Origin of the sequence: Aliiroseovarius zhejiangensis (assembly GCF_014656375.1) — a bacterium.
GTDB classification, from domain to species: domain Bacteria; phylum Pseudomonadota; class Alphaproteobacteria; order Rhodobacterales; family Rhodobacteraceae; genus Aliiroseovarius; species Aliiroseovarius zhejiangensis.
Map to the genome: position 1 here is coordinate 1 of NZ_BNCH01000002.1, position 227,394 is coordinate 227,394.

A 227,394-nucleotide genomic window follows, 5' to 3' on the forward strand; every position below is an offset into this window, starting at 1 on the left:
ATGAGCCAGACCCTCTCTTAGATCAGGCCGCTAACTGCCCCAAAAACTCTGACGACGGACAGCTCTTCGAGGCGTGTGATCTTGTGGTCGGCGATCTGGGCAATTGGAGTATCTGGATGGTTTGATCATGCGGCGGATTAACTGCATCGCAAGGATGTGAACTCGCTCGCTAACACAAGACATCGAAACGACAATGTCTTGAGGAGAGCAGTCATGCCTTATAGTCCTACAGCCAACAATCTTTCTGACGCGATCGACGCATCAGGCCTTACCCAACGCGAAATTGCTGACCGGGTAGGGTTCAACCATCCAAACGTTCTGTCAATGATGAAGCAAGGGGTGACACGTGTTCCACTGCAACGCATCCCTGCGCTTGCTCAGACGCTTGGTATGGATCCGAGCCAGTTCTTGTTGGTGGCGATTGAAGAGTATCACCCCGGTGTTTACGAAGTGCTTTGTGACGTGCTTGGCCTGCCGCTTACGGACGCTGAGATGGGGGTGGTTCTGATGTTTCGCATGGCATGCATGCGCGGCGATATCGAACTCGAAGGGCCGTTCAAGAAGGCGCTGGAAGGCTTGATGGAAATGGCTGAGGTGGCTTCGACAAGCAGATAAGTCAGATGGGATATCAGAGACCAACCCTTCTGCCCGGCATGCCCATCGAAGCCTATCTTAAGACCGATGAACGTACCCCGCTCAGTTACCTCACCAAGCCGTTGATGGATTATTTCTATAAGACGATGAGAGGGTGAGGCGTTAATTGTTTGGCAGATTGTGCGTTCTTAAATCGCGCTTTGCGTTTTCATATTGTTCCGAAGTATGTCTGGGTTCGCAGACTCGGGACCTTGGAAGCAAGTTGGTAAAATAGATGTTCACTCGTAAAGCGGCTTGTGGTCCCACCAGCACGTGCAATCTTGTGATACCTCTACTCAGGGGAAGAGGTCAGAGGGGCCGAGATAACTGTGTTGAAGGTCCTTTATGTAATCAAGTAATCCTTCGACCAGTGAAGCCAACTCTTCAGACTGCGCCCTGCTTTTTGTCGTCGCCTGATCCAACTTCGCAGCCGTGATCTCCACTTGCTTTGCGTTCTCGCCCAATTGCTCAAGGCCTATCGTGCCAGCGAGGCCATATATCCTGTGTGCCCTTTCCTTTATCTTTACGATGGCATGGGCTGCTTCTTGATCGGTGTCGATACAAGTAAGAAGGTTGCTGAAGTGCTCGAGATGTTGGTCGAGACTTCGCAGATACTTCGCTTGGATGCTGATGATTGCGTCATTTAGCGCGGTATGATCTGTCGACTCCATATTTGACACTCTTATCTTAGGGTAAACAGGCCGTTAATTCGGTCCCAAATACTTGGCTTGGTTGAAGTTGGTTGAGCAGCGCGGCCATTTTGATCTGCGGATGCAATGGCGTCATCAATCAACTGCAAGGGATTTCGGGAAGCCAAAAGCGACATTGTAACTGGCTCTCCCATGATGACCTGGATTTTATCGTGGTCTGCGGCCTCAAACTCATCAACACTTGCCTGTATTCGCTGCGCCAGATCATCAAGTGCGCTCGAAATGATACGCTGGGTAACGCAAACAAATCGACCGCGCCCACAATAGGACAAAAGATAGCTTCTACTCTTCATATTGAGTGCTATCGCGTCTGCCACGTCTACAAGTGTCATGTAGGTGTCGCTCAAGCTGGAACTCGACCAAAGCTTCTCAAAATCACGTATAGCGAACGCAATAACCGTTGATTGGAAGATTTTTCCGCGAGACAGTTGTAGGAGATAGTTTTCCAGGACCAACTTATCTATTGCCCCTGGCACTTCGTCGATGGTTACCGCGTCGTCAATCGAGAAGCTGAATGCCTCACCGACCTTGTTTCTAAGCGATTGAAGTTCGCGTGCCGATCCGGTTGCAATCCGTTGCTCTTTCACCAGTTTCTCAGCCAAACGGATTCTTGTGCCAAGCTCCAACGGATCGAATGGTTTACTGATGTAGTCTGTTGCACCTGCAGCAAACGCACGATCAATATAGGATCGGTCCGTCATCGCCGTTATCATGAGTATCGGGCATGTCTTGTAGTGAGGCAGAGCCCTGATAACACCACAGAGTTCAATTCCATCCATTTCCGGCATCTGAATATCTAGCAGAATGCAGTCAAATGGAGACGTTGCATTCGAGATTTCTCGTAGCGCAGCCGTGGCTGAGTTCACGAGAGTATGCTCGACAAAGCCGTCGGTCTTAAGAATTGCGTCAAGCAGTTCCAGCACATATTTGTCATCGTCGACGGCAAGGATCTTCAACTTCTCGTCTCCCAGTCGTTCCTGCGAAACTCTCGATATCGCATAGGTGATTCCTAAACCCAGTATTCAGAGAGCCTACCGATTTTCTATGTTGGGTTGTAGATGAGAATTGAGGCTGCAATTTGGCAGTGAATAATGTTGGGGGAAGTTGAAGCTGCTATGTTTTGAGAACCCTAACCGGAATCAGAAAAGCGATAGACGTAGCAGTGGGATTTCCCTGATTGCTGACGCTATTCAGCTGCAGCTCTATGCCAAGCTGCGTGTAACAGGGTGGGCAACCCAACCGGATCAAAGGGTTTGGCTATTACGTCGAGCGCACCCAGTTGTTTGAGCATCACTGAAACGTCGTTTTGGACTTTAGCTGTCATGAAGATCACCGGCACTTGTTCAAGGCCCGGTAAACGACGCAACTCCGTCCAGGTTTCTTCCCCGGTCATCCCTGGCATCATCATGTCCAGGAGGAAAAGGTCTGGCTGGAAGGCCAATGCACTGGCTATTGCTTCTTTGCCAGAACTACATGACTGCACAGTTAACCCACCTATGGAACAGAGAGACAACTCCACAATCGTTCGAATATCCGCGTCATCATCGACGTGCAGGATTCTTTGCAGCTCGGTCATATCGGAGTTGTTCCTGGTTTGTGTTAGCGCTCAGTCGGGTAGTGTCTCAAACTCAAGTAGAAACGTGGTGCCGACGCCAACAACGCTTTCAAAGTCTATATTCGCACCGTGTTTGTCGAGGATGCGTTTTGTGATGTGCAACCCAAGGCCCGTTCCCCCAAACTTCCGCGTATCGGAGGCGTCGAGCTGTGAAAACGGTTTGAACAGTTTATCCCTTGCCTCTTGAGGAATTCCTATACCTTGGTCCGCGACGCGAATAATGGCCATTCCGCCTTCCTTCTCTGCCGAGACGCGGATGATGTCTCCTTCGTCAGAGAATTTAATCGCGTTCGAGAGCAAGTTCGCCATCACCTGGAGCAGGCGTGATTTGTCACCAAGGATCATGAGCACTTCACCAGAGGTTTCGAAAGCAACCTCGATCCGTGAGTTCCGCGCATAATGAGAAATAGCGTCAACTGCTTCCTGCACTATTTCTTCGAGATTCATCGTTTCTAAGTGCAGGTCAATCTGGCTGGCTTCCATTTTTTGAAGATCCAGAAGCTCACCGATAAGAAGAAGCAGACGATCCGTGTTTCGCTGCGCCATGTCCAGCAAAGGTGATAACTCAGCAGGTATCTCGCTCGCCGCGCCACTTCTCATCAGGTCAAGTGACCCCTTGATCGACGTTAGTGGCGTACGCAGTTCATGGCTGACGGTAGAGAGAAATTGCGACTTCGCTTCGGACGCTCTCATGGCCCGGTCGCGTTCCAGCTTCAAACTCTCGAACTGGCGCATATTCTTCCTGTAGAGATCAACAAATATCCGCGAACAATCCACTATGAAATATAGAACAAAGCCGACCGTGATGAACTGCAGCCAAAGATAGGAGTCAATTGGTGGTCGGACGACAATCAGGTCGCGCGCGGGAATGAAAATGAAAGCAAGACCGTAGATCACCAGCTTAATGAGAAGGAGTTGTGGAATCTGGTGATTGTTGACGGCGGCAAAAAGCGCTGCGGCAAACAACAGGAACAGGGGCGTGAAATGAAGGGCTGGACCCTCTGACCACGACATTACTATTGCAAATGAAGCAATTGCGAGCGTACTTAGAATTTGGCTCATGATGACCAGAGCGAGATATTTTCTAGTCTCGCGAACGCTGCCACCTTTCCAAACGATCACTTTTTTGGAAATGCAAAGGTCTGTCGCTTCCGCAAGCAGGAGGAACAAATAGCATATAGAGGCAAGGAAGAAGTCGAAGTAGTAAGCCGTTAAAAGGGCAACGCCTGCGAACATCGCCTGCCGTTGCCACAACAACTCCATACCGACTTTGACAAAGTCTTTCAACTGATGCTCTGACCGGATTTTCTGGAGCCGCTTTCCACTGCCAGGCTTGTCCGCAAGCACCACAAAGTCACGCTTGGGTATACGCTTTGCCAACCAGATCAATGGCGTTTTCAAAGATATGTTCATGCCGCTGACCGGTCCTGCAGAATGTTCTCTAAGCTGGGCGCAAGAGCTTCCTGTTTGATGTCGATTTGCAAGTTCGCGCCCTCCTGAGTTCAGCGGTCTATATGGACACCCGAGGTTTCAACCTGCCAGCGCTCTGCTACGTTGCGGGGCGTGTCGCTGCATGAGCATGGTGTCAGACAAGGAGGCTGTTTCATGCGTCAGTTTACAGTATTCCGTTCACCGCACTGTATATGATAAATTGTGGGCAATGTCGTCAATACAGTTATGGGTTGATTTCTTCATCTGTGCCGAGTGTGTTTCCGTCTATGGATCGAGTTCCTATAAGCGCAAGAAGAACTGGCCGCTGGTCGTTGAAACGGCGGTGACTGTGGCGGCAACGAGTCTGGTCACGGCAGTGCAGTCCCAGCTAGTTCTTTAGTGGATTAAGGCCGCACATGGGGTGAACGCAATTAAGCAGAAAGACACCGATCAGATGCTGCCTTGGAACTGACCGGGCTGAAGTCCCGCTTACATTGCATCGCTCACGTGCGACCCGTTTGATTGAACTGTAGTTTCGTGTTTGGTAAACATATGCAGATGAAACATGAGATCAAAAGCTATCTTTGTAGTTCTCAAAAACTGCAGAAACAAACGACCTCCGAATGGAAGGGTTAACTGCATCGCAAGGATGTGAACTCGCTCGCTAACACAAGACATCGAAACGACAATGTCTTGAGGAGTGTAGTCATGGCCTTTAGCCCCACAGCCAACAATCTATCTGACGCGATCGACGCATCAGGTCTTACCCAACGCGAAATTGCCGACCGGGTTGGTTTCAACCATCCAAACGTTCTGTCAATGATGAAGCAAGGGGTGACACGTGTTCCACTGCAACGCATCCCTGCGCTTGCTCAGACGCTTGGTATGGATCCGAGCCAGTTCTTGTTGGTGGCGATTGAAGAGTATCACCCCGGTGTTTACGAAGTGCTTTGTGACGTGCTTGGCCTGCCGCTTACGGACGCTGAGATGGGGGTGGTTCTGATGTTTCGCATGGCATGCATGCGCGGCGATATCGAACTCGAAGGGCCGTTCAAGAAGGCGCTGGAAGGCTTGATGGAAATGGCTGAGGTGGCTTCGACAAGCAGATAAGTCAGATGGGATATCAGAGAGCAAGACGAGATACCATTACGGATAATTTATCTGTGTAGCCACAACGTAAATTATCTGCACGGCTTGCCTTCTGCCAAGTGTGCTTCCGGCTAGAGTGCTGCCGTCACAAATGGAGATCCAGTAAAATTTGGATGCGATGGTGTGGTCGCAAGAGAATCATCCTTACCACCTGTAATTTGATGAGATTTCTTAGAATCTTGATGGGAAAACACCCGACGGCTTAATCCACCCCTGCTATAGTATGTTCAGAACAATCGAAAAGGATGACTGCATATGGGTAAGCCCAAGAAAACCGTCTCAGATGCCTGCAATAGCTGGTTGAAAACCTGTCTGCGTAATGAGCTCGAACGCTCTACGCTGAAGGCTTATCGAAGTCATGCCAAGATCCATATTGAACCGAGGATAGGGCATCTTCTGGTCAATGACCTGTCGCGCGGTGAAGTCCGAGAATTCATGGATGAATTGCTTGACGAAGACGTATCCCGTGCGCTGGTAAAGAAGATCATGGTCAGCCTGCGAGCCATTCTTTCGGAAGCCGTGGAACGCGAATGGGCGACCCACAATGCTGCTGCTGAAGTGAAAGTCAAACGAAGCTCACGTCGCGATGCGAAGCGCGCTGACATTCCCACCAAGGAAGAGATCCGGAAGATCATCAACAATGCCCCAAAGACACATCGGGCCATGTTCATCACGGCTATCTTCACGGGTATGCGGATTTCCGAATTGAGGGGACTGACCTGGGAGGCTGTGGACTTCGATCGTAAAGTAATACGCGTATTCCAGCGCGCAGATGAGTATTGCGAGATCGGCTTGCCAAAGAGCAGGGCAGGGGCCCGTGAGATCCCGATGGCTCCGATGGTGCTCAACACACTAGGGGATTGGAAGGTGCAAAAGCTGAGGAGCGATCAGAATCTGGTCTTCCCAAATACGGTTGGCAAGGTGCAGAACTACTCGAACATTTACAATCGCGTGTTTAAACCAATGTTGGTTGAGAACGAGATTGTTGATCAAGAAGGAAATGCAAGGTTTGGCATTCATGCACTCCGACATGCCGCCGCATCGCTGTTCATTGAACAAGGCTGGACGCCGAAGAAAATCCAGACGCTTCTTGGGCACGCATCGATCACCATGACAATGGATGTCTATGGGCACCTCTTCGAGAATGCGGAAGAAGATGTGTCTATGTTTGAGAAACTGGAGCGAGATCTGTTGGCCGCGTAGATACAGCGCAAAAATGCGTCACGCATCCAATGCCGCCGTCATGATCACGAAACACACTTTGCGCGAGGGGTGTCAATAGTTTCGCTCCTTGGTCGCTGCGGTGAACCAGAAATCCTCCGTTACGTAAACCTCAAATCTGTCCCGCAGGCGCTGATGTTAAACACCCATCAGACGTGCTCCGAAGACCGAACCAGAAAAGAAAGATTGGTTCCTTTAGGATTGCAGCGGTTCTAAACTGTCTCTATGTACCACGTTCCGGGTGTGCAGATGCTTTCTTGTTCTTCCATCTCGAAAGAGAGTAGCCTCATCCCGACTTCTGAGCTCTTACGGAGATCGACTAGATGACGCCATTCGCAGTTGCCGGTGTGCAAATGTACGTGAATGCATTGCAGCCGAATGTTGACGGCATGATCCATCGACTGGATGTGCTCATGGCACGGTTTCCGTGGACGCAAATGGTGCTGTTCAGCGAGCTTGCGCCCTTTGGGCCGTTGACCAAAACCGCGCTGCCATTGCAGAATGAGGCGATTGACCGGTTCCGCGAGGCTGCGGTGAAGCACAATATCTGGCTGATCCCTGGCTCGATGTTCGAGCGTACTGAGGATGGACAGATCTACAATTCCTCTACGGTGTTGAACCCGCAGGGTGAGACGGTGGCGGTCTACCGAAAGATGTTCCCCTTCCGCCCGTATGAAGCGGGGGTGGCGGCTGGAACCGGGTTCTGCGTGTTCGACGTGCCTGAGGTTGGTCGGTTCGGCTTGTCGATTTGCTATGATATATGGTTTCCCGAGACCACGCGCCAACTGACCAGCCAGGGCGTGGAGGTGTTGTTGCACCCCGTCCTGACCGGCACCACCGATCGCGATGCCGAACTGGCGATTGCGAGGGCCACCGCCGCACAGTTCCAGTGTTATGTCGTTGATGTCAATGGGTTGGGCGCTGGCGGGGTTGGCCGATCCTGCGTCATTGACCCGTCGGCGACCGTTCTGCATCAATCGGCAGGGCAAGAGGACATGTTCCCGCTGGAGTTGGACCTGAACCAGGTGCGCAGACAGCGCGAAACCGGGATGAAGGGACTGGGCCAGGTGCTCAAGAGCTTCCGCGACCGTTCGGTCGACTTTCCGATCTATGACCGCAGCAGTGGCACCGACGCCTACCTGCATCAGCTGGGGCCGCTTGAGACGCCCAAGCAAGGCTCTCGCGCAGGTATCCTTTTGGACGAGGAGGGCAGGGCGGCCATGCCGGTCAAGCCCTTCGCGCGCCGCACCCATCCGAAGGATCATCAGGAACTGTTCGATCCGGTAAAATCCTCGAGTAGTTGACGTGAAGCGATAAACAGTCAGTATGGGAGGCTCGTCCGTTTTTACAACGCGGGGATCCTGCCATGCAGTCCATGAGTGACTACTACTCGGCGATCCAGCTTCGATCGGATCGATGGAGCGCCATGCGCGAGGCGACAGCAGCACTTGCCCGCGACCCTGGTGGAACACGCTCCGACAAGCAGATCGAGAAGATTAACCAGCTGTTCGAGTCGCTCGCTCTGATCGAGGCGTATTGGGCTTTTCCAGGCGTGCAGGCCTTCGATCACATTCGACGGCAGTTCGAACACAAGAACTATGAGGACGTTGCATTCGCCGTGCAGCGGATCACCCGGGCACTTACGACGGGTGCATATCGACGGCGACACATTCCACTGGAACGCGACAGCGCAGATGCCGAGGAACATGAAGACGAGGTGATCCAATCCATCGAAGCTCGTGCTCTGGCAAAGCCGTATTTCGAGGTGATGATCGTCGATGATGTGAACGAGCATCAGGAGCGCTGGCTGAAGAGCAACTTTTCTAGGATGCGGCGGTTTGAAGACCCCTTCCACTATGAAACGGTTGTGGTTCCCAGCCTGCAGGACGCGCTGATCGGGATTCTCTTCAATCACAATATTCAGGCCATCGTGGTTCGGCCGGGCCTGATCATGGAATCCAAGGTTGAGCTGTCTATTCTGACCCGCTACTTGAACCGTGCGGGAGGGATTGATTCAATCGAGGCGCTGTTGCCCGAGGATTATGGTCCCGAGCTTTGCCGTTTGATCGCCAAGGTGCGCCCCGAGCTGGATGCCTATCTGGTGACGGATCGTTCCGTTGAAGATATCGCCGGGCTTGATCTGGGGATATGCAGGCGAGTTTTCTATAATCAGGAAGACTTCCTGGAGCTTCACTTGAATATCCTGCGCGGCGTTCAGGCGCGCTACAAGACCCCGTTCTTTACCGCGCTCGTCGAATACTCCAAGCAACCAACCGGCGTCTTTCACGCCATGCCGATCAGCCGGGGCAAGTCGATTTCGCGCAGCCACTGGATTCAGGATATGGGTGCGTTCTATGGACCCAACATCTTCCTTGCGGAGACCTCGGCCACGTCTGGCGGGCTTGACAGCCTGCTGGAGCCGCATGGCCCCATCAAGGAAGCGCAGGAACTGGCCAGCCGGGCCTTTGGATCGAAACAAACCTATTTTGCCACCAACGGCACCTCGACGTGCAATAAGATCGTCGTGCAGGCGCTGGTCCGACCCGGCGATATCGTTCTGGTCGACCGCGATTGCCACAAGTCGCACCATTACGGCATGGTTCTGGCTGGCGCGCAGGTAGTCTATCTCGACAGTTACCCACTCAATGAATACTCGATGTATGGCGCGGTTCCACTGCGCGAAATCAAGCATCAGCTCTTGCGGCTCAAAGCAGCGGGCAAGCTTGATCGGGTGCGCATGCTTCTGCTGACTAACTGCACATTTGACGGGGTTGTCTACAACGTCGAGCGGGTGATGGAGGAATGCCTCGCGATCAAGCCCGATCTCGTATTCCTCTGGGATGAGGCATGGTTCGGATTTGCCCGGTTTGGCCCAACTTACCGGCAACGCACCGGTATGAACGCGGCGAACAACCTGCGGGAAAGGTTACGCACCGCGGACCATGCCCGTGCTTACGAACAGCAGAAGACAGAGTTGGAAGGCGCTGACGAGGAAACACTGCTCAACACGCGACTTCTTCCGCCACCTGCAGCACGTGTGCGCATATATGCAACGCAATCCACCCACAAAACGCTGACGTCGCTTCGGCAGGGCTCGATGATCCATGTGAACGATCAGGACTTCAAAGGTGAGGTCGAAGCGAGTTTCCAAGAAGCCTACATGACGCACACATCAACGTCGCCCAATTACCAGATTATCGCCAGCCTTGATGTGGGGCGGCGTCAGGTCGAACTGGAAGGGTTCGAATTTGTCCAGCGGCAGGTCGAAGCGGCCATGTCGATGCGCCGCGCCATCGCAACTCATCCCTTGCTTCAGAAATACTTTAAGGTTCTGACCGCCGGCGACATGATTCCCGAACAGCACCGCGAAAGCGGGGTGCAAACCTATTACGACCCCGAGCAGGGCTGGACCGATATCTGGGATTGCTGGGAGAAGGACGAGTTTGTCTTGGATGCCACGCGCGTGACGCTGGCAGTCGGTGGCACGGGCTGGGACGGCGACACCTTCAAAACCGATATCCTGATGGACAAGTACGGCATCCAGATCAACAAAACCTCGCGCAATACTGTGCTGTTCATGACCAATATCGGAACGACGCGATCGTCGGTGGCCTACCTGATCGAGGTGCTGGTCGAGATCGCCAAGGAACTCGATGAATTGCTTGACGACGCTTCGATTATGGAGCGGCGCGGGTTTGAAAAGCGCGTCGCAAACCTGATGCATGATTTGCCTCCATTGCCGGATTTCAGCCGTTTCCACGATGCATTCCGAACAGACCAGATCACCGGAGAGGGGGATATCCGTTCAGCCTTCTTTCTGAGCTACGATGAGAAGAATTGTGATTATCTCGAACTCGACGGATCAATTAACGAGGCGCTCGAAAGCGGTGAGGATCTGGTTTCGGCTTCGTTCATTATTCCGTATCCGCCAGGGTTTCCGATCCTTGTCCCTGGCCAGGTGGTGAGTAAGGAAATCCTGGGTTTCATGCGGGCTTTGGATGTGAGTGAAATCCACGGCTATCGCGATGATCTAGGGCTGAGGGTGTTCACGCAAGAGGCACTGAAGCAACAGGCCAAGACCAACGCTGCCCGGCTGAAACTGAACGATGCGCGCCATAAATGATAATGATGGGAGGACCCAATGCCAAAGGCCGTCTTGAAGAACATCTCGGAAATCCGCCGTCACTTCCACCGAAACGAGGATCCGATTTATTTCATCTCCGCGACCAACTTCAATCTGCTGGGCTTGGACGAATGGTGCAAGAATTTCAAATATATATGCTACATTGACTGCTATGATGGCAGGCATCCCAATGTCTTCTGCCCGTCTGAGCAGCCCCATGCCGAGTTTCAGTCGATCGAGGATATCAACAACTACCTTCTGCAGCACAAGGAAGTGATTGACCTGATCAAGCGGCGCGGGGGGAAACCGAAGTTCGTCTTCCTGATGTTCGACGAAGAAACCGAGCGGCTGAGCAAGGAGCTGGGCGCCGAGGTCTGGTTCCCCAAGGCCAAGCTGCGTACCAGCATGGACAACAAGATCGAAACCGTTCGCATCGGCAACAAGGCGGGCGTGCCGTCGGTGCCCAATGTGCTGGCCGAGGTGAAATCCTACGAGGACTTGCGCAAGACCTGCGAGAAAGCCGGGATCGGACATGATCTGGTTTTACAATCGGCCTTTGGCGATAGCGGGCACACGACCTTCTTTGTCAAATCCGAAGCTGATTTCCGGCGTCACGAGCACGAGATCGTTGGCGAAGGCGAGATTAAGATCATGAAGCGGATCGACTGTCGTGGCTCGGCGATCGAGGCCTGCGCGACCAAGGAAGGCACCATTGTGGGCCCGCTGATGACCGAGCTTGTGGGTTTCAAGGAACTCACCCCCTATCGTGGCGGCTGGTGCGGGAACGAGATTTTCTCGACCGCCTTTCCCCCGAAGGTGCGCCAACAAGCCCGCGAACTGACTTTCAAATTCGGCGAGCAGCTGCGCAAGGAAGGTTATCGCGGCTATTTTGAGCTGGATTTCCTGATCGACAAGAAAACTAATGAGATCTGGCTGGGGGAACTGAATCCACGCATCACTGGTGCATCTTCCATGACCAACCATGCGGCTTTCGCCCATGCGGATGCGCCCCTGTTTCTGTTCCACCTGCTTGAGTTTTCGAGGAAGAAGTTCAATCTGGATGTGGAGGAGTTGAACGAACGCTGGGCTGATCCTGCAATGATTGACAGCTGGTCGCAGATGGTGATCAAGCATACCGAAGACACGGTTGATATCGCATCGCAGGTGCCCGAAACTGGTATCTACAAAATGAACGAGGATGGCAGCATCAATTTTGACCGTTTCGACTATCACCGCCGCGCGGTGGAAAGCGAGAACGAGGCGTTCTTCCTGCGCATACTCCAGCCGGGTGACTATCGATATGAAGGGGCCGATATCGGCATAATTGTCACTCGCGGCCGATCGATGACTCAGGGCTTCAAGCTAAACGAGCGCGGCAAGCGTTGGATTCACGGAATCAAACAGGGTGTCGCCGGGCGACCGTTGCCCATGGCCGAGGCGGGGCCTGCCTTGGCCGATCCCGCGTTCAAGATCATGTAGTGTCAGACCGGATGCAGCTGAACTGGCGGGCCATATCTGAGGCGGAGCCTGGTCCTGTTTGGGCCGAGCTATTCGGCGAATACTGGCCGGACTATCACCGCTGGTGGCTGCGCGATGGGGCCGAGGCGCGCCCCGGTTATTTGGACAGTGTAAAGGCCCTGCAAGAGTATATGCCCGAACTGGTGCCGCTCTTCGAACAGCTGTGCGCGCTTGCCGGCGGGTCAGATCACGCCGCGCGGTTTTTGTCTCTCTATTGCCCGCCCCCCTATCTGTCGGGGTGCAGTCAGGCGATCTGGCCCGGAGCTGAGCCGGTTCTGGTGCGAAATTATGATTACAGCCCGCACGCCTTTGACAGCCTGATTCTGCACACTTCCTGGCAGGGCCGCACGGTGATGGGCACAAGCGATGGCATGTGGGGCCTTGTGGACGGTATGAACGATGCCGGGCTGGCGGTGTCGCTGACCTTCGGTGGCCGCAGGGTGGTGGGTGACGGGTTTGGCGTGCCGCTGATCCTGCGCTATGTGCTTCAGACCTGCGAAACCGCGAAAGAGGCGGGCGAAGTGCTGAAACGAGTGCCCACGCATATGAGCTACAATGTGACGGTTGTCGATGCCAAACGGAAGTATCTGACCGCCCTGATGGCCCCGGACCGCGAGACCATACTTACGACTGCGGCAGTCGCCACCAATCACCAAGAGCGTGTAGAGTGGGCCAGCCACGCCAGGTTTACCGCCACTGTCGAACGCGAACGGTTCCTTTTGCAGCGACTGACGCTCCATGTCGAACCGCAAGAGAAGTTCATCAACTCATTCCTGCGACCGCCGCTCTATTCAACTGCATTCACTCAGGGCTTCGGCACGCTTTACACGGCTGTCTACAGGCCCAGGAAACGGAAGCTCGACATCCATTGGCCCAAGGCCCGGTGGGAGCTGCATCTCGACAATTTCCAAGGTGGCGCGAGGCAGATCTTCACTCCTGTACACACAGTTTGAACCTTTGTTGGAACCTGAGCCCGCTTCGTGTGACAAGTTTCTTTGCGCGTATTTTGTAGAAGCGACAGACGGCAAGATTGTGGGCAATCTGCGCCCCCCCCTTTTTGCACCAGACGCACTTTAAAGACTCTCAGCTAATCCATGAGGTCTGTGGTGTTTGAACCTAGAGCTACCGCTACCCGCTAGCCTCGACTTCTGCGGTGCGGCCCTCCGGAGAAGGAGTTGCTAAGATTTCTTACGAATTCCTCACAGAATATCGATGATCAAGAGATTGGATTTGTCACGAGAAACCGCACCTTACGGTCGATACCGCCCTGCGCAAGATTATCATGCAGAGATCAGCACGTCGAATACTCCGGAGCCAAAACAAGCCCCCTTGTGTTGCTCCCCTCTTCATCGGGTACAATTGCCCCACGAGATATCCAACACTCGAGTAACTCAAAATCGGACTGGCTTAGCGCAATGTTGTCATGTTCGGAACCCGTCGACATAGCCCGTAAGATACCGGATTCCGCAGGATTGCCTGCTGTGATGAGCGAGCTGTTTCCCGCTATCCGCTCCAGTGTCTCGAGATTAGGGCTCATACCTGACGAGTTGTGGCAACCCGCACACTTGTCGAGCAGCAGGTCGTGAACGCCGGTTGCCAGCTCTGAGTCTGACATCAGAACGGTAAATCCGTCGACGCCACTCTCAATTGGATTGACAGGCGCCGGTCGAAGATCGAGCGCAGCAGTTTGAATGAAAGGATTGTCACGGCAAGCGTCCAGTAAGATCAACGTGTATTCCACGGTCGACTCACGGATCGCGCGGATGACATTGCGGATAGTCATTGCGCCCGCTTCGAGGTCTCGCTTGTTTTGTATGTCTGCATCAACAGGAAGCATGTAATTCTCATTGTCGACCTGGACTCCATGACCGGAATAGTAGAACGCAACAATGGTCGGTGCCTCGGAAGCTTCGATCAAGTCAACAACTCCATCCAACGTATAGTTTAGCTCTTCCAGTGATACATCCGTCGCTATCAATGTCATGAAACCCAAGTCACGGAAGGAACTGGAGACTGAAACAACGTCCGAGATCGGAGTTTGTAGGTCGGGTGCATTTATATAGTCCGCATTACCCACAATGAGCGCGATCTTTCGAAAACTGCGATCTGCCAGATTTAGACTGACACCCAGTTCATTCTGAAAATCTGGAACCTGATCTCCACTCGTCTGCGTTGAAACGGCGGCCTTGATCTTCGGCGCGATGTAGTCGACATCGGTAGCGCCATCCCTAAGTGCCTCACTGAGCGCATAGCTGAACGGAGAGGTCTTTCCATCAATCGTGTTCACATCGAACGCCACCTTTCCCGGTGCAGTTGCGTACATCACGAGTGATCGCGTGGGTGCGTCAAACCCAGCCAAGCCCATCGTGCCGAATTTCTCAGTACCATCGTATCGGTTTGTTCCGAACCAGGATGTGTATGATAGCGCCAAGGCACCGATTAAAGCTGCAATGACCACATAGCGATAAGGAAGCCGCAGCATTCCGAGCGCCCAGTTGGGCCTTACGCCGGAGGCTTCGACCTTCGAGACAACAAACCTGTCCTCCCTGATCAGTGGAACCCAGAACTCGCGGGCAAACTCCAGCGATAGAAATTCGCTGTGCCCGAGGTCATGAAAGCGGTCACGGACCGCGACTGCTCCGAAGCCATCGACGCCTGACGTGCCATAGCCCCAAGTCAGGGATTTGGCCGCCAGAGGCCAGATATCACGCATGCCGCATTCGTTGACTATCGTATTGCGCTGCTCCGCCTCGGGGAATTGCGAGGCCAAACGATCCCAGGGGAAATCTTGTGCGATGATGGAGCCACACAAGATGATCCGCTTCAAGCGGATACGCGGATTGGAAAGCAGTACTCTTGAGAGCGCGTAGGTTCCGAAGCTATGCGCGATTATAGTAACTTCGTGATCCGGATAGCGATGCAGTGTTTCTTCAATCCGTCTTTCAATCTTTCTTATTGTAGGTGTCTTCAGAAACCTAAATGGAAGCAGGAACCTCAGAAGATCAAACCGTCCGTATTTGACTGGAATAACGGTCGTGCCGGTCTCTTCCTCCAGCAAAATCGAAAGCGGCCCCTGCCACCAGGCACGAGTTCGTATGCCATGCAGCAGAAGGACAATCTGAGGGGCGCCAGACCTTTCTTCTTTCATTTGTACATGATGCTCCCTCGTACGAACCTTCGTCAACAAATGTTCAATATGCAGCGATCCGGCCTTTGGATTTCCTCAATCTGGTCCCGCGTGGACGACCCGATGGGCGGGACAACTATGCGCGAAATCGCCAACTCGGAGACTGAGAAGGACTGTCGGCAACTGGCTGCGCCTGGAACCACGCGGTCTTTCGGGATCGTTGTTCAGTGACTGCTCTGGGGTCGTGGTAAACCGATGCGTGCGAAACACCTGGAACGCTCGCAAAACTCATTGTTGTTCGCGAACCAAACTCTCGGCCTCATTCATTACCAAAGTGCAGCAGGCGCACTTCGCCGGTGGTGATTTGGACAGCATAGATACGATACGCCCCAGCGTCTGAATGGGCGCTGTCGTGGCTCGCCACAGCTTCGAGAAGCAGCCATCCGTTGCTATAGACATGGGGTGTCAGCGGTGGCCCATGTTCGTTGCCATAGTCGAACAGATCGGTCAGCCCGGGAAAGGCTGTGGTAAGGATGAAGATTGAAGAACGGCTTCCGTCCAAACCGAAAACCTTGATCTCGCCTGTTCGGGAAAAGGCGCCAGTTGTAATGAGCAAACGACTCTCGGGATCGTAGAGCAACCCGGCTGCGTCATACTCGTCCAGGCTGGTCACAACTGCCCACGCTCCGGTCTGTACATCGATAGAGTAAAGATAGCCTTCCGCGCCATAGGTGATGCAATAGATCGTCTGCGAGACTGGGTCATATACGGCCGCTGCCGGCAGGAAGATATCAGGGACATTGGGTGTTGCCGCAAACCGGCGCGTGCCTGTTGGGCCAGTAAGGTCAATCCCCTTCTCATCGAAAACCAGGGTGAATTGCGAGCTGCTGCCCCTGTTGTCGAACCAGTCGCGGATTTTCGGTGGCAGATCATCGGACGCAACGACCAGTTGTGAAAGGTAGTCACGCGCGAGACCGGCGGTTCTCGTATCAACGTGATCTATCTTCACAGGCACGTCGGTGGCGTTGTGTATCCCCCGAAAGCTGCTGATCCGCTCTGTTTCCATACTGTCGGCCAAAGTGTCGACGAGCGTTCGGAATTTCCGCCCCAATGGGCGAAAAACCAGGGGCAGCCCAGAGACCTGCACTCCAGCCATCGGAATCCCAAAGAGGGTGACCTTGCTGTCTCTCGGGCTTGGACCACTCCTTATGATCTCGCCGATATTGGTCCCTTCCGTTGCCTCGACCTTCCAGTGCAGTTCCCCATCGTCCAGCAACACAAGACCGATTTCTTGACCTGGTCGATCCACCAAGACCCGGGCCTCGGGCAAGGCATAGTAATCCTCCGTCTGGTACCCCTTGGCGACTGCCACGACGTGTATCTCGCGCTGGGCCAAAACCGGACCGGCAAGTCCCAGCAAAAGGCAAATCAACAAGCTTCTATGCAAACGGAACATCGGCGTCTCACGTAACGAATGGGCGACGAAGTGACTGAAGTCTGCCGTCACCGGGTTACGACGCATTTTACCGCGGCGTGTCACTCCAGTCGAGAACAGCAGCCCACAGTTCTTAGCGCATTGTTGGCCTAGTGTAGTTGCAACGTAAATGTTTGGATTCTGCGCCAATCGAATCCTCTGGATGGATTGAAAATCCTCGTGTCGGTGGTTCGATTCCGCCCCCGGGCACCATAATAATCCTTCAAACCTGCCGGTTACCCCCCCACATGGGGCCTCGTTCAGCTTGACAGCATCACATGAAATTATTTAACAAGTGAAATAAATCCGAGCGACAGTTTGCCGGGAACGCAATAGGGGGGCGGAATGAACAGTTTGACTGAGAACATAACCAAACTGGAAGGATATCTGGCAGGGTTTCGCGAAAAAGGTGTTCCGAACCGCATCGGGGGCACGGACCGGGCCGGGGCAGGGGGGGTGTTCGCAAACCACACGCCCGTCGACAAAAGCCTGATCTGCAACGTGGCCCTCGGCACCGCCAAAGACATCGACACCGCCGCACAAGCCGCTCATGATGCGTTTGCCGACTGGCGTGACATGGCCGCGACCGAGCGGCGAAGGATCCTGATCCATCTTGCCAACGCGATCGAGGCACGGGCCGAAGAAATCGCCCTGTGCGAATGCTGGGATACCGGGCAAACCATCCGCTTCATGTCGAAGGCCGCGCTGCGCGGCGCCGAGAATTTTCGGTACTTCGCGGATCAGGTGGTGCAGGCAAGGGATGGACAGCACCTGAAATCGCCAACCCTGATGAACATCACCACCCGCGTGCCGATCGGCCCGGTGGGCGTTATCACGCCTTGGAACACGCCATTCATGCTCTCGACCTGGAAGATTGCGCCCGCCCTGGCGGCGGGTTGTACCGTCGTGCACAAACCCGCCGAAGCCAGCCCTCTGACCGCGCGGCTCCTGGTCGAGATCGCAGAAGAGGCCGGCCTGCCCCCCGGCGTGCTGAACACCGTCAACGGCTTTGGCGAAGACGCGGGAAAGGCGCTCTGCGAACACCCGAAAATTCGTGCCATCGCATTCGTGGGGGAAAGCCGGACAGGGTCACGGATCATCAAACAGGGGGCGGACACGCTGAAACGCAACCATCTGGAGTTGGGCGGCAAGAACCCGGTCATCGTCTTCGATGATGCCGATCTCGACCGGGCGCTTGATGCCGTAATTTTCATGATCTTCTCAATCAACGGCGAACGCTGCACCTCGTCCTCCCGCCTCATCGTGCAGGACACGATCCGTGACGCGTTCGAAGCGAAACTGATCGAACGGGTGAACAACATCCAAGTTGGCCACCCGCTTGACCCCGCGACGGAAATTGGCCCGCTTGTCACGCAAGAACATTTCAACAAGGTGACATCGTATTTTGACATTGCGAAACAGGACGGTGCAACGATTGCCGCCGGCGGGGTGACGGTCGGGGACCAGGGATATTTCATCCGTCCCACCTTGTTCACCAATGCCACCAACGACATGCGCATCGCGCGGGAGGAAATCTTTGGCCCCGTTCTGACCTCGATCCCCTTCACAACCGAAAACGAAGCGCTCGCCATGGCCAATGACACCCCTTATGGCCTGACCGGCTATCTTTGGACCAACGACCTGACCCGCGCGCTGCGCTTCACGGACAAGCTGGAGGCCGGGATGATCTGGGTGAACTCCGAAAACGTGCGCCACCTGCCGACGCCCTTTGGCGGCACCAAAGCTTCGGGCATCGGACGCGATGGCGGTGACTGGTCTTTCGATTTCTACATGGAGCAGAAACATATCGGCTTTGCCACCGGCCAACACAAAATCATGCGATTGGGTGCGTAGCAGGCCTTTTTCTTGTTATAAATATCCCGGGGAGCACGAGGGGCTGGCCCCTCGTTCCGACAGACATCAAAGGAAATCCGATGGGACAGATTGTTCAAGCCGCGAAAATCACCCACGTGCCCAGCATCTGGATGTCGCACACGATGAAGAAATACAAAGGCATCCGGCAGCCCGCCATTGATGGCTATGCGAAGCTCAGGCAGGACGCGATTGACAGGGGCGTCGAAACCTTCATCGTATTCGACACCCACTGGATCACCAACCAGGGGTTTCACCTGAACGCCAAGGACCACCACAAGGGCCGGTTCATCAGCCATGAACTGCCGCATATGCTGGCGGATATGGAGTTTGACTACCGGGGCGACAGTGCTCTGGCCCACAGCATCCTGAATGTGCTTGAAGAACGCGGCGAACGCGCCATGGGTCACGCGCAACCCGATCTGGGAATGGAATATGGCACGCTTTTGCCAATGCATTTCATCAACGAGGGCGTGAATGCCCGCGTCCTGCCCGTCGCCGTGAATCAATTCTCGTCCATTGAGGAAAACCGCCGCTGGGGCGCCGCGATTGCCGAGGGCATCCGGCGGTCGGATCGCAAGGTCTCGGTGCTGGCATCCGGGTCGCTCAGCCATGACTTCACGCCGAACGAACGCTCGGTCGACGGGCTGAACTCGGTCAATGGCGAGTTCAACCGCCAGATGGACTTGCGCGTGCTCGATCTGTGGCAGAACGGGAAATGGGCCGAGTTCCTCGACCTCCTGCCTGACTATGCCGTCAAATGCACCGGCGAATGCGCGATGAATGACACCGCGCTTCTGTTCGGGGCGCTGGGCTGGAAGGAGTACGAGGGCCGTATCGACATCTACACGCCCTATTTCGGAAGCTCCGGCACCGGGCAGGCCAATATCAGTTTCTCGGTCTGACGGGGCTTGCATGCGGATTTCCAGTTTCACGGCCGGGGGCAAGGCCCTCTATGGCGCGATCACCGAAGCCGGGGCGGTCGCCCTGTCGACAGAGTTTCCCCAATGGCCCACGCTGTATGACGTCATTGCGGCGGGAGGCTTTGGCAGGCTTGTCGAAGCGGGGCGGGGCCGGGGCGTCACGCACACGGATTTCACCTTTGACATGGTGATGCCCGACGCACGGCGCATCCTGTGCGTCGGCGTCAACTTTCCGAACCGGAACGCGGAATACAAGGATGGCAGCGCGCAACCCAAACACATGTCACTGTTTCCACGCTTCGCCAGCGGATTCACCGGGCACGATCAACCACTGATCCGCCCGCCGGAAAACCACACGCTGGACTATGAAGGCGAGGTTGCGATCGTCATCGGCACGGCGGGACGCCGGATCGCGGCCAAGGATGCCTATGATCACATCGCCGCCCTGACGCTTTGCAACGAAGGGACCATCCGCGACTGGGTGCGTCACGCCAAGTTCAACGTCACGCAAGGCAAGAATTGGGACCGTTCCGGCGCGATGGGGCCATGGCTCGTGCCGTTCAGCGACCCCGCGCAACTGGATGACGCGCGCCTCCAGACCCGCGTGAACGGTGAGCTGCGGCAGGACGATCACTTGCGCAACATGATGTTCCCGATCCGCGAGCAGATCGCCTATATCTCGACCTTCATGACGCTTCAGCCCGGTGACATCATTGTCACCGGCACGCCCACAGGGGCAGGCGCACGGTTCGATCCGCCACGTTATCTGGTCCCCGGTGACGTGGTCGAGGTCTCGGTTGTGGGCATTGGCACCCTGCGCAACACCGTCGATGACGAAGCGCCATGACCCCGGACGATCACACCGCAGCGGCTGCCGATTTGCTGGACGCCGAGCGGACAGGCAAGCAAATCGGTTTGCTTACACTGCGCCACCCTGAAATGGGCATGGACGATGCCTATGCCGTGCAAAAGGCGCTCTGTGACCAGAAGCAGGCCGATGGGCGGCGCGTGATTGGCTGGAAGATCGGCCTGACCTCGAAGGCTATGCAATATGCGCTGAACATCGACATTCCGGACAGTGGCATCCTGTTCGATGACATGCTGTTTGACACTGGTGCGACGGTGCCCGCCGGGCGCTTTATCCAACCCCGGATCGAGGCCGAGATAGCGTTCGTGATGAAAACCTCGCTGAGCGGTGGTGACGTGACGCAGGAAGATGTGATCGCCGCCACCGACTACGTCTGCCCATCGCTTGAAATCCTCGATACGCGCATATGCCGGGTTGACCCTGAGACCGGGCAGACGCGGACCGTATTTGATACGATCAGCGACAATGCAGCCAATGCAGGCGTCGTTTTGGGCATGGATCGCCACGCCATCGACGCGCATGATCTGCGCTGGGTGGGCGCTATCACCCTCCGCAATGGCGAGGTCGAGGAAACGGGGCTGGGGGCGGGCGTTCTGAACGATCCCGTTGAAAGCGTCGTCTGGCTGGCCCGGCGCATGGCCCAATATGGCCAGCGCATCGAACCTGGGCAGATCATCTTGTCGGGCAGTTTCATCCGCCCGGTGGAGTGCCCGCCCGGCACAGACATCCATGCCGATTTTGGCCCGTTCGGCGCTGTCGATATCCATTTTGCCTGAAGCTTGGCGTGGGGTCTGCGCCGCAATCGCGCGGCGCTTGGGCGCAAATGGTTGCACGCCTTCGCAAACTGTTTGATAGAACCGGGGTCCATCCAGACGGAGACCCCGCGTGAAGCTGCGCTTTGATCACGGTCCAGACCAGACGCCCTGCCAGTTCGACGCGCCCCGGCGGCTGATCGTCGCGCGCGAGGTGCAGGATGTTGTCCCCGCGCTGGCCGAGCTGGACCGCGCCCGTGCGCAAGGTGCCTGGGTGGCCGGGTTTGCCAGCTATGAACTGGGATATGCGCTGGAGCCGCGCCTTGTGCCCCTGATGCCTTCGACCCGACGCCTGCCCCTGTTACAGTTCGGCGTTTATGACGCCCCCTGCACGCCCGCGGCGCTTGCCGATGGTCCCGCTGCGTTGGCCGGGCTGTCACCGGATTGGACCCGCGATCTTTATGACCGCGCGTTTCAGCAGGCGCATGACTATATCTGTGCGGGCGATACCTATCAGGTAAACCTGACTTTCCCGATCCGCGGGCACGCCTCCGGATCACATCACGCTCTTTATAGCGCGCTGGCCCGCATCCAGCCTGTGCGGTTCGGTGTGTATGTGCAGGCCGAGGGGCTGCCTGCGATACTGTCCCGCTCGCCCGAACTGTTCTTCCGCACCTCTGCCACGGGCCAGATCGAAACGCGCCCGATGAAAGGCACGCAACCACGCAGCGCCGATCCGATTGAAGACGCCCACCGTGTCGATTTCCTGCGCAACGACGAAAAGAACCTGGCGGAAAATCTGATGATCGTTGACCTCTTGCGCAATGACATCTCTCGGATCTGCACAGCGGGCAGCGTTTGCGTGCCCGAGCTTTTCACAGTTGAAAGCTATGAGACCGTGCATCAGATGGTTTCGCTCGTGCGCGGCCAGATGCGGCAAGGCACCGGGCTGGGCGACATATTCCAGGCACTGTTTCCTTGTGGTTCGATCACAGGCGCGCCGAAACTGCGCGCGATGGAGATCATCGCCGAGCTTGAGGACAGCCCGCGCGAGATCTATTGCGGCACCATCGGTTGGGCCGCGCCGGACGGGCGGTCGGAGTTCAACGTCGCCATCCGCACCCTGATGGTCGAGGATGGCGCGGTGACGCTGAATGTCGGCGGCGGCGTCGTCTATGACAGCACTGCGCCGTCGGAATACGAGGAAGCCCTATGGAAAGCACGTTTCGCGACGCAATTGATGACGACACACGGCTGATCGAAACGATGCTGTGGACGCCCGAAGGCGGGGTTCACAGGCGGGAACGACACTTGGCCCGTCTGGCGCGATCGGCGGCGCGGTTGGGATATGTTTTGCCGAAGGCAAATGCGGTGCTGGACGGGGTGGCGGCCCCATCTCCGCGCCGGTTGCGGCTGACGCTGGACCGTCACGGCACGCTTGATCTGGCGATGACACCGCATCAACCGCTGGCTCCTGACGCGATCTGGACTGTGCAGATTTCGTCACGGACGCTTCTGTCAGATGACCCGTGGCTGACGGTCAAATCCACCCGCCGGGCGCTTTATGACAACACCCGGGCGGCGTTGCCCCGCGGTGTTGATGAAGTCGTTTTTCTGAATGAAAGAAGTGAGTTATGCGAAGGGACGATCACCAATATCTTTGCTGATTTCGGGCAGGGGCTGGTCACGCCGCCGGTCTCTTGCGGCCTGTTGCCCGGCATCCTGCGCGAAGAACTGCTGGCAGAGGGGCGGGTTCAGGAGCGTGTCATATCGGCGGATGACCTTCGCCATGCAAAGGCGGTGTTCATCGGAAACGCCCTGCGCGGCCTGATCCGGGCGCGTATGGTCTGAGACCTTCATCCTTTGTGGGGAGGCGCTTGCCGGGGGAAAGTGGTGGGCGACCTTGGAATCGAACCAAGCGTGCGTCTCCGCGAGGGAGTTACAGTCCCCTGCCACACCTTGCGGCCTGTCGCCCACTTTCCCGGCGCGCGTTGCGCCGAATGTGGGGCTGATTATCCCGCCCACGCCGAAGGGTCAATACGAAAATTCGTCCATTTTTCGCCCACTGGCCGGTGATCGGCCCTTGTCTCGCCCACGCAATCGCCGCATTGTCCGGGCCTTGCGAAAAGAAGGGCATGCGGCATGGTGAAAAAGCCGAAATGGGTGGTTCAGAAGGAAAAGGCGCGGCGCGATGCTGCGGCCGAAACCGTGTGGCTGTTCGGGCTGCACGCGGTGCGCGATGCGCTGATGAACCCGGATCGGGAGCGGTTGCGCCTGATCGTGACAAAGAACGCGGCGGACAAACTGGCCGAGGCCATTGACGCGTCCGGCATGACGCCGGAAATCGCGGACGCCCGCAAGTTCCCCGCGCCCCTTGATCCGAACTCGGTGCATCAGGGGGCGGCGCTTGAAGTGAAACCCTTGGCTTGGGGCAGTGTGGCCGACCGGGTGATGGGCGGGGCGGGGGGCCTGCCCGTTGTGGTGCTTCTGGACCGTGTCACCGACCCGCACAATGTGGGGGCCATCCTGCGGTCGGCCGAAGTGTTCGGGGCCAGCGCGGTCATCGGGACGGCACGCGGGTCGGCGCCGGAAACGGGGGCGCTGGCCAAGACCGCCTCGGGCGCGCTTGAACGTCAGCCTTACCTGCGCATCCGCAACCTTTCCGACACGATGGTCGAGCTGCGCGAGATGGGATTTGTCGTGCTGGGGCTGGATGGCGAGGCCGACATGACCCTTGATGCCGCTCTGGACGCCCATCCCGACCGCCCTGTCGCGCTGGTTCTGGGGGCCGAGGGGCCGGGGCTGCGTGACAAGACCAAAGCCACCTGCGATCAACTGGTCAAGATCCCATTTGCGCGCGATTTCGGGTCGCTCAATGTCTCGAACGCGGCTGCAGTGGCGCTTTCCCGCACACGCGCGTCCCGCTGATCACTTCCCCTTGAGGGGGGTGGCTTTTTCTGCAGATAGTGGTCTGATAAGGGCGTGGGGGGCCACATGAAGACAACACAACGATCACGCCGACAGGTTCTGTCGGGACTGCTTGCTGCGCCGATGGCGGTTGGCTTAGTGGTGCCGCGTGCACGTGCTGCGGCGGCTGCGGCAGTGTATATCGAAGATGGCGTGGCGTGGGACGGGCATGATCCCGTCGCCTATTTCACCACCGATGGCCCTCTGCCCGGCCTGCCGGAATTTGCCTTTGACCACAACGGCGTGACCGTCCTGTTTGCCAATGACGAACATCGGGCGATGTTTGCCGATGATCCGATGCGTTATGCACCGCAATATGGCGGCTATTGCGCCTATGCGATGAGCAAGGGGCAGATCGCACCGACCGTGCCCGAGGCCTGGACGATCCATGACGGGCGACTTTATCTGAACTTCAGCCTTGGTGTGCGCGAGCTGTGGCGCGCAGATATGGATGGTCATATCGCTCAGGCGGACGGGTTCTGGCCTGGTGTGCTGAGCGGCTAAAACCCTGCGCGCCCGCTGCCGTGACGTGGCCGCGCCGTGTTCACAAGTTCTTTACAACCCCTTTTCCTACGTGGGTTTGCACATACTTGTTGATCGAGAGCGGGCTGTGGAACGCCCGATATCTCATTTCACTGTCCCTCGTTCCACCACCTTGCGCCCGACCATCTGGTTTCGGGCGCATTTTTCTTTGCACGGGCAGGGTTGGGGGATTGGAAACAGACCCGCATCAGCCTATCTGTCGCGTATGACACATGACGATACAGATGCCCGCCTGACATCCATCCTGACCTCGACCCGCGTGATCGGGCTGGTCGGGCTGTCCCACAAACCGGAACGTGCAAGCCATGAGGTTGCCGGGTTTCTGAAGCGGAAGGGGTACCGCGTGATCGGGGTCAATCCCGGACTGGCCGGGCAGGAGATGTTCGGCGAAACCGTTGTCGCTTCGGTCCGTGATCTGCCGCCCGAAACCGATATGATCGACCTGTTCCGCCGCTCGGACGCTGTCGCCCCCATCGTGGACGAGGCGTTGAATGCGCTGCCGGATCTGAAGACGGTCTGGATGCAGCTGGGGGTCGAGAATGCCGAGGCCCGCGCACAGGCCGAGGCAAAAGGTGTCACCGTGGTGGAGAACCGTTGCCCGAAGATCGAGTTTCCGCGCCTCTTTGGCAACGCCGCGCTGGAGCAACTGGTCGGCTAGGCTCACGTCGTGAGCCTGAGGGGCCAGCCCCTCGCGGCGATGCCGCTCACCCCGGGATATTTTCGGCCAGAAGAAACGAAGGTCAGTCTTTGCGGGCGGCTTTTTCGGCGATGCCGGAGGTGCCGTCGCGGTGTTCAAGCTCGGCCAGCACATCTGACAGTGGCACGTCGCGCGCGGCCAGCATAACCAGCAGGTGATAGATCACATCGGCGGCTTCGGCGGTCAGGTTGTCGCGGTCGCCCTTGGTGGCGGCGATGATGGCCTCGATCGCTTCTTCGCCGAATTTCTCGGCGCATTTTTCCGGGCCTTTGGACAGGAGTTTTGCGGTCCAGGAAGTGCCGGGATCGGCCGTTTTGCGGGCGTCGATGGTGGCGGCGAGGTGGTCGAGAATGCTCATGTCAGCCTCATCGGGATGCCGGCGGCGGCCATGTGTTCCTTGGCTTCGCGGATGGTATGGTCGCCGAAATGGAAGATCGAGGCGGCAAGCACGGCACTGGCGCCGCCTTCGATGACGCCTTCGACCAGATGATCGAGCGTGCCGACGCCGCCGCTTGCGATCACTGGCACGTGCACAGCGTCCGAAATGGCGCGGGTCAGGGGCAGGTTGAACCCTGCGCGGGTGCCGTCACGGTCCATCGAGGTCAGCAGGATTTCCCCCGCCCCTTTGCTCTCTATCAGTTTGGCAAATTCGACCGCGTCGATGGGATCGCCGCTTTCATCAAGTGCGGGTTTGCGGCCCCCATGGGTGAAGATGCCCCATTTTCCGGGGGCGATGGTCTTGGCGTCGATCGCCACCACGATGCACTGGCTGCCGAACCGATCAGCCGAGCGCGCGATTACGTCCGGGTCGGCCACGGCGGCAGAGTTGAAGCTGACCTTGTCGGCCCCTGCAAGCAGCAGGTCGCGGACGTCTTCGGGCGTGCGTACGCCGCCGCCGATGGTCAGCGGCATGAAGCACTGTTCCGCCGTGCGGGTTGCCAGATCATACATGGTGCCGCGGTTTTCATGCGTGGCCTTGATGTCGAGAAAGCAAAGCTCGTCGGCGCCGGCGGCATCATAGGCGCGCGCCTGTTCCACCGGGTCGCCCGCGTCGATCAGGTCGACGAAGTTGACGCCTTTGACGGTGCGACCCTCGGCCACGTCAAGGCAAGGTATGATGCGGGTTTTCAGCATTTCTGCGCGGTCCTTGGCTGATCACGGTTTGTTTTATTTGTTCAAGCCGTGACTGACCAGAGCATTGTCGCATTCAAACCTGGATAAAAGGAATGGGCTGATGATGAAACTTACCCTTGCAACGCTTGTGTCGATGGTTGCTCTGCCAGCGATGGCTGAAATAGTGAAAGTGCCCGCATCCGGTTCCGTTCCTGACACAATGGATGCTTTGGAGGCCGCTGTTGGGAACGCGGGCGCAACGGTGTTCGCGCGTGTTGATCATGCAGGCGGGGCTGCGTCGGTGGAGATGGAGCTTGCGCCCTCGCAGCTTCTGGTCTTTGGCAACCCCAAGCTGGGCACACCTGCCATGCAGGATGATCCGCTGGCCGGGTTGATGCTGCCGCTGCGGGTGCTGGTGTATGAGGATGGCGATGGCGCGGTCTGGCTTGCCTATGAAGCGCCCGCCGACATGTTGGGGGAGTTCGGCATCGCAAATGACGCGCCCTATGTCGGCATGATGACTGGCGCGCTGGACAAGTTGACGGCCGCGGCGGCTGGGGGCTAAAGCGCCGCCAACGCCGCTTTCAGATCAATCGCCCCATCATAAAGCGCGCGGCCCGAAATGGCACCGTTCAGGGATGCGCCGCAATCGCGCAGCGCAATAAGGTCATCCAGCGAACTGACGCCTCCGCTAGCGATCACCGGGATTGACACCGCACGGGCGAGGGCGGCTGTCGCTTCGACATTCGGGCCTTGCATCGCGCCGTCGCGGTTGATGTCGGTGTAGATGATGGCGGCGACGCCAGCGTCTTCAAACGACTTGGCAAGGTCGGTGACCATCACGTCGGTTTCCGTGGCCCAGCCTTTGGTGGCAACGCGACCGTTGCGGGCGTCGATCCCCACGGCCACCTTGCCGGGAAAGGCACGGGCGGCCTCGCGAACCAGATCCGGGTTCTCGACCGCGACCGTTCCAAGGATCACGCGCGACAGGCCCTTTTCGATCCAGCCTTCGATGGTCGCCATGTCGCGGATGCCGCCACCCAACTGGGCAGGAACGTCGATGGCGGCAAGGATCGCCTCGACCGCAGCGCCGTTCACCGGTTCGCCTGCAAAAGCGCCGTTCAGGTCGACAAGGTGAATCCACTCACATCCCGCATCCTGAAACGCCCGCGCCTGAGCCGCCGGGTCGTCGTTGAAGACGGTGGCCGCCTCCATCTCGCCGCGCAGGAGGCGCACGCATTGGCCGTCTTTCAGGTCGATGGCGGGATAGAGGATCATGGCGGGCTCCGATGCTTGGTGCTTTTGGTGCTTTTTGCACGGAAGTTGCCGCTTGCCAAGCCACGCCTCCCGTCACGTCACACTTGCCATAATCGGTGTCTCGGGGTCAGGATATTTCCAGATTCAGGGAGGAATGAATGAAACGTTTGGTTATGGCGCTTGCGCTGAGTGTCGGTATGGCAGCCCCCGCCTTCGCGGATGCTGTTGAAGGCGTGTGGAAAACGCAGGTGGATGACGGGAACTACGCCCATGTCACGATGTCGAAATGCGGGTCTGCGATCTGTGGTGTGATTTCCAAGGCCTTCAACGCAGATGGGCCGATCAAGTCCGACAATATCGGCAAGCGGCTGGTCTGGGACATGCAGCCGAATGGTGGCGGCAAGTATTCAGGTGGCAAGATCTGGCAGCCCTCGACCGGCAAGGTCTTCAAATCCAAGATGACGCTCTCGGGCAACAGCTTGAAGGTGGAAGGCTGCGTTGCGGTGTTCTGCAAGAAACAAACGTGGTCACGGGTGAAATAGGCTGGATGAAACAGGACGATCGGGAGGGCGCTGTTTCAGCGCCCTTTCTTTCACGGCGTCCAGCTCAGGAAATTGGCGATCATCCGAAGCCCCGCAGCCTGACTTTTTTCCGGGTGGAACTGCATACCAATCAGGTTGTCTCGCCCGACAATGGCCGTGATATCGCCCGCGTAGTCGCAATGGGCGAGCCGCTGTGCAGCGTCGTCCACCACGAAGTGATATGAGTGTACGAAATAGGCATGATCGCCTGTCGCTACCCCGTCCAGCACCGGGTGGGCGTGATCGATCACCAGATCGTTCCAGCCCATATGCGGGACTTTCAACGTGGGATCGGACGGAGTGATCTTGCGCACATGGCCCTTGATCCAGTCGAAGCCGGGGGTGTCCTGATATTCATGGCTCATGGTGGCCAGCATCTGCATTCCCACACAAATCCCCATGAACGGGCGGGCTTGCCGGATCACGGCCTCTTCCAGCGCCTCATAGATGCCACGATGGTCTGACAATTGCTGCCGACATGCCGGAAAGGCACCATCACCGGGCAGCACGACGCGATCAGCACGGGCCACGTCCTCGGGCTTTGTGGTGACAATGACCTTACCTGCGCCGGTTTCTGCCGCCATGCGCTGAAACGCTTTTTCGGCCGAGTGCAAGTTGCCGCTGTCATAGTCGATGATCACGGTCAGCATTAAGGGTCTCCGAGTGGGGTCGCGTTACAGCGCGCCCTTGGTCGAGGGGATGGCGTCGGCTTTGCGCGGGTCGGTCTCAACGGCCAAGCGCAACGCGCGGGCGACGGCTTTGAACCCCGCTTCCGCTACGTGGTGGGCATTGAAGCCATGCAACTGGTCCACATGCAGCGTGATGCCGCCATGGGTCGCCAGCGCCTGAAAGAACTCGCGCACCAGCTCGGTGTCAAACGTGCCGATTTTGGGGGCCGCAAAGTCCATGTTCCACACCAGAAAAGGGCGGCCTGACAGGTCCAAAGCGGCCCGCACCTGCGCGTCATCCATCGGCAGGTGGCATTCACCATAACGTCGGATGCCCTTCTTGTCGCCAAGGGCTTCGGTCAGGGCCTGCCCCAATGCGATGCCGGTGTCTTCGACCGTGTGGTGGTCGTCGATGTGCAAATCGCCTTCGGCGCGGATCGTCATGTCGATCAGCGAATGGCGCGACAACTGGTCCAGCATGTGATCGAAGAACCCCACGCCGGTCTGGTTGTCATACGTGCCGGTTCCGTCGAGGTTCACCTCGACCGAAATCTCGGTTTCCGCAGTCTTGCGGGTGATCTTTGCGCGCCGCATCGGGTCGTCCTTCTTCCGTCTGCGCCCCTTATAGGGGGCAGGCGCGGCGCGGGGAAGGCGTCAAATGCCGTCGCTCTCCGGGTGTGGCAATCAGGCGGCCTGCGCCTGCATGAAATCGCGTGGGCAGAGCGAGATCAGATGGTTCAGATCATCGCGGCCCATATAGGTCATGAACCCTTTCAGCGGGGTATTGCTGCCCTTGGGATACCACGCCAGCGCACCGGGATCGGTGTGCATGTACCCTTCGCGTTCGGCCAGCCCGCGAAAGGCATAGCGTTCGGGCATGAAGCCGAAGACGTGATCGGGCGACCAGCGCAAGAGGCAGGTGGCCAGTGCGAACCGGGCCAGCAGCCCCGGCAGGCCGGTGCCGCGATAGCGATCATCGCCCTTCACCCAAAGCTCGCCGTGATAACAGACATGGCCCCTGATGCGCCGTGCCCCGGGGCCGGGCTGATAGCAACTGCGCTCCATATCCAGATCCAGCCCGACGGGGGGAAAATCTCTGAAATTCTGTCCAAGGTAGTCCGACAGCGCCAGACCACCCAGATCGAACCGGCGCATGGCCTGAGTGTGGACCAGCGCGCCCTGCGGGGTCCAGCCCAGAATCCAGAAGCCGTTCCGGTCGCTCATCCGGTGCCGTTTGGGATCAAAAGGCGCGCCGATCGGCTGATGGGGGCGGTGCGTGGTGATAAGGCGGTCATACAGAGCGAAATCCGAGCCGATCTCAATCTCCATTCCGTGTTCACGGGCCATATCCAGGATCGAGCCCACGAAGCGCACCCCTTCAAAACTGTCGTGAATGGTCATTTGGTTCTCCCATGCTCGTGGTTCATGGGAATCTTAACCTATGCGGGAAAGTTTACGAATCGATTTGCGTATTTTCGCGAAAAACGGGAAATCAGGCAGATTTATGCGCGGTTTCTGGCCCTTTTCGGACCATTTCGCGGCCATTTGGCGACCCGCGCCCGGGCCGGATATCAGTCGAGCCGCGGCGGGATGACATTCATGGTGAACTCCGCGTCCATGGCGTCGCGCTCCGTGTCACTTAGATTGGCGATCACCACGTTGCGGGTCCGGTCGATCAGGGTGGCCAAGGCAAATTCGCCATCGGCAAACCGGCAGGCCATCGCCAGCCGCTGATAGCTGATCGCCTTCAGTTCGTTATCATCGCCGTGACCGATGCGCGTGTGGATGTGATCCAGACGAATGCCGCGCGTGGTGGCGACGTCGTGAAATGGTATCGCCAGCAGGTTGGCAAAGCCCGGACCACCTGGCAGATTGGCAATGCCCTTGCCCACCGAGGACCGGTACTTTTCCCACCCGAACCAGGTGGCATAGGATGATGCCTCTCCCACCTCGGTGCAGATCCAGTCCCCCGTGTCGTCGTTGAAGCGAAACACCATCAGATAAGGGCGCAGCGGGGCAAAGGCCGGGCTTTCCAGCGCGCCTTCGGATCTGGCCCAGGCGTGAAAACCGAACTGGATCAGCGGCGATCCCATGTCCCAGATCGCGGTCAGCGGGTGCTGTTGCAGGTAATAGGGCACGTCGCCGATCTGCTTGCCCAGATAAAACAGCTCGTTCACATGCTTGCTTTCGCCATGCAGCCAGGCCTCGCCGCGCGCGATCAATTCCTCGGCTTCCCGAAGGGCGTTTCGGCCATCTTCGGTCAACTGATATTGCCGGTTGTGAAAGCTGAACAGTTTCCGGCCCTTGTGGGCTTCCAGCGATGCAATGTGACGGCGGATGGTCTGGCGCGTACTGTCCAGTTCGCGCACGGATTCGGACAGATTCAACGTGCGCGCCAAGGATGCAAAAGAACGCAGCATCTCGAACAGAAGCGCGGGGCTGCTTCGATTGGTCATTCTTGCACCCGAGCCGGCTTCACCAAACTGTTTCCGATGTGGACTTTGACATGATCCGGTCAATATATCGCAGAAAATATCGTTTTGAAATAGATGTTTAGTCTATCGGGTAAAAAAATCATCCATGCGGGTTACATTTTTATAACCAAATCGTGCATGACTCATCACTTGGGTCCGCGGTCGAAACCTGACATTCTCTTTTAACGGGAAGCAATTAAGTGGTGAGAAAATGGTCCATCCAGTCGATGTCCATGTGGGTAAGAAAATCAGAGAAGTCCGTCTGCTGCGCGGTCTGACTCAGGTAAAAGTGGCGGAGCAATTGGGGCTTTCGTTCCAACAGCTTCAAAAGTACGAAACGGGATACAACCGTGTCTCGGCCAGCAAGATGTTCGAGATTGCACAGCTTCTGAACGTTCAGCCGGGTTATTTCTTCGAAGGGCTGGCCGAGGCCGGCACATCGGAAGACGAAGCCATGGATGAACGCACGGCGAAAGCCGCGCAGGCGCTGTCATCAATCCAGGACGTCAAGGTGCGCAACCAGATCCAATCCATGATCCACGAACTGGCCAACCGCCAGTCGTTGAGCGCCTGAGCAAAAGCACGACCTTTCTGAGGGGGAAGGGATGTGGTGGAAGGGGGACGTGCAATGCGCGTCCCTTTTTCTTCTAAACTTCTGCCACAGGTGCCGGAAAACCCGCCACCATGTGCTGTCACATCTATCCGAGAAATCCCATTGGAGCGGGCGAGGCGATTCGAACGCCCGACCCTAACCTTGGCAAGGTTATGCTCTACCCCTGAGCTACGCCCGCATCCTGATGGGTATGTTCAGCCATTGGCCGAACCGGGGAACCGATTGGAGCGGGCGAGGCGATTCGAACGCCCGACCCTAACCTTGGCAAGGTTATGCTCTACCCCTGAGCTACGCCCGCATCCTTCGGTGAGCCGTGAGATATGAAATCCAACGCAGGGCTGCAAGGGGAAAAACGCATGAAACCGCGAAATTCGACACGGATGGGGGTTCTTGCCGCATTTTGCCTGCACGCAAACGCTGCCCGGTTGCGCGACAAGGAATAAGGGCCGCCACGCCGGCGACCCCTGTCGGCACCTATCGTGGCGCTTATTCCAGTTCGATCATCAGATCCTTGGCGTCGATCTGCCCGCCGGGCTGGACATGCACGGCCTTTACGGTGGCGTCGCGTTCGGCATGGATGCCGGTTTCCATCTTCATCGCCTCGATGGTCAACAGAAGATCGCCTTCGCGCACCGATTGGCCCGGGCTGACCGCCACGGTCGCCACCACGCCGGGCATGGGGGCGCCGATATGATAGGGATTGCCCTCGTCCGCCTTGGGGCGCTTCGTGGTCGTTGCTTTGACCAGCCGGTTCGGCACGCGGATGACACGCGGCTGGCCGTTCAGTTCAAAGAACACCTTGACCTCGCCATCCTCGTTGGTTTCCCCCACCGCTTGCAGGCGAATTTCCAGTGTCTTGCCCGGATCGATCTCGGTCGAGATCTCCTCGCCCGGTTCCATTCCATAAAAGAACGTTTTGGTGGGCAGGGTGCGTACCGGGCCGTATTGGCGGTGGCGCCCCATGTAATCCAGAAAGACCTTGGGATACATCAGGTATCCGTTCAGGTCCTCATCGTCGATCGCCAACCCCTCAAGCTCTTTCGACAGGCTGGCACGGGTGGCCTCCAGATCGACGGGTTCCAGGTGCTTGCCAGGGCGTTCGGTGTTGGGCGTTTCGGCCTTCAGCACTTTCTTCACGATCCCCGCCGGGAAGCCACCCGGGGGCTGGCCCAGATTGCCGCGCATCATGTCGATGACACTGTCGGGAAAGACGACATCGGTCTTGGGGTCTTCGACTTCGGTGCGGGTCAAGCCTTGGCTGACCATCATCAACGCCATATCCCCCACAACTTTCGAGGACGGCGTGACCTTCACGATATCACCGAACATCTGGTTCACGTCGGCATAGGTCTGTGCCACCTCGTGCCAGCGTTCTTCCAGCCCCAGCGACCGCGCCTGGGCCTTCAGATTGGTGAATTGCCCGCCGGGCATTTCGTGCAGATATACCTCTGACGCTGGGGCGGCGAGCCCACTTTCGAAAGCGGCATACTGCGCCCGCACCCCTTCCCAATAGTTCGAGATCTCGCGGATTGCGCCGATATCCAGCCCAGTGTCGCGGTCGGTGTTGTCCAGCGCCTCGACGATCGAGCCGAGGCAGGCCTGTGACGTCCCGCCCGAGAACGCATCCATCGCGGCGTCCACCGCATCGACGCCCGCATCGGCCGCAGCCAGAATGGTCGCCCCGGCAATGCCCGATGTGTCATGGGTGTGGAAATGGATCGGCAACCCGACCTCGTCCTTCAGTGCCTTGATAAGCACCCGCGCGGCGGCAGGTTTCAAAAGACCCGCCATGTCTTTCAGGCCCAGAATATGGGCGCCCGCGGCTTCAAGCTCTTTCGCCATGCCCACGTAATAGTTCAGGTCATACTTGGCGCGATCCGGGTCAAGGATGTCGCCCGTGTAACAGATCGTGCCTTCGCAAATCTTGCCCGTGTCGATCACCGCATCCATCGCAACGCGCATGTTTTCGACCCAGTTTAGGCTGTCGAACACGCGGAACACGTCCACGCCGGTCAGCGCGGCCTGTTTGACAAACGCCTGCACCACATTGTCGGGATAGTTCGTGTATCCCACCCCGTTCGAGGCCCGCAACAGCATCTGCGTCAACAGGTTGGGCATGGCTTCGCGCAGGTTGCGCAGGCGCTGCCATGGGCATTCCTGCAAGAAGCGATAGGCCACGTCGAAGGTTGCCCCGCCCCAGCATTCGACCGAGAACAGGTCCGGCAGGTTGGCGGCGTAAGCGGGCGCGACCTTGATCATGTCGATCGAGCGCATGCGGGTCGCCAGAAGCGACTGGTGTCCGTCGCGCATGGTGGTGTCGGTGATCAGGAGTCTCTTCTGCGCCTTCATCCAGTCGGCCACGGCGTTCGGCCCGCCGTCCTCCAGCAACTGGCGGGTGCCGGGGGCGAGATCTGCGCGCAATGCCGGGGGCTTGGGCGGTTTCAGATCGGCGGGCGGCGCGGCGCGGCCCTGCGTTTCGGGATGTCCGTTTACCGTGATATCCGCGATATAGGTCAGAACTTTCGTGCCCCGGTCGCGACGCTTCTTGAACTGGAACAGTTCGGGCGTCTCGTCGATGAACTTGGTCGTATACTGGTTGTTCAGAAAAGTTGGGTGCTTCAGCAGGTTCTCGACAAAGGCGATATTGGTCGACACCCCGCGCACCCGAAACTCGCGCAGTGCACGGTCCATCCGCGCGATGGCTTTTTCGGGCGTCGGCGCCCAGGCTGTCACCTTCGTCAAAAGACTGTCGTAGTAGCGCGTGATGACGCCGCCCGCATAGGCCGTGCCGCCATCCAGCCGGATGCCCATACCGGTCGCCGAGCGATAGGCAGTGATGCGGCCATAATCCGGGATGAAGTTGTTTTGCGGGTCTTCCGTGGTCACGCGGGTTTGCAGCGCGTGACCGTTCAGGCGAATGTCATACTGGCTGGCCTTGCCCGTCGCTTCCGCCAGCGATTTACCCTCGGCAATCAGGATTTGCGCCTGCACGATGTCGATCCCGGTGACTTCCTCGGTCACGGTGTGTTCGACCTGCACGCGGGGGTTCACCTCGATGAAATAGAACTTGCCGGTTTCCATATCCATCAGGAACTCGACCGTGCCCGCGCATTCGTAATTCACATGGGCGCAGATCTTGCGGCCAAGTTCGCACAGTTCTTCGCGCTGGGCTTCGGACAAATAGGGGGCAGGGGCGCGTTCGACGACCTTTTGGTTGCGGCGCTGGACCGAGCAGTCGCGCTCATACAAGTGATAGATGTTGCCATGGCTATCACCCAGGATCTGCACCTCGACGTGGCGGGCGCGGGTGATCATCTTTTCCAGATAGCCTTCGCCATTGCCGAAGGCGGCTTCCGCTTCGCGCCGGCCTTCCAGCACTTTTTCTTCCAACTCGTCCGGGCCGTGGATCGGGCGCATGCCCCGGCCGCCGCCGCCCCAGCTGGCCTTCAGCATCAGGGGATAGCCGATTTCGGCGGCCTCGGCGCGGATCGCATCCATGTCATCGCCCAGCACCTCGGTCGCCGGGATGACCGGCACACCCGCCTCGATGGCCACCTTGCGGGCCGAGGCCTTGTCACCAAGCGCGCGCATGGTGGCGGCCTTGGGGCCGATGAAGGTGATGCCGGCGGCCGTGCAGGCGTCCACGAAATCGGGGTTTTCCGACAACAGACCATAGCCCGGATGGATCGCATCGGCCCCACAGTCGCGCGCCACGCGGATAATCTCGTCAATCGAGAGATAGGCAGCGACCGGGCCAAGACCCTCGCCGATGCGATAGGCTTCGTCCGCCTTGAACCGATGCAGGCCCAGCTTGTCCTCTTCGGCATAGACGGCGACGGTTTTCTTGCCCATCTCGTTGGCGGCGCGCATCACACGAATGGCGATCTCGCCCCGGTTGGCGATCAGAATTTTCTGAAAGTCCTGCATCTCACTCTCCCCCTAAACATGGCGCAACAGGCCGGTTTGGGAAAAGTGGTAGGGTGTGCTGCATTGCAGCGCAATAGGGTTTGTAAGGATTTGGTAAGGATTCTGGCTAAATTGGTAATTTTTCTTTACCAATTACTCACAGGTCCAGCACTGACCTATTGCGAGCGGGATAGCAATCCGCCCGGCTGGCGTGTGATTCGGCCCTCCAGCTCCAGATTGACCAGTTCGGGAAGGATGTCACCCGATCCCGCGCCCATATGATCACCCAGATCGCGGATCAACTGATCCTCGGCCAGCGGGCTGGGGCCAAGCCGCGCCAGGATCTGGCTATGCAGCTGGGCAGTTTGCGCCAGCGTTCTTTTGTCCTTGGGTCGTGCATTTTCTTCGACCTGCGGAGGTGTCGCTTGCGCGGAAGCGTTCGCGTCCTCGTTCGTGCCCGGCGCGATGGCCGGACCGATGGCGTCGATCACATCTTGCGCCCCGCGCACCAGGGCCGCCCCGTCACGGATCAGGAAATTGCAGCCCGAGGCACGGGCGTCAAAAGGATGGCCGGGCACGGCCAGCACATCACGCCCCTGATCCAGCGCGTTGCGCGCGGTGATGAGCGACCCGGACTTGGCAGCCGCCTCGACCACGACAACGGCGCGGGCAAGGCCCGAGATCAGGCGATTGCGACGTGGAAAATGACGGGCTTGCGGGGTCAAGCCGGGCGGTTGTTCGGACAGGCGCAACCCCTTGCGCCCGATGTCTTCGGCCAGAACGGTGTTTTCCTTGGGATAGATGACATCAACGCCTCCGGCCATGACCGCGATGGTGTGCCCGGCCTCAAGCGCCACCTGATGCGCCACCGTGTCCACACCACGCGCCAGCCCGGAGACGATGGTGAAGCCCGCGTCGCTCAGGTCTTGGGACAGTTTGCGGGTCATGCGCAGCCCGATCGAGGATGCGTTGCGCGCCCCGATCAGGGCGACCATCGGGCGGTGCAGCAGCGCAATGTCGCCCATGGCCCAGATAAATGGCGGCGGGTCCGCGATTTCTGACAACAGTTCAGGGTAGTTCGGCGTGCCCCACGTGACCATTCTGGCCCCGGCAAAGCGTGCGCGGCGGTGTTCGGCTTCTGCCACTTCGGGCGGGCAGGGGGTGTAATCCTTGACGCCCGCTTGGGCGGCGACATCTGGCAACGCCTCAAGCGCGGCCTGAGCAGAGCCGTGTTCCGTCAGCAGTCGAAAGAAAGTCGCAACCCCGACACGGCGCGAGCGCAAGAGACGGATCCACGCCAGTTCATCTTCCTCAGACTGAGGGGTGGGGGTGGGGTGAAGCAGGGAAGCTGAAAGGTCCATGGGCGTGTTGATTCCGTCTCTTGCGGGTTAACCATGCGCCACCAATCGTTAACGGGTGGTGAACACATGCCAGATCGCCCAGAAATAACTCGCCACCCCCAGAAGCAGGGCGAACGCGGTGACCTCTTCGGTTGGAATGCGCCAGCCATTTTCCCATAGAAACCAATAGCCTAGACTGGCGGTCACCGGGGTGGCCACTACCACCAGATAGCGGTGTGCGACCAGACCACCGGATGGAATGCGCCACCTTTTGCCGGGGGTGCGCGGCGCTTTGCGGATCAGCAGCCACCACGTTGCCACCGCAATCGTCAAGATGCCCGCTGACATGGGAAGGGCCGTGGTGGCCATTGCCCCGCCCAAAACCGCGGCCGCAGCGCCCAGTCCCCAGTGTTCCGCCTTGGTCGCGGTCCAACGCCCGCCGTGATCCAGAAGCACAAGGCCCGTCAGCCACACGGCGGAACTGGCAAAGGCATAGAACGCGAACGCGCCGGGGGCGGCGCGATCCATGCCGGGCTCGCCCCATGTCCATGTAGCCCAGATCGCCCAGATCAGGCCCAGCCCGGCAAACAGACAGCTCTGCGCGGTCAGGCCAAGACGCCGCATTGCCCATCGCAGCGCAAACAACCCCAGCAATACGTCGATGAGCGCGTGCCAACTGATCGAGGGCCAGACCCAGGACACCGGCGGCGCTTCGTGAACCAGCGGAATAACTGTGCCTTCGGTCACCCAGCCGAACAGGCTACCGGCCAGCAGCAAGCCCGCCAGCCCGAACCGTTCGGCATAGGGCAGCAACAGCAGCAGAATCCAGGCAAAAAAAGCATAGTATGCCGTCAGTTCCAGCAGTTCGAGGCCAGCCTCGGCAGGCCGGGACAACAGGTCATGAACCATTTGCGACGGCCCTTCGTTGACGAAGAACAGCTCGGAAAAGAACATCAGGATCAAAGCCGCGCCGCAAATCGTCAGGATCCGCGCGCGCAGGGGGGTCACGCCGCCGATCCGCCCACGGTCAGCCCGCCGATCAGCAGCGACGGCTGGCCCACGCCCACCGGCACCGATTGGCCCGCCTTACCGCAGGTGCCGATGCCCGGATCCATCGCCATGTCATTGCCAATCGCGCGGATCTGTTTCATCGCGGCCGGGCCGTCGCCAATCAGCGTGGCCCCCTTGACGGGTGCGCCGATCTTGCCGCCTTCAACGCGGTAGGCTTCTGTGCAGGAGAACACGAATTTGCCGTTGGTGATATCGACCTGCCCACCGCCGAAACCTACGGCATAGATCCCGTCTTTCAACTCGCCCAGCACCTCTTCGGGCGTGGCGGTGCCGCTTTCCATGATCGTGTTGGTCATGCGCGGCATCGGGGCGTGGGCATAGCTTTGCCGCCGCCCGTTGCCGGTGGGGGCAACGCCCATCAGGCGGGCGTTCTGGCGGTCTTGCATATACCCGACCAGCACGCCGTCCTCGATCAAGACCGCGCGGCCCGTGGGCGTGCCCTCGTCATCCACGGACAGCGACCCGCGCCGGTCGGGCAGGGTGCCGTCATCGACCACGGTCACGCCCCGGGCGGCGACCTGCGTGCCCACAAGGCCCGAGAAGGCCGAGGTGCCCTTGCGGTTGAAATCGCCTTCCAGGCCATGCCCCACAGCTTCGTGCAACAGGATGCCGGGCCAGCCATTGCCCAGGACCACGTCCATCACGCCCGCAGGGGCAGGGACCGCGTCCAGATTGACCAGCGCGATGCGCAAGGCCTCGCGGGCCGACGCCTGCCATGTGTCGGGGGTCATCAACCCGGTCAGACCCGTCCGGCCACCCCCGCCGGACGAGCCGCTTTCGCGCCGCCCGTCCTGTTCGACAATGACCGAGACATTCAGCCGCGTCATCGGGCGTGTGTCCGAGACCAGAGCACCATCCGGGCGCAGGATATGAACCTCCTGCAAACTGGCGGCCAAGGTGGCCGATACCTGCACCACGCGCGGGTCAAGGTCGCGGGTGAAGGCGTCGATGTCGCGCAGGGTTTCGATCTTCAGGCCAAAGCCCGCATCGGCCATCGGGTCGGCATCGGTATAGAGCTTCTGATTGGTGCGGGCAGGGGCGTCTGCCCAGGTGCCGCCCCCGTCGCCCACAGCGAGGCGCGCAGTGGCCGCTGCGCGGCGCAGGGCGGCCTCGCTGATTTCTGAGGAATGGGCATAGCCCGTCGTCTCGCCTTTGACCGCACGCAGCCCGAACCCTTCGGACGCGTCATAGCTGGCGGTGCGCAACCGCCCGTCGTCAAACACCAGCGCCTCGGACCGCATCCGCTCCAGAAACAGCTCGCCATCATCGGCACCATGCGTCACTTCGGCCAGAAGGGCACGGGCGCTGTCGGCATCCAGGTGGGTCTCAAACGGGCGAAACGGTGTGGCGTCTTTCATGGGGGCCTCGAAATAGCGCGAATGGCGGATTTGTTGCTTAACCTGAGAAGGTTTTTCCTTGTTCCCAGCTTTGTAATATGGTTTCTCGTCAAAGAGAAACAAGGAATCCCGCGCAAGGGCCCGGGAGAGGTATGAGCGAGCTATTGCCGCGCCGCCCGAAAGGGTGGCATTCGGATCACGCCGCACAGGGAAGAGAAAGACGAACATGATGCGTGTCAGCAGCCTTTTCGCCACTGCAACTGCCATCCTGACCGCGGGTCAGGCATATGCGCAGGAAAATCTGGAAATCATCGGCAAGCCGGTTGATGGCGCGATGGGGTTTCAGCCCTCGGCCACCAGTGTCGCACAGGCAGCGCATGGGCTGGATGGGATGATCAACTATATCATCATCGCCATCACGATTTTCGTGACCCTGTTGCTGGCCATCGTGATCGTGCGCTTCAACCGGCGCGCGAATCCCGAGCCCGCAACCTTCACCCACAACACCCCGATCGAGATTGTCTGGACCCTTGTGCCGGTGGTCATCCTGGTCTTCATCGGGGCGTTTTCCCTGCCGGTGCTGTTCCAGCAGCAGGTGATCCCGAAAGGCGACGTGGTGATCAAGGCGACCGGCTATCAGTGGTACTGGGGATACGAATATCCCGAGCACGAGTTTGGTTTCGACAGCTTCCTTCTGGCGAAGGAAGAGCTGGAAGAATACGGCTATAGCGATAGCGAATACCTGCTGGCCACCGACACCGCCGTTGTCGTGCCCACCGGCAAGAAGGTCGTCATCCAGGTCACAGGTGCAGACGTGATCCATTCCTGGACCATCCCGGCCTTCGGTGTGAAACAGGACGCCGTTCCCGGTCGTCTGGCCGAGCTGTGGTTCGAGGTCGACGAGGGCAAGGAAGGCATCTATTTCGGCCAGTGTTCTGAACTGTGCGGCAAGGACCACGCCTATATGCCGATCACCGTCAAAGCCGTCACCCAGGCTGAGTACGACACCTGGCTCAAGGGCGCGGTTGAGGAATACGCAGGCAACGTGAATTCCCTGCCGAGTGTGCAGGTCGCCACCGCCGAATAAACCGTGTCAGGGGCGCGGCCTCGTGCCTGCGCCCTTTTCAGGCCGCCCTATTCGGGGCGGCTCTCGCAAACTGAAACCGACAGTCAAATTCAGATCGCATAGGATCCCATGAGCGACGCGAGCATCCAGACCAACACCGACACCGGCGAGGCCGGGTTTGGCGACTATTTCGCGCTGTTGAAGCCGCGTGTGATGTCGCTGGTCGTGTTCACTGCATTGGTGGGGCTGCTGGTCGCCCCGGTCGGCGTGAATCCCGTGGTCGGTCTGGCCTCGATCCTGTTCATTGCCGTCGGCGGAGGTGCCTCGGGCGCGTTGAACATGTGGTGGGACGCCGATATCGACCGCAAGATGCGCCGCACGCAGTCGCGCCCCATCCCGTCAGGCAAAGTGACCGAGGGCGAGGCGTTCGCCATCGGCATGGCCCTGTCTGCCATGGCCGTGGTGATGCTGGGTCTGGCGGCAAACCTGATGGCGGCGGCGCTGTTGGCGTTCACCATCTTCTTCTATGTGGTGATCTATACCATGTGGCTGAAACGCTGGACGCCGCAGAACATCGTTATTGGTGGCGCCGCCGGGGCCTTCCCGCCGATGATCGGCTGGGCCGTGGCAACGGGCGGCATCTCGATCGAAAGCGTTTTGATGTTCGCCCTGACATTTGCATGGACCCCGCCGCATTTCTGGGCGCTGGCGCTGTTTACCAAGGGTGACTATGCCAATGCGGGCGTGCCGATGCTGACCGTGACGCATGGGCGCCGGGCGACCCGCGCACATATCCTGGGCTATTCGCTGGTGCTGGCTGTTGTGGCCATCGCGCTGGGCCTGACCTCCATCGGCGGACCGGTCTATCTGGCGGTGGCCCTGATCCTGAACGGTATGTTTATCAAAGGCGCATGGGACGTGTTCCGCCGCGACGATGCGGCGTCAGACGCCGACCGCCACAAGGCTGAACGCGGGCTGTTCAAGCTGTCGCTGGCTTATCTGTTCCTGCATTACGGCGCGCTGCTGGTCGAAGCCTCGCTGAAACCCTTTGGGCTTGGGGGTTGGGGCTGATGGCGATCAAGGTTGATCACGAACTGCACAAACGCCGCCTGAGCCGCAATATCGGCGTCGGCGTCGCGCTGATCCTGTTCGTCGGGCTTGTTTATGGCCTGACCGTCGCCAAGGTCAGCGACATCTATCAACCCGATCCCGCCGCGTCGGAGGTCAGCAAATGAGCTTGACCCGCCCGCAGAAAACAGCCGCCAAGATGGTGGGCGTGGTGATCCTGATGGGGTCATTGTCATGGGCTGCAGTGCCGTTTTATGACTGGTTCTGCCGCGTGACGGGCTTCGGCGGGGAAACCGCGGTGGCGCAGCGCGGGTCGGATGTGGTGCTGGATCAGAAGGTGCTGGTCCGTTTTGATGCCTCGAAAGAACGCGGTATGCCGTGGGAATTCAAGCCCATGCAGCACGAGATGGAGATCAATCTGGGTGAAACCGGGCTGGCCTTTTACGAGGCCTACAACCCGACCGACCGCCCCGTCGCCGGCACCGCCAGCTACAATGTCGCGCCGTTTGCGGCGGGCGGGTATTTTACCAAGATCGACTGTTTCTGCTTTGAACAGCAGGTGCTGCAACCGGGCGAGCGCGTGACCATGCCGGTGACCTTCTATGTCGACCCGGACATTCTTGACGACCGCGAGGCGAAATATCTCAAGGCCATCACGCTGTCATACACATTCCACGAAACAGAACTGCCGGACGAGGTCGCCCAACTTGCGCCAGACGCCCCGGCAGTGCAAAACTGAGCCAGAAGAACAGGGACTATACGCTTATGGCACATGCAAAAAATCACGACTATCACATCCTGCCACCCTCGGTGAACCCGTTCCTTGGGGCCGTGGCGGGGTTCATCATGTTGTTCGGTGCGGTTCAGTGGATGGCCAATGGCGTTCCGTGGATCTTCTTCATCGGTCTGGCTGGCGTGCTTTACGTCATGTACGCGTGGTGGGCGGATGTCGTGCACGAAGGCGAAACCGGCGATCACACCTCGGTCGTGAAGATCGGGCTGCGCTATGGCGTGATCCTGTTCATTATGTCCGAAGTCATGTTCTTCGTCGCCTGGTTCTGGAGCTTCTTCAAACACGCGCTGTATCCCATGACCGAAGGCTCGCCCGCGATTGATGGCGTCTGGCCGCCCGAAGGGATCGAGACGTTTGACCCCTGGCACCTGCCGCTGATCAACACGCTGATCCTGCTTCTGTCGGGCGCGGCCGTCACCTGGGCCCACCATGCGATTGCGCATGAAAACAACCGCAAGGATCTGGTCACCGGACTGGCGCTGGCGGTGATCCTGGGTGTGCTCTTCACCATCTTCCAGGCTTATGAATACAGCCACGCCGCCTTCGATTTCGCAGGCAACATCTATGGTGTGAACTTCTTCATGGCGACGGGCTTTCACGGCTTCCACGTGATTGTGGGGACGATCTTCCTGTTCGTCTGCCTGCTGCGTGCGATGCGCGGGCATTTCACCCCGGAAAGCCATGTCGGTTTTGAAGCCGCCGCCTGGTACTGGCACTTCGTTGACGTTGTCTGGCTGTTCCTGTTTGCCAGCATCTATATCTGGGGCAGTTGAACCTGACCCGAAAATAGTCCTATTCGGGGCGCGAGGGGAAACCTTCGCGCCCCTTTCACTTGAGTTGCCGGACCCGCATATGAGCTTTCGCCTGATCCTGACCGCCATTCTCAGCTTCGCCGTTCTGGGCGTGTTTCTGGGGCTTGGAAAATGGCAGCTGGATCGGTTGCATTGGAAAGAAGGCGTGCTGGACGAGATTGACCGCCGAATCGCGGCGGCCCCTGTTGATCTGCCCGCGCAGCCCGATCCGGACCATGACAGGTTCCTGTCGGTGAAGGTGATGGGAACGATGGGGTCCGAAACGCTGCGCGTGCTGGTCAGCAGCCGGGACGCGGGGGCGGGCTATCGGCTGATTTCTCCGCTTACGATGGAAGACGGCGCGATCCTTGTGGACCGGGGGTTCATCCGGGTATCTGATCCCATGCCCCCGACGCCGGATGGTCCGGTGACCGTCATCGGCAACCTGCACTGGCCGGATGACCGAAACAGCGCGACACCCGAAAATGAAATCGACACCAACACATGGTTTGCCCGCGATATCGACCAGATGGCCGATGTTTTGAACACCCGCCCGTTGCTGGTCATCGCCCGGCAAACCACGCCCACTGAGCCGGGTATCCTGCCGATGCCCGTCACCAGTGATGGCATTCCCAACGACCACCTTGAATATGCCGTCACATGGTTTTTGATGGCGGCGACATGGGTGGTGATGACAGTCTTTGCGCTTTGGCGTATGAAACGCCGGACACGTGACACCCTCGCCCCAAGGAGCGACTGAAATGCGCTATATTTCCACCCGTGGCGACGCCCCGGTTCTGAGCTTTGAAGATGCCATGCTGACGGGTCTGGCCCGTGATGGCGGCCTTTATGTGCCCGAAACCGTGCCGACCATGAGCGCGGGCGACATCGCCGCCCTGGCCGGGCTGCCCTATGAAGAGGTCGCGTTTCGCGTGATGCGCCCGTTCGTGGGCGACACGTTCACGGATGAAGAGTTCGCCGAGATCATCGCTAAAGCCTATGCCGGCTTCAACCACGACGCCCGCGCGCCGCTGGTGCAGCTTGGCCCGAACCACTTTCTGCTGGAACTGTTCCACGGCCCCACGCTGGCGTTCAAGGACTTCGCCATGCAACTGATCGGGCAACTGTTTCAGGTGGCGCTGAGCCGTCGCGGCGAGCATGTAACCATCGTCGGCGCGACCTCTGGCGACACCGGGTCCGCGGCGATCGAGGCGTTCAAGGGGCTGGATGCGGTCGACGTGTTCATCCTGTTTCCGCATGGTCGCGTTTCCGATGTACAGCGCCGCCAAATGACCACGCCGGACGAGGCAAACGTCCACGCGCTGGCCGTGGATGGTGATTTCGACGATTGTCAGGCGCGTCTGAAGGATATGTTCAACGATTTCGCCTTTCGCGACGCGGTGAAACTGGCTGGCGTGAACTCGATCAACTGGGCACGGGTGCTGGCGCAGGTGGTGTATTATTTCACCTCGGCGATTGCGTTGGGTGCGCCGCATCGCACCGTCAGCTTCACCGTGCCCACGGGGAATTTCGGTGATATTTTCGCAGGCTATATCGCCAAGAAAATGGGGCTGCCGATTGATCAACTGGTGATCGCCACGAACCAGAACGACATTTTGCACCGCACCATGGAGACCGGCGCCTATACCAAGGCGGGCGTGACGCCCTCGATCAGCCCGTCGATGGATATACAGGTCTCGTCCAACTTTGAACGTGTGCTGTTTGACGCCTATGGGCGTGACGGCAAGGTGGTGGCCGACCAGATGGCCGACCTGTCAGATGGTGGCTTCAAAATCAGCCAGGGCGCGATGGAGTTCCTACGCGACAACTTCGACAGCGGACGCGCCTCCGAGGATGAAACCATGGCGCAGATTCGCGCCGCGTTCGCGCAAACGGGCGAAGTCCTCTGCCCCCATTCCGCCGTTGGCGTGAAGGTGGCAAACGAGCATCTGGGCGCAAGCCCCATGATCACGCTGGCCACCGCACACCCGGCCAAGTTTCCTGCCGCCGTCAAGGAGGCCTGCGGGCAGGACGCACCCTTACCGCAGCATATGGCAGGACTGTTTGACCGGGACGAGCGAGTAACCCGCGTGGCCAACGACCTTGAGGCGCTGAAAAGCCTGATCTGCGAACGCGCCGGAAAGGTCATCTCTGCATGAGCGTATGTCTGGACAGGCTGCCCAACGGCGTCAGCGTCGTGACCGAGCATATGCCGGGGTTGGAGAGCGCCTCGGTCGGGGTGTGGGTGACGGCGGGTGGGCGGCATGAAACCCCCGCCCAGAACGGCATTGCCCATTTTCTTGAGCATATGGCATTCAAAGGCACCGAAAAACGGTCCGCCCTTGAAATCGCCGAGGCGATCGAAGATGTGGGGGGCTATATCAATGCCTATACCTCGCGCGAGGTGACGGCCTATTACGTGCGCGTGCTGAAGGATGATGTGGCGCTGGGGCTAGATGTGATTTCGGACATCGTGCTGAACCCGGTGTTCGACGACAGCGAGATCGAGATCGAGCGCGGCGTGATCTTGCAGGAAATCGGACAGGCGCTGGATACGCCGGACGACGTGATTTTCGACTGGTTGCAGGAAGCCGCGTTTCCCGATCAACCGATGGGGCGCACGATCCTGGGGCCGGTGGAGCGTGTGCGTTCGTTCTCAAAAAACGACCTCTCGGCGTTCGTGGGGCAGCATTACGGGCCGGAGCAGTTGATCCTGTCGGCAGCGGGGGCGGTCGATCATGACCAGATCCTTCGCCTTGCCGAAGCAGCCTTTGGGCATCTGAAGCCCCGCAATCCCCGCGTGACCGACCCGGCACGCTGGGCAAGCGGGTCGCGCATCGAACAGCGGCCGGGGCTGGAGCAGGTGCATTTCGCATTGGGGTTTGAAGCCCCCAGCTATCGTGACGATGCGTTCTATGCGGCGCAACTGTTCAGTTCGGCCCTGGGCGGCGGCATGTCCTCGCGTCTGTTTCAGGAGGTGCGCGAAAAGCGGGGGTTGTGCTATTCGATCTTCTCGCAGCTCGGGGCCTATGACGACACGGGGATGATGACGATCTATGCCGGCACGTCAGGCGACGATATTGCCGATCTGTCGCGGCTGTGCATCGACGAGATGAAGCGCGCCGGAACGGATATCACGGAGCGGGAGCTGGACCGGGCGCGGGTGCAGATGAAGGCAGGGCTGCTGATGGGGCTGGAAAGCCCGTCGTCGCGGGCTGAACGGATGGCGCGGCTGGTTGCGATCTGGGGCCGCGTGCCGCCGCTGTCGGAAACGGTCGAAAAAATTGACGCGGTGACGCTGGCCGATCTGCGTGATTTCGGTGCTGGGCTGATACGGGGCGACATGGCGATGGCGGTCTATGGACCCGCAGAGCAGGCGCTGAGCCTTGAGGCCCTGCAAGAGAGGCGTGTGGCCTGATGCTGGGACGGTCCAAGAAGGTCAGGATCGAAACCGAACGTCTGACCCTGCGCCCCCCTGCCCATGGCGATTTTCGCGGCTGGGCGGCGTTGCGCGCCGCCAGCCGCGACTTCCTGACCCCGTGGGAGCCGACCTGGGCGCAGGATCATCTGAGCCGCAAGAGTTTCACAAATCGCGTCTATTGGGCCAATCGTTCGATCCAAGGGGGCACCGCGCTTCCACTTTTCATGTTTCGACGGGCGGACAAGGCGCTTGTGGGCGCGGTGACGCTGGATCATATAAGGCGCGGCCCGTCCCAGGCGGGCACCACTGGATACTGGATCGGGGAACGGTTTGCGCGCCAAGGATATATGCGCGAAGGGCTGGAGGCCGTGGTCCATTACGCGTTCAACGAGCTTGACCTGTCACGGCTCGAGGCCGGATGCCTGCCCGAAAATGCCGCGTCGCGCGGGGTGCTGGAAAAGGTCGGCTATAAATACGAAGGCGTCGCGCAAAGCTATTTGCAGATCAACGGACGCTGGCGCAATCACGTGCTCTATGCCAACCTTCGATCAGACCGGCGCGGGCGCACGCAGGCCGGATAGGTCAGAGGCGGGGCGGTCATGGGCGATCTGGAACCAGTGGACGGTGCGTTTGAAACACGGCTGCGTGCTGTGTTGCCCGATCCGGTGTTTCGCCCCCTGACGCCCGCCTATCAGGAAGAACCGCGTGGACTGTTTCATGGGACCGGGGGTCTGGTGCTGGCGCCATCCTCGGTCGACGAGGTTGCGACGATCATCCGCGAATGTGCTGCGGCGCGCGTGCCGGTGGTTCCGTTTGGCGGCGGCACTGGTCTGGTGGGGGGGCAGGTCATGCCGGACGCTGCCCCGGTGATCCTGAGCCTTGAGCGGATGACGAAAATTCGCGCCATTCACCCGTCCGAGAACGTGCTTATCGCCGAGGCCGGAGCGGTGTTGGCCGACATTCAGGCCGCCGCGGATGAGGTGGATCGACTGTTTCCCCTGTCGCTGGCGTCCGAAGGATCGTGCCGGATTGGTGGATGCCTGTCCACCAACGCGGGCGGGGTGAACGTGCTGCGCTATGGCTCGGCCCGTGATCTGTGCCTTGGGGTCGAGGCGGTGTTGCCTGACGGGTCAATCCATCATGGGCTGAAACGATTGCGCAAGGACAATACCGGTTTCGATATTCGCGCGCTTCTGTGCGGGGCCGAGGGAACACTGGGCGTGATCACCGCCGCCAGCCTGCGACTGTTTCCGCAACCGGCCCGGCAAGGCACCGCACTTTTGACGGTCCGCGATCCATCGGCGGCGCTGGATATGCTGGCGATGGCGCAAGCGCGGCTCGGGCAGGGGATCAGCGCGTTTGAGCTGATCAAGGGGACCGGGCTGGATTTCCTGCGGATTGCGGGGCTTGGCGGCGCGCAGCCCTTTGCCACGCGCCCGGACTGGTCGGTGCTGATCGACCTGGGACTGGGTGCGGGTCAAGACCCCGAGGCCGAACTGGCCACCCTGTTTGCAGACGCCGAGCGGGTCGGGCTAACCGACGATGGCGTGATTGCCCAAAGCGCCGACCAGCGCGCCGCCCTTTGGAAACTGCGCGAGGACATACCGCTGGCCAACCGTGCCATCGGTGCGATCAGTTCGCATGATATATCCCTGCCGCTGTCGGTGATCGCTGATTTTCTGCATGAAGCAGACGCAGCCCTTGCGCAGCTCGCGCCGTTTCGGGTCAATGCGTTCGGGCATTTGGGTGATGGCAACCTGCATTACAACGTATTTCCGCCCGAAGGGCAGACGGTGGTGGCATATGCTGACAAGCGCCAACAGGTGCGCAGCATCGTCTATGATCTGGTGCAATCTCATGCAGGATCGTTCAGCGCAGAGCACGGGATCGGTCGCCTGAAACCTGAGGAGTTGACCCGCTATGGCGACCCGGCGCGACTGGCCGCGATGCGCGCGATCAAGGATGCGCTGGACCCTAGCGGCATCATGAATCCCGGCGTGATCTTTAGCTCGGCGTGAATGGTTGCAAAAAGATACTGGTAAATAGAAAAATAAAACGCCCCGCCGGGGTGAGGCAGGGCGTTGCACGATATGTCATGCCAGCAAGCAGCGCCTGAACTCCCGTCAGGCAGGGACAGGTTTAGCGGCACGTCGTTAACAAGAGGTTCACAGCCCTTCGAATTCGCACAGAACATGGACATCCATGCCCATCTCCTCAAGCAGCTTACGCCCGCCCAGTTCCGGCAGGTCAACGATGAAGGCGCAGCCGACGATCTCGCCGCCCAGCCGTTCGATCAGCTTGATCCCCGCTTCGGCGGTGCCGCCCGTCGCCAGAAGGTCATCGACCAGCAAGATCTTTTCGCCGGGCTGGATCGCGTCGTCATGGATTTCCACCACGGCCTCGCCATATTCCAGCGTATAGGATTGTGACAACGTGGCGCCGGGCAGTTTGCCCTTCTTGCGGATCGGCACGAAGCCAAGGGTCAGTTGGTGGGCAATCGCGCCGCCCAGTATGAAGCCGCGCGCCTCAAGCCCGACAACCTTGTCGATCTGTTCGCCCGCGTAAGGATGCAGCATCTGGTCGATCGCCATGCGAAACCCGCGCGGGTCGGCAAACAGGGTGGTTACATCGCGAAACAGGATGCCTTCGTGCGGAAAATCAACGATGGTGCGGATGTAGTCCTTGACGGTCTTGCCCTTGTTCATGGGAACGCCTTTCGCAGAATGGGTCGGCATTTGTGTGGCGCAATCCGGTCACTGACGCAAGTGGCGTGTGGTCACAGCACCCGCCCGGCCACGGCGTCCAGTCTGCCCAAAAGGGTGGGGTCGCGCTTGTCCGGTGCCGTCATGATCGCCATGTCCAGCGCCCGGTCGCAGCCATGCGGGCAGGGTGCGCGGTTGGCCCCCAGCAGGGCCGGCAACCCCGCCACCATACGTCTTGCCTTGTCGCCATTGCCGGTGAGCGTTGCGATGACCTGTGCCACGTCGACCTCGTCATGATCGGGGTGCCAGCAGTCGTAATCGGTGACCATTGCGACCGAAGCATAGCAAAGCTCGGCCTCGCGGGCGAGCTTTGCTTCGGGCATGTTGGTCATGCCGATCACGTCCGCCCCCCATTGGTCCCGGTACATCCGGCTTTCGGCCAACGTGGAAAATTGCGGGCCTTCCATCGCCAGATAGGTGCCGCCCTCATGCACCGTGACACCCGCCGCGCGGGCCGATACGGTGCAGGCGGCGGACAGGCGGGGGCAGGTCGGGTGGGCAAAGCCCACATGCGCCACGCAGCCCGAGCCGAAAAAGCTCTTGGCGCGGGCGAACGTGCGGTCAATGAACTGGTCCACGATGACAAAATCGCCCGGTGCCATATCCTCGCGAAACGACCCACAGGCTGACACGCTGATCACATCCGTGACGCCCAGGCGTTTCAGCGCGTCGATATTGGCGCGATACGGCACGTCCGAGGGCGCATGCACATGCCCGCGCCCATGGCGGGGCAGAAACGCCATGTTCACGCCGCCCAATCGCCCGGTCAAAACCTGATCGGATGGGGTGCCCCAGGGCGAGGAAACGTCTTGCCACCGCGCCTCCTCCAACCCGTCAATCTCGTAAACACCCGACCCACCGATGATGCCAATGACCGTGTCCATGCAAGCCTCCTGCCGTGAAAGTTGTGGTGACTTTGGGCAATCAATCAGCGGGTGGCAAGGTGGTTTTAGGGCGCAATCGGTAAAGTGGGCAGCCCGCGCACGCCGGACTGGGTGTTGAAGCGATCCAATGCGTCGGCAAAGCCCGACAGGGGCCACCGCAGGGATTGCGATGTGCCGTGCCGGTCACGGAATTCGAAGGCAAACTCCCCTCCGGACTGCATCACGCCGATCAGCGTCAGGGCATCGTCACCAAAAAACGTGCACCTCAGCCCGGTCAGGCACCCCCGGCGCAGCGTGTTCCAGACCCGCCTGCCACCGTCCTTGATCCGAAAACCGTCGGGTGAGAACAGCGTGCCGGCCTCGGTGCCGAATGCCACTTCGGGACGGTTGTCTGCATTCGTGATGAACACGAACAGTGCGGCAAATTTGGGTTTGGGCGAAAACACATCGACCCAACGGATGTAACAGCGTTGTTCCAACGCCTCTCCCGCCCTGCGCTCATCACAGGCGGTTGTCCAGATCCCGGATTTCGACTGATGGGTGACGCGCCAGTTTGACGGGCGGTCGTTGCCGTCAGCATCCTGCGCGGCGGCGGGGCTTGCGGCAATGATCAACGCGGCCAGCACAGGTTTGAACATGAGATCTCCGGTTTGCTGATCGTCTGACCATGCCGGGCAACTTGCCTCACGGTCCAATCACGAAGCAGCGACGGAAAAACGGGGTGTGCCATGTCGCATGCTTCTTTCATTCCGTGCAGATACCCGTTAGACACCCCCATCGCGAACAACCCCTCCTGCAAGGTGACCCCATGCCCCGAGCCCTTCTGGCACGCTATGCCGCCCGTATCGAACGCCCTGATCTGCGCCTTTCCCAATCGGAAGAGCTGACGCCGAACCGGCTGAAGATCGAAATTCTGTCTGGTCTGACAGTAGCGCTTGCGTTGGTGCCGGAAGCCGTGGCGTTTGCGTTCGTGGCCGGGGTTCACCCGCTGGTTGGCCTTTATGCGGCGTTCATGGTCGGTCTGATCACGGCGGTGATCGGGGGGCGACCGGGCATGATCTCGGGTGCGACGGGGGCGCTGGCGGTCGTCATGGTGTCACTGGTGGCCAAGCACGGCGTCGAATATCTGTTTGCGACCGTGATCCTGATGGGGCTTTTGCAGGTGTTCGCGGGCGTGATGCATTGGGGCAAGTTCATTCGGCTGGTGCCGCATCCGGTGATGCTGGGCTTCGTGAATGGGCTGGCGATCGTGATTTTCCTGGCGCAGCTGACACAGTTCAAGAACCCGGACAATACGGATCAATGGCTGTCCGGCCTGCCGCTTTACAGCATGTTGGGCCTTGTGGGGCTGACGATGCTGATCATCTGGGGAATGCCCAAGCTGACCCGGATCATTCCCGCCCCTCTGGCCGGAATCGGGATTGTAGCGGGCATTGTCATTGCCTTTGGCATCGAAGTGCCCACGGTGGGGGACCTGGCCTCGATCAAGGGCGGGCTGCCCAGTTTTCACAACCCCTTCGGCACGGGCGAAGGGATTTATCCCCCCGCCATGCTGGCCCCTTTCACGCTGGAAACCCTGTGGATCATCCTGCCCTACGCGATCATTCTCGCGGCCATCGGCCTGATTGAGAGCCTTCTGACCCTAAACCTTGTGGGCGAGATGACGGGTCATCGCGGTGGCGCCTCGCAGGAGTGTATCGCGCAGGGCACGGCCAATGTCGTCACCGGGTTCTTCGGTGGCATGGGGGGCTGCGCGATGATCGGGCAGTCCATGATCAACGTGAAATCCGGTGGGCGCACGCGGATTGCGGGGATCGCGGCGGCGCTGTTTTTACTTTTGTTCATCGTCGTAGCCTCGTCGTGGATCGAGATGATCCCGCTCGCGGCCCTTGTCGGTGTTATGTTCATGGTCGTGATCGGCACCTTTGCATGGAACTCGCTGACCATCCTGCGCCGGGTGCCCAAGACCGACGCGTTCGTCATCCTGCTGGTCACGGCCGTGACGGTGTACGAAGACCTTGCGGTTGCGGTTGTCGTGGGCGTGATCGTCTCGGCGCTGGCCTATGCGTGGAACGCGGCGGCGCGCATTCACGCGGTCACGCGCGAAGAGAACGGGGCCAAGGTCTATGACGTCGAAGGGCCGTTGTTCTTTGGCTCGACCGACGGGTTTGTCGAACTGTTTGACGTGAAGAACGACCCCGATCTGGTGGTGATCGAGTTTGCCCGCTCGCGCGTGGTCGACCAGTCGGCCCTGCAAGCGATCGAGGCCGTTGCCGCCAAATACGAGGCTGTCGGCAAGAAAGTCCAGTTGCGCCACCTGAGCCGCGATTGCCACCGGTTGCTGACCAAAGCCGGCCACCTGATGGTCGACAGTGATGACGACCCCGATTACGAGGTCGCGGCGGATTACTCGGTTCGCACGGGGATCCTGGGCAGCCACTAGGCGCCGGGGGCCAGCGCCTCCAACCCATCCAGATCGCCCGTTTCCAGCGCAACCCGCGCGCGGGCGATCAGGACGACAGGCCAGTCCCACCAGGCCAGCCGGTTCATCCGCGCAATGTCATCAGGCGGCAGGCGCATCTTGACGACCTGCGCCGGGTTGCCCACGACAATGGCGTAATCCGGCACGTCCGAACGCACCACCGCGCCTGCGCCGATAATCGCGCCATTCCCGATGGCTACGCCGGGGCAGACAATCGCGCCAAAACCCAGCCAGACATCGTGACCAATCATCGTATCGCGACTGTCGGGTTGGCCCATGACTTCTTGATCCAGGGCGAAGATGCCGAAAGGAAAGCTGGTCAGCCCGGCAAACTCATGGTTTGCTGCGGCGGTGATGAAGCGCACGCCATGGGCGATCTGACAGAACTTGCCGATGATCAGCCGCCCCTCGGACATGGGGAAGTGATAGGGGGCCAGCTGCCCGGCCCAGCCGTCAAACGGCGGTGGATCGAAATCAGAGGCATAGGTGAAATCGCCCACCTCGATATTGGGCTGATCTATGACGTTGGACAGGAACACCGTGCCTTCGTGGATCGAACCATCGGGCAGGGTGACGGGGTGGACGCGCGTGGCGTCGGGCATGGAAAACGGCATGTGACCTCCTGAAAAAACAGCATTGAAGACATCAGGCCGAATTGTTCATGTCACCCTCCATGGTTGCGAAACCAGATTAGCAGGCGGATGGCCCCGCGTCTATTCACCCGGTCGGTTCAGGGTGAACTTGTCGGTGACGACCGTGTAATCACGATAGCCCAGCCGCGCCAAGGGGCGGGCGAGGGTGATGTCAAACATGCCGTCCACCATGCAGTCATCGTGCAGGTGGATGCCCGTCACCTCGCCAAAGCAGACCAGGTTTTCGTCGCCGGGCAGGCGGGTTATCCGGGTCAGCTTGCATTCAAGCGCGGCAGGGGCGGCGGGCAGGCGCGCGGCGGCGATGGTGTTGCACTCCACCCGTTCCAGATCTGCCAGGGCAATTTCGTCCACATCGCGGGGATAGCTGCCCGAGGTAAGGTTCATCGCATCCGTCAGCGTGTCCCCGACCATATGAATGCAGAACACCCCGTTGGCGTTGATGTTGTCCAACGTATCCTTGCCCAGTTTGCGGTCCCCCTTGCCAGAGGTCGAGGCAAACATCACCTGTGGCGGCTCATAGGCGGCGCCGTTGAAAAAAGAATAGGGCGCAAGGTTGTCCGACCCGTCAGACCCTCGCGTTGAAATCCACGCGATGGGGCGCGGGACGATCAGCGCGTTGAACGGATTATGGGGCAGCCCGTGCCCGTTTTTCGGTTCATAGAACACCTGCTTCTCGCTTTCTTTTCTGCGTGTTGACGTGATAGCAGCAAAGAACGGCAAATGGCGAGGGGCGGCAGGTGTATCACCTGACACAAGAAACCGAAAAGGACTGGTGGGAGGTCGAGGCGCTTTATGATCTGTGCTTCGCACCGGGGCGCGAGGCGCTGTCTTCGTATCGGTTGCGCGATGGGGTCGACCCGGTGGCGCGCCTGTCACTGGTCGCGCGGGACGATGCCGGGATCATGGCCGGGGCGATCCGGTATTGGCCGGTCGTGATCTGCGGCAAGCACGGGTCACATGACGCGCTGTTGCTTGGCCCCGTTGCCGTCCACCCCACCCGGCAGGGCGAAGGCCTTGGGGGGCACCTGATCCGCGAAAGCCTGTTGGTGGCACAGGATCTGGGCGGGCAGCGGGTGATGCTGGTGGGCGATGCCTCGTATTATGCGCGCTTTGGGTTTTCCAGGCTGGATGGCGTGGAAATGCCGCCACCCACCAACCCGGACCGGGTGTTGGCCTATCGGCTTCAGGATGGCGGATGGGCGGGTGTCACCGGCAAGGTCACACGGGTTACATCCGCACCTGACGCCCCCGCTTGACGCCCGCGAACAGACCGACCTGCGGTGCACCGCCCGACTGGCTGGCCATCCGGCTCAGCCGGTCATGCCAGCCCTTGCGCGGCCAGAAATTGTGTCGGATCGACGTAATCGCCGCAGCGCCCAGAACGGCGAGGGCGCCGGACAGGGCATAGGACAGAAACGCCCAGACAGCACCGATGTCAAAGCTGAGGGCCAGCGCGGCGGCGGCGGTTCCCGTGAAGATTCCGGTGATAATGAAACTGATCGGCATGAGGGTTCTCCTTGTTTCGTTCCAGTTTTGTTCCAAACTGGTGAACAAAGTGATAACTGCCGAAAATTTTCGTCAATCCTTACACGGCGACAGACGATTGCGCGGGTTTTCTGCGGGTCAGCATTTCCAGCACAGCCGGGCGAACCGATTGGGCACCGGACAGCCGTGCTTCGTCGATGACATCGCGCAGTTCCAGAATATTTGTACGCCGTATCAAATGCTTGACCGGTCCAATCGACGCAGGCCGCATGGACAGGTGACGCACGCCAAGCGCCGCAAAGCAGACCGCTTCGATGGGGCGACCCGCATCTTCGCCGCAAAAGCTGAGCGGCGTTCGCGCAGCGTCGCAGCGCGTCACGATTTCTTCGATCAGGTTCAGAAAGGACACGTTCAAAGTGTCATAGCGCCGCCGCACACGTTCATTTTCGCGGTCGGCGGCAAAGAAGAACTGTTTCAGATCGTTGCCACCGATCGAGATGAAATCCGCCATTTCGTAAAAATGCTGTGGCGCAAACACCATGGACGGGGTTTCCAGCATCGCGCCAATCTCGGTTTTCTCGGGCAGAATATGACCCAGCGCGCGTTCGCGCTCCAGTTCGGCCAGCACCATTTCACGGGCGTCCCGAAACTCGTCGGTCTGGGCGATGAACGGGAACATCACGCTTAGATCACGACCGGCGGCCGCCCGGATCAGCGCCTGCAACTGCATCCGCATGACGCCGGGCTTGTCCAGCCCCACCCGGATCGCACGCCACCCCAGCGCCGGGTTCGGCTCATCCAGCGGGTTCATATAGGGCAGCACCTTGTCCGACCCGATATCCAGCGTGCGAAACACAACACGCTTGCCCTTGGCGGCGTCCAGGACGCGGGCATAGGTGGCCGCCAGATCTCCGCGCCGTGGCACGCGATCCACGGTCAGGAACTGAAGCTCGGTCCGGAACAGGCCCACCCCCGCAGCACCTGAGTTTTCAAGCGAGGGCAGGTCGGCCATCAGCCCCGCGTTCATATGCAGCTTTACCTCGGTGCCACACAGACCCATGGCCGGTTTGTCGCGCAGGCTGCGATAGCGTTCCTGTTGCGCGGCCTCCATCGCCATCTTGTCGCGGAAGGCGTTGACGATGGTTTCCTCCGGTCGCAGATGCACGATGCCGTGCTCGCCATCGACCAGAATATGATCGCCATTCAGCGCCTCGGTCGAGATGCGACCGGCCTGCACGATCAGGGGGATGGCCAGCGCGCGCGCCACAATCGCGGCATGGCTGGCGATCGAGCCTTCTTCCAGCACGATCCCGCGCAATCCGCGCCCATATTCCAGCAACTCGCCTGGCCCGATATTGGTGGCGATCAGGATCGGGTTTTCGGGCAATTCCGCGCCGGTTTCCTTGCCCTGACCGGTCAGGATCCGCAAGAGACGGTTGGACAGGTCGTCCAGATCATGCAGACGCTCGCGCAGGTATGCGTCGGGCACCTGGCTCATCCGCGCGCGGGCGGCGGATTGTTCTTTTTCAACCGCGGCTTCGGCGGACAGGCCGCGATCGATGTCTTCTTCCATGCGCCGCAGCCAGCCCTTGGAATTGGCAAACATCCGATAGGCTTCAAGGACTTGCATCTGGTCCTTGTCCTTGGTCAGCGTGTTGGCCAGAAGCTCGTCCACTGACACCCGTAATTGTTCAATTCCTTCATGCAGGCGTATCTTTTCCGCCTCGGGGTCATCGGCCACGGGATTGGTGACGACAACGCGCGGATCATGCAGCCAGACATGGCCTTCGGCCGCCCCTTCCTGCCCGACACCTCCGGTAAAGGTGGTTGGACGCTGGTGCAGCGCCCCCATGGCCTCGCCTTCGCCGACAAAGGCGCCCAGCTCGGTCATTTCGGCCAGCACCATGGCGACAACCTCCAGCCCGTAGAGCTCGTCGGCCGAATACTCACGTTCATCCCTGGACTGAATGACCAGAACACCAAGGTTTTCGCCCAGACGCTGGATCGGCACACCCAGGAAGCTGGAGTAAATTTCCTCGCCTGTTTCGGGCATGTAGCGGAACCCGCGCTCAGACGGGGCATTCTTGGTATTGATCGGGCGGCCACGGCGGGCAACGCGTCCGACCAGACCCTCGCCCACGCGCAGGCGCGTTTGGTGAACCGCCTCTGCTCTCAGCCCCTCGGTCGCGCACAGTTCCAGAGTTTCGCTGTCCCGAAACAGATAGATCGAGCAGACCTCGACCCCCAGACTTTCCGCGATCAGAGAGGTGATCCTGTCCAGCCGCTCCTGCCCCTCGGACGCCGAGGCAAGGGTTTCGCGCAGCTTCACTAGAAGCTTGCGACTGTCACTTTGCTGGCTTTCTGCCATACATACCTTTCCCTGTTCCTGCGGGTGTCACGGAACCGACTGGTAAAAAAGGCGGAACCATGAACCACTTGGGCGAACCCTACCGTAATCGCAGCAGCCCACATTTTCCAGAAAGTCCTTTGAAATGTTTGCGCTAAATCGAAACAGGTGGCGACTTATCGCGCAAATGCCTGTCATTTCAGCGGTTTGACGATGGAATTGGCAGGTCGTGCCTGTCCGCAGGCTGGATGATCTTTGGGCTAAGTGGCCGGTATGCGGACGAAGCGGTCGCACGCCATTCAAAATCGAATGGCAGCTTGTCCCTGAAGTCGAACTGTCACACGCAGAGTCGACATCAACCACAAAGCGCGCGCACCAGAGGCTTGACAGATCCGCAGAAAAGAGAACGCAAAGGCGAGCAATTCACCAGGTTAGCAGCTTTGTATTGCAATGATCGCTGTTAAATCGGCCTTGTTCTTTTAGTTGGTTGAAAATCCAAAGAGTATTGACGTTCATATCTTTGGAGGCACCAAAGTAGGTTTCCCCTAGGTCTTGTGACAGCCTGTTATACAGGTCTGGGTTTTCGACTTCTTTGACCACGCCTGTTTCTTGTGTCCAGATAAACATGAAATCGTTTCCATGCTCTGGCCAAGCCCACCCAAATGCTGCGAATTCAGTCAGGTGAATTGGAAAAACTTCTTTGGCAATGATGTCACCAGCCACTGTTCGGAGCACAGCATCTGGTATGAAGTATGAATTTCTAAAATTGACGTTAGCCTCGTATCCAATTTCAGCGCCACTAGGCAGACGAACGCAATCGCCATATTTTAGGGAATATAAGCCGGATAGAGAGAGTGCTGGTATGCCCATCAGGCTACATAAACCTAGCACTACTACCAGTGCACCTCCAAGAAATCGCCGCATTTTCAATATCGGCTTTTAGCTGGATCGGCGTAAATTTGCCCGCTTACACTGCCTGACCACTGGCCAGTTATTGAATATGGGACACCTTCACGAACGCCCAATCTCTGACGACCGTTGGGTGGCAAGCCGACCCGCCCACGTAGGTAGTCATTTAGTGGCTTGTGAATGTTGTCGTACAGGATGCTGCCGGGGCTATAGTCGTCGACTTCGACGCCAACGTCCAAAGGGTCAGCAAATTCGTCGTTTAAGTAGAGGTCCAAGCGGCCTTCGATGCTGAGGATTCCATTGCTCTCGGAGACATGTCCAGAAAATGCCCCACCTATCGTTGTGTCTCCAATACTAAACACGACACCATTCATACTGTAAGTGTTCTCGAAGTTGTAGGATACACTGCCTGAGCGTGAATTTCTAGCAGCGTTGGCGATCTGCTTTTTAAGTGGCTCGCCGTGAAGATCAATAAATGCTTCCCCGATTTTACGGCTGTGCCCTCTCTCGGAGAGAGTGACGCCCCGCCCTCGTCCATTGAAATAATGGTTTACGAAGTCGTTGTTGTCCCAGCCTGACTTTGTGCCAACCCCGTCTATAGATAGTTCAATATACTCAGATATATCAGGAAAATACGGCTCTGCTGTGCAACGGCAGTTATAGTCTTCCCCTGGATGCCCACCTTCAGGTGGATCACCCCATGAGAAAATCTGTCCTTCGCGTTCTGCATGAGCTGAGCGCACTTTGCCATCGCGGCGTGTTCGCCAGATGTAATGTGTTGTTGGTCGCTCTTGCTTGATCGACCGCAGAATCGGGGTGCCTTTTCTCAGATATTCCTGAAAGGCTTTTCGGTAGATGTGTTGATCGACAATCAAAGATGCCTGCGCGTAGGAGAAATTCAAGGAAAGCTCCCTCCACTTTGGTTAACAAGCTGATAACCAGCCGTACGCTCCAGTCAGGTAGGACCCATCCGCCGTATTGTTCGTAAAATCCACGCGCCCCAAACGCCCCAAAACCGGGCCACTCGGCCACGTGCCTTGCTCGAAAGTTATACAGTTCCCGGATGAAAGGAAAAGTCCGGCGCTTGCAGGTGACTAATCTGCCAAAAAAGCCAGTGATTTCCGCGAACCAGTCATACATTCGTCACGCGGCTTCAGTGGTTTTGGGCTCCAATCCGGCCCTTCGCGTCCCATCGCGCGAAGGACCGCTGACGGTGCGGCTAGGGTCGCGCAGCTCCTCCATCCTGAGCAAAATGGAAAACCGCCGTCTATAATGGAAAATCTACGTATCGAGGTTCGCTTGCGTGAACGGTAAACCGTTGCGGATCAGGCTTTTTCCAGCTCGAACGCATCATGCAGCGCCTGCACGGCCAGCTCCATGTATTTGCGGTCGATCAGGACCGAGATCTTGATCTCGGACGTGGTGATGACCTTGATGTTGATGCCTTCTTTTGACAACACGTCGAACATCTTGGCGGCGATGCCTGTGTGGCTGCGCATCCCGATGCCGACGACCGAGATCTTTGCCACATCCTTGTCGGCCACGATGTCGTGGAAATTGATGTCACCGCGCGCTTTGGCGTCGGTCACCGCCTTTTCGGCGCGGGCGACCTGATCGACGGGGCACGAAAACGTCATGTCCGTGCGACCCTCTTCCGAGATGTTCTGAACGATCATGTCCACATTCACGCCCGCTTCGGCCAAGGGTGTGAAAATCGCCGAGGCGATGCCGGGGCGGTCGGCGACCGAGATCAGCGTCATCTTGGCTTCGTCGCGTTGATAGGCGACACCGGCAACAACTTTACTTTCCATGATATCCTCCTCGTCGCAGACCAGAGTGCCTGCATTGGGGTCGTATTCCTCGAAGCTCGAGAGCACCCGCAGCTTTACCTTGTAGCGCATGGCCAGCTCGACCGAGCGGGTTTGCAGCACCTTGGCCCCCAGCGAGGCAAGCTCCAGCATCTCTTCAAACGCGATCCGATCCAGCTTGCGCGCCTTGTCCGAAATGCGCGGATCGGTGGTGTAAACCCCGTCCACATCGGTATAAATGTCGCAGCGTTCCGCCCCGAAGGCTGCGGCGAAGGCCACGGCGGTGGTGTCTGATCCGCCCCGGCCCAGCGTGGTGATCCGGCCATCATCGGCAATGCCCTGAAAACCGGCGACCACAGCCACGCGCATGCCTTCGCCGAACTTCGCCATGATGTTTTCGCTTGGGATTTCCTCGATACGTGCGGCGGAATGAACGCCCGTGGTCTTGACCGGCACCTGCCAGCCTTGCCAACTGCGGGCCGGCACGTCCATTTCCTGCAGCCGCAGGGCCATCAGACCCGCGGTCACATTCTCGCCCGAGCTGACCACCGCGTCATATTCACGGGCATCGAACAGCGGCGAGGTTTCTTCGACCCAGCCCACCAGTTCGTTCGTCCGCCCGGACATGGCCGAGACAATGACAATCACGTCATAGCCATTCGCCACCTCGCGCGCGACCCGTTTCGAAGCCCGGTGAATCCGGTCCAGCGTGGCGACCGACGTGCCGCCGAATTTCATCACCAGAATTGGCATCTTGGCCTCAAATCCCGTCCGTTTTCCTGTGTTTGCGCGTGTGTAGGGTGTGGGGCGCAAAAGCGCAAGGCTGCGCGTGTCAGGGCAGGCAGCCTGCGGGTCAGTTTGCCTTGCGGGTCGGGGTGAACGGCAGGGGCATCACCGGCACCCCATCTTCCAGCAATTCGCGCGCGTCGGCCAGTTTGGCTTCGCCATAGATGGACCGTTCGGGTGCATCGCCCAGATGCATCGCGCGCGCTTCGCGGGCAAATGCCCCCCCGACATATTCGCTTTCGGCTTCGATCCTGGCGCGCAGCCGCGCGATCTCGGCCTCGATCTCGGAATTGGGGGCGGCGAGGGGGGTGGGCTTGTCAGGAGCTGTCGACCCGGGCGCGGTGGCCGCGGTTCGCGCCGGGCGCACCTTGGGGGCCATCAGGCTTTTTTCCACCTTGGTCGACCCGCAATCCGGGCAGATAACATGGCCCGCCGCGCGCAACCCGTCATAGGCTGCGGCGTTCTGGAACCAGCTTTCGAATGTATGGTTCCGGTCGCATTTCAAGGCATAGCGGATCATCGTCTTTTCCGAAGTTACCTGACCGAATATATATGGCGATGCGCAAGGGCGGGTGCAAGCCATCGCAGGCGAAGCTGCTGTTCTTACAAGCCGCGCTTGCCCGTGGAGGGGTCAAAGTTGCGGATGATCCGGCGCAGTTCCGGCTCCCACACCAGTTGAGCGGCTTTCTTCTGCGACACCCATTTTCGCCGCCTTTGCCCGTGTTCGGGGAAGGTTTTGTGCTGCTTGCGCACCTTCAGCGGAAACACCGCGACGACACAGGGCAGGCGTTCGCCCTCATGCGATTTCGTGTAGGAGTAAAAGCCCAGCACCTCGTGGCTCAACTTGCCCTCGACACCCGCTTCTTCGAAGGCTTCCTTGGCCGCCGCGCCGGCAGGGGTTTCCCCATCCATCGGCCAGCCCTTGGGCAGGATCCAGCGGCCCGACCCGCGCGTTGTGATCAGCAGCACTTCGACCTTGCCGTCTTTCACGCGATAGGGAAGGGCACCGAACTGCGTGCGCACGGACCGCTTGTCCCCAAGCGAAAGCCGTATCGGCCGTGGCTTACCCTTAGCGATCGTCACTTTATTGCTGCCCTTGATACCCATCTTTCCGGTGAAAACACCCGGTTATTGTTCTGCTAATGTCAAGATAGCCCGTTTGGAAGGAAAGGAAAGAGAAAAGCCATATGTGGTGCGGGTGCGCATGGCACCCGCCACATCCGGTATGAATATGCCGGGTCGGTCAGTCTCGCGTACCAGCAAAACGTTCCTGCCAGCTTTCCCGATCCTCGTCCGAGATCTTCGCGAAGACGTTCTCCGGCACGCTAAAGCTGTGCCCGGCGGGCAATGCGCCAAGCGCTGCGGGCACGTCGTCGGGCCAACTGTCATCCTCCGTGTTCATCGCCTTGAGCATTGTGTCCGCCGCATCAGGGATGAAGGGCGCTGACAACACGGCATAGAGACGGATCAGGTTCAGCGCCAGACGGATTTGCGCCGCCGCCTGATCAGGATCTGTCTTGAAGGTCGTCCACGGGGCCGCCGTTTGCAGATATTCGTTACCCGCAACCCAGATGCCGCGCAATTCCTGCGCGGCTTTGCGGATATCCATCGCTTCCATATGCGCCTCATAAGCGCGGACCTTGGCGGTCAGATCGGCGATCAGAGCGTTTTCCAGATCGCCATAGCTGCCACCCTCCGGCACGGCTTCCGAGAATTTCGAACGGCAGAACTTGGTCACGCGGCTGACGAAATTGCCCAGCACGTCTGCCAGATCCTTGTTGACGCTGGCCTGGAAGTTCTCCCACGTAAATTCACTGTCCGAGTTTTCCGGCGCGTGGCTCAGCAGCCACCAGCGCCAGTAATCCGCGGGCAGAATCGACAGCGCCTGATCCATGAACACACCGCGCCCCTTGGAGGTCGAGAACTGCCCGCCATCATAGTTCAGGTAGTTGAACGACTTGATGTAATCGACCAGTTTCCACGGCTCACCCGACCCCATGATGGTCGCGGGGAAGCTGAGTGTGTGGAACGGCACATTGTCTTTGCCCATGAACTGGACATAGCGGACATCGTCAGCCCCTTTGTCAGTGCGCCACCAGCGGTGCCAGAACGCGTCAGGTTCGCCCAGCTTGTCGGCAAGCTCGGCGGTGGCGGCGATATATTCGATGGGCGCGTCGAACCAGACATAGAACACCTTGCCTTCCATGCCCGGCCAGTCTTCATCGCCCTTCTTGACCGGCACACCCCAATCCAGATCACGGGTGATGCCGCGGTCTTGCAGCCCGTCGCCGTCATGCAGCCATTTCTTGGCGATGGACGTGGTCAAAACCGGCCAGTCAGTCTTGGTGTCGATCCACTGATCCAGTTTGTCCTTCAGTTTGGACTGGCGCAGATACAAATGCTTGGTCTCACGCACCTCAAGGTCAGTGGACCCGGAAATTGCCGAGCGCGGGTTGATCAGGTCTGTGGGATCAAGCTGCTTGGTGCAGTTTTCACACTGGTCGCCGCGCGCGCCGTCGTAACCGCAGTTGGGGCATTCGCCTTCGATATAGCGGTCCGGCAGGAACCGTCCGTCGGCATTGGAATAGACCTGCTTCTCGCTGACCTCTTCGATCAGCCCGTTTTCGGCCAGCTTGCCCGCGAAATGCTGGGTCAGCTTGTGGTTCCGCGCGGACGAGGAGCGCCCGAAATTGTCAAACGACAGGCGGAACCCATCAGCGATCTCTGATTGCACCGCGTGCATCTCGGCGCAGAACTCGGCCACAGGCTTGCCAGCTTTGGCGGCGGCCAGTTCGGCGGGTGTGCCGTGCTCGTCCGTTGCGCAGATGAACATGACCTCGCGACCCCGGCCACGGTTATAGCGGGCGTAAAGATCGGCAGGCAGTTGCGAGCCGACCAGATTGCCAAGGTGCTTGATCCCGTTGATATAAGGAATAGCCGAGGTGATAAGGACGCGGTTCATGTGAGCTCCGGTTCTGCGGTTTGCTTGCGGTTTTCGGGCCGTATACGCCAAGCCCCTCGCCAATGCCAGAGGGTGGCACGCAGATCGCCACAGGGGGCCGCCTCAGCCGCGATCCCGCATCTTGCCGAACAGCCGCCCCATCGAGAACGAGGTGCGCGGCGTATAGGTATAGGGCGTGCGAACGTCGCGGGTGGGGCGCTGTCGGCTGCGGGCAACCCCGAAGACGATCAGGCCAAGGTGACCGACCGCAATGAAGGCAAACAGCGCCGGGGGGCCAAAGCGTTCGATCAGCCCGGATGCCATCAAGGGCGAGGCGATGGCCCCGACCGCATAGAAGAACATCAGGGCTGCGGACAGCTCGACCCGTTGTTCGCTGGTGGCAAAGTCATTGGCATGCGCCGCCGAGATCGAGAAGATCGGAAAGGTGGTGAAGCCGAAGAACCCGGCCGTCAGGAAGGCCACGCCTTGCCCCATGCCAGATGCCATGACGGTGATGGCGCAGCTTGCGACCGCGGCGGCAGACAGCCAGATCAGCACCCAGCGGCGGTCGTATCGGTCTGCCAGCCAACCCACCGGCAGTTGCGCCAGTGCCCCGCCCAGCACGAAACTGGCCAGAAACCAGGCCAGTTGCCCGGTGGCCAGCCCGACCTCTTGCCCATAGACCGGGCCGACCATCCGAAATGCCGCCGAGGTGATCCCCGCCACGATCACGCCCGCCACAGCAAGCGGCGAGCATGTCCAGGCCAGTGCCGGCCGCAGGCGCGGGGCCAGGGGCGTGTCGGGTTGCGGGGTGCGGGTCAGCGCAAGCGGCAGGATCGCCGCGCAGCAGGTCAGCGCCAGCACGTTGTAGGACACGTAATGCGCAGGCTCCAGCACACCGATCAGAAGCTGGGCGGCCAACGACCCGCCCAGATCGACCAGGCGATAGCCCCCCATCGCGCGACCGCGTGTTTCATTGGTGATGCGGGCGTTCAGCCAGGCCTCGATCACCGTGTAAGCCCCCGCGATGCTGAGGCCTGTGGCAATCCGCATGACCGCCCAGGGCCAGGGCGCGATCCACAGCATATGCGCCAGAAGGCCGATGGCGCCCATCGCGGTGAACCCGGCGAAGGCGCGGGCATGGCCGACGCTGCCCATCAGCCGCGGGGCCCACCAGCAGCCCACGAAGAAGCCGACGAAATGCGCCGACCCCAGAAGCCCGATCTCGGCCTTGGTGAATCCAATCACCAGCCCGGACACCGCGTCCAGTGGCCCCACGCCGCCCGAACTGAGTTGCAGCAGGATGACAGACAGCAAAAGCGGCGCAAAGGAAATCAGAAAACGCATCAAGGCCTCGGGGGTTTTGACCAGCATCCGGGATTTGCGGGCCAAGGCTAGGCCGAAAACGACCCTATGGGGGCGGGCCGTGTCGTATCTGCGACAAATCCGGCGACGGGCTTGCGGGTGAAATTGGGGGCTGATATGCCCAGTCAAAGCCTGATGGATTTCATCGGGTATCTGCCCGCATCTGCGGGACCGGCACAGGAACGATCTTGTAACCATGGACGGGACCAATTTGACCACCGCACGGCTGGACATCCGCGATCTGCACCGGGAATTCGGGGGGCGCCCCGTGGTGCGCGGCGTGTCCCTGTCGCTTCAGGCCGGGCAGGTCACGGGGCTGCTTGGCCCGTCGGGCTGCGGCAAGTCCACCACGCTCAGGATCATCGCGGGGGTGGATCAGCAAACCTCGGGCGAGGTATGGATCGACGGTCAGCAAGTGGCAGGGCCGGGGGTGTTCGTGCCGCCGGAACGGCGCCAGATCGGCTTGATGTTCCAGGATTTCGCCCTGTTTCCGCACCTGTCCGTGGCCGACAATGTGGCCTTTGGCCTGAAAGGCTCGCGCACGGAAAAGCGGATCAGGGTGCACGAGCTTCTGGAGAAGGTCGGGCTGGCGCGGTTCATCGACAGCTTTCCGCATGAACTGTCGGGCGGTGAGCAGCAGCGGGTGGCACTGGCGCGCGCTCTGGCCCCGCGCCCGTCGATCATGCTGATGGACGAGCCGTTCTCGGGCCTTGACAACCGTCTTCGCGACGGCATCCGGGACGAGACGCTGGGCATTCTGAAGGACGAGGGTGCGGCGGTGCTTCTGGTCACGCACGAGCCGGAAGAGGCGATGCGCATGGCCGATGAAATCGCCCTGATGCGCGACGGGCGCATCGTGCAAAGCGGTGCACCCTACAACATCTACAACGCGCCGGTGGACCTGAAGGCGGCGGCGTTCTTTTCCGATGTGAATGTGATCTCCGGGGTGGTCGAGGGCGCGTTGACCGATACGGCCTTCGGGCAGTTCCTGGCCCCCGGCGTTCCCGACGGGGCCAAGGTGGATATCGTGATCCGCCCGCAGCACCTGAAGATCGACTTTGATCGCGGTGGGAAGGGGCCAAGCCCGACCCATGACCACGGAGTCTGGGCGCGCGCGCTGGTGGATCGGGCACGTTTCATCGGCAAGGAAAGCCTGGTGGATTTCCGGATGGAGAACGATGGCTCGATCCTGACGGCGTCGGTCCCGTCAGTGTTTCTGCCGCAGCCGGGCACGCCGCTGTGGATCGCGATTCGCCGTGACCGGTGTTTCGTGTTTCGCCACGGCGACAGGCCGGGGCCGGATGCCCCGCCGCATTAACGCGCAATCCGCGCCGGTTGGCGCCGGGCGAAAACGCGTGATCAGAGCCATGACGGATGGGCGATAAAACGCGCCTGCGCGCATTTTGCACATCATTTTCCCGCCAGTTTTGCGCTTTGGGGCTTTGAACTTGCCCCGCAAAGCAATAAATGTGTCAGGCGTTATTGATGTGGACGGGCCAAACGCCCCTCCGAATGGGAGAATACAATGCTCAACAATATCGGCCTTCCGGGCCTTCTGCTGATCGCCGTCGTGGTGCTGGTTCTGTTTGGCCGCGGCAAGATCTCGTCCTTGATGGGCGAAGTGGGCAAAGGCATCACCGCGTTCAAGAAGGGCGTGGACGAAGGCAAGCAAGAAATCGAAGACCAAGCCGCCGACGTCGCCAAGGATGTCACCCCGAAGGAAGACGAAAAAGACAAGGAAAAGGCGTAAGCCCGACCGCTTTGGGGGGCGTAGCCCATGTTTGATATCGGGTTTTCCGAACTTCTGGTGATCGGGGTTGTGGCCCTGATCGTCGTCGGTCCAAAGGATTTGCCGGGCATGTTCCGCACGCTGGGCCGGTTCACCGCGCGCGCCCGTCAGATGGGGCGGGAATTCAGCCAGGCAATGAACGAGGCCGCGGACGAAGCCGGGGCCAAGGATATCGCCGACACGTTCAAATCGGCCACTTCATCCAAGGCGATGGGGCTGGATGCATTGAACAAGGCCGCGGACGGGTTCGAAAAATGGGATCCCACCAAATCGCTGCGGGATCAGAAATCATCGGACAAGAAGCAGAAATCCGATGACAAGGACGATGACGGGGCAACCGCGGCGGACACGGCAGGCGATGTCGCTGGACGCAAGATGCAGGACGCCACCGCAACATCAGCCGCCGATCGCAAAGCCGCGGATGAGGCGCGCAAGGCCGAGATGCTGAAGGTCAAGCAACCCCCGTCAAAACGCCCCAATGAACGTCGGATCGGCGAAGACCCCGCACCGGCGAGCCCGGCGCCGAAGCCCGCCGCGAAACCCGCAGCCAAGACACCTGCTGCCAAGAAACCCGCTGCCAGGAAACCGGCCAAAACTCCGGCGTCGAAATCCAGGGCGAAACCGAAATCCGCCCCCAAGCGCAAACCCACGGACACCTCTGACGCATGAGCGACACTGACGAGATCGAAGACAGCTCGGCCCCGTTGATCGAGCATCTGACCGAACTGCGCACGCGCCTGATCCATTCGGCGCTGGCCTTTGTTGTCGCGATGGTGATCTGTTTCACCGTCTGGAACCCGATTTTCAACTTTCTGACTGAGCCGCTCTGCGCCACCATGGCCGAACGCGGCCAGGACCAATGCGGACTGATCCTGATCAAGCTGCAGGAAGGCTTCTTCGTCGCGATCTCGATCTCGCTGTTCGGCGGGCTGGTGTTGTCGTTTCCCTTTATCAGCTATCAGCTGTGGCGCTTTGTGGCGCCGGGGCTCTACAAATCGGAAAAGAACGCCTTTCTGCCCTTCATGATTGCCTCGCCGGTGATGTTCTTCATCGGCGCGTCCTTTGCTTTCTACGTTGTGATGCCGCTGGCATTCGACTTCTTCCTGGGCTTCCAGCAGGCCGGCAATGTCGCCGATACCGGGGTCGAGGCGTCAATTGATTTCCAGGGGTCGGTGCAGGAATATCTGCGCCTGACCATCAAGTTCATCGTGGCCTTCGGCCTGTGTTTCCAACTGCCCGTTCTGCTGACCCTGATGGGCAAGGCGGGGCTGGTCAGCGCGCAGGGTCTTGCCGAGGTGCGCAAATACGCGGTGGTGGGCATTCTTGTGCTGGCCGCGCTGGTCACGCCGCCCGATGTCATCACGCAGGTGATCCTGTTTGTCGTGGTCTACGGGCTTTATGAAATCTCGATCCAGCTTGTGAAACGGGTTGAACGCAAGCGCGAAGCCGATCTGCGCGCGCAGGGCCTGTGGTTTGAAGACGACGAAGACGAGGCCGACGAGGATGAGTTGATGGCCGAGTTCGATGCGGATGAGGACGACGATCCCGGCCAGGTGGAGAAGGGTCAGTGAGCGACGCGGAGGCTCTGACGCGGATCGCCGATGCGCTGGAGCGGATGTCGCCTGCGCCTCTGTCTGCCCCGGATTTCTCGACCGAGGACGCTTTTGTCTGGCACACCGCACCGGATCGGCTGGAACCGATCGCGAAGGTCAACCGCGTTGCAATCGAGCTTCTGGTCGGGGTCAACCGGTCGCGCGATACGCTCCTGGACAACACTCTGCAATTCGCGCGCGGCTTGCCCGCCAACAACGCTCTGTTGTGGGGCGCGCGGGGGATGGGGAAATCCTCGCTTGTGAAAGCGGTGCATGCCGAGGTGTTGCGCCGGGGCGAGGTGCTGAAGATTGTCGAGGTACAGCGCGAGGATTTGCCTTCGATCAGCCGTCTGCTGGGCCTTCTGCGTGATGCACCGCAGCGGTTTTTGCTGTTCTGTGATGATCTGAGCTTCAGCCATGACGACCAGCATTACAAAAGCCTGAAAGCGGTGCTGGATGGCGGGATCGAGGGGCGGCCCGACAACGTGGTGTTCTATGCCACCTCAAATCGCCGCCACCTGATGCCGCGTGACATGATCGAGAATGAACGCTCGTCCGCAATCAACCCGTCCGAGGCGGTGGAAGAGAAAGTATCGCTGTCCGACCGGTTCGGGCTTTGGCTGGGCTTCCACCCCTGCGATCAGGACGAATACCTGGCGATGATCCGGGGCTACTGCGACGCCTATGGGGTCACGATTGACGACGACACGCTGCGCGCGGAAGCCATCGAGTGGCAGGCGACGCGGGGCGCGCGGTCAGGCCGGGTGGCGTGGCAGTATTTTGTTGATCTGGCAGGGCGCAAGGGCGTGGCGTTGAGCTAGGGGGGGGGCCTTGCCCCTCTGCGCCCCTGTCGGGCCGCATTCACCCCAGGATATTTTTTGGCCAGAAGAAGCCGGGAGTCAGACGAGGTCACCGTCGGCGGTGATCCGGGTCTTGCCTCGCAGGTAGGGATGCAGCGCGTCGGGCAGGGTGACCGAACCATCTGCGTGTTGTCCGTTTTCCAGAACCGCGATCAGCGCACGGCCCACGGCAAGCCCTGATCCGTTCAGCGTATGGACGAACTGCGGCTTGCCACCATCTGCGGGTTTGTAGCGCGCGTTCATCCGGCGGGCCTGAAAATCCCCGGCCAGCGAAACCGAGCTGATTTCGCGATACTGGTTCTGGCCGGGCAACCAGACCTCGATATCATGGGTGCGTCTCATGCCGAAGCCGAGATCGCCGGTACACAGAACAACGGTGCGGTAGGGCAGGCCCAGGCGTTCCAGAATATCCTCGGCGCAGCGGGTCATGCGTTGATGTTCGTCGACCGAATTTTCCGGGTGGGTGATCGACACCATTTCGACCTTTTCGAACTGGTGTTGGCGCAGCATGCCCGCCGTGTCGCGGCCCGCCGATCCGGCCTCGGACCGGAAACACTGGGTATGGGCGACGTAGCGGCGGGGCAGATAGTTGTCGTCGATTGTCACCCCGTTGACGATATTCGTCAGGGTGACCTCGGCGGTTGGCACAAGCCACCAGCCATTGGTGGTCTGATAGCTGTCTTCGCCGAATTTGGGCAGTTGGCCCGTGCCATACATCATCTCTTCCTTGACCAGAACCGGGGTCCAGGTTTCGGTCAGGCCGTTTTCTTCGGTGTGCACGTCCATCATGAACTGGGCCAGCGCACGGTGAACGCGCGCGACGGCCCCCGACAGCACCATGAAACGCGAGCCGGACAGCTTGGCGGCGGTCTCGAAATCCATGCCGGATGTGACGGCGGGCAGTTCGTAATGCTCCAGCGGTTTGAAATCAAAATTCGCGGGCGTACCCCAGCGGTTGATTTCGACATTGTCGTTTTCGTCTTCGCCGTCGGGCACATCGTCGCCCGGAATGTTCGGCAGGCCCATCAGAAGATCGGTCAGCTTCGCATCCAGCGCTTTGGCCTCGTCATTCAGCTTGGCGATTTCAGATTTCTTGTCGGCCACCAGCGCGCGCAGGCGTTCAAATTCCGCCTCGTCGCCCGAGGCTTTCGCGGCACCAACCGATTTCGCGGCCTTGTTGGCGTCCGCCTGTGCGGTTTCGGCCGCCAGAATCGAGGCGCGCCGCGCTTCGTCCAGCGCCAGGATTTCGCCTGACAGGGGCGACAGGCCACGACGGGCCATTCCGGCGTCGAAGGCTTCGGGATTGTCGCGGATCAGACGAATATCATGCATGGCGGTCTTCCTTGTTTTTCTTGCCCGGCATATGCCAGATGCGGGCGCGAGGGGGAAGGGGGAATGATCATCACCCGCTTGCTGGACAACCCCAAGACCCGCATATAGTGTGCGCCAACGTTTGGGGCCAAGGCCCGCTTGAGAAGGAATATCCATATGTTTGCCACTCCTGCTTTTGCACAGGCCGCGGGTGCGCCCGCCGGTGGGCTTTTGAATTCGATGCTGGTGCCAATGCTGCTGGTGTTTGCGATCATGTATTTCTTCATGATCCGTCCGCAGCAAAAGAAGATGAAAGAGCATCAGGCGATGCTGGCCGCTTTGCGCAAGGGCGATCAGGTGGTGACGCAGGGTGGTCTGATCGGCAAGGTCTTGAAGGTCAAGGATGACAGCGAGGTCGAGGTCGAAATCGCAACCGGCGTCAAGGTCCGCGTTGTGCGGGCGACCATCGTCAAGGTGATGGGCAAGACCGAGCCGGTCGAAAGCTGACCGGGGGCGGGTGAGCCGCCAAATCGCCAATATATCAAACGCTTGTTAGGCAGGGGCTGATGCTTCAAATCGCGACTTGGAAACGTCTTGTGATCTGGGGGCTGGTGGCCCTTGGCTTGTATTTTGCGGCACCGAACGGGTTCTATACCCGGGTTGAGCAGCACAATGATGCGGTCTCGAAGATCGAGACAACGGGCACCACCGCCGAGCTTGAGGCGGATCGCTCGGCCTGGCCGGACTGGGCGCCCAATTCGCTGGTCAATCTGGGGCTGGACCTGCGTGGTGGTGCGCATCTGCTGGCCGAGGTTCAGGTCGAGGATGTATATGCCGCGCGGATGGATGCCCTGTGGCCCGAGGTGCGCGATGCGCTGCGCGACGAACGCGCTACGGTCGGCACGATCCGCCGCCAGGACAGCGCCGACGATGAGTTGCGCGTGAAGGTGTCACAGCCCGAAGGCTTGCCGCGCGCGATTGAGGTGGTGCGGTCCCTCGCGCAGCCGGTTGTCAGCCTGTCCGGTGTCGGGTCCACCGATATCGAGGTCTCCACCGGTCGCGAAGGCGAACTGGTCGTCACCCTGTCACAGGCGGAACGCGTGGCCACGGATGATCGGACCATCCAGCAAACCCTTGAAATCATTCGCCGTCGTGTGGACGAGGTGGGCACGCGCGAACCCACGATCCAGCGTCAGGGTGATGCGCGCATCCTGATTCAGGTGCCGGGGATCGGCAGTGCATCTGAACTGAAAGAAATCATCGGCAAGACCGCAAAGCTGACCTTCCATCCGGTGGTCAGCCGGTCCACCGACCCGACCACAACGCCTGGTCCGCGCAACGTGCTCTATCCGTCGCTGGACGAAGAGGGCGTGTTCTACGTGCTGGAACAGACTCCTGTCGTGACGGGTGAAGAGTTGAATGATGCGCAACCGGCCTTTGATCAGAACGGCCAGCCTGCGGTGAATTTCCGCTTCAACGTGTCGGGCGCGCGCAAGTTCTGCGATTATACCGGTGCCAATGTCGGCGCCCCCTTCGCCATCGTATTGGATCAGGAGGTGATTTCCGCCCCGCGTATCAACGAACAGATTTGCGGCGGATCCGGGATCATCACCGGGAACTTCACCATCGAGGAATCGACCAACCTGGCGGTGCTGCTGCGCGCCGGTGCGCTTCCAGCGGAACTGACCTATGTGGAAGAACGCACCATCGGCCCGGAGCTTGGGCAGGACAGCATTGATGCAGGCAAGATCGCCTCGATCGTCGCCTTTGTCGGCGTGCTGGTCTTTATGGTGGCCGCTTATGGCTGGTTTGGCCTGATCGCCAATGTGGCACTGATCCTGAACGTGGGCATGATTTTCGGCCTTCTGTCGATGATCGGGGCCACCCTGACCTTGCCCGGTATCGCCGGGATCGTCCTGACAATCGGTATGGCGGTGGATGCCAATGTGCTGGTGTTTGAGCGCATAAGGGAAGAGCTGAAATCCGGCCGTGGGCCAGCCCGCGCCATCGAGCTTGGCTATCAAAAGGCACTGTCAGCCATTCTGGACGCCAACATCACGACCTTCATCACGGCGGTGATCCTGTTCATCATGGGCTCTGGCCCGGTGCGCGGCTTCTCGGTCACGCTGGCGCTGGGGATTCTGACATCGGTGTTCACGGCGATCTATCTGACCCGGCTGATGCTGGTCATGTGGTTCGAGCGCAAGCGCCCGCGCACGCTTGAGATCAAGGGGCTTCGCCTGCGACCGAAAGCACGCGTGTTCGACTTCTTCCGCCGATCCATCGCCACCTTGGGCGCATCCGGCCTGGCGATGATCGCGTCGGTTCTTCTGTTCCTGATCGTCGGATTGAACTTCGGTATCGACTTCCGCGGTGGCACGACGATCCGCACCGAAAGCACCCAGGCCGTCGATGTGGGAGAGTATCGCGATGCGCTTTCCCCGCTGGGGCTGGGCGACATCTCGATTGCGCAGGTGTTTGACGTGAATTTCGCCGAAGATCAGCACGTGGCACAGATTCGCATCGAAGCGCAGGAAGGGCAGGAGGCGATCACGCCCGAAACCATCCAGACCATCGAAGACGCGCTGGTGCAGGTCGATCCCTCGATCACCTTCCCGAGCGTGGAAAGCGTCGGGCCGAAAGTGTCGGGTGAACTGGTGACAACGGCCATCCTTTCGGTGGTCGCTGCGCTGGCGGCGGTGCTGGTCTATATCTGGCTCAGGTTCGAATGGCAGTTCAGCCTGGGCGCGGTTATCTCGCTTGTGCATGACGTGGTGTTGACGATCGGGATATTCAGCCTGCTGGGCATCAAGTTCGACCTTGCAATCATCGCTGCCCTTCTGACCATCGTCGGCTATTCGCTGAACGACACGGTGGTGGTTTTTGACCGGGTGCGCGAGAATTTGCGCCGCTACAAGAAGATGGACCTGAAAGAGGTTCTGAACCTGTCGATCAACGAAACCCTGTCGCGCACGATGATCACGTCACTGACAACCCTGGTCGCGCTGATCGCGCTTTACGTGCTGGGGGGCGATGTGATCCGTGGCTTCGTCTTTGCGATGATCTGGGGTGTGGTCGTCGGAACCTATTCCTCGATCTTCATTGCCTCCGCAATCCTGCTGAAACTGGGCGTGAAGCGCGACTGGTCGAAGCCTGATGCCAATGCGGGCAACCAGTTTGCGGATGTAGATGCCTGATCTGCTGGCCCAGACCCTGGCGCTGCCGGGGCTGGGCTGGCTGGTCATCATTGCCTTTGTCGCCGGTCTGGTGCGTGGGTTTGCGGGCTTTGGGACGGCGCTTGTCTTTCTGCCTGTCGCCGCCCAGATCATTGATCCGGTCTGGGCAGTAACCGTTCTGATCGTGATGGATCTGGCCGGACCGGCGCCTGCTATTCCGCGCGCCCTCAAGGACGGACACCCCAAGGATTTGCTGCGACTGGTGGCGGCGACAGCACTGGCCTTGCCCTTTGGGATGGCGGTGTTGTTTGCGGTCGACTCAAACCTGTTCAAGCTGGCGGTGTCGGTGATCAGCCTGATTATGCTTGTGATCCTGATGTCCGGAAAACGATATCAGGGAAAGGTCACGCCCCCCATCGTATGGACCACCGGCGGTATCGCTGGGGTGCTTGGCGGCGCGGCTGGCATTCCCGGCCCACCTGTCATCTTGCTTTACATGGCGTCGTCCCATCCGGCGCGGGTCATCCGCGCCAACACAACCGCCTATCTCTTTTTCTTCGACGCGATGATGTTGATCGGTTTTGCTTTTGTCGGAAGACTTGCAGGCTTGCCGCTGTTCCTCGGGCTTCTGGTCATGGTGCCAAACCTGATGGGCAATCTTGTGGGTGGAGCAGTCTTTAATCCCAGATACGAATCCCTCTATCGTTATGTGGCCTATCTGATCATCGCGGCCTCCAGCCTATCCGGGCTTTTCGCCGCCGTATTCTGACCCAACCGGAAGGACCCGATATGCAGTTTCACGAAGTCACCTATGACAGCGCCCAGCCGGTCGACAGCTATGGCCCCGGCTTCTTTCGCGTGGCGGGCGAGGTGATCCACGGCGCCGTCCTTGTGACCGAGGATGCAGCAATCAGTTGGGAGGGTCCCGAGGATATGGCGCCACTCTTGGCATTGGCGGGCAAGATCGACGTGTTGTTTTATGGCACGGGCGCCGATCCGGCCCATCCACCCGCCGCCCTTCGCGAAGCAATGGAAGAGGCAGGCATCGGGGTCGAGGCGATGGCATCTGCGCCAGCCTGCCGCACCTATAATGTGCTGATCGCAGAGGGACGGCGCATTGCGCTGGCCGCCCTTCCGGTCTAAGGCTTCTGGCATGGAAATGAAGGTTGAAAACCTGTCCGTCGCGCGTGGCGGTGTGCCGGTTCTGGAAGGTGTGAATTTCACCCTTTCTGCCGGGCATGTGCTGATTCTGCGTGGGCCGAACGGGTCGGGCAAAACCACGCTTCTGCGGACGCTCGCCGGGTTGCAGCCTCCCATTGCGGGGCAGGTATCGGCAGACCCGGAACACATCACCTATGGCGCACATGCCGACGGGTTGAAAGCCACCCTGACGGTCGAGGAAAACCTGCGCTTCTGGGCGTCGGTGCACGGGATCGGCCGTATTGACGCTGCCGTCGAGGGGTTCAACCTGACCGGTCTGACCCATCGTCCGGCGGGCAACCTGTCAGCTGGTCAGAAACGTCGCCTGGGACTGGCGCGGCTTCTGGTCACCGGGCGGCCGATCTGGCTGCTGGACGAACCGACCGTGTCGCTAGACGCAGCCTCGGTCGGCCTGTTTGCCGACGCCGTGCGCGCCCATGTGGCGGGCGGGGGCGCGGCCCTGATCGCGACCCATATCGATCTGGGTTTAAAGGCGGATACGTTTGACATCGGACCGTTCCGCGCCAACGGTGAACGCGCGACATCCTCTCAACAACGCGACCGCTACGCAGACTTTGACGAGGCGTTTTCATGATTGCGCTGCTGGTTCGCGACATGCGCTTGGCAATCCGCGCCGGCGGCGGGTTTGGCCTGGGTCTGGCCTTTTTCCTGATCGTCTCGACCCTCGTGCCCTTTGGCGTCGGACCCGAGGCCGCGATCCTGTCCCGTATCGCGCCAGGCATCTTGTGGGTGGGCGCCCTGCTGGCCTGCCTTCTGTCGCTGGATCGCATTTTCCAGTTGGATTTCGAGGATGGGTCGCTGGACCTTCTGGCCACCGCCCCGATCCCGATGGAGGGAACCGTGGCGATCAAGGCGCTTGCGCATTGGCTTGTCACCGGTTTGCCACTGACACTGGCTGCGCCCGCCTTCGGAGCGCTGATGAACCTGCAATCGCCGGGGCATTATTGGATCTTCGTCACTTTGTTGATCGGCACGCCCGCGCTGTCGATGATCGGTGCCTTTGGTGCGGCGCTAACCGTGGGGCTGAAGCGGGGCGGGCTTCTGTTGTCCTTGCTGGTCCTGCCGCTCTACATTCCAACGCTGATCTTCGGGGCCGAGGCCGCGACGCGCGGCACCGCCGGGTTGTCGGCGCTGACGCCGCTTCTGATGATGGCGGGCATTACGGCCGGATCAATCGCGCTTTTGCCCTTCGCCGCCGCCGCCGCACTGCGGATCAATCTGAGATAGGTCAAGTCGCCGTGAGTTGAGACCCACTATGCTTGCGCAAATCACAGCCACCGAATAGAGGAAGCAAATGTCACTTTGGGAATTCGCAAACCCGGTCAAGTTCATGGCGCTCAGCGGCAAGGTTTTGCCCTGGGTCGTCGGACTGACCGTGTTGACGCTGGTGCCGGGCATGATCTGGGGCTTCTTCTTCACGCCCGAGGCCGCCAATTTCGGAAATTCGGTCAAGATCATCTATATCCATGTGCCGTCGGCAATGATGGCAATCAACATCTGGGTGATGATGCTGGTCACGTCGCTGATCTGGATCGTGCGCCGCCACCACGTGTCGGTGCGCGCGGCCAAGGCAGCGGCGCTGATTGGCGTCACCATGACGGTGATTGCCCTGATCACCGGTGCGATCTGGGGCGAACCGATGTGGGGCACCTATTGGGCCTGGGATCCGCGCCTGACCAGTTTCCTGATCCTGTTTCTGTTCTATCTCGGCTATATGGCGCTGTGGGCAGCGATCGAGAACCCGGATACCGCGGCCGACCTAACCTCGGTCCTGTGTATCGTGGGGTCGGTCTTTGCGCTGCTCAGCCGCTATGCGGTAAACTTCTGGAACCAGGGCCTGCATCAGGGCGCGTCGCTGTCGATGGACAAGGAAGAGCATGTGGCGGATGTCTATTACCTGCCGCTGCTTCTGTGCATCGCAGGGTTCATCCTGTTGTTTGTCGCCCTTGTGCTGATCCGCACCCGGACCGAGCTGCGCCTTGTGCGTCTGCACCGGCTGGAGATTCGCGAAAGGATGAAAGATGTTTGATCTGGGGAAATATGCAGATGCGATTCTGTCCTCGTGGGGGATCACTCTCGCGCTTTTGATCGCTCTGGTCCTTGTCACCTGGCGCCGTTCGGTCCAAGTGAAGAAGGCACTTCATGCAGCTGAACAAAGGGCGTCAAAAAATGTCTGACAATGACGTGGTAACGGAAAAGAAAAAAGGCATCTCGTGGCTGATGCTGTTGCCGCCGATCCTGTTCGTTGCACTGGCGGCGATGTTTCTGTGGGGCATGAAGCAGGAAGACCGCAACACGCTGCCCTCAACCCGAGAGGGCGGTATGGTGCCGGCGTTGCAAGTGACCGCGTTCGAAGGGGCTGACGGGTTCACCCATGACGACCTGACCACGGGTGGCGTGAAGCTGGTGAATTTCTGGGCCAGCTGGTGTGCGCCCTGCCGTGCCGAACACCCGCAGTTAGAGACGCTGGCCAAAGAGGGCGTTGTGATCAACGGGATCAACTACAAGGACGATCCGGCCAATGCGCGCCGTTTTCTTGCACAACTTGGCGATCCCTATTCCGCGTTGATGGCCGACAATGACGGGCGCACGGGGTTGGAATGGGGGCTGTATGGTGTGCCGGAAACCTTCATCATCTCTGCCGATGGGACGGTTGTGAAACGCTTTGCCGGGCCGATCACCGAAAGCATCCTGGAAAGCGTGATCCGACCGGCAATCGCGGACGCCGCAAGCCGCTAGAGCATTATACGAAATACCCAGAACTGGCGATTTCAGGAAACGCGCGCGACCCATCCATGTCGTGCGCGTGTCGCAGCGATCTGATGTCACAGGTTAAAGGCGACACGCTTCAACCGGCGGCGTTCAACATCAGGATAAACGCGCCAAAAGCCAGGGTTTCCAGAAGCGGAAGCGGGACTTGGCGCAAGAGATTAAGCATGATTGACCTGTCCAATAGCGATCTAAAATTCGTTTCAAACTGGCCAGAGAAAATTTCCGACCTTGCCGGGTGGTAACACTCCCGAGAACGGGACAGCAAAGTTTCCCGACACGATCTACAAGTTACGTCCGGGAAAGATTAACGCCGTTCTCCGATTCCCGCTGTGCTTCTGGTCACATCTGCCGTCACCGGCGAAAACCCGCCCAGCAGGTTCCGGCTTGAACGAAAAAACGCGCCCATTCGCGGGCGCGTTTACATTCGTGTCTTCTGGTCAGGTCCGGGGAATGGTGCTCCCGCTAGTGGCTCATCACGCCAAGTTCGTTCGAAATCTGAACGCGTTTCTGCTTGGCGTCCGTCTCGATCATTCCGGGAATCAGGAAGGCATCAACCAAGAGCCAAATGCCCAGAGCGATCAGGAAAGCAAACCCGACAACGAAAGCGACGGTCAGCCAACCCAGGACAAACAAGATGATCTGACCGACTGCGCTTCCGGTCTTTCCAAGGTAAAAACGGTGTGCACCAAATCCACCCAGAAAGCCCCAAAGCAAATAGGCGACAACAATGGATTTCTTGTCATTGGCAAGGCGTTGTTCAACGAGCATTTGCTGCTCAGTGGTAAGAGTCATCTTTGTTCCTCATCTACTAATACTCACAAGGTGATACACCAAAAACGCGAGTAGGTGAGGGCGAAAAATCGTTATAAATGTGTTATTTTGAAGAATGTACGTTCTCGCAGGCGACCGCTGGGCCGCCTGCTGAAGTAGGCTCAGAGAACCCTTACGACTTGGCCAGGTTGCGCAGCACGTAGTGCAGCACGCCACCGTTTTCGACGTATTCAATCTCGACTTCCGTGTCGATCCGGCATTTCAGCTCGATTTCTTTAACGGTGCCGTCGGCATAGGTGATTTCGCACGGAACGTTCGACAGCGGTTTCAGATCACCCGCCAGGCCCTTGATCGACACGGTCTCATCCCCGGTCAGGCCCAGTGTCTTGCGGGTGTCACCGCCGGTGAATTCGAACGGGATCACGCCCATGCCAACCAGGTTCGACCGGTGGATACGTTCAAACGATTCGGCGATCACGGCCTTGACGCCCAAGAGGCTGGTGCCTTTGGCCGCCCAGTCACGTGACGACCCCGCGCCATATTGTTCGCCGCCAAAGACGACCAGCGGGGTGCCGGCTTCCTGATAGGCCATCGAGGCGTCATAGATCGACGTCTGCTTGCCATCGGGGCCTTTGGTGTAGCCGCCTTCGACGCCTTCCAGCATCTCGTTCTTGATGCGAATGTTGGCAAACGTGCCGCGCATCATGATCTCGTGGTTGCCGCGGCGCGAACCGTAGGAGTTGAACTCGCGCGGGGCGACCTGGCGTTCGGTCAGATACTGACCGGCAGGCGAAGTTACCGGGAACGAGCCGGCGGGCGAAATGTGGTCGGTGGTGATCATGTCACCCAGAACCGCCAGCACCTTCGCGCCTTCGATGTCCGAGATCACGCCTGCATCCTTGGACATGCCCTGGAAATAGGGCGGGTTCTGGATATAGGTCGACGACGCGGGCCAGTCATAGGTTTCGGCGTCCGTCGTTTCGACCGATTGCCACTTCTCGTCGCCCTTGAACACGTCAGCATATTTCGACTGGAACGCGTCGCGGGTGACGGTTTGCTCCACCAGTTCCGCAACTTCTTGCGTGGTGGGCCAGATGTCTTTCAGATAGACATCGTTGCCGTCCTTGTCCTGTGCAATAGGGTCGTTGACCATATCGATGTTCATGTCACCGGCCAGCGCATAGGCGACGACCAGCGGCGGCGATGCCAGATAGTTGGCGCGCACATCCGGCGAAATCCGCCCTTCGAAGTTGCGGTTGCCCGACAGGACCGAGGTTGCGATCAGGTCGTTTTCGGCAATCGCTTCGGACAGTTCTTTCTGGATCGGGCCAGAGTTGCCGATACAGGTGGTGCAGCCATAACCGACAAGGTTGAAGCCGACGGCGTCCAGATCTTCTTGCAGGCCAGCAGCCTCAAGATAGGCGGATACGACCTGCGAACCGGGGGCAAGCGAGGTTTTCACCCACGGCTTGCGGTTCAGACCCAGCGCGCGGGCCTTGCGCGCCACAAGGCCGGCGCCGATCATCACATAGGGGTTCGACGTGTTGGTGCAGGAGGTGATCGAGGCGATCACCACCGACCCGTCACGGATCTTGTAATCCTCACCTTCCACAGCGGCCGTTTTGCGTGGGTCGGCGGGGGCTTTCGGAGCAGGACCCTCGGCTGCCATTTCGGCGGCGGCGGGTTCATCGTCAATGCCACGATACTCGTTCACCACGTCCAGAAAGGCTTTCGACGCCTGATCCAGCGGGGTGTAATCCTGCGGACGTTTCGGGCCGGAAATGGCAGGCACGATGGTGCCCATGTCCAACGACAGCGTGTCGGTATAGATCGGGGCATAATCCGCGTCGCGCCAGAAGCCGTTTTCCTTGGCATAGGCTTCGACCAGCGCAATGCGGTCCTCGTCGCGACCGGTGGTGCGCAGGTAGCGCAGGGTTTCATTGTCGATCGGGAAGAAGCCACAGGTGGCGCCGTATTCCGGTGCCATGTTGGCGATCGTGGCCCGGTCGGCCAGCGGCAGACGGTCCAGACCTTCGCCATAGAATTCGACGAACTTGCCGACCACGCCTTTTTCGCGCAGCATTTCGACCACTTTCAGCACAAGGTCGGTGCCCGTGGTGCCTTCGACCATTTCGCCGGTCAGCTCGAAACCGACGACCTCGGGAATCAGCATTGAAATCGGTTGGCCCAGCATCGCGGCTTCGGCCTCGATCCCACCGACACCCCAGCCCAGAACGGCCAGGCCGTTGACCATGGTGGTGTGGCTGTCGGTGCCGACCAGCGTGTCGGGGTAAGCAACCTGCTCGCCGTTCTGATCCTCGTCTGTCCAGACGGTCTGGGCCAGATATTCCAGGTTCACCTGGTGACAGATGCCGGTGCCGGGGGGGACAACGCGGAAGTTGTTGAACGCCGACTGTCCCCATTTCAGGAAGGTGTAACGCTCAAGGTTGCGTTCATATTCGCGGTCGACGTTCATCTGGAACGCGCGCGGATTGCCAAATTCGTCGATCATGACCGAGTGGTCGATGACCAGATCAACCGGGTTCAGCGGGTTGATCATCTGGGCGTCGCCCCCCAGCGCCTTGATGCCATCGCGCATTGCGGCAAGGTCAACCACAGCGGGAACGCCAGTGAAGTCCTGCATCAGAACGCGGGCCGGTCGATAGGCGATCTCACGCGGGTTCTTGCCGCCCTTGTCGGCCCATTCGCTGAACGCCTTGATGTCGTCCACGCTGACCGTGCGGCCGCCATCTTCAAACCGCAGCATGTTTTCCAGCACAACCTTCAGCGCGGCGGGCAGGCGCGAGAAGTTTCCAAGGCCGGCGGCCTCGGCAGCGGGGATCGAGTAATAGGCGACGGATGCACCACCTGCCGTCAGCGACTTGCGCGTCTTGGCGGTGTCTGAACCTACGATAATGGTCATGGATTGGCTCCCTTTTAGGTCAGGATACAGGGTTGGGCTGGCTTGCATTTGCCCTGAAAACGAGGGGCGGCGCAAGGGGATTCCGGGGTTTTGTATACGATTGCACACCAGAAATCGACCCCCTTCCGCCTTGAACGGCGAAAACTGTAACAAACCCCTCGCAAAACCTTGATTGGCGACACCCCAAGCGGCGCGTTATCTAGGGAAAGAGCCCAACGGAAAAGAATGTTGATGAGAGCAGCCCTTCCCCTGATCCTGTTATGCGCCGTTTGGTTTGGTGCCGTTCCCGCCACCGCTGATGAGCGCCCGGTCACTGTGGTCGAGCTGTTCACCTCTCAAGGGTGTTCGTCCTGCCCGCCCGCAGACGCGTTGCTGGGCAAGCTGGGCGAGTACGAGGAAATCCTGCCACTGGCGCTGCATGTCGATTACTGGGATTACATCGGCTGGAAGGACACGTTTGCCCGGGCGGCGCATACCAAGCGGCAAAAGGCCTATGCCTACAGCTTTGGCACAAGATCCATCTATACCCCCCAGATGGTGATAGGCGGGGTCGATCAGGCGGTTGGCAGTCACGCGGTCGAAGTGATGGACGTGATTCATCGGCACAAGGCCAAGCCGCAGCGCGTCGCGATCCGGACGACGCAAGCCACGGATGGGGTGGCGCGCATCAGGATCGAACGTATGACGCATCGCGATCTTCCGGCCGAGATGCTGGTTCAGATCGTGCGATTTGTGCCGCGGGCGAAAGTAGATATCAGCCGGGGCGAGAATGCCGGGCTGTCGATCACATCCACAAATGTCGTCACGGATATTCAGGGCTTTGGCGTCTGGAACGGGATGGACGCTGCCGAGTTCGACCTGCCCAATCCCATCGCCCCCGAGGGGCAGGCGGCGGCCATCATCCTGCAGGCGGCGCGCAAAGGCGGGTATCCCGGCGAGATCCTGGCCGCGATCAAACTGGACTGACCCTGACTGCGCGGCGTGTTTTGCCCTAGGTGCCTGTGTCGTCGTCGGGCAATTGCCAGCGGTTATGGATCCACAGGAACTGGTCCATGTTCTGGCGCACGCGGGCCTCGAACCGATCGTTGAATTCCTGCATCATGGTCTCGGCGTCGCTGTGGGCGATCGGCTCTTCCACCACAACGTCGAAATCCAGACCGTTTTCCTTGCGGATGGCAAAGACCGGGATGAACAACGTGTCGTATTTCAGCGCCATTTCCGCCACTGCCAGCGTGGTCATCGCGGGTTGACCAAAAAAGCTGAGCTTTTCGCCCTGATCTTCGCGCTGGTCCAGAAGGATCGCCAGAAGCCCGCCCTTGCGCAAGTGTTTGACCATCTCGGCCATGCCGCGACGGGATTGTTCAAAAGCCTTGCCTTCGAACCCTTCCATTCGGGCCTTGTAGCTTTCGTTGAAATAGGCGTTGGACATCGGACGATACAGCGCGCCGGTATTGAACCCCGCCTGGATGGTCACCGCGCGCGCGGCGTCATAATTGCCGAAATGCCCGGAAATCGCGATGATCGGCCGCCCTTCGGCCTTGGCCTGTTCCAGCGCGGCCAATCCGGGGCCGGACAGTCTGGTGTCCGTCAGGCGGTCATAGAAGGTTTTGCCGGACCACATTTCGGCCAGGAAACGACCGGCATTGGTCAGGACGGCGCGCACCATCTGATCGACTTGCGCGGGTGGCATATCCGGGCAGGCCAGAGCCAGATTGTTGCGGATGCGCTTGTCATAGCCGGCAATCGGGCCGACCACATGCGCCGCCAGCCAGCCCACAGCGGGCAGACGCCAGCGATAGGGCAAAAGGCGCGGCAGGTTCAGAACGGCGGACAGTGCCAAATGCGTCAGATAAGGGCCAATCCCCCGTTTTTCTTGCACCATTCTGCCTGTCTCCTGGGGCGCGGCGTCGTGGATGCGCGCGCGCGGGGTCTATCCGGGCTCAGACATACAAGCGGGGACGCAGGCTCGCAAGCACTTGCAACTTTGATGCGCGCAAGAGGTGGCCGGTCAGTCGTCATCATCATCGGGGATCAGGGCGATTTCCTGAGCAGCCTCAAGGGCGCGGATCTGCGCCACGATGGCAGACATCGCCGCCTCGCCGTCCTTGGGCTTCACCGGACCACGTTCCGCCATTTCCTCGCGGATTTGTTCGGACATGCGTTTGGAAATGGCGCCAAGGATGAAATCGGCGACTGTTACCAGATCGTCCGTGGCCGCCACCAGCGCCGTGACCAGCACCGCCTGATCCACATCCCGCGTGATTTTCGGGACATCGGTTGGTGTGATCCGCGCGGGGATGTCGGCGAATGTGAAGATCGCCTTGCGCACCGCCGTGGCAAAAGCAGTGTCATCCTGATCCAACCCGTCCAGCACATCGTCGCGCGTTGCTGCGGGCGAGGCATTCAGGATCGCGCCCACCCGTTCGACCGGTCCGTCATCAAAGGCCCGGGGCGGGCGCGCGCCCAGTTGATCGGCCAGGGACCGGCCGATCCGTTCCACCACATCCGGTGCAATCGCACCGGTTTGCGACACGGCATAAGCCACCTTGCGCGCGCGCGGTCCGGGCAGTTGCCCCAGCAGATCGGCCGCGACCGAGACTTTCAGTTTTGACAGCAGCACCGCCGCGATTTCCGTGCTTTCCGTTTCCAGAACCTCCAGCAAAAGCGCCGGATCCAGCGCCGCGATTGTGGCCCACGGGTCGCCGGTCAGCCGGACACCGGCCATTTTGCGCATCCGCGCTGCGGTTGACGGGCTGATCGCGCCATCCAGGATCGACAGGGTGGTTTCAATATCCCCGGGGAAGGCAAGGCCGATATCCTCGATCTCGTGCACAAATTCCTCGATCACCGATTTCAGGGTGGCGCGGTCGACATAGCGCAGGTCCGACATCTGGCGGATCAGCTCGGCTTGCAGCGACTCGGGCAGGTCCTGCAAGGACAGAACGGCCCCCTCCGCCAGCAATAGACGCACAATGATTGCGGCCTTCTGCTTGCGTGTCAAAATCCGCGTGACCGCCGCGGCGCGACCGGGCGGAGCCATGTCTTTCGAGGAAACAAAGTCAGTAGACGACAACGCCGCCTTCATCGGCACGATGTCGGTTTGGTCGGTATCCAATGCGGTCAACGCGCGGCCTCTTCTTCTGGTTTGTGCCAGATTGCCACGGTCGGGTTAAGGCGGGCTTACCGCCACCGCGATTTAGCTGGATACAGCGTCAACGCAGGATTGCGTGGCGTCGTCCCAGGTTTGACCTGCGTCACAGCTTGCCACCGTGTGCTTGCCCCGTTCGCAGCCCATCGCAACGGACAGTGTCGGCAATACGGTCAGCACAAGTGCGCAGAGTAGGGTCTTGAATTGCATTGGGGCCTCCTTTCGGACGCCCCATGATAGCATGAAACAGTGCGTTTCCCAAATTGCTTCGCGCGTTCACATTCTGTCAGCTATCGCCGAACACGCGTTTGAAGATCGTATCGACATGCTTGGTGTGATAGCCCATGTCGAATTTCTCGTTGATCGCCTCCACGCCAAGCGCGTCGACCACGGCTTCGTCGGCCAACAGCAACTCGCGGAAATCAAGGCGTTCTTCCCAGACTTTGAGCGCATTGCGCTGCACCATGGCGTAGGCGTCTTCGCGGCTGACGCCAGCCTGCGTCAGGGCCAGCAACACACGCTGCGACATGACGAGGCCGGGGAACTTGTTCATGTTGTCCAGCATGTTGTCGGGGAAGATCAGCATTTTGTCGATGACGCCGGCCAGACGGTGCAAGGCAAAGTCCAGCGTGACGGTTGCATCCGGGCCGATGCCGCGTTCGACCGAGGAATGCGAGATGTCGCGCTCATGCCACAGCGCCACGTTCTCCATCGCCGGGATCACGGTCATGCGGACCAGACGGGCCAGGCCAGTCAGGTTCTCGGTCAGCACAGGGTTTTTCTTGTGCGGCATGGCGGACGAGCCCTTTTGACCCATCGAGAAGAACTCGGCCCCTTCCAGAACCTCGGTGCGCTGCATGTGGCGGATTTCGACGGCGATGTTTTCGATCGACGAGGCGATGACGCCCAATGTGGCGAAGAACATGGCATGGCGGTCACGCGGGATGACCTGCGTCGAGATCGGCTCGGGCCGCAGGCCCAGCTTCTCGCAGACATGTTCTTCGACAGCAGGGTCGATATTGGCGAAGGTGCCAACGGCGCCGGAAATCGCGCCGGTCGCCACTTCCCAGCGGGCTTTTTCAAGACGGTTCTTGTTGCGGTCCATTTCGGCATAAAAACGCGCGAAGGTCAGGCCCATGGTGGTGGGTTCGGCGTGGATGCCGTGGCTGCGGCCCACGCGTACGGTGTCTTTGTGTTCAAAGGCGCGTTTCTTCAGGGCGGCCAGGACCTTGTCCATGCCCACCAGCAGCAGGTCGGCGGCGCGGACCAGTTGCACGTTCAGGCAGGTGTCAAGCACGTCGGACGAGGTCATGCCCTGATGCACGAAGCGGGCTTCTTCCGATCCCACGTGTTCAGCCAAGTGGGTCAGGAAGGCGATGACGTCGTGCTTGGTGACGGCTTCGATCTCGTCAATCCGCGCCACGTCAAACTCCACGTCCTTTGCTTTCCAGACCGCATCCGCATTTTCGCGCGGGATGACACCCAGATCGGCCATCGCATCGCAGGCATGGGCTTCGATCTCGTACCAGATCTTGAACTTGGTTTCGGGGGACCAGATGGCGACCATGTCGGGGCGGGCATAGCGTGGGATCATGCGGACAGGCTTTCCTGAATTGGTGGCAGTCGCCGCTTTCATAGACTGCTGCGCCGCAGCGAACAAGAGAAGGCTTTGGGGCGGGAAGGGGCCTTGCCCCTCTTGCCCCCGATGGGGGCAATTCACCCCAGGATATTTGAAGCCAGAAGAAGCATGGGTCAGTCGTGGAGGCGCACAGGTTTTTCTGGATGCGCGCGATAATGTTCCAGGCGGGTGTCGAGGGTGCCCTGGTGCAGTTCCAGCTTGTGGCCGTCCGGGTCGAGGAAATAGACCGATGCGCCTTCGGATGTGTTGTTCTGCCAAAGTCGGGCTGTCTGGCGGATCCGGGTGGCGAGGGTGGGAAAATCGGCGGGAACGCAGGACAGGGCGATGTGGGAATAGTCGGTGCGCGGTGCGATGGGGTGCGCGGACAGGGTCAGGCAGAGCCAGAGTGCGCCCAGTTCGAGATAAGCCCCGCTGTCCCATTACGCACGCAATCGCCCGCCCAGAAGGTCAGTATAGAAGGTAATCGCGCGCGGCAGATCCGTGACCGCAAGGGTGATGTGGTTCACGCCGGTGACGGTCATCAGAAGCCGCCGTCGGACCCTTGCTGCCATTTCTGGACGAGGTTGCCAAAGCGGGTGAACTGCGCTTCGAAGGACAGCTCGACCGTGCCGATCGGGCCGTGGCGCTGTTTGCCGATGATCACCTCGGCCTTGCCGTGCAGGTTCGACATTTCGTCCTGCCACGCCGCCATCTTGTCCAACTCGTGATCACCGGGTTTTTCGCGCTCCTTATAGTATTCTTCACGGAACACGAACATGACCACATCGGCGTCCTGCTCGATCGAGCCGCTTTCGCGCAAGTCCGACAATTGCGGGCGCTTGTCGTCGCGGCTTTCCACCTGACGGCTGAGCTGCGACAGGGCGATGACGGGGATGTTCAACTCCTTGGCGATGGCCTTCATGCCCATCGAAATCTCGGCAATCTCGTTCACGCGGTTGTCCGCCGTGCCGCGGCAGAGTTGCAGATAGTCGATGATCAGAAGGTCCAGCCCGTGGGTCCGTTTCAGGCGCCGGGCGCGGGCGGCCAACTGGCTGATCGGCAGCGCGGGCGTGTCGTCGATGAAAAGCGGGCAGCTTTCCAGTTCCTTGGCAGCGTTGACGAAGCGGCGAAACTCGCCTTCATCCATGTCGCCTTGTCGGATCTTGTGGGACGAGATTTCGGACGCCTCGGCCAGGATACGACCGGCAAGCTGTTCGGCGGACATTTCAAGCGAGAAGAACCCGACGACACCGCCGTCAATCGCGCCTTCGGTCCCGTCAGGCCGGGTGCCTTTCTTGTAGGCCTTGGCCACGTTGAACGCGATGTTGGTCGCCAGCGAGGTTTTCCCCATCGACGGGCGACCCGCAAGGATCAGAAGGTCGGACGGGTGCAGCCCGCCCAGCTTGGTGTCAAGATCGGCAAGGCCGGTCGACACACCGGCAAGACCGCCTTCACGTTGATAGGCGGCGTTGGCCACTTGAACAGCGTCGGTTACGGCCTTGAGAAAGCTCTGAAACCCGGTGTCGGTCTGGCCCGCTTCGCCCAGTTTGTAAAGCGCCTGCTCGGCCTCAACGATCTGCTCCTTGGGCTCGGACGAAATGTCGACCTTCTGCGCCTTGGTCGAGATGTCCTGACCCAGTTGGATCAACTGGCGCCGGATCGCCAGGTCATAGATCATCTGTGCATAGTCACGCGCCGCGAAGCTTGAGATCGCCGCGCCCGCCAGCCGCGCCAGATAGGCGGGGCCGCCGAGTTCCTTCAGCCCTTCATCATCCTCCATGAATGCTTTCAGCGTCACGGGGCTGGCCAGCGCGTTCTTGGAAATGCGGCTGGCAGCGATTTCCCAGATACGCGCGTGCACGGGTTCATAGAAATGACCGGCATTGATGATCGAGGCGACCCGGTCATAGACGTCGTTGTTGGTCAGGATCGCGCCCAGAAGCTGCTGTTCGGCTTCGATGTGATGCGGCAGGGCATCCTGCACATCATTGCCCGCGCCCGTCGTGTTTGCGCCCTGAGGAATACTGCTGATCTCGTTCATCACTGCCTGCCCCTTTTGCGGGGATGTTTAGCGCCTTGGGGTGGCCCAAGGCAAAATGTATGTTTTTGTGACTATCGTGTGGATAAGTCGAAAACACGCGGGATCCTACCAGATTTGGTGGGATCCCGCAAAATGGTACCTATAGGTGGTGGAGTGCGTCAGCCGTTCATGCGTGCTTTTTGCCAGGCGCGCGGGTCTTTCAGAAAGCGTTCTACCTCGTCCAGGGTCTCGGTCGAAAACACGCCCTGGGCCTTGGCTTCGGCCAGCACATCCCACCAGGTGCATAGGTGGATCAGTTGAACGCCATGATCGGACAGGGTTTTTTCCGTCTCGGGGAAAATGTCGTAGTAAAAGATCACAGCGGTGGCCGCGCAGGTCGCCCCGGTGTCGCGAATCGCATCGACGAAGCTGAGCTTGGATCCGCCATCGGTGGTCAGATCCTCGACCAGCAGCACACGCTGCCCCTCGGACATTGCGCCCTCAATCCGTGCGTTGCGACCGTAGCCCTTTGGCTTTTTCCGCACATAGGTCATGGGCAGGGCCAGGCGCTCTGCCACCATCGCGGCAAAGGGGATGCCGGCCGTTTCGCCGCCCGCGATGTTGTCGAAGGCTTCAAACCCGGCTTCGCGCATGATCTCGACCGCCATGAAATCCATCAGGGTCGAGCGGATGCGCGGGAAGCTGATCAGCTTACGGCAGTCGATATAGGACGGGCTGGGCAGACCCGAAGCCAGCGTATACGGCTCGTCCGTATTGAAGTTCACGGCCTCGATTTCCAGCAGCATCCGCGCGGTCAGGCGGGCAATCTCATCCTTGGTGGGGAAGGTCGAAGGGATCATGGGCAGCGTCCTTGTTCTGGTTAAGCCTGCACCCGCCAATGCAGCGGAAAGCCGGGGTCAAAGGTGGTGACGGTATGGTCGCCTGCCTGCAAGGTCGCAGGGTAGCTGACCGGGTCGCCCTTGGTCAGCGTGATCGTGTCCTCGTTCACGGGCAGGCCATAGAAGGCCGGGCCGTGGAGCGACGTGAAGCCTTCGAGCTTGTCCAGCGCCCCCGCGGCCTCGAATGTTTCGGCCAGGATCGACAGGGCGTTTGGTGCGGTGAAACACCCGGCAGAGCAGCATTCGCTTTCCTTGGCGTGGGTGGGGTGTGGCGCACTGTCCGTTCCAAGAAAGAAGCGCGGGTCCCCTGAAGTGGCCGCAGTCATCAGCGCCTCGCGGTGTTCGCGGCGCTTCAGGATCGGCAGGCAGTAATAGTGCGGGCGCATCCCACCGACGAGCATGTCGTTGCGGTCAAGGATCAGGTGCTGCACCGTGATGGTCGCGCCGATATTGGTGTCATTTGCCCGGACGTAGTCTGCACCGTCCTTCGTGGTGATATGTTCCATCACCACACGCAGATCGGGGGTCGCGCGGCGGATCGGGTCCAGCACTCGGTCAATGAACACCGCCTCGCGGTCGAAGATGTCGATGTCCCGGTCGGTGACTTCGCCATGCACGCAGAGCGACAGGCCGATTTCGGCCATCTTCTCAAACACCGGGCGGACCTTGTCGAAATCCTGCACGCCGGAGGCTGAGTTGGTTGTGGCGCCTGCGGGATAGAGCTTCACAGCTTTCACCAAGCCGCTGGCCGCGGCTTCGGCCACGTCATCGGGGTCGGTGTCTTCTGTCAGATAAAGCGTCATCAACGGCTCAAACTGCATGTCGGCGGGCAGCGCGGCCAGAATGCGCTCGCGATAGGCGGCGGCATCGGCGCTTGTGACCACCGGCGGCACGAGGTTCGGCATGATGATTGCGCGGGCAAAATGGCGCGCGGTTTCGGGCAGGACGGCTTGCAACATCGCGCCGTCGCGCAGATGCAGGTGCCAGTCATCGGGGCGGCGGAGTGTCAGGATCTGGGTCATCGGCACAGGGCATAGCGCAGCAACCGGGTTCGTTCCAGATGATTCGGCTCCACCGGACAAATCGTTCGATGGTCGGGTCTAGTGACGACCCGCCCGCCCCCCTTTCGCGTTGCGATCAGGTTTAGGACGACCCCTGTGCCAGCGCGCGTTCAGCCCTGAGCAGTGCCCGATGGAAACGTGGGGCTTGCTTATGGGATGCAACGGAAGACAACACGAACGTCGCCAGTCGCTTGACCAGCAACGGGCCGCCGCGCGCCTCGGCCAAAGCCAGCAGGTTACGCAGATAGGGGCGGTATCGCCGCCGCTGGCGCAATGCGCGATGGCAGTTGTGCGGCGTCAGAGCATCCTTTGCGGCCTGTGTGATCAGATCGGGTGTGACGCCCATGTCGCACAGCGCCCGCGCCAGCATGTCCCCAAAATGGCGGCAGGAGATGTGATGGATATGATCGCCGTGAAACATCGCAGCGTGCGTTGTGTCTTCTGTGATTGCCGGGTCAAAAAGCAAAAACACGTCGCGCGCCATTTCGACCATGTCCGGGGCATAGGCATACCGATCTGTGAAATCACGGTGTCGCGCCTTGGGAAAGCGGGTGTCAAACGCCGCCTGCGCCGGATCCAGCGTGGCCTGGGGTTGAATGGCGATGACCGTGACCTCGGGTGCCACGACGGAAAACGCCGCAGCGGCATAGCCACACATGCCCGCGCCCAAGAACACCACCTTGTCAAATTCTTCAAAGAACCCGTCTTCGATCAGGCGGTCGAAATAGCCATAGACGGCGGGGTCGCGAAACCAACTGTCCGTATGGGCCAGCAGACACAGGTTGGACCATCCGTTCTGACGCACAAGGCGCCACCCCTGCGGTTCCTGCAAGGGCGAGTTGTCGCGAATGTCGCGGACCGTTTCGAAAGTGACCAGCAGCGTCCGTCCCTCATCGGTCAGGATTGCCGAATGCTCTTTGCCAAGCTGTTCGAAATACCCTCGCTCGTCGCCGAGCTCCTCCAGTTCTGCCAACCACGGATCATCGGGAGTGATGATGGAATCGGTCGTTGTCTCGCCCGTTGACGGGTCGTCCTGCATCTCGCTTATCCCGGTATTATTTATTCCATCCCCACGTTATTTTTCGAGGTGAAACGGGGCAGATTTAGGCGCGCAATGCGGCAAAATATGGGAGAGTTTGACCACCCGCAGGTTATTGTTTCCGCGCAGATTCTAATCTTCCGAGAAGCGTCGGATTTGCGCGAATTTGTATATTCGTTGCGCGGCGTCCAGGGGAATCGGACGCGCCGGTGGTGTCATCAAAAGCCGACCGAACAAGGCGCGGTTTGCTTCGTCCTGCATCAATATCTGAAACCGCTCTCTGCGCCACTCGACCGCCGTCTGGTGCAGCTTTGCCAGGGTCGGGTCAGACATTAGGTTCGCAAGGGCAGCCCTTCGGGGGGCCTCTGTCACGCGGATCGTATCGTCGTCAACGCAGCACCAGTTCCGCTCGCACCAGTAATCCATTCCGATGGGGTGGTCTGCCCGGTTCACGCGGCCCCGGTCGCATTTCAGAATGAAACTTTCCATCGCGCCAAGCGGATAGTGGTTCAACTGCACCAGATCGTAATTCGGGCGGTTGAACGGGGAAAAGATCTGACCGCGCTGATATGCCGGGTCCAGTGCCCGGCCGGACCCGTCAAACCAGCGCGTGGCCTCAACCCGCCCATCCACTGGCGCGCGCGGACGATGGACGCCCAGCTTGCGATAGGCGCCCTGATTGCGAAAGAGCGTCTTGAACATGAAGGCGCGCCAAGGCCATGTCATGATGTCGGGCGCGGCGCGGGTGAATTGTGTTGTGACGGGCCGGTCTTCATATTCGATGACACCGTCATTGCCAAAAAGCCGCCAGGTCAGGGTGATCGCATCCGCATCGGGCAGGGCGGCAAGCAGGGCCGGGATGGTGTGATCCCCGACGTGAATGTTTACGAACTCGTCTATATCAAGTGTCATAAGCCAGTCGGCCTGGCGCACCAGCGGGTGGGAGTCGGCGATCTTGAACCCGGTCCACTGGATGCCGCCCTTGTCATAGGGGCCATCGTTGCGCAGATGGGTCAGAAGACCCATCTGTTCCAGCCGATCCAGCATCAGGTCGGTGCCATCATCGCACTCATTGGACAGGACCAGAAAATCGGTGATCCCGATCGCCGTGTGATGGGCAAGCCATTCCAGAAGGAATGCGGCCTCGTTCTTGACACAGGTGACGGCAGTGACGCGCATCATGCGGCCATGTCGGGGCGATAACAGGGGGGCGGTGGGACAAGGTTTTCGTTCTGTAACATATGCTTGGCCGATGACCCTTCCTGCCGTGCCGGGCGCGGCACCCGCCCCGGTCGACATTGGCAGACGTGGCAGAACCCGTCAACGTAGCGCCGTCGCCTGCGTCCACGCCTTATCGCAACGGTAGAGTTTACGTGACGAAAGGCCATATTTTCTTGCCCCAACCAATCTCTGGATGTCATTTATCCTCGAGCCCGTAACGTGGAATCAGTTGTGTATGTCGGTTGCCTGAAGCCGCGATCGCGACTCGCATGGGCCGGGTTCAGGAGGCGTGGCGGCCATTGCTTGCAGGGCCGACGCGCACCGGATGTGTATGGTAAATGGTATGCTCCATAATGGGCCGCCTGATCTTTCAGGCGGTCCGTTTACGTTATGCGGGTTGCAAAGCCGCCGCGTGCCGGTGACAGTTCGCCTTTGAACGGCAAGTATGGGTCAACCGGTGTGACAAGGGTCAGCACAATTCCGCAAGCGGCGCTGCATTGGATGCGCGCGGGCAAGCGCGTGGCGCTTGCCACGGTCGTGGACACCTGGGGCAGCGCGCCGTGCCCGGTGGGCAGCCAATTGGTGGTTGATGCCGATGGCGCCATCGAAGGGTCGGTTTCGGGCGGGTGCGTCGAAGGTGCCGTCGTGACCGAAGCCCAAGAGGTAATCGCAACAGGCCAGCCGCGACTTTTGCAGTATGGTGTGGTGGATGAGGACGCGTTCAGCGCCGGGTTGGCCTGTGGCGGCACCATCCGCATACTGGTCGAGCCGATTTTAAACGCGGGTCCCGCCGGGGGTGCGCTTTCGGTCGACCTGTTGGAAACCCTCGTCCGGGCACAAGCCGCGCGCGCGGTTGCAGTGTACCGGGTGGACCTGACCACATGGGCGCGGCGGGTCGAGCTGCCGGACGCTGATCCGGGCCGGAGCTCTGCGCAAGAAACCTCGGTGAAGGACGGAGTGTTCACGCTTGTCCTTGCCCCGCCGCCCCGTCTGATCCTTGTCGGCGCGGTGCATATCGCGCAAGTGCTGGCGCCGATGGCACAGGCCGCAGGGTTTGCGCCCCTCGTAACCGACCCGCGCTCAAGCTTTGCTACGCCCGCGCGCTTCCCCGGTGTGCAGGTGATTTGCGACGACAGCGACACCGCCCTGTCACAGATCGGGGTGGATCGGCACACCGCAATCGTCACGCTGGGCCACGATCCCAAGATAGATGACCCTGCGATCATGGCAGGGCTGGCGGGCGGTGCTTTCTATCTCGGATGCCTGGGATCGCGACGCACCCATGCCGCCAGACTGGACCGGCTGCGCAAGCAGGGTCTGACGGATCAGGCGCTGGCACGGCTGCATGGCCCTGTTGGGCTGGACATCGGCGCAAAAGGCCCTGCCGAGATCGCGGTGTCGGTCCTGTCGCAGTTGATCGCAGCGCGGCGCGGTCGGTTATGACCAAAGCAGTCTAGGCGCTGTCGCGTGGCGGTTTGATACGCAGGACCAAAAGGCGCGCAATTAGGATCGTGGCAAAGCCAAGGCCCGCCGCCAGTGCATCGCCCAGATAGGTCAGCATCACCAGATAGACTGCTCCGCCCAACAGCGATAGTGTGGCATATAGGTCTTCTTTCAGCAGGCTTGGCGTCATGTTGCACAAAAGGTCGCGGATCATGCCGCCCGCGGTTCCGGTGACACAGCCGATCACAATGGCCAGCAAGGGGGTGATCCCCGCATCCAGCGCCACCTGAACCCCGGTCAGCGTGAACAGGGCCAAGCCGATGGCATCCAGTTGCATCAACACCCTGAGCCTGCGCCCGTAACCCGATGACATACGCGTCGCCAGCGCGAAACTGATCAGCGCCACCGGGACTGCGACGGCAAGATACCGGCTGTCGGTGATCCAGAACACGGGCGTCAGCCCCAGAAACAGATCGCGCAACGTGCCGCCCCCCATCGCGGTGGCAATCGCCAGAACGGTGGCGCCAAACGGGTCCATGTGCACCCGATGCGCCTGGATAGCCGCCGAGGCTGCCATCACGGCCGTTGCCAGCAAGGACAGCGGAACAAACAGAAAGGACAGTGTTTCCATCAAGACCCCCAGATGGCCGGACGAACGATAAGATGTGGCGGTATCCGTATCAGATGGCGTGCTATGGCACTTCTGTTGGGTGACGGATGATGAAAACGATCATTTTTCCGGCGGGCGCGACAGAAACACGGCCAGCGTGTCGAAAATGAGACGGATGCGCGGGCTGGTGTGCAGGTCGCGATGGGTGATCAGCCAGACCGGAAAGACCACGGGCGGCATATCGGGCAACACCCGCTCGATCCCCGGTGTGGTGTCGCCGATATCGGCGGACATGAAGGCAATGCCCAGCCCACGCTGCACATATTCCCACGCAACCACACCGCTGTTCGATCCCAGATGAAAATTCTGCGCGGTCACGTGAATGCCCAGCGGCGTGAGATAGCTGATCATCTCGTCCGTCGATCCGAAATTGATGAAATCGTGCTGTGACAGATCAGCCTTGTCCTGCGGACGCCCCCGGCGCGACAGATAGCTGGTGGCGGCATAAAGATGGGCTTCGGCCTCGTTGACCAGCCGGGCATAAAGCTCGGGTTGGGCGGGGCGGACATGGCGGATCGCGATATCCGCTTCGCGCCGCTGGATGTCGCGGATATCGTTGGCGGCGATGATCTCGACCTCGAGCCGCGGCGCAAGGCTCCTCAGGTGTTGCAGCATGGGCGGCAGGATATAGGCGGCAAACACGTCCGAGGCGGTGATGCGCACCTTGCCCTCGATCCCCTGTGTCTGGCCGGCTGCCACCAACGAGATCTGGACCGCTGCCTCGGCCATCTTGTGAACATGTTCCAGCACCGCGCGCCCCGACGGCGTCAGGACCAATCCCCGCCCGATCCGCTCGAACAGGGCGATGCCCAGCGTATCTTCCAGCCCCGCGACCTGTCGTCCGATGGTGGGCTGGGTCTGTCCCAGGACGCGGGCGGCGGCAGACAATGACCCTTGGTCTGCCGTGGCCATGAACGCCCGAACCTGGTTCCAGTCAAACGAGATGGTGTCCCAATTCATGCATATATGTATAGCTCTAAGGCAAAGATAGGCAATTCCCCTTGCTGGCACGCATGGATAAACACGTCCTTGAAGGAGATGACACATGATTCAAGCGGCTAAATTCTGGGACGGCATCGCGGCGAAATATGCGAAATCGGCGATCAGGGACCCCGAAGGGTATCAGTTCACGCTGGATCGCACACGCGCCTATCTGGGCGCGCAGGACAAAGTGCTGGAAATCGGTGCAGGCACGGGAACGACCGCCCTGGAACTGGCCCCGTCTGTCGGACATGTCACGATCACCGATATCTCGCCCGAGATGATCCGGATCGGCAACGCCAAGGCGGAAGAGCAGGGGATCGGCAATGTATCCTTTCAGGTGACGGACGCGACTTTGGGCGACGTGACGGGGCCGTATGACGCAATCCTCGCCCATAACGTGCTGCATCTGGTGGATGACCTGCCTGGCGCGTTGGCGCGCATCCATGACCTGTTGGCCCCAGGTGGTGTGTTCATCTCGAAAACCTTCTGCAAACCGGTGCGCCGAGGGCCGTGGTTCTATTACGCGATGCGTCTGGCGCTGCCGCTGATGCAACTGGTCGGCAAAGCGCCCTATGTCGCGATAATGCGCGTTGACGAGCTTGAGGCAAAGCTGACCGCGCAAGGGTTCAGGATCGTGGAAAGCGGAAATTTCCCGGCCCGCGAACTGCGCCGCTACATTGTCGCCCGGCGCTGACAGGGCATTTGCCATCATGACGCCCAAACGCAAAACGCCCCGCAGAAGCGGAGCGTTTTCGTGTGCGTGAAGACGTGGCGACCGGGTCGCTATTTCGAGACCGGTCCGATCATCATGACCATCTGGCGGCCTTCCATCTTCGGCATGTTTTCAACCTTGCCGATCTCCTTGACGTCCTCGGCAACCCGTTCCAGCAACTCACGGCCAAGATTCTGGTGGGCCATTTCGCGGCCACGGAACCGCAGGGTCACTTTGACCTTGTCGCCGCCTTCCAGGAACTTGAACACGTTGCGCATCTTGACGTCATAGTCATGCGTGTCCGTGTTCGGGCGGAACTTGACCTCTTTCACGTCGATGGTTTTCTGCTTCTTGCGGGCTTCGCTTTCCCGCTTCTGCTGTTCATATTTGAACTTGCCGAAATCCATGATCTTGCACACGGGCGGGTTGGCGTTGGGCGAAATCTCGACCAGGTCAAGCCCGGCGTCTTCGGCCATCACCAGGGCCTGCGCAGGCGTGACCACGCCGACGTTTTCGCCATCGGCGCCAATCAGTCGAATTTCGGGGGCTTTGATGCGTTCGTTCACGCGGGGGCCGGTATCGCGCGTGGGCGGCGCGTTGTGAGGTCTGCGGGCTATTGTGTCATTCCTTCTGACGTTTCAGGGTTCTTCGGATGCGGAAGGTAAGGCCCCTGCGGGCGCGTTTCAACCCGATAAAGCGTTTTGCGAAGGATTGTTTCGGCTCATGCGCCAATTCGACCTGGATAGACGCGGGTCTGGGGCGGCGGCGCAGGAATTTATGAATTTTTCCGCGGCGTTGGCGTATTGACGCGCATTCCCGCAATCTCCCCTTGCGCCGGGCGGGTTTAGACCTCACATGCCTAGGGGATGCTGCGCAGTTCTGCGCCGCGCATGTATGGACAAGTTGAGGATGTCGACATGAAAAATACCATTATCGCCGCTGGGATCGTCGTTGTGGCCGCCGTGGGTGGTTATATCTGGTACAACAACAACCAGGCCAAGATGATCGCGGAAGAAGCTGCCGCCGAAGCGGCTGCCGAGGCAGAGGCCGCCGAACAAGCTGCGGCTGAAGCTGCCGCGAAGGCTGAAGCCGAAGCGAAAGCCGCTGCTGACGCCACCGACGAACAGGCCGCCGCCGCCAAACACCTCGCCAAGGAAGCAGCACAAGAGGCCGCCGATGAAGCTGCCGCCGCAGCAGAGGCAGCCGGTGACGCCGTTCAGGATGCCGCCGACGCCGCCGGAGAGGCTGTTCAGGGTGCCGCTGAAGCGGTGGGCGAGACGCTGAATCAGGCCGGCGAGGCCGTGACCGATGCCGTCGAAGGGGCGATCGACTCCGTCACTGGCGCCGCCAGCGACGCCGCAGACACCACCGCCGGTGAGGCCGGAGCAGAGGCGACCACCGAAGGTGCGGCAGAGGCCACAACCGAAGGCTCTGATGCTGCCGCTGACACGTCGACCGAAGCGACGCCGGACGCGCTGACCAAACAGGGGTTTGACGCCCCGAAGGTGAACGAAATGATCGAAAACTCGTCGCTGGGCGAGGCCGAGAAAGCCGGGCTAAAAGCTGCTGTTGAAGCTGCCGCCAACAATCCGGCCCTGCTGGAAGCCGCCATCGCGCAGGTGAAATCTGCGCTGGGCATGTAAACCCGCGCCATATGACACGGAAAACGCCGCGCAGGACACCCGTGCGGCGTTTTTCATTTCTGCCGTTGCGATGCGCTTTGTCGTCAGCCCGGCGGGCGAAGGTCGAACTTGCTGGCCTCAAGCGGTTCGATCAGTTCCGGGCCATCGTCCTTCAGGCCGAACTTTGCCACCGGATCCACCAGAAACCGCCCGTCCCAATGGGTGCCGAAGCTGTCGCGAATGGTGTCATCCGATGCCGTTTTGTCCAGCCAGGCCGTGGCCTCGTCGGCGGTCAGGATGACCGGCATGCGTGGATGCAAGGCCTCGATGTCGGGCAGGGCGGGGCGGGTCAGGACCGTGCAGGTGCGACGCCCATCCGACAGTTGGCTGTGCAGGCCCGCCAGCAGCATTACCGGCTGATTCTGGGACAGTCGCACATGGTTTGGCATCCGTTTGGTCTTCGGGCCGCTCCATTCATAATACCCGGTGGCGGGGATCAGGCAGCGCCCGGATGACCAGGCTTGCCGGAAGCTGGGTTTCTCAAACGCGGTTTCGATCTTGGCGTTGAAGGTCGTGGGCTTCCAATCTTCCGCCGCACCCTTGAACCAGCTGGGCACAAGCCACCAGCGCGCGGTCGACGCCATCACGGCGCCGCCCTGTGGAAAGACAATATTCACCTGCTGCGTGGGCTTGATGTTGTAGCCGGTCTCGGCAGGCGGCGCGTCCACGTCGATCACCACCGAGCGGGTCGGATAGACAAAGCCTTCGATGATCGCCAGCATCTGGGCCTGCGTCATGTTGCCTGCGATAAGTCGTCCACACATGAGGGCAGTCTGCCCGCAGACCCTGCGTCTGTCCATCGCGAAGGCGGAAAGGGACCACATCATGTATGCCCGTGTCACGCCTTACAAAATGAAACCCGGAAGCAAAGCTGTTGCAACCAGGATCATGGAAAGCCTGAGGGTCGCCACATGACCGCGCTGTATGGCGTGACACGTTCTATTCGTGCTGGATGATGACGGCTTCGAAATCGACATCGCTCGTGACCATTGTGTGATGACCTTTGCCGCGCTTGTCTTCCATGTGCCAGACGTCGCCCTGGGCGATCTCGCGGGTTGCTCCGTCGCTTGCGGTGACTTTGATGCTGCCTGCCAGACAGATCAGCTTTTGGCGCACTGGGGTGGGATGGATTGGTTCGTTCCACCCAGCGCGCAATCGCAAAAACATCATCTGACGCGCAGGCTCCGGGTCCGAGACCTCAATGCCTTGCGCGGGTGGCGCGAAGCTGCGCGGTGCAAGCGTGATGTCGATATCTCGCCAATGACTTTCGCCCGCATCATCGGCATAGAGTTTGGCGTAGTGCATGATGTCCCCCCGTTGGCCCAATACCCGCGCAAGGATATCATATCCTTTGGTTATGACCTATGCGCGTGCGGCACGTTCAAAACGCCTCGCAATGAGAAGAACGAGAAAAGGGTGGATCGATCATCCACCCTTTACGTTTTGTGTTTTCGACGCTGGACGGGCCAGATTAATGCCGCTTCATTCCAGAAACGCCTTCTCAACCACGTATTGCGCGGGTTTCGAGTTTGCGCCTTCCTCAAGCCCCGCTTCTTCCAGCAGTTCCTTGAGCTCAAGGTTGAAGGGCAGGTTGCCGCAAATCATCGCGCGGTCATTCTGCGGGCAGATCGGGTCGATGCCCAGATCGTCGAACACCTCGCCCGAGCGGATCAGGTCGGTGATCCGGCCCATCTTGGGGCTCTCTTCGCGCGTGGTTGTGGGGTAGTATTTGATCTTTTTCCAGAAGCCATCCCCGATCACCTCGTTCAGAAGCTCGTCGTCTTTCAACGCCTCGATCAGGTTGCGTCCATAGGTTAGCTCGCCCACTTCGCGGCAGGTGTGGGTGATGATGACCTCGTCGTAATCCTCATAGGTCTGCGGCTCGCGCAGAAGCGAGGCGAAGGGCGCAAAGCCCGTGCCGGTGGCGAAGAACCAGATACGTTTGCCGGGCAGCAGTGCGTCATGCACCAGTGTGCCCACGGGCTTGGGACGCAGGATGATCTGGTCGCCGGGCTTGATGTGTTGCAGCTTGGACGTCAGCGGGCCATCGGGCACTTTGATCGAATAGAACTCCAATTCCTCGTCCCATGACGGGCTGGCAATCGAGTAAGCGCGCAGAAGCGGTTTTTGTTTGCCGGTTTTGGGGTCCGGGTCGCCCATCAACCCGATCATCACAAATTCGCCCGACCGGAAGCGCAGCGTTTGCGGCCGTGTGCAACGGAACCGGAACAGGCGGTCGGTGTAGTGCTCCACCTCGGTCACGGTTTGCGCGTCGGGCAGGGTGGGGACGGGTTTTACTTTGGCTTCGGCATCCATAATGGGCGTCACTTCATTCATGTGCTTCAACGGGGCACGCGGCCCCGTCCTTTCCTGTCTGCGTATATAGGGAGGTTCAGGGGCAGGGTCTAGCCGGTCAGCCGCGACCTATAGTCATAGGCCTGCCAGTCCGCGCGGGACAGCCAGTCGGCTTCCGGCTGGCGCAGGGACAGGTCTTCACTGATCTCAACCTCGTCAAAGCCAGAGCGGCGCGCCATGGCGTATTGGTCCGAGATGACATGCCCGTGGGCGCGCAAGCGACCCTTGTAGCCCAGCAAGCGCAGCTGACGCGCCAGCGAAAAGCCGCGCCCATCGGCGAAAGACGGAAAGTCGATGCGGATCATGTCAACGCCCACTATCAGATGCGCCAGGGCGGCGGGGTCGGTGTCGGACGTCAGATGCAACCCGCGCGTGTCGTTGGCGGCGCGCTCGTCCGGCGTGGCAAAGCCATTGTCCCAGTCATCATGGGAAAAGCCCGTGTCGGTGACGATTACAGTCATGCGCTTGCTCCTATCCGCTGCATTTTTCCATCGACAAAGTGAATGCCGCATTCCGTCTTTTCTGCCCCGCGCCAGCGCCCGGCGCGCGGGTCTTCGCCCGGTTTCACCGGTGATGTGCACGGCGCACAGCCGATTGACGGGAACCCACGCCCGACCAGCGGGTGGCGCGGCAGGCGGTTGTTGATCATATAATCGCGCACGTCCTCGGACGCCCAATGTGCCAGCGGGTTGACTTTCAGGCGTCCCTCTTCGGCCTCGAAGAACTGCAAATCGACACGTTTGCCACCCTGAAACCGCTTGCGCCCGGTGATCCAGCCGTCAAAGCCCGTTAGGGCGTTTTCCAGCGGTTCGACCTTGCGCAAGTCGCAGCAGGCATCCGTGTCAGCCAGATGCAGGATGTTGTCCGGGTCGCGTTTGAACAGCTCGTTCGCGTCGGGGTGAATGACACGCACATCAGTCAGGCCCAGTTTTTCTGACACCTCGACCTGATAATCGAGTGTTTCCTGAAACAGCATCTGCGTGTCCAGAAAGATCACCGGAACCGAGCGGTCGATGCGCGCCACCATGTGAAGCAGCACGACGCTTTCCGCACCAAAGCTGGACACCATCGCCAGCGCGCCGATGGTGCTGTCGGTCAACGCGCGTTCGATCACCGAGGTCGCCGAATGGTGCTTATAGCGCGCATTCAGCGTCTCGACCCGCTCAGCGGGGGCGGGAAGGGGGGCTTCAAGCGGCATTGGTCTTGGCCTCCTCGGGGTAAAGGGCGGCCTTGAACGGCGCTTCGCCCAGACGGCGGAAGGCGTCGATGAAGGTCTCGCTCTCGTCCTCGCGCAGGTCCAGATAGGCCAGAACAAGACGCTCGATGGCAGGCACGATCTGGTCATAGGCAAAGCCCGGCCCGGCGCGTTTGCCAATCACGGTGTCGGGGCCAGCATCACCGCCAAGCGTGATCTGGTAGTTCTCGACCCCTGCGCGATCCAGCCCAAGAATGCCGATATGGCCCAGATGGTGGTGCCCGCAGGCATTGATGCAGCCCGAGATCTTGATCTGAAGGTGGCCGATGTCATGTTCGATCTTCAGCGCATCGAACCGTTCGGCAATCTCCTGCGCCACCGGGATCGAACGGGCTGTCGCCAGCGCGCAGTAATCCATGCCGGGGCAGGCGATGATGTCCGAGATCAGACCGGCATTCGCCGTTGCCATCCCGTGGTCGCGCAGCGCGGCGAACAGCGCAGGCAGGTCGGCGCGATGCACATGCGGCAGGATCACGTTCTGTTCGTGGCTGATGCGGATGTCGCCATGGCCGTATTGCTCGGCCAGTTCGGCGATCACGCGCATCTGGTCGGCGCTTGCGTCCCCCGGCGTGGCGCCGTGTGCTTTCATCGAGATGGTGACGATCCCGTAGCCGTCGGCGCGGTGGTCGTCCACGTTGGTATCGCTCCACGACCGGAACACCGGGTCGGCGTCGCGGGCGGCGTGATAGGCGTCCAGTGGCGCGGTCTTGAACGTGGGCACTTTGAAGTTCGCGACGATATCGGCGAAATGCGCCTGATCGACGCCGCTAAAGAGCGGGCGTATTTGGGCAAACCGTGCCTCGACCAACTCGCTGATCTTGTCGATCCCGTTCTCCATCGTGGTGATCTTGATGCGCGCTTTGTACTTGTTGTCGCGGCGACCCAGCGTGTTGTAGACACTGACGATCGCCTCGACATAGGGCAGCAGGTCGGCACGGGGCAGGTAGTCTTTCAGGACCTGCCCGACGACGGGCGTTCGGCCAAGTCCACCACCGACAAGGATCTGATAGCCAACTTCGCCTGCGTCATTCGTGACGATGCGAATGCCAATATCGTGGGCCTTGGTGACGGCACGGTCGGCCTTGGATCCGGTCACGGCGAGCTTGAACTTGCGCGGCAAGAACTGGAATTCCGGATGGTCGGTGGACCACTGGCGCAGAAGCTCGGCGGTGGGGCGGGGGTCTTCAACCTCGTCCGCGGCGGCACCGGCGAAATGGTCGGCGGTCACGTTGCGGATCGTGTTGCCCGAGGTCTGGATGGCGTGCATTCCCACATCGGCCAGCGCGTCCAGCATGTCGGGAATGTCGGCCAGGCGCGGCCAATTGTACTGGATGTTCTGGCGCGTGGTCCAATGGCCATAGCCCTTGTCCCAACGCTCCGAGATCATCGCAAGCTGGCGCATCTGGCCCGGGTTGAGCGAGCCATAGGGGATTGCCACCCGCAACATATAGGCATGCAGTTGCAGATAGACGCCGTTCATCAAGCGCAGCGGGCGGAATTCATCCTCGGTCAGCGCGCCCGAAATGCGACGGGCGACTTGGGCGCGGAATTGGCTGACGCGGTTGCGCACGAAGCCTTCGTCGAAATTGTTGTAATCATACATGAGCGAAACCCTCCTGCGACGCCGTGGCGGTTTGTTTGCCATGGAAACGGTTCGACGGGCCTCTGGCGCGGAACGCTTCGCGGAAATGGGTGGGGACGGGGCCATTGGGGCCAGCCTTGGCATCAGCTAGATAGGCGCCCACGGCGATCTCGGGCTGGGTTTCGGCCAGCGCAAGTTGGGTGGTGGCTTCGGCCTCATCCTCGATCAGCCAGGCCATGCACATATCACGCACCCAAGCCCCATCGCGGGCCAAATAGATCACGTCGCCTTCGACAAGGTCGTTCGCGGTTACCACTTTGGGAGTGAAGGGGCGGGGCATGGCCAGTCCTTTCCTGTTGCGTTCCCGCCCTATATAGGACATTTTCCCAACAAACGGCGATACCACGCGGTAGATAAGGAATTATGTTTCGGTTTTCCGCCCTCGCAGAACGTATGGACCAAATGAAGGAAAAAATCGAAATGCCTGTTCGGCTGGACGAGATAGACCGGAAAATCCTGCGCGAGCTTCAGCGCGACGCGGGGCAGTCACTGGACGTGATCGCCAAGAAAGTCGGGTCGTCCAAGACCCCGGTCTGGAACCGGATTCGCAAGATGCGCGAAGGGGGTGTGATCGGCAAAAACACGATGGTGATGGATGCCGAAAGCCTTGGGTTCGAGGCTTGTTTCTTCGTTCTGATCCGCACTTCGGAGCACGAAGCGGATTGGCAGGAAAAGTTCCTGGCCGCCCTGCGCGCCCGTCCCGAAGTGATGGAAGCGCATCGGTTGGCGGGCGAGATTGACTATATCCTGAAGGTCCGCGTCGAGAACGCTCGCGCCTATGACGCGTTCTATCAGGCGCTGATTTCCGAGGTGAAGATCTTCAATGTCACTGCGCTTTTGTCGATGGAAGAGATCAAGTTCTCGACCGAGTTGCCGATCTGATGTGACGGGCAATGGCGCGCATGGCGCGCCTGAGGGGCGCTGCCCCTCCGCGCAAAGCCTGCGGCTTTGCACTACCCCGGGATATTTCTGGCCAAAAGAAGCAGGCAGGAGGGCGGATCAGCATCGCACCATGAGGCGCTTGAGCCCGTGAAAGTGGTAAACATTGCCGAATTGCGGCGGGGCGGTAAGGTGCAGATCGGGGCAGCGGTCAAACAGGATCGGCAGGGCGCGCGTCAGTTCAAGCCGCGCCAGCGGCGCACCAATGCAGAAATGTGCCCCCGCCCCGAAAGAGGTGTTGGGCTTGATCGGGCGCGCGGGGTCGAAGTCGTTCGGGTCGTCCCAGACATCCGGGTCGCGATTGGCCCCACCCAGAAGCAAGCCGATCTTGTCGCCACGCTTGAAGTTTTCGCCGTAAAGCACTGTATCTTCGTAAACATATCGCGTGAACATATGCAAAGGGGGGTCGAACCGCAGCGTTTCTTCGACGGTGGCGTCGCGGGTGTCAGGGGTCAGGAATGACGGGTCGACTGCCTGCTCCAACAGGGTTTTCACGGCAATCGCCATGGCATGGACCGTGGCCTCGTGCCCCGCATTCAAAAGCAGGATGCAGGTCGAAATCAACTCGTCCGTCGACAGGCGTTCGCCCGCTTCCTCAGCGGCGATCAGTTCCGTGATCAGGTCATCGCGCGGGTCGTTTCGCCGTTGGTCCACATAGTCGCGCATGAAGGCGACGAAGGCTTCTGTGGCGGCGACGGCTTCGTCTTCGATCGCGCGGGTGCGCCGCGCCTGATACATCGAGACCATGGCGTTCGACCAACTGAGCAAGTGATCCGCCATATCTTCGGGCACCCCGAGCAGGCGGCAAATGATGATCACGGGAATGCGGGTCGCAAAGGCGGGCAGCAGGTCGAAGTCATCGCTGGGAAAGTCGTCGATCAACTGATGGGCCAATGCGTCGATTTCAGGTCCAAGCCCCGCGATACGGCGGCTTGTGAAGGCGCGCAGCACCAGCTTGCGCAACCGCGTGTGCCTTGGGGCTTCCAATTCCAGCATTGAATGCGCCTCGACCGCATAAAATGGCGCGAGGTGGTCGGGAAACGCAATTGGCTCAACCGGTTCACGCCCAAACCTGCGATCGCGCAGCAGCGCGTTCACCGCGCGAAAGCTAACCGCCATCGGCATGTCGTAATCGTCCCACCAGACAATATCACCACCCTTACGGGCGCGGTCATAAAACGCATAGGGGTTCTGGATGAAGTCGGGGTCCGTCGGGGACTGGGTCAGGCGCAACATGGGCGCATGTTCCCCAAAGCCACTGGCCTTTGCAAGCGGGGCTTTCTATTCTTCGCGTCATGTTTCGATACTTGCGCACGAAATGGTTTTTTCCCTTTCTCCTGGCCACCCTTGCGGTCAGCGCGGGGGCTGGGGCGTTGGCGTGGCGCGCGGCGCTGGTGCCCTTGTCGGAACAGGCGGCATCCGAACTGGCGCTGGCGTCGGACCAGTTGACGCGGCATCTGTTTCGGTATCGCGAGCTGGCGGTGGTTCTAGCCGAGCATCCGGTGTTGCGTGACCGCCTGGGTGGCGAGGTGGACAGCGAGGGCGAGGCCGATCGCCTGTTGCAGGCAATGGCGGACATGACGGGGGCGTACCACCTGTCGCTGGTCGGGCTGGACGGCAAGGTGTTGGCAGCTTCGGGCGAGGGCGAGGCACAGCTGGATCCTGCGGCCCCTCTCATCCATCGCGCGTTGACGGGTGCGCTGGGGGTTGAGGCACGGTTTCAGCCAGTGCCATCGGGCGCAACGCAGCGCATCTTTTCGTTCGCCGCGCCGATACATAGCCGCCAGGGCAAACCGCTGGGCACGGTGGTGGCGCGCACCGACCTGCTGGACTTTGAAGAGAACTGGCCGTCCACCGATGCGGCGCTGTTCTTCACGCTGCAAGGCGACCGGGTGTTTGCCGCCAATCGGCTGGAGCTTGCCGGGGCTGAGCGTCCGCGGGAAGGTTTTCTGAAAAACACGGTCAGTCGCTGGGCCGGGCACGAGGTCTGGACGCTGGATGCCGGTCCCTATCTGCCGGACCGGGCCTTGCACCTGACCCGCGACCTGCCGGTCATCGGCCTGATGGGAGAGATACTGCTGGACACGGCACCTGCCGAACGCACAGCTGTTTTGCTGTCGGCAATTGCCGCCGCGATCTGTCTGGGGATCGGGGCGCTGCTGCTTGCCGTGGGGGAACGGCGGAGGGCGTTGAACAATCAATTGCGCCTGAAAGCGGCCGCCAATGCCCGGCTTGAGGCACGCGTGGCCGAACGCACCAGGGCGCTGTCGGCGGCCAACACCGATTTGTTGCGTGAAAACAGGGAGCGTCGCGAGGCCGAAGCCGCCTTGAAGAAGGCGCAGGCCGATCTTGTGCAGGCAGGCAAGCTGTCGGCGTTGGGGCAAATGTCAGCGGGCATCAGCCACGAACTCAACCAGCCCCTGATGGCGATCCGGTCTTTCGCGGACAATGGGATGGTGTTTCTGGAACGTGGGCGGACCGACCAGGCCGAACAGAACCTGAGCCGTATTTCGCAGCAGGCGGGCCGCATGGACCGTATCATCAAGAACCTGCGGGCGTTTGCGCGGCAGGAAAGCGAACCGATCGGGGACGTGGATCTGGTTCATGTCGTCGATCAGGCGCTGGAAATGCTTGGGCCGCGGATCCAGTCCGATCGCGTGCACGTGGACTGGTCGCGACCAGCCACTGCGCCCAAGGTGCGTGGCGGTGAGGTGCGGCTTCAGCAGGTGGTGATGAACCTGATGTCCAACGCAATGGATGCGATGGCAGAGCGGGTTCACAGAAAGATCGAGATCACGATGGAGCCGTCCACGGATCGGGTGACCCTGTCGGTGCGCGACACGGGGCCCGGCATTGACGAACCCGACCGCATTTTCGACCCGTTCTATACAACCAAAGAGGTCAGCCCGACCGAGGGGATGGGGCTGGGGCTGTCGATCTCCTATGGTCTGGTGCAGAGTTTCGGAGGGGCGATACGGGGGCGCAACCATCCAGACGGCGGGGCCATCTTCACCGTGGAACTTGACCGCGCAGGCGTGCAGGAGGCCGCATGACCAACACCGTTCTTCTGGTCGATGATGACGCGATGGTGCGCGAGGCTCTGGGTCAGACGCTGGAGCTGGATGGGCTGACCACCATCCAGGCGGGCAGTTATATCGAGGCCAAGGACCACATCGCGGCAGGTTTCGACGGGGTCATCCTGTCGGACATCCGTATGCCCGGAAAGGACGGGTTCGCCCTTTTGGCCCGTGCGCAATCCGTTGACCCGGAACTACCGGTGATCCTGTTGACGGGGGAAGGGGATGTTCCCACTGCCGTGCGCGGAATGAACGAGGGGGCGTTTGATTTTCTGGAGAAACCCTGCGAACCGGCGGCGCTGCTGGCGGTGGTCGGGCGGGCCTTGCGCACCCGCGCGCTGGTTCTGGAAAACCGCGCGTTGAAGGCGCGGGCAGAAACCGGCGATGCAGCGGCGCGCCTGCTGTTCGGCGAAAGCGTGCTGGCCGAGGAACTGCGCAACCGGGTGCGGGCGGCAGCCCGTGCACAGGCTGAGGTGCTGATCTGCGGCGAACCTGGCTCGGGCACGTCGAAAGTGGCCGAGGTGGTGCATCTTTTGTCCGGCGACGCCACGCGCCCCTTTGTCAAGCTGCCCGCTGCCGGGCTGACCGCCGCGGCGCTGGACGCGGCGTTCGACCGCGCCGATGGCGGCACTTTGTTTCTGGACGAGGTCGCCGCGCTTGAGGCGGGCGCGCAATATCTGTTGCTTGACCTGCTGGACCGGGTTGCCAAGACGCGTGTGGTCGCGGGCACCTATCGTGACCTGGAGGCCGAGGTCGCCGCCGGGCGGTTCAATCCCGATCTGTTCTACAAGCTCGACGTGCTGCGCATCCGCATCCCGGCGCTGCGCGAACGCAAGGACGACATTCCGGTATTGTTCCGCCACTATGTTTCGATCGCCAGCGAACAGGCGGCGTTGACCCCGCCCGAGATAGAACATGACGTCATCGCGCAATTGATGGCGCAGGATTGGCCAGGCAACGCGCGCGCCCTGATGAACGCGGCGATGCGATTTGCCATGGGGCTGGGGCTGGCGGATGCCGAAGGGGCGGCCCAGGACGCCCGGCCCGGACTGTCCGAGCAGCTTGCCCAAGTCGAACGCTCGCTTCTGATCGAGGCGCTCAGGCGGCATGAGGGCGGGGCGACGGCAGCGGCGCAAGAGCTGCGCCTGCCCCGCAAGACCTTCTATGACAAGCTGGCACGGCACAAGATTCGGCCCGAAACCTATCGGCCCTGACTGTGCGGTTTTCCGCACAATGCCGCAGGCGGGATGTGCGAACTTTCGCTCACCTATGCCGATCGAGACATGCGGAAGGGATGAGATATGGCCGATAGAACTTTGTTATAAAAAGATAATATCAAATATTACGCCGGTGTGACTGTTTTTCTTGGTGCCGCAGCCGAACCGTGCCCCAATAGCGGACAGGCGCCCAACCGGGCTGCCGGAGGATATCTGTCTGGGAGGACACCTTATGAAATTCCTGACCATGGCCGTATCGGCGATCGCGCTGACGGCAACTGTAAACACCGCTTCTGCTGCCTGTGACGAAGGCGAGCTTGTGATCAAGTTCAGCCATGTCACCAACTCTGACAAGCACCCCAAGGGCATCGCAGCATCGCTGTTGTCAGATCGTGTGAACGAAGAAATGAACGGCAAGGCTTGTATGGAGGTCTATCCGAACTCGACCCTCTACAATGACGATCAGGTGCTCGAGGCGATGTTGCAAGGCGACGTACAACTGGCCGCACCATCGCTGTCGAAGTTCGAGGCCTTCACCAAGCAGTTCCGCATTTTCGACCTGCCGTTCATGTTCAAGGATATGGCTGCCGTCGATGCGTTCCAGAACTCGGAAACCGGGCAGGCGATGAAGGAATCCATGGCGCGTCGTGGTCTGTTGGGGCTGGAGTTCTGGCACAACGGCATGAAGCAATTCTCGGCCAACAAGCCGCTGATCGAACCCGGTGACGCTGCCGGGCTGAAATTCCGCGTGCAGCCCTCTGACGTGCTGGTCGCCCAGATGCAGGCGCTGGGTGCAAGCCCGCAGCCGATGGCCTTCTCGGAAGTTTACGGCGCGTTGCAACAGGGCGTTGTGGATGGCCAGGAAAACACCTGGTCGAACATCTATGGCAAGAAGTTCTTCGAAGTGCAGGACGGCACGACCGAGACCAACCATGGTGTGCTGGACTATCTGGTCGTGACCAATGTCGACTGGTGGGAAGGTCTGGATGCAGACATTCGCGACCAACTGTCCACGATCCTGCGTGAAGTCACCGAAACCCGCAACGCGGCTGTTGGCGAAGTTGACGCCGAAGCCCGTCAGGCGGTTCTGGATGCCGGCGGTGTGATCCGCGAATTGACGCCGGAGCAGCGCCAGGCATGGGTTGATGTCATGAAACCGGTCTGGAGCCAGTTCGAAGCCGATGTCGGTGCCGAAAACATCGCCATCGCACAGGAAATCAACGAACAGTTGACAAACTGACAATCCGGGGCCCGCGCATCATGCTCGGGCCCCTGTTGTATCCCACTTTGCGCCCCATAAAAATCTGACTTTGGGTAAACGGCGCCCCCGGCAACATGGGAAGGGACAGCCATGAGCACTCATTCCAACAATTCCAACGGGTTCGAGGAAACGTTGATCGCCCTGATCCTCGGCCTGATGACAATGATTACCTTCGTGAACGTGGTTTTGCGTTACGTGTTCAACTCCTCGCTGATCTGGGGGCTTGAGGTGACGCTGATCCTGTTTGCATGGCTCGTGCTTCTGGGCGTGAGCTATGGCGTGAAAGTTACCGCGCATCTTGGTGTAGATGCATTGACAAACCTTCTTTCGGACGGACCACGCCGGTTTCTGGCCCTGACGGCCGCAGCGATCTGTATCGTCTATTCGTTCCTGCTGCTGAAAGGTGCGTGGGATTACTGGGCACCTTATGCGGCCCTCGATCGCACGTCGGGCAGGTGGTTCCCTACTGGCTTCGAGCAGACCCGCGATCAGGCCTGGTACATCACTGATCAGGTGCCAATGCTTGATTTCCTGCGGTTTTTGGAAGGCTGGATCAATCAGGGCGAAACCTATGACAAGCTACCGCGCGTGATCCCCTATGCGGTTCTGCCGGTCGGCGTGGCGCTGCTGCTGTTTCGGTTCATTCAGGCCACCATCCGGATCTGGCGGGGCCAGCAGGACAGCCTGATCGTCAGCCACGAGGTGGAAGACGAGCTGGAAGAACTGCAACACAAGTCCGAGGAGGCATAAGCCATGGACGTCCTCTTCCTTTTCGCCATGGTCGTCGGGTTCCTGATGATCGGCGTGCCGATCGCGATTGCCCTTGGCATGAGCTCGATCATCTTCCTGCTGCTGTTTTCCGACACATCACTGGCATCGGTTGCGCAGAGTTTCTATCAGGCCGAAGCCGGGCATTATACGCTCCTGGCGATCCCGTTCTTCATCCTCGCGTCCAGTTTCATGTCAACAGGTGGTGTGGCGGCGCGGATCATCCGCTTCTCGATTGCCTGTGTGGGCCACTTTCGGGGCGGCTTGGCGATTGCGGGTGTGTTTGCCTGTATGCTTTTCGCCGCCCTCTCCGGCTCGTCGCCTGCCACCGTGGTTGCCATCGGGACAATCGTGATCGCCGCGATGCGCCAGGTCGGCTACACCAAGGATTTCGCCGCCGGTGTCATCTGTAACGCGGGCACGCTGGGCATCCTGATCCCGCCCTCTATCGTGATGGTGGTCTATGCCTCGGCTGTGGAAGTGTCGGTGGGCCGGATGTTCCTAGCCGGTGTCATTCCCGGCATCCTTGCTGGTGTCATGCTGATGATTGCGATCTACGTGATCGCCACGATCAAGGACATGCCGAAAGGCGAATTTGCTGGCGTCCGTGAAGTGCTGGAAAGCTTCGGCGACGCGGTCTGGGGCCTTCTTCTGATCGTTATCATCATGGTCGGCATCTATGGCATTCCCGGCATCACGGGTGCGCTGTTTACACCAACCGAAGCCGCCGCCGTTGCCTCGGTCTATGCGTTCATCGTCGCCACATTTGTCTATCGCGACATGGGGCCGCTTGCCGACAAGGGCGAAGGCAAGAAGAACCTGCTGCAAAAACCGCAGGCTCTGGTCACCGCGTTCTTCCACGCCGATACGCGCCGGACGCTGTTCGATGCGGGCAAGTTGACGATCACGCTGATGTTCATCATCGCCAACGCGCTGATCCTGAAACACGTTCTGACAGACGAGCAGATTCCGCAGCAGATCGCCGGCGCGATGCTGTCGGCCGGCTTTGGCAAGATCATGTTCCTGATCATCGTGAACATCATCCTGCTGATTGGCGGGCAGTTCATGGAGCCGTCGGGCCTGATCGTGATCGTGGCGCCGCTGGTGTTCCCGATTGCCATCGAACTGGGTGTCGACCCCATTCACCTGGGCATCATCATGGTGGTCAACATGGAGATCGGGATGATTACGCCACCGGTCGGCCTGAACCTGTTCGTCACATCGGGCGTTGCTGGTATGCCGATGATGAAGGTGGTGAAAGCCGCGCTGCCCTTCCTGGCCGTGCTGTTCGTTTTCCTGATCATGGTGACCTATATCCCGTTCCTGTCGACCTGGTTGCCGACCACGCTGATGGGACCAGAGATCATCACCAAATAAGAAGGCCGGGCTGCATAAGCGGCCCGCCCCTCAAAAACACAACGCCGGGCGGATATCGCCCGGCGTTCACCGTTTCACTCGTTACACCCTCGGGTCTAACGATCAAAAGTTGAAAATTGCTTAGTTTTTCAGCTTGCAGGTATTGATCCCCAAAAGGCTGTACAACGCGCAAAACCCCAATGCGCCAGTGGCCAGTGGAACGATCCCGATCAGCGCCCAGACAGGGCCACCTGCGAAAAAGTACCACCCCAGAAGGGCAAGACCCACGACGATCCGGATGATGCGATCGATATTGCCGGTGTTGGTCTTGAACATGGTGATCTCCTTTCTTTGTCCTGTTTGCCTGACCCTAGAAAATGCTGCTGGAAAAAGCATGTGACGTGGTCACACAGAAACCCGGTCAAAATGCCGCGCCGCGCACGATGTCGTTCAATGCGCTGCGGTTCAGGATCGTCACGCTGCCGCGTTCCTGCGCCACCGCACCCGCCTGTGCCAACTTGTCCAACCGGCGCGAGATCACTTCGCGGGCGGTGCCAACCGCCGTGGCCATCTCGGCCTGTGTCATGTGCAAACAGCCATCAGGGCCGGCGCGATCCAGAATCAGCGCTGCAAGGCGCGATTCCACCGACATGAAGGACACGTTTTCGATCAGTTGCATCATCGACTGCATCCGCTCTGCAAATGCGGCAAACACCAACCGCCGAAACCCCGGCGAACTGTCAAGAAGCGCAAAAAACACATCGCGGGGGATCAAGACCAGCCGTGCCGATGTTTCGGCCATCGCCTCGCCGGTGTAGGCGTCCCCACCCAGCAGACCCAGAGTGGACTGGATGCAGCTTTGCCCCGGCTCTACCCGGTACAACAGAATGTCGCGTCCATTGGGGCCGATCAGGTTCACATCGACCTGCCCGGACAGCATGACCACATATCCTTTCACCGCCTCGCCGGGACAGAACAGCACAGTGCCCCTTGGCACCTCGACCGGATCCAACGTCCCCAAAAGCGCACGCGCCGGGGCGTCAAGTGCCGCAAACTCGGTGTTGTCGTCGACCCAGTTCATTGGATTTCATGCCTCCGGCGGGGATATTTAGAACAAGAAAAAAACACGGATCGTCTTTTTCTTGTTCCAAATATCCCGGGGGAGGCGGGCCCCGCAAGGGGCGCGCCGTGGGGGCAGCGCCCCCGTCGATCTCCTGTCAACTGCGTGACCGTTTTTCAAAGCGCGGAAGCATGGCCGAGAAGTCCATACCCCGTCCGTCCTCAGATTCGACAAACTGCTGGTAAAGCGCGGTGGCGGCTTGGCCCAACGGTGTGTCAGCATCGGCAGCCTCAGCGGCCTGCTGGCTCAGCCGCAGGTCTTTCAGCATCAGTTCGGCGGCAAAGCCGGGCTTGTAGTCATTGTCGGCGGGCGATTGCGGGCCGACACCGGGCGCGGGGCAATAGGCGTTCATCGACCAGCTGTAGCCCGACGAGGTCGACACCACATCGAACATCTTTTGCCGGTCCAGCCCCAGCTTGTCGGCCAGCGCGAAGGCTTCACAGGTGCCGATCATGGTAATGCCGAGGATCATGTTGTTGCAGATCTTGGCGGCTTGACCCGCGCCGCTGTCGCCGCAATGAACGGCTTTCTGACCCATGATGTCAAACAGGGGTTCTGCCTTGGCAAAGGCGTCCACCGAGCCGCCGGCCATGAAGGTCAGTGTGCCGGCTGTTGCCCCGCCGACACCGCCTGACACCGGCGCATCCACGGGCAAAAGCCCTGCGTCCGCGGCTTGTTTGGCGACGTCGCGGGCGCTTTCCACATCCACGGTCGAGCAATCGACGAAAGTTGTTCCGGCGTCCATCGCGGGAATGATCTCATTCGCCACCGCGCGCAGGATCTGGCCGTTGGGCAGCATGGTGATGACCACGTCCCGTCCCATGGCCGCTTCAGCGCCCGAGGCGGCCATGGTCACACCGTCAATGTCGACGGGCACCATGTCGAAGCCTGTTACCTCGTGGCCAGCCCTGGCAAGGTTCGCGGCCATCGGTCCGCCCATGTTGCCCAGTCCGATAAATCCGATTTTCATGGCAGGTCTCCTTCGAAGGTCAGTGTGTTTTCACCCAGCGGGGCAAGCATCTTGTCGACGGCGTCGTCGGGCAGGTCGTCCAGGCCGTGCTTCCAGTTCGGGCTGCGGTCTTTGTCGATGACGGCGGCGCGGATGCCTTCCATCAGGTCTGACTGGTCAAGTGCGCGATAGACGAAGCGGTACTCCAGTTCCAGTGACTTGCGGACATCGTGGGTCGTTGACAGGCGGTGGATCATTTCGACGGTGCAGGCCATCGACAGGGGCGAGTTGCGGCCGAGCACTTCGAGGGTATTGGATGCAAAGACGCTATCGTCGCTGCGCAGAGAGGCCACGATTTCTCCGAGGCTACCGCCACCGAAATGGGCGTCGATCATCGGCAGCATTGCAGACAGGTTGCCGGGAATCGCGGGGATGGCGGCTTCGTTGACGTGGCTGGGGTCGCCAGTGCGGATCAGATCGGCTTTGAGGGCGGGCCATTCTGCCTGCCGGATCACGTAATCCGCGAAACCTGCGTGGATCGCATCGCCCGGTGCCATCCGCGCACCCGTCATGCCGATATATTCGCCCAGCCGTCCCGGTGCATGGGCCAGGATCAGCGACCCCCCCACATCCGGCACCAGCCCTATGCCGCATTCCGGCATCGCCATACGCGAGGATCGCGCCATGATCCGGTGCGAGGCATGGCAGCCCACACCGACGCCGCCGCCCATGGTGAACCCTTGCATGAAGCTGACGATGGGCTTGGGAAATTGGAACAGGCGCGCGTTCATCCGGTATTCGTCACGCCAGAAGTTTCGGGCGCGAGTCGGATCGCCGGACTGGCCGATCTCGTAGATCTCTCGAATGTCGCCGCCGGCGCAGAAAGCGCGGTCGCCTTCAGCGTCGATGATGATCAACGCGACCTCGTCGTCGTCGATCCAGTCGATCAGGGCGACGTCAATCGCCAGACACATGTCGTAGGACAGCGCGTTCAGGGCGTCTGGCCGGGTCAGGGTGATCCGCCCGGCCTTGCCTTCTTTCCGAATCGAGATATCAGACATCAGCCGCGGTCGCGTTCTGCCAGCAATTGACGGGCAACGATCAGGCGCATGATCTCGTTCGTGCCTTCCAGAATCTGGTGGACCCGCAGGTCACGCACGATCTTTTCGATCCCATAATCGGCCAGATAGCCATAGCCGCCGTGCAGTTGCAGGCAGCCATTGGCCACGTCAAAGGCGGCGTCTGTCACCATCAGCTTGGCCATGGCGCAGAATTTCGAGGCATCTGGCGCGTTGTTGTCCAGCTTCCATGCCGCTTGGCGCAGGAAGGTGCGGGCGGCTTGCAGGCGGGTTTCATATTCAGCCAGCCGGAATTGCAGCGCCTGGAACTGGTCGATGGTGCGGCCGAACGCCTTGCGTTCGCCCATATACTGCAGCGTCAGGTCCAGCGCCTTCTGTGCGCCACCAAGGGCACCTGCCGAGATGTTCAGGCGGCCGCCATCCAGCCCGGCCATGGCATAGGTAAAGCCCTTGCCTTCCTCGCCCAGCAGGTTTTCGTGCGGCACGGCGCAATCGTCGAACTGAACCTGGCTGGTCGGTTGCGCCTTCCAGCCCATCTTGCGTTCATTCGCGCCGAAGCTCAGCCCCGGTGTGCCCGCTTCGACGATCACGGTTGAAATCCCCTTTGGACCGTCTTCTCCGGTGCGGCACATGGTGACGTAGACGTCGGAATAATTGCCGCCCGAGATGAACGCCTTGTTGCCGGTCAGCACATAGCTGTCATTGGTTTTTTCGGCGCGGGTTTTCAGGGCGGCGGCGTCGGACCCCGACCCCGGTTCTGTCAGGCAATAGGAAAACACCTTTTCCATCGAACACAGGGCAGGCAACCATTTCTGCTTGTCTTCGTCCTTGCCAAACTTGTCGATCATACCGCCGCACATATTGTGGATCGACAGAAAGCTGCCGACAGCGGGGTCGGCCATCGCGAGAGCTTCAAAGACCAGCGTTGCGTCGAGCCGGGAAAGGCCAGACCCGCCGTATTCTTCCGAGACATAGATGCCGCCCAGACCCAGTTCGGCCAGTTGCGGCCAGAGGTCTTTCGGGATCGTGCCCTCGGCCTCCCATTTCTCGGAATTGGGGGCGATGTTTTCTTCGCCGAACCCTTTGGCCATGTCGAAGATGAGGGTCTGTTCCTCGGAAAGCGCGAAATCCATGTCTTTCTCCCGTCCAGGTATTTTCCGGTTACGTTATGGCGCAATCCTTACAGGAGTTTTTCAAGCCGGAGGAGAGTTCCGTCGCGTCGCAAGCTGCCGTTACGTCAGATGAGCGGATGTGGCGGGAAGGGCGGGTCAAAGATCGGCGTGGTATTCCTCGATCAGGTGGCGCACAACGTCTTGAAGCGCATACTCTTTCGGCTTTTCCGCCTGAATGCTGTCGTGATAGACGGCGCGCTGGCGATCCGCTGAAATCCCGGTCTCAAGAACGCCACGCGTGGCTTCGACCTCGATGGTGCAGCCAAGGGCCTCGGCATCTTGTTCAATCAGGAGAAACATATCCTCAAGCAGTTGCGGGAACTCCACGATCTCGCCGATGCCGAAGTCGATCAGCCCGCCCGCGATGCCATATCGCTGCGCGCGCCAGCGGTTTTCTGCGACCAGAAAATTGTCATAAAGCCGCCAGCGTTGGTTCTTGGCTTTCAACCGCCACAACATGCGGGCCAGACACTGGGTCAGCGCGGCCAGGCCGATTGTGTGTTCCAGTCGCGGTTGCACATCGCAAATCCGGCTTTCGATCGTGGGAAAGCGCGACGAGGGGCGCAGATCCCACCAAATTTTCGAGCTGTCTTCGATCACGCCGATATCGACCAGCGCCTGCACTGAGCGGTCAAATTCGGACCAGCCGGACAGATGCGGCGGCAAGCCGGTGCGCGGCAGGTTGTCGAACACCGTCAGCCGATAAGAGGCCAGCCCGGTATCATCGCCCTGCCAGAACGGCGAACTGCCCGACAGCGCCAGCAGGTGGGGCAGGAAGTAACGAAGCTGGTTGACCAGGTCGATCCGCGTGTCGGGATCGGGAATGCCGACATGCACATGCATCCCGCAAATCAGCATCCGGCGCACCACACCGGCCAGATCCCGTTTCAGGTCGTTATAGCGGTCTTTGTCGACATGGTGCTGTTCCTTCCAGTCCGCAAACGGGTGGCACGAGGCGGCAATCGGGGCCAGGCCATAGGTCTTTGCATGTTTGGCAACGGTCGCACGCAGGCGTTTCAGGTCTTCGCGCGCCTCAGAGACATTGGCACAGACGCGGGTGCCGATCTCGATCTGGCATTGCAGGAATTCGGGGCTGACCTGACCTTCAAGCTCGGCCTTGCAATCGTTCATCAACCGATCGGGAGCGCGGGCCAGCGCATAGCTTTCACGATCCACCAGCAGGTATTCTTCTTCGATCCCAATCGAAAACGGCGGTTCTTTCAAGGCCATGAGCTGTCCTTTCGGTCGTGCTGGTCTCAGCTTTGCATCATTGAGGGCAGTCGACAAGCATTTGGCGCCGGGATCACTTACGGCGCGGCAAACGAAAAAGTTTCTGGCGTTCTGAGGTTGACCTTGGGTAAGCCACGCGCTTTGTTTGAGGTGGCGCAATCGCGCCGGGGTTGAAAATGCATACTGCCACCTATTTTGAAAACGAGAACTTTTTGCTTGTCCGATGCACCGCGCATGTTCATTTCGCAAGCCTGATCGCGCGGGTCGCCGAGTGGATCATCACCATTGATGCCCCCAAGGGGCGACTGGTGCTTGTCGATCTGCGCGACTTGCGCACGATTGATCGGCCGAATGAAGGGCCGGTAGAATATGTGCAGATGCAAAAGAAGCTGTCGCGTGAATATCATTTCGCCAGCAAGGTGGCGTTGCTGGCCCCGCAACCCGAGGCGTTCGTTCTGGCACGGATCTTCGAACAATCCGCGCAGGGCCAGATCCCGACCGAGATGGATGTGTTTCGAAGCGGGGCTGAGGCGCTGTCCTATCTAGGCATTGCTGCCGATGATGTGGACCTATTCATCCAGACCCTGGGGGACGGGCGGCCGCTGGATTGAAAAAGCCCCGGTCCAAGGACCGGGGCTGTGTTGTTCAGAGTGCCAACTGGCGCTTAGTCCATCGCTTTGAAGTTGAACTCGCCACCTTCCTTGATGCCCGAGGGCCAGCGCGAGGTCACGGTTTTGGTGCGGGTGTAGAACTTGAACGCATCCGGACCGTGCTGGTTCAGATCGCCAAAGCCCGACTTTTTCCAGCCGCCAAAGGTGTGATAGGCCAGCGGCACCGGGATCGGAACGTTGATGCCAACCATGCCGATGTTGATCCGGTTGGCAAAGTCACGGGCGGTGTCACCGTCACGGGTGAAAATCGCGGTGCCGTTGCCGTATTCGTGGTTCATGGCGTGGCCGATCGCTTCTTCGTAATTCTCGGCACGGACCATGGACAGGACAGGGCCGAAAATCTCGGTCTTGTAGATGTCCATGTCTGTGGTCACCCGGTCAAACAGATGTGGCCCGACGAAGAAGCCGTCTTCATAGCCTTGCAGGCTGAAATCGCGGTTGTCCACAACAAGGTCCGCGCCCTGTTCGATACCTGAGTTGATCAGTCGCAGGATGTTTTCCTTGGCCGCCGCAGTGACGACCGGGCCGTAATCCACATCATCGCCCGCAGTATAGGGCGCGACTTTCAGCTTCTCGATGCGCGGCACCAGCGCGTCGCGCAGCTTGTCGGCGGTTTCCTCGCCCACGGGCACGGCGACCGAGATCGCCATGCAGCGTTCGCCCGCCGCGCCAAAGCCCGCGCCGATCAGGGCATCGGCGGCCTGTTCCATATCCGCATCGGGCATCACGATCATGTGGTTCTTGGCACCACCAAAGCACTGCGCCCGTTTGCCGTTTGCCGTGGCGCGCGAGTAGATGTAATGCGCAATCGGGGTCGACCCGACGAAAGCCACGGCCTGGATGGTCTCGTTGTCAAGGATCGCGTCCACGGCGTCCTTGTCACCATTCACCACCTGCAACACACCGTCGGGCAGACCGGCTTCCTTGCACAGCTCGGCCAGCATCAGCGGGACCGAGGGGTCACGCTCGGACGGTTTCAGGATCATCGCGTTGCCCGAAGCCAAGGCCGGGCCCATGCCCCAGAGCGGGATCATGGCGGGGAAGTTGAACGGCGTGATCGACGCAACGACACCCAGCGGCTGGCGCATGGAATACATGTCGATGCCGGGGCCCGCACTGTCGGTGAATTCACCCTTCATCATCTGGGCGGCACCGATGCAGTATTCGATCACCTCAAGCCCGCGCTGAACGTCACCCTTGGCATCCGGGATGGTCTTGCCGTGTTCGCGCGACAGCGCCTCGGCCAGTTTGTCCATGTCGCGGTTCAGAAGGCCAACCAGGGCCATCATCACGCGGCCACGTTTCTGCGGGTTGGTCGCACCCCATTCCTTTTGCGCCTCGGCGGCCTTTGCGACGGCGGCGTCCAGTTCGTCTTTCGTGGCCAGGGCCACTTTCGCCTGAACCTCGCCGGTTGCGGGGTTGTAGACGTCGGCGGTGCGGCCCGATGTTCCGTCGACCAATTGGCCGTTGATCCAGTGTCCCAGTGTCTTCATGGTCTGTCTCCCATCTGTTCGGGGGCAAGATAGCCTTGCATTTATGCCGGGAAAAGAGGCAGTTTTCCAAAAAGGTTTTGCAAAAATGCAAGTCCTCGCGGCACCGAGAGGGCGGGAGCCTCCGGCGGGGATATTTGGAGCCAGAAGAAACCCGATGGCGCTGATGTCGAAAGGTGAGAGATGGACTGGGATGATTTGAAGGTGTTTCTGGCCGTCGCGCGGGCCGAAAGCCTGTCGCGCGCTGGCAAGGTGCTGCGGCGGGATGCCGCGACCGTGGGGCGGCGGGTGGCGAAGCTGGAGGGGGATCTGGGGCAGCCGCTGTTCACCAAATCTCCGCAGGGCTATGCGCTGACCGAGGCCGGGTCACGGCTTTTGGCGCATGCGGAACAGACCGAACAGGCGGTGTTGTCGGGGGTGGACGAGTTGGCGGGACCGTCGGGGCAATTGTCGGGGCAGGTGCGCATCGGGGCGACGGACGGGTGTGCAAGCTATATCCTGCCGCAGGTCTGCACCGCGATCCGGAAACAGCATCCCGAGCTGGAATTGCAGATCGTGGCCTTGCCGCGGGTGATCAACCTGTCCAAGCGCGAAGCGGATATGGCGATCACCGTCTCGCCTCCGCAGGCGGGGCGGTTCACGGTGCAGAAGATTACGGATTACCATCTGCACCTGGCGGCGGCGCGGGATTATCTGGATGCGGCTCCGCCGTTGCGAAATCTGGAGGATCTGCGCGCCCATCCCGTGGTGGGGTATATCCAGGACATGATCTTCTATCCGGAACTGGACTTTCTGACCGGGATGGGGATCGAGAAGGTGGCTTTGGCCTCGAACCTCGTGTCGGTTCAGCTTGGCATGGTCCGGCAGGGGGGCGGTGTGGGGATCACCCATGATTTCATTCTGCCCTTTGCGCCCAATCTGGTGCGGGTTCTGGTCGAAGAGCTGTCGATCACACGTTCCTTCTATCTGATCCGACATGAAGGCGACGTGCGGGTCGAACGCTTTGCCCGCGTTGCCGAAGCCTTGACGCGGGGGATCCGGGACGAGGTGGCCCGGCTGGAAGCAATGGTGTGAGGCAGTTTTTCCTTTGCTGCGATTGCAAACAGCCCTTGACATATTGTTGCGCTTGGGGTGACGCTGAGGACAGAAAAATACAAGAATTACACCAGAATGGAGGGCACTATGCTCATTCACCAGATCCTGAAAAACAAAACGCTGGCGGGTGTTGCGACGGTCAAGCCGGGCAGCAAAGTTGCCGACGCGGCAAACCTGTTGTCCGAGAAAAAAATTGGTGCGGTGATTGTTTCGCAGGATGGTGTGCGCCCGGTCGGGATCCTGTCCGAACGTGACATTGTGTCGGCGTTGGGGAAGGTGGGTTCAGGGTGTCTGGATCAGGTGGTGGATGATCTGATGACGTCGAAGCTGGTCACCTGTGCGCCCGGCGATCGGGCCATTCAGGTGCTGCAAATCATGACCGAACGCCGGTTCCGCCACATGCCGGTGATGGAGGGGGACGAGATGATAGGCCTTGTATCCATCGGCGATGTGGTCAAGGCGCGGCTGGACGAGCTGTCGCAGCAGGCGGATGCGTTGAAAAACATGATCATGGGGTACTGATCCGGGTGGGATAGCAACGGCACGGTCAAGCGCCGCGCTGCGGAAAAGACTTGCAATGCCGGTCGCAATATTGTTGCGTGCCGGCATTTAAGAAAGGCCAGATCATGCGCGTCGGACTGTACCCCGGAACCTTTGACCCGATCACGTTGGGGCATACGGACATTATTCGGCGGGCCTGTGCGCTGGTGGACCGTCTGGTAATCGGCGTGGCGATCAACACAGGCAAGGGGCCGGTTTTTTCCTTGGAAGAGCGTGTCGCAATGGTCGAAGCAGAATGCGCCAAGCTGACCGCCGAGACCGGCACCGAGATCATCGCGCATCCGTTCGAAAACCTGCTGATTGATTGCGCCCATGATGTGGGGGCACAGATCATCATTCGCGGCCTGCGGGCTGTGACCGATTTCGAGTATGAATATCAGATGGTTGGCATGAACCGCGCGATGGATGCCAGCGTCGAGACCGTGTTTCTGATGGCCGAGGCCAAGTATCAGGCGATTGCATCGAAACTGGTAAAGGAAATCGCCAAACTTGGCGGGGATGTGTCGAAGTTTGTCTCGCCCAGCGTGAAAGACCAGTTGTATCTGAAAATCGGACGGGACTGAGGTTGAACCTGCGACGGATGCAGGTGGTCATCCCAGTGCCGTGACCACATAGGCGGCATATCCTGTCAGCATCACCACGCCCAGCCAGCGTCCAAGCCGGGGCCGCAGAAGCAGCGCCGCAGCAAGGGATGCCGTCACGGCTATCAGGATGGGAAGGTCGAAACTTGCAAACCGCCTGGCCAGCGGAATGGGTGTGATCATCGCCGTCACCCCTAAAATGCCCAATAGGTTGAAGATGTTCGAGCCGATCACATTGCCGATCGCTATATCAGACTGGCGCCGCATCGCGGCAATGACCGAAGTGGTCATTTCGGGCAGAGAGGTGCCGATGGCGACGATGGTGAGGCCGATGAACGCTTCGGACACGCCGAAGCCACGGGCAATCGAGGCCGCACCATCGACCAGAAAACGCGCGCCCAGGAGCAAAACGGCCAACCCGCCCAGCAACCAGAGCGCTGAAGCAAAAGCCGTGGGGCTGGTGACCATCGTATCGGGGCTGGTGGGCGTCTTGCCGGCAGCGAGATAGGCCCATGTCAGATAGCCGATCAGGCCTGTCACGAGAAGTGCGCCTGACACGCGGCTGATCTCGGCGAAGGCGAAGATGGGCAACAGCAGCAGCGTCGCGATCATCATGACGGTGACGTCCCGGCGCAGCGTGGAGCCGGATACCTGTATCGGCCAGATCAGGCAGGTCAGCCCGAGGATCAGCAGGATATTGGCGATGTTCGAACCGATCACGTTGCCGATTGCAATATCCGGCACCCCACGCAACGCGGCGTCCATCGACACCAAAAGTTCCGGGGTTGACGTGCCGAACCCGACGACGGTCAGACCGATCAGCAGCGGCGGGATGCCCAATCGGTTGGCCAAGCCAACGCTGCCGCGCACCAGGGCTTCGCCACCAAAAAACAGCGCCAGCAAACCTGCGGCGACAAAGAGATAGTCCAACCCAGCGATCCTTGCCCGAGAAATGTAACCTTGGCGCTTAGATAGGGAGCGGCTGATCCACTCTGCAAGAGCGGCTGGCGCGGCGTGTGATAATATTTCTGGCGAAGTCGCGAAACGGGGATGCGGCGCGTCGAACCGACGGGCCAGGGGCGGCGCCCCCGGCGTCGTCCTGGATGCACGTGGGTCAGAGGTGTTTTGCCATTTCCGCTGCTGTATCCAGCATGCGGCAGCTGAAGCCCCATTCGTTGTCATACCAACTGAGCACACGCACCATGTTGCCATCCAGCACCTTGGTCTGATCCAGCGCGAAACTTGACGAATGCGGGTCGTGGTTGAAATCGCTTGAAACCAGCGGGCGGTCGACAACGCCCAGGATGCCCTTCATCGGGCCGGTCGCGGCGGCGATGATGGCGGCGTTGATTTCGTCCACCGTGGTGTCGCGCGCAGCCTCGAATGTCAGGTCCACACAGGACACGTTCGGGGTAGGCACCCGGATCGCCACGCCGTCCAGTTTTCCTGCCAGATCAGGCAGAACAAGGCCAACGGCGCGGGCAGCCCCGGTGGTCGTGGGGATCATGCTGAGCGCGGCGGCGCGGGCGCGATAGAAATCCTTGTGCAGCGTGTCCAGCGTCGGCTGGTCGCCGGTATAGCTGTGGATGGTCGTCATGAAGCCCTTGTTGATGCCAATGGCGTCTTGCAGAACCTTGGCAACCGGCGCCAGACAGTTGGTCGTGCACGACGCACACGAGACATGCACATCGGCTGCGCCCAGCGTGTCATGGTTTACACCATAAACGATGGTCTTGTCCGCGCCCGAGGACGGCGCTGACACCAGCACCCGGCGGGCGCCGTTTTCAAGATGCACCTCGGCCTTGTCGCCTTTGAAGATACCGGTGCATTCCAGCACGATGTCGATATCGCCCCACGGCAGGTCGGCGGGATTGCGGATCGCGGTGACGCGGATCGGGCCGCGGCCCGCATCTATCGTGTCATCGGTATAGGTCACCTCGTTCGGGAATCGTCCATGCACACTGTCGAATTGCAGAAGGTGGGCGTTCATCTCGACCGGTCCGAGGTCATTGATCGCCACCACCTCGATATCCGTGCGTCCTGTTTCATGCAGGGCGCGCAGCACCAGCCGCCCGATCCGTCCAAATCCGTTGATGGCCACTTTGACTGTCATGTTCTTCATCCTTGCATGAGGTGACACAGGTCGAAACCCGGTGCGGTCAACCGAGATGTGTGAGCGCTAACATCAACATTTCGCTCAAAAGGTCAAGAGAAGATCCTGACGCGCCGCTGCAGTGATCAGCGCCAGAAGGCAATCCATTCCGTGAATTCAAGGAATTTTCTGGACAGAAACAACAGGCTGGCCCCGTCGGCAAGCAGCAGGTCCGCCCCGATCAACCCGACGATCAATATGCCAAGGCTCAGCGCGATCTGGTTTGTCAAAGCCTGCTCCTGCCTGTTTGGCGCATTGTTGCAATGGCGGACGGGCAGGGGCAAGGGCAAAAGAAAACCCCGCCACCAAAGGGGGCGGGGTTGAAATTTCGGATGGCGCGTCGGCCTAGAACGAGCCCATTTTCACCGCGACATCGGCCATGCGGGTCGAAAACCCCCATTCGTTGTCATACCAGCCCATCACGCGCACGGTGCGGCCGCCCACAACCTTGGTCTGGTCCGGCGCGAAGATCGAGCTTTGTTCGGTATGGTTGAAGTCGATCGAGACCTTGGGCTCTGCGTCATAGCCCAGCACACGGGACATGGTGCCCTCGGCGGCTTTGCGCACGATCTCGTTCACTTCGTCCACCGACGTGTCGCGCCCGGCCTCAAACGTCAGGTCGATGGCCGAGACGTTCGGGGTCGGCACACGCATCGCGGTGCCGTCCAGCTTGCCGGCAAGTTCCGGCATGACTTCGCCCAAGGCTTTGGCCGCGCCGGTCGAAGTCGGGATGATCGCCATGGCGGCTGCGCGGGCGCGATACAGATCCTTGTGGCGGCGGTCCAGCGTCGGCTGGTCGCCGGTATAGGAATGGATGGTGGTCATGATACCACGCTCGATCCCCAGCGCCTCGTGCAGCACCTTGGCCAGCGGGGCCAGCCCGTTGGTGGTGCAGGATCCGTTCGAGACCATGTTGTGATGGGCTTCAAGCTCTTTGTCGTTCACGCCCAGCACGATGGTCTTCTGCACGTTTTTTGCGGGGGCCGAGATCAGAACCTTGCGCGCACCCCGTTCGATGTGGCGCTTTGCCTTTTCACCGTCATTGAAATTGCCGGTGCATTCCAGAACCACATCACAGCCGGACCAGTCCAGTTCGTCCAGGTCATAGGTCGACATCATCTGCATCGGGCCACGCCCCACATCCATGGTGCCATCGCCCAGGGTGATCTGGTTGGGGAAGCGTCCGTGGATGCTGTCGTATTTCAACAGGTGCGCGGCGGTCTCAAGCGGGCCGGTCGCATTGACCTTCACCACGTTGATGTCATTGCGCCCCGATGCAGCGATTTGCGCCAAGGTGCAGCGGCCGATGCGGCCAAATCCGTTGATACCCACTGTGACGGTCATGCGTCTTCCCCTCAGGTTTTGGCCCGATGGCCCGAAAACTTTCCGCTGATATAGCGACCCTGACGCCGTGGCCCAACCCGCAAAACGCGTTTGACACCAGTTTGTTAGCGAAAACATGATGGGTGAACGAGTCGTTAGCGCAAACGACCTAGGGGATTTACGTGCCCGTGCCGTGATCGACAAGTGCTTCACCCCGCGCGCGAAAGTGATTAGTCTCCGTTTCAACACAAGCATAGGGGCAGGTTGATGAGTGGTTTGATTGCGCTGTTGGATGACGTGGCGGGCATCGCGAAAATAGCGGCGGCATCGGTGGACGACGTGGCCGGCCAAGCGGCCAAGGCGGGGGCAAAAGCGGCTGGCGCGGTGATCGACGACGCTGCGGTCACGCCCAAATACGTGCAGGGGTTCGAAGCCAAGCGCGAGTTGCCGATCATCGGGCGCATTGCCTGGGGATCGATCAAGAACAAGCTGATCATCCTGTTGCCGATCGGGCTTCTGCTGTCCTCTTTCGCGCCCTGGCTGATCCCGCCGCTTCTGATGCTGGGCGGAGCATATCTGTGTTTCGAAGGGGCAGAGAAAGTCTGGCATGTGCTGTTTCCACATGAACACACCTGGGATCATGCCGAACATGAGATCGGCGATCCGGCCCATCTGGAAAAAGAGAAAGTGGCGGGTGCGATCAAGACGGATTTCATCCTGTCCGCCGAGATCATGACCATTGCCCTGGCCGCCATCCCCGAAAGCAACATCTGGATGGAGGCCGCGACCCTGGCCGTGGTGGCCATCGGCATCACGGTGGTCGTCTACGGGTCCGTGGCGCTGATCGTGAAGATGGATGACGTGGGCCTGTATCTGGCCCAAAGCGGCCGGTTGTCGGCGACCCGTGCGTTCGGGCGCGGCATTGTCAACGCCATGCCGGGGTTCTTGAAACTGCTGACCATCATCGGCACGGCAGCAATGATCTGGGTCGGCGGGTCGATCATCATTCACGGGTTGCACGAGCTGGGTGTGCATCAGCCCTATGAAATTATTCACGACATCGCAGTGGCCGCAGCCCAGGCAGTGCCCCGCATGCCCGGCTTCGTCGAATGGGCGGTGACGGCCACGCTGGACGGCATTGTCGGGCTGGCGCTTGGCATCCTGATCATTCCCGTCGCCACCCGGGTGATCAGCCCGGTCTGGCAATCCGTGTTCAAGGGAAAGGCGTAAGATACCTGCCGATGGTACACCTTGTCTTCGCAGACCGTAGTTGTACGGATTGGCGGCGTCCGACCTTCCTGAGATGAAAGCGGATGCGGTTCACGACGTCGACACTCCGATCTGCCATGCGATTCCTTGCCTTGTGGGCCTGCGCCATCGTCATGGTGCTTGCCACGCTGGGCATTATGGAACGTCAACGCCTGGTGCGGGAACTGACCGTCAAAAGCGAGGGACTGCACCGGCTCGCGTCGCAGCGCGCAGATCAACATGATGCGCATCTGACTGCCTTGTCCGCCATCCTCGTGGCCAGCGAAGAGGCGCGTCAGGATCTGCTGATCGAGGTGGCGGCGACGATCACGCGCTTCTATCCGCGTATCGTGTCGGTCAACGCCCTGTCACTGGAACCGGCCCGACCGGATATCCAGACGCCGTTCGCGCTTGGCGCTCAGGATGCGACACGGGTTCGAGACATTGCCCTTCAGTCCACGGGCGCTTTGCAGATCGCACCATCGACCGTCGATGTGGATCGGTATCTGCTGGTGAAGCGCAGCCCGAACTCGCAGGCGGCGCGATATGCGCTTGCCCTGAACATCAATGCTGCGGCACTGGTGGCCAGTGACGATCCGTTCTGGCAACGTCCATCGGTGTCGCATCGACTGCTGAGCCCGCAGGGGGATGTGCCGACCGGGGGGTTGGCGACAGGGGATGCGACCTTTTCAAAGACGATTGGAAGCGCGTCGCAACCCTTGATCCTGGAAACGGCGTTGCGCATCCGCACAGCGGATCTGTTGCCCAATGGCACGGTCCTTGTGGCAACAGCCTTGGCGATGCTTTAGTTTTGGCTGGTTGCGCTGGGCTTGAAACAGCGGGCCCGCCGGAAAGAGGCTGAACAACGCGCCGATCTGAGCGCCCTGGAAACCCGGCTGGCACACGCGTCGCGGGTCAACGCGATGGGGGAAATGGCCAGCGGTATGGCGCACGAGCTTGCCCAACCCCTGACCGCGATCCTGAGCCAGGCACAGGCCGGACGCCATTTGGTGCGGCGTGGGGATGTCGAAGGTTTGGCACGGGTGCTTGATGATACGGTCGCACAGGCGCAACGTGGCGCGGACATCCTTGAACGGCTGCAACGATGGAGCCGCCCCAACCGTGATCTGGCGCAAGCCTGTTCCCTGAATGATGCCGCGTTACGTGTGAAGCGCCTGCTGGGCAGGGAAGCGCAGGCCAAGGGGGCGGTTGTTACCCTGGACCTGCCCAACACGCTGTTGCAGGTGAAAGCCGATCCGGTCGAACTGGAACAGGTGATCTTCAACCTTGTGCGCAATGCACTTGATGCCGCAGACCGGGCGCGCGTCCTGCTCCGTGCCCGCCGGGTGGGGGACAGGGCCGTGCTTGAGGTATCTGATGATGGTCCCGGCGTGCCCGCCGACATACGCGAGCGGGTCTTTGAACCTTTTGTGACAGGAAAGAAAGACGGCACCGGGCTTGGTCTGGCCCTGTGTCAGCGCCTTGTCGAGGAAATGGGCGGTGACATGGAACTGGTTTCCGGGACTGCGCATACCACGTTTCGGTTGTCTCTGCCGATTGCTGTTTCATAAACTGGGGTATGAGCAGAACGGTTTATCTTGTGGACGACGACGAAACGGTGCGCAGCGCGCTGACGCTGTTGCTGGAAACCGTGGGCGTGACGGTCAAGAGCTTTGCCTCGCCCGAGGCGTTTTTGACACAGGCCGCAAACCTGCCGCCCGGATGCCTGATCCTTGATATTCGAATGCCCGCGATTTCAGGTCTGAAGCTGCAGGAAAAACTGTCCGCGCAGGGAATATTCTGGCCCACCGTCATCATCAGCGGCCACGGCGATATCGAAGCCTGCCGCCGCGCCTTCCGCAACGGAGCGATAGATTACCTGCGAAAACCCGTGGACGAACAGGATCTGATCGACGCCATCCAGAAGGGACAGGCAGAGCTTGAAGCCTGTCAGCAGCGCGCCGCCGAACGTGCCGAGGCGCAGGCGCTTGTCAGCGCCCTGTCACCGCGCGAAAGCGAGGTGCTTGAGATGATCGCGAAGGGCGTGACCACCAAGCAGATCGCGCACGCCCTTGGGCTGTCACCGCGCACGGTCGAAAGCCATCGCGCCGCCATTGCGGCCAAGGCCGGCACCACATCGACGGCGGAACTGACCCGCTTCTGGCTGGAGGCGCAGGGGGATCCGTAAAACTACGGACAGGGATGCGGGCGTTACGAATATTCCGATATGGCAGGGCAAATTAGACATGGATCATCACGCAAACAAAAGGAAACTGACCGATGATCCGCAAACTTGCACTCGCTATCATAATCGCCATGCCCGCCGCGGCGAACGCACAAGAGCTGCCCACCGCGCCTTACCTGCCGCTTGATCTGGCAACCAAAGCGGCACAGACCGCGCTGGACGCCTGCGCGGGCGAAGGTCACATTGTCAGCGTCGCCATCGTGGCGCGCAGCGGCGTGACCAAAGCCCTATTGCGCGCCGATAACGCCGGTCCGCACACGGTCGGGTCAAGCACCGGCAAGGCGTTCACCTCGGCCAGCATGGGCCGTGACACGGCGGGACTTGCCGGTTTCATCGGCTCTGCGCCTGAAAATGACGGTCTGCGCGACATGGACAGCCGTCTGGTCATTCAGGCAGGGGGCCTGCCGATCAAGATCGGTGGCGCGCTGGTTGGCGGGATCGGTGTCGGGGGTGCCCCGTCCGGTGCGATTGACGAGACCTGCGCCCGCGCGGGCCTGGACGCGATCGGCGCGGAGTAATGCAAACTGCGGCCTGTTGCCGACCGTGGTGGCGGGCCGTACCGAAAGGGAGATATACCTATGCTTCGCGCTCTGACCACTGTGTTCACCTTGGCGCTCTCGACCATGGTCCATGCCCAAACCGCCCCGTCGGCATCCGACATTGCCGGGTATTCCGGGCTGCATCTGGCCGCGCATGAAGGGAGCGCCAAGGATGTAGCGGCGTTGATTGCCGCAGGTGCCGACCCCGACGCCCGCGACCGGCGGGGCCGCACCGCCGCCCATGTCGCGGCCTTTGCCTCGCATGACGCGGTTCTGGAGGCCCTGGCAAAAGGGGGGGCTGACATGAACGCGCTTGAACATGGCGTCTACGACGTCATCACCATCGCGGCCGTGGCCGATGACCCGGAGCTTGTATCCTTGGCAATCGAGTTGGGAAATCGACCGGATCTGATCACCAGTGTCTATGATGGCACCGCGTTGATCGCCGCCGCCCACCTGGGACATCACGAGGTTGTGGCCCGTCTGGTTCAGGTCGGCGCCCCGCTTGACCACGTGAACAACCTGGGCTGGACGGCTGTGATGGAAGCCGTGGTGCTGGGCGATGGCGGACCGGACCATATCGAGACAGTGCGCATTCTTGCAAAGGCCGGCGCGGATACCTCGATCCCCGACCGTGATGGTGTGACGCCCTTGGAACATGCGGTCGCGCGCGGGTATGACGAGATTGCGCAGTTGCTGAGGTGACAACACGTGTTGCACAGAAAAACGCCCCGCAATCTCTTGCGGGGCGTTTTGCGTTGAAAAAATAGGTGTTAACCCAGCAGTTCCTTGGCTTTCGCAACCACGTTTTCAGCGGTGATGCCGAATTTCTCAAACAACACGCCTGCCGGAGCCGACGCGCCAAAGCTGTCCATGCCAACAAAGGCGGCTTTCGCCTCGCGACCACGTTCGCCCAACAGCCAGCGGTCCCAGCCGCCATCGCGCACAGCGGCCTCGACCCCGACGCGCACGGGGCCTGCGGGCAGCACCTTGCGGCGATAGGCTTCGTCCTGCTCGGCAAACAGCTCCATACAGGGCATGGATACGACGCGGGTACCGATGCCCTGGGCTTCCAGCGTTTCGCGCGCCTGCATTGCCAGCGACACTTCGGAGCCGGTCGCAATCAGGATCACCTGGCGTTTTCCAGCCTCTGCATCCGCCAACACGTACGCGCCCTGCGCAGTCAGGTTCTTCTGCTTGTACTCTGTCCGCACGGTGGGCAGGTTCTGACGGGTCAGCACCAGCGTCGATGGCGTTTCCTTTGACGACAGTGCCAGTTCCCACGCCTCCGCCGTTTCGGCGGTGTCGGCCGGGCGGAAGGTCAGGCTGTTGGGGGTGGCGCGGCAGATCGCCAGATGCTCGACCGGCTGGTGGGTCGGTCCGTCCTCGCCGACGCCGATCGAATCGTGGGTCATCACGAACACGGTCGGGATTTTCATCAAAGATGCCAAGCGCATTGCCGGGCGGGCATAGTCGGTGAAGCAGAAGAACGTGCCGCCATAGGGGCGCATGCCGCCATGCAGGGTCATGCCGTTCATCGCAGCAGCCATGCCGTGCTCGCGAATGCCCCAATAGATGTAGCGGCCCTTGCGATTGTCCACGTCAAAGACGCCCAGATCGCCGGTCTTGGTGTTGTTTGACCCGGTCAGGTCCGCCGACCCGCCCACGGTTTCGGGCATCACCGGGTTGATCACCTCAAGCGCCATTTCTGACGACTTGCGGGTGGCGACCGTAGGTTTGCCCTCGGCCACCTGACGTTTCAAGGCGCGCACGACGCCGCCCAGTTTCTTGGGCACGTCCAGCGCATAGGCGCGGTTGAACTCGGCCTGCTTGCGCTCGCTGATCGAGGCAAAACGGGCTTCCCATTCGGCGCGCGCTTCGGCCCCTTTGGACCCGATGGCTTCCCACGCGGCCTTCACGTCGTCTTCAACCTGGAAGGCGCCGATGGGCGCGCCATAAACCTCTTTCGCGGCTTTCAGCTGTTCCGCGTCGGTCAGCGCACCGTGACCTTTCGATGTGTCCTGCGCAGCGTGGCCCAACGCGATATGCGTCTTGCAGGCAATCATCGAGGGCTTTTTCGTGGTCTTGGCCTTGGCAATCGCGGCGTCGATCTGTTCGGGATCATGGCCGTCGATTTCCTGCACATGCCAGCCCGACGCCTTAAAGCGTTGCACCTGATTGGTGCAGTCCGACAGAGACACCTTGCCGTCGATTGTGATGTCGTTGTTGTCCCAGAACAGGATCAGCTTGCCCAGTTGATGACGCCCGGCCAGACCGATGGCTTCCTGACTGATGCCTTCCATCAGGCAGCCGTCACCGGCGATCACATAGGTATGGTGATCGACGATCTTCTTGCCAAACCGCGCACGCTGGATTTCTTCTGCCATCGCGAAGCCGACGGCGTTGGCGATGCCCTGGCCCAGCGGGCCGGTGGTGGTTTCCACGCCCGAGACATGACCGTATTCCGGGTGGCCCGCCGTGATCGCGCCCCACTGGCGGAAGTTCTTGATCTGATCCAGCGTCACATCTTCATAGCCGGTCAGGTGCAAGAGCGAATAGATCAGCATCGAGCCATGGCCGGCCGACAGGATGAACCGGTCCCGATCCGCCCAACGCGGGGCGGAGGCATCAAACTTCAGATGCTTTTCAAACAGCACCGTCGCCACATCGGCCATGCCCATCGGCATGCCCGAGTGACCCGAATTGGCGGCGGCAACCGCATCCAGCGTCAGCGAACGGATCGCGGTGGCTTTTTTCCAGTGATCGGGGTGATTTTTGCGAAGCGAGGCGATGTCCAACGGTCAACATCCTTTGGCAAAGTTGAGGTTGGCCCCCTGATAGCAGCCATTCGCCAAGGGTCAAGCCAAGCTGAACGTCGCAGGCCAAGTGTTTGGAATTGAACGGGGGGCGAAATTTAACCGGGGGTCGGTTAAGATCGGCACAGCAGGTCGCATGGCCGATTCGCGCGCAGGTCTTGCGTTGTCAGGTCGGCAGCCATGTGACAAGATCAGGCAAACAAAACTGGCTCAGGGCAGAATATGAGTGATATTTCCGAACTGGAAACCCGAATTACCACCGCGCTAGAACGGATCAGCAAAGGCCTGTCCGCGCTGCCTGCGCAGGCAACGGGGGCCGCAGACGACATCGCGCGCCTGACGACGGAACTGGAAGAAGAGCGCACGGCGAACCGTCAGTTGGCCGAACGCGTGAAAGCCTTGCAACAAAGCCGCACCGAAGAGGTGGCTGCGCTGCGCAACGAGGTTGAGCGGCTGACCGCGCAACTGACTGCAAATGAAGACGTGCTGGCAAAGCTGCGTCAGGTGAACGCTGACCTGCGCGCCAACAGCAATGCGCTGCGAGATGCTGTGGGTGGCGGGCTGGCCGATGCCGGTTTGGTCAACGCGGCCATGGCCACCGAACTGGAAGGGCTGCGCGTCGCGCAATCCGCAGACCGAGCGGAACTGGATGCAGTGTTGGGTGAACTGGGGCAACTGATCTTCGAAAAAGGGCTGAAACCCTCGGGATCGGCCGAAACGGGGCGGGAGGGTGCAGATGCCTGATGTCAATATCACCATTGGAAGTCGCAATTTTGACGTGGCCTGCCAGGAGGGTGAAGAGCATTTCCTGCTGACCGCTGCCAAGATGCTGGACAATGAGGCATCTGTCCTGGTCAGCCAGATGAGCAACCTGACGGAAAGCCGGATGTTGCTGATGGCCGGTCTGATGCTGGCCGACAAGACGGCGGGCATGGAAGACAAGGTCAAACTGGCAGAGAAGAAGGTCGCTGATCTGGAAGCGCAGCTTTACGCGCTGCAAAACGCCGCCCCGCAGAAGGTCGAGGTTCCGGTGATCCCCGATGCTGTGACGGACACGCTGGCCGAAATCGCGGCGCGCGCGGAAGCCGTGGCTGCCGAGATCGAAGAACGGGCGTCTTGACGATCGCAGGCCGGTTGACCATGCGTTCGTGTGTCACAATATTGGCGACCCTTTTGGTGACCCTAAGCGTCGCGCCCGCCTGGTCCGCCGACGGGATCGAAACCATGCAGTATGACTGCGAACGCGGGGCGCGTGTTACGGCCACCTATATCAACACGGACGGCGCTTCATACGCGGTTGTGGCGGTCGAGGGGCAGCAGATCGGCATGGTGATCAGCCCCTCCGGCTCTGGCGCCAAATACGCCCAAGCCCCTGACGGGTCTGGCTATGTCTGGTGGACCAAGGGAGATGAAGCATTTCTGGCGTGGGAAGATATCCCGAACGGCGCGGACGACATGCTTCTGACTGACTGTGTAGCGCGCTGAGGCGCACCAGAAATATCTAATGCACGGGGATCTCTGACACGCACGACGCTTCGGGTTCGCGCGTGTCAGAAAGTTTGGGCCATCGGTGATCCGAAAGGGCCGCGATTTAGCCGTTGGCTTCGCGGATCTTGTCGGCAGCCTCTTTGTCATAGGCCACGCCGTTTTCGTCAAACAGCGTGTCCAGCTCGCCCGACAGGGTCATCTCGGTGATGATGTCGCAGCCACCCACAAATTCGCCTTTGACGTAAAGCTGCGGGATGGTGGGCCAGTCGGAGTAATCCTTGATCCCCTGGCGGATTTCTTCATCCGCCAGCACGTTTACATCGGCGAAATCGACGCCCATGAAGTTCAGAACGCCAGCCACGCGGGACGAGAACCCGCATTGCGGCATATCTTTCGTGCCTTTCATGTAAAGCACAACGTCATTGGCTTTGACGGTTTCGTCGATGCGGGTTTTTGCGTCGGTCATTTCAGTTCCTTGATGTCTGTTGTCGGCGGGACGTGTCGTGCCCGTCTGGTCATTCCGGGGCTTTGGTGGTCAGCGCCAGCGCATGAAGTTCGCCCTGGCTGCCATCCATCTTGCCTTTCAGCGCAGCATAGACGGCGCGTTGCTGCTGCACGCGGTTCTGTCCGCGAAAGCTCTCATCCACCACTTCGGCGGCATAGTGGTTTCCATCACCAGCCAGGTCGGTGATGGTGATCTTCGCGTCCGGGAAAGCCTCGCGGATGAGGGCTTCGATTTCGGATGCTTCCATGGCCATGGTCAGAACCTCGTTTCTGTTTGATTGCAATCTATGGTCGGGCACCGGGGGTCGCAAGAGCTAGCCGCGTGTTGCGGCATCACGAAAGCTGGACAAAACAGCGCGGGCATCCGACAGGATACCTGTCGCCTCGGCTTGGGCCAGTGTGTCGGCGGTCCATGCCGGGTCAGGCAGCAGGCGGTCCAACATGCCCTGCCGCGCCGTTTCCTGTGCGGGTGATAGCGGCAGCTTCTCGGCCACGCGAAACAGTTCGATCATATCGCAGATGGCGCGCATTCTACGATAGGCCTCGGCAATGGCCTCAAGCGTCTCGCGATCTTTGCGCCACCGTTTGCGCGGAAAAACGTGCCGCATGACGTACGGGCCAGCCCCCTTGCAGTCGAACCGCGCGCAGCCCGGAAAGCCTTGGTCTTCCAGTGTTTCATGGATGCGGCACAGGTTGTCGGGGCCAAGGTGGCGGCAGGGGGCCAAGGCGCGTTTGTCAAAGGCAAAATCGCCGCCCGCGTCAAAGCCCGGCGCCACGCAGCATAGCCCGGCGCAGGCGGCACAATCTGCCACCAATGCCGACATGTCCCGTGGGTCAGGGGCGTTGCTCATGGATCAACGATGCGCCTGATCGAACCCGGTCCGGAAGATATCTGCCAGTTCGTCCAGCGGGGCTTCCGAGCCGCCCATCCTGACCGTATCGCCGTGAAAGCGTCCAACGGACGCAATGGGAATGCCCAGCTTGCCGGCCTCGATCATCAGGGCCTCGGCCTGATCGAAATTGCAGGCGACCAGATAGCGCGCCTGATCCTCGCCAAACAGGGTGGGGGTGTCGTTGACGTCCAGTGTCACGCCTACGCCGCCGGCTTCCGCCATTTCGAACGCCGCCAGCGCAAGGCCGCCATCGGACAGGTCCGCACAGGCTTTGATCAAGTCGCGGTTGGCACGGATGAAATCGCCATGCGTTTTCTCGGCCGCAAGGTCGACATGCGGCGCGTCACCGTCTTCGCGGTTGAACACTTCGGCCAACAGGGCGGATTGACCCAGATGTCCGGTGGTTTCACCGATCACCATGGCCACATGGCCGTCGCGGGCCACACCGTCGATCATGTCATCAAGGTTTTGCAGAAGTCCAACGGCACCAATCGTTGGGGTCGGAAGGATGCCTTGCCCGTCGGTTTCATTGTAGAGCGACACATTGCCTGACACGATGGGCATATCCAGCGCGGCAACGGCTGCGCCAATGCCTTTGATGGCGCCCACGAACTGGCCCATGATCTCGGGCTTTTCGGGGTTCCCGAAATTCAGATTGTCGGTGGTGGCCAGCGGCTTGGCCCCGACTGCGGTCAGGTTGCGATACGCCTCGGCCACCGCCTGCTTGCCGCCCTCAAACGGATTGGCCTTCACATAGCGCGGCGTCACGTCGGACGTGAAGGCGATGGCTTTGTCGGTGCCGTGCACGCGCACGATCCCCGCGCCCAGGCCGGGTGCGCGCACCGTGTCGGCCATGACCATGTGGTCATATTGTTCATAGACCCATTGCTTCGCCGCGTAGTTGGGCGACCCGATCAGGGCGCGCAACCCGTCGATCGGATCAATCTCGGGCACATCGGACAGGGCGTCCGGGGCAGGGGTTTCAACCCAGGGACGGTCATATTCCGGCGCGCGGCCTGACAGGGGGGACAAAGGCAGATCAGCCTTTACTTCGCCATTGTGCATGATCAGAAAGCGATCCTCGGGCAGGGTTTCACCAACGATTGCGAAGTCAAGATCCCACTTTTCGAACACGGCGCGGGCGTCGGCCTCTTTTTCCGGCTTCAGGACCATGAGCATGCGTTCCTGGCTTTCGGACAGCATCATCTCATACGCGGTCATGTTCTCTTCGCGTTGCGGCACGTCTTCGAGGTTCAGCTTGATGCCAAGCCCGCCCTTGTCACCCATCTCGACCGCCGAACAGGTCAGGCCCGCCGCGCCCATATCCTGGATCGAGATCACGGCGCCGGTCTGCATCAGCTCGAGCGTCGCTTCCATCAGGCGTTTTTCGGTGAAGGGATCGCCGACCTGCACCGTTGGGCGCTTGTCTTCGATGGTGTCGTCAAACTCGGCCGAGGCCATCGTGGCCCCACCAACGCCATCGCGGCCCGTCTTGGCCCCAAGATAAACAACGGGCATCCCGACGCCGGACGCGGCGGAGTAGAAAATCTTGTCGGTATCCGCCAAACCCGCCGCAAATGCGTTTACAAGGCAGTTGCCATTATAGGCCGGGTGAAAGCGCACTTCGCCGCCCACATTGGGGACACCGAAACAGTTGCCGTACCCACCGATGCCTTCGACCACACCGTTTACGAGTTGTTTGGTCTTGGGGTGATCGACCGCGCCAAAAGACAGCGAGTTCATGGCGGCGATGGGGCGCGCGCCCATGGTGAACACATCGCGCAGGATGCCGCCTACGCCGGTGGCCGCGCCCTGATAGGGTTCGATGTAAGAGGGGTGGTTGTGGCTTTCCATCTTGAAGACCACAGCCTGACCGTCACCAATATCCACGATGCCCGCGTTTTCGCCGGGGCCGCAGATAACCTGCGGTCCGTCGGTGGGCAGGGTGCGCAACCATTTCTTGGAAGATTTGTACGAGCAATGCTCGTTCCACATTGCGGAGAAGATGCCCAGTTCGGTGAATGTCGGCTCGCGTCCGATGATTTCGAGAAGAAGGTCATATTCATCGGGCTTCAGCCCGTGCGCTGCAATCAGGTCCGCGGTGATCTTCGGCTCGGTCATGCCCGTTTCCCCCATAGGCTTCGGTTGGCGCCTTTTATGCGAAGCGTGCGTGATGGGAAAGAGCAAAGGCGTTGGCGCCAAAGGCCAAATGCGCGATTGGCAAAAAAAAGGCCGGGCAAAGCCCGGCCAAGTCCAACAGGGAGGTAAAAACCGACTAGAGCGAAGCTCAACCATCGGCTTTGAACAAGAATTAGGGTCCCCGAACGGGCGGATCAAGGGAATTTGCTGCATTGCAGCTATGCGACAAGTGCATAGCTGTGCCGGCAAAGTGGGACGGAATCCCGAATAAGTAGAGTATGCCCCCGATATTCCCTGACTTTAGAACATGTTAAGCCAAAGTTTTGGTAGACCTTGGTATACAGTATTGTGGTTGTCTCGTTTTTGGGTGTTGCTAAAAAGCATCACATTCTACTGGCTCGGCCCTGTGCCGTTTGTCGGAACCTCAGTCCTGTCGGCCCTTCCGGTGCTCGATGAGTTCCTCGACCACGAAATCCCGGAATGCTTCGATCCGCTTCGAGGCCCGCAATTCTTCGGGATAGGCCAGAAAAACCGGGATCTCTTTGCTTTCGACGTCGGGCAGCACGCGTTGCACCTCGGGTATGTCCTGCGTGACATAGTCGGGCAGCATCCCGATCCCGAGATTGTGCAGTACCGCCTGAAGCACGCCGAAGTAATTGTTCACGGTGAGCAAGGACTTAACGTCATAGGTCAGCAATTCACGCGCCAGGTCCGCGCCAGCCCGGACTTGCGCGGATGAAGTGTTTTGGCAGATCAACCGATGTTCCGACAGGTCTTCCAGCGTTTCGGGAATACCGTTTTCCGCAAGATAGGCGGGCGTTGCATAAAGCCGCATATGCACGTCCATCAGGCGTTTGCGGATCAGGTCGGCCTGGCTTGGCTCTTTCATGCGAATCGCAACGTCGGCCTCGCGCATGGGAAGGTCCAGCACATGTTCTTCCAGCATCAGGTCGATTTTGAGGTCGGGGTATTTCTCATAGAGCTTGGGCAGGCGCGGGGCCAGCCACAGCGATCCAAAAGCGGTCGTGGTGGTGACGCGCAGTTCGCCGAACACTTCTTCCTTGCTGTCACGTATCCGTGCAACGGCGGCTTCGATCCGTTGATTGATGGACCGCGAGGCATCGAACAGCAGCTCGCCCTGTTCGGTGAGAATCAGTCCGCGTGCATGACGGTGGAAAAGGGTGGCGTTCAGGCTTTCTTCCAGTGCCCGGATTTGCCGGGACACCGCAGATTGGGACAAATGCAGCGCATCGCCCGCATGGGTCAACGAGCCGGCATCCGCCACTGCGTGAAATATTCTGAGCTTGTCCCAATCCATACTGAAAGAACCACAATCTGTTAGCGCGTAAAACTTGCACAGTGTTATCATCAGAATTGTAACGATTTCCAGCACGGATTGTGATGTGAAATGAATTGATAGGTCATAATCTTTGACCTATAATCTGTTTCAAGCCAGTTTCACTGCAACGTATTGGGAGGTGCGTCATGGGCAAGCCAGACATCACTCTGAACGACCGATTTGACCTGAGTAAGAAGCAGGTGCTTCTGAACGGCACGCAAGCCCTTGTCCGCCTGATGCTGATGCAGAAGGAACGCGACCGGGCGGCAGGGCTGAATACCGCCGGTTATGTGACCGGCTATCGCGGCTCGCCTCTGGGGGCGGTCGACCTGTGGATGGGGCGGTCGAAAAAGATCCTTGAGCCCAATGACATCAAGTTTCATCCCGGCCTGAACGAAGATCTGGCGGCCACTGCGCTGTGGGGCAGTCAGCAGGCCGAACTGCGCGGCGAGGGCGCATATGACGGCGTGTTTGGCCTGTGGTATGGCAAGGGGCCGGGCGTGGACCGCACCGGCGACGTGATGCGCCATGCCAACATGGCGGGCACCAGCGCGCATGGCGGTGTGCTGATGGCGATGGGCGATGACCACACGGGCGAAAGCTCGACCGTGTTGCACCAGTCAGACTGGGCGATGGTCGATGCCTATATCCCAGTGCTCAGCCCGGCGGGCGTGCAGGAAATTCTGGACTACGGCATTTATGGCTATGGCCTCAGCCGGTTTGCCGGGGTCTGGGCCGGTCTGAAGGTGATGAAAGACACGGTCGAGGCGACGTCGGTCGTCGATGGCGATCCGAACCGGATGCAGCTTGTCACCCCCGAGTTCGACATGCCTGAGGGCGGGTTGAACATCCGTCTTGGCGACCAGCCTGTGCCGCAAGAGGCACGGATGATCGACTATAAACGGTTCGCCGCCGAGGCCTATGCCCGCGCCAACCGGATCGACCAGCGCAAATGGGGCAAGCCGGGCGCGAAAATCGGATTTGTGGCGGCAGGCAAGAACTGGCTGGACCTCGTGCACGCGATGGGCCTTTTGGGCATCGACGAGGCCGAAGCCGAGCGGCTGGGTCTGACCACCTACAAGGTCGGGCAGACCTTTCCGCTGGACATGGACAGCTTCCATGAATGGGCCGAGGGGCTGGACCTGATCGTTGTCGTGGAAGAAAAGCGCAAGCTGATGGAGGTGCAGATCAAGGAAGCGATCTTTGACGATTGCGATGGTCGGCGTGTCTATGGCTGGCACAAGGGTGACACGTGGGAACATGGCCGCCGGCTGGAGCTGTTCCCGACCCGGTACGCGCTGGATCCGATCATGATTGCCGAGAAGATCGGCGACATTCTGATCGAAGAGGGGCGTGGCACCGAATCCGTCAAGGCGGGGCTTGCCATGCTGGCCGAGGCGAAAGGTGCCGACAACGCGCCGAACCTTGCCGCGCGCCTGCCCTTCTTCTGCTCGGGCTGTCCGCATAACACCTCGACCAAGCTGCCGGACGGGTCGCGCGCCTATGCGGGGATTGGCTGCCATTACATGGTGCAGTGGATGGACCGCGACACGGTCGGTTTCACCCAAATGGGGGGCGAAGGCGCGAACTGGATCGGCGAGGCGCCGTTCTCGAAAACCAAGCATGTGTTCCAGAACCTGGGCGACGGAACGTATAACCATTCGGGCAATCTGGCGATCCGGGCGGCATTGGCCTCCGATGCCAACATCACCTACAAGATCCTTTACAATGACGCCGTCGCCATGACCGGCGGGCAGGCCAACGAAGGCGATCTGGATGCCCCGCGCATCGCCCGCGAAGTGCAGGCGATGGGCGTGAAGCACATCTTTCTTGTCTATGACGACAAAGAGGACATGGACCTTGCGGCTTTCCCCAAGGGCTTGTCGCATCATACCCGTGACGAATTGCTGGAAGTCGAGAAGAAATGCCGCGAAATCGAGGGTGTATCGGTCATTCTTTATGTCCAGACCTGCGCCGCCGAGAAGCGTCGGCGTCGCAAGCGGGGGCAGTATCCCGACCCGGACAAGCGCGTGTTCATCAACACCGATATCTGTGAAGGCTGTGGCGATTGCGGTGTGCAATCCAACTGCGTGTCCATTGTGCCGGTCGAAACCGAACTGGGCCGCAAGCGCGCCATCGACCAGTCAAGCTGCAACAAGGATTACAGCTGTGTAAACGGCTTCTGTCCCAGCTTTGTGACCGTTGAAGGGGCCAAGCTGAAGAAGGCCGCCACGGCCGAGGTTGACCTGCCGGATATGCCCGCACCCGCATTGCCCGTGATCGACGGCACCTTCAACACCGTGATCACCGGCGTCGGAGGCACCGGCGTCGTGACCATCGGCGCCATCATGGCGCAGGCGGCCCATATCGACGGCAAGGGCGTCGGCATGATGGAGATGGCGGGCCTTGCCCAGAAGGGCGGGGCTGTCACAGTTCATTTGCGCCTTGCCAACGCACCGGAAGACATCTCGGCCATTCGTGTGGCTACTGGGGAATGCGATGCGTTGATCGGGTGTGATCTGGTGGTCTCGGCGTCCCATACCACGTTGGGCCTGACCAAGACCGGGCGCACCGGCGCGGTGGTGGACAACCATGAAACCGTGACGGGCGAGTTCACCCGCAACACCGATTTCGCCATCCCCGGCGACCGTTTGCAACTGTCGCTGGCGGCGCGTCTGCGCGACCGTGTGTCGATGTTCGACGCGACTGAACTGGCGCGGGTGCTGATGGGGGATAACATCTTCTCGAACATGATGGTTCTGGGGGCCAGCTGGCAGGCGGGCATCGTGCCCCTGACCCATGACGCGCTGATGCATGCCATCGAGCTGAACGGACAGGCGATCGAGCGCAACAAACATGCGTTCGAGCTGGGGCGCTGGGCGTTCCTGCACCCGGATGAGGCCGAAAAAATGGTCGCGGGCGACGTGGTCGAGAAACCCAAATCGCTTACCGAAATGATCAACTACCGTGCCGATCACCTGATTACCTATCAGAACAAGCGGCTCGCCAAACGCTATCGCGCCTTCGTCGATCAGATGCCCGAGGCACTGAAAGAGCCGGTGGCAAAAAGCTATCACAAGCTGTTGGCATACAAGGACGAATACGAAGTGGCGCGGATGCTGTGCGAGACTCGCGCCAAGGCCGAGGCCGAGTTTGATGGCGATCTGAAGCTGACCTATCACCTCGCACCGCCGATCCTGAGTGGTGAAGACCCCAACGGGCGTCCGAAGAAGCGCGGGTTTGGCGCGTGGTTTGAAACCGCGGCACCCTGGCTGGCCCGGATGAAGTTCTTGCGTGGCACGCCGTTTGATCCGTTCGGACGGGCCGCTGAGCGGCGCACCGAACGCGCGTTGATCGCCCTATATGAGGCGGACATGAAAACCGTCCTGGCAGGCCTGACCAACGACAATCTGGCCATTGCGCAGGAACTGGCTGCCTTGCCCCTGTCGATCCGCGGTTTCGGCCCGGTGAAAGAGGCCAATGTAGAAAAAGCCGCCGCCCGTCGCGCCGAGCTGCTGGCGCAGTTCGGAGGCGGCGCGACACCGATGGCCCACGCGGCGGAATAAGCCGGATCTGCCGCTGCGACGCCGCAATTCAGCGGATAATCGTCGCAGCGGCCAATCGGTGATGGATTTCCGCCACAAACGGACCTATGGCTTGCACCAGACAACACGGACAGGACCATAGAACATGGCAGTTGGGGTATTCGATTCAGGACTTGGTGGGTTGACGGTGCTGGACGCCGTGGCAAAACGCCTGCCGGATGTGGATTTCGTCTATTACGCGGACAGCGCCCATGCGCCCTATGGCGTGCGCGACGCCGATGACATTTACCAGTTGACCACAACGGCTGTGCAAGCCCTGTGGGATCAGGGATGCGATCTGGTCATCCTGGCGTGCAACACCGCCTCGGCCGCCGCCCTTCGCCGGATGCAGGAAAGCTGGGTGCCGGGCGACAAGCGGGTGCTGGGCGTGTTCGTGCCGTTGATCGAGGCGCTGACCGAACGGGATTGGGGAGACAATTCGCCGCCGCGCGAAGTGGCGGTGAAGCATGTGGCGCTGTTTGCCACACCGGCCACCGTGTCGAGCCGGGCGTTCCAGCGGGAACTGGCCTTTCGTGCCATCGGTGTGGACGTCGAGGCGCAAGCCTGCGGCGGTGTGGTCGATGCGATCGAAGAAGGTGACATGATTTTGGCCGAGGCGCTGGTGCGCAGCCACGTGGATGCCTTGAAGCGTAAAATGCCCAAGCCCGAAGCGGCCATTCTGGGCTGCACCCATTATCCCCTGATGGCCGAGGTGTTTCAAAGCGCGCTGGGCGAGGATGTGCGGGTTTACAGTCAGGCCAATCTGGTTGCCGACAGCCTGGCGCACTATCTGGACCGTCACCCTGACATGCGGGGGGCGGACACGGGGTCGAAGTTCCTGACCACGGGTGACCCGCAGCGTGTGTCCAACAGTGCGACCCAGTTTCTGCGACGAAAGATCACGTTTGACGCGGCTTGATTGAAGCTGCCTGACAAAAATACTACATCTTTCGACGAACCCGCAGGAGGTCTGAATGACCCACAAAATCGCTATTCTTGGCGCGTCCGGTTATACCGGCGCTGAGCTTGTCCGGCTGATCGCCACCCATCCGACGATGGAGATCGTCGCCCTGTCTGCCGATCGAAAGGCTGGCATGGATATGGCGGAAGTCTATCCGCATCTGCGCCACCTTGACCTGCCCAAGCTGGTGACGATGGACGAGATCGACTTTGCCAATGTCGATCTGGCCTTCGCCGCCCTGCCACACGGGTTGAGCCAGGCTCTTGTGCGCGATTTGCCTGACAGTGTGAAGGTCGTCGATCTGGGTGCCGATTTCCGGCTGCGCGATCCGGCAGAGTATGAGAAGTGGTATGGCGCCCCCCATGTGGCGACCGAATTGCAGAAAACCGCCGTCTATGGCCTGACCGAGTTCTATCGCGACGATATCCGCACGGCACGGCTGGTGGCGGGTACGGGCTGCAACGCGGCGACGGTGCAATATGCGCTGCGCCCTCTGATCTCGGCCGGGTTGATCGACCTTGACCGGATCATATGCGACCTGAAAAACGGGATCTCGGGGGCCGGGAGGTCGTTGAAGGAAAACATGCTGTTTGCCGAACGTTCGACCGATGTGCAGGGCTATGCACAGGGTGGCAAACACCGGCATCTGGGCGAGTTCGATCAGGAGTTCTCGAAGCTGGCGGGGCGCCCCGTGCAGATCATGTTCACGCCGCATCTTGTGCCGGTGAACCGTGGCATTCTGGCCGATTGCTATGTGGAGGGGGATGCGGATAAAATTCATGCAGCCCTGTTTGAGCAATATCAAGACGAGCCGTTCGTGACCGTGCTACCGAAAGGCCAACTGCCGGGTATGGGGCATGTGACGGGGTCGAACCAATGCCATCTTGGCGTGGTCGGCGATCGGGTGCCGGGGCGTGCTTTGGTTGTGTCTGCGCTGGACAACCTGTGCAAGGGATCGTCCGGTCAGGCGATGCAGAACGCCAACCTGATGCTGGGCGAGGATGAAACGACCGGGCTGCTGCTGCCGCCGGTCTTTCCGTAAGGATTTGAAAAGGAGCCTTTCATGGCTGGTTTGAAAAGTCTGAAGAAAACACGACGGATCCAGATCATCGTTCTGGCCTTCGTCGCGCTTGCGATTTCGACCGGGTTGATCGGATATGCGCTGAAGGACGGGATCAACTATTACCGGTCCCCGACCGAGGTGCTGGCCGAACCACCCAGCGAGAACGAGGTGTTCCGCATGGGCGGCCTGGTTGCAGATGGCACCCTGACGCGCGGTCAGGGGGAAACGATCACCTTTTCCGTAACCGATGGTGCAGCGGTCGTGCCCGTTGCTTACAGCGGGGTGTTGCCGGACCTGTTTGGCGAAAACCAGGGCATGATCGGCACCGGAACTTACGTGGACGGCACGTTCCAAGCCACGGAAATTCTTGCCAAACACGACGAGGACTACATGCCAAAAGAGGTTCTGGACAGCCTCAAGGAAAGCGGTGTGTATGTCGAGCCGACCTCTTGATTTGAGGTTTCTTAACGCTTCTTAACCAGCCTGTGCCCCGTATTCCTTATGCGGGGTCAGGTGTGGATGAAAAGCGTTGAAGAGATAGCAACCGACATTGTTGCCCGCGAGGGCGGGTATGTGAACGACCCGGATGATCCGGGCGGCGCAACCAAATACGGTGTGACCATTCACACCATGCGCAGGCTAGGTCTGGATCTGGACCGGGACGGGCGCATCACGGCGGGCGATGTCAGGCGGCTGACCCGCGATCAGGCCCGCGACATTTTTCTGAAGCATTATTTCCGAAAACCCCGGCTGGACGACCTTCCCGTGCCGCTGCAAGCCTCGGTGTTCGATATGTATGTGAATGCCGGCAGCAATGCGGTGCGTCTGTTGCAAGAGCTGTTTCGCAAGATGGGATACGAGCTGTCGGTGGACGGGGTGCTTGGCCCGCAGACGTTGGGCATTGCCCGCGACGCGATCCGTCACGCCCCCGACCATCTGGTCGATGCCTATGGGATTGAACGGCGCAACTACTACTACCGGCTGGCGGACCGCCGACCGGCCTCGCGCAAATATGCCCGTCGCCGGAATGGCGGAAAGGGCGGGTGGATCACTCGCGCCGAGGAATTTCTGTCGGCCAGATATCACATCTCTGACAAGGAACACCGTGAAAGGACCGCCGCATGGGGCTGATTGGGAATGTCTTTACGCTTTTGTTCGGGCGCGGTGGCAACATTGTGCGCGAGACCGCTGAGGTGTTTCGCGAGAACAGCGAGGCGGCGGCGATCCGCGACAATGATCTGCAACAAGCCGCGATCGAGGCGTTTCGGGCCGAGTTTCTGACCGTGCATAGCGGCCGCTTCAATCGCTTCATGGATGGCGTGAACCGGGTGCCGCGACCCGCCCTGGCGCTGTCGACGCTGGCCCTCTTTGCCGCCGCGATGATCAGCCCGGACTGGTTTGCCGCCCGGATGCATGGGATCGCGGTGGTCCCTGAGCCGCTTTGGTGGCTGATGGGGGTTGTCGTCAGCTTCTATTTCGGCGCGCGATACCAGGTGAAAGGGCAGGAGTTCCAGCGCGCCATCGCCGCGACCCTGATGCGCGATCTCGGTAAGCACCCGACACGCTCCAGCACCGACAAACCGGCATCTGTGTTCCGACCGACGCCGCTTGCGTCAATGAGTCCCTCGCAACCCGAACGCAATGCCTCACGGGTCGACACCACGGACAACGCCGCGCTGGCTGACTGGCACGAGGTGTCGCGTGGCCAATGACATGCTGCTGAACCTGGTCGCTGAGCACGGACCATGGGTGCTGTTGGTGTTTTATCTTCTTTACCGCGACTTGCAGAAAGATCAGGCGACGCGCGCGGTTCTGGACAAGAACTCCTCGATCCTGATCGAGATCACGACAATTATCCGCGAGCGCCTGCCAGCCGCCGGGGGGCGGGGCGGATGAGGGTGGTACTCTGGCGGCTCAGATGCCGGTTGTGGTCCTTTCTGGTGGGGTCACGGTTTCAGCGGTCAATTGAACAAAATGAACACGCAGCGGCCGAATTGGACGCCGTCGTGCGAGAGGTCTTGCAGAAATGAAACAGGCATTCGGTTTGATGATGGGATTGGCCGTGGTGTTGCAGCTTGGCTATCTGCTGGCGGGCTATGATGCGATGTACCAGATCGGATATGGCGCGATCACCCTGATGGGGCTGATGATTTCGCTGACATTCCTGTGGCTTTACGTGCAGCGCGCAACGCCATTGGCGTTGGGCATGGCCTATAGCTGGTCCGGCGCCAGTCTGGTGCTGGGCTGGTGGTGGATCTTTGCCCTGACTGGTGAGCCGGCGATCATGTCGCAGAACGGCGCGCATTTCGTGCCGCTGGCCCTGTATCTGTCCGGCGCGCTTCTGCACTTCAGCGTCATCCACCGCTCGTTCGGCTGCCATGGCACCACCTTCTTGTGGCCAGTGCTGGCGGCGGTGATCGCCTCGACGATGATTTTTCTGGCCGTATCGTGACCACAATGGCGTGACCTGACGCCGCAGAGGGCTAGGCCCCACCCGCGACTCCGTTTATGGTCGCCACCATAATTACGGAATGGTCGCGAACATGATAACGGAACTTGGACATTTTGCGCTGATCCTGGCGCTGGGCGTGGCGGTCGTACAGATGATCGTGCCGCTGGTTGGGGCACACAAGGGCTGGCGGGGGTGGATGGATCTGGCTGTGCCAGCGGCGACGATCCAGTTCCTGCTGGTGCTGGCGTCCTTTCTGGCACTGACTTATGCGTTCGTGACATCGGACTTCTCGGTGCAACTGGTCACGCTGAACTCGCATTCGGCCAAACCGATGCTGTACAAAGTGTCAGGTGTGTGGGGCAACCACGAGGGCTCGATGCTTCTGTGGGTGCTGATCGTGTCGCTGTTTGGCGCGATGGCTGCTTGGTTCGGAGGCAACCTGCCGCAACGCCTGAAAGCCCGCGTTTTGGCGGTGCAAAGCTCGATCGCGGTGGCGTTTCTGGGCTTTGTCCTGTTCACCTCGAACCCGTTCATCCGCATCGCGCAACCGCCGTTCGACGGGCGCGACCTGAACCCGCTTCTGCAAGACCCCGGTTTGGCGTTCCACCCGCCCTTCCTGTATCTGGGCTATGTGGGCCTTTCGATGGCATTTTCCTTCGCAGTCGCGGCCCTGATCGAGGGGCGGATTGATGCAGCCTGGGGCCGCTGGGTGCGGCCTTGGACGCTGGCGGCCTGGATCTTCCTGACCATCGGAATCGCGCTGGGCAGTTGGTGGGCCTATTACGAACTGGGCTGGGGCGGGTTCTGGTTCTGGGATCCGGTGGAAAACGCGTCCTTCATGCCATGGCTTTTTGCCGCCGCGCTTTTGCATTCGGCGATCGTGGTGGAAAAGCGTGAAAGCCTAAAAAGCTGGACGATCCTTCTGGCGATCCTGGCGTTCGGCTTTTCGCTGATCGGCACGTTCATCGTGCGCTCGGGGGTCATCACATCGGTCCATGCCTTTGCCACCGACCCCGAACGCGGCGTCTTCATCCTGATGATCCTGGCGGTCTTTACGGGGGGGGCGCTGACCCTGTTTGCCGCCCGCGCCAGTTCGATGGAAGCGCGCGGTGTCTTTGGCTTCATCAGCCGCGAAAGCGCGCTGGTGGCCAACAACATCCTGCTGGCGGTGTCGTCCTTCGTGGTGTTCGTCGGCACGATCTGGCCGCTGATTGGCGAGATTTTCGGGCGCAAGATTTCCGTTGGCGCCCCGTTTTTCGAGGCGGCCTTCACCCCCTTCATGGTGGTGCTGGCGCTGATCCTGCCGGTGGGCGCGATGCTGCCATGGAAACGCGCCAAGTTGGGCCGCGTGATCAAGCAGCTTGTACCCGCCTTTGCCCTTGCGGTGGCGGTTGGCGCACTGGTCTGGGCCATGCAAACGGGCAAGACCGCCCTTGGCCCGATTGGCATGTTCCTGGGCACCTGGCTGGTGGCCGGGGCCGTGGTGGACGTCGCCAGCCGCACCGGGCGTGGTTCGCTGTCGAACCGGGTGTCCCGGCTGACGCGTTTGCCGCGATCCGACTGGGGTAAGTTGGCCGCCCATGCGGGCTTCGGCATCACCGTCATGGGTATCTCGGGCCTGATGGCCTGGAGCATCGAGGACATTCGCGTGGCCGAGGTCGGTCAACCCTTCACCGTCGCCAACTACGAGGTCACGCTGATGGATGTGACGCAAGAGCAGGGGCCGAACTATATGTCCACCATGGCCGAGATTCGCGTGGTGAGTGACGGCGGTGCGACTACGACGCTTTACCCCGAAAAGCGTGTCTATCCGGTGCAGGCCATGCCGACCACCGAGGCCGCAATTGCCAACGGCTTCTGGCGCGACATCTATGTCGTGATCGGGGATCCGCAGCAAGGTGGCGCCTGGGCCGTGCGGACCTTCATCAAGCCCTTCGCGAACTGGATCTGGGCCGGTACCATCATCATGTCGCTGGGCGGGCTGCTCAGCCTGACGGACCGCCGCTTCCGCGTGGCTGCGGGGGCAGGGAAGTCGCGCATGCAGGGGGTACCCGCAGAATGAGAAAGACAGTCCTATCCGCGCTTCTGTCGCTGGCATTGGTCGCCAGCCCGGCTTTGGCGGTCAATCCTGATGAAGTGCTCAGCGATCCGGCGCTTGAACAGCGCGCGCGCGACATTTCGGCGGACCTCAGATGTGTGGTGTGCCGGGGCGAGAATATCGACGAAAGCAACGCCGCGATTGCGCGTGACCTGCGCCTTTTGGTGCGCGAACGTCTGGTGGATGGAGACAGCAACGAAGAGGTCGTGGATTTCATCGTCGAACGCTATGGCGAATATGTTCTGATGAAACCTAACACCAGCGGGGCGAACGTGATCCTGTGGGCGGCTGGCCCTGCGCTGTTTCTGATCGCGCTGATATCAGGTGCGCTGTATCTGCGCCGCCGGTCACAGGCCCGGGAGGGGGCTGTGGCCCTGTCTTCGGACGAAGAGGCGCGATTGAAAGAACTTTTGAAAGACAGCTAAGCAAAGCTGTTCCGGCGCTTGACCCGGTTTCAAGACACTGTTTTTCACTGGCGTGACGGGGCGTCCATCTTTACCTGACCGTATGGTCGGGTAAACTACCCGAAATTTGCGGGAGGACCGAATGAACTATGAAACGATTACGCTGGACGTCACCGACGATCTGGCAGTACTGACCCTGAACCGCGCTGACGTGATGAACGCCCTGAACACGCAGATGCGGGCCGAAATAACCCACGCGGTGAAAGAGGCGGGCCAAACCGCACGGGCGCTGGTCATCACCGGGGCCGGACGGGCGTTTTGTTCGGGTCAGGATCTGGGCGACCGGGCCAATGCCGCCCATGTGGATCTGGAACGCACCTTGCGCGATGAATATGAACCGTTGCTTCAGGCAATCTATAACTGCCCCATTCCCACCATCTCGGCGGTAAATGGTGCCGCGGCTGGGGCCGGGGCGAACATCGCGCTTGCAGCCGATGTTGTCATTGCTGCGGAAAGCGCGTTTTTCATGCAGGCCTTTTCCCGCATCGGCCTGATTCCGGATGCCGGCGGCACCTATTGGATGCCGCGTCAGATGGGGTTTGCCAAAGCGATGGGGGCGGCGCTTTTTGCAGAGAAGATGTCCGCGCGCGATGCAGCCGATCTGGGGCTGATCTGGGAATGCGTCGCGGATGACGATTTTGCCGACACCTGGCGCAAACGGGCCGAGCAACTGGCGAAAGGGCCGACCCTGTCCTATCGCAACATCAAGAAAGCCCTGCGCGCCTCGATGAGCAACACTCTGGACGAGCAACTGGCGCTTGAGGCGAAGTTGCAGGGCGAATGCGGCAATTCGCGTGATTTCAAGGAAGGTGTGCTGGCGTTCCTTGAGAAACGAAGCCCGAAATACGAAGGTCGGTAAACGCTCTTCACGGCTGCGGTAATTCCGCCTTCCACGCCCCATCACCAACGACGCACAGTCTTGGGGATCGGCGCGTGAGCGTTTGACATCGCAGCCGGTAATACACGCTTAGTTGCTGTCCCGAGCAACCCGTGCGCAGACACTGCCGGGGCTTGAAAAATAGGCCTGAAGTTTCACAGATGCATCTCTTGACGGAGGGGGGATCAGCCGTGGTCCCAGGATTGCCGCCCGCTCTCGAACACATCTTCGCCGCGTTGATACAAGGATGGATCGTCCAGTGCGCCTGCGTAAATAGCAATGCTGTCCGGCATTCGCGTTGTGGCCTTGAGCAGGGGTGACCCGCAGTCCCGGCAGAATATGAATTCCAGCATCGAGCCGGAATCAGCCCTCTGACGATAGGTTTTGGTCGGTCCCTTGGTCATCAGCCTGCTGCGATCGACAATCAGCTGCGGGGCGTGGCCTGCCCCTGTGACGTGCTGGCAATCACGGCAGTAGCATTGAAAGGTGAACCGGAGTTCGCCGGTATAGTCGAACTGACACGCGCCGCACAGACATTTTCCCGAGATATACTGAGACATGCCACCCCCCTTCGGGAAGCAGACTAGCCCGTCACTCTGCCTGCGCCAGCAAAACAAAAAAAGCCGCCGGGTTTCGGCGGCTTTTCTCTGGTTCTCTGGTCTTAGCGGTTTTCCACGTCTACATAATCGCGCATCGTTTCGCCCAGATACAACTGGCGCGGACGGCCGATTTTCTGGCCCGGATCACCCAGCATTTCCTTCCACTGCGAAATCCAGCCGACGGTGCGCGACAAGGCGAAAATCGGGGTGAACATCGAGGTGGGGAAGCCCATCGCCTCAAGAATGATGCCCGAATAGAAATCGACATTCGGATACAGCTTCTTCTCGACGAAATAAGGATCTTCCAGCGCGATGCGCTCCAGCTCCTTGGCGACCTTCAGGGTTTCGTTGTTGTCGATACCCAGCAGGCCCAGCACCTCGTCGGCGCTTTCCTTCATGACTTTGGCGCGCGGGTCGAAGTTCTTGTAGACGCGGTGGCCAAAGCCCATCAGGCGGAACGGATCGTTCTTGTCCTTCGCGCGTTCGACATATTCGGGGATACGGTCGACGGTGCCGATCTCGCGCAGCATTTCAAGGCAGGCCTGGTTGGCGCCGCCATGGGCCGGACCCCACAGGCAGGCGATACCGGCCGCGATACAGGCGAACGGGTTGGCGCCCGACGACCCGGCCAGACGCACGGTCGAGGTCGAAGCGTTCTGTTCGTGATCGGCATGCAGGGTGAAGATGCGGTCCATCGCTTTGGCCAGGATCGGGCTGACCTCGTATTCTTCACACGGCACGGCAAAGCACATGCGCAGGAAGTTAGAGGCGTAGTCCAGATCGTTCTTCGGATAGACGAAGGGCTGACCGACCGAATATTTATAGGCCATGGCGCAGATCGTCGGCAGCTTGGCAATCATGCGGATCGCCGCCACTTCGCGCTGCCACGGGTCGTTCACGTCGGTCGAGTCGTGATAGAAGGCCGACATCGCCCCCACCACGCCGGTGATGATCGCCATCGGGTGCGCATCACGGCGGAAGCCCGAGAAGAACTTGATCATCTGCTCGTGTACCATGGTGTGATTGGTCACGCGGCTTTCGAAATCGACCAGCTCGGTTTCGGTCGGCAATTCGCCATAAAGCAGCAGATAGCACACTTCGAGGTAATGCGATTTCTCGGCCAACTGGTCGATGGGATAGCCGCGATACAGCAGCTCGCCCTTGTCGCCGTCGATGAAGGTGATGGTCGAATCGCAGCTGGCGGTCGAGGTGAAGCCGGGGTCATAGGTGAACACGTCGCCCTTTGCATAAAGCTTGCGGATGTCGATCACGTCAGGCCCTGCCGTGGGCGAATAGATCGGTAGCTCAAGCTCTTTGTCACCAAAAGTGAGCTTTGCTGTTCCGGTTGGTTTGGCCATTTTGTGTATCCCTTCGTGTTCGTATCCTGTCGCGCCGATCCCGGACGGATCGGTCGCGGTTTGCTTATTCTATGCGCTTGCGTCCTTCAGGCGGGCAACGGTTTCGTCACGTCCAAGCACAAGCATCATGTCGAAAACGCTGGGGGTTACGGCGCGGCCGGCAAGGGCTGCCCTTAGAGGCGCAGCCAATTTGCCAAATTTTGTCCCGTGCGCTTCGGCCAACCCGTTCAGGATCCCTTCCAGCGTGTCGCGGTTCCAGCTAGCATTTTGCAGCTGCGGCGTCAATTCTTTCAGTATACCACGGGATACTTCATCAAGGGATTTCGCGGATTTTTCGTCCGGTTCGATGGGGCGGCTGGCGGTTGCAAATGTTGCCTTTTCAAGAAGTTGCGGGAATGTCTTCGCCCCTGTCTTCAGCACGGGCATGGCATCGGATAAAAGTTGACGTTGCTGCGACTGCAAAGGGTTTTGCCCGGTTGCGGCCAGAAAGGCGTCCAGCTCGGCCAGCACCTCGTCATCGTCCATCACTGCCAGGTGTTGCCCCGATAGGTTGTCGAGCTTCTTGAAGTCGAACCGCGCGGGGCTTTTGCCGATTCCCTTCAGGTCGAACCACGCCAGCGCCTGTTCGTCGGTGAAGAACTCATCATCCCCGTGGCTCCACCCAAGACGCGCCAGATAGTTGCGCATCGCGCGGGCGGGATAGCCCATGGCCTGATATTCCTCGACTCCCAGCGCGCCGTGGCGTTTCGACAGTTTCTTGCCGTCAGGGCCGTGGATCAGCGGGATATGCGCCCAGACCGGCACGTCCCAGCCCATCGCCTCGTAAACAAGCTGCTGGCGCGCGGCGTTGTTCAGGTGATCGTCGCCCCGGATCGCGTGTGTGACGCCCATGTCGTGATCGTCGACGACCACGGCCAGCATATAGGTGGGTGTGCCGTCAGATCGCAGACAGATCATATCGTCCAGTTGGTCATTGCGGATCGTCACGTCACCCTGCACCTGATCGCGGATCACGGTCACGCCCTCGCGCGGCGCCTTCAGGCGCACGACGTAAGGCGCATCCGGGTGGGTCGCCGGGTCGGCATCGCGCCACGGGCTTTGATACAGCGTCGATTTGCCTTCGGCGCGGGCAGCATCGCGGAAGGCCTGGATCTCGTCCTGCGTGGCAAAACACTTATAGGCATGACCGCTTGTCAGCATCTGGTGCGCCACTTCGGCGTGACGGTCAGCGCGATCAAACTGGCTGATCACCTCGCCATCGTAATCCAGCCCCAGCCAGTCCAGACCTTTCAGAATCGCCTGTGTCGCCTCGGGGGTTGAGCGGGCGCGGTCGGTATCCTCGATTCTCAGCAGGAATTTCCCGCCACGGCCACGGGCATACAGCCAGTTGAACAGCGCGGTGCGCGCGCCCCCGATATGCAGATAACCGGTGGGCGAGGGGGCGAAGCGGGTGACGATCTGATCGGTGCTCATGGGACGTTAACCTTTTGGAAACCATACGGGCGTTACTCAGGTCTCAACACGCGCGGCGCGCATTGACACCCCGAACGGGCTGATTGTGCGGTCAAACCGCAGGCCCGTGCGTGTCCCGACAGGCTTTACGCAAAAGGGAGGCCGTGAACAAGGGTGCTGGTCCAAACCTTCCTGACCCGTATCGAAGAAGAACGCGGTCGTCTGCTGCACTGGGCACCGTTGTTTCTGGGAACGGGCATTGGCCTGTATTTCGGCGTGAGCCGCGAACCGACGATGACGGTCTATGCGGGTTTGGTACTCGCGATCCTTGCTTGCCTGACGAGTGCAAGGCTCTGGCCCTGGGGAATCGGACCGGTGGCAATCGGCGTGGCACTGGTCGCAACCGGGGTCTGTCTGGCCGGGGCGCGGGCGCATCTGGTGGGCCAGCCCGTGCTTGGGTTTCGGTATTACGGCCCGGTCGAGGGGCGGATCGTCAAGATCGACCGCTCGCAATCCGACGCGGTGCGCCTGACACTGGATCAGGTGCGGCTGGATGATGTCGGTCCGCGCAACCGCGCCACCACTGTGCGCGTATCGCTGCATGGCGATCAACGCTTTCTCGCGCCCGCCATCGGTCAGCGTATCGCGCTGACCGCACATCTTTCCGGCCCAAACGGTGCGGTCGAACCGGGGGGCTTCGATTTCCAGCGCATGGCGTGGTTTCGCGGCATCGGCGCGGTGGGATACACCCGCGTGCCCGCCCTGTTGCTGGCCCCGCCCGAGCCGGGGTTTGCCCTTGTGGTGGGGCGGATGCGACAAGCCATCGGTGCCTGGGTGCAACGGGTTCTTCCGGGCGAAACTGGTGCCTTTGCTGCCGCCATCACCACCGGCGACCGATCTGCGATGAGCCGCGACACGATCGACGCGCTCAGGGCCTCAAACCTTGCGCACCTTCTTGCGATTTCCGGGCTGCATATGGGGCTTTTGACAGGCTTCATCTTTCAGGCCATGCGCATGGTGCTAAGCCTTTGGCAAAGCGTCGCCCTTCGCTATCCCATCAAAAAACTGGCGGCTTGTGCAGCCATACTCTCGGGCGCGTTTTATCTGGCGCTGTCAGGCGGCAATATCGCAACAGAACGTGCCTTTATCATGGTTGCCACCATGTTTGTCGCCATCCTGTTCGATCGCCGCGCACTATCTTTGCGCGCGGTCGCCATGGCAGCGCTGATTGTCTTGACCTTGCATCCCGAGGCGCTGGTCGAGCCGGGGTTCCAGATGTCCTTTGCCGCGACCACGGCGCTGGTCGCGGTGTTCGGCTGGTTGCGCGACAGGGCACGCAATGACGGCGCATGGCGCGCGCCGAAATGGGCACGGCCGGTTCTGGCGGTCGTCATCTCCTCCTTCGTGGCAGGGCTGGCGACCGCACCCATCGGGGCTGCGCATTTCAACCAGATCAGCCATTACGGCCTTGTGGCGAACCTGCTGTCCGTGCCGGTCATGGGGGCTTTGATCATGCCGCTGGCGGTGCTGGCAGCGGTGTTGTCCCCGATCGGGCTGGGCTGGCTGCCTTTGAAGCTGATGGGGCCAGCAATTGACTGGATCATCGGGGTGGCGCGCGTGGTGTCGTCGCTGGACGGCGCAACCGGGCAGGTGCCCGCGCCGCCCGATATGGTGCTGCCGCTGGTGGCGATTGGCGGCATCTTCGCAACGCTTCTCAGGGCGCGCGCCCGTTGGCTGGCACTGGTGCCGTTTGTTCTGGCGGGGCTGATGTGGACACAGGTCACGCGCCCCCCGGTTCTGATCAGCGCCACGGGCGGGCTGGTCGGTGTGATGACGCCCGAGGGCCGCGCCCTGTCCAAGCCGCGCGGCGAAGGCTTCGCCGCGCTGTCATGGCTGGAGAACGACGGCGACCCGGCAGATCAGGACACCGCGTTCGCGCGTGCGGGCTTCACCGGCGCCAAGGGCCGGATGCGGGCCGAGGTTTCGGTTGCCACGCTGATCCATCTGACCGGGCGCGGGGCAGGGGATCGATTGGCCGATGCCTGTGCGGCGGCGGATCTGGTGGTGTTGTCGGTCAAACGGACCACGCCACCGCCCCCCGGCTGCACCGTTCTGGACCGCGCGACGCTGTCTGATACGGGGGCGGTGGCCTTGTGGCCGGACGCGGCGGGCGGCTTTCGCCTCCAGACCGCGCGCGCCCGTGCAGGTGACCGGTTATGGACCCGCTGAGGTCAAGCCTGTTGCCCGCCACGCCCAAAGCCCATAGCTTTCCCGGCAAAGGAGTTGGGAATGGTCGAAACAGCCGGGCGCATCACCCTGTGGGGGGTCGAGGTCTTCGTCGCCGCCGCCGATGAACGCTCGATCTCGGTCGCGGCGCGCAGGCTGGGGGCGAGCCCGTCCTCGGTCAGTCAGCAACTGACCAACCTCGAAGCCGCACTTGGTGCAACCTTGCTGGACCGGTCGGCCCGTCCGATGGATCTGACCCCCGCCGGGGCGCTGTTCTTGAAACGCGCGCAAGCCATCCTGAACGAGGCCGAACAGGCGCGCGCCGAACTGGCGCTGGGGGCGATGTCGCAACTGTCCCGCCTGCGTCTGGGGATGATCGAAGATTTCGACGCCGATGTGACGCCGCGCCTTCTGTCCGAGCTTGCTGGCGACATGCCCTCCACGCGGTTTCTTTTGGAAACGGGCGCGTCACACCGGCTGCATGACCAGTTGGACGCCCGCGCGCTGGACGTGATCATCGCCGCCGACACCGGGGCGTCGGCGGATTGGATGGAGGTGCACGCATTGATGGAAGAGCCGTTCGTCGCTGCCGTGCCAAAGGGCGTCAGCGGCGCAGACGACCCCGCCCAAACCCTGCGGGACCTGCCGTTGGTTCAATACACCGCACGCCATCACATGGGACGGGTGATTTCGGATCATCTGGCACGTCAGAACATCCACCTGAACAACCGGTTCGAACTGGACAGTTATCACGCGATCATGGCGATGGTGGCGGCAGGTGCGGGTTGGACGATCATTACGCCACTTGGCTATTTCCATGCGCAGCGGTTCCGCGCCCGGACCACGTTGATGAAGCTGCCCTTCGCCCCGATCAGCCGCCGCATCAACCTGACCGCCCGCGAAGGGGTGTTGGGCAAGCTGCCCCAGGACATGGCAGATCGGGCGCGCAGGATCCTGACCGAGATGGTCGTGGAGCCCGCCGCGACGTCCTATCCGTGGCTGCGCGACAAGCTGGTTGTGATGTAGCGCCAGCGCGTGGTTCAGGCGGCGTTGGTCCCCGCCGACGGCGCTTTGACATCCGCCGCCGCCGCAACCAGTGCATCGGCGATGAAGTCCAGCTCTGGCTTTTGCAGACGAACGGGCAGGCGCGTGTCACAGGCGCGCATCAGCATGTCGCGGGTCTGCGGCAGCGGCCCCTGATCGCCAATGAACTGCCAGTTCCAGAAAGCACGCGCGTTGTCCGTGCTCATCCCGAAGACCTGCACCGAGACGCCCCGTTGCTTTGCGGCGTCCTGAAAGGCGCGGGTGTCCGCGTCGCTCATCCCGACCAGATTGAACTGGATCGAATCGGGCGCGCGGGTTTCAGGCGCCAGCGGGGCAGGCACGTCGATCCAAGGGCTTTTGTTCAGTTTTTCAGCCACATAATTATGGTTCCTCAACCCGTCTGTGACCCGCCGCTGCAATTCGCCCAATTGCGGCCGGATCACCGCCGCCGACAGGTTCGACAGCCGGGTGTTGTAAAGCGGCAGTTGGTTCTGCCAGCGCGCAAACGCATCTTGCAGCGCCGATGTGTTGTCGCCGCGCGGGCCTTTGTGCTTTTTCCAGTTGTGCTCATAGGCGCCCGACATGATCACGGCGCGGGCGATCAGATCGGCATCATCGGTGATCAGAATCCCACCTTCACCCGCGTTCAGCATCTTGTAGGACTGGAACGAGAAACAGCCGATCTTGCCGATCGTCCCGATCTTGTGCCCATGCCACAGGGTGCCCAGCGAATGGGCGGCGTCCTCGATCACCGGCACACCGGCGGCGTCGCACATCGCCATGATGGCGTCCATGTCAGACGTATGCCCGCGCATGTGGCTGATGATCACCGCCTTCACGTCGCTTGTCAGCTTGGCGGCGAAATCATCCATGTCGATGCGATAGTTGTCTTTGACCTCGACCAGAACCGGCTGGCAGTCCGCATGTACGACCGCGCTTGGCACGGCGGCGAAGGTAAAGGCCGGAATCAGAACCTTGGCGTCGCGCGGCAGATCCAGCGCCTTCAGCGACAGAAACAGCGCCGCCGAGCAACTGGCCACGGCCAGCGCGTATTTCGCGCCCATCATCTCGGCAAATTCGGCTTCCAGCAGGCTGACCGGCGCATCTTCGGGCGCGGTGTAGCGAAACAGGTCGCCCGATTGCAACAGCCGGTCAATCTCGGCGCGGGCAGTTTCGGGGATGGGTTCGGCGTCATAGACGTTGGGGGCAAGGGTCAAAACCGGCTCCTGCTCATAGGGGCGAGAATCGGCGCGTTTCGATTTGCCGAAACTCTTCTTCGGAGAATCCGTAAATTACCCGCCCCCAAAAAACCAGAGGAATGTTGTCAGACCGACGGCTTGCACATTCTTCTGCCGACCACAGATCGACGAGAGCCCTGTGGCGTTGTCCTAAACGTTCAGCAGCAGGTGCTCACGTTCCCACGGGCTGATGACTTGCAGGAACTCGTTGTATTCCGTGTGTTTCACAATGGAATAGACGCGCGCGAATTCCGGCCCCAGCACGTCGTGCAGGCTTTTGGCTTCGTCAAACAGTTCCAGCGCGTAACCCAGATCGCGGGGAATATCCTCTTCGCCTTCATAAGCGTCACCGCGATACTGGGGGGTCGGGCGTTTTTCTTCCATTAGGCCGAGGTAACCCGCAGCCAAGCTGGCCGCGATCCCAAGGTAAGGGTTGCAATCCATGCCTGCGATGCGGTTTTCCACCCGCCGCGCCTTGGGTGACGACAGCGGCACGCGGATGCCCGTCGTGCGGTTGTCGCGACCCCATTCCAGATTGATGGGGGCGGCGTTGTCTTTCACATAACGGCGATAGCTGTTCACGTAAGGCGCCAGCACCGCGACCGCGCTGGGCAGGTGGTTCTGCATTCCGGCGATGAAATGGAAGAACGCGTCCGTGTCGCCGCCTTGTGGGCCGGCAAAGATGTTTTCACCGGTCTTGCGGTCCAGCACCGAATGGTGAATGTGCATCGCCGATCCCGGTTCCTCGGCAATCGGTTTTGCCATGAAGGTGGCAAAGCAATCGTGGCGCAGGGCGGCTTCGCGGATCAGACGTTTGAAGTAAAACACCTCGTCCGCCAGCTTGATCGGGTCGCCGTGGATCAGGTTGATTTCCAACTGACCCGCACCGCCTTCCTGGGTGATGCCGTCAATCTCGAAACCCTGCGCTTCGGCGAAATCATAGATGTCGTCAATGACGGGGCCAAACTCATCAACCGCCGTCATTGAATAGGCCTGACGCGCCGCAGCCGGGCGGCCCGAGCGGCCCATCATCGGCTTGATCTTCTCAGCCGGGTCTATGTTGCGCGCGACCAGATAGAATTCCATTTCAGGCGCGACGATAGGTTCCCACCCCTGGGCGTGATACAGACCGACCACGCGCCGCAAGACGTTGCGCGGGCTGAACGGGATCGGGTTCTTCTTGCGGTCATAGGCGTCATGGATCACCTGAAGCGTCCAGTCGCCCGTCCAAGGGGCTGCGGTGGCGGTGGACATGTCCGGCACCAGCGTCATGTCACGTTCGATGAACCCTTCATCACCCGCGGCTTCGCCCCAGTCGCCGGTGATGGTTTGGTAAAACACGCTGTCAGGCAGGTGGAAATAGTCCTGCCGCGCGAATTTGCCCGCTGGCACGGCCTTGCCGCGCGCGATGCCGGGCAGGTCGGAAATGATGCATTCGACCTCGTCCAGCCGTTTGCCGTCAAGATAAGCCTGTGCCGCCTCGGGCAGGTTTTGCATCCACGCGTTGGGACCCGGGTTTGAACTGTCCATCACTTGTTCCCTTTGTTCAGGATTGCGGCCATCTGATTGGCGAAGGCTTCAGCGTCTGTGGCCTGTGTCAGCCCGTCCTGGGCGCCGGACAGAATGTCCTCGGATATATTGCCGCGCCCGCGATATTTGATCAAAGCGTCGATCATCTTGGCGGTAAACTCCGGATGAGGCTGGATCGTCATGATCCTGTCACCGATCATCAGCCCGGCATTCTCGCAGAAATCGTTCGAGGCAAACACCCGCGCCCCTTCGGGCAGCTCGGTCACCTGATCCTGATGCCATGCGTTCAGGGCGATCTTATCACCGTTCATGTCATAGACCTGACGCCCCACCGCCCAGCCACCGTCGAATTTCTCGACCTTGCCGCCCAGGGCTTGCGCGATGATCTGATGGCCGAAGCATACACCGACAAGGGGCCGGTCCGCATCGCGGATCGCGCGGATCAGATCTTCCAGCGGTTCGATCCAATCGTGGTCTTCGTAAGCGCCGTGCTTGGAGCCGGTGATCAGCCAGCCATCCGCAGCTTCTGGGCCATCAGGAAACTCGTTGTCCACCACGCTGTAGATCGTGAAGTCATAGCCATGCCCGTCCAGAAGCCGCGTGAACATCTGGCCATAGTCGCCCAGATCATCGCGCACCTCGTCAGGCGAGTGGCCGGTTTGAAGGATGCCGATCCGCATGAATCACCGAATTTGATCAAATTACGAGATGGACACTAAACGAGCCGCCAAGTCGGGGCAAGGGGGGAAATCGAAGGTCCGCGCCCCGTCACCGCATGATGGTGCGCAGGAAGTTGGGGCGCCGGATGGCCGCTTGCGGCAAATGCCGGTTCAGGTGCTTTCCGATCTGACCGAAAATCGTGATCACCACCAGGGTCAACAGGATGAAGAACCCCGCCAGAATGGGGTAGGGCACGAAGGGGTTGAACGTCTTGTCGGCGAAATAGCTGGCGTAATACAGCGCGTCCCCGCGTTGACCCCACACGGGAAAGCCCGAGAAAAAGACCAAGGCGGTGGCGTGAAACAGAAAGATCGCCTCGTTCGTATAGGCGGGCCAGGCAAGACGCAGCATCGACGGCCAGACGATCCGTGTGAACCGCGGGCGTCCCGTGATGCCATAGGCATCTGCCGCCTCAAGATCGCCCTTGGGGATGGATTGCAGCGCGCCATAGAAGATCTCGGCGGTGTAAGCGGTCGTGTTCAGGAACAAAACCAGCGTCGCCCCCAGCCACGCCGAGGTGAAGGGGGCAAAGAACGGCATGTTCTGTTTCAGCACCACAAAGACCGCATAGGCAAAGAACATCTGAATAAACAGGGGCGAGCCGCGAAAGACATAGATGAAGAACTCGGCCGGTTTTTGCAGCCATTTGTTCTGGCTGTTCTTCGCCAGCGCCATCCCGGTGGCGGCAAAGAAGCCAAGCGCAATGGCAATCAGGCCGAAATAGATGTTCCAGATCATGCCCGACCCGATCAGCGTCACCTGTTCGCACAGGGTGAAATCGGTGCGCGGCAACAGTCGTTCGCCAATTCCAATGGAGCGCAGGGCGTAATCTTGAATGGTCTGAAGGCAACTCATTGGACAGCCTTTCGTTGCGCTTCACCGGCGGCGGTGGCCTGTCCGTGGGACAATCGGCGGGTGATGCGCTTGAAGATGCGTTCGCTGACCGATGTCAGCATCAGGTAAAACACCAGCAGCCCAAAGAAATAGATCGCGTGCCAGTTGCCATGCGGATAATCCGAAAAGCGCGCCGTCTTGGTGCCGCCCAGCTCGCGCGCCCAATAGACGATATCCTCGACCCCCAGCAGGAACAGAAGCGGCGTGGCCTTCACAAGGATCATCCACAGGTTCGACAGGCCGGGCAGGGCATAGATCCACATTTGCGGCACAAGGATACGCCAGAAGGTCTGGCGCGTGCTCATGCCATAAGCCTCGGCGGTTTCAAGCTGAGCGCGGGGCACCGCCCGCATGGCGCCGTAAAGCACGTTGGCCGCAAACGCGCCGAACACGATCGAAAAGGTCAGAACCGCCAGCGCAAACCCATAGGTCTCATGCACCCATTGCGGGCTTGTGGACAGGGGCAGCTTGGCCTGCGCGCACACTACGAAGTCATTGCCCTGCCGGACCGGTTCCGACCAGTCGGGGCATTTGACCTTGTGGCGCAGATATTCAAACGCCTGATCCAGCGCAATGACGAAAAACATGAAAAAGGCTATGTCGGGCACGCCACGCACAATCGCCGTATAGGTCTTGCCCAGAAGGCTGAGCGGCAGGAACCGCGACCGGGCAGCGGATGCCCCGGCAAAACCGAACAACAGCGCCACGGGCGCGGTGATCAGCAGGAGCACGATCACCGTCACGAAGGACAGGTAGAAGCCCATGTGCTTGCCTGTGGTCAGGTAGCAGCTCAGCCAGGTCAGGCCCTCAAGCGTGGACGGATCAGTGCAATAGGAAAACATCGCGATTACCGATTGGGGGTGCCAGGATGCGCCGGACTGGGCGCATCAAACAGGCACAGAATTGGCCCGCACGGCAGATAAGTGCGGGCCAAAGGCTCAGATTACCACTGCGAAGCGACTTCCCATTTGGCAATCATCTCGTTCAGCGTCCCGTCGTCCTTCATCGACTGGATCGCCGCGTCGAACATGTCGCGCAGTTCCGCGTCGCTTTCGCGGAAGCCCATGCCGACGCCGCCACCGATGGCTTCCATCCGCTCCAGCATCACCAGCCCGTCCGAGCCGACCATGGTGTCCAGGAAGCTCTTGTCGGCCAGAACCGCGTCCGCTTCACCGCTTTTCACGGCGGCGACGGTTTCCTCGGGGGTCGGAAACTCGACCACGGTCCAGCCTTGTTCGGCCACGAACGCGGCCTGAATGGTGGTGGCCTGAGCCGCGATCACGCCGTTTTCAAGGTCCACATCCGGCGACATGGCAAGATAGGCCGAGGGGTCTGGTGGGGTGTAGGGCTGGGTGAAATCGATGACCTCGTCGCGTTCGTCGGTGATCGACATGCCGGCGATGATCGCGTCATAGTTGCCGGACACAAGGTTCGGGATGATCGTGTCCCATTCGTTCTTGACCCATTCACAGGTCAGTTCGGCGCGCTTGCACAGCTCATCGCCCAGTTCGCGCTCGAAGCCGTCAATCTCGCCGGCATCGTTCACGAAGTTCCACGGGGCATAGGCGCCTTCGGTGCCAAGCCGCACGGTTTTTCCGTGATTGTCGGCAAAGGCGACGCCTGCCGAAACCGCGAGGGCCGCGGTCGAAAGGATCAGCTTTTTCATCAGTTAACTCCCTTTAGGTGTTGGTTTCTTGGTTTTTCAAATCAGCCGGGTTGGGTGGCTGACAGAAACTGTTTGAGCCGCTCGCTCTTGGGCGATCCAAAGAGCGCATCCGGCGGGCCTTCTTCCTCGATCAGACCATGATGCAGAAAGATAACATGGTCCGACACATCCGCGGCCAGCCGCATGTCATGGGTGACGATCACCATGGTGCGCCCTTCGGCGGCCAAGTCCTTGATGACCTTCACGACCTCTTGTTCCAGTTCAGGGTCCAGCGCCGAGGTCGGTTCGTCGAACAACAGCGCCTTGGGTTCCATGCACAGCGCGCGCGCGATGGCGGCGCGTTGCTGCTGGCCGCCCGACAGTTGCGCAGGCCAGACATCGCATTTGTCGCCGATCCCAACCTTGGCCAGATAGGCGCGGGCCTTTTCTTCGACCTCGGCCTTGTCGCGGCCTAGCACGGTGACGGGCGCTTCCATCACGTTTTGCAGGATGGTCATGTGGGACCAAAGGTTGAACTGCTGGAACACCATCGACAGGTTGGTGCGGATGCGCGTGACCTGGGCACGGTCTGCCGGGTGCCGGTGCAGCGCATGGCCGCGCCAGGCAATCGGCTCGCCTTCGAACAGGATCTCGCCTTGCTGGCTGTCCTCAAGCAGGTTGGCACAACGCAACAGCGTCGATTTCCCTGACCCGGACGACCCGATCAGCGACACGACATGCCCGCGTTCGGCCACCAGATCGACGCCTTTCAGAACCTCAAGCGCACCGTAACTTTTGTGAAGGTCACGGATTTCGATCACAGGCGTGGCTGTGGCGGGGTCTGGGGACGTTGTGTCGAATGGCACGCAAGAAACCTGATTGTGGAACAAGTGGTGTGACATCGGAGTAGGGCGCATATTTATCCGAAATGCAACGGCGAAAAGGCGGGGAAGTCGCGTAAATCCGGGCGGATAGACGGTCTGGCGGGGCAGATTGCACGGGTGGCGCCCGGTCATACGCGCTGTGGTTGACGGCCCTGTCGTATGGTCAGACGCGGTCGCCGTCTGCGGTGCCGTCCAGGGCACGGGCGGCGCGCAGGCGTGCCTCGTTGCTTTCGCGGTCGGTGATGCCAAGAAAGCGCGGGATCATCCGCATCAACGCATCTTCTTCCGCCGTGCGCACCCCATCGGCCAGCACGACGGACCAAGCCGCTTCGATCACCGCGATCCGGTCGTCCAGCGGCACACCGTCTTTCACGGCATTGGTAAAGCGCACGGTATCGGGGGCTTCGGCCTCGATTTTCTCTGCGTCCTGCCGCAGGGCGACGGCACCATCTCCCGTCAATCCATAGCGGCGGGACAGGATGCGGGTGATTTCGTCCACCTCGGTCGCGCCATAGGCGTGGTCTGACCGTGCCAGCCGCACCAGAAGCGCGGCAATCGCCAGGCGCGCATCGTCATCGCCCAGCGGGCTGGGGGTCGGTTGGCTGAGTTTGCTGAGAAGGGATCGGATCATGTCATCAACTTATGGAAATTCTGTGGAAATACCAGCCTGCCAATCCTGCTTCGGGTCACAACCCTGTCAGGACCAAACACACTGCTCACCTCAGTTGACCAGGCCGGGTATGGAAAACCGGATGTCGTCAACCGCGATGCCGCCCGGGTCGCGATGGGTCACGGTGATGGCCTGCGCGGCAGGCGTGATCAGCACGGCAACTTCGTTCACGCCATGGTCGGGAAGAAGTGTGTGTTGCCCGATCACGTCACCGGCTTGGTCGAAAAAAGAAAAGGTCACACGCCCCGGCTTCGGACGGGTGCCCAGCGGGTCCGGATAATCTGCATGCAGTCGAATGGCGAATGCTGGCGTTGCCTGTTCAAACACGAAGGCAAGCGCACCTTCCCCGCGACCCGAAAGGCGTTCAAACCCATCGGGTCCAATCGGAAAAGCCGCGTTAGATCCAAACGCGGCATGAAATGCCACCGCGATGGGGGCGGCTTTGTTGCCCGTCTGCGCGGCAAGCGGTTGCGACGGATGGCCGGTCAGCATCTCGAAACCCTCGGCAACATGTCGCGTCTGTCCGGCAAGCATGGACCCAAGTGTCACGCCGTGAAAGTGCACCAGACCGGGCAATGGTTGTCCCGGTTCCGGCAGGGGTGCAAACCCCTCGAAATCGACAAGGCCGGGCAAATGCCCGGCCAGTTCCGCGTAATCGACTGATGTAACCTCACCCCCCCAAAGCGGGGTTGCGCTCAAGGCCAGACATATGGCCCAGACCTTGGTCACACCAGCCGCTCGATCTCTTTCGCGGCGCGCACGAAGTCGGCAAACAAGGGGGCCGGGTCGAAGGGCTTGGATTTCAGTTCCGGGTGAAACTGAACGCCGATGAACCACGGATGGTCCTTCCATTCGACGATTTCGGGCAGGCGACCGTCCGGCGACATGCCGGAAAAATGCAGGCCGCAATCTTCCAACTGATCACGATACTTGGTGTCCACCTCATAGCGGTGACGGTGGCGTTCTTCGATGGTGGTGGTGCCATAGATCTCGGCGACCTTGGACCCTTCGGCCAGTGTCGCGGTATAGGCGCCCAACCGCATCGTGCCGCCCTTGTCATCGGAGACCTTGCGCTTGACCCGATAGTTGCCCTGCACCCATTCCTTCAGGTGATACACCACGGGAGTAAACCGGGTTTCACCGGCCTCGTGGTCAAATTCCTCGGACCCGGCGTCCTTGATCCCCGCGACGTTGCGCGCCGCTTCCACGACGGCCATCTGCATGCCCAGGCAGATCCCCAGATAGGGGATCTTGCGTTCACGGGCAAACTGCGCCGCCTTGATCTTGCCCTCGGTGCCGCGTTCACCGAACCCGCCGGGCACAAGGATCGCGTGGAACCCGGCCAGATAGGGCGCGGGGTCTTCGTTGTCGAACAGTTCGGCATCCACCCATTCCAGTTTGACGCGCACCCGGTTGGCCATGCCCCCATGCATCAAAGCCTCTTTGATCGACTTATAGGCATCCTCAAGCTGGATATACTTGCCGACCACGGCCACGCGCACCTCGCCTTCGGCGTTGTGAATGCGATCTTCCACGTCTTCCCAACGGCGCAAGTCAGGCTTGGGGGCAGGGGCGATCTGGAACGCATCCAGCACCGCCTGATCCAGCCCGACATTGTGGAACGCCATTGGCGCTTCATAGATCGACTTCAGGTCATAGGCCGGAATGACCGCATCGGGGCGCACATTACAGAACAGCGCGATCTTGCCGCGTTCCTTTTCGGGGATCTCATGCTCGGCCCGGCAGACCAGCACATCGGGTGCGATACCGATCGAGCGCAATTCCTTGACCGAGTGCTGGGTCGGCTTGGTCTTCAATTCGCCCGAGGCGGCAAGAAACGGCAGCAGTGTGAGATGCATGAAGATACACTGACCGCGCGGGCGTTCCTGGCTGAACTGGCGGATCGCTTCAAAGAAGGGCAGGGCTTCGATGTCACCGACGGTGCCGCCGATTTCACAGAGCATGAAATCAACCTCGTCGTCGCCGATCTCGATGAAGTCCTTGATTTCGTTGGTGACATGCGGGATCACCTGAATGGTTTTGCCCAGGTAATCGCCGCGGCGCTCTTTCTCCAGCACATTGGTATAGATGCGCCCCGAGGAAACGGAATCGGTCGCGCGTGCTGCCACCCCGGTGAAGCGTTCATAGTGGCCGAGATCCAGATCGGTTTCCGCGCCATCGTCGGTGACGAACACCTCGCCATGTTCAAACGGGCTCATCGTGCCGGGATCGACGTTCAGGTAAGGGTCAAGTTTGCGCATCCGCACCGAATAGCCGCGCGCCTGCAACAGCGCACCCAAGGCCGCCGCCGTCAGCCCCTTGCCCAAAGAAGAAACCACACCGCCGGTGATGAAAATGTAACGTGCCATGCGTCAGGCTGCCCCCGTGAAACCGGCGCCATCGCGCCTTTGAATATTGGCTTTCGAACCCTGCACACGGCCATGAAAAAGGCCCCGGCGAATCCGCTGTCCACGGGATTAAAGATATAACCGATTCCGGTCCCCCGCGCAACCGGATCGCAAGATGATGGGGCGGGAAATCCGCCCGTCCTCAAGGTGTTGTGGGTGTCAGTCCGCGCGCGGCGGGGTCAGGCTGTCATCTGCGCTGGTGGGCGGCAGAAGGTCCGAAACATCCGGTGTCACCGGCGCGTCGGGGGCGGCGGCGTCATCTGCCACAGGCGCTTCGATCCCCAGCGTATCAACCACCGAACTGTCGGCCGAGTTTTTCGCGGCAATCACTGTCAGGGTGATCGAGGTGCACAGAAACGCGATGGCGAAGATCCAGGTCAGCTTGCCAAGGGCCGTGGCCGCCCCGCGCGACGACATCACGCCACCACCGCCGCCACCACCAATGCCAAGTCCGCCACCTTCGGACCGCTGCAACAGCACGATCCCGATCAGCCCAAGGGCCAGGATCAGGTGAATGACGAGGATGACGTTTTCCATAAGGGACGCTTCCGTGGCTGGGGTTCGTTCGATCTGCGGGGCTATGTAGGGGAAAAGCAGAAGGGGTGCAAGCAGCGCGGAGCTCCAATCTGCATTTCTGTCCGCGTTTCCCCGATCTCATGCGAATTACGGGTTTCACACGCGGGTAAGTGCCGCTATGACCCTAGCGGGTTTTCTTTGAGACAGGAAAAAGATCATGGCCAATGTAGTCGTCGTAGGTGCCCAGTGGGGCGATGAGGGAAAGGGCAAGATCGTTGACTGGCTCAGCGAACGTGCCGATGTGATCGCGCGTTTTCAAGGGGGGCACAATGCGGGCCATACACTGGTCGTGGACGGCAAGGTTTACAAGCTGCACGCGCTGCCCTCGGGCGTGGTGCGCGGTGGCAAGCTGTCGGTGATCGGCAATGGCGTCGTGCTGGACCCGTGGCACCTGCTGAAAGAGATCGAGACGATCACCGGACAAGGGGTCGAGATTTCGCCCGACACGCTGATGATTGCCGAAAACACGCCGCTGATCCTGCCGTTCCACGGTGAACTTGACCGCGCGCGGGAAGAGGCCGCATCGAAAGGCACCAAGATCGGCACCACCGGGCGCGGCATTGGCCCGTGTTACGAAGACAAGGTGGGGCGTCGCGCCATCCGCGTGGCCGATCTGGCCGATCCGGTCACGCTTGAAACCCGGGTGGATCGCGCGCTTCAACACCATGACCCGCTGCGCAAGGGGTTGGGGATCGACCCGATCGACCGCGACGCCCTGATTGCGCAACTGAAAGAGGTCGCCCCGAAAATCCTGCGCTTCGCCGCCCCCGTCTGGAAGGTCCTGAACGAAAAGCGCAAGGCCGGTAAACGCATTCTGTTTGAAGGGGCACAAGGCGCGCTTCTGGACATTGATTTCGGCACCTACCCCTTCGTCACATCCTCGAACGTGATTGCCGGTCAGGCGGCGACGGGCGTGGGGATCGGCCCCGGCTCGATCGACTATGTGCTGGGGATCGTGAAGGCCTATACGACCCGCGTGGGCGAAGGTCCGTTCCCGACCGAGTTGGACGATGCAGATGGTCAGCGTCTGGGCGAGCGTGGACACGAGTTTGGCACCACCACCGGGCGCAAGCGCCGCTGTGGCTGGTTCGATGCAGCCCTTGTGCGTCAGACCTGCGCGACCTCGGGCGTGTCGGGCATTTCGCTGACCAAGCTCGACGTGCTGGACGGGTTTGAAACCCTGAAGATCTGCGTTGGCTACGAGCTGGACGGCAAGCAGTTGGATTACCTGCCCACCGCCGAGAACGAACAGGCCCGCTGCACCCCGATCTATGAAGAAATGCCCGGCTGGTCGGAAACCACCGAAGGCGCGCGCAGTTGGAACGATCTGCCTGCCAACGCGATCAAATACGTGAAACGCGTGGAAGAGCTGATCGAGTGCCCCGTCGCCCTTCTGTCCACCAGCCCCGAACGCGATGACACGATCCTTGTCACCGACCCGTTCGCGGATTGATCGGGGGCAGGCCATGGCACTCAGTTACAAAGCACGCAAGCGGCTGTCGCTGCTGGTTTTGGTGGTCGGGCTTCCGCTTTATATCCTTGTGGCCGTGAAAGTGGTCAGCCTGTTTGATCGCCCGCCGATCCTTGTGGAGCTTTTGGTGTATGTGGTGCTGGGGTTTCTTTGGATGATCCCGCTGCGCAAGGTGTTCCTGGGCGTGGGCAAGCCCGACCCGGATGCCGACCCGGACAGCTATCCGCGTGATCCGGTGGACCCCGACACGAAATCGCGCGGCCCGAAACGCTGAGCCCCTTCAGCCTGACCGCCAAAACAAAAAGCACGGCCCGAAAATGGCCGTGCTTTTTTAGTTAAATTTTAGCAGGTTAGGCTGTCTGACGTCCGCTTTCGTCGGTGTCTTCGCCTTCCGCCAGGGCAAAGCGGCCCGGTGCGATCTTGTTGATCCGGCCTTCGCGCAGCAGACGGCCAAAGGCGCGCAAGGCTTCCTCGCGCGAGATGCCGCCACTCACATTCAGCCCGACCACCAACCGCATCACATGCGGGCGGCTGAATTGCGGCAGGCCCTGAACTTTCGTGGCATAGGTCGCGGCGGCTTCCATCAATCCGGTCATGTCCGACGCATCCGCCCCGTTGACATAGGCGGCAAACCCGTCCTGCGACGGGTCGGCGGATACCGCGCCAATGGTCTTGCCGGCAATGTCGGCGGAGCCCTGACCGGCAACGGTTTCGGCCTTGCTGCCGGGTTTGCGGCTGACGCGGCGTGGGCGCACGATCCGCACCGCCTTGTTGCCCTTGGCATCGGCCGTATCATCATCTTCGTCTTCCACCGGGGCATCGACCCGCTGTTCGGACACCAGAACCAGCGGGGCCATCCGCAGACTGCTGCCTTTCGCTTCGGTCGGTTCCGGGCGTTTCGGGCGCACGGCGCGGGCCAGATCTTCGCGGTACGGATCTTCTTCGTGATCGCCGTCGTCAAGTTCGCCTGCGTCCTCATCGGCGCGCTTGGCTTGCACCGCGGCTTTCAGATGCTCGATCGAGTTGCGGCGGCGCGACGCTTCCTGGCTGTCCATCTTGTCGTTGGTTTCGGCCAGGATGCGGTTCAGCGTCTCGTCGCTTTGATCGGCGGCGCCGTTGTCGAAGACCTGTTCGCGGCGTTCCCGGCGTGCTTCGGTCTTTACCTCGTGGTCGATCATGTTCAGCAGTTTCAGGGCCGACGGATCGTCCTGATCCTCGTCCGAGGCGCTTGTGTCGTCCCGATCCGCTTCGTCGTCATCCAGAATGGTCGCGTCTTCCACATCCTTGGGCGTGACGGCCAGTTCTTCGACCCCGTCTTCGCGGCGCATCCGCTTCACGCGCACAACGCGGTTCACGGGACGCAGCGGTTCGGGTTCGTCGTCGAAACTGTGTTCCAGAAGGTTGGTGACACCATCTTCGATGTCCAGATCGGCATCGCCTTCGTCGTCATAGTCCGCGGCCTGTTGGGCACCGTCGTTGTCCGCGGCATCGCCCTGGGCGTTCAACTGTGACAGGATGGCATCCACGTCTTCATCCGTGTCCGCAGGTGCCTTTGCCTCGTCAGACAAAACCAGCGGGCCGTTCGCTTCGGCATCATCGTCAGACGCGGCGGGCGTGGCGTCCTTGGCATCATCCGATGCGTCGGCACCATAGAACGGTTCGGCATCCGGATCATCGGCATAGCCGTCCTGATCGGTGTCGTTGGCCACCGCGCGGATCCGTTCCAGCTTGGCCTCGGCACTGTCGCCATCAACCGTGTCATCCGAGGCTGCATCCAGCTGTGCCGGGTCGTGGGTGGCGGCTTCTTCTGCCATATGTTCGAAATTGTCATGCGCGTGGGGATCGGTGGCGACGGGCTGATCCTCGGCACCCGGCCCTTCTTCTTGCTTGTCCTCTTGCTCAGCCTTCACGGGGTCGGCTTCGGCGGGTGTGTCTTCTGCCGGCGCGGCGTCGCTCGTGTCTGGCGCAGCTTCACCTTTCACGGCCTCGGGCGCATCCGTTGCGGCGTGTTCGCCCGTCGGGGCATCGGCCTGATCTTCGTCTTCGGCCTGACCTTCACTGTCCTCGTCCAGCAGCGCCTGACCGGCCACCAGCGTGGCGCCGGTTTTTGTAACTGCGGGCAGGGCCGTGCCTTCCTGACGCAACACCACGCCATCGTCTTCCACACGGGCCTGAACGCGTTTCTGAATCTCGCGTTCGGCAATGCGATGCAGAACTTCGGCATCGGGGGTCGGGGGTTCCGCTCCGAAATAGCGGTCATCCGCCGCAAGGTCGCGAAAATACTCCGCGATCGACTTCATGGTGCCGAATGGTTCGTCGAATCCCTCAAGCGTGCACGAAAAGGTGCCATAGGATACAGTGAGGATTTTGCTGTTGCTCACCATTGATAACTCACTTTCTCCTCCGAAACTGCGCAGGTATACACAGCCTACATCGTTCCGGGAGCTTAAACAAAACTGTGCAAAACACAGCATTTTTAACCGGATAAAACCGTTCCTAAGCCCAGATTGGGAGACAATTGTGTCCATAATGAGATATTTTCGCCAATTTTCTCACAATGTGACCATGTTGGGTGGCGGGGCGGTCACACCACAGACGCTTGCGCAGTGTTTGCAGCTTGCGCCCGACCTGGTGGCCGCCGATGGCGGGGCGGATCAGGCGCTGGAACTGGGGCATATGCCCGTGGCGGTGGCGGGTGATATGGACAGTGTGTCCGACCGGGCGCGCAAGACCATTGGCGCAGACCGGTTCATCGAGACCCCGGACCAGAATCGCACCGACTTTCACAAGACGCTGGACCTGATCGACGCGCCGCTGGTCCTGGGCGTGGGGTTCATGGGCAAGCGGCTGGATCATGAACTGGCCTGCTACAACACCCTTGTGCGGCTGCCGGAAAAGCGTGTGATTCTGGTGGGCGAGGTGGATATCTGTTTTCACCTGTCCCGCCCGCTGAAAATGTCCCTGCCGGTTGGCACGCGGTTTTCGCTGTTTCCCATGGCGCAGGTGACGGTGCAGGCGACCGGGCTGGTCTGGCCGGTCGAGGACCTTCAGATGTCGCCCTGGGGCATGATCGGCACGTCAAACGAAACCAACGCGCCCGGGGTCACGGTTGCGGCGGATGGTCCGGGGCTTCTGGTGATCCTGCCGCGCGCCCATCTGAAGGATGCCATTGCGGCGTTGACCACCGGCGGTGACGCGACCGAAGCCTAACAGTTCGGGACATTCACGGCCAAACCGCCCAGCGAGGTCTCTTTATACTTTTCCGACATATCCTGCCCGGTCTCGAACATCGTCTTGATGCAGGCGTCCAGCGGTACAAGATGGGTGCCGTCGCCGCGCAACGCCAGCGAGGCCGCGGACACCGCCTTGATCGCGCCCAGCCCGTTGCGTTCGATGCAGGGCACCTGCACCAGTCCCCGCACCGGGTCGCAGGTCAGGCCAAGGTGGTGTTCCAACGCGATCTCGGCCGCGTTCTCGATCTGCATGGGGCTGCCGCCCATCACGGCGCACAGCCCGGCTGCAGCCATCGCACTGGCCGATCCGACCTCGGCCTGGCACCCCGCTTCAGCGCCCGAGATCGAGGCGTTGTGCTTCACGATCCCGCCGATGGCCGAAGCGGTCAGCAGAAACTCGTGCACCCGTGACGGCACCGCGCCGGGCACGTGGTTCAGCCAGTATCGCACCACCGCCGGCAGAACGCCCGCCGCGCCATTGGTCGGGCTGGTCACGACCTGACCGCCCGCGGCGTTTTCCTCGTTCACCGCCATGGCATAGACGCTCATCCAATCGTTGATGATGTGCGGGGCGGACAGGTTCATCCCCTGTTCGGCCATCAGGCTGTCATGGATCGCCTTCGCGCGGCGGCGCACCAGAAGACCTCCGGGCAAGGTGCCATCGGTGGACAGCCCCCGCTCGATACAGGCATTCATCACCTCCCAGATCCGGTCCAGCCCTTCGGCCAGTTCGGCGGGTCCCATATGCTCCAGTTCGTTAGCGCGCTTCATCTCGGCGATTGTTTTGCCCGACTCGCGCGCCATCTCAAGCATCTGGGCGGCGGTATCGAACGGATAGGGATGCCGTTTTGCATCGCGCGCGTCCATCACGGCCTCGCGCGCCTGTTCCGCTTCGGTCACGACGAAGCCGCCACCGATGGAATAATAGGTCTCGCGCACCACCACATCGCCCTGCGCGTCGGTGGCCATCAGTTGCATCCCGTTGGCATGGCCGGGCAGGGGTGTTTCATAGTCAAACAAAAGATCCGTCTTGGGTGCGAATGCCAGCGGGTCCAACCCTTCGGGATGCACGGTTCCGGTGCGCGCGATTTCGGCCAGGGTGGTTTCGGCGCGCGCGTGGTCGTAGGTGTCGGGCAGGAACCCGGCCAATCCCAGGATAGTAGCCCTGTCGGTGGCATGTCCCACACCGGTAAACGCGAGCGACCCATGCAGAGAGGCGCGCAACCCATGCACCTTGAAGGGCTGCGCCCGCAGATGGTCCAGAAACCGTCCGCCCGCCACCATCGGACCCATCGTATGGGACGAACTGGGGCCAACCCCGATTTTGAACATATCGAAGACAGACAGGAACATGGCGACCTCGTGCATTTGCAGGTTGGATCAGGTTGATCAATTCGCGCGCGCATGTCCGCGCAAAAACGACGCTTTTTGCGTCAGTCCGGCCGGGTCAGCACGAAAGCCGCCCCCGCGCCCATCAGAACCGCCTGTGCCAGCAAGACCAGAGGCGGCGCGCCAAGGATCAGAGACACGACAAAAACCAGCGTCATCATGAAGACCGCCAGCATTTTCGCCCGGCGCGAGATCGCGCCGCGCTCCTCCCAATCCTTGATCGCCGGGCCGAAATGGGCGTGGTCAATCAACCAGGCGCGCGCCTTTGGACTGCCCTTGCCGAAGGCAAAGGCCGCCACCAGCAGGAAAGGCGTGGTGGGCAAGACGGGCAGGATCACTCCGATCAGCCCCAGCGCCACCGCGCACCACCCCAGCGCCATATAGACATATCTGCTCATCCGATGCATGCAGCCCTTGCCGGAAATCGTTGCGCCAGCATTGGGCGATGAGGGGGGGAATGTCCACCCGGTGGCGCCGGCGGTCTCCAGGCGGCAAAAATTGGCGATGTGCTGTGTTCCCCTCTCGCCAGTCCGGACCATGCGTTTTATAACGCTGACAACTCGAAACATGCGCCACAAGGGGAATCGCTGCCATGTCCGGAGAACTCTCACCCATCGACACCGCCAAATTCGTCGCAGCCAAGCGGGCGGTTCAATATGTCGAAGACGGGATGCGCGTGGGGCTGGGCACCGGGTCCACCGCCGCCTGGATGGTGCGCTGCCTGGGCGAACGGGTGCGCAGCGAGGGCCTGAAGATCACCGGCGTGCCGACCAGCACCCGCACCGCCGAGCTGGCGCAGCAGGTGGGGATCACCGTCACCACGCTGGACGAGGCCAAGTGGCTGGACCTGACCATTGACGGCACCGACGAATACGACCCCGACCTGTGCCTGATCAAAGGCGGCGGCGGGGCGCATTTGCAGGAAAAGATCGTTGCCACCGCGTCCGACCGGATGGTGGTGATCGCGGACCCGACCAAGGGCGTTGACGTGCTGGGCGCCTTCCCCTTGCCGATCGAGGTCATCCCTTTCGGCCTGCAAGCCACCAAGGGACTGGTCGAGGAACTGCTGGCCGCGATGGACGTTCTGGACAGCAAGGCGGTGCTGCGCGAAAAGGGCGGCGTGCCCTTTGTCACCGACGAGGGCAACCACATCATCGACCTGCATCTGAAGCGCATTCAGGATCCGCGCAAGCTCTCGATGGTGTTGAACCAGGTGCCGGGGGTGGTCGAGAACGGGTTGTTCATCGACATTTGCGATGCGGTTGTCATCGGCCATGGCGATGGCCGGGTCGAGGTGATCGACATCAACGAAGGCACCCACGAGGAAGAGCGGATCGAGTTTGCTGACAGTGCAAACATTTTTGCAGATATCTGACACTTCTACACGGCTTCGACACGCGCAAACGTGAACCATGTGACATTTCCGGCTCTGGAAACCCGGCGGCGTTGCCCATAGCTTCTGCCGCAATGTGATTTGCACCCTGACGATATGGTCGGGGCAGGAAAGGTGAATGGATATGAGCGGATTTGACTATGACCTCTTCGTGATTGGTGGCGGATCGGGCGGTGTACGCGCGGGCCGTTTGGCGGCGGAAGGCGGGGCCAAGGTCGCGCTGGCCGAAGAGTTTCGCATGGGCGGCACCTGTGTCATCCGGGGCTGTGTGCCGAAGAAGCTGATGGTGTTCGCCTCGCAATACGGTCCCGCTGCCGATGCAGCCCGTGCCTATGGCTGGCAGGGCAATGCGCGGGGTGAGTTCGACTGGGCCGGCACCTTCCGCCCGGCCCTTCACGCCGAGCTTGAGCGGCTGGAGGGGGTCTATACCAAGAACCTTGGCAATTCGGGGGCCGATATCTTTCACGCCCGCGCCAAGCTGACCGATGCGCATACGGTTGAACTGTCGACGGGCGAGACATTTTCCGCAAAACACATCCTGATCGCCACTGGTGGGCGTCCCTTCGTGCCGGATCTGCCGGGGGCCGATCTGGGCATCACGTCGAACGAGATTTTCGATCTGGACGAGTTTCCCGCGCGTATCCTGATCATCGGTGGTGGCTATATCGCGATGGAGTTCGCCTGCATCTTCAACGGGTTGGGCAGTCAGGCAACGCTGTGGTATCGCGGCGCACAAATCCTGCGCGGCTTCGATGATGAGGTGCGCGGCCTGCTGGCCGAGCAGATCCGCGAAAACGGTGTTGACCTGCATGTTGGTCTTGAAATCGAGCGCATGGAACGCCGGGACGGCGCGATCTGGGTCAAAGGCACGGACGGGCGCGAGCAGATGTTCGATCAGGTTCTGTTTGCCACCGGGCGTGATCCGAACACCGAAGGGCTGGGGCTGGAAGATCTGGGTGTCGAGCTGTCGCAAAATGGTGCGGTCGTGGTGGACGACTACAGCCAAACCGCAGTGCCGTCGATCTATGCGGTGGGCGATGTGACCGATCGCATCGCGCTGACCCCCGTGGCGATCCGTGAAGGCATGGCTTTCGTCGAAACCGTTTTCAAGGGCAACCCCACCAAACCCGATCACGACAACGTCGCCTCGGCCGTGTTCACGCAGCCCGAATACGGCACCGTGGGCCTGTCCGAGGAAGACGCCCGCGCGCGCGAAAAGATCGACGTCTACAGCGCCGTTTTCCGCCCGATGCAGAAAAGTTTCATCGACGCGCATGAACGGGTGCTGTTCAAGCTGGTGGTCAGCCAGAAAACGCAGAAGGTGCTGGGCTGTCACATCGTGGGTGAAGGGGCCGGCGAGATGATCCAGTTGGCGGCAGTCGCGATCAAGATGGGGGCGACCAAGGCCGATTTCGACCGCACCGTCGCCGTTCACCCCACGATGTCCGAAGAAATCGTGCTGATGAAGTCGCCAACCCGCAGCGACTAAGCCCCGATTGGGGGGCGAAATGTGAAAGCACAGGAAATTCAACTCAAAAGGGGACAGATCGCGCGCCCTTTGCCTTGAAATCCGGCCCTTAAAGGGTCAGGTATGACGACGAAACCATTAACGTGGAAGGAACAGGACCAGATGGCCAGCGATAATGGCGGCCCCTGGGGCGGCGGTGGAAACCGTGGCGGCTCTGGCGGGCGTCCCCCCTCGAACGGTGGCGGCAACCGTGGCGGCAAGGATCAGCCGCAAATGCCCGAAATTGACGAGTTGATGAAAAAGGGACAAGAGCAGTTGCGCGTCCTGATGGGTGGCCGTGGCGACAGACGCCGTGGCGGTGGGGCAGGCGGCGATGCCGGTGGCCCCAGCTTCGGGCGCGGGTCGGTGCTGCTGGTCGCGCTGGTTGCCGTTGCAGTCTGGGTGTTTGCCAGCTTCTATCGCGTCGACACCTCGGAACAATCGGTCGAACTGCTGTTCGGGGAACGCTATGGCGTTGGGCAGGAAGGTCTGAACTTCGCCCCATGGCCGATCGTCACCAAGGAAATCTATCCGGTGACGCGCGAGAACATCATCAACATCGGTGACGGCCCGAACGAAGGGCTGATGCTGACCGGGGATGAAAACATCGTTGATATCGATTATCAGGTGGTCTGGAACATCTCGGATGTCGAGAAATTCGTGTTCAACCTGGCCGACCCGGAAAACACCATCCGCGCCGTGTCCGAATCCGCCATGCGCGAGATTGTGGCGCGCTCGCGGCTGGCACCGATCCTGACCTCGGATCGGGGCATCATCCAACAGGATCTGGAAGCCCTGATCCAATCGACGCTGGATGCCTATCAGTCCGGCGTGAACATTGTTCGTGTTAACTTTGACAAGGCCGACCCGCCCGAAGACGTGATCGACAGCTTCCGAGAAGTGCAGGCCGCCGAACAGACTCGCGACACGCTGCAAAAGCAGGCCGATGCCTATGTCAACCGCGTGGTTGCCGCAGCCCGTGGTGAAGCGGCGCAACTTCTGGAACAGGCCGAAGGTTATCGCGCCCGCGTGGTGAACGAAGCCGAAGGTGAAGCCGCCCGTTTCATCGCGGTCTATGATGAATTTGCCAAAGCCCCCGACATCACCCGCAAGCGCCTGTATCTTGAGACGATCGAGAAGGTGATGCGCGGTGTGGATAAGGTCATCCTTGACGAAAGCGTCAGCGGTGAAGGCTCGGGTGTCGTGCCCTATCTGCCGCTGAATGAACTGTCGCGCAAACCGGCGCAGACCACGAACCAGACCACAGACGGGGGGGCGAACTGATGAAACGCACTCAGATCATCCTTGTGGCCGTTGTTGCGCTGCTGTTTGGCGCGTTGCAGGCGGTCTATATCGTCGACGAGCGCGAGGTCGCGCTGCGGCTCTGGTTCGGTGAGGTGCAGGCCGAGATCACCGATCCGGGTCTGTATTTCAAGATCCCGGTGCTGCACGAAATCGTCAAGTATGACGGGCGCATCCTGCCCCTGGAAACCAGCAAGCTCGAGGTCACTCCGGCCGACAGCCGACGGCTTGAGGTTGACGCCTTCGCCCGCTGGCGCATCTCGGACGCCAAGCAGTTCCGCCGCGCGGTGGGCGCAAGCTCGATCGCCGGGGCGCAGCCGCGCCTTGAGCGGATCCTGAACGCCGAACTGCGTGAGGTTCTGGGTAAGGTGGACAGCGATGCGGTGCTGTCGGCGGACCGGGTTCTGCTGATGAACCAGATCCGTGATCAGGCCCGCACTCAGGCGGCATCGCTGGGCGTCGAAATCATCGACGTGCGCATCAAACGCGCCGACCTGCCCAAGCAGAACCTTGAAGCCACGTTCGAGCGGATGCGCGCCGAACGCCAGCGTCTTGCGGCGGATGAAATCGCCCGCGGTAACGAGGCCGCGCAGCGGCTGCGGGCCACCGCCGACCGGACCGTTGTGGAAACCGTGTCCGAAGCGCGCAAGCAGGCACAGATCATCCGTGGTGAAGCCGATGCCCGCCGCAACGCCATCCTGGCCGAGGCGCTGGGCCGCGATGCCGAGTTCTTCGCCTTCCTGCGCTCGCTTGAGGCGTATGAAAATTCGTTGGTCGGGGGCAACTCGTCGATGGTCCTGTCACCAGACAGCGAGTTCTTCGACTATCTGAAATCGGACACGGGTCGGTGATCTCGACCATTGTGTTGGGGATCGGGCTTGTGCTCGTGATCGAGGGGCTGGTGTTCGCACTGGCCCCTTCGCGTCTGGACGATCTGGTCGCGATGATGGCCGCCATGTCGCGCGATCAGCGCCGGTTGATCGGGCTGCTTGCGTTGGCGCTGGGCGTCGTGCTGGTCTGGCTGTCGCGGATGTAATCGCGCACAGGGCCGGGTTTCCCGCTTTACGTGTCACTTTGCGGTGTTTTGCACAATTCGCTTGCCATGCCGGGCAGGTCGTATATCGCTGCCCGAGTTCTTAGCAAAGCAGGCCCATGAAACATATCCCGGACTTTCCGCACGCCACCGACGACACGAAAACCGCGAAAGACTGGGTCAAGACCCTGGCCGCCTATCGCGAGCCAAGCACCTGGCGCAGCAGTTTCGAGCTTGCCGTCAGCATCGGACCCTTCCTTCTGTTGTGGGGGCTGGCCTGGATGTCGATGTCAATCAGTCCCTGGCTGACCCTTGCCCTTGCTGCCGTGAACGCCCTGTTTCTGCTGCGCCTGTTCACCATCCAGCACGATTGCGGTCACGGGTCGTTTTTCCGGCAGCGCGCGCTGAGCGACTGGGTCGGGCGGGTAATCGGCGTTCTGACCCTGACGCCCTATGCGGTGTGGCGGCGCACCCATTCGATCCATCACAGCTCGGCGGGCAATCTGGGCAAGCGGGGGATCGGCGATATCGTGACCCTGACGGTGGACGAATACAACGCGCTGTCGCGGTTCGAGCGCCTCAGATACCGTTTCTATCGCAATCCGCTGATCCTGTTCGGGTTTGGGCCGGGCTATCTGTTCCTTCTGCAAAACCGCCTGCCGTTTGGCCTGATGAACAGTGCCCGATACTGGGCCAGCGCGATGGGCACCAACCTTGCCATCGTCGCGGCGCTGGGCGCGATCTGGTATTTCGGCGGTTTCGCGGCGCTTCTGCTTATTTTCCTGCCGACCACAATACTGGCGGCCACGGCTGGCATGTGGCTGTTCTATGTGCAGCATCAGTTTGAAGACACGCATTGGAGCGTTGAGGCGGACTGGCACTTGCATGATGCGGCGCTTGAGGGCAGTTCGCATTACATCATGCCGCCGATCCTGCAATGGTTCAGCGCCAATATCGGCATTCACCACGTGCATCACCTTTATAGCCGCATCCCCTTCTATCGCCTGACCGAAGTCCTGCGCGATCATGCAGAACTGGCCCAGGCCAACCGCATGACCATCCCTGAAAGCCTGTCCTGCGCGCGGCTGCACCTGTGGGACACGCAGCGCCAACAGCTTATGTCCTTTGCCCAGGCCCGCGCGCTCTATGGCTAGGTCCGGCTGCATGGCCGGTGCGCGCGTTGCCGCGCGTCACGCCGCATTACAGGCGTTCACATGGCAGTGAATACAGTTCAGGAACTTTGCGTTGCGCTTTAGGGTTCCTATCTAGACACTATTCTTTGTCGGGCGAAGGTCCGAAACAGTTTCTTGAAAGGAGAGAGGTGTGAAAGTGCAGGCAATTTCCCCCACCCAAAACCAGATGTGGGGCATGCGCGCTTTTGTCGGGCTGATCATGGCGCTGGCCGTGGTCCTGGCATCCGGTCTGCGGGCCGAGGCGCGCGGCGCCCCCGACAGCTTTGCCGATCTGGCCGAACAGGTCAGCCCGGCGGTGGTGAACATCACCACATCAACCATCATCGCCCAACGGACCGGCAATCAGCCGATGATCCCCGAAGGCAGCCCGTTCGAGGATTTCTTCCGCGATTTCCTGGATCGCAACCACCCGGGCGGGCCGAATGACAACGCGCCCCGCCAGCGCCGCAGTCAGGCGCTGGGGTCGGGGTTCGTGATTTCCGAAGACGGGTTCATCGTGACCAACAACCATGTCATCGAAGGCGCGGACGAGATCATGATCGAGTTCTTTGGGGACAGGGGCGAACTGCCTGCCACCGTGATCGGGACTGACCCGAACACGGACATTGCGGTTCTGAAAGTGGAAAGCGACAAGCCGCTGCCCTTCGTCAGCTTCGGCGACAGCGACATCATGCGTGTCGGCGATTGGGTGATGGCGGTCGGCAATCCGCTGGGGCAGGGTTTTTCGGTGTCGGCCGGGATTGTGTCTCAGCGCAACCGCGAATTGTCGGGCGCTTATGACGACTATATCCAGACCGATGCGGCGATCAACCGGGGCAACTCGGGCGGGCCGCTGTTCAACATGGATGGTGAAGTGGTCGGCGTGAATACGGCGATCCTCAGCCCCAATGGCGGTTCGATCGGGATCGGATTCGCGATGTCGTCTGCGGTTGTGAAACGTGTGGTGGACCAACTGAAGGAATTTGGCGAAACCCGTCGCGGCTGGCTGGGTGTGCGCATCCAGGACATCACCGATGACATCGCCGAGGCGATGGGCCTGGACAGCACCAACGGCGCGCTGATCACCGACGTGCCGGAAGGACCGGCGAAAGAAGCCGGCATTCTGCCCAACGACATCATCCTGTCCTTTGACGGGACCGAGGTGACGGACACGCGCGAGCTTGTGCGCATCGTCGGCAATGCACCCGTGGGCAAAGCCGTGCGCGTGGTGATCCTGCGCGATGGTCAGACCGAGACCCTGAAGATCACATTGGGTCGTCGCGAAGACGCCAGCACCGCGTCCGGGGATGCTCCTGACGCGCCCACGCCTGAAGCGCCCGCAGAAGGCAAGGTGCTGGGCATGACTTTGGGCGAGCTGGACGACACCCGCCGCATGGACCTTAATCTGCCCCCGGCAGCCGAAGGTCTTGTGGTGCTGGACATCGACGAAGACAGCGAAGCCTTTGAAAAGGGCATTCGGGCGGGCGATGTGGTGGCCGAAGCCGGGCAGGAGGCCGTGACCTCGATCGAGGCGCTGGAAGACCGGCTGGAGGCCGCAAAGGACGGGGGTCGCAAATCGGTGCTGCTTTTGGTGCGCCGCGATGACAATCCGCGTTTCGTTGCGCTGACGCTGGACTAGGCACCCCATAAAAGAAAACCCCGCGCGGCCAAGGCCGGGCGGGGCAGAAAGCCCGCAGCCGATAGGTGCGGGCTTTTCGTTTGAGTGGTGGCCTACAGCGAATAAATATCCGCGCGGCACAGCCCGATATCGTCCAGTTCGCGGTCGCTGAGCTTGTTCAGCGCATTCCGGGTCATGCGCGCGTCGTTCCAGGCGGTGACGGTGGCCACCAGCTTGTGGAACACAGCGGTCAAACGGCCGCCGAAGGACGCACCGTTCACAGGGATATATGTCGTTTCGAAAGCAGCCATTTTTCTGCTCCTTCATTGGTTGGATTGCGGCGGTTCGCCTGATTGCTTCGGCGGGCATCTAGGCCCGATTTTTCGGGGCAGCAAGCCCACAAATTGCATGACTCCTATGCGTTTTCTGCAACGGGTCGCAATCGGGATATGCGGGGTCGAAAACAGGCCGGGTTGGTCGCTTTCCGACCCGCGACATTCTGTCCGGTGACCCACGCTGTGGCATGAAAGCCGCAGTTTATTGCTCCTCGTCCGATGGATAAGAAACGTTAGGCTGCGCAAAAGATTCTGGTGCATGTTCTTGTTTCGTGCTAGTCCGGTTGGCAACAAAAGCACCGCACAGGCGTGCGGGCAACGAGCAGGGCAGGACACAACATGCGTGTAATCGGGATTGATCCGGGACTTCGCAACCTTGGTTGGGGTGTGATCGACACGGATGGCACGCGGATGTCGCATGTGGCCAATGGGATCTGCCATTCACGCACCGGCGAATTGGCGGCGCGGCTCTTGTCGCTTTACGACCAGTTGTCGGATGTGCTGACAGAATTTGCGCCCGATACGGCCGCTGTTGAGCAGACCTTCGTGAACAAGGATGCTGTCGCCACGCTGAAACTGGGGCAGGCGCGCGGGATCGCCCTTCTGGTGCCTGCAAAGGCCGGGTTGCCCATCGGGGAATACGCGCCCAACGCAGTCAAGAAAGCTGTGGTGGGGGTGGGACATGCCGACAAGGTGCAGGTGGAACATATGGTCAAGATGCAACTGCCCGGCGTGAAGATCACGGGCGCGGACGCCGCTGATGCGCTGGCCATCGCGATCTGTCATGCGTTCCACGCGCAGAATGCAGGACGGCTGGATGCGGCGCTCAGAAAGGCCAGCGCATGATTGGGAAAATCGCGGGACGGATCGACTATCGCGCCGAAGACCACGTGCTGATCGACGTGCGCGGGGTGGGCTATCTGGTCTATGTCTCGGATCGGACCATGGCCAGCCTGCCGGGTTCGGGCGAGGCGGTGGCACTTTATACCGAGCTTTTGGTGCGCGAGGATAATCTGCAACTCTTTGGCTTCACCACGTTGGTCGAGAAAGAATGGCATAGGTTGTTGACGAGCGTTCAGGGCATTGGCGCAAAAGCGTCGATGTCGATCCTGAGCACGCTGGGACCCGACGGGGTCAGCCGCGCGATTGCGCTGGGGGACTGGAACGCGGTGAAGGCTGCAAAGGGATTGGGGCCTAAAACGGCGCAGCGCGTTGTGAACGAACTCAAGGACAAGGCGGCGTCGGTCATGGCGCTGTCGGGTCAGGTCGGGGCAGCGTCAGTTGATGCGATGCCGGATGACGTGATTGAACCGGCAGCTCCCGCCGCCCCTGTTGCCCCGCCCGCGCCAACGGGCAACGCCGCCGCCCAGTCCGAGGCGCTGTCGGCGCTGACCAATCTGGGTTATGCTCCTGGCGAAGCAGCGTCCGCAGTCGCGCAGGCTTTGGGCAACGATCCATCGCTTGACACGTCCGGCCTGATCCGCGCGGCGCTGAAACTTCTTGCGCCGAAAGGGTAGGGGGCTAGAAAGAACCCATGACCGCCTCTGACCCGCTCAATGCTCCTGATCCCACGCTGCGCCCCGCACCGCGCCCGGAAGACGCAACCGAGGCCGACCGCGCCCTGCGCCCGCAAACACTGGGCGATTTCATCGGGCAGGCCGAGGCGCGGGCGAACCTTCGTATCTTCATCGAAAGCGCACGCAAACGCGGCGAGGCGATGGATCATGTGCTGTTCCATGGCCCGCCGGGGCTGGGCAAGACGACGCTTGCGCAGATCATGGCGCGTGAATTGGGCGTGAACTTCCGCATGACATCCGGCCCCGTGCTGGCGAAGGCCGGTGATCTGGCGGCGATCCTGACCAATCTGGAAGCCAATGACGTGTTGTTCATTGACGAGATTCACAGGCTGAACCCGGTGGTCGAAGAAGTGCTCTATCCCGCGCTGGAAGATTTCGAACTGGATCTGGTGATCGGCGAAGGGCCTGCGGCCCGCACCGTGCGGATCGAATTACAACCCTTCACGCTGGTGGGCGCGACGACCCGTTTGGGTCTTTTGACCACGCCATTGCGCGACCGGTTCGGCATTCCGGTGCGGCTGCAATTCTATTCCGTCGACGAACTGCACGAGATCGTCACCCGCAACGCTGTCAAACTTGGCGCACCGGCTGATGAGGATGGCGCGCGCGAGATTGCCCGCCGCGCCCGTGGCACACCGCGCATCGCCGGGAGGCTGTTGCGGCGCGTGGTTGATTTCGCGGTGGTCGAAGGCGACGGGCGCATCACCCGCAATTTGGCCGACAATGCGCTGACCCGGCTGGGCGTTGATCATCTGGGGCTGGACGGGGCCGACCGGCGCTATCTGGGCCTGATGGCGGAACACTATGGCGGCGGCCCGGTGGGCATTGAAACCCTGTCCGCCGCCCTGTCCGAAAGCCGCGATGCGCTGGAAGAGGTGATCGAGCCGTTTCTGCTGCAACAAGGTCTGATCCAACGCACCCCGCGCGGGCGGATGCTGGGGCAGATTGCGTGGCGGCATCTGGGCCTGACCGCGCCGATCTCGCCCTCGGATGGCACGGCGCAAGGGCAACTTTTCGACGGTTGACCCTTGAAACGCGCGCCCGTTTGCGGGACATCACCCCGCAGATCAGGAGACGCCAGATGACCGCCCCCCTTATGACCCCGGAAGACGTGACCGCTCATTTCACCCGTGCAAGCGGTGACTTCACCTTTGCCCGCTGGGGCCGCCCGATCGTGCCGGTGGTGTTCGGGGTGGATGACGCCACGCTTGAAATCGTGAAAGGTGCGATCGAGGCGGTGGTGTCGCTGGCCGGTCACAAGATGGCCGAGACCGACCCGGAACTGGGTGCCAATCTGATGGTTTTTTTCTTCCGCGATTGGGACGAGCTTCTGGGCGTGCCGAAGCTGGGCGAAATGATCCCCGATCTGGACCCGTTGGTCGCCCGCCTGAAAGCAGGTGGTGCGACGAACTACCGTGCCTTTCGGTTTGATGATCAGAACGCCATCCAGGCCTGTTTCACCTTTGTGTGCATGCAGGGCGCGATGGTGGATCAACCGGCGGAAACGATTGCCCTGACGCAGGCTGTTCAGGCGATCCTGTTGTGGAGCGATACGGCTTTCGCCACCAAAAGCCCGCTGGCGCTTCTGCCCGAGGGGCAGACCATCCTGCGCCCGGAAATCGCGGGGCTGATCAAGGCGGCCTATGATCCGGTCTTGCCGGTGGCAGCAGATGATGCGTCCCATGCGCTCAGGATATTCGCGCGAATGCAGGTGCACGCGACTTCGGACACGACGCCACACTGAATGCGCTGTTTTCTGGCCCTTCCCCTGCCGGATGATCTGGCCGCACAGCTTGCCGGTTTTGCCGCCCGGCTGCGTGTCGGGCGCCCGGTGCCCGAGGAAAACATCCACCTGACACTTGCGTTTCTTGAGGAACAGCCCGTCGAGGCGCTTGAAGACCTGAACACTGAACTGGAGGTGCTGCGTGCCCCTTCCATTCCGGTTGATCTGGCCGGTCTGACGACCATGGGTGGGGCTGTGCCTTCTGTTCTGGCGATCCGTGCCGAAGGCGTGGACGCGCTGCACAAACAGATTGCACAAGCGGTGCGCCGCGCGGGTATCACGCTGCCTTATCGGCGGTTTCGTGGGCATGTGACGCTGGCACGCCTGCCGCGCACGCCCACGGCTGACGATCTGTCTGCATTGGGCCGCGCGCTGGAAGCCCATGGCGCCATCCGCTACCCGACCGTCACGCTCGACACGCTGTCGCTCTATCGTTCCGACCTGCGCCCGGATGGCGCGCGATATGAGCGGTTGGCAGACTATCCCCTGCGCGGCTAGGGTCGGGCAAAGCAGAACCACGAGGCCCCGATGCACCGTTTTCCCATCCGCGTTTATTATGAAGACACCGACATGGCCGGGATCGTCTATTACGCCAACTACCTGCGCTATATCGAACGGGCGCGGTCAGACTGGGTGCGCGAGATCGGGATCGATCAGAACGCGATGCGTGAGGACGGGTTGGTGTTCGCCGTTCGGCGCATCGAAGCCGACTACCTGTCCCCGGCGCATTTTGACGAAGAGTTGCAGGTTGAAACATCTGTTCAGCAGGTCACCGGCGCGCGGTTGGTGATGGAACAGGTGGTGAAACGCGGGCAAGAGCGTTTGTTTGAAGCCGTCGTCACCGTTGTCTGCGTGTCTGACACCGGCCAACCCGCCCGGCTTCCGGCAAATATCCGCCGTTTGGTCCACTGACCCCACGACTTTACTGCCGATGACGCGGTTTTGATGGCATTCCCCGTGGCAATCCGCTATGAAACATGCAGAAAAGCTGCCCAGAGAGGTGGCGGTACAGAGGCAGACATATGGAAACGGAAACGCTTCAGGCGGCGGCGGAGATCGACTTCTCCTTTTTCGCCCTATTTCTTCGCGCAACTTTCACGGTCAAATTGGTCATGCTGTTGTTGATCGCGGCGTCGATCTGGTCGTGGGCGATCATCATCACGAAACACATGGCCTATCGGCGCGCCCGCGCGGATGCCGAGGACTTCGACCGCAAGTTCTGGTCGGGCGAGCCGCTGGACGAGCTTTTTGACCAGATCGGCCCCAATCCCGGCGGGTCGGCGGAAAAGGTCTTTGCCTCGGGCATGCTGGAATGGCGCCGCTCGCACCGCCCCGATGGCGGGCTGATTGCCAACGCGCAGTCCCGCATCGACCGGTCGATGGATGTGGCGATCGCCAAGGAAGGCGAGGAACTGAACAAGGGGCTGAGCTTTCTGGCAACCGTGGCTTCAACCGCGCCCTTCGTGGGTCTGTTCGGCACCGTCTGGGGCATCATGCACGCCTTTGTCGAAATCGCGCAGCAGCAGAACACCAACCTGGCCGTTGTCGCCCCCGGCATTGCCGAGGCGCTTCTGGCGACGGGTCTGGGGCTGCTCGCCGCCATTCCCGCGGCGGTGTTCTACAACAAGCTGAGCGTGGACAGCGACAATATCCTTGCAAGCTATGAGGCCTTCGCCGACGAGTTCGCCACCATCCTCAGCCGTCAGTTGGACAGCTGATATGGGCGCGGGTGTGCAACAAAGCGGGGGGGCGGATCGCCGCGCCCGTCGCGGGCGGCGTCGCGGCAAACATCGCCGCGTGATGGCCGAGATCAACATTACCCCCTTCGTGGACGTGATGCTGGTGCTGCTGATCATCTTCATGGTTGCAGCCCCCCTAATGGTTGTCGGCGTGCCGGTCGAGCTGTCCAAGACCGCCGCCAAATCACTGGACGCGCCAGAAGAAGAGCCGTTGGCGATCACCATCACCGAAGAAGGCCAGATCTTTCTGCAAACGACCGAGATTGCGCGTGACGAGCTGATCACCAAGCTGCGCGCCGTGGCCGCTGAACGCTCGGACAACAAGGTGTTCCTGCGCGCGGATGGTCAGGTTGAATGGGACGCGATCGCCAAGGTAATGGGCGCGCTGAATGCGGCTGGCTTCACCTCGATCGGGTTTGTGACCGAAGGTGGCGGGCCAAGTCTGACTGGCACGGACAACTAGGGCAGGCATATGCGCAGAGGTCTTTACATCTCGGCATCTGTCCACGGGATCCTGATCCTGTGGGTGCTGTTCGGCGGGGCCTTCAATTGGTCCAGCGACGAGCAGCTTGTGCAGGTGTCCGATGTGTCGATCATCTCGGAAGACGAATTTGCCGCGCTCAGCGCGCCGAAGGGTGAAGCTGATGTCGGAGGCGACACGCCGCCTGCGCCACGTCCGACACCCGAGCCAGAACCCGCGCCCGCGCCTGCGCCTGAACCGGAGCCTGCGCCCGAGCCAGAACCCGCACCCGAGCCGGAACCTGAGCCAGAGCCCGCACCAGCCCCGGAACCGGAACCGACACCAGAGCCGGAACCCGAACCTGTCGTTGAACCCGAAACCGCGCCGCCCGCGCCCGCGCCGCGCGTGGCCCCGACCCCTGCGCCCGCGCCGGAAACGCCGGTCGAGGAGGCGCCAGAGGTGGTCGAAGCCCCCGAACCTTCGCCCGAACCGACACCGGACCCCCTGCCGGAAGAGGTGACGCCCACCGCGCCGCCCGAAGCCGCGTCCGAGATCGTGACCGAAGCCGAAGAGCCGGTGGAGGATCCATCCTTGGCCCCTGCGACCTCGGCCCGGCCGAAGAACCGCCCGAACCGTCCCGCGCCCGTGGAAACCGCCGAGCCGCAAACACCGGTCGAAACCCCGACCGAAGCCCCCGCGCCCGCCAACAACGCCGCCGCCGTGGCCGCTGCGGTGGCGGAACAGGTGGCGGGGGGCGAAACCGACACGCCCGCTCAGGATGTGCCCGAGGGCCCGCCGCTGACGCGCGGCGAAAAGGACGGGTTGCGCGTGGCAGTCAGCCGATGCTGGAACCTTGGCTCAAGCTCGACCGATGCGATGTCCACCACCGTGGTCGTGATGGTGTCGATGAGTCGCGACGGCAAACCCGAAGGCATCCGCCTGGCGTCATGGGATGGTCCGTCCGAAGGGGCCGCGAACACCGCGTTTCAGGCAGCGCGTCGCGCCATCATCCGCTGTGGCGCAAGTGGTTTTGACCTGCCCGCCGAGAAATACGGCCAGTGGCGCGAAATCGAGATGACGTTCAATCCCGAGAATATGAGGATCAAATGACGCCTCGGACGCTCGAAATATGTGTCGACACGATCGACGGGGCCATCGCCGCCCAAGCGGGAGGTGCGGACCGGATCGAGCTGTGCGCGGCGCTCTCGGAAGGCGGGCTGACACCCAGCGCGGGGTTGATGGTGGCCGCATCGCGGCTGGATATACCCTGCTATGCGATGATCCGTCCCCGCTCTGGCTTGTTTGTCTATTCGGATGCGGACGTGCAGTTGATGCTGGACGACCTCGCTGCGGTGAAAGAAGCTGATTTGGCCGGTGTCGTGCTTGGCGCGCAAAAGCCCGATGGCACCTTGGACACCGCTGTGCTTGGCCTGCTTTTAGCCGCAGCCGAAGGGTTGGGGGCAACGCTGCACCGGGTGATCGACGTGGTGCCGGACCCGCTGGCGGCGCTGGATCAGGCCATCGCGCTGGGGTTTGAGCGTGTGCTGACCTCGGGCGGGGCAGCGACCGCGGTCGAGGGGGCAGACAGGATCCAAGCGATGATCCGCCATGCCGCCGGACGCATCGCTATCATGCCCGGAAGCGGGCTGACAGACGGCAACATATCTGATTTTGTGGCGCAGACAGGTGTTCGTGAGGTTCATGCCTCCTGCGCAGCGGTTGTGGCGGGAGAGGAGAGTTTTTCCAATCTCTCCCCTGCCGGTGGCCGCAAGGAAACGTGTAAGAACCGGGTGAAACAAATGAAGAGGGAATTGGTCGGATGAGCGCGAAACTCAAGAAACTGATCCTCGAACAAGCGACGGGGACGATGATGGCCCTGCTGCTGTTGGCCACGGCCGCTTTGGTGGTGCAACCCCGCCCGGCGGTGGCACAAGGTCCGTTGCGGATCGAGATTACTGATGGTGTGATCGAGCCCTTGCCCTTCGCGGTGCCGGATTTCCAGGCCGAGAACGGGGCGGCGGCGGAATATGCCCGCTCCATAGCGCGGGTGGTGGCGGCGGACTTGTCCGGGACCGGGCTGTTTCGGGAAATCCCGGCAGACGCGTTCGTATCCGGCATCACCAGCTTTGCCAGCCCGATTGCCTATGCGGATTGGAAGGCCATCAATGCGCAGGCCCTGATCACCGGGGCCGTGTCGGCCTCGGGCGACAGTCTGAACGTGAAATTCCGGGTGTACGATGTGTTCTCCGGCCAGCCGCTGGGCGAGGGTCTTCAGTTTTCGGGCGCGATCGGCTCGTGGCGCCGGGTGGCGCATAAAGTGGCCGATATCGTCTATAGCCGGATCACCGGCGAGAGCGGCTATTTCGACAGCCGCGTGGTCTTTGTGGCCGAAACCGGCCCCAAGAACGCCAAGCGCAAGCGGCTGGCGGTGATGGATTACGACGGGGCGAATGTCCAGTATCTGACCGACAGTTCGGCGCTGGTGCTGGCGCCGCGCTTCTCGCCCACCGGCGACAAGGTGCTTTACACCAGCTACGAGACCGGCTTCCCGCAGGTCTATGTGCTGGATGTGGCCACGGTCGGTCGTCAGGCCTTGTCGCAACAGCCAGGCACGATGACCTTCGCGCCGCGTTTCTCGCCGGATGGCCGCACCATCGTCTATTCGCTGTCGGCGGGTGGTAACACGGATATCTATGCGATGGACATCAACGGCGGCAACCCACGCCGCCTGACCACCACACCGTCGATCGAGACCGCGCCCAGCTATTCGCCCGATGGCAGCCAGATCGTGTTTGAAAGCGACCGGTCCGGCACGCCGCAGCTTTATGTCATGCCCGCAGGCGGGGGCGAGGCGACGCGGATAAGCTTCGGACAGGGCCGCTATGGCACGCCTGTCTGGTCGCCGCGCGGTGATCTGATTGCCTTTACCAAGCAAAACGCGGGCCGCTTCCATATCGGCGTCATGCGCACCGACGGGTCGGAAGAACGCCTGCTGACCGCGTCCTTCCTGGACGAAGGCCCCACCTGGGCGCCGAACGGGCGGGTGATCATGTTCGCCCGCGAAAGCCAGGGGGCAACCGGGGCGCCGTCGCTGTACTCCGTCGACATTTCGGGCCGCAACCTGCGCCGGGTGGTGACGGAAGGGGCGGCCTCGGACCCGGCCTGGTCGCCGTTGTTGAAGTAAGCGCAAATCTGCGCAGGGATCGGCGCGCGCCAACGGGCAAACGCCGATCCGTTCCCAAACCGCTTTTTTGCTGCTAGGATTGCAGCAACGAGCAACAATATGCCCGCTGCGACAGGAAGGGCGGGCAACAGAATGGACACAGGAACGACCATGAAACGAATTGCAATTGCTACGCTGGTTGTGGGCGCGCTGGCGCTTTCGGCTTGTTCGAAAAACCGTCTTGGCGATCAGTATGGGGCGGCAGGCGCGTCGGGTGATTTCGTCGCGGGCAGCCCGTCCGACCCGCGTTCGCCCGCCTATTTCCAGCAGACCATCGGGGACCGCGTGCTGTTTGCGATTGACCAGTCTTCGCTGAGCCCCGAAGGCATCGACCTTCTGACCAAACAGGCCGCGTGGCTGATGGAAAACACCGCCTATACCGCCGTGATCGAAGGCCATGCGGATGAACAGGGCACGCGGGAATACAACCTTGCGCTGGGTGCACGTCGCGCGTCTGCGGTGCAGAACTTCCTGATCGAACGTGGCGTTGCGCCAAACCGGCTGCAAACGGTCAGCTACGGCAAGGAACGCCCGCTTGAAATCTGCTCGGACGAGCTGTGCTATGCCAAGAACCGTCGCGCCGTGACCGTTCTGGCCGCCGGCGCCGCCACAAGCTGAACCTTGACCGGGTAAGGAGAGTCAGATGCTGCGTTTTTCCCGGCTGACTGCCGTTGCCATATCGCTGTCCGTGGCGTTGGTCACCCCGACCATCGCACAGGACCGGGCGCAATCGCTTGCCGATATCCGGCAAGAGCTGTCGATGCTCTATGTCGAGATCCAGAAGCTGAAAACCGAGCTGTCGACCACAGGGGCGGGCAGTATTGCCACCGGCACCGGCAGTCTGACCGAGCGTGTGGCGACCATCGAAAGCGAGCTGTCGCGCCTGACCGGACAGACCGAACAGCTTCAGTTCCGCATCGATTCGATCGTCAAGGACGGCACCAACCGGATCGGCGATCTGGAGTTTCGGCTGGTTGAACTGGAAGGTGGCGATGTGACGAAGCTGGGCGAGACCTCGACCCTTGGCGGCGGCGAGGTGCCGACCGCTCCGGCCCCTGCACCAGCCCCGGCGCAACCGCTGGCAACCGAGTTGGCGGTGGGCGAAAAGCAGGATTTCGACGCCGCAGGCGCCGCGCTTGAAGCCGGCGAGTTCGAAGAAGCCGCGACCCTTTATGCGACGTTTATCGAAACCTATCCCGGTGGCCCTCTGACCGCCGAGGCGCATTTTCAGCGGGGCGAGGCGCTGACCGGGCTGGGCGACATCAAATCCGCCGCGCGGGCCTATCTGAACGCCTTTTCCGGCGCGCCGAACAGCGACCGCGCCCCGGATGCGCTGTTCCGGCTGGGCAATGCGCTGGGCGGGTTGGGTCAGATTTCCGAAGCCTGCGCGACACTGGCCGAGGTGGGCAAACGCTTCCCCGGCACCCCGGCGGTCGAAGACGCCACCGCGGCCCGCGCAAGCCTTGGGTGCCAATGACGCCAGCAACTGCCCTTGCCGATGCCCTGAACCGGGCCCGCACTGGCGGGCCCGTTTTGCGTTTGGGTGTGGCGGTGTCGGGCGGTGGGGACAGTATGGCGCTGCTGCTGCTGGCGCGGGATTGGTGTGCGGCGCAGAGGGCGGAGCTTCACGCCGCAACCGTCGATCACGGGTTGCGTGCCGGTGCGGCGGACGAGGCGCGGTTCGTGCGGGAAAGCTGCGCGTCGCTGACCGTGCCGCACACGGTTTTGCGCTGGTCGGATCGCCCCGCAGGCAATTTGCAGGATGCTGCCCGCCGCGCGCGCTATGACCTGTTGGCCGATTGGGCGCGGGGGGTGGGGCTTGATGCGGTATTGCTGGGTCACACCGCCGATGACCAGGCCGAGACCTTCGTGATGCGACTGGCACGGGGGTCGGGCGTCGATGGGCTTGCCGCGATGCGGGAGGATTGGCACGACCGGGGGATGCGCTGGCTGCGGCCCGTGTTGCGGGTGGATCGGGCGTCCTTGCGTGACGTTCTGAAGACGCGCGGGCAGGACTGGGTCGAGGATCCGTCAAACGAGGACCGGGCATTCGACCGTGTCCGGGTGCGTGACGCAATGCCGGATCTGGCGCAGATCGGGCTGGATCGGGACCGCCTGACCGGCACCGCACGGCGCATGACGCTGGCCCGTGACGCGCTGTCATGGCTGGCTCACGACGCGGCAGTCCGGTTGTCGGATATGCAGGCCGGGGATGTCCGGTTTCGGTTGCCGGAGTTTGCCAACCTGCCGGATGAAACCCGCCACCGTCTGCTGGCCCATGCCATTACTTATATCTCGTCCACACCCTATCGCCCGCGATATGACGCGTTGCGCACGTTGGAGGCCGAGGTGCTGGACGGCCAGACCCGCAACCTGCAGGGTTGCCTGGTTTCACGCGCCTCTGACCGGCTTGTGATCGGGCGCGAGCAGCGCGCGGTCGACGGGCTGACCGCCCCACCCGGTGCGCTGTGGGATGGGCGTTGGATCTTGACGGCCCCTGACGGGCGCAATGCGCCTGACATGCAGGTCAAGGCCCTGGGTGACGGCATTCTTCATTGCGCAACCTGGCGGGCCACCGGGCTTTCCCGCACCACGCTGATGACCACGCCCGCGCTCTGGTCGCAGGGCACGCTTCTGGCAGCGCCGCTGGCGGGGGTTGGCGATATTTCCCTGCTGACGCGCGCGCCGAATGTGGAAGAATTCCGATCAGCCGTTTTATCGCATTGAACATACGTCATTCATCCCTATTTTAGAGTGGCAGCGTGCGGATCATCGGTCCTGCGCCCTGTCGCCATGGCATTCAAAGGAGAGACCCTTGGGCAACGCGAGAAATTTCGCTTTCTGGATCGTTCTGTTCCTGTTGATCCTGGCTTTGTTCAACCTGTTTTCGAACGGGCAGGCAGGGCTGGCAGCATCACAGGTCAGCTATTCGGAATTTGTAACCTCTGTCGAAGGGGACGAGGTCAAGACCGCAACCATCGACGGTGAAAAGGTCATCTATCAGGCCGCAGACGGCAAGATGTACCAGACCATCGTGCCGCGTGACGCCGAAGTGTCGAACATGCTTCTGGACAAGGGGGTCGAACTGAAGGCCGAGCCACAGCAGCAATCGGGCTTCATGAGCCTTCTGACCCTGCTGTTGCCGGTGATCCTGCTGATCGGGTTCTGGTTCTTCATGATGAACCGGATGCAGGGGCGCGGGGGCGGCGGTGCCATGGGCTTTGGCAAGTCCAAAGCCAAGATGCTGACCGAACGTGAGGGTCGCGTGACCTTCGATGACGTGGCCGGTATTGACGAGGCCAAGGAAGAGCTGGAAGAGATCGTGGAATTTCTGCGCAACCCGCAGAAGTTCAGCCGCTTGGGCGGGCAGATCCCCAAAGGGGCGCTTTTGGTTGGCCCTCCGGGCACAGGTAAGACGCTGCTGGCGCGTGCCATTGCAGGCGAAGCGGGTGTGCCGTTCTTCACCATCTCGGGTTCCGATTTTGTTGAAATGTTTGTGGGTGTCGGTGCCAGCCGCGTGCGCGACATGTTCGAACAGGCCAAGAAAAACGCGCCCTGCATCGTCTTTATCGACGAGATCGACGCCGTGGGCCGGTCGCGTGGCGCAGGCTATGGCGGCGGCAATGACGAGCGCGAACAGACGTTGAACCAGCTTCTGGTCGAGATGGACGGGTTCGAGGCGAACGAGGGTGTGATCATCCTGGCCGCGACCAACCGTCGAGACGTGCTGGACCCTGCGCTGTTGCGTCCGGGCCGGTTTGACCGTCAGGTCACTGTGCCAAACCCAGACATCAAAGGCCGCGAGAAGATCCTTGCCGTTCACGCCCGCAAGGTGCCGCTTGGCCCGGACGCCGACATGCGCATCATTGCGCGCGGCACACCTGGGTTTTCGGGCGCCGATCTGGCAAACCTTGTGAACGAAGCCGCCCTGATGGCCGCCCGTGTGGGGCGCCGGTTCGTCACCATGGAAGATTTCGAGAACGCGAAAGACAAGGTGATGATGGGGGCCGAACGCCGCTCGATGGTGCTGACCGACGATCAGAAGGAAAAGACCGCCTATCACGAGGCAGGCCACGCCGTGGTCGGCCTGTCGCTGCCGCAATGTGACCCGGTCTACAAGGCCACGATCATTCCGCGCGGTGGTGCGCTGGGTATGGTTGTGTCGCTGCCCGAGATTGACCGTCTGAACTGGCACAAGTCGGAATGCGAGGAAAAGCTGGCCATGACCATGGCGGGCAAGGCGGCCGAGATCATCAAATATGGCGAAGAAAACGTCTCGAACGGGCCAGCGGGTGATATCCAGCAGGCGTCCGGTCTGGCACGCGCCATGGTGATGCGGTGGGGCATGTCGGACAAGGTCGGCAATATCGACTATGCCGAAGCCGCCGAAGGCTATTCGGGCAACACGGCGGGCTTCTCGGTCTCGGCGCACACCAAGGAACTGATCGAGGAAGAGGTAAAACGCTTCATCCAGGAAGGTTATGAAACCGCGTTCAAGATCTTGACCGAGAAAAAGGAAGAATGGGAAAACCTGGCCCAGGGGCTTTTGGAATACGAAACCCTGACCGGCGAGGAAATCCAACGCGTCATGCGCGGTGAGCCGCCCACGAAAAGCGAGGATGACGACACGCCGGACGAAGGCAGCGCGCCGTCCGTTACCGCGATCCCGAAAACCAAGCCACGGTCGAAACCGGCAGGCGACGGCGATCTGGAGCCGGAACCCACCGCCTGATCCCGGATCAAAACAGAACAGCCCCCGATGCAGCCGCGTCGGGGGTTTTTCGTTGTTCGGGGAATGGGCCGTGTTTGCGCAGGAAACGGGTCGATATGTTCACGGCAAATGCGCACCTTCTGGATAGGAGGGCGCGATCATGGTCCCAACAACACTGGCATTGATTCTGTTTCTGGCACCGCTGGCCTACAGCCCGGGACCGGGAAATATGGTTTTTGCTGCGATGGGTGCGCGGTTTGGTCTGCGGGCCACCTTGCCTGCGAATTTTGGCTATAACGTCGCGACGTGGCTGGTGACTTTCGGCCTTGGGCTGGGGTTCTCGGCGTTGATTGCCAAGGCACCAACCTTGTTTGAGGTGATCCGGTGGGCGGGGGCGATCTATGTGGCGTGGCTGGCGTGGACATTTCTTCGTGCCGGACTGTCGGGGGCGGATCAGGACAGGGGCGTCATCGGCGTTCTGGATGGTATCATGCTGTTGGTTTTGAACCCGAAAGCCTATGTGATCATTGCGCTGATGTTCAGCCAGTTCCTGACCGCATTTCCAATCCCCCATCTTGCTGCCGTGCTGTGGATCACGACCATCTTCACGCTGAACAACCTTGTTGCGTTCCTGTTCTGGACGATCGTTGGTGATGGACTTCTGGCCCGCTTCAGACACCGCGATCATGCGCGCCTGTTGAACGGGGCATTCGCCGCGATACTGGGTCTTGTCGCGGTCTGGCTGTTTGTTGCAGGACGCGCGGCGGTCTGACAATTGCCGCCCCGACTTGGAAATCAGGGCGGCGTATTCCGGACCGTCAGCAAACGATTCTTCGCAATTTGTGGCTCAGATCACCACCACATCCAGCGGCGGGAAGCCGTTGAAGCTGACGCTGGAATAGGTCGAGGTATAGGCCCCGGTGTTGCGGATCAGCACACGGTCGCCCGCGGTCAGCGTCATCGGCAGGTTCACCGGGCGTTTTTCGTAAAGCACGTCCGCGCTGTCGCAGCTTGGTCCGGCCATGACGCACGGTCCCATCGGGTCACCATCGCGCGGGGTTTCGAACTGATAACGGATCGCTTCACCCTCGGTTTCGGCCAGACCCGAGAACCGGCCGATGTCCAGATAGACCCAGCGGTGCAGGTCACGGTCCGATTTGCGGCTGACCAGCATGACCTCGGCCACGATGACACCGGCCTCGGCAACCATGCCGCGCCCCGGCTCGGCCATGACCTGCACCTTGTCGCCGAAGCGTTCGGTCACAAGGTCCATCACCTGGCGGGCATAGATCTCGGGCGTGTCGATCGCGTCGCCATAGAAGGCGGGGAAGCCGCCCCCGATGTTCAGGACCGAAAGATCGTGACCCGCCGCACGGGCCGAGCGCCAGATCTCGGCCATCACGTTCAGGGTGGGGGCCCACATCTTGGCCTGACGCGTCTGCGACCCGACATGGAACGAAAAGCCGACTGGGGTCAGCCCCAGCTCTTTCGCGCGTCCCAAAAGCGCAATCGCCATATTGCGATCACAGCCGAACTTGCGCGACAATGGCCAGTCAGCTTGCGAGTTCTCGACGATCAGACGGATATAGACCGATGCGCCGGGGGCGTTCCGGGCGATCTTTTCCAGCTCTTCTTCGGCATCTGCGGCAAAAAGCGTGATGCCTTGCTGATGTGCCCAGGCGATGTCCGAGGCGCGTTTGATCGTGTTGCCGAAGGAAATATCCTGCGGACGTGCGCCCTCTTCCAAGCACACCAAGATCTCGCCCTTCGAGGCGGCATCGAAATGGCTGCCCAGCCGGACCAGACGGGCAATGATCGGGCGGGCCGGGTTGGCTTTTACGGCAAAGTGGATATGGGCGTGTCCCAACCCCGCTTTCAGCGCGGTGTATTGCTGTTCGACCCGGTCAAGGTCCATGACCAATGTGGGCTTGTCAAACTGCCGGCTGGCAATAAAGGCGTCCAGACGAGAGGGGACAGCAACAGGGGAAGGCGCACCAGCGCCAACGAAATGCATCATGGTCATCTCCATAAGACCCGGCCATAACGATAAAACGTCGAAGACCGCTCAGTTCCAAGGGAGACGTTACCGTCGCTACGTAAACACGTGGGCGTTGATGCTTCCGGCCAGAGGCGCGTGCGTTGGCGTCTTTGTCGCGGCAGATGGACCCAAACCGGATTCGGTTCAAGATAAAATCGAACGGTGCCGGACATTTTTTTCGCCGCCCGGAAAACCATCATGTTTTTGCCACAGTGGAGCTGGCAGGCGCGGCCGTCCCGACACCCCCGCCGCCGCAGAAGGATTGAGTTTGCGCAGGCTTTGCGCCACGCTCGCCCTGAATCACAGGAGGTCCCATGCCCGCGCTTGTCCCCACAGACTATTACGGTCGTATCACCTGGCTGGGCAGGACCCGCAGTCGCGCCGACACGCTGGCCTCGGTTGCCTGTGCCCGTGTTGACCTGACCTATGCCGGGATCACGGGCGAGGCGCGATCTGGTCTGACCCGCCCGTCCTGCGCCCGTATGCGCAACCAGTATCCGGTGGGCACGGACATTCGCAACGTGCGCCAGTTGTCCATCCTGTCGGCCGAGGAACTTGCCGGAATTGCCCAGGCGATGGGGCTGGATGATCTGAACCCTGAATGGGTGGGGGCCTCAATGGTTCTGTCCGGGCTGCCGGATTTCACACATGTTCCCCCGTCCTCCCGGTTGGTGGCCGAAAACGGCACGGCGCTGACCATTGATATGGAAAACCGGCCCTGCCACTTTCCGGGGCAGGAAATCGAACGCCACCTGCCGGGAAAAGGCACCGCGTTCAAGGCCGCCGCTCAGGATCGTCGCGGTGTCACCGCCTGGGTCGAACGCGAGGGCAGCTTGCAGATTGGTGACAGATTGCGACTTCACGTGCCGTTGCAGCGCGCGTGGCAACCCGAACCGGCGGCATCACCGACCCCGTGACCCATACGCGGTCAGGTATAGCGGGACCGATTGACCGGGCCAGATCGCTTTTCGACGATATTCACGGCAAACATGTCGGATTCCACCCTATGGCATGGTATTCGGGCAGATAAGTTTCAGACAGAAAATGGTCGCAGGATCAACAGGGCTGCGATCTGACCTGAACAAGAGCGCACGAATCTAAAGGATCTGCCATGAGCTATAAATCCGACATCGAAATCGCCCGCGAAGCCAAGAAACGTCCGATCCAGGAAATCGGCGACAAGCTGGGCATTCCGAACGAACACCTGCTTCCCTTCGGCCATGACAAGGCCAAGGTCAGTCAGGAGTTCATCAATTCGGTGCAGGACCGTGAAGATGGCAAGCTGATCCTGGTGACCGCGATCAACCCGACACCCGCGGGCGAAGGCAAAACCACCACCACCGTTGGTCTGGGCGATGGTCTGAACCGCATCGGCAAGAAGGCGATGGTCTGCATCCGCGAAGCCTCGCTTGGGCCGAACTTCGGGATGAAGGGCGGCGCGGCCGGGGGGGGCTATGCGCAGGTCGTGCCGATGGAGGATATGAACCTTCACTTCACCGGCGATTTCCATGCCATCACCTCGGCGCATTCGCTTTTGGCGGCCATGATCGACAACCACATCTATTGGGGCAACGAGCTTGAGATTGACGAACGCCGTATTGCGTGGCGTCGGGTGGTCGACATGAACGACCGCGCGCTGCGTGATATCGTGGTGTCGCTGGGCGGTGTGACCAACGGGTTTGCACGCCAGACCGGGTATGACATCACAGTGGCGTCCGAAGTGATGGCGATCCTGTGCCTGTCGAACAATCTGGCGGACCTGCAAAAGCGTCTTGGCGATATCATCGTGGCCTACACCCGCGAACGCAAGGCGATCTATTGCCGCGACATCGGCGCGGACGGGGCCATGACCGTGCTTTTGAAAGACGCGATGCAGCCCAACCTGGTGCAGACGCTGGAAAACAACCCGGCCTTCGTGCATGGCGGCCCGTTTGCCAATATCGCGCATGGCTGCAACTCGGTCATCGCGACGACGACCGCGATGAAGCTGACCGACTATGTCGTGACCGAAGCCGGCTTCGGGGCTGATCTGGGTGCCGAGAAGTTCATGAACATCAAGTGCCGCAAGGCCGGTATCGCCCCCAGTGTGGTGGTTCTGGTGGCCACCGTGCGGGCGATGAAGATGAATGGCGGGGTCGCCAAGGCTGATCTTGGCGAAGAAAACGTGGACGCCGTGAAGGCCGGCTGCCCGAACCTTGGGCGCCATATCGAGAATCTGAAATCCTTCGGCGTGCCGGTCGTTGTGGCGATCAACCATTTCGTCACCGACACGGATGCCGAGGTGCAGGCGGTCAAGGATTACGTCGACAGCCATGGCTCGGAAGCCATTGTCTCGCGCCACTGGGAACTGGGGTCGGAAGGCTCCGAGGCGCTGGCCCGCCGCGTGGCCGAGGTGGCGGATGCCGATGTGGCGAGCTTTGCACCCATCTACCCAGATGAGATGACGTTGTTTGAAAAGATCGAAACCATCGCCAAACGAATCTATCGCGCCGACGAGGTGTTGGCCGACAAGAAAATCCGCCAGCAGTTGCGCGACTGGGAAGACGCCGGGTATGGCAAACTGCCGGTCTGTATGGCGAAAACGCAATACAGCTTCTCGACCGATCCGAACCTGCGCGGGGCCCCCACGGGCCATTCGGTACCGGTGCGCGAGGTGCGCCTGTCGGCGGGCGCGGGCTTCATCGTCGTTGTCTGCGGCGAGATCATGACCATGCCCGGCCTGCCGCGCAAACCCGCGGCGCTAACCATCGGCCTGAATGACGAAGGCGAGGTGGAAGGCCTGTTCTGATCCGGACATCACGAAGGGCGGGGCCGCATCCCGCCCTTTTTCCTGCAAGACCTCACCCAACATCCCGCCAAGAAGGAGAGGGGGCCATGAGCGCCACATTGATCGACGGCAAGGCCATTGCCGCAAAGATGAGAGAAGAGGTCGCCGCCCGCGCGGCTCATCTGGCCGATGAGGGCTGGCAGCCGCGCCTTGTGTCGCTGTCGGTGGGCGATACCTCGGCCGCGCGGCTTTATGTGCGCAACCAGCAGAAAAGCGCGGAAAGCGCAGGCGTTGCGTTCGAGGCCCGTGATTATCCCTATGACACCTCGCTGGAGCAACTGTCCGGCATCATTCAGGGCCTGAACGCCGATCCGCGCGTCAACGGGATCATCATCCAGCGCCCATTGCCCGACCATATCCCGGTCAAGACATTGCAAAAGCTCGTCCATCCCCTGAAGGATGTCGAGGGGATGCACCCGGCCTCGATCGGGAACATCGTCTATAACGATCTGGCGCTGGGGCCGTGCACGGCGGTGGCTGCGGTCGAGATCCTGAAGACCTTGCCACTGGATATCGAAGGGCTGAACGTGACCGTGATCGGTCATTCCGAGATTGTCGGCAAACCCATCGCCTTCCTCTTGATGGGGTTGGGGGCCACGGTGACGGTCTGCCACCACATGACCCGCTCGGTCGCAATGCATAGCCGTGCGGCGGATGCGGTGTTTGTGGCGGTCGGAAAGCCCGGTCTTGTGACCGGCGACATGCTGAAACCCGGCTGCGTGGTCATTGACATCGGCATCAACCGGGTTGAAGGAAAGACTGTCGGCGATGTGGAGTTTGACAGCTGCGCCGAGGTTGCGGGCTGGATCACCCCGGTGCCGGGTGGCGTTGGTCCGGTCACGGTCGCGACACTGATGGCAAATGCCGTGCAGGCCACGGAAATGCAGATGAATCACTACCGGGATGCCTATGCCCGGACGGACATGTAAGGAGAGCGCCATGACAGCACAGATCATTGATGGCAAAGCCTTCGCGGCCACGGTGCGCGAGAAGGTCGCGGGCCATGTGGCGCGACTGAAGGACGAACATGGCATCACGCCGGGCTTGGCCGTGGTGCTGGTGGGCGAGGACCCAGCCAGTCAGGTCTATGTCCGCTCGAAGGGCAAACAGACCGTCGAGGTCGGGATGAACAGCTTTGAACACAAGCTGGACGCCGATACGTCGGAAAAGGATCTGCTGGCCCTGATCGACAAGTTGAACAATGACCCGCAAGTGCATGGTATTCTTGTGCAATTGCCGTTGCCGGGCCACCTGAACGAAGACTTGGTGATCAATGCGATTGATCCGTCCAAGGATGTGGACGGGTTCCATATCTCGAATGTGGGCCTGTTGGGAACGGGGCAAAAATCCATGGTGCCCTGCACGCCGCTGGGCTGTCTGATGATGCTGCGCGACCATCACGGGTCGCTGTCCGGGCTGGATGCGGTGGTCATTGGCCGGTCGAACATCGTGGGCAAGCCGATGGCGCAGCTTTTGCTGGGCGACAGCTGCACGGTGACGATCGCACACAGTCGCACAAAAGATCTGCCTGATGTGGTACGCCGCGCCGATATCGTTGTGGCCGCCGTGGGGCGCGCGGAAATGGTGCCGGGCGACTGGATCAAACCGGGGGCGACCGTGATCGACGTGGGCATCAACCGCATTGACGCCCTCGAAAAAGGCGAGGGCAAGACCCGCCTGGTGGGCGATGTCCAGTTCGACAGCGCCGTCAAAGTGGCCGGCGCCATCACGCCCGTTCCCGGTGGCGTTGGCCCGATGACGATTGCCTGCCTGTTGGCCAACACCCTGACCGCCTGTTGCCGGGCAAACGGGCTGGTCGAACCCGAGGGGTTGACGGCGTAAAGCCGCCACACCACTTATGAAAAGGATACCATTCAGACGGCCGCAATTGAATTTTGCGGTCGTTTGAGCTACCTGTTTCACATGCCAGCCGCCTCAGGGTGACGGTGTGTTGGACGAATGAATTGTTAGCAAGGGACTTGAGATATCGTTCGATGTCCCATGTCAGGTGGATGGGTATAGCATGACCGTTTCGATCTATGGTGCGTTGCGCACCGACTCGACGCTTTCGTTGGATGCCGTTCGGTTCGGGGGCGTTGGGCAATCTTTCCAGATCAGTGACTACAGCAAGATCACGATCAGTGATGGTGCCGACCCCACGATCATTTCGGGCGACAGCACCCTGAACGAATTCCCCAATGATCCGACCCAGACGCTGAACGGGAACCCGATATTCTGGGATTTCACGGTGCAGATTTCAGATGGGACAAATACCTATGAAATCGGGATCATGGATTACGATCAGAATGACGACGGAATCATCGACGGTTTTGGCACCGAGCCCGGGTATTTCATTGCATTCCTCGACGGTAACATTCCGCCCTTGAACACCACCCTGACCATTCAGGCGATCACCGATAACGGCGCTTCTATTCCTGTATCGTCGGTGGTGCCGTGTTTCGTGTCCGGTTCGTTGATCGACACGCCCGATGGCCCCCGAAAGATCGAGACCCTGGGTGTTGGCGACGCGGTTCTGACCCTGGACAACGGGCCGCAGACGATCCGCTGGATCGGTCGGCAGGAACTCTGTCTGCGGGAGCTTTCGAAGAAACCGAAACTTGCCCCGATCCGCATCACGGCGGGTGCGCTGGGGGCGAACCTGCCCCTGCGCGATCTGTGCGTGTCACCGCAGCATCGCGTGCTGGTGCGTTCGCCCATCGCGAAACGGATGTTTGGCGCGGAGGAGGCGTTGATCCCCGCCCGCAAACTGATCGACATTCCCGGCATCTTTGTTGACACCGTGAAGGCGCCGGTAACCTATCTGCACATGCTGTTTGACAGCCACGAGATCGTGTTGTCCGAAGGCGCCCCCACCGAAAGCCTGTTCACCGGCAAAGAGGCTTTGAAGGCCGTTGGTGACGCGGCTTATGACGAGATCATGGCGCTGTTTCCCGAACTGTCGGCGGCGGATTACCTGCCCCGGATGGCGCGGTTCTGCCCGCCCAAGGGCAAGCACATGAAAACGCTGGTGCGTCGTCATGTCAGCAACCGCAAGCCGCTTTTGGCGATGCAGTGACTGCGCGGGTTTTTGTCAGTCGGTGAACTTCGGCGCGCGTTTCTGCATCCCGGCCACCACGGCCTCCATCTGGTTTGGTTTGCCCATCAGCGCCTCTTGCGCGCGGCTCTCAGAAATCAGCGTGTCCCTCACCCCCATCAGTTCGGTGTCACGGATCAGGGCTTTCGCGGCCCGGATCGCATCGGGGGATTTCTGCGCAATCTCGGCGGCAAGCGCCTGCGCGCGTTCCAGCGGCGTTTCCGAAAGCTCGGTCACAAAACCCCAGTCCAAGGCTTCTTGTGCCTCGAATTGCTCGGCCGAGTAGGTCAGTTTGCGGATCACATCGCCGCGTGCCAAGCGCCGCATCAGAACCATGCCGCCCATGTCGGGAATGATGCCCCAGCGGCCCTCCATGATCGAAAACCGAGTGTCAGGCGCGGCAATCCGCATGTCTGCCCCCAGCATGATCTGGAACGCGCCACCAAAAGCATAGCCATGCACGGCGGCGATCACCGGCTGCGGCATCTCGGCCCAGACCATCGCGGCGGCCTGAAACAGATTCGCATTGCCGTGAGTGCGCTCCATGAACACACCGCCCTGCATGGCGAATTGCGCAATCTCGGGCATTGCCGCCAGGTCCAGCCCGGCCGAAAAGGCGGGGCCATCGCCCGCCAACACCACGGCGCGAATATCCTTGCGCGCGGCCAGCGTCTCGCCTGCGTCCACGATGGCGCGGATCATCGCAAGATCCAGCGCGTTGCGCTTGTCGGCGCGGGTCAGGGTCACGGTGGCGACCTGATTGTTTTCGGTGATGCGAACGCGGTCTGACATGGGGCTCTCCTTCAATGGGTTGGCGCGACTGTGCGGGGTTACGCCGCGAAGGCCAACCGTCACGTTGCGGCAGGTCGGATCGGAACCGGCACCATGGTGCCCAGCAGCTTGGCGATCAGGATACGTTGGCCATCCTGTTCGGCCCAAACATCCGCCTCGACCGGGATCAAGCGACGACCAACCCTTAGCACGCGCCCTTCGGCCACCAGCCGGTCGCCCGCGGCAGGCGCCAGCAGGTTGATCTTGATTTCCGAGGTCAGGACTTCGTGATCGTCAGGCATGACCGACAGGGCCGCATAGCCCGCAGCCGTATCGCCAAGTCCAAAGGTCAGCGCGGCATGACCAAACCCGTGTTGCTGGCGCATGGTGTCCGGGATCGGCGCGCTGAGCTCGCATGACCCATGCGACAGGCCGGTCATCTCGGCCCCGATCATTGTCATCAGGTTCTGCGACGCGAAACTCTGCCGGACTTTGGCGGCGATGTCGGGTGGGAGGTCGGGCATATGATTTCCTTTCTTCACCGAAAGGCTAGCACAGACGCGGGCTGCGCAATCAAAACGCCACGTCACAAAACGTTATCGTGGCATCGGAATTGGCTGGGGGGGATCGCCTAGCAGGACGGCAATCGCCTCTTGCCGCATCAGGCGCGACAGGACGGAATTGTCGGTGCGCAGCCCGCCGGTATAGGTGCCATAGGACGGCATGATCACCCGGTCGCCATCGAACAACAGGCACCGACGACTGACCGAGCGGCCCTTAAAATGAAGCTGCGCCTTGGGGTGGAAATGGCCCGTGATCTCGCCCGCGGCACCAACCCGCGCGATATGGCGAAAGTGCAAGGGCGGTTGCAGCAACTCGGCCAGATGGGTGCCGGCAAACTCGATGGGGCCCGGGTCATGGTTGCCTTCGATCCAGACCCAGCGGCGGCCCGCCATCAGACGGGTCAGCCACAGGGCTTCCTCTTCAGGCAGGTTTTCCGAGGCTTCAAGATCGTCGAAACTGTCGCCCAGACAAACGACCGTGCGTGCGCCCGTCGCCTCGATATCGCGTTCCAGCTTGTGCAGCGTGTCGCGCGTTTCATAGGGCGGTAGGATCGCGCCGCCATTTCGCGCCATGCGTTCGGATTTGCCAAGATGCAGGTCCGAGACGCACAGAAGGGCTTTGTCGGGCCACCACAACGCCCCCGACGGCAGCAAGGTCAGCTTCACCCCCGTGAAAATAAACTCATACCCCTTCATGCAATCTACCAAGTCGATTTTCCGCGCGTTTGCAAGTTTTTACACCGACCTGCCGGCTATTGCAGTCCGGCTTCCATCATAAGGCGATCTGACTCGGCGCGCATCAATGCCTCTTGCCCGGCGCCGTCCACCGGCACTTTGCCGACCTCAAGGAACAGGGGGGCGGCGAAGGGGGTGACATGGTCCGGGCGAACATGGTCGATCCGCCCGCCGGTGCGCGCTAGCATCTCGTCAATCCGGCCAAAGCCGATCAACCCGCGCATCGCCTCAATGCGGGTGATGGACAGCAGCAGGTGATCGGGGTCGTATTTGCGCAGCGTGTCGTAAAGGATGTCGGCGGAAAAGGTCGCCTGCCGCCCGGTCGAGCGTTTGCCCGGCAGGTTGCGGGTGATCAACCCCGCGATGGTGGCCGCGCCCTTGAAGCTGCGTTTCATCAATGCGTTTTCCGCCAACCACCCGTCCAGCCCATCGCGCAAGCCCGCGGCGTCCAGCACTTGTGCCGGTGTGTCTAGATGCGACAGCGACCAGATCAGCGTGGCATAGTCGGTGGCAACAAAACCCAGCGGGCCAAGGCCCATCTCCTCCATCCGGCGGGTGACCATCAGGCCCAGCGTCTGCTGTGCGTTTTTGCCCGCGAACCCATAGATGCAGGTGTGCGGGCGGTCTTCGTGATCGAAACTTTCCACCAGGATGCGTCCCGCGCGTGGCAACTGGCTGACCTCACGCTGCAACGCGATCCAATCCAGCGTATGGCGCGGTAGGTCAGGCAGGGGGGAACGGTGCAGAAGATCCAGAATGCGGGTGGACAATTGGGTCGAGGTCGAAAATTTGGTGCCTGAAAACACGGCAAGTTTCGGTTTGCGCCCCCGGTCGCGGCTGACCTGCACTTCCATCTCGCGCAAGCTTTCAAACCGGACGATCTGGCCGCCCATCAGGAAAGTGTCACCGGGCACCAGCGAGGCGGCGAAGCTTTCCTCGACCTCGCCCAGGGGCTTGCCCACAGACGCCCGCGACCGCCCCTTCATCCGCACCTTCAGCGTGTCGGTGTCGATGATCGTGCCCACGTTCATCCGCACCTGCTGGGCCAGCCGGGGGTCGCGCAACTGCCACAGCCCATCGGCGCGCTGCATCAGCCGTTGCCAGCGGTCATAGGCGCGCAGGGCATACCCCCCGGTTGCCACGAAATCGAGGCATTCGTCAAATTCGGCGCGGGTCAGGTCGGCATAAGGGCCAGCCGTTGTGACCTCGGCAAAAAGGGCGTCGGCGTCAAAGGGTGCCGCGCAGGCGGTGATCAGAATGTGTTGGCACAGCACGTCGCGCGGGCCGGGGCCGCGCGGATCGCCGTCAAGGTCATGAGCCAGAACCGCCTCGATCGCGGCGTGACATTCGATGACCTCCCACCTGTTGGCGGGCAGGATCAGCGCCTTTGATGGCGCGTTATAGCGGTGATTGGCCCGCCCGATCCGCTGCACAAGCCGTTTGACGTTCTTGGGCGCGCCCACCTGAATGACCAGATCGACATCGCCCCAGTCCAGCCCAAGGTCCAGTGATCCGGTGCAGACCACGGCGCGCAGGCGTCCGGCCACCATCGCGGCTTCGACCTTCTTGCGCTGTTCAAGCGCAAGCGACCCGTGGTGAATGCCGATGGGCAGGGCCGCGTCATTGGCCATCCAGAGCTCGTGAAAAAAGATCTCGGCCTGCGCGCGGGTGTTGTGAAAAATCAGCGTGGTCTTGTGCTTTGCCACCTCGGCCAGCACCTCGCGGATGGCATAGCGTCCGCCCCCACCCGACCAGGGAGGCGGGGTGTCGGTGGTCAGCATCGCGATGTCCGGGTCGGGACCGGGGTCGGCTTCGATGATCTTGCAGGGGGTCGGGTGTGGGGCGAGGAAACGGGCCAGCGCAGGCGGGTCTTCGACCGTCGCCGACAAGCCGACGCGCCGCAGATCAGGGCACAGCGCCTGCAGGCGCGACAGGCACAGCATCAACTGATCGCCACGTTTGCTTTCAGAGAGCGCATGCAACTCGTCCACCACCACGCGTTTCAGCCCGGCGAAGATGCGCGGCGCATCCGGGTAGCTGAGCAAGAGCGCAAGACTCTCGGGCGTGGTCAACAATATATGCGGCGGGTCGGCGCGCTGGGCTTTCTTGCGGGTCGGGGTGGTGTCGCCGGACCGATCCTCGACCCGGATCGCCAGCCCCATCTCATCAATCGGCGCGGTCAGATTGCGGCGCATGTCAGCGGCCAACGCCTTCAAAGGCGAGATATAGAGCGTGTGCAACCCCGGACCGGGGGACGCGCCCAACTCGACCAACGTGGGTAAAAAGCCCGCCATGGTCTTGCCGCCGCCAGTGGGGGCAATCAGCATCACGGCCGGGGCATCGGCGTGCGCCAGCATCTCCACCTGATGCGGATGCGGCGACCAGCCGCGTTGGGCGAACCAGTTGTCGAAATGCGGGGGCAGGGCGGTCATGCGGGCAGGATAGGCAAAGTGGTGCGCCGTGAACATGCCGCAATTGCACCGCTCACAAAAAAGGGCGACCCGGGTGCACGTCGGATCGCCCTTTGCTGCTCGGTCAGATCGCGTTAGTGCACGATCTCCTCTTCTTTTACGAACATGTTTTCCCAAGCCCGGTCGATCAGCTCCGGCGACATTTGCGGCGAGATGCCCTCGAACGAGCAAATCGACAGCATCTGGTCGATCAGAAAGACCGGCTGATAGTTGGCATAGATATTGTCGATCGTCGGATATTTGGTTTTCAAAAGATGAACCAATGCCTCCTGGTTCAGTGGCATGCCTTTTTTCTTGGCAACCATGGCAAAGATTTTCAGGAACCCTTCCTGATCCGGCCCGTCGATCTTGATCTTGTAGAAGATCCGACGCAGGGCTGCCTTGTCGAAGATCTTGTTGGGGTGGAAGTTGGTCGAGAAGATGACGAGCGTGTCGAACGGCACCTCGAACTTTTCGCCCGATTGCAGGGCCAGGATGTCCTTGTTTTCTTCCAGCGGCACAATCCAGCGGTTGATCAGCGCCTGGGGCGGATCGGCCTGACGGCCAAGGTCGTCCACGATGAAGACGCCGCCGGTCGATTTCAATTGAAGCGAGGCCGTATAGGTCCGCGCGGTCGGGTTATAGACCAGGTCCAGCATGTCCAGCGTCAATTCACCCCCGGTGATCACCGTGGGCCGTTCGCACAGCACATAGCGGCGGTCGTATTTCTTGGACACGCGGCGCAGGGCGTTGGGGTCGCCGTCTTCTTCTTCGGCCAGCGTGTGCACGATGGGGTCATAGACGGTGATCACCTGCCCGGAATATTCGATGGCGCGCGGCACGAAAATCTTGTCGCCCAACGCGTCGCGAATCCCGTTCGAGATCGAGGATTTCCCGTTGCCCGGCGGGCCATACATCAGGATCGAGCGGCCCGAACCAACTGCTGGCCCCAACTGGTCCAGCAGGTCAGGCGGCAGGATCAGGTGGCCCATGGCACCGGTCAACTGTTCGCGCGACATGTGAATGTTGCGGATCGACTGGCGTTTCACCTGCTTGGCATAGACCTGCATCGGCACCGGCATGGCGCCGAAATATTCGGACTGCGACAGCGCATCCAGCGCGCGTGCCTTGCCGGTGTCGGAAAGTCGATAGCCCATTTCCGACGATTTGGAGCCTGCGTGCAGTGTGCCCATCGCCTCGACCAGCCCGCCATCGCGGCACATGTCGATCAATTCCTGCACCACGCGGGCCGGCAGGCAGAGCGTCCGCTCCAGATCAGAGATCAGTTCCAGATTGGTGCGGAACATGGTTTTCAGCAGGATATCCCGCATCATCACCAGGGACAGCCCGGTTTCGGACAGGGTCATTGCCACTGGGGGGGCCATCATGTCCGTGCTGTGTACATTCATTGTCATGCCCGATCTTATGTTGCGATTTGATCCATCAGGTCAATAAATTGACCAGAAAATTACAAAGCATTGCGATACGCCTTATTGGCGCTATTTTAGCTACAAAAGAATGAGGGCAGGTATGAGCGCAAATAAAGGCAAGTTTTTGGCAGCCTTCATGGCGGGCCTGATCGGTCTGTATGCCGTGACGTTCTTCGGCAAGGGCGGGCTGTTCATCTCGAAGCACGAAGGCGATGCGTTGCACCTGCTGCAGATGCTGCTGCGCATGGCGGACGGGGATTGGCCGCATCTTGATTTCGTCACCCCCATCGGTGTTCTTGCTTTCGCCCCCATCACCGTGTTCCTGAAGGCGGGATATGGGGTCGGACATGCGTTTCATGCAGGTCAACTGCTTGTGGCGTCGGTGTTTTTTCTGCCCGCCTGGTGGGTGGCCAAGACGCGGTTCGATGGCATCTGGTCCTACCTGTTTGGTGCGACTATCCTGATCTACTCGGTGGCCTTGGTTTATGGGGCCGATGACGATGTGGTTTCGGTCTCCATGCACTATAATCGCTGGGCCTGGGCCGCAGCCTTTCTGGCGATCACGGCGGCGATGCTGCCTGCGCGTGGGCGTGGCTCTGCGCGCGCCGACGGGATGGTGATCGGTCTGGCCATGGCGGTGATGGCGATGATCAAGATCACCTATTTCGTCGCGTTCCTTGTCCCCGTCATCGTCGCGCTGCTGGCACGCGGTCAGGGCCGGGCGCTGTTGTGGGCGCTGGCGACGGGATGTGTCGCCGTGCTGCTGGTCACCTTGTGGGTCGGGACGCCCCTTATCTGGCTGGCCTATCTGAAAGACCTGCTGAACGTGGCTGCATCTGACGTGCGCCCGCAGCCTGGCCATAATCTGAGCTATATTGTCAGCGCCCCGGCCTATCTTGGCGGATCGCTGGTGGCGATCGGCGCGGTGATCTTCCTGCGTCAGGCCGGGCGGATGACCGAGGGGCTGGTGCTGCTTCTGCTGTTGCCCGGGTTTTTCTATGTCACCTTTCAGAATTACGGCAACGATCCGCACTGGCTTTGGCTGCTGGGGTTGATTTTGGTGGCGTTGCGTCCGACCGGGCCGGTGTTCAACGGATTTGGATGGGATCTGCAGAAGGCCATAACGATCTCTGCCGTGGCGGCGCTGGCCTTTGCGACGCCCGGGTTTCTGAACCTTGCGGCAAGCCCTGTCCGTCACTTTTCAACGGATGTCGAGAAATACGCGCCTCTGATGCCCGACAGCGGTCTGCACGAGGACCTGCAAACCTATGCGCCACGCGCTGCCCGGGTGGATGTGCGCAGCGCCTATGACGGGCCGGACAGCCTTTTCGCCGATCTATATGACGACGACGCGCGCGAGGACACGGATGTCACCTTCAAGGGCCGTGATCTGGAATATTGCTCGCTTGAACTGGGAATGGTGGTCTGGTTCCGCGCCGTGTCGCGGGAAATTGCGGATTGGTCCGGCGGCGGCGTGTCGCTGTTTTCTGCGGACCTTTTGTCCAGCTATTGGCTTTATGCCGATCTGGAGCCGTTGAAGGGCGGCGCCCCTTGGTATTATGGCGAGTTGAGCGGGATCCAGAACGCCGACTATCTGTTGGTACCAGCCTGCCCGTTGTCAGCCGATACGCGCAAGAAGATCCTGGACGAGGTCTCGGGTCAGGATTGGATTGACGAGGTCAAAGAGGCGCGGCGCACGCCTTACTACACGCTCTACAGTCTGCCGGGGAAGATGCCCAAACGGGTCGTCCCGCCCGTCGAAGTGGATGAGGACACGGAATAGCCGCCGCGCGCATGTGTTGCCACAAACCGGCGCGTCAGGCGCCGGTCACGGCGGCCAGCAGCAGATAGGTGATTAGCGTGGTCCCAAGGCTCAGCCCCATGGGGTAATCGCGCCGCTGCCAGCTTTCCCAGTTGGGCGTGGCGGCCTTGACCGCGTCCGTGCTGCGCGCAATGCGGTGCAGGATGAACCCGGCCACCGTCATCACCGCCAGCAATGTCAGAAACAGAAACGCATCGGGCAGAGCGACAAAGGGGGCCATCGCGGCGGCGAATTTGGCGTCTCCCGCGCCCATCATGCGCAACATGTTCATCACGAAGCCGATGACCAGCACCACGACCAGATGCACCCAGCGCCACAGATACTCGTCCAGCTCGAACGCGAACAGGCCGACCACCGCAAAGACGATGGTCAGTGCCATAACGGCCTTGTTGGGGATTTTCATGCGCGATAGGTCGGACCAGACTGCCCACAGGGCAATCGGCACCGCGAAGGGCAGAAACAGAAGGGCTGCCCAGCTTGTCATGGCGGTGCTCATGCCCGGTTCACCCGTTGGAGACGTTGTTTTCCAGCGCCTCAAGCGCGCGGGTCGCTGCTTCGAAATGCTGCGGGTGGGTGTCGATCGCTTCCTGCAACAGACCTTTGCCGGTCGCCACATCCCCCTGCTTGATTGCCGACAGGGCCAGCGTGTGCAGAAGCTGGGCGCGTTCGACCTGGGTCATCGGGATGACCGGCAGGTCATATTTACGCTGTGCGCCGCGCGCCAGAACCAGGTTGTTCTTGGCCGTGAACATCTTGCTGTCATAGCTCAGGGCTTGCGAAAACAGCTGCTCTGCCCCCTTGAAATCGGCGCGGGTCAGCTTGGAATAGCCCCAGTTGTTCATGACCGAACCGGGATTGGTGGTCAGGCCAACCGCGGTTTCATAGAAACTGTCAGCCTTTTTCCATTCCTTATTGCTGTCGGCGATCATCGCCTCAAGCCGGTAGCGGCGATAGGTCTCGTGGGTGGGGGGCACCTTGTCCAGAACGGCCTCGGCCTCTTTCCAGTCACCGGCACGGATCAGGGCGTCCGCCAGGCTGACCCGGTCCTCCGATGTGCCTTCGGGACTGGCCGCGATGGCCTTCCAGACCGGCACCGCCTCGACCGGGCGCTTGGCACGGATCAGCGATTGCGCCAGCCCGCGCTTCAGATCAATGCGGTTTGGCTGGCTCTTGGCTGTGCGTTTGAAATAGGCGACCGCTTCGTCAGGGTCGCCCACCGTCAACATGATGTCATTGAGATTGCTTTCGTCGATGACGTTCACATCTGCGATGGCACGTTCGACATCTTCGCCGCCCGATTTCGGTTTTTTGCAAGCGGACAGGGCAACCGCGCTGCCAAGGCAGAGCGTCAAAAAGATAGTGTGGCGCATTTTTGCGTCCTTTTTACTGCTCGTGTCTTCGCCTAGATTTGCGACAGAAGTAGGTAATCCCCCGTCCCCCGCCGCACCAGCGCGAATGCATCATTATGCGTCTGATCATAATCCGGATTTTCGGACTTTGCGAGCGCCAAGCGCAAATTTTCGCGAATTTGGGCAGATTGGCCACGATCCACGCCAAATGCGATCTGAAAGACACGGGCTGCTTCGGCGATCTGGCCGGTTTCCATCAGGACGACCCCCAGATTGTTCCAGGCGGGAACGAAACTGCCATCCATTTCGGTGGCTTTTCTGAGGATGCGTTCGGCCTGGCCCAACCGGCCCAGTTGCAGGTTCGCCGACCCGATGGCCGACAGCACGTCGACGGTGACGCCCTGTTCGCTGGCCGCGCGCAAATAGGCTTTTAGGGCCAGCTCGTGTTCACCTGCCGCGGTCAGCCGATGGCCGACGGTCAGCCCGTCCACAGCCTCTTCGCCGCGCTTCAGGGCGGTGGGCGCATAGGGGTTGGGGGGAGATTTGTCAAACGGGTTGGTGCCCGATGCACAACCTGCCAGGACGACACTGGCCAGCATTGCGCATGTCACGGAAAGCAGGCGGGTGAACCGATGCGGCTTTGGGCAGGGCAGGCGGCGCGTGGTCAACGGTGGCTCCTTCGCGCGGCCCGTGGATATGCGTCAGAAACGGACCGATTTGAGGGTCAGATAAATGTCATAGATCGATGGGCCGATCAGAATGATCAGAAGCGGCGGCACCGTCAGCATCATAGTGGCAAGTGTCATCTTGGTGGGCAAGGTGTTTGCCTTTTCTTCGGCGCGCATGACCCGTTTATCACGCATCTCGGCGGCATAGACGCGCAGGGCATCGGCGATGGAAGTGCCAAACGTGGCCGATTGGATCATCACGGTGACAAAGCTGGCCACATCCGGCACGCCCGACCGTTCGGACAGGTCACGCAGCACCTGCACCCGATCCTTACCGGCTTTCATCTCATTCGAGACAATCGAAAACTCGTCGGCCAGCGCCGGGTATGAGGCGCGAATTTCCTTGGACACCCGCAAGATCGACTGATCCAGCGACTGGCCAGCTTCGACGCAGGTCAGCATCATGTCCAGCGCGTCGGGGAAGCCGTTGGTGATCTCTTCCTTGCGGGTCTCGACCCGGCGCGTGACCCAGTATTTCGGCAACATATATCCGCATACGCCGGGGATCAGGATCCACAGGATGCGCGCTGTTGTCGTCATTTCCTGACCATTCGCGGTCTTCAGAATGGTCAGAAAGACCCCGAACACCAGCAACCCGATCCCCAGCGCGAACTGCGCAAAGTGAAAGGTCCGCACCGCGTTCTTGCCGGGATAACCCGCTTGCAGCAGTTTCAGTTGAACGGCCGAGTATTCTTCGGCGTCCTGCGGTTCCAGAAAGGCGGAATATTTCTCAAGCTTGTTCGACCCTGTGGCGACGCGCAGATCGACCTTCTGCCCGCTCTTGCTGCCGCTTTCGCGGGCCTTACGCAGTTTCTCGATCGGGTCTTCGGTCTTGCGCAGCAGAAATGGCACGGTGACCACGATCAGCACAATCCCCAGTGCGCCCACCGCCAGTAAGGGGCCGGCGGGGCCAAGCAGGTCTGTCAGAAGGGTGTTGAACTGTTCCATCTTCTAATCCTCGGTCAGACCTTGATGTTCACCAGTGCCCGCATGACAAAGATGTTTGCCACAAGGAACCCCGCCACGATCAGGCAGGCGGGAATGAAATAGGGCGTGTCGCGCACCTTGTCATAATAGTTGGGCTGGATCAGGTTGATCATGACCAGCGCCAGGATCGGGAAGCCCGACAGGAAGTTGCCTGACCACTTCGCCTCGGCGGTGATGGCGCGGACGCGGCGAAACAGCTTGAAGCGCGACCGGATCACCTTGGCCAGACCGTCCAGGATCTCGGCCAGGTTGCCGCCCGATGTTTGCTGGATGATCACGGCAACGGCCAGGAAGCGCATGTCCTGGTTGTCCAGACGCTCGGCCATGCTGGCCAAAGCCTCGCCCACATCGCGGCCATAGGCGCTTTCATCTGCGATCAGGCCCATCTCGGTGCCCAGCGGATCGGGCACTTCCTTGGCAACGATCTGCACGGCGGACGAGAAGGGATGCCCCACCCGCAGGCTGCGCACCATCAGTTCAACCGCGTCAGGCAGTTGCTCTTCGATCATCGCGGTGCGTTTCTTGGCCTTGTTGTTGATCCAGATATAAACACCGCCCACCCCCATTACGACGGATATCCCGGCGCGCACCGGCAGCGACGCGGCGGTGGCGACCCCCAACCCGACAAAGGCGAACACCGTCAACAGGACCATGATCAGCACAAGCTGGGTGGGCGTAAAGGCAATCGCGGCTTTCTGTGCCTTGGTGGCCAGCAGCGAATAGAAGGGGATGCCCTGCGCCTTGACGTGCTGGCTCATCTCCTTGCGCAGCTTTTCCAGAACCTCTTCGCGCGCGGCCCCTTTTTCCAGCATGTCCAACCGGCGATTGATGCGGTTGTTCAGGCTGATCGACTTGCCGAACACGGTCAGGTAAATGCCTTCGACCAGCAGAAGAACTGCCAGGAAGATCAGGCCGTAGAGGATTGGCTCGATGGAAATGGACATTCTCAGTCGCTCCAGGGTTCATAGATGGATGCGGGCAGGTCATAGCCCCACTGGCGGAACCGGTCGGAATAGTGCGACCGCACGCCGGTGGCGTTGAAGCGACCGATGATCTTGCCATCGGGTGCAAGCCCCAGACGTTCATAGCGGAACACTTCCTGCATCGAGATCACGTCGCCTTCCATCCCGGTGATTTCGGTGATCGACACCATGCGGCGCGACCCGTCCTGCAGGCGGCTGGCCTGCACGATCAGGTTCACAGCCGACGCGATCTGGCTGCGCACGGCCTTGATCGGCATTTCGATCCCGGCCATGGCGATCATGTTTTCCAGACGTGACACCGCATCACGGGCCGAGTTGGCGTGGATTGTGGTCATCGACCCATCGTGACCGGTGTTCATGGCTTGCAACATGTCGATGACTTCCTCGCCGCGCGTCTCACCGACGATGATGCGGTCCGGACGCATCCGAAGGGCGTTTTTCAGACAGTCGCGCTGGCTGACCGCACCCTTGCCTTCGACATTGGCTGGGCGGCTTTCCATCCGGCCCACATGGGTCTGTTGCAGTTGAAGTTCTGCCGTATCCTCGATCGTCAGGATCCGTTCCGAGTTGTCGATGAACGATGACAGCGCGTTCAGCGTGGTCGTCTTACCGGAACCTGTCCCGCCCGATACGATCACGTTCAGTCGTGTGGCAACGGCGGCTTGCAGATAGGCGGCCATCTCTTCGGAGAAGGCGCCGAAATTGACCAACTCGTCAATGCCCAACTTGTCCTTCTTGAATTTCCGGATCGACACCAGCGACCCGTCAACCGCAATCGGAGGCACCATCGCGTTGAAGCGTGAGCCGTCGGCCAGACGGGCGTCGACATGCGGGTTTGATTCGTCCACACGGCGTCCCACGGCGGACACGATCTTGTCGATGATCCGCAGAAGGTGGCGCTCATCCTTGAAGGTCACATCGGTCAGTTGCAGTTTGCCCGCGCGTTCGACGAACACCTGCTGGGGGCCGTTGACCAGAATATCGTTGACCGTGTCATCCTGCAAAAGCGGCTCAAGCGGGCCAAGACCCTTCACTTCGTCATACAGTTCCTGGTTCAGCAAAAGCCGTTCATCGCGGGTCAGAACGACATCGCGGGTGCTCAGAAATTCTGACGTAATATCAGTGATTTCCGCGCGCAGGTCTTTTTCGGCGGCGGTTTCCAATGCACCAAGGTTCAGGTTGTCCAGAAGCTCTTTGTGAAGCTCGGTCTTGATCTCGGACAACCGTTCCTTGCGCTTGCGTTCCTTGTCCGCCTGCGGCGCGCGGGCTTCCTGAACCGGGGCCTGCCGGCGCGAGACCGGAGGCCGGGCCGCGGCTGCCCCATTGGGGGCGGGGTTGGCTTTCGGCGCGGCGTCTGCCCGCCCGCCGTCGACGGCTTTCAGGTCGGGTGTCCCCGTGGCCGGTTTCGTGGGCTTTTTATAGCGGGAAAACATGGCGCCTCCTGGGTCAGTTGGCCGTGGCTTCAGCCTGGTTCAGATCGTGAACCGACTGCGCCAGTTTCTGGATTTCCTTGCGCAACGGGTTCTTGTGTGCCCCGGTGGCCAGGGGGATGCCGTGATCGCAGGATTGCGTGACAGGCTTGCCCCCATCCGGAAGGTGCAGCTCGATCGAGATATCAAGGCTTTCGGCCAGCCGTTTGACGCGCGACTTGCCCGACATATCCGTGAATTTCGGCGCCCGGTTCAGCACATAGCGCAGTTTTTCCACCGGCAGTTCCTCGGATTTCAGGGCCTTGATCATGCGCAGCGTGTTCTGGGCCGAGCGCAGGTCAAGTTCGAGCGTCGCAAAATAGACATGCGCCGCATGCAGGACCGTTTCGGTCCATTGCGCGACGGTGTTGGGCATGTCGATCACGACATAGTCGAAATTGCTGCGGGCCATTTCGATGATCCGCTGGATGTCCTCGGCACTGACGATGTCCAGGGGCAGCATGTCGGGCGGCGCGGTCAGCACCTGCATTTCGTCGTCGAAACTGACAAGGGCCTGCGCGAAAATCTCGTGATCCATGACCTCGGTGTCGGAGAGCAGCTCATAGACCGCGTCGCGGCGCGGCAGGTCCAGATAGGTGGCCACCGACCCGAACTGAAGTCCGAAATCCAGCAAGCAGACACGTGGCGGGGTTTTTCCCGCCTTCTTGTCTTTTTTCGAGCGGTCCATCTGGCTCAGTTCCCAGGCCAGGTTCACCGCAAGCGTGGTCGCGCCGGTGCCACCGGCCAGCCCTTGAACGACCAGGATGACCGCCTCGTGCCCGCCGTCAGCCTTCAGTTGAGGCGACTGGTTTGCGGGGTCAAGGCGGACCGGAGCTTCCGGTTCAGGGGCGCGCAACCGTTCAATGGCGTCGTGCAACGCACCTTCGGGAAGCGGGTAGGGGACGAACTCTTCAGCGCCCATTTTCAGAAGCTGGTGCAGCGCGATCGGGCTGACCTCTTCCGCGATCACGATGACTTTGATGCCCTTTTCGCCGGCGGCACGGATGACACTGGCCACTTTTGACAGATCGGCCTCGTCCTGATCGTCCATCGCGATCGCGACAAACTCCAGCGCATCGGCATCCGGTTGGGCAAAAAACGCCAACGCGTCTTCAAGCGACAGGTCGCCCCATGCCTCGCCGAGCTCAGCTTCCATATCTTCGATCAGAAGATCGAAGTTCTGTACGTCCCGCGCGATCGTGCAAGCAACGATCGGTTCCGGATCGGCGTGTAGCGCAACACTGCTACTCATCGTAAAATCCCTCCTGTTAGAGCCCGCTCCCAGGCATTCTGCCATCGGTCCTTTGCCCGCAAAGGCGTGCGTGAGTCGAAAATTGCACGCGGACTGCTCCCAATGGACAAGAAATGCCAGTCAATCTGGGCAACATTGCGGCTGAAACCGCCAAATTATTCGTTCATTTGGGACGATCACCGGGGAAATGATGGATCTGTTTCCCAGTGAAGAACGGCAGAACTCTTCACCCTTAACGGGAAATCGCATCTCGATTCCGTAGGGAAATCTCATGAAATGAAGAGGTTCACGGCAAGAGCTGCCCTGTAGCGTCCCTGTGTACTGGCTCGAATTGCGGCAACAATGTGGCGGGCCGGGGTGGGTCACATGAAAAAAAGGCGCGACCTTGTCGCGCCTTTATTCTGTTGGTCCTGATCAACCGCCGCCACCGACTGAGCCCGCGGTCCCTGCCGAGATGATGGGGGGCGGCACGGCGCTGCGGATGTACTCGCGATAGATGACTTCTGCATATTTGCCATCCAGCACGGTGGGCTTGCGGCCGCCCACGAACCCGGTGACTTCGGTCACGGTACGACGGTTGCGCATCTCGGGCGCGCGCGTCACGACGATCGGGCGGGTCTCGCCATAGCTGACCACCGCCTCAAGCCGTGACCGGCTGATACCGCTGGCGACCAGATAGTTCACGACCGCATGGGCGCGGCGCAGCCCGAGCCGCTGGTTATACGCGTGCGAGCCGACCAGGTCGGTGTGACCATAGACGCGGAAGCGCAGTTCGGGGAACTGGGCGATCCAGTGGGCCTGCTGGCTGAGGATGGCGCGCGCCGTGTCGTCCAGCGCGTAGCTGTTGAAGGCGAAATTCACCGTGTCCTGCGATTCCTGATTAAACCGGTTTGCCATGGCAACGGCCGGGTTGATCTGACCGGTCTGGACCCCGGTGTTATAGGCGGTGGGTTGCCCCAGCCCGCCCTCGTCAATCTGCGATCCTGCCTCAAAGAACCAGGATTTCGACGCCACATCCGCCCCTGAACATGCCGTCAGAATGGCAATCGCCGAGGTGGCCGCGAGCACTGGTTTGATACGTTTCATCGGCATCTCAGTCCTCCATCACATAGCCATAGGACCCGGAAAAGTCCTGTTGCGCCACTTCGCCTGCCGCCCCGGATTTGGGCCGGTTCTTGGCGGTCGTATTGCCGAACAGGAACAGATCCTGCTCGGATGGCGGGCGGATCCGATCGGTCGGTACGGCCAGCGCCTCGCCGCGTGTCGGAGTGACAAGATGCGCGGTCACGATGATCACCAGCTCCGATTGCGACCGCTGGTATTCGGTTGACCGGAACAGCGCGCCCAGAACCGGGATGTCGCCCAGCCATGGCACGGCGCCGATATTGTCCTGGAAATCATCCTCGATCAGACCGGCAATTGCGAAGCTCTCGCCGTCCCGCATTTCGACCGTGGTCGAGGTTTCGCGGCGGCGGAAGGCATTGATGCTGAAGCCGCCATTGTTATAGCTGACGGATTCGTCCAGCCCCGACACGGCCGCGTTCAGTTGCAGGTTGATCACGTCATCGGCAAGCACCGTGGGCGTGAAGGTCAGTTCGACACCAAACGGCTTATAGGTCACGGCGATCTCGTTGTCACCATTGGACACGGGCAGGGGATATTCGCCACCGGCCAGGAACGAGGCTTCCTGCCCGGACAAGGCCGTCAGGTTCGGTTCAGCCAAAGTGCGCACAACGCCCTTGGTTTCAAGGGCTTCCAGCAAGACTGCCATCTGCAGCCCACCAACATTGAAACCGATCTTCGTGGCGCCTTGCGACCCCGGCGAGACATTATATGGTCCGTTGATGGAGTTGCCGCCGGTCAGAAACGTGCCCGTTTCACCGATGGTGTTGTCCGTGAAGGGATTGCCGAAGGCCAGCGAGCCGGACAGCGATTTGCTGACCGAGCGACCCATTTCGGCGAACCGCACCTTCAGCATGACTTGCTGCGTGCCACCGACCGTCATCAGGTTCGACACCCGATCGGGCGCGTAGCGTTGGGCCAGGTCAAGCGCGCGATCAAGTCGCTGGATCGAGCTGACCATGCCGGACAGGACGATCCCGTCATTGGCGGTCCGCACTTCGATTTGCTCACCGGGCAGGATCTGGCGCAGGCGTTCCTTGAACTCTGCGATATCCGGTGCGACATGCACATCGACATTGGTGATAAGTTTGCCATCAGCCCCCAGAAGCGTCAAAGTGGTGCGCCCCGGTGTCTTGCCCAGCACATAAATGGTGCGGTCCGACAGGGTCGAAATATCCGCGATGCCGGGATTGGCGATGGAAAGTTCGGCGAAGGGGGCGTCGCTTTCGACGACCACAGCCCGATTCATGGGAACTTTAAGCGCGCCGGATGGGGCGCCGCTCATGACGCGCAGCGTTTCGCCCGACGATGCTGTCGGTACGCCGACCCCGAGCGTCAGACCCAATAGGGCTGCCTTGATAAAATGATCAACTTTCATGTGATCCTGCCTCTCTGACCACGTGTGGATAGCGTGGGTGTTGCCCACTTGACTGCTCCGGGTCTTTTGCCCGATTTGATGGGTCTTGAGACCCGATTGCGTGGCAGACTGCGGCAGAAATCGAATTAATGCAAGAATCAATAGGTTGCTTGGGTAGCTTCATGTGGACATGTCGCAACAGTTCAACTGCTGCGACATGGCCTTGGCGGTGTCAGTTTGCCCTGAAATCGCGCTAAAATCTGATCGGGATCACTCGGGGCAGGTGATCTTGGTCTCGATGATCTCGCCGCCGCGACGGGTGCGGACGGTGCAGACTTCTTCCTGCACACCAACGACTTCGCCCATGATTTCACCCTGTCCCACCTCGACCTTCGAGGTGACGGTTTCGTCCTGCGTGCCCACAAGCGCCAGAGACAGGCGTCCGCTGGACTGGGCCTGGGCCAGGGCGGCCACCTGGCGGGGGGTCACTTCGACGGTGATGGTGCGCGCGATCGTCGGCCCGGTGCGGTCGGTGTCGGCGATCTGGTCGACCGCGATGATATGCACATTCGCCAGGATCAGCTTGGTGACGGCCTGGCCATCACCAAGTTCATCAAAGCCGCGCCCGGTCCAGTAGACGTCGATCCGGTCTTCAGGCCGCAGAAAGCCGGACACGCCCGAGCTGACATCGACATTGATGGCATAGGCGCGCATTCCCGTTGCCAGGCGCGAGGACACACCGGCATCCGCGCCGGGTTTTGTCACCTTGACCTGAAGCAGGGCTTCGTCCTTTTCCATGGCGCGCAGGACGGTGCGGAATTTCTTTTCCCCATCCGGGAACACGTCTTCAATCTTGGAAAATGTGCCTGCGGGAATGGCATTCTCCGGCCACTTCACCGACCGGATGTCGTCGGCTGTCATTTGTTCGCCATAGCGCAGCGGGCGGTTCACGACGAACACATCAACCGTGGGAACAATGGCTGCGCGTGCTGCGCGTTCGGCTTCAAGCTGGGCCTGGTAGCCGCCAATATAATCCTTGGCCATGTACACTGCGAACCCGGCCAGGCCGACGCCAACGATCAGGACCAGTCCAAAGAGCAAACGCATTTAAGTTCCTTTCCCACAACAGGACGCCAGAGGCATCACACACCAACTCCCTCATCTACATGTCAATGTGAATTGAGGCAATTTGAAGTATAAAGCGTGAATTTAGGGTGAACTTCACAGGAAACGTCAACAATTTCCAGTCCCGATTGTTCAGCACGCTTCTGTGGTGCAGCCTGAAAACCGAAAACCGCGTCGGGGACGCGGTTTTCATTCTTGTCATTGCCAGATGATCCGGCAGGCGCATAGGACCTATTAGTTGGTGTAGGTCGGGACCGACATGTTGCTCAGCGAGCTCGAGATCTTGCCGGCCAGCGACTTGGTGCCGCCCGAAACCGAGGTCAGAACTGCAATGCCGAGGCCCACGATGGCGGCGGTCAGCACAACCCAGTCCACGGTGACAGCACCGTCTTCGTCGGCTTGGAAGGTCTTGATCAGGTCAAAAAGTTTCATTTTATCGCTCCATTACTTACTTGGTTTGTCGTGTTCAACTTTACTACTTCACCTTGGCGCCTGAACCTTGCTGTCCTCTGCGCTGCTTGGCATGACCCTAATTAGCCCCCTGATTGGGGCGAGAGTTGGGCAGGTTTCGTACCTTTTCTGGTTTAACCATTTTTTAAGGATTTGATCGGTTAACTGTCTGAATATGCGTGAAAATAAAATTGATAAAATTCTTGCATCTGTGGTTTTCCTGCGCGGAATGGCGCAAATCTTGTGAACAATATCAGGTAAATCTGGCCCTGACAGGCGAAATCTGCAACAAACAGGAAAACAATTCGAGGCAGAGCAGTGAACCGCAAAATGCGGCGCTTCGTGAACATAAGCATATTCCTGATCCTTGCGATGGGGGTCCAGGCGCAGGCCGACACGCAGCCCGCGCCCTTTCCCGACTTTACCTTCAAGCGCGTGTCGGTGCCCCAGGCCGGGGCAAAACGTCTGACCATCCAGATCGACCCCGCCGCCCAAGCGGCCGCCCTGGCGCCCAGGACACCAGCGTCCAAGACCCCTTCGCCCGATCACATCGAAGAGGTGGCGGCAGGCGTCCCGACACCTCAGCCGACAGAATGGGACTGGTTCTGGACCACCGTGTCGCCGCGGCTGGACAAGGCCGGCCCCGGCAATGTGCGCACCGCTCTTGATCTGCTGGAAACACAAGAGGGCATGGCGCAACCCCGCTTGCAACACCTGCAAACCATCGCCCGTGCACATGGCAGCGACATCCTGAACGCCACGATCGGCACGCCGGTCTCGCCTGCCTTGGTGCTGGCCCTGATCTCGGTGGAAAGCGGCGGGCGCGTGGATGTGGAAAGCCATGCAGGCGCACAGGGGCTGATGCAGTTGATCCCCGACACCGCCGCCCGGTTTGGTGTCGAGGACAGCACCAACCCCACTCAGAACATCAAGGGGGGCGTTGCTTATCTGAACTGGCTGATAAATCACTTCGACGGTGATCCGATCCTCGCCCTTGCTGGTTACAATGCGGGCGAGAACGCGGTGAAAGACAATGGCGGTGTGCCCCCCTATGCCGAAACCCGCGCCTATGTGCCCAAGGTATTGGCTGCATGGAAGGTGGCGCGCGGGCTGTGCCTGACCCCGCCCGAGCTTTTGTCGGATGGATGTGTGTTTGCGGTGAATGGATCGTGATGTGATGGCCGAAGAGTTGACCAAGAAACCGTTCGTGCTGGACGTGGACGGAACATTCCTGCGCACGGATCTGCTGTTCGAGTGTTTCTGGGCGGGGCTGGGCCGCGATCCGATTCACACGCTGCAAACCAGCCTGACACATTTTCGCGATCCGGCCCGTCTGAAGGCGGAGCTGGCCCGCATAGCCGCCCTGCGCACCGACCTTCTGCCGGTTGATCCTGACGTGCTGGAGGTTGCCCGCGCCGCGCAGGCCGAAGGGCGCGAAGTGGTGCTTGCCTCGGCGTCGGATCACAGCCTTGTGGCGCAACTTGCCGCCGATCACGACCTGTCGGATCATGTCTTTGCCTCGGACGGGCAGACCAACCTGAAAGGCGCGCGCAAGGCCGCGGCGCTGGTGGCTGCCTTCGGCGAGGGCGGGTTCCACTATGCCGGCAACGCCCCGGTGGACCGCGCGGTGTGGGATCATGCCGATGCGGCTTTGGTCGTGGGCGATCCGCGTTCCGCCAAGGCGTTGCAGGCGCAGGGCAAGCCCGTCACCCAGATCGCGGGCGGCTGGCGCATGAAAGACGTTCTGAAAAGCTTCCGCCCGCATCAATGGGTCAAGAACGTGCTTCTGTTCGTGCCGATGATTGCCGGACACGCATTTGACCTGAACACGTTCATCCTTGCCATCCTTGGCGTGATCAGCTTTTCGGCGGCGGCGTCCTCGATCTATCTGGTGAATGACCTGCTGGATCTTGAGGCCGACCGGCTGCATGTGAAGAAATGCAAACGCCCCTTCGCCTCGGGCGCGGTGCCGATCCAGGTGGGGATGGTGTCATTCCTTGTCCTGGCGGCGATCGCGCTGGGTATTGCAGCCTATCTGGGATGGGCGTTTTTTGGTGTCGTCAGTTTTTACATGGCGCTGTCGCTGGCCTATTCGCTGAAACTGAAACGGATGCGCTGGGTGGATATCGCGGTGCTGGCGTCGCTCTATACCTTGCGCGTCGTGGCAGGGGCTGCGGCGACCGACATTCCCGTGTCGGGCTATCTGCTGGTGTTCATCTTCCCGGTCTTCCTGGCCTTGGGCTGCGTGAAGCGCCTGACCGAACTAACCCTTGCCACATCGGATGAACGTCTGCCGGGGCGGGGTTACGGTCGCCCGGACCGGCCCGACCTTTTGAACGTCGCCTCACTGGGCGTCGTGGCGTCCTTGGTCGCGTTCTTTCTCTATTCCTTCACCGAACAGGCGCTATCGCTTTACAAGACGCAATGGCTGATGTGGGTGGCAGGCCTGCCACTGGCCTGGTGGATGATCCGCATGGTGCGGCTTGGCTGGTATGGCAAGCAGGATTACGATCCGATCGTTTTTGCCATGAAGGACAAGCGCGGCATCGGGCTGATGCTGATGACCATCTCGATCATGTTCTATGCCGCCGGACTGTGGCAGGAGTGGTTCGGGGTGGGCTGACGCGCACCCGTTCAGATCGACATTTTCTTGAAGATGAACTCGGGGATGCTGCGGATGATCAGCATGATGTAACGCCAGAAGAACGGCGTATAGATCACGTTGCGCTGCTTCTCGACCGCTTTCAGGATATCGGCAGCGACCTTCTGGGGTGAGGCGACAAGGAACATGCCTTCGATCCCCCACGTCATTGCGGTGTCCACAAAGCCGGGCTTGACCGTTACAACATGGCCACCCGCGCGGGTCAGGCGGTTGCGCAGGCCCGACAGATAGGTGGCAAATCCTGCCTTGGCCGAGCCATAGACATAGTTGCCAATACGCCCACGGTCCCCCGCGACCGAGCAGACACCGACCACTGTGCCTGCACCCCGGTCCTCGATGATTGGGGCCAGCATGGTCAGGAACGCCGCCGGGCCGGTATGACTGTCTTTCACCACGCCGTCGATCAGGGACGGGTTGGTGTCAATCTCGTCCTGCGGGGGCATGGAGCCGACGAACACGGCGGCATTGATCACGCCATCCTGACGCGTGGCACGGTCGATTATGGGTTGGAAGGTGGCGATGTCACGGGCGTCGAACTTGACCGCCTCTGCGGTGACACCACGGGCTGACAGGTCGGTGGCTGAGCGTTTCAGGTCGTCCATATCGCGGCCCGCCAGAATGACGCTCGCGCCTTGGTCGGCCACGGCCTGCGCAAAGGCGCGCGCCATGGACGATGTCGCGCCAAGGATGATCCAGCATTGATTTTGTTTGGTCTTTGTCATGTTCTCACCCAGCCTCGCGAAGGTTCAGGCGGCGCACCATATCGGTTTCCAGCGCGTGATCCGGGTCGGCCTTGTTGACCTGTTTCACCCAGTCGCCATGGTCTGGATACATCGCCTTGATCGCCGGGCCACTGGCCAGCGCGTCCTTGGCAAGATAGAGCCGCCCGCCTGCATCCACGGTCATATCTTCAAGCATTGCGATCAGGTCCACGGCCGTCTCACGGGCCGGGAAGTCGACAGCCAGCGTGTAGCCCTCCATCGGGAAGCTCATATGCCCCGCGCGCCCCGGTCCCATGCGTTTGAGCACGGCCAAGGGCGAGGACAAGCCCGCGCCTGCAATCAACTCCAGCATCGCTTTCAACGCGCCCACCTGATCCAACGGCACGACGTTCTGGAACTGGTAAAAACCGCGCTTGCCATAAAGTCGGTTCCAGTCGTGGATTTTGTCGAGTGGAAAGAAGAACTCGTCGATCCGCTTGACGGATGACCGGCCAGAGGTTGGTACCCGCCTGTAATAGGCGTTGTTGAATGCCCGCACGATGGGCGCGGACAGGGCAAAGCCCGGCGCGTCCATCGGGATTTTCTTCGACGGCTTCGCTTTGGGCAAAAGCCCAGCGGCCAGTTCCGCCTCTTCGATGATGCCGCGCCCAAGGGCGTCGCCCTTGGCGGTCGTGTCGATCCAGCCGACGCAATAGGTCGCCTGGCTGCCATCCAACAGGGCGATATGCGCGTCCCAATCCTCGGCCCTTCGTTCGGTGACCATCATCACGTCGCCGGGGCAGGGTTTAAGTTGCAATTTCGCCTCGGCGATCACGCCCGTCTGGCCGATGCCGCCCATCGTGGCGCGGAACAAAGCGGCGTTGCGGGTGGGGGTGGCGACGGTGCGCTTGTCGCCATTCAGCAGCGTAACGGACAGCACATGCTGGCCGAAGCTGCCCGCGTTGTGGTGGTTCTTGCCATGTACGTCCTGCGCGATGCAGCCGCCCACGGTGGCAAAGCCGGTGCCGGGCATGACGGCGGGCAGCCAGCCGCGCGGGGCAAAGACATGGGCCAGATCGCCGATGGTGATGCCCGATTCCACCGTTACAACGCCGGTATCCGCGTCAAAACCGATGATGCGGTTCATCCGCGTCATGTCGATGGCGCGGCCCCCATCATTCAGTGCCGCATCGCCATAGGACCGGCAATTGCCGATGGCCGGGCAGGAATGCCCTGCGACCACGGCTTTCAGGCTGCGGGCGCGTTCGGGCCGTGCCAGTTCGGCGGTGGCGTGGTGAACCCGGCCCCAGCCGGTATAGTCAGTCGTTTTCCAAACCATGTGTATGTCTCAATGAAATTCGTTCGGCGAGGGGAAAGACCAGAAGGCCGATCCCGATGGCAAACCAGAGCGTGGTGACGCGGATGATGGCGGTGGCGGGGATGCTGACCTCAAGCGGCACGCCTTCCATCGCCAGCAGGGCGACCATCGCGGCCTCGGCCCCGCCGACACCGCCGGGGGCACCGGTCAGACCACCGGCAAGGGTGGAAAAGACGAAGATCGCGACCGCTTTGGCAAAGCCGATATCGGCCCCCATCCACATCAGAAGCAGGTGAAAGGCATAGCCTTCGGCAATCCAGCCGACGACGCCGATCAGCGCGGCAACGGCCATCAGCGTGGGCGAGGTGAAGGCCGACAGCGACACTGCGGCGCGGCGCAGCTTGGCCCAGAGCCGCGCAAACCGCCCGGTGATCCTGTGCCCCATCGTGGCAAGCCCGGCCAGAAGGCGGGGGCGGGTGGCGGCGAAGGCGGCGATCAGGGCAAGAAGGGTC

Annotated in this window: 225 protein-coding genes, 3 tRNA genes and 1 pseudogene (1 of these 229 only partly in view); 116 read left to right on the top strand and 113 right to left on the bottom strand. The window is 60.7% G+C overall.

Features of this window, described 5'->3' with window-relative positions; all coding sequences use genetic code 11:
- The first annotated feature begins 213 nt into the window (after positions 1-213).
- Together IE188_RS04675 and IE188_RS16825 are read left to right on the top strand one after the other, a co-directional pair.
- Entirely contained in the window at positions 214-615 is a 402-nt protein-coding gene (locus IE188_RS04675) for a helix-turn-helix domain-containing protein (protein ID WP_191285325.1), read from the top strand.
- A gap of 5 nt (positions 616-620) precedes the next feature.
- Positions 621-752 (top strand): hypothetical protein, encoded by a 132-nt coding sequence (locus IE188_RS16825; protein ID WP_268246019.1) that lies wholly within the window; start codon positions 621-623, stop codon positions 750-752.
- Between the two features lie 177 nt (positions 753-929).
- Here the strand turns inward: IE188_RS16825 and IE188_RS04680 are convergent, their stop codons facing one another.
- From IE188_RS04680 to IE188_RS04695, 4 genes are all read right to left on the bottom strand, one after another.
- Positions 930-1,304 carry an Hpt domain-containing protein gene (locus IE188_RS04680; RefSeq protein WP_191285326.1) on the bottom strand — a complete coding sequence of 125 codons (375 nt, stop codon included), beginning with the start codon at positions 1,302-1,304 and terminating at the stop codon, positions 930-932.
- A gap of 11 nt (positions 1,305-1,315) precedes the next feature.
- Positions 1,316-2,299, bottom strand: coding sequence for a response regulator (locus IE188_RS04685; RefSeq protein WP_191285327.1), 984 nt, complete (start codon positions 2,297-2,299; stop codon positions 1,316-1,318).
- A gap of 230 nt (positions 2,300-2,529) precedes the next feature.
- Complete coding sequence (locus IE188_RS04690; protein ID WP_191285328.1) at positions 2,530-2,919, bottom strand: response regulator; 390 nt, start codon at positions 2,917-2,919, stop codon at positions 2,530-2,532.
- A 30-nt stretch (positions 2,920-2,949) separates the two neighbouring features.
- Positions 2,950-4,371 carry a sensor histidine kinase gene (locus tag IE188_RS04695; protein WP_191285329.1) on the bottom strand — a complete coding sequence of 474 codons (1,422 nt, stop codon included), beginning with the start codon at positions 4,369-4,371 and terminating at the stop codon, positions 2,950-2,952.
- A 726-nt stretch (positions 4,372-5,097) separates the two neighbouring features.
- Here IE188_RS04695 and IE188_RS04700 point away from each other — a divergent pair.
- The 6 genes from IE188_RS04700 (at position 5,098) to IE188_RS04725 (ending at position 13,353) form a co-directional block, all read left to right on the top strand.
- Entirely contained in the window at positions 5,098-5,499 is a 402-nt protein-coding gene (locus IE188_RS04700; RefSeq protein ID WP_191285330.1) for a helix-turn-helix domain-containing protein, read from the top strand.
- A 294-nt stretch (positions 5,500-5,793) separates the two neighbouring features.
- The gene (locus IE188_RS04705) at positions 5,794-6,741 is read left to right on the top strand and encodes a tyrosine-type recombinase/integrase (RefSeq protein ID WP_191285331.1); all 948 of its coding nucleotides are present in this window, start codon (positions 5,794-5,796) and stop codon (positions 6,739-6,741) included.
- 341 nt (positions 6,742-7,082) lie between these two features.
- On the top strand, positions 7,083-8,063 hold the full coding sequence (locus IE188_RS04710) for a carbon-nitrogen hydrolase family protein (protein ID WP_191285332.1): 981 nt from the start codon (positions 7,083-7,085) through the stop codon (positions 8,061-8,063).
- 62 nt (positions 8,064-8,125) lie between these two features.
- Positions 8,126-10,882, top strand: coding sequence for an aminotransferase class I/II-fold pyridoxal phosphate-dependent enzyme (locus IE188_RS04715; RefSeq protein WP_191285333.1), 2,757 nt, complete (start codon positions 8,126-8,128; stop codon positions 10,880-10,882).
- Between the two features lie 18 nt (positions 10,883-10,900).
- Complete coding sequence (locus IE188_RS04720; protein ID WP_191285334.1) at positions 10,901-12,361, top strand: biotin carboxylase; 1,461 nt, start codon at positions 10,901-10,903, stop codon at positions 12,359-12,361.
- A 17-nt stretch (positions 12,362-12,378) separates the two neighbouring features.
- Positions 12,379-13,353 carry a C45 family autoproteolytic acyltransferase/hydolase gene (locus tag IE188_RS04725; protein WP_407648187.1) on the top strand — a complete coding sequence of 325 codons (975 nt, stop codon included), beginning with the start codon at positions 12,379-12,381 and terminating at the stop codon, positions 13,351-13,353.
- A 338-nt stretch (positions 13,354-13,691) separates the two neighbouring features.
- On the opposite strand, the gene IE188_RS04730 is transcribed toward IE188_RS04725, so the two are convergent.
- A complete protein-coding gene (locus IE188_RS04730) occupies positions 13,692-15,548 on the bottom strand; it encodes a caspase family protein (protein WP_191285335.1) in 1,857 nt (618 codons plus the stop codon).
- Between the two features lie 298 nt (positions 15,549-15,846).
- Entirely contained in the window at positions 15,847-17,151 is a 1,305-nt protein-coding gene (locus IE188_RS04735; RefSeq protein WP_229836514.1) for a hypothetical protein, read from the bottom strand.
- Between the two features lie 195 nt (positions 17,152-17,346).
- On the opposite strand from IE188_RS04735, the gene hpaE reads away from it, so the two are divergent.
- The 6 genes from hpaE to IE188_RS04765 all read left to right on the top strand — a co-directional run bounded on the left by hpaE (position 17,347) and on the right by IE188_RS04765 (position 23,267).
- The gene (gene hpaE, locus IE188_RS04740; RefSeq protein WP_191285336.1) at positions 17,347-18,855 is read left to right on the top strand and encodes a 5-carboxymethyl-2-hydroxymuconate semialdehyde dehydrogenase; all 1,509 of its coding nucleotides are present in this window, start codon (positions 17,347-17,349) and stop codon (positions 18,853-18,855) included.
- A gap of 80 nt (positions 18,856-18,935) precedes the next feature.
- Entirely contained in the window at positions 18,936-19,778 is an 843-nt protein-coding gene (gene hpaD, locus IE188_RS04745; protein WP_191285337.1) for a 3,4-dihydroxyphenylacetate 2,3-dioxygenase, read from the top strand.
- 10 nt (positions 19,779-19,788) lie between these two features.
- On the top strand, positions 19,789-20,643 hold the full coding sequence (locus IE188_RS04750) for a fumarylacetoacetate hydrolase family protein (protein ID WP_191285338.1): 855 nt from the start codon (positions 19,789-19,791) through the stop codon (positions 20,641-20,643).
- Positions 20,640-21,440: a 2-oxo-hept-4-ene-1,7-dioate hydratase gene (hpaH, locus tag IE188_RS04755; protein WP_191285339.1), complete on the top strand. Its 801-nt coding sequence runs from the start codon at positions 20,640-20,642 to the stop codon at positions 21,438-21,440. The genes IE188_RS04750 and hpaH overlap by 4 nt, the downstream gene beginning before the upstream one ends.
- 109 nt (positions 21,441-21,549) lie before the next feature.
- Positions 21,550-22,674: an aminodeoxychorismate synthase component I gene (locus tag IE188_RS04760; protein WP_191285340.1), complete on the top strand. Its 1,125-nt coding sequence runs from the start codon at positions 21,550-21,552 to the stop codon at positions 22,672-22,674.
- Positions 22,629-23,267: an aminotransferase class IV family protein gene (locus IE188_RS04765; protein WP_191285341.1), complete on the top strand. Its 639-nt coding sequence runs from the start codon at positions 22,629-22,631 to the stop codon at positions 23,265-23,267. The genes IE188_RS04760 and IE188_RS04765 overlap by 46 nt, the downstream gene beginning before the upstream one ends.
- Positions 23,268-23,307: 40 nt before the next feature.
- Here the strand turns inward: IE188_RS04765 and IE188_RS04770 are convergent.
- Positions 23,308-23,391: transfer RNA gene (locus IE188_RS04770), tRNA-Tyr, on the bottom strand.
- A 170-nt stretch (positions 23,392-23,561) separates the two neighbouring features.
- Between IE188_RS04770 and rlmB the strand changes: the two genes are divergently transcribed.
- The 3 genes from rlmB to IE188_RS04785 all read left to right on the top strand — a co-directional run bounded on the left by rlmB (position 23,562) and on the right by IE188_RS04785 (position 25,584).
- Positions 23,562-24,344, top strand: coding sequence for a 23S rRNA (guanosine(2251)-2'-O)-methyltransferase RlmB (gene rlmB, locus IE188_RS04775; RefSeq protein ID WP_191285902.1), 783 nt, complete (start codon positions 23,562-23,564; stop codon positions 24,342-24,344).
- 66 nt (positions 24,345-24,410) lie between these two features.
- Positions 24,411-24,887, top strand: coding sequence for a YHS domain-containing (seleno)protein (locus IE188_RS04780; RefSeq protein ID WP_191285342.1), 477 nt, complete (start codon positions 24,411-24,413; stop codon positions 24,885-24,887).
- Between the two features lie 244 nt (positions 24,888-25,131).
- Positions 25,132-25,584: a CoA-binding protein gene (locus tag IE188_RS04785; RefSeq protein ID WP_191285343.1), complete on the top strand. Its 453-nt coding sequence runs from the start codon at positions 25,132-25,134 to the stop codon at positions 25,582-25,584.
- Positions 25,585-25,666: 82 nt separating this feature from the next.
- Here IE188_RS04785 and IE188_RS04790 read toward each other — a convergent pair whose 3' ends face one another.
- Together IE188_RS04790 and hisF are read right to left on the bottom strand one after the other, a co-directional pair.
- The gene (locus IE188_RS04790; protein WP_191285344.1) at positions 25,667-25,981 is read right to left on the bottom strand and encodes a phosphoribosyl-ATP diphosphatase; all 315 of its coding nucleotides are present in this window, start codon (positions 25,979-25,981) and stop codon (positions 25,667-25,669) included.
- Entirely contained in the window at positions 25,978-26,757 is a 780-nt protein-coding gene (gene hisF, locus IE188_RS04795) for an imidazole glycerol phosphate synthase subunit HisF (protein WP_191285345.1), read from the bottom strand. The genes IE188_RS04790 and hisF overlap by 4 nt, the downstream gene beginning before the upstream one ends.
- Before the next feature lie 100 nt (positions 26,758-26,857).
- Between hisF and IE188_RS04800 the strand changes: the two genes are divergently transcribed.
- Entirely contained in the window at positions 26,858-27,301 is a 444-nt protein-coding gene (locus IE188_RS04800) for a DUF302 domain-containing protein (RefSeq protein ID WP_191285346.1), read from the top strand.
- On the opposite strand, the gene hisA is transcribed toward IE188_RS04800, so the two are convergent.
- Positions 27,298-28,014 (bottom strand): 1-(5-phosphoribosyl)-5-[(5-phosphoribosylamino)methylideneamino]imidazole-4-carboxamide isomerase, encoded by a 717-nt coding sequence (hisA, locus tag IE188_RS04805; protein WP_191285347.1) that lies wholly within the window; start codon positions 28,012-28,014, stop codon positions 27,298-27,300. The two genes, IE188_RS04800 and hisA, sit on opposite strands and share 4 nt — an antisense overlap.
- 137 nt (positions 28,015-28,151) lie before the next feature.
- Here hisA and IE188_RS04810 point away from each other — a divergent pair, with 137 nt between their 5' ends.
- Positions 28,152-28,535: a DUF2147 domain-containing protein gene (locus tag IE188_RS04810; protein WP_191285348.1), complete on the top strand. Its 384-nt coding sequence runs from the start codon at positions 28,152-28,154 to the stop codon at positions 28,533-28,535.
- 50 nt (positions 28,536-28,585) lie between these two features.
- Here the strand turns inward: IE188_RS04810 and hisH are convergent, their stop codons facing one another.
- The 4 genes from hisH to IE188_RS04830 all read right to left on the bottom strand — a co-directional run bounded on the left by hisH (position 28,586) and on the right by IE188_RS04830 (position 31,698).
- Positions 28,586-29,224, bottom strand: coding sequence for an imidazole glycerol phosphate synthase subunit HisH (gene hisH, locus IE188_RS04815; protein WP_191285349.1), 639 nt, complete (start codon positions 29,222-29,224; stop codon positions 28,586-28,588).
- 24 nt (positions 29,225-29,248) lie between these two features.
- On the bottom strand, positions 29,249-29,836 hold the full coding sequence (hisB, locus tag IE188_RS04820) for an imidazoleglycerol-phosphate dehydratase HisB (RefSeq protein ID WP_191285350.1): 588 nt from the start codon (positions 29,834-29,836) through the stop codon (positions 29,249-29,251).
- A 90-nt stretch (positions 29,837-29,926) separates the two neighbouring features.
- Positions 29,927-30,643: a hypothetical protein gene (locus tag IE188_RS04825; protein WP_191285351.1), complete on the bottom strand. Its 717-nt coding sequence runs from the start codon at positions 30,641-30,643 to the stop codon at positions 29,927-29,929.
- A gap of 170 nt (positions 30,644-30,813) precedes the next feature.
- Positions 30,814-31,698 (bottom strand): LysR family transcriptional regulator, encoded by an 885-nt coding sequence (locus IE188_RS04830; RefSeq protein WP_191285352.1) that lies wholly within the window; start codon positions 31,696-31,698, stop codon positions 30,814-30,816.
- Between the two features lie 229 nt (positions 31,699-31,927).
- Between IE188_RS04830 and IE188_RS04835 the strand changes: the two genes are divergently transcribed.
- Positions 31,928-32,290, top strand: coding sequence for a helix-turn-helix domain-containing protein (locus IE188_RS04835; protein WP_191285353.1), 363 nt, complete (start codon positions 31,928-31,930; stop codon positions 32,288-32,290).
- 142 nt (positions 32,291-32,432) lie between these two features.
- Here IE188_RS04835 and IE188_RS04840 read toward each other — a convergent pair.
- The 6 genes from IE188_RS04840 to tldD form a co-directional block, all read right to left on the bottom strand.
- Positions 32,433-32,507: transfer RNA gene (locus IE188_RS04840), tRNA-Gly, on the bottom strand.
- Between the two features lie 45 nt (positions 32,508-32,552).
- Positions 32,553-32,627 (bottom strand) — tRNA-Gly (locus tag IE188_RS04845).
- Positions 32,628-32,815: 188 nt separating this feature from the next.
- Complete coding sequence (locus IE188_RS04850) at positions 32,816-36,256, bottom strand: pyruvate carboxylase (RefSeq protein WP_191285354.1); 3,441 nt, start codon at positions 36,254-36,256, stop codon at positions 32,816-32,818.
- A 155-nt stretch (positions 36,257-36,411) separates the two neighbouring features.
- Complete coding sequence (dprA, locus tag IE188_RS04855) at positions 36,412-37,596, bottom strand: DNA-processing protein DprA (protein WP_191285355.1); 1,185 nt, start codon at positions 37,594-37,596, stop codon at positions 36,412-36,414.
- 48 nt (positions 37,597-37,644) lie between these two features.
- Positions 37,645-38,583 carry a hypothetical protein gene (locus IE188_RS04860; RefSeq protein WP_191285356.1) on the bottom strand — a complete coding sequence of 313 codons (939 nt, stop codon included), beginning with the start codon at positions 38,581-38,583 and terminating at the stop codon, positions 37,645-37,647.
- Entirely contained in the window at positions 38,580-40,004 is a 1,425-nt protein-coding gene (gene tldD, locus IE188_RS04865; protein WP_191285357.1) for a metalloprotease TldD, read from the bottom strand. The genes IE188_RS04860 and tldD overlap by 4 nt, the downstream gene beginning before the upstream one ends.
- Positions 40,005-40,209: 205 nt before the next feature.
- Between tldD and coxB the strand changes: the two genes are divergently transcribed.
- The 10 genes from coxB (at position 40,210) to IE188_RS04915 (ending at position 49,140) form a co-directional block, all read left to right on the top strand.
- Positions 40,210-41,070: a cytochrome c oxidase subunit II gene (gene coxB / locus IE188_RS04870; protein ID WP_191285358.1), complete on the top strand. Its 861-nt coding sequence runs from the start codon at positions 40,210-40,212 to the stop codon at positions 41,068-41,070.
- Positions 41,071-41,178: 108 nt separating this feature from the next.
- The gene (gene cyoE, locus IE188_RS04875; RefSeq protein WP_191285359.1) at positions 41,179-42,120 is read left to right on the top strand and encodes a heme o synthase; all 942 of its coding nucleotides are present in this window, start codon (positions 41,179-41,181) and stop codon (positions 42,118-42,120) included.
- Entirely contained in the window at positions 42,120-42,284 is a 165-nt protein-coding gene (locus IE188_RS04880) for a hypothetical protein (protein ID WP_191285360.1), read from the top strand. Before cyoE ends, IE188_RS04880 begins: the two co-directional genes overlap by 1 nt.
- Positions 42,281-42,856 (top strand): cytochrome c oxidase assembly protein, encoded by a 576-nt coding sequence (locus tag IE188_RS04885; protein WP_191285361.1) that lies wholly within the window; start codon positions 42,281-42,283, stop codon positions 42,854-42,856. The genes IE188_RS04880 and IE188_RS04885 overlap by 4 nt, the downstream gene beginning before the upstream one ends.
- 26 nt (positions 42,857-42,882) lie before the next feature.
- Positions 42,883-43,683, top strand: coding sequence for a cytochrome c oxidase subunit 3 (locus IE188_RS04890; RefSeq protein WP_191285362.1), 801 nt, complete (start codon positions 42,883-42,885; stop codon positions 43,681-43,683).
- Positions 43,684-43,762: 79 nt separating this feature from the next.
- Positions 43,763-44,461, top strand: a complete 699-nt coding sequence (locus IE188_RS04895) for an SURF1 family protein (protein WP_191285363.1) — start codon at positions 43,763-43,765, stop codon at positions 44,459-44,461.
- Between the two features lies 1 nt (position 44,462).
- Entirely contained in the window at positions 44,463-45,860 is a 1,398-nt protein-coding gene (thrC, locus tag IE188_RS04900) for a threonine synthase (RefSeq protein WP_191285364.1), read from the top strand.
- Positions 45,857-47,119, top strand: a complete 1,263-nt coding sequence (locus tag IE188_RS04905; protein WP_191285365.1) for a M16 family metallopeptidase — start codon at positions 45,857-45,859, stop codon at positions 47,117-47,119. Before thrC ends, IE188_RS04905 begins: the two co-directional genes overlap by 4 nt.
- Positions 47,119-47,703 (top strand): GNAT family N-acetyltransferase, encoded by a 585-nt coding sequence (locus IE188_RS04910; protein ID WP_191285366.1) that lies wholly within the window; start codon positions 47,119-47,121, stop codon positions 47,701-47,703. Before IE188_RS04905 ends, IE188_RS04910 begins: the two co-directional genes overlap by 1 nt.
- An 18-nt stretch (positions 47,704-47,721) precedes the next feature.
- The gene (locus tag IE188_RS04915) at positions 47,722-49,140 is read left to right on the top strand and encodes an FAD-binding oxidoreductase (RefSeq protein ID WP_191285367.1); all 1,419 of its coding nucleotides are present in this window, start codon (positions 47,722-47,724) and stop codon (positions 49,138-49,140) included.
- Between the two features lie 147 nt (positions 49,141-49,287).
- Here the strand turns inward: IE188_RS04915 and IE188_RS04920 are convergent, their stop codons facing one another.
- From IE188_RS04920 to IE188_RS04930, 3 genes are all read right to left on the bottom strand, one after another.
- Complete coding sequence (locus tag IE188_RS04920; protein ID WP_191285368.1) at positions 49,288-49,827, bottom strand: adenine phosphoribosyltransferase; 540 nt, start codon at positions 49,825-49,827, stop codon at positions 49,288-49,290.
- A gap of 71 nt (positions 49,828-49,898) precedes the next feature.
- Positions 49,899-50,768 carry an S-methyl-5'-thioadenosine phosphorylase gene (locus IE188_RS04925; protein WP_191285369.1) on the bottom strand — a complete coding sequence of 290 codons (870 nt, stop codon included), beginning with the start codon at positions 50,766-50,768 and terminating at the stop codon, positions 49,899-49,901.
- A 65-nt stretch (positions 50,769-50,833) separates the two neighbouring features.
- The gene (locus IE188_RS04930) at positions 50,834-51,406 is read right to left on the bottom strand and encodes an invasion associated locus B family protein (protein WP_191285370.1); all 573 of its coding nucleotides are present in this window, start codon (positions 51,404-51,406) and stop codon (positions 50,834-50,836) included.
- Between the two features lie 170 nt (positions 51,407-51,576).
- Between IE188_RS04930 and IE188_RS04935 the strand changes: the two genes are divergently transcribed.
- On the top strand, positions 51,577-53,211 hold the full coding sequence (locus IE188_RS04935; protein WP_191285371.1) for a SulP family inorganic anion transporter: 1,635 nt from the start codon (positions 51,577-51,579) through the stop codon (positions 53,209-53,211).
- On the opposite strand, the gene IE188_RS04940 is transcribed toward IE188_RS04935, so the two are convergent.
- Positions 53,208-53,864, bottom strand: a complete 657-nt coding sequence (locus tag IE188_RS04940) for a CatB-related O-acetyltransferase (RefSeq protein WP_191285372.1) — start codon at positions 53,862-53,864, stop codon at positions 53,208-53,210. The genes IE188_RS04935 and IE188_RS04940 overlap by 4 nt on opposite strands.
- A 99-nt stretch (positions 53,865-53,963) precedes the next feature.
- Positions 53,964-54,569: a flavin reductase family protein gene (locus IE188_RS04945; RefSeq protein WP_191285373.1), complete on the bottom strand. Its 606-nt coding sequence runs from the start codon at positions 54,567-54,569 to the stop codon at positions 53,964-53,966.
- Between the two features lie 71 nt (positions 54,570-54,640).
- Between IE188_RS04945 and IE188_RS04950 the strand changes: the two genes are divergently transcribed.
- Positions 54,641-55,159, top strand: coding sequence for a GNAT family N-acetyltransferase (locus IE188_RS04950; RefSeq protein WP_191285374.1), 519 nt, complete (start codon positions 54,641-54,643; stop codon positions 55,157-55,159).
- Here IE188_RS04950 and IE188_RS04955 read toward each other — a convergent pair.
- The 9 genes from IE188_RS04955 to IE188_RS04995 form a co-directional block, all read right to left on the bottom strand.
- Complete coding sequence (locus IE188_RS04955) at positions 55,131-55,409, bottom strand: hypothetical protein (RefSeq protein ID WP_191285375.1); 279 nt, start codon at positions 55,407-55,409, stop codon at positions 55,131-55,133. The two genes, IE188_RS04950 and IE188_RS04955, sit on opposite strands and share 29 nt — an antisense overlap.
- A 79-nt stretch (positions 55,410-55,488) precedes the next feature.
- Positions 55,489-57,756: a phosphoenolpyruvate--protein phosphotransferase gene (gene ptsP, locus IE188_RS04960; protein ID WP_191285376.1), complete on the bottom strand. Its 2,268-nt coding sequence runs from the start codon at positions 57,754-57,756 to the stop codon at positions 55,489-55,491.
- Positions 57,757-58,158: 402 nt separating this feature from the next.
- Positions 58,159-58,659, bottom strand: a complete 501-nt coding sequence (locus IE188_RS04965; RefSeq protein ID WP_191285377.1) for a hypothetical protein — start codon at positions 58,657-58,659, stop codon at positions 58,159-58,161.
- Between the two features lie 2 nt (positions 58,660-58,661).
- Positions 58,662-59,546 carry a minor capsid protein gene (locus IE188_RS04970; protein ID WP_191285378.1) on the bottom strand — a complete coding sequence of 295 codons (885 nt, stop codon included), beginning with the start codon at positions 59,544-59,546 and terminating at the stop codon, positions 58,662-58,664.
- Between the two features lie 423 nt (positions 59,547-59,969).
- Entirely contained in the window at positions 59,970-61,205 is a 1,236-nt protein-coding gene (locus IE188_RS04975; protein ID WP_191285379.1) for an aspartate kinase, read from the bottom strand.
- A 100-nt stretch (positions 61,206-61,305) separates the two neighbouring features.
- The gene (locus tag IE188_RS04980; protein WP_191285380.1) at positions 61,306-61,758 is read right to left on the bottom strand and encodes a DUF1178 family protein; all 453 of its coding nucleotides are present in this window, start codon (positions 61,756-61,758) and stop codon (positions 61,306-61,308) included.
- Between the two features lie 83 nt (positions 61,759-61,841).
- The gene (locus tag IE188_RS04985; RefSeq protein ID WP_229836517.1) at positions 61,842-62,321 is read right to left on the bottom strand and encodes an NUDIX hydrolase; all 480 of its coding nucleotides are present in this window, start codon (positions 62,319-62,321) and stop codon (positions 61,842-61,844) included.
- Positions 62,322-62,481: 160 nt separating this feature from the next.
- The gene (gene metG / locus IE188_RS04990) at positions 62,482-64,200 is read right to left on the bottom strand and encodes a methionine--tRNA ligase (protein WP_191285382.1); all 1,719 of its coding nucleotides are present in this window, start codon (positions 64,198-64,200) and stop codon (positions 62,482-62,484) included.
- A gap of 102 nt (positions 64,201-64,302) precedes the next feature.
- Positions 64,303-65,526, bottom strand: coding sequence for an MFS transporter (locus tag IE188_RS04995; RefSeq protein ID WP_191285383.1), 1,224 nt, complete (start codon positions 65,524-65,526; stop codon positions 64,303-64,305).
- A 214-nt stretch (positions 65,527-65,740) separates the two neighbouring features.
- On the opposite strand from IE188_RS04995, the gene IE188_RS05000 reads away from it, so the two are divergent.
- From IE188_RS05000 to IE188_RS05020, 5 genes are all read left to right on the top strand, one after another.
- Positions 65,741-66,862 carry an ABC transporter ATP-binding protein gene (locus IE188_RS05000; RefSeq protein WP_191285384.1) on the top strand — a complete coding sequence of 374 codons (1,122 nt, stop codon included), beginning with the start codon at positions 65,741-65,743 and terminating at the stop codon, positions 66,860-66,862.
- A 207-nt stretch (positions 66,863-67,069) separates the two neighbouring features.
- Positions 67,070-67,294, top strand: a complete 225-nt coding sequence (locus IE188_RS05005; RefSeq protein WP_191285385.1) for a twin-arginine translocase TatA/TatE family subunit — start codon at positions 67,070-67,072, stop codon at positions 67,292-67,294.
- Between the two features lie 27 nt (positions 67,295-67,321).
- A complete protein-coding gene (tatB, locus tag IE188_RS05010) occupies positions 67,322-68,002 on the top strand; it encodes a Sec-independent protein translocase protein TatB (protein ID WP_191285386.1) in 681 nt (226 codons plus the stop codon).
- On the top strand, positions 67,999-68,904 hold the full coding sequence (gene tatC, locus IE188_RS05015; protein WP_191285387.1) for a twin-arginine translocase subunit TatC: 906 nt from the start codon (positions 67,999-68,001) through the stop codon (positions 68,902-68,904). Before tatB ends, tatC begins: the two co-directional genes overlap by 4 nt.
- Positions 68,905-68,948: 44 nt before the next feature.
- Positions 68,949-69,746: an ATP-binding protein gene (locus IE188_RS05020; protein WP_191285903.1), complete on the top strand. Its 798-nt coding sequence runs from the start codon at positions 68,949-68,951 to the stop codon at positions 69,744-69,746.
- Positions 69,747-69,824: 78 nt separating this feature from the next.
- On the opposite strand, the gene serS is transcribed toward IE188_RS05020, so the two are convergent.
- A complete protein-coding gene (serS, locus tag IE188_RS05025) occupies positions 69,825-71,117 on the bottom strand; it encodes a serine--tRNA ligase (RefSeq protein WP_191285388.1) in 1,293 nt (430 codons plus the stop codon).
- A gap of 156 nt (positions 71,118-71,273) precedes the next feature.
- Here serS and yajC point away from each other — a divergent pair, with 156 nt between their 5' ends.
- From yajC to IE188_RS05070, 9 genes are all read left to right on the top strand, one after another.
- Positions 71,274-71,603 (top strand): preprotein translocase subunit YajC, encoded by a 330-nt coding sequence (gene yajC / locus IE188_RS05030; RefSeq protein ID WP_191285389.1) that lies wholly within the window; start codon positions 71,274-71,276, stop codon positions 71,601-71,603.
- 59 nt (positions 71,604-71,662) lie between these two features.
- Positions 71,663-74,293 (top strand): protein translocase subunit SecD, encoded by a 2,631-nt coding sequence (secD, locus tag IE188_RS05035; RefSeq protein WP_191285390.1) that lies wholly within the window; start codon positions 71,663-71,665, stop codon positions 74,291-74,293.
- Positions 74,286-75,041 (top strand): sulfite exporter TauE/SafE family protein, encoded by a 756-nt coding sequence (locus IE188_RS05040; RefSeq protein ID WP_191285391.1) that lies wholly within the window; start codon positions 74,286-74,288, stop codon positions 75,039-75,041. The genes secD and IE188_RS05040 overlap by 8 nt, the downstream gene beginning before the upstream one ends.
- 20 nt (positions 75,042-75,061) lie before the next feature.
- Positions 75,062-75,415 carry an Mth938-like domain-containing protein gene (locus tag IE188_RS05045; RefSeq protein ID WP_191285392.1) on the top strand — a complete coding sequence of 118 codons (354 nt, stop codon included), beginning with the start codon at positions 75,062-75,064 and terminating at the stop codon, positions 75,413-75,415.
- 10 nt (positions 75,416-75,425) lie between these two features.
- A complete protein-coding gene (ccmA, locus tag IE188_RS05050; RefSeq protein ID WP_191285393.1) occupies positions 75,426-76,067 on the top strand; it encodes a heme ABC exporter ATP-binding protein CcmA in 642 nt (213 codons plus the stop codon).
- Positions 76,064-76,720, top strand: coding sequence for a heme exporter protein CcmB (gene ccmB, locus IE188_RS05055; RefSeq protein ID WP_191285394.1), 657 nt, complete (start codon positions 76,064-76,066; stop codon positions 76,718-76,720). Before ccmA ends, ccmB begins: the two co-directional genes overlap by 4 nt.
- Positions 76,721-76,787: 67 nt before the next feature.
- Complete coding sequence (locus IE188_RS05060; protein WP_191285395.1) at positions 76,788-77,522, top strand: heme ABC transporter permease; 735 nt, start codon at positions 76,788-76,790, stop codon at positions 77,520-77,522.
- A complete protein-coding gene (ccmD, locus tag IE188_RS05065; RefSeq protein ID WP_191285396.1) occupies positions 77,515-77,670 on the top strand; it encodes a heme exporter protein CcmD in 156 nt (51 codons plus the stop codon). The genes IE188_RS05060 and ccmD overlap by 8 nt, the downstream gene beginning before the upstream one ends.
- Complete coding sequence (locus IE188_RS05070; protein WP_229836520.1) at positions 77,663-78,232, top strand: DsbE family thiol:disulfide interchange protein; 570 nt, start codon at positions 77,663-77,665, stop codon at positions 78,230-78,232. The genes ccmD and IE188_RS05070 overlap by 8 nt, the downstream gene beginning before the upstream one ends.
- A 495-nt stretch (positions 78,233-78,727) precedes the next feature.
- Here the strand turns inward: IE188_RS05070 and IE188_RS05075 are convergent, their stop codons facing one another.
- Both IE188_RS05075 and acnA read right to left on the bottom strand, forming a co-directional pair.
- The gene (locus IE188_RS05075; protein WP_191285397.1) at positions 78,728-79,057 is read right to left on the bottom strand and encodes a TM2 domain-containing protein; all 330 of its coding nucleotides are present in this window, start codon (positions 79,055-79,057) and stop codon (positions 78,728-78,730) included.
- A 151-nt stretch (positions 79,058-79,208) separates the two neighbouring features.
- Positions 79,209-81,959 carry an aconitate hydratase AcnA gene (gene acnA / locus IE188_RS05080; RefSeq protein WP_191285398.1) on the bottom strand — a complete coding sequence of 917 codons (2,751 nt, stop codon included), beginning with the start codon at positions 81,957-81,959 and terminating at the stop codon, positions 79,209-79,211.
- A gap of 231 nt (positions 81,960-82,190) precedes the next feature.
- On the opposite strand from acnA, the gene IE188_RS05085 reads away from it, so the two are divergent.
- On the top strand, positions 82,191-82,925 hold the full coding sequence (locus IE188_RS05085) for a DUF1223 domain-containing protein (RefSeq protein WP_191285399.1): 735 nt from the start codon (positions 82,191-82,193) through the stop codon (positions 82,923-82,925).
- 25 nt (positions 82,926-82,950) lie between these two features.
- On the opposite strand, the gene IE188_RS05090 is transcribed toward IE188_RS05085, so the two are convergent.
- The 10 genes and pseudogenes from IE188_RS05090 to IE188_RS05135 all read right to left on the bottom strand — a co-directional run bounded on the left by IE188_RS05090 (position 82,951) and on the right by IE188_RS05135 (position 92,923).
- Positions 82,951-83,841 carry a lysophospholipid acyltransferase family protein gene (locus tag IE188_RS05090; protein WP_191285400.1) on the bottom strand — a complete coding sequence of 297 codons (891 nt, stop codon included), beginning with the start codon at positions 83,839-83,841 and terminating at the stop codon, positions 82,951-82,953.
- 126 nt (positions 83,842-83,967) lie between these two features.
- Positions 83,968-85,083: a flagellar motor switch protein FliG gene (locus IE188_RS05095; RefSeq protein WP_229836522.1), complete on the bottom strand. Its 1,116-nt coding sequence runs from the start codon at positions 85,081-85,083 to the stop codon at positions 83,968-83,970.
- A gap of 72 nt (positions 85,084-85,155) precedes the next feature.
- Positions 85,156-85,317 (bottom strand): hypothetical protein, encoded by a 162-nt coding sequence (locus IE188_RS05100; RefSeq protein ID WP_191285401.1) that lies wholly within the window; start codon positions 85,315-85,317, stop codon positions 85,156-85,158.
- Positions 85,318-85,393: 76 nt separating this feature from the next.
- Positions 85,394-86,701, bottom strand: a complete 1,308-nt coding sequence (gene purB, locus IE188_RS05105) for an adenylosuccinate lyase (RefSeq protein ID WP_191285402.1) — start codon at positions 86,699-86,701, stop codon at positions 85,394-85,396.
- Positions 86,702-86,859: 158 nt separating this feature from the next.
- Positions 86,860-87,267: pseudogene (locus tag IE188_RS05110) on the bottom strand (VOC family protein).
- On the bottom strand, positions 87,267-88,766 hold the full coding sequence (locus IE188_RS05115; RefSeq protein ID WP_191285403.1) for a replicative DNA helicase: 1,500 nt from the start codon (positions 88,764-88,766) through the stop codon (positions 87,267-87,269). Before IE188_RS05115 ends, IE188_RS05110 begins: the two are co-directional and overlap by 1 nt.
- Positions 88,767-88,924: 158 nt before the next feature.
- Positions 88,925-89,605, bottom strand: coding sequence for an orotate phosphoribosyltransferase (locus tag IE188_RS05120; protein ID WP_191285404.1), 681 nt, complete (start codon positions 89,603-89,605; stop codon positions 88,925-88,927).
- A gap of 20 nt (positions 89,606-89,625) precedes the next feature.
- A complete protein-coding gene (gene pyrC / locus IE188_RS05125; RefSeq protein ID WP_191285405.1) occupies positions 89,626-90,666 on the bottom strand; it encodes a dihydroorotase in 1,041 nt (346 codons plus the stop codon).
- A gap of 121 nt (positions 90,667-90,787) precedes the next feature.
- The gene (locus IE188_RS05130) at positions 90,788-91,744 is read right to left on the bottom strand and encodes a phosphoadenosine phosphosulfate reductase (RefSeq protein ID WP_191285406.1); all 957 of its coding nucleotides are present in this window, start codon (positions 91,742-91,744) and stop codon (positions 90,788-90,790) included.
- Between the two features lie 132 nt (positions 91,745-91,876).
- Positions 91,877-92,923 (bottom strand): glycosyltransferase family 2 protein, encoded by a 1,047-nt coding sequence (locus IE188_RS05135; protein ID WP_191285906.1) that lies wholly within the window; start codon positions 92,921-92,923, stop codon positions 91,877-91,879.
- A 432-nt stretch (positions 92,924-93,355) separates the two neighbouring features.
- Here IE188_RS05135 and IE188_RS05140 point away from each other — a divergent pair, with 432 nt between their 5' ends.
- Complete coding sequence (locus IE188_RS05140) at positions 93,356-94,408, top strand: XdhC family protein (protein ID WP_191285407.1); 1,053 nt, start codon at positions 93,356-93,358, stop codon at positions 94,406-94,408.
- Between the two features lie 10 nt (positions 94,409-94,418).
- Here the strand turns inward: IE188_RS05140 and IE188_RS05145 are convergent, their stop codons facing one another.
- Positions 94,419-95,039 (bottom strand): trimeric intracellular cation channel family protein, encoded by a 621-nt coding sequence (locus IE188_RS05145; RefSeq protein WP_191285408.1) that lies wholly within the window; start codon positions 95,037-95,039, stop codon positions 94,419-94,421.
- Positions 95,040-95,138: 99 nt separating this feature from the next.
- Positions 95,139-96,038, bottom strand: a complete 900-nt coding sequence (locus tag IE188_RS05150) for a LysR family transcriptional regulator (protein ID WP_191285409.1) — start codon at positions 96,036-96,038, stop codon at positions 95,139-95,141.
- A gap of 85 nt (positions 96,039-96,123) precedes the next feature.
- Here IE188_RS05150 and IE188_RS05155 point away from each other — a divergent pair, with 85 nt between their 5' ends.
- A complete protein-coding gene (locus IE188_RS05155; protein WP_191285410.1) occupies positions 96,124-96,756 on the top strand; it encodes a class I SAM-dependent methyltransferase in 633 nt (210 codons plus the stop codon).
- Between the two features lie 89 nt (positions 96,757-96,845).
- On the opposite strand, the gene infC is transcribed toward IE188_RS05155, so the two are convergent.
- Positions 96,846-97,340, bottom strand: coding sequence for a translation initiation factor IF-3 (gene infC, locus IE188_RS05160; RefSeq protein WP_229836525.1), 495 nt, complete (start codon positions 97,338-97,340; stop codon positions 96,846-96,848).
- A 351-nt stretch (positions 97,341-97,691) separates the two neighbouring features.
- Between infC and IE188_RS05165 the strand changes: the two genes are divergently transcribed.
- Positions 97,692-98,417, top strand: a complete 726-nt coding sequence (locus tag IE188_RS05165) for a translation initiation factor 3 (protein ID WP_191285411.1) — start codon at positions 97,692-97,694, stop codon at positions 98,415-98,417.
- Between the two features lie 83 nt (positions 98,418-98,500).
- Here IE188_RS05165 and IE188_RS05170 read toward each other — a convergent pair whose 3' ends face one another.
- The 7 genes from IE188_RS05170 to IE188_RS05200 all read right to left on the bottom strand — a co-directional run bounded on the left by IE188_RS05170 (position 98,501) and on the right by IE188_RS05200 (position 103,988).
- Positions 98,501-99,220: an SOS response-associated peptidase gene (locus IE188_RS05170; RefSeq protein WP_191285412.1), complete on the bottom strand. Its 720-nt coding sequence runs from the start codon at positions 99,218-99,220 to the stop codon at positions 98,501-98,503.
- A gap of 175 nt (positions 99,221-99,395) precedes the next feature.
- Positions 99,396-99,761 carry a cupin domain-containing protein gene (locus tag IE188_RS05175; RefSeq protein ID WP_191285413.1) on the bottom strand — a complete coding sequence of 122 codons (366 nt, stop codon included), beginning with the start codon at positions 99,759-99,761 and terminating at the stop codon, positions 99,396-99,398.
- Between the two features lie 177 nt (positions 99,762-99,938).
- Entirely contained in the window at positions 99,939-100,793 is an 855-nt protein-coding gene (locus IE188_RS05180; protein ID WP_191285414.1) for a ferredoxin--NADP reductase, read from the bottom strand.
- Between the two features lie 68 nt (positions 100,794-100,861).
- Positions 100,862-101,272 (bottom strand): DUF934 domain-containing protein, encoded by a 411-nt coding sequence (locus tag IE188_RS05185; protein WP_191285415.1) that lies wholly within the window; start codon positions 101,270-101,272, stop codon positions 100,862-100,864.
- Positions 101,269-102,009 carry a phosphoadenylyl-sulfate reductase gene (locus tag IE188_RS05190; RefSeq protein WP_191285416.1) on the bottom strand — a complete coding sequence of 247 codons (741 nt, stop codon included), beginning with the start codon at positions 102,007-102,009 and terminating at the stop codon, positions 101,269-101,271. Before IE188_RS05190 ends, IE188_RS05185 begins: the two co-directional genes overlap by 4 nt.
- A complete protein-coding gene (locus IE188_RS05195; RefSeq protein ID WP_191285417.1) occupies positions 101,999-103,669 on the bottom strand; it encodes a nitrite/sulfite reductase in 1,671 nt (556 codons plus the stop codon). Before IE188_RS05195 ends, IE188_RS05190 begins: the two co-directional genes overlap by 11 nt.
- Positions 103,662-103,988 carry a DUF2849 domain-containing protein gene (locus IE188_RS05200; protein WP_191285418.1) on the bottom strand — a complete coding sequence of 109 codons (327 nt, stop codon included), beginning with the start codon at positions 103,986-103,988 and terminating at the stop codon, positions 103,662-103,664. The genes IE188_RS05195 and IE188_RS05200 overlap by 8 nt, the downstream gene beginning before the upstream one ends.
- 140 nt (positions 103,989-104,128) lie before the next feature.
- Between IE188_RS05200 and IE188_RS05205 the strand changes: the two genes are divergently transcribed.
- The gene (locus IE188_RS05205; RefSeq protein ID WP_191285419.1) at positions 104,129-104,590 is read left to right on the top strand and encodes an Lrp/AsnC family transcriptional regulator; all 462 of its coding nucleotides are present in this window, start codon (positions 104,129-104,131) and stop codon (positions 104,588-104,590) included.
- 117 nt (positions 104,591-104,707) lie between these two features.
- On the opposite strand, the gene IE188_RS05210 is transcribed toward IE188_RS05205, so the two are convergent.
- Positions 104,708-105,883 carry a cytochrome P450 gene (locus IE188_RS05210; protein ID WP_191285420.1) on the bottom strand — a complete coding sequence of 392 codons (1,176 nt, stop codon included), beginning with the start codon at positions 105,881-105,883 and terminating at the stop codon, positions 104,708-104,710.
- Between the two features lie 137 nt (positions 105,884-106,020).
- Here IE188_RS05210 and IE188_RS05215 point away from each other — a divergent pair, with 137 nt between their 5' ends.
- The 5 genes from IE188_RS05215 (at position 106,021) to IE188_RS05235 (ending at position 112,347) form a co-directional block, all read left to right on the top strand.
- A complete protein-coding gene (locus IE188_RS05215) occupies positions 106,021-107,700 on the top strand; it encodes a sensor histidine kinase (protein ID WP_229836529.1) in 1,680 nt (559 codons plus the stop codon).
- Complete coding sequence (locus IE188_RS05220) at positions 107,697-108,938, top strand: sigma-54-dependent transcriptional regulator (RefSeq protein WP_191285422.1); 1,242 nt, start codon at positions 107,697-107,699, stop codon at positions 108,936-108,938. Before IE188_RS05215 ends, IE188_RS05220 begins: the two co-directional genes overlap by 4 nt.
- Before the next feature lie 235 nt (positions 108,939-109,173).
- On the top strand, positions 109,174-110,181 hold the full coding sequence (locus tag IE188_RS05225; protein ID WP_191285423.1) for a TRAP transporter substrate-binding protein: 1,008 nt from the start codon (positions 109,174-109,176) through the stop codon (positions 110,179-110,181).
- Positions 110,182-110,292: 111 nt separating this feature from the next.
- Entirely contained in the window at positions 110,293-110,952 is a 660-nt protein-coding gene (locus tag IE188_RS05230) for a TRAP transporter small permease (protein ID WP_191285424.1), read from the top strand.
- 3 nt (positions 110,953-110,955) lie between these two features.
- A complete protein-coding gene (locus IE188_RS05235; protein WP_191285425.1) occupies positions 110,956-112,347 on the top strand; it encodes a TRAP transporter large permease in 1,392 nt (463 codons plus the stop codon).
- Between the two features lie 120 nt (positions 112,348-112,467).
- On the opposite strand, the gene IE188_RS05240 is transcribed toward IE188_RS05235, so the two are convergent.
- The 6 genes from IE188_RS05240 to IE188_RS05265 form a co-directional block, all read right to left on the bottom strand.
- Positions 112,468-112,662 carry a YgaP family membrane protein gene (locus IE188_RS05240; RefSeq protein WP_191285426.1) on the bottom strand — a complete coding sequence of 65 codons (195 nt, stop codon included), beginning with the start codon at positions 112,660-112,662 and terminating at the stop codon, positions 112,468-112,470.
- 85 nt (positions 112,663-112,747) lie between these two features.
- Positions 112,748-113,407: a Crp/Fnr family transcriptional regulator gene (locus tag IE188_RS05245; RefSeq protein WP_191285427.1), complete on the bottom strand. Its 660-nt coding sequence runs from the start codon at positions 113,405-113,407 to the stop codon at positions 112,748-112,750.
- 136 nt (positions 113,408-113,543) lie between these two features.
- Positions 113,544-114,416 (bottom strand): 3-hydroxyisobutyrate dehydrogenase, encoded by an 873-nt coding sequence (gene mmsB, locus IE188_RS05250; RefSeq protein ID WP_191285428.1) that lies wholly within the window; start codon positions 114,414-114,416, stop codon positions 113,544-113,546.
- Positions 114,413-115,456, bottom strand: coding sequence for an enoyl-CoA hydratase/isomerase family protein (locus tag IE188_RS05255; RefSeq protein ID WP_191285429.1), 1,044 nt, complete (start codon positions 115,454-115,456; stop codon positions 114,413-114,415). Before IE188_RS05255 ends, mmsB begins: the two co-directional genes overlap by 4 nt.
- Complete coding sequence (locus IE188_RS05260) at positions 115,456-116,607, bottom strand: acyl-CoA dehydrogenase family protein (RefSeq protein WP_191285430.1); 1,152 nt, start codon at positions 116,605-116,607, stop codon at positions 115,456-115,458. Before IE188_RS05260 ends, IE188_RS05255 begins: the two co-directional genes overlap by 1 nt.
- Positions 116,608-116,742: 135 nt before the next feature.
- A complete protein-coding gene (locus IE188_RS05265) occupies positions 116,743-117,876 on the bottom strand; it encodes a carboxylate-amine ligase (RefSeq protein WP_191285431.1) in 1,134 nt (377 codons plus the stop codon).
- Positions 117,877-118,052: 176 nt separating this feature from the next.
- Here IE188_RS05265 and IE188_RS05270 point away from each other — a divergent pair, with 176 nt between their 5' ends.
- Positions 118,053-118,487 (top strand): hypothetical protein, encoded by a 435-nt coding sequence (locus tag IE188_RS05270; RefSeq protein WP_191285432.1) that lies wholly within the window; start codon positions 118,053-118,055, stop codon positions 118,485-118,487.
- A gap of 53 nt (positions 118,488-118,540) precedes the next feature.
- On the opposite strand, the gene IE188_RS05275 is transcribed toward IE188_RS05270, so the two are convergent.
- Positions 118,541-120,040 (bottom strand): CoA-acylating methylmalonate-semialdehyde dehydrogenase, encoded by a 1,500-nt coding sequence (locus tag IE188_RS05275; protein ID WP_191285433.1) that lies wholly within the window; start codon positions 120,038-120,040, stop codon positions 118,541-118,543.
- A gap of 180 nt (positions 120,041-120,220) precedes the next feature.
- Between IE188_RS05275 and IE188_RS05280 the strand changes: the two genes are divergently transcribed.
- The 3 genes from IE188_RS05280 to coaD all read left to right on the top strand — a co-directional run bounded on the left by IE188_RS05280 (position 120,221) and on the right by coaD (position 122,256).
- Positions 120,221-121,111, top strand: a complete 891-nt coding sequence (locus IE188_RS05280) for a LysR family transcriptional regulator (protein ID WP_191285434.1) — start codon at positions 120,221-120,223, stop codon at positions 121,109-121,111.
- A 108-nt stretch (positions 121,112-121,219) separates the two neighbouring features.
- Entirely contained in the window at positions 121,220-121,654 is a 435-nt protein-coding gene (locus IE188_RS05285; protein WP_191285435.1) for a CBS domain-containing protein, read from the top strand.
- Positions 121,655-121,758: 104 nt separating this feature from the next.
- Entirely contained in the window at positions 121,759-122,256 is a 498-nt protein-coding gene (gene coaD / locus IE188_RS05290) for a pantetheine-phosphate adenylyltransferase (RefSeq protein WP_191285436.1), read from the top strand.
- Between the two features lie 27 nt (positions 122,257-122,283).
- Here coaD and IE188_RS05295 read toward each other — a convergent pair whose 3' ends face one another.
- The 4 genes from IE188_RS05295 to gap (IE188_RS05310) all read right to left on the bottom strand — a co-directional run bounded on the left by IE188_RS05295 (position 122,284) and on the right by gap (IE188_RS05310) (position 125,770).
- A complete protein-coding gene (locus IE188_RS05295) occupies positions 122,284-123,204 on the bottom strand; it encodes a calcium/sodium antiporter (protein WP_191285437.1) in 921 nt (306 codons plus the stop codon).
- A gap of 184 nt (positions 123,205-123,388) precedes the next feature.
- On the bottom strand, positions 123,389-124,387 hold the full coding sequence (gene gap / locus IE188_RS05300) for a type I glyceraldehyde-3-phosphate dehydrogenase (protein ID WP_191285438.1): 999 nt from the start codon (positions 124,385-124,387) through the stop codon (positions 123,389-123,391).
- A 125-nt stretch (positions 124,388-124,512) separates the two neighbouring features.
- Positions 124,513-124,656 (bottom strand): hypothetical protein, encoded by a 144-nt coding sequence (locus IE188_RS05305; protein WP_191285439.1) that lies wholly within the window; start codon positions 124,654-124,656, stop codon positions 124,513-124,515.
- Between the two features lie 115 nt (positions 124,657-124,771).
- Positions 124,772-125,770 carry a type I glyceraldehyde-3-phosphate dehydrogenase gene (gene gap / locus IE188_RS05310; protein WP_191285440.1) on the bottom strand — a complete coding sequence of 333 codons (999 nt, stop codon included), beginning with the start codon at positions 125,768-125,770 and terminating at the stop codon, positions 124,772-124,774.
- 246 nt (positions 125,771-126,016) lie between these two features.
- On the opposite strand from gap (IE188_RS05310), the gene IE188_RS05315 reads away from it, so the two are divergent.
- The 6 genes from IE188_RS05315 (at position 126,017) to IE188_RS05340 (ending at position 130,486) form a co-directional block, all read left to right on the top strand.
- A complete protein-coding gene (locus IE188_RS05315) occupies positions 126,017-126,979 on the top strand; it encodes a DUF808 domain-containing protein (protein ID WP_191285441.1) in 963 nt (320 codons plus the stop codon).
- A gap of 83 nt (positions 126,980-127,062) precedes the next feature.
- On the top strand, positions 127,063-127,806 hold the full coding sequence (locus tag IE188_RS05320; RefSeq protein ID WP_191285442.1) for a hypothetical protein: 744 nt from the start codon (positions 127,063-127,065) through the stop codon (positions 127,804-127,806).
- A gap of 21 nt (positions 127,807-127,827) precedes the next feature.
- A complete protein-coding gene (locus IE188_RS05325; RefSeq protein WP_191285443.1) occupies positions 127,828-128,568 on the top strand; it encodes a sensor histidine kinase in 741 nt (246 codons plus the stop codon).
- Positions 128,569-128,576: 8 nt separating this feature from the next.
- Entirely contained in the window at positions 128,577-129,185 is a 609-nt protein-coding gene (locus tag IE188_RS05330; protein ID WP_191285444.1) for a response regulator transcription factor, read from the top strand.
- A gap of 92 nt (positions 129,186-129,277) precedes the next feature.
- On the top strand, positions 129,278-129,760 hold the full coding sequence (locus tag IE188_RS05335) for a GlcG/HbpS family heme-binding protein (protein ID WP_191285445.1): 483 nt from the start codon (positions 129,278-129,280) through the stop codon (positions 129,758-129,760).
- Between the two features lie 60 nt (positions 129,761-129,820).
- Positions 129,821-130,486 carry an ankyrin repeat domain-containing protein gene (locus IE188_RS05340; RefSeq protein WP_191285446.1) on the top strand — a complete coding sequence of 222 codons (666 nt, stop codon included), beginning with the start codon at positions 129,821-129,823 and terminating at the stop codon, positions 130,484-130,486.
- A 68-nt stretch (positions 130,487-130,554) separates the two neighbouring features.
- On the opposite strand, the gene tkt is transcribed toward IE188_RS05340, so the two are convergent.
- On the bottom strand, positions 130,555-132,579 hold the full coding sequence (tkt, locus tag IE188_RS05345; RefSeq protein WP_191285447.1) for a transketolase: 2,025 nt from the start codon (positions 132,577-132,579) through the stop codon (positions 130,555-130,557).
- Positions 132,580-132,819: 240 nt separating this feature from the next.
- On the opposite strand from tkt, the gene IE188_RS05350 reads away from it, so the two are divergent.
- Genes IE188_RS05350 through IE188_RS05360 form a run of 3 tightly spaced genes read left to right on the top strand, consistent with a single transcriptional unit; the run spans position 132,820 to position 134,082 of the window.
- Positions 132,820-133,341, top strand: a complete 522-nt coding sequence (locus IE188_RS05350; protein WP_191285448.1) for a hypothetical protein — start codon at positions 132,820-132,822, stop codon at positions 133,339-133,341.
- On the top strand, positions 133,334-133,717 hold the full coding sequence (locus IE188_RS05355; RefSeq protein WP_191285449.1) for a cell division protein ZapA: 384 nt from the start codon (positions 133,334-133,336) through the stop codon (positions 133,715-133,717). The genes IE188_RS05350 and IE188_RS05355 overlap by 8 nt, the downstream gene beginning before the upstream one ends.
- A 56-nt stretch (positions 133,718-133,773) precedes the next feature.
- Positions 133,774-134,082: an MliC family protein gene (locus IE188_RS05360; protein ID WP_191285450.1), complete on the top strand. Its 309-nt coding sequence runs from the start codon at positions 133,774-133,776 to the stop codon at positions 134,080-134,082.
- A gap of 106 nt (positions 134,083-134,188) precedes the next feature.
- On the opposite strand, the gene grxD is transcribed toward IE188_RS05360, so the two are convergent.
- From grxD to IE188_RS05385, 5 genes are all read right to left on the bottom strand, one after another.
- Positions 134,189-134,551 carry a Grx4 family monothiol glutaredoxin gene (gene grxD, locus IE188_RS05365; protein WP_191285451.1) on the bottom strand — a complete coding sequence of 121 codons (363 nt, stop codon included), beginning with the start codon at positions 134,549-134,551 and terminating at the stop codon, positions 134,189-134,191.
- Between the two features lie 49 nt (positions 134,552-134,600).
- Complete coding sequence (locus IE188_RS05370) at positions 134,601-134,843, bottom strand: BolA/IbaG family iron-sulfur metabolism protein (RefSeq protein WP_191285452.1); 243 nt, start codon at positions 134,841-134,843, stop codon at positions 134,601-134,603.
- A 60-nt stretch (positions 134,844-134,903) separates the two neighbouring features.
- Positions 134,904-135,440 carry a hypothetical protein gene (locus tag IE188_RS05375; protein WP_191285453.1) on the bottom strand — a complete coding sequence of 179 codons (537 nt, stop codon included), beginning with the start codon at positions 135,438-135,440 and terminating at the stop codon, positions 134,904-134,906.
- A 3-nt stretch (positions 135,441-135,443) separates the two neighbouring features.
- Positions 135,444-137,603 (bottom strand): phosphoribosylformylglycinamidine synthase subunit PurL, encoded by a 2,160-nt coding sequence (purL, locus tag IE188_RS05380; protein ID WP_191285454.1) that lies wholly within the window; start codon positions 137,601-137,603, stop codon positions 135,444-135,446.
- Positions 137,604-138,045: 442 nt separating this feature from the next.
- On the bottom strand, positions 138,046-138,939 hold the full coding sequence (locus IE188_RS05385) for a LysR family transcriptional regulator (RefSeq protein WP_191285455.1): 894 nt from the start codon (positions 138,937-138,939) through the stop codon (positions 138,046-138,048).
- A 167-nt stretch (positions 138,940-139,106) separates the two neighbouring features.
- Here IE188_RS05385 and IE188_RS05390 point away from each other — a divergent pair, with 167 nt between their 5' ends.
- The 11 genes from IE188_RS05390 to IE188_RS05440 all read left to right on the top strand — a co-directional run bounded on the left by IE188_RS05390 (position 139,107) and on the right by IE188_RS05440 (position 150,441).
- Entirely contained in the window at positions 139,107-142,526 is a 3,420-nt protein-coding gene (locus IE188_RS05390) for an indolepyruvate ferredoxin oxidoreductase family protein (protein ID WP_191285456.1), read from the top strand.
- A gap of 124 nt (positions 142,527-142,650) precedes the next feature.
- Positions 142,651-143,463: a glutamate racemase gene (gene murI, locus IE188_RS05395; RefSeq protein ID WP_191285457.1), complete on the top strand. Its 813-nt coding sequence runs from the start codon at positions 142,651-142,653 to the stop codon at positions 143,461-143,463.
- Between the two features lie 55 nt (positions 143,464-143,518).
- The gene (argC, locus tag IE188_RS05400; protein ID WP_191285458.1) at positions 143,519-144,547 is read left to right on the top strand and encodes an N-acetyl-gamma-glutamyl-phosphate reductase; all 1,029 of its coding nucleotides are present in this window, start codon (positions 143,519-143,521) and stop codon (positions 144,545-144,547) included.
- A gap of 30 nt (positions 144,548-144,577) precedes the next feature.
- Complete coding sequence (ccmE, locus tag IE188_RS05405; protein ID WP_191285908.1) at positions 144,578-145,021, top strand: cytochrome c maturation protein CcmE; 444 nt, start codon at positions 144,578-144,580, stop codon at positions 145,019-145,021.
- 66 nt (positions 145,022-145,087) lie between these two features.
- A complete protein-coding gene (locus IE188_RS05410; RefSeq protein ID WP_191285459.1) occupies positions 145,088-145,699 on the top strand; it encodes a holin-associated N-acetylmuramidase in 612 nt (203 codons plus the stop codon).
- On the top strand, positions 145,690-146,280 hold the full coding sequence (locus IE188_RS05415; RefSeq protein ID WP_191285460.1) for a holin family protein: 591 nt from the start codon (positions 145,690-145,692) through the stop codon (positions 146,278-146,280). The genes IE188_RS05410 and IE188_RS05415 overlap by 10 nt, the downstream gene beginning before the upstream one ends.
- Positions 146,270-146,464, top strand: a complete 195-nt coding sequence (locus IE188_RS05420) for a hypothetical protein (RefSeq protein WP_191285461.1) — start codon at positions 146,270-146,272, stop codon at positions 146,462-146,464. Before IE188_RS05415 ends, IE188_RS05420 begins: the two co-directional genes overlap by 11 nt.
- Before the next feature lie 130 nt (positions 146,465-146,594).
- Positions 146,595-147,020 (top strand): hypothetical protein, encoded by a 426-nt coding sequence (locus IE188_RS05425; protein WP_191285462.1) that lies wholly within the window; start codon positions 146,595-146,597, stop codon positions 147,018-147,020.
- 91 nt (positions 147,021-147,111) lie between these two features.
- Positions 147,112-149,082, top strand: a complete 1,971-nt coding sequence (locus tag IE188_RS05430; RefSeq protein WP_191285463.1) for a heme lyase CcmF/NrfE family subunit — start codon at positions 147,112-147,114, stop codon at positions 149,080-149,082.
- Positions 149,079-149,543 carry a cytochrome c-type biogenesis protein gene (locus IE188_RS05435; protein WP_191285464.1) on the top strand — a complete coding sequence of 155 codons (465 nt, stop codon included), beginning with the start codon at positions 149,079-149,081 and terminating at the stop codon, positions 149,541-149,543. Before IE188_RS05430 ends, IE188_RS05435 begins: the two co-directional genes overlap by 4 nt.
- Positions 149,544-149,664: 121 nt before the next feature.
- Positions 149,665-150,441, top strand: a complete 777-nt coding sequence (locus tag IE188_RS05440; RefSeq protein ID WP_191285465.1) for an enoyl-CoA hydratase-related protein — start codon at positions 149,665-149,667, stop codon at positions 150,439-150,441.
- A 203-nt stretch (positions 150,442-150,644) separates the two neighbouring features.
- On the opposite strand, the gene IE188_RS05445 is transcribed toward IE188_RS05440, so the two are convergent.
- The 3 genes from IE188_RS05445 to gltX all read right to left on the bottom strand — a co-directional run bounded on the left by IE188_RS05445 (position 150,645) and on the right by gltX (position 153,889).
- Entirely contained in the window at positions 150,645-151,019 is a 375-nt protein-coding gene (locus IE188_RS05445; RefSeq protein WP_191285466.1) for a GFA family protein, read from the bottom strand.
- 101 nt (positions 151,020-151,120) lie between these two features.
- Positions 151,121-152,416, bottom strand: coding sequence for a citrate synthase (gltA, locus tag IE188_RS05450; RefSeq protein ID WP_191285467.1), 1,296 nt, complete (start codon positions 152,414-152,416; stop codon positions 151,121-151,123).
- A 69-nt stretch (positions 152,417-152,485) separates the two neighbouring features.
- On the bottom strand, positions 152,486-153,889 hold the full coding sequence (gene gltX, locus IE188_RS05455) for a glutamate--tRNA ligase (protein WP_191285468.1): 1,404 nt from the start codon (positions 153,887-153,889) through the stop codon (positions 152,486-152,488).
- A 153-nt stretch (positions 153,890-154,042) separates the two neighbouring features.
- Here gltX and IE188_RS05460 point away from each other — a divergent pair, with 153 nt between their 5' ends.
- Both IE188_RS05460 and IE188_RS05465 read left to right on the top strand, forming a co-directional pair.
- A complete protein-coding gene (locus IE188_RS05460) occupies positions 154,043-156,097 on the top strand; it encodes a ComEC/Rec2 family competence protein (protein WP_191285469.1) in 2,055 nt (684 codons plus the stop codon).
- Positions 156,098-156,157: 60 nt separating this feature from the next.
- Positions 156,158-157,120, top strand: coding sequence for a LysR family transcriptional regulator (locus tag IE188_RS05465; protein ID WP_191285470.1), 963 nt, complete (start codon positions 156,158-156,160; stop codon positions 157,118-157,120).
- Positions 157,121-157,134: 14 nt separating this feature from the next.
- On the opposite strand, the gene IE188_RS05470 is transcribed toward IE188_RS05465, so the two are convergent.
- The 11 genes from IE188_RS05470 to secG all read right to left on the bottom strand — a co-directional run bounded on the left by IE188_RS05470 (position 157,135) and on the right by secG (position 167,664).
- Positions 157,135-158,355, bottom strand: coding sequence for a DegT/DnrJ/EryC1/StrS family aminotransferase (locus IE188_RS05470; RefSeq protein WP_191285471.1), 1,221 nt, complete (start codon positions 158,353-158,355; stop codon positions 157,135-157,137).
- 171 nt (positions 158,356-158,526) lie between these two features.
- The gene (locus tag IE188_RS05475) at positions 158,527-159,906 is read right to left on the bottom strand and encodes a glutamine synthetase family protein (protein WP_191285472.1); all 1,380 of its coding nucleotides are present in this window, start codon (positions 159,904-159,906) and stop codon (positions 158,527-158,529) included.
- Positions 159,906-160,586, bottom strand: coding sequence for a type 1 glutamine amidotransferase (locus tag IE188_RS05480; protein WP_191285473.1), 681 nt, complete (start codon positions 160,584-160,586; stop codon positions 159,906-159,908). Before IE188_RS05480 ends, IE188_RS05475 begins: the two co-directional genes overlap by 1 nt.
- Positions 160,587-160,674: 88 nt before the next feature.
- The gene (locus IE188_RS05485; protein ID WP_191285474.1) at positions 160,675-161,481 is read right to left on the bottom strand and encodes an ABC transporter permease; all 807 of its coding nucleotides are present in this window, start codon (positions 161,479-161,481) and stop codon (positions 160,675-160,677) included.
- A complete protein-coding gene (locus IE188_RS05490) occupies positions 161,478-162,362 on the bottom strand; it encodes an ABC transporter permease (protein WP_191285475.1) in 885 nt (294 codons plus the stop codon). The genes IE188_RS05485 and IE188_RS05490 overlap by 4 nt, the downstream gene beginning before the upstream one ends.
- A gap of 101 nt (positions 162,363-162,463) precedes the next feature.
- On the bottom strand, positions 162,464-163,186 hold the full coding sequence (locus IE188_RS05495; protein ID WP_191285476.1) for a transporter substrate-binding domain-containing protein: 723 nt from the start codon (positions 163,184-163,186) through the stop codon (positions 162,464-162,466).
- Positions 163,187-163,227: 41 nt separating this feature from the next.
- The gene (locus IE188_RS05500) at positions 163,228-164,031 is read right to left on the bottom strand and encodes an ABC transporter ATP-binding protein (protein WP_308442434.1); all 804 of its coding nucleotides are present in this window, start codon (positions 164,029-164,031) and stop codon (positions 163,228-163,230) included.
- Between the two features lie 181 nt (positions 164,032-164,212).
- Positions 164,213-164,680, bottom strand: a complete 468-nt coding sequence (locus IE188_RS05505; RefSeq protein ID WP_191285478.1) for a tellurite resistance TerB family protein — start codon at positions 164,678-164,680, stop codon at positions 164,213-164,215.
- Positions 164,681-164,770: 90 nt separating this feature from the next.
- Entirely contained in the window at positions 164,771-165,448 is a 678-nt protein-coding gene (locus tag IE188_RS05510; RefSeq protein ID WP_191285479.1) for a hypothetical protein, read from the bottom strand.
- Positions 165,445-167,088 carry a CTP synthase gene (locus IE188_RS05515; protein ID WP_191285480.1) on the bottom strand — a complete coding sequence of 548 codons (1,644 nt, stop codon included), beginning with the start codon at positions 167,086-167,088 and terminating at the stop codon, positions 165,445-165,447. Before IE188_RS05515 ends, IE188_RS05510 begins: the two co-directional genes overlap by 4 nt.
- Positions 167,089-167,286: 198 nt before the next feature.
- Positions 167,287-167,664 carry a preprotein translocase subunit SecG gene (secG, locus tag IE188_RS05520; RefSeq protein ID WP_191285481.1) on the bottom strand — a complete coding sequence of 126 codons (378 nt, stop codon included), beginning with the start codon at positions 167,662-167,664 and terminating at the stop codon, positions 167,287-167,289.
- Between the two features lie 196 nt (positions 167,665-167,860).
- Between secG and IE188_RS05525 the strand changes: the two genes are divergently transcribed.
- Positions 167,861-169,156, top strand: a complete 1,296-nt coding sequence (locus IE188_RS05525; protein WP_191285482.1) for an adenylosuccinate synthase — start codon at positions 167,861-167,863, stop codon at positions 169,154-169,156.
- A gap of 13 nt (positions 169,157-169,169) precedes the next feature.
- Positions 169,170-169,448, top strand: coding sequence for a DUF2842 domain-containing protein (locus IE188_RS05530; RefSeq protein ID WP_191285483.1), 279 nt, complete (start codon positions 169,170-169,172; stop codon positions 169,446-169,448).
- A 76-nt stretch (positions 169,449-169,524) separates the two neighbouring features.
- On the opposite strand, the gene IE188_RS05535 is transcribed toward IE188_RS05530, so the two are convergent.
- Positions 169,525-171,558, bottom strand: coding sequence for a midas domain-containing protein (locus tag IE188_RS05535; RefSeq protein ID WP_191285484.1), 2,034 nt, complete (start codon positions 171,556-171,558; stop codon positions 169,525-169,527).
- A gap of 145 nt (positions 171,559-171,703) precedes the next feature.
- Between IE188_RS05535 and IE188_RS05540 the strand changes: the two genes are divergently transcribed.
- On the top strand, positions 171,704-172,384 hold the full coding sequence (locus tag IE188_RS05540) for a thiamine diphosphokinase (RefSeq protein WP_191285485.1): 681 nt from the start codon (positions 171,704-171,706) through the stop codon (positions 172,382-172,384).
- Here IE188_RS05540 and IE188_RS05545 read toward each other — a convergent pair.
- Entirely contained in the window at positions 172,381-173,760 is a 1,380-nt protein-coding gene (locus IE188_RS05545) for an L-serine ammonia-lyase (RefSeq protein ID WP_191285486.1), read from the bottom strand. The two genes, IE188_RS05540 and IE188_RS05545, sit on opposite strands and share 4 nt — an antisense overlap.
- Positions 173,761-173,840: 80 nt before the next feature.
- On the bottom strand, positions 173,841-174,194 hold the full coding sequence (locus IE188_RS05550) for a YbaN family protein (protein ID WP_191285487.1): 354 nt from the start codon (positions 174,192-174,194) through the stop codon (positions 173,841-173,843).
- Positions 174,195-174,388: 194 nt separating this feature from the next.
- Between IE188_RS05550 and rpiA the strand changes: the two genes are divergently transcribed.
- The 7 genes from rpiA to IE188_RS05585 all read left to right on the top strand — a co-directional run bounded on the left by rpiA (position 174,389) and on the right by IE188_RS05585 (position 181,842).
- The gene (gene rpiA, locus IE188_RS05555) at positions 174,389-175,171 is read left to right on the top strand and encodes a ribose-5-phosphate isomerase RpiA (RefSeq protein WP_191285488.1); all 783 of its coding nucleotides are present in this window, start codon (positions 174,389-174,391) and stop codon (positions 175,169-175,171) included.
- Positions 175,172-175,313: 142 nt separating this feature from the next.
- Positions 175,314-176,678: a glutathione-disulfide reductase gene (gene gor / locus IE188_RS05560; RefSeq protein ID WP_229836532.1), complete on the top strand. Its 1,365-nt coding sequence runs from the start codon at positions 175,314-175,316 to the stop codon at positions 176,676-176,678.
- Positions 176,679-176,819: 141 nt separating this feature from the next.
- On the top strand, positions 176,820-177,980 hold the full coding sequence (hflK, locus tag IE188_RS05565; RefSeq protein WP_191285909.1) for an FtsH protease activity modulator HflK: 1,161 nt from the start codon (positions 176,820-176,822) through the stop codon (positions 177,978-177,980).
- The gene (gene hflC, locus IE188_RS05570) at positions 177,980-178,849 is read left to right on the top strand and encodes a protease modulator HflC (RefSeq protein WP_191285490.1); all 870 of its coding nucleotides are present in this window, start codon (positions 177,980-177,982) and stop codon (positions 178,847-178,849) included. The genes hflK and hflC overlap by 1 nt, the downstream gene beginning before the upstream one ends.
- Positions 178,846-179,034 carry a DUF2065 family protein gene (locus IE188_RS05575; protein ID WP_407648174.1) on the top strand — a complete coding sequence of 63 codons (189 nt, stop codon included), beginning with the start codon at positions 178,846-178,848 and terminating at the stop codon, positions 179,032-179,034. The genes hflC and IE188_RS05575 overlap by 4 nt, the downstream gene beginning before the upstream one ends.
- 116 nt (positions 179,035-179,150) lie before the next feature.
- Positions 179,151-180,185: a fatty acid desaturase gene (locus IE188_RS05580; RefSeq protein ID WP_191285491.1), complete on the top strand. Its 1,035-nt coding sequence runs from the start codon at positions 179,151-179,153 to the stop codon at positions 180,183-180,185.
- A gap of 214 nt (positions 180,186-180,399) precedes the next feature.
- Positions 180,400-181,842 (top strand): Do family serine endopeptidase, encoded by a 1,443-nt coding sequence (locus IE188_RS05585; RefSeq protein WP_407648189.1) that lies wholly within the window; start codon positions 180,400-180,402, stop codon positions 181,840-181,842.
- A gap of 92 nt (positions 181,843-181,934) precedes the next feature.
- On the opposite strand, the gene IE188_RS05590 is transcribed toward IE188_RS05585, so the two are convergent.
- A complete protein-coding gene (locus IE188_RS05590; RefSeq protein ID WP_191285492.1) occupies positions 181,935-182,132 on the bottom strand; it encodes a DUF1127 domain-containing protein in 198 nt (65 codons plus the stop codon).
- A gap of 363 nt (positions 182,133-182,495) precedes the next feature.
- Here IE188_RS05590 and ruvC point away from each other — a divergent pair, with 363 nt between their 5' ends.
- From ruvC to IE188_RS05670, 16 genes are all read left to right on the top strand, one after another.
- The gene (gene ruvC, locus IE188_RS05595; RefSeq protein WP_191285493.1) at positions 182,496-183,002 is read left to right on the top strand and encodes a crossover junction endodeoxyribonuclease RuvC; all 507 of its coding nucleotides are present in this window, start codon (positions 182,496-182,498) and stop codon (positions 183,000-183,002) included.
- The gene (gene ruvA / locus IE188_RS05600; protein WP_191285494.1) at positions 182,999-183,673 is read left to right on the top strand and encodes a Holliday junction branch migration protein RuvA; all 675 of its coding nucleotides are present in this window, start codon (positions 182,999-183,001) and stop codon (positions 183,671-183,673) included. Before ruvC ends, ruvA begins: the two co-directional genes overlap by 4 nt.
- 17 nt (positions 183,674-183,690) lie before the next feature.
- On the top strand, positions 183,691-184,758 hold the full coding sequence (ruvB, locus tag IE188_RS05605) for a Holliday junction branch migration DNA helicase RuvB (protein WP_191285495.1): 1,068 nt from the start codon (positions 183,691-183,693) through the stop codon (positions 184,756-184,758).
- A gap of 56 nt (positions 184,759-184,814) precedes the next feature.
- The gene (locus IE188_RS05610; RefSeq protein WP_191285496.1) at positions 184,815-185,477 is read left to right on the top strand and encodes a hypothetical protein; all 663 of its coding nucleotides are present in this window, start codon (positions 184,815-184,817) and stop codon (positions 185,475-185,477) included.
- On the top strand, positions 185,478-186,014 hold the full coding sequence (gene thpR / locus IE188_RS05615) for an RNA 2',3'-cyclic phosphodiesterase (RefSeq protein ID WP_191285497.1): 537 nt from the start codon (positions 185,478-185,480) through the stop codon (positions 186,012-186,014).
- A 30-nt stretch (positions 186,015-186,044) separates the two neighbouring features.
- Complete coding sequence (gene ybgC, locus IE188_RS05620; protein ID WP_191285498.1) at positions 186,045-186,428, top strand: tol-pal system-associated acyl-CoA thioesterase; 384 nt, start codon at positions 186,045-186,047, stop codon at positions 186,426-186,428.
- Positions 186,429-186,538: 110 nt separating this feature from the next.
- Positions 186,539-187,234: a protein TolQ gene (gene tolQ, locus IE188_RS05625; RefSeq protein ID WP_191285499.1), complete on the top strand. Its 696-nt coding sequence runs from the start codon at positions 186,539-186,541 to the stop codon at positions 187,232-187,234.
- A gap of 1 nt (position 187,235) precedes the next feature.
- Entirely contained in the window at positions 187,236-187,718 is a 483-nt protein-coding gene (locus IE188_RS05630) for an ExbD/TolR family protein (protein ID WP_191285500.1), read from the top strand.
- A gap of 9 nt (positions 187,719-187,727) precedes the next feature.
- Positions 187,728-188,825 (top strand): hypothetical protein, encoded by a 1,098-nt coding sequence (locus tag IE188_RS05635; RefSeq protein WP_191285501.1) that lies wholly within the window; start codon positions 187,728-187,730, stop codon positions 188,823-188,825.
- Positions 188,822-189,538, top strand: coding sequence for a copper homeostasis protein CutC (locus tag IE188_RS05640; protein WP_191285502.1), 717 nt, complete (start codon positions 188,822-188,824; stop codon positions 189,536-189,538). Before IE188_RS05635 ends, IE188_RS05640 begins: the two co-directional genes overlap by 4 nt.
- 47 nt (positions 189,539-189,585) lie before the next feature.
- Entirely contained in the window at positions 189,586-190,899 is a 1,314-nt protein-coding gene (gene tolB, locus IE188_RS05645) for a Tol-Pal system beta propeller repeat protein TolB (protein ID WP_191285912.1), read from the top strand.
- A 150-nt stretch (positions 190,900-191,049) separates the two neighbouring features.
- Positions 191,050-191,556, top strand: coding sequence for a peptidoglycan-associated lipoprotein Pal (gene pal, locus IE188_RS05650; protein WP_191285503.1), 507 nt, complete (start codon positions 191,050-191,052; stop codon positions 191,554-191,556).
- A gap of 25 nt (positions 191,557-191,581) precedes the next feature.
- Positions 191,582-192,415, top strand: coding sequence for a tol-pal system protein YbgF (gene ybgF, locus IE188_RS05655; protein WP_191285504.1), 834 nt, complete (start codon positions 191,582-191,584; stop codon positions 192,413-192,415).
- On the top strand, positions 192,412-193,665 hold the full coding sequence (tilS, locus tag IE188_RS05660) for a tRNA lysidine(34) synthetase TilS (RefSeq protein WP_191285505.1): 1,254 nt from the start codon (positions 192,412-192,414) through the stop codon (positions 193,663-193,665). The genes ybgF and tilS overlap by 4 nt, the downstream gene beginning before the upstream one ends.
- A gap of 88 nt (positions 193,666-193,753) precedes the next feature.
- A complete protein-coding gene (ftsH, locus tag IE188_RS05665; protein WP_229836534.1) occupies positions 193,754-195,670 on the top strand; it encodes an ATP-dependent zinc metalloprotease FtsH in 1,917 nt (638 codons plus the stop codon).
- A gap of 139 nt (positions 195,671-195,809) precedes the next feature.
- Positions 195,810-196,421: a LysE family translocator gene (locus tag IE188_RS05670; RefSeq protein WP_191285507.1), complete on the top strand. Its 612-nt coding sequence runs from the start codon at positions 195,810-195,812 to the stop codon at positions 196,419-196,421.
- Between the two features lie 75 nt (positions 196,422-196,496).
- Here IE188_RS05670 and IE188_RS05675 read toward each other — a convergent pair whose 3' ends face one another.
- A complete protein-coding gene (locus tag IE188_RS05675; RefSeq protein WP_407648175.1) occupies positions 196,497-197,666 on the bottom strand; it encodes a type III PLP-dependent enzyme in 1,170 nt (389 codons plus the stop codon).
- A gap of 335 nt (positions 197,667-198,001) precedes the next feature.
- On the opposite strand from IE188_RS05675, the gene IE188_RS05680 reads away from it, so the two are divergent.
- From IE188_RS05680 to IE188_RS05700, 5 genes are all read left to right on the top strand, one after another.
- Entirely contained in the window at positions 198,002-198,604 is a 603-nt protein-coding gene (locus tag IE188_RS05680) for an MOSC domain-containing protein (RefSeq protein WP_191285509.1), read from the top strand.
- A 194-nt stretch (positions 198,605-198,798) separates the two neighbouring features.
- A complete protein-coding gene (locus tag IE188_RS05685) occupies positions 198,799-200,475 on the top strand; it encodes a formate--tetrahydrofolate ligase (RefSeq protein ID WP_191285510.1) in 1,677 nt (558 codons plus the stop codon).
- A gap of 86 nt (positions 200,476-200,561) precedes the next feature.
- Complete coding sequence (locus tag IE188_RS05690) at positions 200,562-201,443, top strand: bifunctional 5,10-methylenetetrahydrofolate dehydrogenase/5,10-methenyltetrahydrofolate cyclohydrolase (RefSeq protein WP_191285511.1); 882 nt, start codon at positions 200,562-200,564, stop codon at positions 201,441-201,443.
- A 10-nt stretch (positions 201,444-201,453) separates the two neighbouring features.
- Entirely contained in the window at positions 201,454-202,356 is a 903-nt protein-coding gene (gene folD / locus IE188_RS05695; protein WP_191285512.1) for a bifunctional methylenetetrahydrofolate dehydrogenase/methenyltetrahydrofolate cyclohydrolase FolD, read from the top strand.
- A 181-nt stretch (positions 202,357-202,537) separates the two neighbouring features.
- A complete protein-coding gene (locus IE188_RS05700; protein ID WP_191285513.1) occupies positions 202,538-203,590 on the top strand; it encodes a Hint domain-containing protein in 1,053 nt (350 codons plus the stop codon).
- Positions 203,591-203,605: 15 nt separating this feature from the next.
- Here IE188_RS05700 and IE188_RS05705 read toward each other — a convergent pair whose 3' ends face one another.
- The 5 genes from IE188_RS05705 to IE188_RS05725 all read right to left on the bottom strand — a co-directional run bounded on the left by IE188_RS05705 (position 203,606) and on the right by IE188_RS05725 (position 209,536).
- Positions 203,606-204,400 carry a crotonase/enoyl-CoA hydratase family protein gene (locus IE188_RS05705; RefSeq protein ID WP_191285514.1) on the bottom strand — a complete coding sequence of 265 codons (795 nt, stop codon included), beginning with the start codon at positions 204,398-204,400 and terminating at the stop codon, positions 203,606-203,608.
- 59 nt (positions 204,401-204,459) lie between these two features.
- Complete coding sequence (locus IE188_RS05710) at positions 204,460-204,903, bottom strand: PaaI family thioesterase (RefSeq protein ID WP_191285515.1); 444 nt, start codon at positions 204,901-204,903, stop codon at positions 204,460-204,462.
- 72 nt (positions 204,904-204,975) lie between these two features.
- Positions 204,976-205,638 (bottom strand): ligase-associated DNA damage response endonuclease PdeM, encoded by a 663-nt coding sequence (gene pdeM, locus IE188_RS05715; protein ID WP_191285913.1) that lies wholly within the window; start codon positions 205,636-205,638, stop codon positions 204,976-204,978.
- A 56-nt stretch (positions 205,639-205,694) separates the two neighbouring features.
- Entirely contained in the window at positions 205,695-208,109 is a 2,415-nt protein-coding gene (locus IE188_RS05720; protein ID WP_191285914.1) for a ligase-associated DNA damage response DEXH box helicase, read from the bottom strand.
- Between the two features lie 113 nt (positions 208,110-208,222).
- On the bottom strand, positions 208,223-209,536 hold the full coding sequence (locus IE188_RS05725; protein ID WP_191285915.1) for a P-loop NTPase family protein: 1,314 nt from the start codon (positions 209,534-209,536) through the stop codon (positions 208,223-208,225).
- A 121-nt stretch (positions 209,537-209,657) separates the two neighbouring features.
- On the opposite strand from IE188_RS05725, the gene IE188_RS05730 reads away from it, so the two are divergent.
- The gene (locus IE188_RS05730; RefSeq protein WP_191285516.1) at positions 209,658-211,340 is read left to right on the top strand and encodes a hypothetical protein; all 1,683 of its coding nucleotides are present in this window, start codon (positions 209,658-209,660) and stop codon (positions 211,338-211,340) included.
- 34 nt (positions 211,341-211,374) lie between these two features.
- Here IE188_RS05730 and IE188_RS05735 read toward each other — a convergent pair whose 3' ends face one another.
- The 11 genes from IE188_RS05735 to IE188_RS05785 form a co-directional block, all read right to left on the bottom strand.
- On the bottom strand, positions 211,375-211,875 hold the full coding sequence (locus tag IE188_RS05735) for an A24 family peptidase (RefSeq protein ID WP_191285517.1): 501 nt from the start codon (positions 211,873-211,875) through the stop codon (positions 211,375-211,377).
- 7 nt (positions 211,876-211,882) lie between these two features.
- Positions 211,883-212,749: a tetratricopeptide repeat protein gene (locus IE188_RS05740; RefSeq protein WP_191285518.1), complete on the bottom strand. Its 867-nt coding sequence runs from the start codon at positions 212,747-212,749 to the stop codon at positions 211,883-211,885.
- A 32-nt stretch (positions 212,750-212,781) separates the two neighbouring features.
- Positions 212,782-213,327 carry a tetratricopeptide repeat protein gene (locus tag IE188_RS05745; protein WP_191285916.1) on the bottom strand — a complete coding sequence of 182 codons (546 nt, stop codon included), beginning with the start codon at positions 213,325-213,327 and terminating at the stop codon, positions 212,782-212,784.
- Positions 213,328-213,429: 102 nt separating this feature from the next.
- Positions 213,430-214,404, bottom strand: a complete 975-nt coding sequence (locus IE188_RS05750; RefSeq protein WP_191285519.1) for a type II secretion system F family protein — start codon at positions 214,402-214,404, stop codon at positions 213,430-213,432.
- Positions 214,405-214,418: 14 nt separating this feature from the next.
- Positions 214,419-215,387 carry a type II secretion system F family protein gene (locus tag IE188_RS05755; RefSeq protein WP_191285520.1) on the bottom strand — a complete coding sequence of 323 codons (969 nt, stop codon included), beginning with the start codon at positions 215,385-215,387 and terminating at the stop codon, positions 214,419-214,421.
- Between the two features lie 2 nt (positions 215,388-215,389).
- Positions 215,390-216,859: a CpaF family protein gene (locus IE188_RS05760; RefSeq protein ID WP_191285521.1), complete on the bottom strand. Its 1,470-nt coding sequence runs from the start codon at positions 216,857-216,859 to the stop codon at positions 215,390-215,392.
- Positions 216,860-216,872: 13 nt separating this feature from the next.
- The gene (locus IE188_RS05765; protein ID WP_191285522.1) at positions 216,873-218,147 is read right to left on the bottom strand and encodes an AAA family ATPase; all 1,275 of its coding nucleotides are present in this window, start codon (positions 218,145-218,147) and stop codon (positions 216,873-216,875) included.
- Positions 218,148-218,561: 414 nt separating this feature from the next.
- Positions 218,562-219,233 (bottom strand): OmpA family protein, encoded by a 672-nt coding sequence (locus tag IE188_RS05770; protein WP_229836538.1) that lies wholly within the window; start codon positions 219,231-219,233, stop codon positions 218,562-218,564.
- Between the two features lie 7 nt (positions 219,234-219,240).
- The gene (locus IE188_RS05775; protein ID WP_191285524.1) at positions 219,241-220,647 is read right to left on the bottom strand and encodes a type II and III secretion system protein family protein; all 1,407 of its coding nucleotides are present in this window, start codon (positions 220,645-220,647) and stop codon (positions 219,241-219,243) included.
- A 249-nt stretch (positions 220,648-220,896) separates the two neighbouring features.
- Positions 220,897-221,733 carry a Flp pilus assembly protein CpaB gene (gene cpaB, locus IE188_RS05780; RefSeq protein WP_191285525.1) on the bottom strand — a complete coding sequence of 279 codons (837 nt, stop codon included), beginning with the start codon at positions 221,731-221,733 and terminating at the stop codon, positions 220,897-220,899.
- 252 nt (positions 221,734-221,985) lie between these two features.
- The gene (locus IE188_RS05785) at positions 221,986-222,183 is read right to left on the bottom strand and encodes a Flp family type IVb pilin (RefSeq protein WP_191285526.1); all 198 of its coding nucleotides are present in this window, start codon (positions 222,181-222,183) and stop codon (positions 221,986-221,988) included.
- A 390-nt stretch (positions 222,184-222,573) separates the two neighbouring features.
- Here IE188_RS05785 and IE188_RS05790 point away from each other — a divergent pair, with 390 nt between their 5' ends.
- Complete coding sequence (locus tag IE188_RS05790; RefSeq protein WP_229836617.1) at positions 222,574-223,374, top strand: lytic transglycosylase domain-containing protein; 801 nt, start codon at positions 222,574-222,576, stop codon at positions 223,372-223,374.
- Positions 223,364-224,824, top strand: a complete 1,461-nt coding sequence (locus IE188_RS05795; protein ID WP_229836539.1) for a UbiA family prenyltransferase — start codon at positions 223,364-223,366, stop codon at positions 224,822-224,824. Before IE188_RS05790 ends, IE188_RS05795 begins: the two co-directional genes overlap by 11 nt.
- Positions 224,825-224,835: 11 nt before the next feature.
- Here IE188_RS05795 and IE188_RS05800 read toward each other — a convergent pair whose 3' ends face one another.
- The 3 genes in view from IE188_RS05800 to IE188_RS05810 are tightly spaced (at most 4 nt apart) and all read right to left on the bottom strand, a layout consistent with a single transcriptional unit that may run on beyond the window.
- Positions 224,836-225,585 (bottom strand): SDR family oxidoreductase, encoded by a 750-nt coding sequence (locus tag IE188_RS05800; protein ID WP_191285527.1) that lies wholly within the window; start codon positions 225,583-225,585, stop codon positions 224,836-224,838.
- A gap of 4 nt (positions 225,586-225,589) precedes the next feature.
- Positions 225,590-226,903: an FAD-binding oxidoreductase gene (locus tag IE188_RS05805; RefSeq protein ID WP_191285528.1), complete on the bottom strand. Its 1,314-nt coding sequence runs from the start codon at positions 226,901-226,903 to the stop codon at positions 225,590-225,592.
- Positions 226,884-227,394 carry the 3' portion of a lysylphosphatidylglycerol synthase transmembrane domain-containing protein gene (locus IE188_RS05810; protein ID WP_229836542.1) on the bottom strand. The gene runs 515 nt beyond the window's last position, so only the last 511 of its 1,026 coding nucleotides appear in the window; its start codon lies beyond the right edge, outside the window; the stop codon is at positions 226,884-226,886. The genes IE188_RS05805 and IE188_RS05810 overlap by 20 nt, the downstream gene beginning before the upstream one ends.

Bases quoted from the DNA above. Each gene is read 5' to 3' on its own strand.
- IE188_RS05795 (WP_229836539.1), top strand. From the start codon at position 223,364: ATGGATCGTGATGTGATGGCCGAAGAGTTGACCAAGAAACCGTTCGTG.
- IE188_RS04790 (WP_191285344.1), bottom strand. From the start codon at position 25,981: ATGAGCATTCTCGACCACCTCGCCGCCACCATCGACGCCCGCAAAACG.
- IE188_RS05100 (WP_191285401.1), bottom strand. From the start codon at position 85,317: ATGCAATTCAAGACCCTACTCTGCGCACTTGTGCTGACCGTATTGCCG.
- gap (WP_191285438.1), bottom strand. From the start codon at position 124,387: ATGACAGTCAAAGTGGCCATCAACGGATTTGGACGGATCGGGCGGCTG.
- IE188_RS04995 (WP_191285383.1), bottom strand. From the start codon at position 65,526: ATGCGTTTTCTGATTTCCTTTGCGCCGCTTTTGCTGTCTGTCATCCTG.
- coaD (WP_191285436.1), top strand. From the start codon at position 121,759: ATGCGCGTCGGACTGTACCCCGGAACCTTTGACCCGATCACGTTGGGG.
- IE188_RS04930 (WP_191285370.1), bottom strand. From the start codon at position 51,406: ATGTTCAAACCTGTGCTGGCCGCGTTGATCATTGCCGCAAGCCCCGCC.
- IE188_RS05685 (WP_191285510.1), top strand. From the start codon at position 198,799: ATGAGCTATAAATCCGACATCGAAATCGCCCGCGAAGCCAAGAAACGT.
- IE188_RS05760 (WP_191285521.1), bottom strand. From the start codon at position 216,859: ATGTTTTCCCGCTATAAAAAGCCCACGAAACCGGCCACGGGGACACCC.
- dprA (WP_191285355.1), bottom strand. From the start codon at position 37,596: ATGGACCTTTCAGCTTCCCTGCTTCACCCCACCCCCACCCCTCAGTCT.
- hisH (WP_191285349.1), bottom strand. From the start codon at position 29,224: ATGCTGACCGTGATCATCGACTATGACAGCGGCAACTTGCACTCGGCC.
- IE188_RS05070 (WP_229836520.1), top strand. From the start codon at position 77,663: ATGTCTGACAATGACGTGGTAACGGAAAAGAAAAAAGGCATCTCGTGG.
- cyoE (WP_191285359.1), top strand. From the start codon at position 41,179: ATGAGCGACGCGAGCATCCAGACCAACACCGACACCGGCGAGGCCGGG.
- IE188_RS05370 (WP_191285452.1), bottom strand. From the start codon at position 134,843: ATGGCCATGGAAGCATCCGAAATCGAAGCCCTCATCCGCGAGGCTTTC.
- IE188_RS05280 (WP_191285434.1), top strand. From the start codon at position 120,221: ATGGACTGGGATGATTTGAAGGTGTTTCTGGCCGTCGCGCGGGCCGAA.
- IE188_RS05130 (WP_191285406.1), bottom strand. From the start codon at position 91,744: ATGCAGGACGACCCGTCAACGGGCGAGACAACGACCGATTCCATCATC.
- IE188_RS04695 (WP_191285329.1), bottom strand. From the start codon at position 4,371: ATGAACATATCTTTGAAAACGCCATTGATCTGGTTGGCAAAGCGTATA.
- IE188_RS05315 (WP_191285441.1), top strand. From the start codon at position 126,017: ATGAGTGGTTTGATTGCGCTGTTGGATGACGTGGCGGGCATCGCGAAA.
- IE188_RS05410 (WP_191285459.1), top strand. From the start codon at position 145,088: ATGAAAAGCGTTGAAGAGATAGCAACCGACATTGTTGCCCGCGAGGGC.
- IE188_RS04825 (WP_191285351.1), bottom strand. From the start codon at position 30,643: ATGACCATTCACGACAGTTTTGAAGGGGTGCGCTTCGTGGGCTCGATC.
- argC (WP_191285458.1), top strand. From the start codon at position 143,519: ATGACCCACAAAATCGCTATTCTTGGCGCGTCCGGTTATACCGGCGCT.
- IE188_RS05060 (WP_191285395.1), top strand. From the start codon at position 76,788: ATGTCACTTTGGGAATTCGCAAACCCGGTCAAGTTCATGGCGCTCAGC.
- IE188_RS05000 (WP_191285384.1), top strand. From the start codon at position 65,741: ATGGACGGGACCAATTTGACCACCGCACGGCTGGACATCCGCGATCTG.
- IE188_RS04975 (WP_191285379.1), bottom strand. From the start codon at position 61,205: ATGCCAATTCTGGTGATGAAATTCGGCGGCACGTCGGTCGCCACGCTG.
- grxD (WP_191285451.1), bottom strand. From the start codon at position 134,551: ATGACCGACGCAAAAACCCGCATCGACGAAACCGTCAAAGCCAATGAC.
- IE188_RS05480 (WP_191285473.1), bottom strand. From the start codon at position 160,586: ATGCGGATCGGCATCCTTCAAACCGGCCACTCGCCTGACGAGGTGCGC.
- gor (WP_229836532.1), top strand. From the start codon at position 175,314: ATGAGCGGATTTGACTATGACCTCTTCGTGATTGGTGGCGGATCGGGC.
- IE188_RS05490 (WP_191285475.1), bottom strand. From the start codon at position 162,362: ATGTTTTCCTATTGCACTGATCCGTCCACGCTTGAGGGCCTGACCTGG.
- tldD (WP_191285357.1), bottom strand. From the start codon at position 40,004: ATGAAAGACGCCACACCGTTTCGCCCGTTTGAGACCCACCTGGATGCC.
- IE188_RS05205 (WP_191285419.1), top strand. From the start codon at position 104,129: ATGCCTGTTCGGCTGGACGAGATAGACCGGAAAATCCTGCGCGAGCTT.
- IE188_RS04880 (WP_191285360.1), top strand. From the start codon at position 42,120: ATGGCGATCAAGGTTGATCACGAACTGCACAAACGCCGCCTGAGCCGC.
- IE188_RS05640 (WP_191285502.1), top strand. From the start codon at position 188,822: ATGACGCCTCGGACGCTCGAAATATGTGTCGACACGATCGACGGGGCC.
- IE188_RS05190 (WP_191285416.1), bottom strand. From the start codon at position 102,009: ATGCCGCTTGAAGCCCCCCTTCCCGCCCCCGCTGAGCGGGTCGAGACG.
- pyrC (WP_191285405.1), bottom strand. From the start codon at position 90,666: ATGACCCAGATCCTGACACTCCGCCGCCCCGATGACTGGCACCTGCAT.
- IE188_RS04830 (WP_191285352.1), bottom strand. From the start codon at position 31,698: ATGACCAATCGAAGCAGCCCCGCGCTTCTGTTCGAGATGCTGCGTTCT.
- IE188_RS05375 (WP_191285453.1), bottom strand. From the start codon at position 135,440: ATGAGCAACGCCCCTGACCCACGGGACATGTCGGCATTGGTGGCAGAT.
- IE188_RS05340 (WP_191285446.1), top strand. From the start codon at position 129,821: ATGCTTCGCGCTCTGACCACTGTGTTCACCTTGGCGCTCTCGACCATG.
- hisA (WP_191285347.1), bottom strand. From the start codon at position 28,014: ATGATCCTCTATCCCGCCATCGACCTGAAAGACGGCCAATGCGTGCGC.
- IE188_RS05135 (WP_191285906.1), bottom strand. From the start codon at position 92,923: ATGCGCGTCACTGCCGTCACCTGTGTCAAGAACGAGGCCGCATTCCTT.
- thrC (WP_191285364.1), top strand. From the start codon at position 44,463: ATGCGCTATATTTCCACCCGTGGCGACGCCCCGGTTCTGAGCTTTGAA.
- hpaE (WP_191285336.1), top strand. From the start codon at position 17,347: ATGAACAGTTTGACTGAGAACATAACCAAACTGGAAGGATATCTGGCA.
- IE188_RS04675 (WP_191285325.1), top strand. From the start codon at position 214: ATGCCTTATAGTCCTACAGCCAACAATCTTTCTGACGCGATCGACGCA.
- cpaB (WP_191285525.1), bottom strand. From the start codon at position 221,733: ATGCGTTTGCTCTTTGGACTGGTCCTGATCGTTGGCGTCGGCCTGGCC.
- IE188_RS04885 (WP_191285361.1), top strand. From the start codon at position 42,281: ATGAGCTTGACCCGCCCGCAGAAAACAGCCGCCAAGATGGTGGGCGTG.
- IE188_RS05440 (WP_191285465.1), top strand. From the start codon at position 149,665: ATGAACTATGAAACGATTACGCTGGACGTCACCGACGATCTGGCAGTA.
- IE188_RS05680 (WP_191285509.1), top strand. From the start codon at position 198,002: ATGCCCGCGCTTGTCCCCACAGACTATTACGGTCGTATCACCTGGCTG.
- hpaH (WP_191285339.1), top strand. From the start codon at position 20,640: ATGACCCCGGACGATCACACCGCAGCGGCTGCCGATTTGCTGGACGCC.
- IE188_RS04890 (WP_191285362.1), top strand. From the start codon at position 42,883: ATGGCACATGCAAAAAATCACGACTATCACATCCTGCCACCCTCGGTG.
- IE188_RS05445 (WP_191285466.1), bottom strand. From the start codon at position 151,019: ATGTCTCAGTATATCTCGGGAAAATGTCTGTGCGGCGCGTGTCAGTTC.
- IE188_RS04955 (WP_191285375.1), bottom strand. From the start codon at position 55,409: ATGCCGATCAGTTTCATTATCACCGGAATCTTCACGGGAACCGCCGCC.
- IE188_RS04700 (WP_191285330.1), top strand. From the start codon at position 5,098: ATGGCCTTTAGCCCCACAGCCAACAATCTATCTGACGCGATCGACGCA.
- hflC (WP_191285490.1), top strand. From the start codon at position 177,980: ATGAAACGCACTCAGATCATCCTTGTGGCCGTTGTTGCGCTGCTGTTT.
- IE188_RS05040 (WP_191285391.1), top strand. From the start codon at position 74,286: ATGCCTGATCTGCTGGCCCAGACCCTGGCGCTGCCGGGGCTGGGCTGG.
- IE188_RS04750 (WP_191285338.1), top strand. From the start codon at position 19,789: ATGCGGATTTCCAGTTTCACGGCCGGGGGCAAGGCCCTCTATGGCGCG.
- IE188_RS05690 (WP_191285511.1), top strand. From the start codon at position 200,562: ATGAGCGCCACATTGATCGACGGCAAGGCCATTGCCGCAAAGATGAGA.
- IE188_RS04720 (WP_191285334.1), top strand. From the start codon at position 10,901: ATGCCAAAGGCCGTCTTGAAGAACATCTCGGAAATCCGCCGTCACTTC.
- tilS (WP_191285505.1), top strand. From the start codon at position 192,412: ATGACGCCAGCAACTGCCCTTGCCGATGCCCTGAACCGGGCCCGCACT.
- IE188_RS05785 (WP_191285526.1), bottom strand. From the start codon at position 222,183: ATGAAACTTTTTGACCTGATCAAGACCTTCCAAGCCGACGAAGACGGT.
- IE188_RS04850 (WP_191285354.1), bottom strand. From the start codon at position 36,256: ATGCAGGACTTTCAGAAAATTCTGATCGCCAACCGGGGCGAGATCGCC.
- IE188_RS05705 (WP_191285514.1), bottom strand. From the start codon at position 204,400: ATGTCAGACCGCGTTCGCATCACCGAAAACAATCAGGTCGCCACCGTG.
- IE188_RS05335 (WP_191285445.1), top strand. From the start codon at position 129,278: ATGATCCGCAAACTTGCACTCGCTATCATAATCGCCATGCCCGCCGCG.
- IE188_RS05115 (WP_191285403.1), bottom strand. From the start codon at position 88,766: ATGAACGAGATCAGCAGTATTCCTCAGGGCGCAAACACGACGGGCGCG.
- IE188_RS05590 (WP_191285492.1), bottom strand. From the start codon at position 182,132: ATGGCTGCTTTCGAAACGACATATATCCCTGTGAACGGTGCGTCCTTC.
- IE188_RS05770 (WP_229836538.1), bottom strand. From the start codon at position 219,233: ATGAAACGTATCAAACCAGTGCTCGCGGCCACCTCGGCGATTGCCATT.
- IE188_RS05435 (WP_191285464.1), top strand. From the start codon at position 149,079: ATGAGAAAGACAGTCCTATCCGCGCTTCTGTCGCTGGCATTGGTCGCC.
- IE188_RS05415 (WP_191285460.1), top strand. From the start codon at position 145,690: ATGGGGCTGATTGGGAATGTCTTTACGCTTTTGTTCGGGCGCGGTGGC.
- ccmD (WP_191285396.1), top strand. From the start codon at position 77,515: ATGTTTGATCTGGGGAAATATGCAGATGCGATTCTGTCCTCGTGGGGG.
- IE188_RS05765 (WP_191285522.1), bottom strand. From the start codon at position 218,147: ATGAGTAGCAGTGTTGCGCTACACGCCGATCCGGAACCGATCGTTGCT.
- IE188_RS04940 (WP_191285372.1), bottom strand. From the start codon at position 53,864: ATGCCGTTTTCCATGCCCGACGCCACGCGCGTCCACCCCGTCACCCTG.
- IE188_RS05265 (WP_191285431.1), bottom strand. From the start codon at position 117,876: ATGGCCTTGAAAGAACCGCCGTTTTCGATTGGGATCGAAGAAGAATAC.
- IE188_RS05320 (WP_191285442.1), top strand. From the start codon at position 127,063: ATGCGGTTCACGACGTCGACACTCCGATCTGCCATGCGATTCCTTGCC.
- IE188_RS04680 (WP_191285326.1), bottom strand. From the start codon at position 1,304: ATGGAGTCGACAGATCATACCGCGCTAAATGACGCAATCATCAGCATC.
- tatC (WP_191285387.1), top strand. From the start codon at position 67,999: ATGAGCGACACTGACGAGATCGAAGACAGCTCGGCCCCGTTGATCGAG.
- IE188_RS05235 (WP_191285425.1), top strand. From the start codon at position 110,956: ATGGACGTCCTCTTCCTTTTCGCCATGGTCGTCGGGTTCCTGATGATC.
- IE188_RS05485 (WP_191285474.1), bottom strand. From the start codon at position 161,481: ATGAGTTGCCTTCAGACCATTCAAGATTACGCCCTGCGCTCCATTGGA.
- thpR (WP_191285497.1), top strand. From the start codon at position 185,478: ATGCGCTGTTTTCTGGCCCTTCCCCTGCCGGATGATCTGGCCGCACAG.
- IE188_RS05330 (WP_191285444.1), top strand. From the start codon at position 128,577: ATGAGCAGAACGGTTTATCTTGTGGACGACGACGAAACGGTGCGCAGC.
- IE188_RS05790 (WP_229836617.1), top strand. From the start codon at position 222,574: ATGGGGGTCCAGGCGCAGGCCGACACGCAGCCCGCGCCCTTTCCCGAC.
- IE188_RS05350 (WP_191285448.1), top strand. From the start codon at position 132,820: ATGAGTGATATTTCCGAACTGGAAACCCGAATTACCACCGCGCTAGAA.
- IE188_RS05425 (WP_191285462.1), top strand. From the start codon at position 146,595: ATGAAACAGGCATTCGGTTTGATGATGGGATTGGCCGTGGTGTTGCAG.
- IE188_RS05075 (WP_191285397.1), bottom strand. From the start codon at position 79,057: ATGACTCTTACCACTGAGCAGCAAATGCTCGTTGAACAACGCCTTGCC.
- IE188_RS05225 (WP_191285423.1), top strand. From the start codon at position 109,174: ATGAAATTCCTGACCATGGCCGTATCGGCGATCGCGCTGACGGCAACT.
- IE188_RS05255 (WP_191285429.1), bottom strand. From the start codon at position 115,456: ATGTCTGATATCTCGATTCGGAAAGAAGGCAAGGCCGGGCGGATCACC.
- IE188_RS05240 (WP_191285426.1), bottom strand. From the start codon at position 112,662: ATGTTCAAGACCAACACCGGCAATATCGATCGCATCATCCGGATCGTC.
- IE188_RS05580 (WP_191285491.1), top strand. From the start codon at position 179,151: ATGAAACATATCCCGGACTTTCCGCACGCCACCGACGACACGAAAACC.
- secG (WP_191285481.1), bottom strand. From the start codon at position 167,664: ATGGAAAACGTCATCCTCGTCATTCACCTGATCCTGGCCCTTGGGCTG.
- IE188_RS05385 (WP_191285455.1), bottom strand. From the start codon at position 138,939: ATGGATTGGGACAAGCTCAGAATATTTCACGCAGTGGCGGATGCCGGC.
- IE188_RS05730 (WP_191285516.1), top strand. From the start codon at position 209,658: ATGAGCGCAAATAAAGGCAAGTTTTTGGCAGCCTTCATGGCGGGCCTG.
- IE188_RS04915 (WP_191285367.1), top strand. From the start codon at position 47,722: ATGGGCGATCTGGAACCAGTGGACGGTGCGTTTGAAACACGGCTGCGT.
- IE188_RS05390 (WP_191285456.1), top strand. From the start codon at position 139,107: ATGGGCAAGCCAGACATCACTCTGAACGACCGATTTGACCTGAGTAAG.
- ruvA (WP_191285494.1), top strand. From the start codon at position 182,999: ATGATTGGGAAAATCGCGGGACGGATCGACTATCGCGCCGAAGACCAC.
- IE188_RS05285 (WP_191285435.1), top strand. From the start codon at position 121,220: ATGCTCATTCACCAGATCCTGAAAAACAAAACGCTGGCGGGTGTTGCG.
- IE188_RS05185 (WP_191285415.1), bottom strand. From the start codon at position 101,272: ATGACTGTAATCGTCACCGACACGGGCTTTTCCCATGATGACTGGGAC.
- IE188_RS05740 (WP_191285518.1), bottom strand. From the start codon at position 212,749: ATGCGCCACACTATCTTTTTGACGCTCTGCCTTGGCAGCGCGGTTGCC.
- IE188_RS04910 (WP_191285366.1), top strand. From the start codon at position 47,119: ATGCTGGGACGGTCCAAGAAGGTCAGGATCGAAACCGAACGTCTGACC.
- acnA (WP_191285398.1), bottom strand. From the start codon at position 81,959: ATGACCATTATCGTAGGTTCAGACACCGCCAAGACGCGCAAGTCGCTG.
- IE188_RS04690 (WP_191285328.1), bottom strand. From the start codon at position 2,919: ATGACCGAGCTGCAAAGAATCCTGCACGTCGATGATGACGCGGATATT.
- IE188_RS05515 (WP_191285480.1), bottom strand. From the start codon at position 167,088: ATGGCACGTTACATTTTCATCACCGGCGGTGTGGTTTCTTCTTTGGGC.
- IE188_RS04710 (WP_191285332.1), top strand. From the start codon at position 7,083: ATGACGCCATTCGCAGTTGCCGGTGTGCAAATGTACGTGAATGCATTG.
- IE188_RS05210 (WP_191285420.1), bottom strand. From the start codon at position 105,883: ATGTTGCGCCTGACCCAGTCCCCGACGGACCCCGACTTCATCCAGAAC.
- IE188_RS05155 (WP_191285410.1), top strand. From the start codon at position 96,124: ATGATTCAAGCGGCTAAATTCTGGGACGGCATCGCGGCGAAATATGCG.
- IE188_RS05200 (WP_191285418.1), bottom strand. From the start codon at position 103,988: ATGCCCCGCCCCTTCACTCCCAAAGTGGTAACCGCGAACGACCTTGTC.
- IE188_RS05165 (WP_191285411.1), top strand. From the start codon at position 97,692: ATGAAAAATACCATTATCGCCGCTGGGATCGTCGTTGTGGCCGCCGTG.
- ruvC (WP_191285493.1), top strand. From the start codon at position 182,496: ATGCGTGTAATCGGGATTGATCCGGGACTTCGCAACCTTGGTTGGGGT.
- IE188_RS04895 (WP_191285363.1), top strand. From the start codon at position 43,763: ATGAGCTTTCGCCTGATCCTGACCGCCATTCTCAGCTTCGCCGTTCTG.
- IE188_RS05195 (WP_191285417.1), bottom strand. From the start codon at position 103,669: ATGTATGATTACAACAATTTCGACGAAGGCTTCGTGCGCAACCGCGTC.
- IE188_RS05180 (WP_191285414.1), bottom strand. From the start codon at position 100,793: ATGAATGAAGTGACGCCCATTATGGATGCCGAAGCCAAAGTAAAACCC.
- IE188_RS05635 (WP_191285501.1), top strand. From the start codon at position 187,728: ATGCGCAGAGGTCTTTACATCTCGGCATCTGTCCACGGGATCCTGATC.
- IE188_RS05585 (WP_407648189.1), top strand. From the start codon at position 180,400: ATGCGCGCTTTTGTCGGGCTGATCATGGCGCTGGCCGTGGTCCTGGCA.
- coxB (WP_191285358.1), top strand. From the start codon at position 40,210: ATGATGCGTGTCAGCAGCCTTTTCGCCACTGCAACTGCCATCCTGACC.
- hflK (WP_191285909.1), top strand. From the start codon at position 176,820: ATGGCCAGCGATAATGGCGGCCCCTGGGGCGGCGGTGGAAACCGTGGC.
- IE188_RS05140 (WP_191285407.1), top strand. From the start codon at position 93,356: ATGCGGGTTGCAAAGCCGCCGCGTGCCGGTGACAGTTCGCCTTTGAAC.
- IE188_RS04780 (WP_191285342.1), top strand. From the start codon at position 24,411: ATGAAGACAACACAACGATCACGCCGACAGGTTCTGTCGGGACTGCTT.
- yajC (WP_191285389.1), top strand. From the start codon at position 71,274: ATGTTTGCCACTCCTGCTTTTGCACAGGCCGCGGGTGCGCCCGCCGGT.
- IE188_RS05090 (WP_191285400.1), bottom strand. From the start codon at position 83,841: ATGGTGCAAGAAAAACGGGGGATTGGCCCTTATCTGACGCATTTGGCA.
- ybgC (WP_191285498.1), top strand. From the start codon at position 186,045: ATGCACCGTTTTCCCATCCGCGTTTATTATGAAGACACCGACATGGCC.
- IE188_RS05260 (WP_191285430.1), bottom strand. From the start codon at position 116,607: ATGGATTTCGCGCTTTCCGAGGAACAGACCCTCATCTTCGACATGGCC.
- IE188_RS05230 (WP_191285424.1), top strand. From the start codon at position 110,293: ATGAGCACTCATTCCAACAATTCCAACGGGTTCGAGGAAACGTTGATC.
- IE188_RS05720 (WP_191285914.1), bottom strand. From the start codon at position 208,109: ATGACCGCCCTGCCCCCGCATTTCGACAACTGGTTCGCCCAACGCGGC.
- IE188_RS05170 (WP_191285412.1), bottom strand. From the start codon at position 99,220: ATGTGTGGACGACTTATCGCAGGCAACATGACGCAGGCCCAGATGCTG.
- secD (WP_191285390.1), top strand. From the start codon at position 71,663: ATGCTTCAAATCGCGACTTGGAAACGTCTTGTGATCTGGGGGCTGGTG.
- murI (WP_191285457.1), top strand. From the start codon at position 142,651: ATGGCAGTTGGGGTATTCGATTCAGGACTTGGTGGGTTGACGGTGCTG.
- IE188_RS16825 (WP_268246019.1), top strand. From the start codon at position 621: ATGGGATATCAGAGACCAACCCTTCTGCCCGGCATGCCCATCGAAGCC.
- IE188_RS04965 (WP_191285377.1), bottom strand. From the start codon at position 58,659: ATGCGGCGATTTCTTGGAGGTGCACTGGTAGTAGTGCTAGGTTTATGT.
- pdeM (WP_191285913.1), bottom strand. From the start codon at position 205,638: ATGAAGGGGTATGAGTTTATTTTCACGGGGGTGAAGCTGACCTTGCTG.
- IE188_RS05475 (WP_191285472.1), bottom strand. From the start codon at position 159,906: ATGGACAGTTCAAACCCGGGTCCCAACGCGTGGATGCAAAACCTGCCC.
- IE188_RS05220 (WP_191285422.1), top strand. From the start codon at position 107,697: ATGACCAACACCGTTCTTCTGGTCGATGATGACGCGATGGTGCGCGAG.
- IE188_RS05670 (WP_191285507.1), top strand. From the start codon at position 195,810: ATGGTCCCAACAACACTGGCATTGATTCTGTTTCTGGCACCGCTGGCC.
- IE188_RS05465 (WP_191285470.1), top strand. From the start codon at position 156,158: ATGGTCGAAACAGCCGGGCGCATCACCCTGTGGGGGGTCGAGGTCTTC.
- ybgF (WP_191285504.1), top strand. From the start codon at position 191,582: ATGCTGCGTTTTTCCCGGCTGACTGCCGTTGCCATATCGCTGTCCGTG.
- hisF (WP_191285345.1), bottom strand. From the start codon at position 26,757: ATGCTGAAAACCCGCATCATACCTTGCCTTGACGTGGCCGAGGGTCGC.
- folD (WP_191285512.1), top strand. From the start codon at position 201,454: ATGACAGCACAGATCATTGATGGCAAAGCCTTCGCGGCCACGGTGCGC.
- ccmB (WP_191285394.1), top strand. From the start codon at position 76,064: ATGATTGCGCTGCTGGTTCGCGACATGCGCTTGGCAATCCGCGCCGGC.
- IE188_RS05020 (WP_191285903.1), top strand. From the start codon at position 68,949: ATGTCGCCTGCGCCTCTGTCTGCCCCGGATTTCTCGACCGAGGACGCT.
- IE188_RS05245 (WP_191285427.1), bottom strand. From the start codon at position 113,407: ATGAACTGGGTCGACGACAACACCGAGTTTGCGGCACTTGACGCCCCG.
- gap (WP_191285440.1), bottom strand. From the start codon at position 125,770: ATGACCGTCACAGTGGGTATCAACGGATTTGGCCGCATCGGCCGCTGC.
- IE188_RS04715 (WP_191285333.1), top strand. From the start codon at position 8,126: ATGCAGTCCATGAGTGACTACTACTCGGCGATCCAGCTTCGATCGGAT.
- gltX (WP_191285468.1), bottom strand. From the start codon at position 153,889: ATGAGCACCGATCAGATCGTCACCCGCTTCGCCCCCTCGCCCACCGGT.
- tolB (WP_191285912.1), top strand. From the start codon at position 189,586: ATGGCCCTGCTGCTGTTGGCCACGGCCGCTTTGGTGGTGCAACCCCGC.
- metG (WP_191285382.1), bottom strand. From the start codon at position 64,200: ATGAACCGCGTCCTTATCACCTCGGCTATTCCTTATATCAACGGGATC.
- IE188_RS05355 (WP_191285449.1), top strand. From the start codon at position 133,334: ATGCCTGATGTCAATATCACCATTGGAAGTCGCAATTTTGACGTGGCC.
- IE188_RS05800 (WP_191285527.1), bottom strand. From the start codon at position 225,585: ATGACAAAGACCAAACAAAATCAATGCTGGATCATCCTTGGCGCGACA.
- purB (WP_191285402.1), bottom strand. From the start codon at position 86,701: ATGATCCCACGCTATGCCCGCCCCGACATGGTCGCCATCTGGTCCCCC.
- IE188_RS05005 (WP_191285385.1), top strand. From the start codon at position 67,070: ATGCTCAACAATATCGGCCTTCCGGGCCTTCTGCTGATCGCCGTCGTG.
- tatB (WP_191285386.1), top strand. From the start codon at position 67,322: ATGTTTGATATCGGGTTTTCCGAACTTCTGGTGATCGGGGTTGTGGCC.
- tolQ (WP_191285499.1), top strand. From the start codon at position 186,539: ATGGAAACGGAAACGCTTCAGGCGGCGGCGGAGATCGACTTCTCCTTT.
- IE188_RS05525 (WP_191285482.1), top strand. From the start codon at position 167,861: ATGGCCAATGTAGTCGTCGTAGGTGCCCAGTGGGGCGATGAGGGAAAG.
- IE188_RS04810 (WP_191285348.1), top strand. From the start codon at position 28,152: ATGAAACGTTTGGTTATGGCGCTTGCGCTGAGTGTCGGTATGGCAGCC.
- IE188_RS05430 (WP_191285463.1), top strand. From the start codon at position 147,112: ATGATAACGGAACTTGGACATTTTGCGCTGATCCTGGCGCTGGGCGTG.
- IE188_RS05495 (WP_191285476.1), bottom strand. From the start codon at position 163,186: ATGAAAAAGCTGATCCTTTCGACCGCGGCCCTCGCGGTTTCGGCAGGC.
- IE188_RS05530 (WP_191285483.1), top strand. From the start codon at position 169,170: ATGGCACTCAGTTACAAAGCACGCAAGCGGCTGTCGCTGCTGGTTTTG.
- IE188_RS05545 (WP_191285486.1), bottom strand. From the start codon at position 173,760: ATGTTCCTGTCTGTCTTCGATATGTTCAAAATCGGGGTTGGCCCCAGT.
- IE188_RS05775 (WP_191285524.1), bottom strand. From the start codon at position 220,647: ATGAAAGTTGATCATTTTATCAAGGCAGCCCTATTGGGTCTGACGCTC.
- IE188_RS05085 (WP_191285399.1), top strand. From the start codon at position 82,191: ATGAGAGCAGCCCTTCCCCTGATCCTGTTATGCGCCGTTTGGTTTGGT.
- IE188_RS04980 (WP_191285380.1), bottom strand. From the start codon at position 61,758: ATGATCCGCTATGCCTTGAAATGCGACCGGAACCATACATTCGAAAGC.
- IE188_RS04935 (WP_191285371.1), top strand. From the start codon at position 51,577: ATGCCCCGAGCCCTTCTGGCACGCTATGCCGCCCGTATCGAACGCCCT.
- IE188_RS04835 (WP_191285353.1), top strand. From the start codon at position 31,928: ATGGTCCATCCAGTCGATGTCCATGTGGGTAAGAAAATCAGAGAAGTC.
- IE188_RS05755 (WP_191285520.1), bottom strand. From the start codon at position 215,387: ATGTCCATTTCCATCGAGCCAATCCTCTACGGCCTGATCTTCCTGGCA.
- IE188_RS05175 (WP_191285413.1), bottom strand. From the start codon at position 99,761: ATGCACTACGCCAAACTCTATGCCGATGATGCGGGCGAAAGTCATTGG.
- pal (WP_191285503.1), top strand. From the start codon at position 191,050: ATGAAACGAATTGCAATTGCTACGCTGGTTGTGGGCGCGCTGGCGCTT.
- hisB (WP_191285350.1), bottom strand. From the start codon at position 29,836: ATGCGGCGCGCAAAGATCACCCGCAAGACTGCGGAAACCGAGATTTCG.
- gltA (WP_191285467.1), bottom strand. From the start codon at position 152,416: ATGGCCAAACCAACCGGAACAGCAAAGCTCACTTTTGGTGACAAAGAG.
- IE188_RS04800 (WP_191285346.1), top strand. From the start codon at position 26,858: ATGATGAAACTTACCCTTGCAACGCTTGTGTCGATGGTTGCTCTGCCA.
- IE188_RS05630 (WP_191285500.1), top strand. From the start codon at position 187,236: ATGGGCGCGGGTGTGCAACAAAGCGGGGGGGCGGATCGCCGCGCCCGT.
- IE188_RS05145 (WP_191285408.1), bottom strand. From the start codon at position 95,039: ATGGAAACACTGTCCTTTCTGTTTGTTCCGCTGTCCTTGCTGGCAACG.
- IE188_RS05120 (WP_191285404.1), bottom strand. From the start codon at position 89,605: ATGATCCCTTCGACCTTCCCCACCAAGGATGAGATTGCCCGCCTGACC.
- mmsB (WP_191285428.1), bottom strand. From the start codon at position 114,416: ATGAAAATCGGATTTATCGGACTGGGCAACATGGGCGGACCGATGGCC.
- rpiA (WP_191285488.1), top strand. From the start codon at position 174,389: ATGTCCGGAGAACTCTCACCCATCGACACCGCCAAATTCGTCGCAGCC.
- IE188_RS04920 (WP_191285368.1), bottom strand. From the start codon at position 49,827: ATGAACAAGGGCAAGACCGTCAAGGACTACATCCGCACCATCGTTGAT.
- ruvB (WP_191285495.1), top strand. From the start codon at position 183,691: ATGACCGCCTCTGACCCGCTCAATGCTCCTGATCCCACGCTGCGCCCC.
- ccmA (WP_191285393.1), top strand. From the start codon at position 75,426: ATGGAAATGAAGGTTGAAAACCTGTCCGTCGCGCGTGGCGGTGTGCCG.
- IE188_RS05805 (WP_191285528.1), bottom strand. From the start codon at position 226,903: ATGGTTTGGAAAACGACTGACTATACCGGCTGGGGCCGGGTTCACCAC.
- purL (WP_191285454.1), bottom strand. From the start codon at position 137,603: ATGACCGAGCCGAAGATCACCGCGGACCTGATTGCAGCGCACGGGCTG.
- ptsP (WP_191285376.1), bottom strand. From the start codon at position 57,756: ATGGCAGAAAGCCAGCAAAGTGACAGTCGCAAGCTTCTAGTGAAGCTG.
- IE188_RS04785 (WP_191285343.1), top strand. From the start codon at position 25,132: ATGACACATGACGATACAGATGCCCGCCTGACATCCATCCTGACCTCG.
- serS (WP_191285388.1), bottom strand. From the start codon at position 71,117: ATGCATGATATTCGTCTGATCCGCGACAATCCCGAAGCCTTCGACGCC.
- IE188_RS05745 (WP_191285916.1), bottom strand. From the start codon at position 213,327: ATGCTGGCCAGTGTCGTCCTGGCAGGTTGTGCATCGGGCACCAACCCG.
- IE188_RS04925 (WP_191285369.1), bottom strand. From the start codon at position 50,768: ATGGACACGGTCATTGGCATCATCGGTGGGTCGGGTGTTTACGAGATT.
- hpaD (WP_191285337.1), top strand. From the start codon at position 18,936: ATGGGACAGATTGTTCAAGCCGCGAAAATCACCCACGTGCCCAGCATC.
- IE188_RS04705 (WP_191285331.1), top strand. From the start codon at position 5,794: ATGGGTAAGCCCAAGAAAACCGTCTCAGATGCCTGCAATAGCTGGTTG.
- IE188_RS05275 (WP_191285433.1), bottom strand. From the start codon at position 120,040: ATGAAGACACTGGGACACTGGATCAACGGCCAATTGGTCGACGGAACA.
- IE188_RS05150 (WP_191285409.1), bottom strand. From the start codon at position 96,038: ATGAATTGGGACACCATCTCGTTTGACTGGAACCAGGTTCGGGCGTTC.
- IE188_RS05045 (WP_191285392.1), top strand. From the start codon at position 75,062: ATGCAGTTTCACGAAGTCACCTATGACAGCGCCCAGCCGGTCGACAGC.
- IE188_RS05540 (WP_191285485.1), top strand. From the start codon at position 171,704: ATGAGATATTTTCGCCAATTTTCTCACAATGTGACCATGTTGGGTGGC.
- IE188_RS04905 (WP_191285365.1), top strand. From the start codon at position 45,857: ATGAGCGTATGTCTGGACAGGCTGCCCAACGGCGTCAGCGTCGTGACC.
- IE188_RS04765 (WP_191285341.1), top strand. From the start codon at position 22,629: ATGGAAAGCACGTTTCGCGACGCAATTGATGACGACACACGGCTGATC.
- IE188_RS05725 (WP_191285915.1), bottom strand. From the start codon at position 209,536: ATGAATGTACACAGCACGGACATGATGGCCCCCCCAGTGGCAATGACC.
- IE188_RS05710 (WP_191285515.1), bottom strand. From the start codon at position 204,903: ATGCCCGACCTCCCACCCGACATCGCCGCCAAAGTCCGGCAGAGTTTC.
- IE188_RS05505 (WP_191285478.1), bottom strand. From the start codon at position 164,680: ATGATCCGATCCCTTCTCAGCAAACTCAGCCAACCGACCCCCAGCCCG.
- IE188_RS05735 (WP_191285517.1), bottom strand. From the start codon at position 211,875: ATGAGCACCGCCATGACAAGCTGGGCAGCCCTTCTGTTTCTGCCCTTC.
- IE188_RS05550 (WP_191285487.1), bottom strand. From the start codon at position 174,194: ATGAGCAGATATGTCTATATGGCGCTGGGGTGGTGCGCGGTGGCGCTG.
- IE188_RS04730 (WP_191285335.1), bottom strand. From the start codon at position 15,548: ATGAAAGAAGAAAGGTCTGGCGCCCCTCAGATTGTCCTTCTGCTGCAT.
- IE188_RS05700 (WP_191285513.1), top strand. From the start codon at position 202,538: ATGACCGTTTCGATCTATGGTGCGTTGCGCACCGACTCGACGCTTTCG.
- IE188_RS05610 (WP_191285496.1), top strand. From the start codon at position 184,815: ATGACCGCCCCCCTTATGACCCCGGAAGACGTGACCGCTCATTTCACC.
- IE188_RS05535 (WP_191285484.1), bottom strand. From the start codon at position 171,558: ATGGTGAGCAACAGCAAAATCCTCACTGTATCCTATGGCACCTTTTCG.
- IE188_RS05750 (WP_191285519.1), bottom strand. From the start codon at position 214,404: ATGGAACAGTTCAACACCCTTCTGACAGACCTGCTTGGCCCCGCCGGC.
- IE188_RS05675 (WP_407648175.1), bottom strand. From the start codon at position 197,666: ATGATGCATTTCGTTGGCGCTGGTGCGCCTTCCCCTGTTGCTGTCCCC.
- IE188_RS05270 (WP_191285432.1), top strand. From the start codon at position 118,053: ATGCATACTGCCACCTATTTTGAAAACGAGAACTTTTTGCTTGTCCGA.